We start from the raw sequence: 230686 nt of genomic DNA on the forward strand, positions 1-230686 counted from the left end.
CTTCTTGCGTTTTCATCGGACGGGATACAAGACCTTCTTCTGAAACAGTTGTCAGCATCGCCGTATCCACATCATTTATCAGCTCTCTTAACGTTTCAAGTTCTTCTTGTTTAAAAGTGTTTTCCATCTCTATCACCTCTTGAATAGTTTTAAAAGTATATTCCCCTTATTAGGAACTTTTAATCATAGGTAAAATTCAACTTAAAAAGAAGTTTCATATTTTAAATTGATTGAGGAGGATCAACCAGCTTCCAAAATAAACAATAAACTCAGACAAATATTTTATCTAAAATAGCGTTAAAATTACAAACCAAATGGCTGGTATTAATAGAGACGGTAGGAGATTTAATGTCTTAAATTTTCTAACTCCTAATATGCTCAACCCTGAGCTAAGTATAAGAATTCCACCAATAATCGATATTTCTGCTAGTAAATCAGTCGTTAAAAAGTTTGCAAGTAATCCTGCTGTTACATAAAAAAAGCCTTGCCATGCAAATAAAACTAGAGCAGAAACTGCAATTCCAAATCCAAAAGTAGATGCTAATACAATAGAAGTAACACCATCCAAAATAGCATTTGTAAAAAGATATGTATGATTTCCTCTTAGTGCACTCTCAATAGGTCCTAATATGGATAAAGTACCTGCACAAAAAAGTAAGATCGCCGTCGATAACCCTTCTGCTAGATTTCCTTTTGAAAATTTATCCACAATTCGTTTAAAAGCATTCTCAATGTCTAATTTTTCCCCTATTAAACCACCAATAGCAAGACTGACAATAAACAGAACAGGGTATTTACTGTCTGGCATATATTGAACAATGGAATGAATTCCAAGAGCAGTTGCGGCAAGCCCCATTGCTTGCATTAAAATATCTTGATACTCTGCTTTAATCCCCTTTTTCAAAAAGCTTCCAATCGTACAGCCTGCTAGAATCATAAAGCAGTTAAATAATGTTCCAATCAATTTCTATTCTCCTTGACTTTATATTTTTATAAACGCCGCATTACTTAAGTTAAAAATAATAATGCTCCCATATATAAAGCCATTTTATCCTATTCCATTACATTTTGGTAATTTTTCATCAAATATCAAGCTTTTCTTGGCTGTTATGTCTTTCATGGCGCCATCCGATCAATAAAAAGGTTAAAGCAAAGATAACAACTAAAGAAATGACAGAAGAACGTAATAGCAAAATTCCAAATAGGACACTTAACATCATTGCCATTCCTTTTATCCATGGATTATTCAATAATTTGATTGCTGCAAATAAGCCAATTAGTGCATTAGCAATAAAAAAGGCGTTCGCAAAGCCAACAAGCTGTTCTACTGTCATCACTTTTAATAGAACTAATACTGCAAAGAAAAGATGGATCGATACAAGGAAAGCAATTGCTTTAAATGGTGCACCATTTGCGAGCTTTTTTGTGAGAAAATGAAAAGATGAAACAGATTTTGATAATGATGCTACAAGTCTCGCTACTCCACCAACTACCATTAAATGTGTTGTTATACAAAGCCCAGTTGCTACGAGCGCTAATAATCCAACAGATAATTGTCCAAATAGCGGATACATGATACCAGTTAAACGAATAGAAAATGTGCTGTTATACATTGTCCATTGGACGGCCGCAGAAAGAACTAAATTGACGATCAATATAACAGCAGCGCTAAAAAAGATGGCTTTTCGGATTGTTGCTTTCGGATTTTTCACCTCACTCGAATAATTCCCCACAATCTCCCAACCGACAATCGTCCAAAAAAGCAGCAAAAGATTATAGCCAAAAGAAGAAAAATGAAAATCAGGAAAAGTCCAAGTACCAGAAGGCTCATTAAGCAAAGCATATATACTTCCACTAACTAATATCAACACGGCCAAGGTAGAGATAATAAAGGATAATTTACCGAGAAAGTTCAATCGAAATAATAAAATCAGCCCATTCATAACTAATAGCACAATCGCAATCCACTCAACTTTTATTTTATCTGGAAATAACCATGTCTGAATATATTCTGCTGCCGTCATCATAACTGCCACTGGGCCCATAAGTGCTGCAATTATAAGAAAAACAGAAGCGAGATTTTTTATTTTTGTTCCGAATGCCTTTTCCATTGCATTGCCAAGACCTGCTTCTCCGGGAAATTTAATAATTAATTCTCCACATACATAAGCAAAACAGATACCGATTATAGACATAATTAGCCATGCAAAAATCGCATAGTTTCCTAGATTCTCATAAATAATGGTTGGTAATAAAATAATTCCTGATCCTAAGAGTGGCCCAATGATTAAGCCACTTAACGTCAAGGAACCGATTTTCCTTTGATTCATTCTTTTTCCTCATTTCCATCAATTTTTAATTATTTCTTACTTCCTATTGTATTTGCCTCTTACCATTCAGTAAAATAGATATATACGATAAATGATATCGTTTTTTCCGATAATAGGAGAGTGATAAAAATGGAAATTCGACATTTACAAACATTTAAAGCCATTGTGGAAGCAGGTGGTTTTGCAAAAGCAGCTAATCAGCTTGGCTATGCACAATCAACGATTACCTCCCATATTCAAGCTTTAGAAATCGAGTTAGAAGGTCCGTTATTCGATCGACTAGGGAAAGCCATTGCCTTAACAGAGCTTGGCAAATCGTTTCTTCCCTATGCGAATGAAATGCTTCGTCTACATAAAGGAGCAAAAGAACTGCACCAATCTTCTATTACGAAAAAAGGAAAAATTACAATTGGGGCATCAGAATCGTTAACAGTTTACCGCCTTCCTACTATCATTCAGGCTTACAAAGAAAAGTTTCCAGATGTGCATTTATCAGTACGAATGGGGACATGTGAGGAAATTCAGCATTTAGTAGAAATTGGGGATTTAGATATTGCCTTGCTTCTTAATCTAGAATTTAAAAAGCATCCATCATTGGAAACTATTAAAATGTTAGATGAACATATGAGTATCATTTCCTCACCAGATCATATGCAACCAAATTCGATTCTTTATTCGGAAAGTAATTGCCCTTACCGAACAATTTTTGATAAATTCATCGAAGAAGAAAAAATCACGCCTACTTCTTTTCATGAATTTTGGAGCATTGAAGCAATTAAGCAATGTGTGCAATGTGGTTTAGGATTGGCACTTGTTCCAGAAATTACGATCCAAAACGAATTAAAAGATGGCCGTTTATCGGCACGACGTTTAGATACGAAACATGGTCAAGTTGCTTCCTTCCTTTTTTATCATAAAAGCAGATGGGTTTCTCCGATAGTTCACTATTTTATCGAAGAAGCAACAGCCTATTTTAAACAAGAGGAAGAAAAAGAAAACCATAAAAATAAAGGGAGCAAATTTGGATGAGTGATACAAGGAAAATTTATTATGAACGTGGGACAGAGGAACTAAGAAAGAAAAATATTCATGCCCACAAACTAGTTCAAATATTTAATAATAGCAACATAGAAAATGCAGAACAAAGAGAGGTCATTATAAAGGAGCTGTTTGGAAGTGTTGGCGTAAACCCCAGTATAGAACACAACTTCCATTGTGATCTTGGTTACAACATTCATCTGGGAGATAACTTTTATGCTGGATATAATTGTACTATTTTAGACATGGCTGAAGTTAGAATTGGACATAACTGTATGATTGGTCCTAATGTGGGAATATATACTGCTGGACATTCCATTGAACCTAAAAATAGAAATAGTAGTGGCTATGCAATTCCAATTACAATAGGAAATGATGTTTGGATTGGTGGTAGTTGTGTAATTTTAGCTGGGGTAAGTATTGGCGACAATTCCATTATTGCTGCTGGATCTATCGTTACCAAAAATATCCCTGCAAATACAATTGTGGCTGGAAATCCAGCAAAAATTATAAAAAACATAGAAATTAATGAATCTGAATAAACTAAAAAGGCTCGCCATAACTGCTAACAGTTGACAAGCCTTCTTTTCTATAATCTAATGAGGAACTTCTTAAGCAATCGCTGTTTCTTTTTTATGTTTATTTTTTCTATTGTTAAACTGATTTTTAATATATGGCATTGCATAACGGTCAAGACCAAATTTACCAGCGTTTGCTCCTGCTACGATTACGAATATTGCTAACAAAATCATTTGTCCATTTGTACTTACTGTTCCACTAAAGAGGAAGGCGAAGTTCATGACCATACCCATTAATGTTGCGAAGCTTGTGAATAACCCTAAGATTAATGCTATCCCAACAAGTAATTCTCCCCATTGAACTAAGAATGTAAATAAATCTGCATTAGGTAGTGCTACATGTTCTAAAAACGTTGCCCACCACCCTTGTACTGCTGGGTGATCTCCTGTGCTATTCGCAATCGCACCTTGTAAAAATCCACTTGCGTCAAATGCACCACTTGTTATCTTTCCGTAACCTGCATGTATAAATTGATAGCCAAGATAAATTCTTATAAAAGCTAATATTCCTGCAACCACTTTATTATTTCTTAATAAGTCTAACATTTTACTCCATCTCCTTAAGATTGATTAATTATTAGTTTGTTCATTGTTTCACATTATTTTTTACAAGATCTTGTTTGTTTCTTACTACACTTTTATAATAGCACTATTCCTAACGTAAGAAAGGTTATTGTGATGTTATTCACATTTAGTTCACAAAGTTATGGCTTAATTGTGAACGACACAATTTGTGTAATGAGAATGGACATTTCCAATCATACTTTAACTGGTTTTCCCTGCTTCTACATGCCTTAAAAGTAAACACTTACATAAAATCATTTTAGAATTTTTTCATTATTTATAAAATGCCGTTGCTATTTTCAAATAGCTATATTAATGTAAATGTATCAACTAGATGTTTTCTATCATAGCAATCAGTTAAATAATATAAAACAAATATGGAGAAGATACTATGCCAATCATTCAATCTGTTGAACGTGCTCTTCAAATATTAGACTTATTTAACGATCACACGACAGAATTAAAAATTACGGAAATTAGTGACCAAATGGGACTTCATAAGAGCACCGTTCATTCTTTATTAAAGACCCTTCAAGCATCACGCTATATGGATCAAAATCCAGAGAACGGGAAGTATCGATTAGGCTTAAAGCTAGTGGAAAGAGGAAACTTAGTTATTAATACATTAAACATCAGACAAATTGCTAATAAATATCTTGTTGAGTTAGCTCAAAGAACTGGTCAAACATGCCATCTTGGAATTTTAGATGGGAATGCAGGTGTATATATTGATAAGGAAGAAGGAGCTAATTCGGTAATCCGTTACTCTCGAATTGGACGAAGAATACCTCTTCACTGTACAGCAATCGGAAAAACGCTGTTAGCTTACCAAAAGCCAGAAATAGTAGATGAATTGCTAACAAAATATCTTTTTGAACAAGCTACAAACCGTACAATTACGACGAAAGAAGCTTTGCTGACTGAATTAGAAAAAGTACGTGAAAAAGAATATGCAGTTGATGACCAAGAAAATGAACTAGGTGTTCGCTGTATCGCTGTACCAATCATTAATCAGCATAAACAAATACTTGCCGCATTAAGCATTTCTACACTAGTATCCAGAGTGGATGATGATACCCTTGAGGATTATATCCAACTTCTTAAAAAGACTGGAAATGAGTTATCAGAGGAAATGCGATATGGGGTTCCGATTAAATAAAAACAATCTAACGTACTAAAAAAGAGATGTGCAAGAAATAGCAACCATTTTTGCACGTCTCTTTATCATTACCCAAACAACAGCTTCTCTTTCTCCACTACTTTTTTCATCCACTTCTTTGTTAAAGTCGCTGCCTTCACCTTAAGATTCAAATCCTCAGAAATATGAATTTTATATTGTTTTGTAAGGATAGAAGCTTTTAAATCCCTTACTGTATCACAATCGTTCTTCAGTTCATTATAGATACAGCCATATTGTAAAAAATGGTGTGTATCGCTTCCTCCTACAATCGGAAGACCTAGTTTTTCTGCAAAAGGTTCTAGTTTCTGTCGATAGACGTTTTTTCCTTGAGAAAATAAATCTTTTCCGTTTAAATCAAGGGCATCTAATCGCTTCAGTTGATCTGCCTTCAAATGATAAAGAGGTGTACTTTCCCGAAAAGCATGTGCTCCAATTTTCAGAACATCATACTGTTCTGCGATATCCAAAAGCTTATCAAAGGAAAGAAAATTATCCTCGCTTGTGTTACTCTCTAACAAACTTCGTATCGATAAAATATCAGTTCGATTTCCAATAAGCAAAATATGACCGATTTCTTTCACATCCACTTCTATTCCAGGGAACAACTTCAAACCGTCTATTTGGTAATAGTCGTTCTCATACGAAAAATGCTTATCAAGATAGTGATAGATATCCGTATATCTTCTTGTATTAAAGTGCTCTGTCATTGCTAACGCCGTTAATTCAGCCTCTTTTGCTTCTTTCATCATTTCATGAAAATACTCTGGCATAAATTCTGTTTTTTTAGATATTTTAACATGACTGTGAAAATCAATTTTCATTTATATTCCCCCTAGAAAAAAAACTTAAATGTATATAAAAACAAAACATACAGTGTAGATAAGATTAAAAAAATATAATCTTTAAATTGAAAGCGAAGATGCGCAAGTTTAATTTTCTTTATTTCAGGACGACTAAATGCATAAAAACTTCCTTTTGTCTCTAATGCCTCTACTGTTGTACGTGCTCTTTTTGCAGTACTTAGTAGTAATGGATAAAAGGAAAGAACTGCTATCTTTGAAAAATAAATAAGCGAGCGCCAATAGAAAATACCATGCTTCTCCGGAGCCTTCCCACGTAATCGAAAGGAAAGGAATATATGGTGATATTCTTCTAAAAGACTTGGTAGCATGCGGTATCCATATGCAATACTAAAGGATACTTGACCAGGTACGCCAATTTTCAAAAGACCATTACTTAATTTTTCTGGATCCATAGAGCAAAAAACGGTAATACTTGCTAAAGAGATAATCGATAGTTTTAATGTTAGTGTTAATAGCGGAACAATTACTTGTGAATCACCACCAAAAAACCAAGAGGCAATAAGTAAATATCCTCCTTGTCCTAGTAAACCGAGACATAAAATCATAATTACTAACGGTGTTACTTTTGACATGAAAGTTGTAATGATCATAAATAGAAATAACCCTATTAGTATACTTTGATTATGAATAAACCAAGGAGCAATTCCAAAATATAAATACCAAATAAATAGAGTGCGTGGATCAAGCTTCGCCAAAAACGTTTCATTATTTCCATATGCAGTATTAAGCAGCTCAATTTTCACTTGTTCTACAGAAAGTTTCTCTGTTAATTTTCTAGTGTACTCCATTTAGTAAGCGCTCCTTTCTTTCGATCGATTGAACAAAATCCTGCACCGTATAGGCTAAATTTTTCTGTTTTAACCTTCTGCTTAATTCTAAAATTTGAGGTACTTTTAGACCCGCTTTTTCTAGTAAGGCATAGTTTTGGAATACGGATTCACGATTTCCATCATGAATGACTTCTCCTTCATGAAGAACAATAATTCTGTTCGCCCATTCTGCAACAAGCTGCATATCATGTGTAGCAATAAGAACAGCTCCCACTTGCTCTTTTAAAGAATTAATTAGTTTCGTAATATATTTACGAGTCGCCATATCAAGATTTGCCGTCGGTTCATCCAACAAAATAATAGAAGGATTCATTGCTACCCCAATTGCCAAGGATGCTCTTCTTTGCTGACCACCACTCATTAATCGACTGTCCTTTTCCTGCAACTCTGTCAATTCAAATTGCTTCAAGACTTTATCTACTTGTTCCTCATATCCTGGAACCTTCCGCGCTTTTAAAAAGAACTCCACATCCCTTCTCACGCAGTCTTCAATAAACATCTCTTCTGGATTTTGATAAATATATGTAACGACATCTGCCAGCTTTTCCGGCGAACAATAACGGGTATTTTGACCTTGAACTACTATTTCTCCATCTTCTGGTTTCACTAGTCCCGTTAATAGACGCATAAGCGTAGATTTTCCAGCTCCATTGTTTCCAATTAATGCAATTAAATCATTTTTATAAATATCAATGTTTATATTTTTTACTATTTGTTTTTTAGAGCGATCAACAAGTTTATGTGAAAAGCTTGCATCCTTTATCTCTATCAATCGTTCACGCATTGAAAATTCATTTTCTATCTCTATATTTTGTTCTTTCTCCGTTAGAGAGACAGTCCCATAGACGCTCTCCGCTTCTTCCACGGTTATTGGCAATTGCTCCTTTGGATAGCCTAACTGAAAAGCAGCTAATGTTACTTGTGGTGGATAAATTTGCCGTTGCAACAACTCACTTACTTCCGTTAATGCTTCTTTTGTATCCTTTTTCCAAACAACTTTCCCCGCATCCATTAGAACTACTTTGTTACAATAGTCCGCAATAAATTCGGTATGATGCTCAATAACAATAATTGTTTTCCTATATTCTCGATTTAATTTTTTCAAAATATCATAGATTTGTGTAGCATGCTCTGGATCTAATTGGGCAATAGGTTCATCAATAATGAGAATATCTGGATCTAGGGCCAATGCTCCTGCAAGAGCCAACTGGTGTTTCTGACCTCCACTTAATTGCCAAATGAATTCATTATCATGATTAGTTAATCCAACTAAATGTAGTGCCCTTTTTCCTCTTTCCAGGTAATCTATATGACCAAAATTAAGAGGTGCAAAGCTCGCATCCTCTAACACACGTGGACTAACAAGTTGATTCTCAAAATCTTGATAAACATAGCCAACATGAGAAGAAAAGTCTGTTACTTTATGCTCGGAAGTAACAAGCCCATTGACGGTAACCTTTCCTGAATAATCCCCTACATAATAATGAGGAATAAGACCATTTATTAATTTACAGAGAGTGGATTTCCCACTCCCGTTACTTCCAATAATCGCAAGAAAATCACCTTTATCAACCGTTAAAGAGACGTTATCTAATACTGGTTCCTCTATGCCTGGGTAATGAAAGGAAACTTGATCTATTTCAATTTGAACTGTCATAGTTGAATCCTTTCTTCGTTACCAGCATTATTTTTCTTTTTCATTTTCTGCATGATACCTAAAGTAATACCAGCTATGAATGCTGCAGTAGCAATACTTACCCAAATAACCCAATCACCATATCTCTCCAGAAAATCTGCTTCCCATTCGACATTAAACCCAACCTCTGATAAGTATTCAAAGAAAAATGCGAAACAAGCAAGCATAATACCAACAATGACCAATTTAGGCGTCACAATACTTCCCATCGAATACTTCATTTTATTATTTCTCGGCTTCATTCCTAATAACGGCTCTATTTTCCCATATAAGCGTGGTACTAAATACAAGGTTGGCAATAGCGCAAATAAGATGCCAGAAAATAACACGTCATTTAAGAAAGCAAATCCTTCCACAATTACTACACTTTCCGCTAAACCTGGAACAGTCTCCAGTTCTTCTACACCAATCCATACTTTTCCAATATCAACCATTGCACTTAATGCCTGGTGAATAATGACACCAATAATCGCCGCAAAGCCGACCTGCCGTTTATTCTTTGGATCATTTACAAGGGAACCAGCAATAAACATCGCAAGCGAAAAAGTAATAAATTTTTCTAGTTCACCAAAACCACCAAATTGTCCTAACATAATCTCTCCAAAAATGACTTCTCCTAAAGCAGCACCAATTGCTGCATATAAAGGATGAAATAGCATACATAAGGTTAATGGAATAAAGGCAAAATACTCAACAGAAAATTCGACAGGACCAAGATGAAAAGCAGGAATAAGTTCTGTAATCATGTTGGAAAGTCCATATAAGGACATAGATAAAATGAATACCATCATCTTCTGAGACTGTGTTAAAACATACCTATCTTTTATTTGATTCATATTACTTGCCTCCTTTATTTGAATACCTTTATCATAATTCACAGAATTTAATAAAATATGGTAGACAAGTAAAAGCAACGTAAATTTATTATCGTTTTATAACATTATGTAAAAAAATTATCATAGAAGATATTCGGAGAAGAAACTATGTTATGCTAAGTGCAAAATAATGGAGAGGAAAAACAACATGCTGACGTTTAATTGGAATACAAAATCTATGTCACCAAGCCAATACAAAATCGCAGACTATATCCAAAAAAATACCCACCAAGTCCTTTTATCAACGGAACAAGAAATAGCAGAAGCAGTAAATGTTAGCATTGCCTCTGTTTCTCGATTTTGGCGAATAATCGGCTATAATAATTTAAAAGAATTTAAAGGAGAAATCGCCTCCCAACTCAAACCTTCCCCTGCCAAGAAAATAAAAAAGGTCATCAATATGGTGGATAAACAAGCGTTCCCCTATCATACCCTTAATTCCTCAATCCACCATTTGTATAAAACGATTGAACAATTTCAAGAAAAGACATTTAAAAAAGCTGTACATACCATTATTAACGCAAAAAAAATCTATTTATATTGCCCTGGTCCTTCTTTAGGACTTGGAGAATTAATGAAGTACCGTATGTCTAGATATGGTTTGGACTTTTCTATTCTTTATAAAGGCGGAAGTGAACTAATAGAAGATTTTATCCATTTTTCCAAAGAGGATGTAGTCGTCATTTTTGGCTTTATCCGATTGCTACCAGAAGCACAGGCACTTATGGATTATCGCAAGCAAATCGGCTATAAAGTCATTATTATTACAGATCAACTAATTTCGGAATTTATGACACAGACTGATATTGTTTTGTTTGCAAGTAGAGGAGATATTCGGGAATTTCATTCGATGATTGGCCCCACCTATTTAATTGAAAATCTTGTCCTTGCTATAGGAGCGGAGAATGAAGCAGACAATATGAAGCGATTAGAAAAAATTAGTGAATTAAGACAACATTATGATCATTTACTACCAAGATAGTATTTTTTGTGATGGATATCATTTAAATAAAAAAGCAATGTAATTATAAAACATTGCTTTTTTACTTCTTATCAAACGAACCCCATAAATCATTTACGCGAATTAACATTCTTTCAATTTTATAATCACGATTTAAATTTGCTTGCCCAGTCACTCTTTTAACTTCCGGTGATTCCGTGCCCTTTTTGTGATACTCTAATGCGATAGAAAAGTTATAGATGTTTTCTTTGGAATCTGTTCTTTCATAATCAATATTTTTCACCTTTAAAGTATAATTATTTTTATACGGTTCAATCATTAACACTGTTCCATATCTTGAGATAAAATCATTGTAAGATGTTTGATTGGCAAAATAATCTTTGTATATTTCTTCTTCATATTGGACTAATGCCTCTCGTTTTTCCGCTACATCTATTTTATTTTCCATTTGTTTATTCCATATTTCTGTTAGGTCATCATTGGGGCCATTTAAGGTAGTTTGTAAAACGGCTTCTACTGTCTGTATGTATTCATCTGTATCCTTGTCTGTTTTCTCAGTACATCCAACTAATAATAAAATAAGAAAAGGAATTAACGTGATTTTGAATGAACGATAGCAGCTTTTCTTCATCTCATCCCCTCCTCGATAAGTAAGTATACGAATAATCACATGAAAAGTTTCAAATATTTTCCTGCTTGATTTTTTCAATTAAAAATAAAAAAGAGGAGATCTATAAAATCCCCTCTCCTTACAATTATATTGATAATATATTATATGAATGCATTTTTAGCCGCTTAATCGTATAAAATTAAATAGAAAATGCGTGATTACCTATTTTCTTCATTACTTTTCTTGTAAAGATCCAATCACTTGTTGCTGTATCCGGGTTATAAAAATAAAGAAGCTCTTTATTCTCTTTTCCATTTTTTAATGCTTCTTCTACAGCTTCGCGTGACTCTTTATCTGCTTTTTTATGAATAGAACCATTTTGTACAGGCTGAAAAGCATTTTTCTCATAAATTACATTTTCTACCGTATCGGGAAACTGCTCATTTTCCACACGATTTAAAACTACATCAGCTACTGCCACTTTACCGGCAAACGGCTCCCCCTTCGCTTCTGCATGAACAAGACGGGCCAGTAAATTTTTTTCATTGTTCGTTATTGCTGTTGATTCATCAGAAGCACTAACATTTTCCTTTTTATCAACTGCAAATTTTCTTGTTGATACAGTTGTTGTTTTCTCCGTACTAATAGTTTCTGCTTTTGCAATGGACGGAACATATATATAAGAACTACTAATTAAAGTGAAGATAATTGCAATAAATAATAACTGTTTCATTTTTTTATACCTCCTGTTTTAACAGGCCCATATACAAGGCTAACAGGTTTGCAAGCAAAACTCATTGCATAATTGTTGGAAGAACTGTAAGATTCGTTGGGATATTTGGAAGAAATAACTATATATTTACAATTCACCTTTTACCGATAGGTCATTTTTCTCCTATTTAGCGGATGAAATTTTTTTTAGAGGAGAAGATATTAAACTAATACAACTCTATTTAACGTCTATAACAACCAAAAAAGCTGATACCAGAAAAAATCTGAAATCAGCTTCACTCTTTTAATTGTTTCTTACAAGTAAGGCACAGCACTCTACATGAACGGTATGTGGGAATAAGTCCACTGGTTGAACAACTTTTAATGTATATCCAAATGGCTCAAGCTGCTTAATGTCTGTTGCAAATGTATCTGGATTACATGATACATATACAATTCGTTCTGGTTGAGAACGTCCGATACGTCTCATTACCTTCCCACCTGCTCCAGAGCGAGGAGGATCTAGTAATAATAACTCTGGTCTGCCAAATGTTTCTAAGACTTGTGCTAATCCTGTTCTTGCATCTTGCGCTAAGAATGTAGCATTTTCAATCCCATTATCGCCAGCATTGCGTTTAGCTGATTCAATTGAACTTTCCACAATTTCAATTCCAACAAGCTTGCCGACTCTGCTTGCAAATGGTAGCGAGAATGTTCCTACACCACAGAAAAGGTCAATCATATTCTCTGATTTTTTTGGTTCTGCCATTTCTACAGCTAAATCGACCAATTTTTGTGCTTGTGTTGGATTTGTTTGGAAGAAGGTATCAAACCAAACTCGGAAACGATAGCCATCCATTTCATCATAAATAAAGTCTCGACCAGCTAATGTATGGCTTTTCTCTGATTGCGTACGATCTGCCCAATCTGTATTTTCTAACCACATGAAGCTTTTTACTTGTGGAAATTTTTCCGTTATGCGAGCAACTATAGTATCCACGGCATTTTTCAAAGAACCATCTGGAGCTTCTGTTGCAAATAGCGCCAGCATCATTTCACCTGTTGCAAAAGATTGTCTCACCATTAAATGACGAAGAAGTCCTTCATGTGTATCTTTGTTATATCCTTTTAAAGCATGCTCTTTTACCCAATTTGCTACTTCAAGTGCCGCTTCCACCATTTCTTTACCAGCAATAAGACAAGTTTCTAAAGAAATGATTTTTCTAAAATTTCCTTGTTCATGTAGTCCTAGGGAACCGTCTGTAGCAAACGTAAATTCCATTTTATTGCGGTATCTCCAAGGCTCGTCCATTCCAATTGTATCTTTCACTAAGTTAGGATCAAATCCTTGTTCTTCAATCACACGTTTCACATGATTTGTTTTTTGTTGTAACTGCCCATTATAATCCCAATGTTGCCAGACACAACCGCCACATTTTTCAAAATGTGGACACGCTGCTCCGATTCTTTCCACATGTGCATTAAGAATTTCTTCTGGCATTGCCTTTCTATGTCTTCTTTGCGGCTGATCAACCGTTACTCTTACCTTTTCACCTGGTAATGTTTGCGGAATAGTTAATTTTAATTTCTTTTTGTTTCCTAATTCATTTTCACGCCAAACAACTGCTTGTCCAGCCCCTTTTTCATCAACATTCTTAATTTCAACAATCATCGTTTCTTTTTCAATAGTGGTCAAACGTTTTTTCCTCCTTAAACAATTTCACTAATCAAATTTATTTAAAATGATTTATTTCTCATTGTTAGTCTAACTATTATATTTTTAACATACTTCCCTAGTATAAAGGACAATCATACATATGAAAATAATTTTTATTTTGTAGATATTAGTAATTTTTCTAACTAGACAGAAAGTAATTTAAAAGGGACGTTGCTATCATCTCAACGTCCCACTCATAAACCTATATATTGATTTGCTATTTCACTCTAATACTAACACATAAGCCTTCATTCTAACCTTCTGATAAATCCTCTCTCCTGTTAAAATATCTATTAGTCACACGTGTAAGCTGCATTACCGCATCACCCTTGAATAATTCAAGAGCCTCTGTCCGCTCTTTTTCGGTATCATAAATCTTTATATCTCCACTAGGAATCGTTCCATACAAATAACTACTAATGTAAATGATTTTATAGATTTTTTAATCGGAGAATATATCTTCTTATAAATAGAAATAGAAGAACAATAGCAAAGAGCATAACAAAAGACGATGTATATACTGTGAACGCATACCAAACTCCTATCTTAAAATCTTTTATTATACTATTCGGATTAAAAATAAGGCTAATAACAAAGTTAATAATAAAGATACACAAACTAAAAATTGCAGAGTCTTTAATAATCTTCAATATTCCCCACCTTTCTGCTATCTAAATCATGTTTTATCAAACGATATCTGTCAAGATCATATTCCCCCTATAATTTACTAATCGAGATAAATATTTGTAATTCCTCTTTTTGAGTAGAATTACAACATAATATATTTTTTCATTAATAATAGCAATCCAACCAACATTATAAAGATTACTTCAAAATACAATTATTGTCTCTTTTTCTATTTTTTAAAGTAAGCCTCAGCGACTTGCACACCCATTATTTTAACAAAAAATCTGCCTGCACCATCCCATAACAATCCCATTTTGGACTCTTTTTTCTGAAAATAGTGATATAATAGTTAATAACAGTAATTTATATTTTTAAAAAAGGAGGTTAGTTAGTTAGCAAGATCGGGTAATAAGTTGTATAGAAAAGTCTGGAGGTGTTCGTAGAAATTGATTCAATTTAATGAAGTTACTAAAACGTTTCAAGATGGATTTAAAGCACTTAAAAACATTTCATTTCAGGTGAATGAAGGGGAATTACTTGTTCTAATTGGACCAAGTGGTTCAGGTAAAACAACTACTATGAGGATGATCAATCGACTTATAGAACCTTCCAGTGGTTCCATTACCATTGAAGGAAAGGATATTTCCACTGAGGATCCAGTAAAACTCCGCAGAACTATTGGCTACGTCATTCAGCAAATAGGTTTGTTACCCCACATGACCATTAAAGAAAACGTATCGCTCGTTCCTCGACTTCAAAAATGGAAAAAAGAACAATACATGGACAAAATTAATGATTTAATGAAAATGGTTGGGCTAGATCCAGATACTTTCGGTGATCGTTACCCTTCCGAATTAAGTGGTGGACAGCAACAAAGAATTGGAGTTATTAGAGCACTTGCTGCTGAGCCAAAAATAATTCTGATGGATGAACCTTTCAGTGCCTTGGATCCTATTAGTCGTGAACAACTGCAGGATGAATTAGTCCGATTGCAGCAGGATATTAAAAAGACAATTGTATTTGTTACACATGATATGGATGAAGCGCTTAAAATAGCTGACCGTATTTGTATTATGCAGGATGGAGAAATTGTGCAATTAGATCGTCCAGAAAATATATTACGGCATCCAGCCAATGAATTTGTTCGCAGTTTTATTGGAGAAGACCGTTTACAAGAAAACATTTCTTTACCTAAATTAACAAAATTAATGGTAACACCTGTCACAGCTGGTCAGTCTCGAGGTCTTGCTGAATCGTTAAAGTTAATGAGAAGAAAACGTGTGGATAGCCTTGTTGTCGTAGACAAATCCAATACTTTTCTCGGTATAGCGAATGTTTGGGAGGTACAAAAACGATATAAAGAAGAAGAATTAACCTTACAAGATATAATGGACACCAATATAAAGACGCTGAATGTAGAAGAACCGACAGAAAAAGCTTTTCAACTTGTCAATGAATCCCAATACGGCTTTATTCCAGTAGTTAATCAGGAATCTAAAATTGTCGGTATTGTCAACCGTGCAAGCCTTGTTGAATATATAGCCGATCAAATTGGAGAATAAAAAGGAGGTTTGAACCATTCCTAACATAATTACAGAGACAGTAGATGTCTTTATCAACCGTTGGCCAACAATATGGAATTTAATTTTAGAGCATATGTATCTTTCTCTTCTTTCGATTGTTATTGCAATCGTGATTTCCGTTCCTCTAGGAATCTATTTAACTCGCCACAGAAAAATCGCTGACTCCATCATTGGAATAGCGGGTGTATTTCAAACTATACCAAGTTTGGCATTACTAGTATTTTTAGTACCATTCATCGGAACCGGTAAACTTCCAGCCATTATTGCTTTAACTGTTTATGGTCTGTTGCCGATTTTACGCAATACATATCTAGGAATTGTTGGAGTAGAAAGATCAGCAATCGAAGCAGGCGTCGGCATGGGTATGACCAATCGTCAAGTGCTTTGGATGGTTGAATTACCATTATCTCTAAGCGTCATTATGGGAGGAATCCGAACCGCAACTGTCCTAATTATTGGTGTGGCAACGATAGCTGGACTAATTGGTGCAGGCGGACTAGGAGATTTAATCTTCCGTGGCTTACAAACATATAATACAGGTCTTATCCTTGCTGGAGCTATTCCTTCTGCACTCTTGGCGATTATATTTGATTATTTGTTAAAACTTTTAGAAGCAGACGTTACGCCTCAGGGCCTGCATCAAAATAAAAAAGCAAAAAAAAGCCGGATTCGCATCTGGATTGTTGCAGGATTAATCGTACTCCTTCCATTATCAACTGTCATTGCAAATTTCAGTAATGCAAAAAGCGCGAAAGATACAATTACAATAACAGGTAAAAATTTCACGGAACAAGAAATCATGGTTTACATCATGGGGCATTTAATCGAGGAACATACAGATTTACAGGTAAACTATGAATCCTTTCTTGGTGGAACCGCTCCAGCCTTCGAGGGTGTAAACACTGGCAATTATGATATGTACATGGAATATACCGGTACTGGACTATTAAGCATTTTAAAAGAAGATATGGTTAGTGATCCTGATGAAGCATATGAAATTGTCAAAAAGAAATTTAAAGAAGACTACAATTTAGTTTGGTTAGAGCCGTTTGGCTTTAACAACACTTATACATTAACACTTCGCAAAGAGGACGCTGAATTAAACAATATAAAAACAATTTCAGACTTAAAAAAGATGGCACCAGAACTTACTTTAGGATCTGAACCAGAGTTCCTTGAAAGAGAAGATGGTTATCCGGGGCTTATTGATACTTATGGAATAGAATTTAAAAATACTCAGGCAATGGACTCTGGCATCATGTATAGTGCGATTAAAAATGGAGATGTGGATGTCATTGACGCCTTTTCAACCGACGGTCGCATCCCGGCTTTTGATTTACAGGTACTGGAGGATGATCAAAACTTCTTCCCTCCTTACTACGCTACACCGGTAATTAGAGCAGATACATTAGAAAAGCATCCAGAATTAGAAGAAGTATTAGGCATGCTTGTCGGAAAAATTGATAATGAAAAAATGCAAGAACTAAATGCACGAGTAGATATTGATAAAGAGCAATATGAAGATGTTGCTGTGGAGTTTTTGAAAGAGGAAGGGTTAATTGAATAGTTAACGAAAAAAACTAATAAAAGGGATAGATACAATCAACATCTATCCCTTTTTCTTATTTATTTCGAAACTCCATACCTACTCTTCAACTCATCCCCTAAATAAGTGGCTAATTGAAGCATTCCATATATGCCAGCTTCTTTTTCTGCATCTGCATTGTAGTTTGTATTTGTATTAATATCATACGTATAAATAGTACCGCTTTGATCTTTCATGAATTCAATTCCAGCTACTAAAATTCCTTGTGAAGCTAAGAATTGTTCATATTTTTCGATGATTGGCTCATTGAAACCTTGCTGGATAGTAAAATTCGGTTTTTCTTCCACTTGTTCACCGACAGGGCAGAATAGATCATCGATTTGGCATGCATCTGCTGGGCAAAGCTCAAATCCTCCTGCTGTATCTACCTTCACTGCGTAAACAAATTTCCCACCAACAAATTCACATCTTGTAATGGATTGATCTGGTGTTTCGATATACTGTTGAATTAAGGTAATACCATCGACTGGTTCTTCAAATTCCGGTCCTTCCACATATGACTCAAGTTCATTTATGGAATGGAATAAGCGAACACCCAAGCCTTTTCCTGCCCGATTATGCTTTGTAATAAAAGAAGGGTTGCCAAGCTGTTTTGCTGCGGCAATAATATGATCTTTACCAGTTGCCACCAACGTTCTCGGAGTTGTAATTCCATGCTTTTGTAAGGCAGCATATTGAGCTGCTTTACTCACCTCTAACTTTAAAGCGCTACTGCCATTTACTACCGTTCTTCCATGAGATTCTAGCCATTCCAATACAGCCGATGTATATTCAGCAGCATAACGGTGACCCCGAGTATGCGAAGAAGCACTCATCCTACTATAGAAAATCCCTTCCGGCGGCTCTTGGAGTAAATCGAAGCTACCTTCTGATAAGTCCCATTCCTCATACGGCAAATTTAATTCATCTAGTCTTTTTGTTAAATGGACCGTCCACTCACTATTTTCATGAATAACGTATATTTTACTCATCACCCAGTCACTTCTCTTTCTTTTCTTAATGTCTCAACTAATGGCATAACTTTTTCGGAAAAGTTTTTCATTTCCTCAAGCTGTGGAGAAAATTGCAGAAGCAATAAATCAACTCCGGCTTCCTCATAATCTAGGATTCTTTTCGCTATTTGTTCAGGTGTTCCGATTAAATTAGGACGGAGTCCACGATTGGAAACAGAGTAATCATATAACTTTATTTGTTGTTCTAGTTGAGATTTATTAACGAAATCATCGAAGCCTGCATAAGCTGATGACTCTTTTACATCGGTAATTCTCTCTATCTCTTTTTGCGCTTCCTCTTCTGTATCACGGCAAACAACATAAGCAGCCATTCCAAAAGAAGAAAATGGCGTGTTTCCATATTGCTGTCTTTCTTCCTGCATTCCTTTTATTTTTACCGCAATTTCTCCCACTGTTCCACCATGCATCACATAGGCATCACAATTTTTGGCAATAATCTCTTTCCCTTTTGGACTTTCTCCACCTGCATACAGGATTGGATTAGGTTTTTGAATCGGCTTTGGTGATAATTTTGTATTTGAAATCTCATAGTATTTTCCTTTATAGCTAAAGGTTTCTTCTGACCATAAACCCTTTAAAATATCAATAAATTCTTGTGTTCTTTCATAGCGATCATCATGCTCTGTGAAGATGCCACCATATTGTTTCGCTTCCTGCTCCCACCATGCTGAAACAACATTTAACGTAAATCTTCCATTGCTAATATGATCGATATTGGCTGCCATTTTTGCTGCCACTGCAGGATTATGAAAACCTGGTCTGATAGCTGTCATAATTTCGATTTTTTCCGTCACAGCAGCTAAAGCCGCGGCTGTTGACCATGCTTCTAGAGAATCCTTTTCAGGTCCTTTAATATCGTTTAAATATAGTTCAGCTATTAAAGTAGTATCGTAGCCCCATTTCTCTGCGCTTTGAATAACTTCTTTTGCATATTCAAACGTTGGAGGCATCTTTTCATCTTCTACATTTCTTAACCATCCTCCAAAAATAGGAAGCCAAAATCCATATTTCATGTTCATTACCCCTTTTCCCCTATTCTCAAGAAGCTGTCTTTTAATAAAACGAATTGTTTAGAATATTAATAATGTTATTATATTTCTTACTAGATTGCAATTTTTAAACCCGATATAATTAGTGCGAATTAACACATCAAAATTGTAAGCAATCGTTTTTCAATAATCAATATTTTTTATTACAACTTTGTATTTTTTTTGTAAATTTCCGTTATACTTTTGCATTGTTTGTTAAAATTAATACTTAGATGAATCTCAAAAGAGGTGATAAAATGTTTAGAAAAATCATGAAGAAAATACAGCAATTTTCTGGTAGCTATAGCAATAGCCGCCGTCATAGAAGCTATAAAAAATATAGTAGCAGTGATAGAAGAGGTTATCGAAAACATAAAAGCTACAGTAGTTCCGACTACCGAAAACGTAATCCCTATGGGGGCAGCCATTATTATAAACGCCGAAAGCATAGTAGCTAAAGGTACTAAAGAAGCTGGGACATAAGTATTTTCAACCCAATAACCCCAAACGATTATACGTACATTATTTCCAGACTCTGCTTCAGAAGGTTTCGTTACAACCAATAACCCCAAACGATTATACGTACATGCTAAGAAAAGTTTGTATAATTGTTTGGGGTTTATTCATTTTAAGAAAGAAGGTTTGTGGTGATCACCCGCTGACGGAATACACTTCGCTTTCCATGGGGCGAGCGCCAAGCCTCCTCGTTCCTGCGGGGTCTTGGACTTTCTCGCAGCTCCCATAGGAGTCTACGTGTATTGCGTCTGCTTTGTATTTCCTACTAAATTATATTTTCTTTTAAAAATAATGATGGAACGAGTTGGTTTCGCTACTAAATTAGAGATTGTTCTTCTTTATCTATTATATATTTTGTTCTGTCCCTGCCTTTAGTTTATACCTTTTAATTTTCTTGTAATATTCCAATCGCAGCCTATAAGTCTTTTTCAATTTCAACCATATTGGCAAATGGATCAGAAATTCCCAATAGTTTTTTGAGGAATTTTATGGTTGCAGGATGCAAGCTTAATTCCTCTATCCATGTACGCCGCTTGCTTTTCTTCCCTTTAAACGTAGAATACAACAAAAACAAAATCATCTGGCCAAAATCGTAGTAATCATCTTGTCGATAATTGCTTATATTCTTATCCCTTTCAGATATTTGTTTAGCAAGTCCAAAGTCAATTAAATGCACTTTTCCTTGATGGACGATAACATTTGGTGGTCTAATATCTGTATGAAAAATATTATGTTGATGTAAATACTTTATAATAGAAAGAAGTTGTTTCATCATATTTAACGCATCTAATTCTGTAAACTTTCTATTATGAAAAAATAATAAATCTTCTATATTATCTCCCTCTACATATTCCATCACATAATAATGCTGGTTCTCTATACTAAATTCACCAGTTAAGGAAGGAACCAAGTGATGACTTATTTTGCTCAATAATTGTATTTCATCTTTAAAACGATCGTGTTCTTGCTGTTTTCTCCCCTTACTTGGACGTAATTGTTTGATGACGTATTTTTTGCCTAAACGAGTATCCTTGCACAAATAAATCATTCCATACGCACCTAATCCCAAGCATTTTTCGACTTCATATGTATTCAATCTTGTTCCAGCCTTCAGTGGCCGATCAAAGTACCACCGAGTTAAGTAACTCCATTTCAAAACGATTTACTCCTTATCCGCAGAAAAACTGCTGATTATTTCTATGTTTTTATTGTAACAAAAATATCGTTTTAATTTGAAAGAAAACTTTCATTTTTCTACAGTTACCATTTTTCCACAATAGATTACTTCCGATCCGTTATAACATTTGCCAATCTTTCATCATTGGTTGGTAGCCTTTATGTTTTAGTAATACTTTTATTTCTTCGACTGAGCGATCATCTGAAATTTCAAACTGGCTTTGTGTTGCGTGTGGATCTGAATAACCGCCAACAACTGCGGAAGAATCAGCAGACATTTTTGTCACTCCCAAAGGAATCAATTTTCCCCTAAATTCAGCCGTTTCACGAGTAGATAGATTAATACCAGCTCTCGGAAGAAAAAGGAGAAATGCTAGAATGGCTTGCACTAAATTTTTATCTGTCACAAGATCTTTCGGCTGAAAACTACCAACATGTGGGCGTATGCGTGGAAAAGATACTCCAACTTCAGTTTCTAAATATGTAAATAGCTAGCATGGGCACCTGTTAAAAAACATTCTTTTCTCCAATCATCTAAGCCTAATAATGCCCCAACATTTAATGAACGCATTCCAGCCTTGGCCCCTCTTTCTGGAGTTTCTAGACGATATCTAAAGTTTCGCTTTGGTCCTTTTTTATGAATTTCTCGATAAATACCTTCATTGTATACTTCTTGATAAACTGTTAATCCATCAATACCATCATCTACTAACTCTTTATAATCGTTTTCATCTAAAGGCTGAATCTCGATAGCAATAGAGGAAAAATATTGTTTTAATACGGTTAAGCTTTCTTTTAAATATTCAACCGATGCATGAAGGCGGGATTCCCCGGTCAATAAAATAATGTGTTTAATCCCCATATCTGCAATAACTTGAGCTTCCTTTTGAATTTCCTCAATCGTTAAACGCCTTCGAGGGAATGGATTTGTAAAACTAAAGCTACAATATATCTGGTAATAAATATTTGTGATCGGAAATAACCTCAATCTTAACCCAGTTACCCATACCGATTGCTTTTGCTAGCCTTGCAATTCGTACAGCTTCGTCCGCAGTTCTTGCACCTGATGTATTTGGCATTAATCTCATATTAGCTGGAATATTATTTAAAATGTTTTCCTCCTTTGCCTCTATATCTACTCTGCGAAGAGCTACTGTCACAACCTCCGTATTCGATTTCTCAAGTACTTCCTCCATTTGCTGATGATTTGCAAATTTACCTGTTCCAACAAATAGTCTACTAGTAAATTCTTCTCCACCAATTACAAGTGTATCTTTCATTTTCCATCCTCCAATTCTACATTGTTTTCGTCCTTTGATTACTGGCTAATTACACAATAAAAAGCCCACCCCAATGGAGTGAGCTTATAGACAGTATCACATTAAATTACATAACAACTGTATATTACAAGCTTCCCTCCGTTGGTCCTAACCAATTCAGGTTCAAAGGGTCGGATTTCTCCTCTCAGCCAAAAATGGCACCCCTAGCTTTTCAATCTATGCAATTACTTACATATATAGGATAACAGAAAAACAAAAAGAAAATGTTACAAAAAAACGAATTATGAAAAAATTCATTATTCGAATTAATCCTTCATGGTATCAATAAAGGCTAGCCAAAGTCAGCTAACTGACCGTTGGATAGCCTCTTTCAAAAAGAAATATTCTATTAGGGATATTAATATAAGAGCTGCTCCACTATTTATCTAGCAAAACGGTGATTTCCAATGGTAACAGTTACTTCACGTGTTAAAATCCAGTTACTTGTAGCTGTTTTAGGATTAAAGAAATAAAGAGAACCATTCCCTTGTCCACCTAAAGCAATTGCTTCATTAACCGCTCTTTTTGATTCTGCATCCGCTGCCTTATTAATTTCTCCATTTTTAACTGGTGTAAAGGCATAATACCCATTTGATTTTTCATAGATTACACTACGAATGTTGTTCGGAAATTGATCGCTTTTTACACGATTCAAGACAACAACTGCCACTGCAACCTTCCCAGCGTAAGGTTCACCAACTGCCTCAGCACGTACTAGTCGCGCCATTAAATCTTTATCGGCTGGTGAAACTGTTGCATTTGGTAGAATCATATTTTGACCCGTAATTAAAGGTTTATTCTTATTAGCTTTCATTAAATCACTTACAGGAATCCCAAAACCTGTTGCCACTTTCCAATAAGTGTCCCCAGATTGTATCGTTCGATTGGTTGCGGCCTCTGCTTGATCTATTAATGTAAATGCTGAAATAGATAACACTAATCCAGCGGCTACTATCAGCTTCTTTAATTTCTTCAAATCTATTACCTCCTAGTAGTCGTTTCTGTGTCTATTATTAGGCTAGCAGATGTAATATTTCTATACATCGTCCAAAAAGTGGTAAGTAATAGATTGCTAGGTTGATGTCTTGCTAGGTAAGGGTTCAAAATATTGGTGGAAGTGTTAACCAATCAAGTTAGTTTGCTAATAATATCCTTAGTTAGGGAATTTAGGTAGGTTTGTTACGGTGTGATTTTTGTTTGTAATATTAAAAGAAGAAAATCCCGTGCAAAAAGGCACTAAATTCATTTAGCGCCTATACTCTATTAATCTTCCTATATCCACATCATTATTCGAAAGAAAACTGCTTTTTTAAATAATCAAGTGCTTGCCCAATTTCTTCTTCAAAGTTTCGCCAATTACATTCGATGGAGATTCTGCTATCATAGTTCGCTTTATGTATAATGCTAGCAAACTCTGAGTATGGATACGTACCAGTACCTGGAGCTAATCTATTAGAATCGGCAACATGTATATGATGAATAAAATCCCTCTGTTCATAAAGATGGGCAAGTGGTTCGTTTTCTTCTACCATATGATAGAAATCAGCTAATGATTTTAATGATTTTCGCTTTAATTTCTTTGTCCATTCAACAGCCTCAGGAATACTGTTAATTACATTCGATTCTTTTCTGTTAAGTGGTTCAATCACAATTGTTAAGTTTAGCTGTTCCGCAATATCTGCTACTGTCGATAAAAATATCGCTATTTGCTCTTCCCCTTTTTCTTTTGGATAGCCTTTTGGGAAGGTTCTAGCACCCCCGCTTCCAAATACAATAGTTTTGGCTCCAATTCGATGCACCCGTTCTAAAGCTGATGTTAGATAATCTTTCACTCGCTGATGATTCACACTTTCACCGACGATTTTCAAATCGCTTGGCAGAAGAATATTAAACGCTTCAATCGGAATAGGTGATTCTTGATATTTTTTTACTATATTTTTGAAAACATCTTCGCTTTCTTCTGGCAAAAGGGAAACAACCGTACATTCAATAAAATCATAACCTGCTTCATATAGCGCCTCTGCCTGATCAATAGCAGCGCAACAACCGAACTTCATGGAATCAACACCCTTATATAAGAATATTTTTCATATACTTACTAAACTGCTTAAATGCAATTTCCGGCTCTTCCAACTCTGGACACCACTTTTTTTCCCATTCTAATGTAAAGTAGCCATCATACTCATTGTCCTTTAATAGAGCCATTATATCCGGCAGAGGTATATCTCCTTCCCCTAAAAGACAAAGTTGATAGCCTCTTTTCGTCTCTTTCTTTACATAGGAGTCCTTCCAATGTGTATAGCAAACCCATTCCCCAAGATTATCCCATGTAGTCTCTGGTTTTTCTCCAATTGTTCGATACGGATGATGAATATCCCATAATACAAGAAAATGGTTAGAGGAAACTCTTTGAACAAGTTCTCTTACATTTCTACTATCTGTCCAATCATCATGTGTTTCTAACAGAAGTTTGACATTATATTTCTCTACAAGGGCAAGGTAATCATGCACGTTCTTCTCTGCAATTCCGATTGCTTCCTCTCTCTTCCATTTTCCAATCGCTCCACCAAATACACGGATATATGGGGTGTTGAATTCTTTACATAACAGGGCGTACTGTCTTAATTCCTCTATATATCTATCATATTCTTCCTGTGACTGGGTAACCAGTTTTACCGAACTTGAAAAACAAGGAATTTCTAAAGAAGCTTCCTTAAACTGGCGAACCGTTTCTTTTACATTTGATGAAAATTCTTTCAGTTTGTATATATCAAGTTCCCCCAGAAGCCCACGAAAATCAATACCATTATAACCATTTTCCACCGCATTTTTGATAATTCTCTCTAAGTCCCAATCAGGACACCCTAATGTCGTAAATGCTAATTTCATCTTTACACCTCGCTAATAAAACTAGTATTCTTGCTATGGAGATATGACCCAAAGGACAGGGCAGAATGAATCCGCCCTATCCTTTAATGAGATCCTTTCACATCTAACGTTATATTGGCCTCTTTTTTCTTTTTAAACGTAGATGAATTAATTCTTTCTTGTAGTTTGGAATAAAATAGGTCTTCATTGATTGGCAGTTCGACCCAATCATCCAGCCATGCAGACAAATGCATCGCATTAGAGATTTCTAACCCTTTAATCCCTTCTTCTCCAGGTCCAAGTAATGCTGTCCCATTGCGAATAGCATTCACCCAATTTGCGGTGATGCCTTTATGCTGTGTCGCTTCCCCATGAATGGGAATATCGATTCTCCAGCATTCTGGTTCGCCAAATCCACCTTTATACTCTTTATTGAATTCCCTTTCCGATTGTCTTAATCTCCAAAATGTTAATTTCCCATCCTCTACCACTACTTTTCCCCGATCACCTGAAATTTCATAACGATTAGTTCCAGGAGAGTCACCTGTTGATGTAACAAAAACCCCTGTTGCACCATTTTCATATTCGACATAAGCGGTTACATCATCTTCCACTTCAATATTATGAAATTTCCCAAATCCACAAAACGCCCGAACTCGCTTTGGCATCAATCCACTCGTCCATTGCCATAAATCCAGCTGATGGGGATCTTGATTTAAAAGAACGCCGCCTCCTTCTCCAGCCCATGTAGCTCTCCAGCCACCTGAATCATAATAGCTCTGTGAACGGTACCAATCCGTGATAATCCAGTTTGTTCGTTTGATTTCACCGACTTCTCCACTTTCCACAAGATCTCTTAGCTTTTGATATAAAGGATTTGTTCGTTGATTAAACATAATTCCAAATACCTTATCACTTTTTCTAGCAATCTCATTTAATTCACGCACATTTTTTGTATATACACCAACAGGCTTTTCTACTAAGACATGAAAACCTTTTTGCAGGGATTTGATTGCTAATGGTGGATGATCATAATGAGGTGTTGCAATGATAACCCCATCCATGTCAGCAAACTCAAAAAAGCGATCAACATGATCAAACGTCTGAACATTTTCCCCTAATGTTTCTTTTGCCCATTGTAATCGATCTGGATTACTGTCACACACAGCAGTTAATTCTGCCCCTTCAATTTCTCGATTATTTAGATACACAGCATGCGAACTTCCCATATTACCAATACCGATAATTCCTATTTTGACATTAGCCAATCTTCTCCATCTCCTTCAGTTGTCCTCACTTTTCAATTTTCTAATTACTATATTTACTACTGTAAATGTTTTGTTAATTGGTTAAGGTTCTTTAAACTTATTTGGAGACTATCCATCGGATCCCCCGGACAAATATCTTGTTCTACTGCATACCATTCGACTCCAGAGCTTCTGCACCAATTTAGAATAGGAACAAAATCAATTACCCCTGTACCAACCTCTGCAAAAGTTTGTCTTTCATCATTCGTCATGTCTTTTAAATGAATGATTGGCATTCTCTCTGCATAGCTTTTAAGAAATTGCAATGGATCTTTTCCGGCTTTTTTCACCCAAAACACATCTATCTCAGCAAAAATTTTATTTTCAGACGTTGGCTCTAGCAAATACTCCAACGCTGATTTCCCATCTATTTCCGTGTCAAATTCAAATGCGTGATTATGATAACTTATGCGAAATTCTGGTGCCTTCTTCGCCACTTCATTTAAAAGCGCCTTTATCTTCTCATATCCATCTTGATTTCTTACATCTTCTGGTAAAAAGGGGCAAACTATATCTTTTGTGTTATATAACGTTACCTCCTCCATTACCTGATTAAGATCATTTTCTAAACGATCGATAGAGACATGTATCCCCGCCGTTCCTAAATTGTTTTCCTGTAAAGCTTTTGCCACCTCGACTGGGTCATAACCAGCAGGCAATGCAGACAATTGAACTCCGTCCCAGCCCATCTCTTTCAACTCTTTAAATACAGGGGCAATCCCTCTTTTTAAATCCTCTCTTAATGTAAACAATTGTGCAGCAAACTTATATTCCATCGGACTCGCTCCTTTTTTTGAAAAATAAAAGTCTATAACTCTATATTAATCGGTATACGGGGAAAGACATTATCTTATCTTGTTCATTATTGGCAATTATTTTACTCTTATTGCTTTTCCCTAACCTTCCAATGAATCGAAAAACATATTACATGTTCACTGATGCACAAATATATAAAATAACCAATCTTGTGTTATTTTATTTCTTACATACTACATATCTCCTAGACTTCTATTTGAAATAAGAATATCATCTATTCTAATTTCCCTTTTTTCATTGGATGATTGGATAATAGCATCAATCATTTGCAAGGAAGGAAACGCATCTTTAGCGTGAATATAATCTTGGCTATTCTCTATAATGCAAGTATAGAATGTATCAATCAGTTTTTTATGACTCGCTCCATAATAGAATTTCGAGCCATCCAGCTTTGTATCTTCTTCTATCATGACCTTTTTGCCATTTTCATCTAGCCTCGTTAACCTATTGTCCTTAATTGTTAATTTTTGATTTTCAAAAATGATTTGAAGTTCAACACTGGAGTTATTTCCATTTGCATTTGTTGCAAAAAAGAAGCCGTTTGCTCCGTTTTCAAATACAATTTTAGCTGTTGCTGTATCTTCTGTTTCAATCCCATAATCAAGAAGCTGATCAACAGAACCTCTTATCGTTGCTACTTCTCCTCCAAAAAGCTGCATTAAATCCAGTGTATGAATCGATTGATTAATCATTACTCCTCCACCAGCCAAGTCTAATTTTCCTCGCCACGGTTTCTTGTCATAATAGGATTTAGGTCTTGCCCAAGTAACAATTCCTTTTATTCCAACGATTTGCCCATATTCATTTGAATGGATAATTTGCTGCAGTTTTTCCACCGTTTCATTCAAACGATTTTGGAAGCATACACCTATTTTTACCTTTTGGTTAGCTTCTTCTAGTCTCACTAATTTAAGCCCTTCTTCTGTATTTAAGGCCAATGGTTTTTCTTGAAACACATGGATACCTTTTTCTACACAAGCCTTTGTTACAGGATAATGAAGATAATGCGGCAAACATATATGTACACAATCCAAAGACTCCTGTTCAAGCATTTCTTGATAGTCTGTATAAAAATTAACCCCCTGAACAATCTCCCTACGCGTTTCATCGATATCACTAACTGCCACTAACTCAGCTTTTGGATTTGCTAGTATAGCAGCGAGATGAATACCGGAAATATCGCCGAGACCAATCACAGCTATTTTTAACATAAGACACTCTCCTCTTTTTTTATAAAAAAGAGGTAGAATGGATACCCTTTAATTTCTTTATTTACATTCATCTCAAAAGTTTGAAGTATCCAAACTACCTAATTTCATTCAAAATAAAACCTATTCTTCTAGCGGTTTTCGACCCACTCTGTACTTTCTTTTTGCGCTTTCTCAAGGGCTGCTTCTGCACTTCTTTTTCCCGTTAATGCCGCTTCAATTTCAGATGTTAAAATATAGCGCGGTTGTGATGAGCCCCATGGATATCTTGGTGTTGTCGGCGTAGACATTGCTTCAAACACGGGAAGCATTAATGGCTGCTCTTTCACACTTGCCCATTCCGTTGCCGATTTCACAGATGGCACTAGACCAAGTTCCTCATAGACATATTTTTGGACAAAATCACTTGTTGCAAATTTAAGCCATTCCCAAGCCAACTCTTTGTTTTTGCTATCTTTTGCAATCGTGATTGGGCTTCCAGCAAATAAGCCTCCTTGACCATCGTCATTCTTAAATTCTTGCGAAATGCCAATTCGATCTCCAAGGCCTTGTGCATAAGCCGGTTTCACCGTATCTCCAGGACCTTGGTTTAACATAATCGCAATATTATTGTCTTTTGTTAACCATTTTTCATTCCCTTGGTTACTCACAATTCCTTTTGGAGCATAACTTTGCATATCTAGTAGCCAATTCAATCCATTCAACATTTCTTTCGAATTAAAATTAAATTTGACCTCATCCCAAGCAAATCCTGTTCCCCACTGTCCGTTTTGCCCTTCCGCAAGATCTACTAAAGTGAAGGCAGAAGACCAATCCCCGCGGAACCAAATACCATAGTTTTGTTCCCCTGTTTTTGGATTTTTCCCAGTCATTTGTTTAGCTTTTTCTGCAACTTCCTCCATCGTTGGATATTCAGATAAATATTCTACTCCCCATTCATCAAATAGCTGTTTATCATAACTGATAAAACGCGCATCTCCCAAAAATGGAAGTCCAAAAATATCCAACTCCTTGCTATCTGGACCTAAAGCTTGCCAACCTTCTATTTGATTATCGATAAAAATATCCAAATTAAAATCTGGATCTTTGTCAATCCATGGCTGTAATGGTTCTAATACACCTTGAGGAGCGAAATCAGCTACACCTGGCATCTGATACACATCCGCTTCTCCTGATGTGATCATTGCTTGCGTTTTCTCTGTGTATCCTTCCCATGGCATCAGAACAAATTTCACAGTGGCGCCAGGATGCTGCTTTTCAAATTCTTCTTTTAATACTTTTACTCCTTTTGCAGACTCACCAGTAATCGGGTCTGTCTTGTCTTCCATGGCAAAATCCCCAATCATCATGACTGTTATTTGTTGCCCTGCCCATTCTCCATCTTTATCAGAACCTTGGGAACCCCCTGATTTCGAGCTACACCCTGCAAGCACAGTACCTATTAACAGCATTAATACAAAGGCAAAAGTAGCCGTCTTAGAAAATATACTCTTTTTCATTTTCTAACCCCCTATTTATTTAGATCTCCTACTCTCCTTTAACTCCACTTAATGCAATACTTTGGATAATGTATTTTTGCAAGAACAAATACACGATGACAATTGGTAATACACTTACTGTTGCTAGAGCCATTGTTAAACCACCTAGACTAGAGCCATTTTCCAGCGAGAAACTTGCTAAATAAAGAGGAATCGTTTGTAAATTTAAATCATTAATAACAACTAATGGCCACATAAAATCATTCCAGCTCCATATGAAGGACAAAATGACCATCGTCGCTGCTATTGGACCTGCCAGTGGCAAATACACACGGAAGAAAATTTTGAATTCTCCAGCTCCGTCGATTTGTGCCGCCTCTCTTAATGTATCTGGCAGCTGGTCAAAAAACTGTTTACATAGAAAAATAAGCATTCCACTAATAATAGATGGAAGAATTAATGGCCAAAAAGTATTTAATAGACCAAGTTTATTGAAAAAAGTATATAAAGGAATTAACCGTGGCTCCATTGGAATCATTAATGTACAAAGGACAATCACAAACAAAATTCTTTTTCCCTTGAATTTTCCTTTTGAAAATGCATACCCCGCCAACAAAGAAGCAGATACACTCAAAAAGACAGAACTTACAGTAACAATGGCGGAATTTATATAAGACTGGATAAGTCTCCCATTTTCAAAAACGATGCCATAGTTAAAAGATGAAATAGCCTCTGGTATTAACCTTGGTGGAAAAGGCATGACTATATTAGCAGTTCGATCAAACCCTACGCTAATCATCCATACAAATGGAGCCATTAAAACAATCCCAAAAAAGAATAAAACAAAATATTTAATAACGGATGTCATTCTCTCCAACTTTTTCATTGAGATCGTATTTTTCATCGTCTCCCTCCCCACTAAGTTAGATTTTCATTTTTGACATTTTTAAGTTGATAAACGTAAATATTAAAATAATAATAAACATAATATAGGTGGCAGCTGACGCGATTCCAAATTCAAACCCCGTAAAGCCACGCTCATATATAAATGCTCCCATCGTTTGGATAGAACGAGCAGGACTTCCATTTGGCCCCCCAATTACATAGACCTCATTAAAACGTTGCAGGGCTCCAATCCAACCAGTAATCAGTAGAAAAGCAAAGGTTCCTGTCATATTAGGAATCGTAATAAACAGCCATTGTTGAAATCCACTAGCTCCGTCAATTTTAGCTGCTTCATACATTTCAGATGGGATTGCTTGAAGGTTAGCAAGACATATAATGATAACAAAACCAATCCAATGCCAAACAGCCAGCAAGATAACTCCCCATTTAGAAGTGCTAGGTTCAGAAAACCAACCTGGCGTTGGCAATCCGATGGAATCTAGCGCAAAATTAACAATTCCCATTTCCGGATGTAAGACAAATTGAAAGATCATTGCTGCAGCAACAATGGAAGTAACATTTGGCAAGAAGTAGATGACTTTAAAGAAGTTCTTCCCTTTGCCAACAGAGTTAATTAAGGTAGCAAAAATGAAGCCTAATGGAATCGTAATTATAACTTGAAATATTCCGATAAAGAAAGTGTTCCACACAGCATTCCAAAAAGGTCCTGATGTTAAAACAGTACGAAAATTATTTAGGCCAGTAAAAGTTTCAATGGTACCATTCGATTTGAAAAAGCTTAATCTAAATGATTCTAAAACTGGATAAACCATAAATAACAAAATCCCTAAAAAACTAGGAATTAAGAAAATATACCATGTCCATTGTGAGGGCACTGAAAAACTTACGCTTTTTATTGCGTATCGGTTTTTCAGAATAAAAAGAAGGCACTTTCTGTTCGATTTTGAACAGAAAGTGCCTTCTTTCTTTGTCTATTTCTTACTCTTTTTCGTTTAATAGCGTCAATATTCGCTTGAGGTTCACTGCGAATATTGTTGTGGCTCCTTGAATTTCCATGCCAAATAGACCCGTAGACGATGCCGTATCGTACCCGTGTCCATTTTTTAACTCACTATTTTTTGCTTCCACTTTATAGCGCTCCTTCGCTAACTGGATAAATTTATCCGTTTGTTGAAAGGCCAATTGTTCTGCGTGTGTTTCGGATTTTAAGCTTACCGAATAGGTTTTACTTTTCGCACCTTCCTTGTAACATCCATCCCGTAATGGACATACCTTGCATTTTTCAATATCAAAATAATGTGTTTCTACTTGGTTTTTAGTTTGTCCCTTTTTACCAGTTCGTGCTTTTCGTACTGCTAAATGTCCTGCTTTACAAACAAATCGTCCGGCATCTTTGTTGTATTCAAATGTATCTTCTTCTTTTCGGTTACCTTCTGATATAGCTGGATTTAACTTTGAAACAAGTGCAATTTTTTCTTTTTTCGTATAGTCAATATTCGCTTTCTCTGAATAAGCTGTATCTCCAATTACCGTGTTTACTTCCATACCTGTTTGTTTACTTTTTTCGATCAATTCTTGTAAGTACTTCCCATCACTTTTTTCACCTGTCGTGATGACTGCGGCTGTAATAATTCGTTCATCACTTAACGCAATATGTGTTTTATAGCCAAAGAAAGAAGAGTCAGCTGATTTATGACCTTTTCGTGCATCGGCATCTGACGAATAGGAAAGGTGCACTTGGTAATCCTCGACAACTTCCTTTAACATATTTAAGCGTTCTTTGACAGCGGGTACTTGTGCGATTTTTGGTTCCTTTTCAATCACTTCCATTAATTTTTCACAGTAAGTTACTTCATCTTTTACATCATTAGTAGTATTTTTTGCAGGAAACTTTTCTTTCATCGATTCATCAATTTTATAGATTGCTTTTCGAACATTTTTGGATTTCTCTTGTAAAAACTCTTTTGGTGACTTTTGATTGTAACGTGCTTTTGAATGCGTGGCATCCACAATAATTGTGCTACTTTTAATGATGTTCTTTTCCAGTGCGATTTCAACGGTTTTCCCAATTAACATATCTAATAAACCGACATCTTTTAGACGCAGTCGACGGAATTTTGTCAGTGAACTTGGATCGATGACGTCATCTTCTGGCGCCATATCTAAGAAATATTTAAAGGACATATCGTATCTAGAACGCTCTACTAAATCAATGTCCGATACATCATGAATCGCCTTTAATAATAAATACTTGAACATACGGATAGGCGGAATCGCATTTCGACCATTATCTAAACAGTATTTTGTTTTTAACTCATCTAGAATAAAGGAAAAATCGACCAGTTCATTAATCTGACGAAGCATGTTATCTTTTGGCACGACGATGTCATAAATCTCCATGTATGGACTTAAATTGAGTGTTTCTTGGTTTGAAATCATGAGGAGCACCACCTGTATTTATTTATTTTAGTATACAGGAAAAATGGCGTTTTTTAGAGAAAAGATAGGTTTTCCGTGGTAATAACACTAGTTGATTGGAGTGGAAGGTGGCGACTCCTGCGGGAAAAGCGAGACAGCCGATACCCCGCAGGAGCGCAGCGACGAGGAGGATTGGCCTCGCCCGCGGAAAGCGTCCGCCTGGAACGGAAATCAACGGATTCCAAAAAAACGGGTAGATGAACGACAAATCGTTCATCTACCCGCTATGAAATCCCTATGAGGACTTTTTCAGTGCCCTCGTCCATTGTGTGGTTCTTTTTTTCTTTTTCTTCCTAGTTGACTCCATGTAAACACTGGTTTTCACACTTGCTTCCGTCGTCGAAACATGATTGTTTTCCATAAATTCTCCTTTCCCTAATGGATTCATTTTTACTTTTCCTAATTATGACAACGCTTTCAATTTTATAGAAATATTCACGAGATAATTACCTATTTATCTCGTTCACCCATTCTATAAACAAACTAATTATATTCCCTAACGAAGTATAATGGTTATGTTCCCTTCTGATTCCATTGTATGAAAGTTATCTATTTTTAACGTGGATATAATTGTGTAATCTGAAGAAGAAATTGTTTTTTATTGCTCTTTTAAATAATCATATTATGTAGAGACATTGTGGGAGAATTAGCTTAATTCGTGTTTTTCATACGAATTGCTGTGCTATTACGATATTCTGTAGGAGTTAGTTTCATTTGTTTTCGAAAAAAACGACTGAAATGTGAGGAATCTTCAAATCCTGATTCGAGAGATACTTCAAGAATCGATTTGTCTAGATGGATCTCCAGTAAATATTTGGCACGGTTTATTCGACAGCTCATGATATATTGCATAATTGTATATCCTGTTACATCTTTAAAAATTCTCGACATATAATACTTGCTAATATTTAAATGATGAGCAATATCATCCAATGTGATTGGCTCACAGAAATGTGTATCAATCCATTCAATCATTTTTTTGACATGAATATTTTTATCAGATTCAGCAAGGGAATTATTTTCAAGCTGTTGTTTACTCAACTCAAAAACCTTAAATAAAAGCTGCATTAGCATACTTGTTAATTCGCCAATTTGAAATCGATTTTCGACTATATTTTCTTGCTTAGAGCTTTTCAATTTCTCCGCCATTTTCTTTATTAACGCTTTTACTTCAGCCGATTTTTCTTTATCCTTTATATGAAATAAAGTATTGCTTAATTGGTTAAAAGGAGATAACAATTCTGGAACATTTAAATTATTCAAAATCGGTCGCAACCATTCAGAAGAGAACTCAATAACACTTCGCTCATAAGGAATTCCTGGTTCAGGATAAGCGCGATGCAACGTTAATCCATTCATAATAATTAAATCATCTTCTTGTAAACGATAAATACGGTCTCCAATTAAATATTTACATTCCCCGCCATGAAAGTAGTATATTTCATACCTATCATGAGAGTGGTAACTAAAATCTTCATAGCTCTCCACCTTATCCATTAAACGATAAGCAGCGATTATTTTTTCCGTCATCTCTAACTCCCCCTTTTTAAAGCGGTTTCATAAATGGTCAAAATAAAACTTGCTAATAACTAAAGACATACCCTTGTCTATAAATTATTTCACCTTTTGATTTTTTCTCTTATTTATTCTCTATTCTTATGATAGTAACCTTTTAAAATTACAAAAATAATGATGAAAAATTTATTATTCCTCCTGTCCTAGTAATTTTAATGCTGTTTTATTTTTTTCCTTTAAGAGCTAATGAGTGAGGGTAAATAAAAAATTATTAAGTAACATCAGTAAGTTTAAAACATACTTTCTATGCCTATTGGTATAAAACAAAACCAACATGTATCCATTACTTTACCAGAAACCGATTTCCACAAGAGGTTAACTAAATGAGAAAGAACAGTTTTCTATTTTTTTATATAAGTATTAGTAAAAAAATATACTTACAATCTATCTTTTTCAAATAAAACATTATTGATGACACAAAGGATAACTTATGATAAAGTATATTACAAGAACCAAGACATTACATTGAAATAATCAAAACATAATCAAAAGTTACTCTGATTTTTAAAACACAGGAGAGTGAAACCATGCCATTAATAAAACTAGATATGATGGAAGGCCGAACAGAAAACGAAATAAAACAAATTCTTGATGTAACCCATGACGTAATGGTCCGTAACTTTCATGTACCGGAAAGAGACCGTTATCAGATTGTTTCCCAACATAAACCATTTGAAATGATCATTCAAGATACCGGTTTAGGATTTGAACGTTCAGAAAATGTCATTATTTTTACTATTACAAGCAGAGAAAGAAAACAAGAACACAAACAAAAATTTTATCAAGAACTAACAGAAGAATTAGAAGCTAGATGCGGAATTGCACCAAATGATGTGATGGTTTCTATCGTTATTAATGGAGACGATGACTGGAGCTTTGGATTTGGTGAGGCGCAATTTTTAACTGGAAAACTATAATTTCAAGAGAAGCTGGGACATAAGTATTTTCAACCAAATACCCCCGAACGATTATACGTACATGCTAAGAAAAGTTCGTATAATTATTTGGGGTTTTATTCATTTTAAGAAAGAAGGTTTGTGGTGATCACCCGCAGCCAGCACACACTTCGCTTTTTCCATGGGCGAGCCCTCGTTCCTGCAGGGTCTTGGACTTTCTCACAGCTCCATAGTAGTCTACGTGTATTCAGTCTGCTTCGTATTTCCTACTCATTATATTTTCTTTTAAAAAAAGGATGAAACGAGTTGGTTTCGCTACTAAAGGAGAGATTGTTCGTCTTTATCTATTATATATTTTGTTTTGTCCCAGTCTGTTCTTTTTAACTTTTTTCGACAAAAAGGCACCTTATCCCAAAGGTACCTGTAATTTCTTACTCGCTATAAACTAATGCCTGCTGACTAGTTCCAAACTCTCTTATTTTATTTCTTACCGTTTCTTTTACAGCTTCCATTCCTGGTGTAAGAATAAACCGAGCATCATACACATCAGGATTTTCTACTAAAACTTGGCGTACGGCTTTCGCCCATGCCTGCAAACATTCCGTATTTACATTTATCTTTGCATGCCCTAATTCAATTGCTTTTTTTATTTGATGGTCAGGTATCCCAGAACCTCCATGAAGGACTAATGGTACTCCTGTAAGATCTGCAATTTGTTTCATTTCAGCAAATCCTAAAACCGGTTCTCCTTGATATGGACCGTGAACAGATCCTAATGCAGCAGCCAGTGCATCTATGCCCGCCTCATTCACTAGACGCACACATTCTAGTGGATCTGCGTATTGGATCCCTCCAATCAATCCATCTTCCATTCCTCCAACGGTTCCGACTTCGGCTTCTACTGATACGCCTTTTGGTTTTGCATACTCTACCACTTCTTTTGTCATCATGATATTTTCTTCAATTGAATAATGAGAACCATCTATCATTACCGAACTAAACCCGGCATCAATTGCCATTTTACATCTAACTACGCTCATTCCATGATCAAGATGTAGAGCCACCGGTACAGTAATATTTAGTTCTTTCACAAGCTGCTTAACTCCGACTACAATCGTTTTAAATCCTCCTAAATAATCCACTAATCGATCAGAAGCAGCTACAATGACAGGTGCCTTTTCTTCTTCAGCAGCTTGGAGAATCGCTTGCACCCATTGAAAGTTATTCATATTATATTGACCAACTGCATATTTACCTCGCTTTGCTCTTTGCAACATATCCTGCATGGAAACAATTGTCACGAAAATGCACCTCCTATTTTACCTAAAAGTCAAAATTTATCTGCATATTCTGAATATTAAGCAGACTATCTACTTATCACTAAAAGAGTCAATAGAGAGAGGTAAGTTTTTTTCAAACTCCGCCTCTCATTTACTTTCTCACTTTACTTCTTCCGTTAAAAAATGTGGTGCTAACACTTTAAGTGTTTTTTCTTTAGCTGCTTTGACCACTTCTTCTGCATCAAGTTGATAATACTCAGGTCTAAACACTTCAATAGATGCATGATCTGAAAATCCTTTTTCTTTTATAATTGTAAGAATACTATCTAAATCGATTACACCATCGCCAGGATAAACCCGGTCTTCATCTAGCATGATACCCGGCATATAATCTTCCACGTCATTGATATGAAACAAGAAGACTTTTGAAAAATCAGTATTTTTCAGATCTTCTAATGTGGAGTTCATTGCATAATACTGATATGTATCGAAGACAATTCCGACGTTTTCACGATCTACTTCTGCTACAATCTCATTCGCAAAGCTAAGCGTATTAACTGTTGCATGGGGATGACCAATAAATTCAAGTGCGAGTTTTACTCCATAAGGTTTTGCTAGATCCGATAATTCTGTTAATACCTCTACACAGCTTTGTTTAATGATCGACCGCAAAATTTTCTTTTCAGAGACCAAAGGAACGACTACTATTCTATCGATATTTAATATTTTCGCGTATTCAAGCATTTCTTTATACTCTTCCAATAAGGTCTTATACTCTTCCTCTGTGCGGTTGTTAAAGTAAACAAGAGCATTTAAAGATAGTGGCTTTAGGTGATGAGTTTGAAAAAACTCTACTAGCTCATTAATAAAATGCGTCTCTAAATACTCCTTCAACTTATCAATCGAGCGGATTTCAATAAAGTCATAACCATATTTTTCAAGTAAGTGAAGATCTAATTCTAACGTTGAATTTTCTAGTGTTGTCCCTTGATTCATTGCAATTTTCATCTGTATGCTTCCCCTTTCTATTAAATGTTTAACCCTTCCTTAATAGACTTTAAGGTTACTTCGTTTGACCAGTCTGGTTTGTCTGGATAAGCAAATACAGAGTTTGTTACAATACCATCGAATTTAAATTCTCTTAACTTACGATAAAGTGTTTCAAAGTCAATTTCTCCTTCACCAGGATTTAAATGTTGGTGAATCGTTACATTGGCATTTGGAGGATTCACGATATAGCGTAAACCAAAAGCTGCTTTATGGTTCATTGTATCCGCAATTAATACGTGAGCAAGTAAGTCTTTTGCTTCATCTAATTGTTGAGCAATATCTCCCTTTCCATCATCATAGAAGAAAGCATGAGCAACAGAATATACGAGTTTAATCCAATCCTTATCTAAAGCCCGGATCATGCGAACAGCTTCTATATTAAGCTCGATAAAATCATTTGGGTGAGATTGTAGATTCAGCTTTATTCCTTCTTTTTCGAAAATAGGCATTAATTCATCCATTGAGCGAATAAAGGAAGCTTCACTCTCTGTTGGACGACTCTTGTCACCTGCAAACTCAGAGTTCATCAGGTCCACCCCTAATTCAGAGGTAATCTCTATACATCGTTTCCAGTTACGAACAGCTGATTGTCTTTCTAATTCATCTGGAGAAGACCATTGTTGGACAGGTAACACAGAAGAAATTTTTACTCCTGCATCAGAACAGTATCTCTTTAAGTCTTTGATTAATTGTTTATCTACCTTTGGATACTCATAAAACCAAATAAAATCTTTACGAGGTGAAAGTTCAACATATTCATATCCCAGTCTTGCAACATTATCAATGGTTTCCTTTAAACCTGTATTATCTCTATAGTGGGATGGATCATAAGCTAAGCGCATTATTCATTCCTCTTTCCTATTAAAAATATAAAGTTTTGGCAGTCCACAATTTTAATGAAAGTGGATAAACTGCAGACTACCAGGAAAAATCAACAATACCTTTCTATGAATCTATTAAACATTCGCAGCCTTTAAATTATTTTTATAGAAGTCTGGTTGTTCTTTTAATATTACGTCTTCCTTCAGTCCAGAATTTTGTGCTTTAATACAAGCATCTGCTGTAACTTGGGCGATATAACCATCCCATGCTGTTGGACCATTAGGCTCACCCGTTTCTTTAATAGAGTCCATAAAATGCTGTAATTCTACATCATAGGCATCAACAAAACGTTTCTTCCAATCCATCAAGATTTGAGATCCTAATGTAGCATTTTTTCGGAATGGAGCCGTTGCAACCTCAGGTAATTTTACGATACCTTCCTCTCCTACAACCTCACACTGAATATCATAGCCATATTTACAGTTAACTGATATTTCAGCATTAATAACAACCCCTGATTTTGTTTCTAAAATAACTATTTGAGGATCCCTTAAATTCTCATGGGCATAACGCGTTTTTTTAGGGAACAGTACTTGTACGGATTTATAATCATCATTTACTAACCAATGAAGAACATCAATTTCGTGAATTAATGTATCACTGATTGCCATATCAGTAGAATAAGTTGTATCAACTTCTGGATTTCGATGAGCACAATGAACCATTAATGGATTTCCAATAAAATTATTCTCAATTAACTCTTTTAATTGAACATACCCACTATCATATCTGCGCATAAATCCAACTTGTACTAAACGCTTTCCATGTTTCATTTCTGCTTCCACAATCCGCATACATCCATCAGCAGTTGTCGCAAGTTGTTTCTCACAGAAGACATATTTTCCTGCTTCGATAGCTGCCAGTACACTCGCTTCATGAGCTGGTCCCCAACTTGTCACAAAAACTGCATCTACATTTCCTTCCGCAATTAACGTTTTATCATCTGGAAATACAACAGCATTTAAATTAAATTGTTCCACTGCCGTTCTAGCAGATTCCTGATTAACGTCAGTAACTGCTACAATTTCTCCTCCTGATAGCTTATTTGTGATTCTCTTAATATGTTCTCTTCCAATGGCACCAGTTCCAATTACACCAATTTTCATTGTCATTTTATTTTAACTCCTTTTCATTTAAATTTAGGTATACGCTTTCAATTATATATTATTAAATTATCACTTGGCAAATTTAACCATTTCCTTGTCTTGATTTCGGAAATATTCTTCTAATTCTTCTAAGGAGCGACCTTTCGTTTCTGGTAAATATTTCTTAACAAATGCTATTGCAAAAACTCCTAATACAACAAAAACGAAGAATGTTGTAGATAATCCGATATTAGCCATCAAAATCGGGAAGGAGAATCCTATTAGGAAATTAGTAATCCATAAACAAAATACAGTTACCCCCATCCCAAGGCCTCTTACCCTTTGCGGGAAAATTTCAGATAACATTAACCATGTTACAGGAGAAATAGCACCTTGCTGAAATGCTAGAAATGTTACTGTTAAAGATAGCACTACATATGGTAGGGATGGCTGCCCCTCTAGTACTAAAGAAAAGATTCCGATTAACAGTAAGGAAATTGTGGTACCAATTTGCCCTGTTAATAACATTGGTCGTCTACCCACTTTACCCAAAAGCCATATTCCCACAAACGTAGCAAGAACAGAAATGACTCCATTTGCTATATTACCGATTAGTGCTGCTTCCGTTCCAAAACCAGAATCTCTCAAAATTTCCGTTCCGTAATACATAATGGAGTTAACACCTGTAATCTGTTGAACAATTGCTATTCCTAAACCGATAAAGACGATTCTTCTAATCCAAGGAGTAGTAAGATCTTTATAAGTTGCTTTTTCCGTCTTCTCTTCTTTAGATATAGCGTTTTCAATTTCTTGCAGCTCTACTTTTGCTTGCTTTTTATCTCTTACCTTTTCTAATATTTGTAACGCTTCTTCTTTACGCCCCTTTGAAGCTAACCAACGTGGACTTTCAGGTACTCGAAGCATTCCAAAGAATAAGAATACTGCTGGAACCGCAGCAACTACTAACATATATCTCCACACATGTGTTGCATCACCAAATACATTTCCTATGATTGCGTTAATCGTAAATGCAAGTAATTGACCAGTTACAATCATCAATTCATTCTGCGTTACCATCCTTCCCCTTCGTTCAGCAGGAGACATTTCAGCTAGGAAAGTTGGTACCGTTACAGAAGCTCCACCTACTGCCAAACCTAGTAAGAACCGAAAAATTACCATTAGTAACACATTCGGTGCTAACGTACAGCCGAGAGTAGCAACAAAAAATATTAAAGCTAAGTATAAAATACTTTTTCTACGTCCATATAAGTCTGCCAATCTACCAACAAATACTGCTCCGAATGCAGCTCCAAATAATAAGGAACTCGTAACTAACCCTTCCGTTACAGGTGTTAAATTAAGCTGATTTTCACCAGACATAAATGGTAATGCACCATTTATTACACCTGTATCATATCCAAATAATAACCCACCAAATGTTGAGATTAAAGTAATCAACATTAAGGATTTCCTGTGAGATTCGCCACCTTTAACCCCTTGTTTTATCCCCATACTCTTAATCCCCTTTATATATGATTTTTTTTAAATAAGTTTTCATCAATATACTTTCTAGCAATAAGAGCGTATTCTAAAGGATGTGCAATGGCCGGATCTTGTTCAGCCTCAATTATTATCCAACCATTATAATTTGTTTCTATCAAATATTTATATACTTCCTTAAAATCAATACACCCATCTCCAGGTACAGTAAACATTCCTTTTAGAAAAGATTGCAAAAATGATAAATGATTATTTTTACAATTTTTCAGTGTTGTTAACCGTACATCTTTAAAATGTACATGTTTGATGCGATTGCGGTGTTTTTTCAATAGAGTCATATAGTCATTATCTGATACAAAAATATGTCCCGTGTCATACAATAGATGAACATAAGATGAATCTGTCAAAGCCATTAATCGGTCAATTTCCTCTAAAGTTTGTACTCCTGTTCCCATATGATGATGATAAACAAGATGAAGATCATAATCAGTAGCGATTTTCCCAAGCTCGTTTAATCCTTGTGTGAATACCTTCCACTCTTCATTTGTGAAAAAAGGTTTCTCCCCAAAAACATTTTTTGCTGTTCCTTGAATACTATAGGTTTGTTCGGAAACTACAGCGACAGAGGCATTCACCTCCTTTAAAAAAGCACAATGCTCATGAAATTGTTTTGATACGGATTGTACCCCGTCTCGTATAAGAAAACTACTAAACCACTTACCAGCTATTCTTAACTTTCGGAGCTCCAATTCTTTTTTTAATATTTTCGTATCTGGAAAAAATCCACCAGCCTCTGTTCCTTGAAAGCCTGCAACAACAATATCGCTTAACAAATGTGATAGAGTATTCTCTGCTCCAATTTCTGGTATATCATCATTTCGCCAGCCTATTGGAGCAATTCCCCATGTGATCCCCTCTGTCATGTTCTTTTCCCCTTTTAATATTGTTTAGCTTGCTGTAGTTTTTTTTGTCTCTGTTCGTTTGCTTTTCTTACACTCTCACTTTCGGAAACTTCAGCCACCCCAACATTCCACCAGCTTTCATAGCCATCTGTCATTGTTTTTGGTAGCACTTTCATTTCAATTAAAGTAGAAATATTTTGCTTTTTAGAATCTTCTAAAGCTGCGGTTAATTCCTCTATTGTATTGGCTTTATACACCTTAGCTCCATAGCCTTCTGCAACCTTTGCATAGTCGATATTCATGATATTTTGATTGTAATCTCTTAATTCACAGAAGAAACTCCCATTACCATGATCCATCTGTAGATTGTTAATACATCCATAACCAGAGTTATCAAATAATAATATATTTATTTTTTTACCATATTGTAAACTTGTGACTAATTCTGTATGAAGCATTAAGAAGCTGCCATCACCAACAATCGAATATACTTCTTTCTCTGGTTCTGCCAATTTAATTCCTAAGGCACCAGCTATCTCATATCCCATACAGGAATACCCATACTCAAGGTGATAGGTATTTGGAACAGAAGAATGCCATAATCTTTGCAAATCTCCTGGTAAAGAACCAGCTGAACAAATAATCGTACTATCTGGTGAAATTGTTTCATTGATAGCAAGTAAGGCCGTTGTTTGTGCTAATTCTGTTTGCAAAGTATCTGCGTATTCATTTAATATTTCTTGTGAAAAATGTCCCTTTACTTCCGGATCAAAGTTTTCACGAGTAAATGTTACCTGAGCTAAACGATCTCTTTCCCGTAGCCATTCTTCTTTTAAAATACGTATATCGTTACCATAAGAGGATCGATAACCTTCTAATAGTGGGAATAACTGCTCTAATGCCTTTTTGGCATCCGCAACCACCTGAAAAGCATCAAACTTATATGCTTGCATACGACTAACATTTATATTCAAAAATTTTGTTTTATCAAAATGAAAAGCAGTTTTTGATGATGTGGCAAAATCAGTATATCTTGTACCAATTCCTATAATAAGATCTGCGTCATACGCCGCTTTATTAGCTGCAAGTGTTCCGGTTATGCCCATCCCACCTAAATTATTTACAAAGTCGCTTTCCACAGCTGATTTTCCTGCCTGTGTTTCCACTAAAGGAATTTGGTAGGTTTCTGATAACTTTATTAAAATATCCCTTGCTTCAGAATATTTCGCTCCCCCACCAACAAGGATTAACGGTCTTTTACTTTCTTTAATAAGCTCGGCAGCACCCTTTAGTGCTCTATCACTTGCTGGCTTTCTATCAATATAGTGAACTCTTTTTTCAAAAAATTTCACATCATAGTCGAAAGCTTCTCCCTCCACATCCTGAGAGATACATACTGTTGCTGGACCAGCAGTTGCTGGATTGGTCATCACTTCGAAGGCACGTATAAGGCTAGACATTAATTGTTCCGGTCTTGTAACGCGGTCCCAGAAACGAGATACAGACATAAAAGCATCATTCGTTGTTATCGCAAGACTATGATCATGCTCCAATTGCTGTAACACTGGATCTGGTTGTCTAGTTGCAAAAGTATCAGCTGGAAGAAGTAAAATAGGAATATTATTAGCAAATGCTGTTGCAGCAGCTGTAACTACATTGGCAGATCCTGGACCCGATGAAGTGGTTACCGCATAAATTTTCTGGCGAAGCATTTGTTTACTATAAGCAATAGCTGCATGTGCCATACCTTGTTCATTTTTCCCCTGGTATATCTTCAGATGACCAGGATCCTGTTCTAGTGCTTCTCCAATTCCCAAAACATTTCCATGACCAAAGATATTAAATATCCCTTCAACAAAGGGGAATTCCTTTCCATCCACATGAAGATATTGTTGATTTAAAAACTTTATGAGCGCTTGCGCAGTTGTTAATCGAATTGTCTCCATTTAACTCTCTCCTTGCTTAAACTTCAATTTTTTCGTTTTTCTTAATTAACGCCTCAATTTCTTCTACTTTTGGCATCGCTTCAGAAGAGCTGTGTTTACTTACTACAATAGATGCAGAGGCACTTCCATATTTAAGCGCTGTTTCGATATCTTTTCCAGAAATCAATGCATACAGGAAAGCAGATGCATACGAATCTCCAGCACCAAATGTTTTAAGCACATTTGTTTTATATGCTCGAGCCCGGTACAATTCACCTGATTTTGTATAAGCATAAGAGCCTTGAACACCATGTTTAATAACTACTAAATCCGCTTGATGACTGAATAGATATTGAACAGTTTCATCATTCTTGCCATCCACCTTATTTTCCATTACGTCATATTCGTCTCTTGTTCCGATTACGATATCTGATTGTTCCGCAATGAAAGAATAATAGACTGCTGTTTCTTCTGGAGATTGCCATGTGTATGGACGGTAATCCAATTCAAATACTACTTTTACGTTATTCTTTCTTGCTAGATTCACCGCTTTAATAACCGCTTCTCTTGAAGGACTTTTTGCTAAAGCAGTTCCAGAGACAAGTAGTACCTTTGCTTTTTGGATATATTCCTCGTCTACTTCAGACGGAGTTAAGTATAAATCAGCAACATCATCTCTATACATTAAAATACTACATTCCTCAGGACTCAAAATTTCCGTAAAAGCTAGACCTGTTTTATGCCCCTCTTTATCAAATACCATATTAGATACATCAATACCGACACCTTGCATGTATCCTTTAATAAATCTACCATGCTGATCATCTGACAATTTTCCGATAAAACCGGCCTTCAACCCTAACTTACTACCGCCAATTGCTATATTTGCTGGAGAACCTCCTACATATTTGGAAAAAGTCATTGTTTCTTCCATTGGGCGATTATACTCTACTGCATTTAAATCGATGCATGCTCTGCCGATTGCGATAATATCAAATTCTTTCTTGTCATTAAATGAGTAACTCATTTCAGGCACCCCTTCTCTTATTAGCGATGAATAATCCATTCATGATCTTTATCATTATTAAACTTCCAAATTCTCTTCGGTCCTGCCATAACATTTAGATAATAAGATGCATAGCCGTCTGGAACCCCTACTGGATGATAACCTTTTGGGACAATAACAACATCCCCATTTTCCACTGCCATTGTTTCATCCAAAGTACGATCATCTGTATATACTCTTTGAAAAACAAAGCCTTGTCTTGGATCGATTTCGTGATAATAGGTTTCTTCTAAAAAAGACTCCTCTGGCAAATTATCCACGTCATGTTTATGTGGAGGGTAACTAGACCAATTGGCAGTTTCCGTAAATACTTCCACTACTAATAAACTATTAGCTGTCGGATCAGAATCTGGCAATATATTATGTACAAGACGTTTATTATTAAATTTACCACGCTCTTCTACACCAATTTTTTCTGCTTTAAGCAATCTTGTTGGCAGTGATTTAAATGATGGAGAGTAACAAAGCGCAATTACCGCTTTATTCTTTGCTACAATTTCATAAGTTTTGTCATTTGATACGTATACACTATCTGTTGGAATTCTTTCAAAAACATTTTCTCTTGTTCCAATGTTTTCAAAGACAGACTTCCCATCTGTAACTGTCACTTTCCCAGTAACTACTACTATGCAACATTCTTTATCTTGAAGAGTTTCAGCATATATAGCACCAGAGGTAAACTCTAATAATTTAAATTCTACATATGTTAAAGGGGCATTTTCTTTTAAAATCTCATGAATTGTTTTTACACCATTTATTTCTTCGTTATGCTGATATTTTCGAAGTAACCTACTCAATTTCTATTAACCTCCTATTTTTTATTTTTTGTAAAGGGCTTGATCAGCCCTTTACACTCTACTTGCTATTATTCAAAAGAAGGTTTCGCATATCTAGCTGTTACTACTTTTTTACGTGTATAAAAATCTACTGAGTCTTTACCGTTAGCATGCAGCGTTCCATAGAAAGAAGATTTCCAGCCAGAGAATGGGAAGAATGCCATTGGAGCTGGAACTCCAAGGTTAATTCCAAGCATACCTGCATCAATATTTTCTCTAAAATAACGAATGGCAGATGCATTAGAAGTAAACAAACATGCTCCGTTTGCAAATTCAGACTGATTAGCAATCACAATGGCTTCTTTTAAGTTTTTCACACGAATAATGGATAGAACCGGTGCGAAAATTTCGTCCTTCCAGATTGTCATTTCTGTTGTCACATTATCAAAAATAGTTGGTCCAACAAAGAATCCATCATCTGGCGCAGTCTCCCTACCATCGCAGACAAGATTAGCACCTTCTTCAATTCCTTTTTCGATATAGCTAAGTGTTCGTTGCTTATTCTCTTCTCTGATAACTGGTCCTAAGAACACACCATCTTCTAAGCCGTTTCCGATTTTAATATTTTTTGTTCTCTCTTTTAATGCTTCCATAAATTGATCTGCAATTCCTTCTTCAACCGTTACTACTGCACAAGCCATACAGCGTTCTCCAGCTGAGCCAAACGCAGCAGACACAACATTTGTAATCGTTTCTTCTAAATTCGCATCATTTAATACAATCGTATGGTTTTTCGCCCCAGTTAGCGCTTGAACACGTTTTAAGTTTTCGCTTCCTTTTTTGTACACATACTCACCAACTGGTTTTGAACCAACAAACGAAATCGCTTTAATTTCTGGGTGTTCTAAAATTCCGTTTACTACATCATGTGCACCATACACTATGTTAAATACGCCGTTAGGAAGCCCTGCTTCTGTAAATAATTCTACTAATCTCTTCGTTAATAATGGTGTTCGTTCAGATGGTTTTAAAACAAATGTATTTCCTAGAGCAATCGCCATTGGGAACATCCAACATGGAACCATCATCGGGAAGTTAAATGGTGCAATACCACCAACTACTCCAATTGGATAGCGATAATTCGTCGCTTCTACATCTGTCGCAATAGAGGAAAGCGAATCACCCATCATTAACGAAGGGGCTCCCGCTGCAAACTCAACATTCTCAATGCCACGTTGCACTTCACCAAGTGCTTCTGTTAAGTTCTTTCCATTCTCAATTGTAATCAACTGAGCTAATTCTTCTTTATGTTGAGTTAATAGTTGCTGATAGTTAAATAGAATTCTAGCTCGGCGTGGAACCGCAATATTTTTCCATTTTTCAAATGCGGCTTTTGCCACTTCTGCTGCAAAATCAATATCTTCCTTTGTAGAAATTGGGACTTGTGCGATTATTTCTTTTGTCGCTGGGTTATAAACATCTTCATATGTAGTCGTTTTGCTCTCTACCCATTCTCCGTTTATATAATTTTTTAGTTTTTCAACAGTCATTTACTTTTCCCTCCTACTATCCACTTCGTTTTTCCTATTCCAAAACATAACCAAAATAATTTTCCATTTATTAAAATAAATCACTCAACCACTGATTTCCGCTACTTTATTTGATTGATCAAGTGTATTTTTAACTATTTCGTTATTATCTTTTGGTTAAGTTTTGATAACTTATGATTACATCATAATATGTACAACGCTTTCAGTCAATAATTTTAACCGATATTTTTTATTTTTTTTGGAAAACTTAAACAATATATAGAGGAAGATACTAACTGATAAACAAAAAATTAATCAATATAATTTAATTCTTGATGAACTTTTGATTATTTTTTGGTATAATCAATATATAAATCCAGTAATCTTTCTAGAAGTTGTAAAAGACCATTGTTTATGATTATCAAAAATAGATAACATAAGAAATAGAATCTACGTTAACCAAAATTTAACCTAAACAAAGGATGAATAATATGTTAAAAACAAAAAGAATTAAGCAAATACAAGATTATGTATTTGAACATCAAACCGTTTCCTTAGACGAGTTAGTCACAGTGTTTAAAGTATCCAAAAATACGATTAGAAGAGATGTACAAGAATTAGTGGATCGAGGCGAATTAAAAAAAGTATACGGTGGAGTCGCAGTTAATAATAGTACATTAGTCTCTTTTACCGAAAGACAAGTTCAAAATAAAAGTGAAAAAGAATTAATCGGAAGAACAGCTGCTAGTTTTGTAGATAACGGAGACATCATTTTTATCGATAGTGGTACAACAACTCTGGAAATGATGGACTATGTTAAACATAAACAGTTAACCATCATTACCAATAATTTAGATTTTATTATTCGTGCCTTACCGTACGAAAATTTGAATATCATTACATTAGGTGGACTTTTACAGCGAAATACTAAATCGTTTGCAAGTGTTAAAAGCACAGATATTATTAAAGAATATAATATTAATAAAGCATTTATGGCATCTACCGGCATATCTATTTCCAATGGAGTCACAAACTCTTCTCCGCTGGAAAGTGAAATTAAGAAAAATGTAGTAGACAGAAGTTCACAAATTTTCTTACTCACCGATCATAAAAAATTCGAAAAATATGCCCTAATGACCTATTGCCGATTAGAAGCGGTAGATTATATCGTAACTGATCTACCACCAAACAACGAATACAAAGAATTCGCCCAAGAAAACAACATCGAAATCGTTGTGGCGAACCCAGAAAACATCGCAAAGTAAAATAAGGTGGAATCATAAGGACGGTTCTTGTGATTCCCCTTTTTTCAGGAAATCACAGGAACCGTTCTACTGAGTACTTTTAGATTAATGAAAGAAGAATTATCATATCTTCAAGGGGATTGCTGATAAAAAAACGAAAGTCACTCCCTATTACTGAGTACTCTTTCGTCATTCATCTACTTCTATATTTATGGTACTCGGTTGTTATAATAATTAAGATATGAAATGCATAATGAAGTTTATTTTATAGAATGATGAGGCAATTAATGGGGGAATTTCTAGATCATAATATTTTCTTTATTGCTTTTCATTTAAATACTCAAGTACACTTTGGTGTTGTTTTTGTATCGTTGATATTTGCTTTATTTCGCTACTTAGCTCTGTTTTATTTTCATCTAATTTCTTCATTAAACTACCATAATAAAAACCTACTTCTTTTCTAATCTCACTCTGTTCTGCAGCAAACATTAGTTGATTATCTTCTACTGAAGATAGTCTTAAATCGATAGAATCCACTTTTGGTACCATTGCACCTACTGTTGTTTCCACTGAATTCATTCTCTTGTCAAGTATTCCCACCTTTACGTCTAAATTTGCTACCTTTTCATCTAGACTTGCTACCTTTGTATCTAGGCTCGTTACCTTTTCATCTAAATTTGCTACCTTTGTATCTAGGCTCGTTACCTTTTCATCTAAATTTGCTACCTTTGTATCCAGGTTCGTTACCTTTTCATCCAAGTTTGCTACCTTTATATCCAAGTTCATTACCTTTTCGTCTAGATTTGTTACCTTAGTATCCAGATTCGTTACCTTTTCGTCTAACGTTTCGATTTTATCAAGAATTCGATGTAAGAGTTTTTCCATAGTTACTCACCCCCTTTTTTTAATAGTATACTCTCTCCTTACCACACTGTCATCCTCTATCAAATACAGTCACCAATAACGCAAAGCACCAACTTATCTTATTTGGTGCCTTGCATTCCTGTAAAGCTAAAAGCCTTCTTTCTGTTCATGGAGCAACTTTTACATTTCTTTTCTCCTGGCAACATATATAATCGAAAACCTCTTGGGAAGTTTTACTTGTTTTTAAAATATGATAAAATTCCTCCTTTTCCAACAGTTGAACTAACTGCGAAAGAGCATTTAAGTGAAATTCCTGATTAATGGCTGCCAAACAGAATACAAATCGAACTGGCTTATTAGTATATTTATCAAAATATACTGGTTCATTTAAAACAGCTATACTAATCGATAATTGATTTACGCCATCCGAAGGTCTTGCATGGGGAAGCGCAACGTTTGGCATTATTACCATATAAGGACCATCTTTTCTGGCATTTTCTATCATTTTCTGAATATAATTTTCTGTAATTCTTTTTTCATGTAACAATGGTAATGCAGATAAACGAATGGCATCCTCCCAATTATTTGCCAATACGTGCAACTGAATAAGCTCTGGAGAGATAATCTCACTCAATTTTGGTCCTTGATCTTTTTTTAGTTCTACTTTTTCATTTACTACGAAGTATTCATATAACTCTCTTTTCATTTGCTCTTTTTCTTTCACCACTGCATACTTTTCCACAATTTGAGTAATTAGTTCTACACTAGGTAATTTGAAAAAGGAATTCCCTAGCTCTGTGTAAACATCTCTTATTAACCGGTATTTTTCTGCTGTGTCCATTACAGGACTTACAATAAAAACGGGTTTTTTGGTATAGAATAAGCGAATATCCGGTACAGTAGAAAATAACAAATCATAATCGACATCTATTTTATCCAATTGCTCTGTTTCAATAGGTGCTAAAAAAGCGAATTCTGGAAAAATAGACTTCAAAACAGTATGTGTAATAGATGAACTACCAACTCCATTTGGGCAAACAATTAATCCTACTTTTTTGTTTGCCTTACCTTCTCTTTCATTTCTTGATAAAGATGCAAAATGAATTGTCAAATACGCAACTTCTTCTGCAGGGATAGGATGTTTGAATAGTGCGCTAAGTGGTTTCAACGTTTCATTAACTATAGTGTATAGATTATTGTATTCCTCTATGATTTTCTCATAGAGTGGATTAACAATCGGTAAATGAAAAAGCAACCTGTAATAAACGGATCGGAAGTGCCTAAAAATTTGCTTAGACACTTCTCTTGGATGTTCAAAGCGAATTCCCGAAAAAGATTCAAATCGCATTCGGATATGTTCCACTAAGTCCATAACGAGGGGATAGTCTTCGCGATATTCATCAGCCTCACCTAATGTTAGACCTAATACCCAAGATGTTAAATAACAAATATTTTCTTCCTTTTTTATATGATAAAATGATAATAATTCTTCTGCAAAATTATATTCTTTTGTAGATTTAATCGATCTCCATTTATGGGTCAAATGAAGAGATTCTACTTTTTGTAATCTTGTCTTTAATAATAGAAAGGAATAAATAAATTCTGTTAACCTATTCTCGATAAAAATGATATTGTGTTTGTTCGAATAAAACAATACAATCTGTTTCATATGTGCATAGCTTTCCAGTTGATTTTCCCGCAAAAAATAGCCAAATAATTTTGTGTTATTATTTGTATTTAATTCTTTTACGATTAATTTTAATCCTAAATAGCGAATCTCACTCTCATTCCCTACCAGATGATATCCTTGCTTCCGATTGTATTCCAAGGAAATTCCCATACGTTGTAATTTAGATGTTAAAGCTTTTAAATCACTCATTATCGTTGTTTTGCCAACTTTTAAAGCATCAATGAAATGGTTTATGGATAGGTAATCTATGTTTATGAAAAGATAGAGAAACATATATTGCATACGTTCCTCACTACTTAATACATATTCATCAACTGGAATAGTATTGGATACCTCATTTATTAATAGTTCCCGTGTTTCATAATCAACAGAAATTTGATTATAGCTATTTATTTCGATTGGTTTTTTCTTATGTGATTCTAACCAACTATTTATTTTTTCCAAGCTATAATCAATTTGTCTTTGCGTTAATTTCGTTTGCTCTTGTAAATTTTGCTTTTCTATAAATGGGCGTTCCATAATTTTTTGGATAATGATGTATGCTCTTTCATCTAGCAAATGACTTCACTCCATTTAATAATAATAGAAGAGAATCCGGCTTATTCGAGAATATCTTAATGCTTTTTTTAATTAGTTGATTGGTGTAACTTGCTTCTCATTAATTATTTCTCTCTTGTATGACAAATTCTTTTTTCTCTATATAATTAATCATTTCGATATTCCCTTAATTTTTCTACAAGTTCTCTTGCATTTTGTTCAATTTGTGTTGATGTTCCATTCGTTAACAAGCCACCGATTCCTACACAGTCTATCCCATTTTCAAACCACTCTATTATATTATCAGCAGACACTCCTCCAGAAGCCATTATAGGCATATAAGGAATCGGTGTTTTCAAAACTGTACCAAGCTGTGAGCCATAAAAGTTAGAAATCGGAAATGCTTTAATCATTGAAGCTCCTGACTCCATAGCATCAACCATCTCTGAAATGGTTGTACAGCCTGGGGCATACGGTACTTGATACCTATTGCATATTCTACAAACCTCTTCTTTATAATTTGGTGCGATGATAAACTTCGCACCAGCTAATATGGCTAGTCTTGCCGTTTCTGTATCTAATACTGTACCTGCACCTACTAGTAAGCGTGTCCCATATTTCTTATTTAAGCCTTTTATTATTTCTCCTGCATTTGGCAATGTGTAGCTAATTTCTAATACATCTATTCCCCCAGCTAAGCAGCCATCTGCAATTTCATAAGCACGTTCTAATGTCTCTACTCTTACAATAGCCATAATTGCTGTTTTTTCCATTCGATTGAGAATATTATTTTTATACATTAGTAAAAGCCCCTTAATACGATAATTTATGATATTTTTGTAGATAAGCTGTTACCACTGAGCTAATTTCTTCTACCACTTCACCTTTAGGCTCTAGAACAGGATACCTAGCCGCACCAACAGAAATTTCTGCAATCTCCATTGCTTTTTTCAAGACTGCCGGAATGGAACCGAGCTTTAAGACTCGGCGCAGTTCTTCTAAACTTTGCTGAGCTTCTTCTGCTTTCTGTCTTTCTCCTTTTTGCCAATGCTTATAAATGGCAACATCAATATTAGTTAAAAGGTTCGATGTTGCTGCAATTGCTCCTGTTGCTCCTTCATCCAAAGCTTTTAATATTAAAGAATCTGACCCAGATAAAACAGAGAAAACCTCTTTTTTTGTCACGCTAATATAATTTTTAATATTTTCAATGTCACCGCTGCTATCTTTTATTCCTACTATATTATCAACCTTAGCCAGTCGTGCTACTAATTGTGAACTTAAATGAATACCAGTATTTTTTGGAATATTATACAGTACAATTGGAATACTTACAGATTCAGCTATTTTCATATAATGTTGATACAATTCTTCTTCTGTTAGTGAAAGGAAATATGGCGTTATAACAGAAAGTGCATCTGCCCCAAGTTTTTCCATTTCTTTAGATAAAAAGACAACTTCTGCTGTGCTATTTCCTCCAGTTCCTATATAGACCGGAACCCGTTTATTTGTTTCCTTTATGACAATAGATGCAAATTCTACTTTTTCGTCTCTAGATAATACATGAAACTCTCCATTCGTACCTAGAATAAATAATCCAGCCACCTTTGAACAGATTAAACGATTAACTAAATCACATGTCGCTTGTCTATCAATTTTTTGCTCCTTATCAAAAGGAGTAACCATCGCAGTAATGATTCCACTAGGCTTCATTTTTCCACCTCTTCTACTATTAAACTATTTGTTTGATAGGCTATAGAAACAATTTCTCTATCTATAGCCTGCGCATTTTTCTACTTTTATTTAATGGACTGTCCAAGGGTTCCTCCGGGATGCCACTTTACATAAGTTTGTGCATCCAGCCCAATTTCATTTTGAAGTAGTATTGATAGGGTTTGCAATATAAGTAGTTCAGCAACAATGGATGCTCTAGGAGGCTTATTAAGACTGTCACCTTCCTTGGATACACCTGCAAAAATAGCAAAGTCGCTTTGTCGAGCAATCGAGGACTGAAGGTTCCCTGTAATGGCAATGATAATTGCTCCATTTTCCTTTAAAGTTTGAAGCGTCTTTTTTAATTCATCTGTCTCTCCACTATTGGATATTGCAATTACAATATCCCCTTCAACAACTTGACCTGACGAACCATGAATAGCTTCTGTACCGTCTAAAAAGTAGGCTGGCGTTCCAGTGGAGGATAATAAGGATGCACTATAGCGTGCAACATAACTAGGTTTTCCAATGCCGGTAAGATGTAATCGTTTTCCTTTTTTTCTAGCATTAATAATACATGACTTCGCTTCTTCTAAATTAGCAATCGAAATATGGTTAATTAATTGACTCATTTCTTCTTGTATAGCTTCCAAGTAGTTCTTTGCCTCACTCATTCCTCTTTTCCTTTCCTTTTGATTTTCGTTATCAACAACATGTTAACTCACTTACATCTTTGCTAACTAAACTTAATGGAAAAAGCTTAAAAATTTATTCAGGAGCATACCAGTAATATTGTAGTCAATATTCGGGAAGGTAGATCCTTCGATATTCATACCAGCAAACACAGGATAAAGCACTGTTGGTAAGAGTGCTAATAATAATCCAACAACGAACGATCCTGCAACTGCCCCTCTCCAACCCCCTGTTGAATTTCCAAAAACCGCAGCTGTTCCCCCTGAGAAAAAAGCAATATGAGCAGCAGGAATAATAACAACTGGGAAGTCAAAAAACACCATAATAAATACTGCCAAAAGTCCAGCTATATAAGCAGACAAGAAACCAACAATTACCGCTGTAGGTGCAAATGGGAATACTGTTGGTACATCAAGGGCCGGGCGAGAATTTGGTATAAATTTCTCTGATATAGACACAAACGCCGCTGTAATTTCAGCTAAAAACATACGTACGCCTGTCATTAAAATCGACATACCTGCTGTAAACATAAATGCTTGGATTAAGGGGAACACTAACCAATGGGTTGTACCAGCTAATTCTTGCGCAACATCTTTTCCTGCCTTTAGAGTAGATACATAGAAAAGAATCAGCATAATAACAGCCATCCCCATTAGAAAATCTCTAAAAAAGGATAACCAAGCAGGAAATTTAATAGATTCTGTGCTTTTTTCTTGATGTTTGCTAAATAACATTCCAATACTACCTGATAATGCATAACCTAACATATTAAAATGCCCTATAGCGGTAGCATCACTGCCTGTAATTTTTCGCATAAAAGGCTGACATAATTGCGGTAAAGCAGCAGAGCAAAAACCTAAAATAATCCCGCCAAGAACAATAGCAACTGTATTTGAGTATCCATAAGATTTAATTATTAGGGATAATACACAAGCGAAGAATAAACTGTGTCCCCCTGTGAAGAAAATATTCTTCATCGGAGTAATTCTTGCAAAAACTAAGTTCATAACAAATCCTAAAATTAAAGTACATGATACTACAAAACCATACTCAGATTGAGCAAGAGCTGTCGCAGCTTCAGGTGAGGCAACAACCCCTGTCAAATCGAAGCCAGCTTGGAATAATACGTTAAAGTTTTTTAGTGCTGCTGTCATTGTGCTCGCACCAATTCCAAAGATCAGAAATCCAATCAATGTTTTAAATGTACCTGTCATTACTTCTGTCATAGCTTTTCGTTGTGCTAGTAATCCAACCAAGGCAACTAATGCTAAAATAATTGCCGGATTACTAAATAAGCTAATAATGAATTGCATCATCTATCCAACAGCTCCTTATTTTCAAATTTCTATTCCCTGTAAAAATTTATTTAATTTCTCAAAAATTTCTTTTTTATCGACAATATTGGCAATACCAATAATATGTTGCTTTATCCCTTTATTACTTAATTCCTGTGCGACATCCACAAGAGTAATTAATAATTCACCATCAAATCCAGGTACACCATCTAATGAAGAATGTTCTACTTGTATAGGCAGTTTATTTTCTCTTACCACTTCATTAACTTTTATTTTTAGCATCAAACTTGAACCAACGCCTGCTCTACATGCTACTAATGCTTTATACATAAAAATCGCCCCTTTAGTTAAATAGTACTAATATATGAAAGTATCTCTTTCGGACTGTTGCTAGTATCTAATAGCTTAAAAAAATCCTCATTTTCCAATAACTTTACTAATTCTGCCAATGCTTCCAAATGACTATTATTGTCTGTTGCGCTTAAACAAAATAAATACTTCACTGGATCATTGGCTTCATTTCCAAAGTTAACAGGACGATCCAATGTAGTGATCCCTATTGCTGTTTCATTAGCTCCAAATTCCGCAGGAGCATGGGGTAATGCAACATGCTTAGTAATAACAATATAAGGTCCAATCGACTTGGCAATTTCAATAATTTTATTGACATACTCTTTTGTAACCTTGTTCTTCACTACGAGAGGTAGTGTACCTTTTCTAATTGCGTCCTCCCAATTATCCGCCTTTACATTTAATTGGATTAATTCTTCTTCTAAGATATTGTTTAACAATATCACTACCTCCTTACAAACACTTTACTTATCCATTTCTTTTGATAATCTTTCTCCGTTTATACTTTCTTTAAAATATTTTCCCTCCATCTCTCACATCTTTTAAAGTGATCACCTTTAATTAAATTGTAGTTTGAAGCGCTTTCTCCTTCAATGCTCATTGAGTTCTTATTTTGTTGACTGCTGAAACAAATCATGAACCTAAATAAAACAACTTCCTGTAAGCACGTTTTCAAACATCAATTTTTATAAAAATGTGATTTCCATCACATTTTTTATCCGATTATTTTGTTATACTTCCATTGAGAATAATTATCACTAAAAGAGGTGTTATCGATTGACTAAAGTATTAGATTTAAATCGAACCATCTTAGAATTAACAACCACTTATCCAGAATTAATTAACGTTTTAAAAGAGGTAGGCTTTGAAAAAATTACGGACCCTCGTATGATGCAAACCGCAGGACGAATCATGACCATTCCTAAAGGATGTCGCATGAGAAAAATATCAATAGAAACAGTAAAACAAGCTTGTATAGATCATGGGTTTACGATTATGGAAGAGGGAAGGGACACGTATGAGTGAATTAATAAACAATCGAAAAGAATTAAAAAAAGAAGCTTCCGAACGCCAACGGCTTTTAAAAGAAATCATCAAAGATTTACATGCTGGCAAGTCAGTTGAAGAAGTAAAAGCTCAATTTGAAAATGCCGTTGGTAATATTTCTGTATCGGAAATTTCCCAGCTTGAACAAGCTCTTATGGAAGAAGAAGGGATTCCAGTTGAAGAAGTACAACGATTATGTTCTGTGCACACAGCAGTATTTAAAGGATCCATTGATGATATTCATGCCTCTTCTTCCCAAAAATTAGAAGAAGAAGTTGGACATCCAATTCATACCTTTAAACATGAAAATAAAGAAATTGATTTATTGGTAAATTTCAAGCTTCAGCTTCATTATGAACGATTTGAAAAAGATGATTCTCCAGAAAATGTCCAAAAACTTCTGGAGGACATACAACTATTATTAGATATCGATAAACACTATAGCCGCAAAGAAAATTTACTATTTCCCTTTCTTGAAAAATACGGTATTTATGGACCTACCCAGGTTATGTGGGGAGTAGATGATACAATTCGTGATGCTATCAAATTAGCAAAACAACAATTAGAAGATTATCACGGAGACAAACAAGACATTCTGAATAATATTTACTTTATAATTCAGGAAACTACTGAAATGATTTTCAAAGAAGAGAATATTCTATTTCCGATGGCCCAAAGTACATTAACTGAAGATGAATGGATAAAAATTGCAACCGAAAGCGAAGAAATTGGCTATTGTTTTATTAAACCAGTAGAAAAATGGATTCCAAAGCGAGTATCTATACAAGAGAAAACCTCTATAGATATGATAGAAGATGGACTGATTCATTTAGAAACTGGCATTCTTTCTGTCAAACAGCTAGAGCTAATGCTAAATCATTTGCCAGTGGATATAACCTTTATTGATAAAGACGATGTTGTGCGGTACTTTTCTCATGGCAAAGAAAGAATATTTGCCCGAACAAAAGCCGTTATCGGACGTACTGTTCAAAACTGTCATCCTCCTAAAAGTGTACATGTAGTGGAAAAATTATTAGAAGAATTTAAGTCTGGAGAAAAAGATTGTGAAGATTTCTGGATTAAATTCAAGGATAAATATGTATATATACGTTATTTTGCCGTAAGAAATGAACAAAATGAATATATTGGAACTTTAGAATTCACCCAAAATATCCAACCTATCCAAGCAATAGACGGGGAAAAAAGAATTCTTGGTTAATGAAATAAGGAAAGGGGCTGGGACATAAGTATTCCAGCCAAGGATAAATCGAACAATTATACGAAGCTACTAATGAAAGTTCCGTATAATTGTTTGGTTTTTTTATTTGTTTTTTAAAGGATGTTCCCATGAAGTTTAGTGCGATTCCCCACAGCCAGAATACACTTCGCTTTCCGTAGGGCTAAGCTTAAGCCTCCTCAGCTTTGCCTCCGGGGGGCTGCTTTCGCACACTTTTTTACAAGAGGAAATATGATTAGTTGGTTAAACAGAGCAGCCGGAATACACGAAGACGCCACGGGGATTAGCGAGACAGTCTGAGACCATAAGAAAACTTCTATCAGTGGTGGTCTTATTGCCTATTAAGAGTGGGATAAATAAAGATAAAAGCTGTCCTATATAAATCTAACTTCATAACTGGATTTCTCCTCATACACCTAGAAATCCAAGTGGTTTATGTAGTAGACTTTGCAGGACAGCCCGTCTCTTATTTTACATTTTAAAGAAGCTGATTTTTTCCTTCATCTCATCTGTCATTTTTCCTAGACTAACAGCTGAATGACTAACTTCGATTGTCGCTGAAGACATTTCTTCTGCTGATGCAGATATTTCCTCTGCTGAAGCTGCTACATCTTCAGAAATGGCTGATGTATTTTCCAATTCTTCTAAAATAATCTCTTTCTCATTTTGAATTTTCACTGACGCATCTTTCGTTTTTATTATCTCTGGTATCATACTTTCTACTGCTTTTAAGATCTCTTCAAAGGAATGGATAGTGCTGCCTAATTGTTCTTTCTGTTGAAGAAGGTCCTTGTTAACTTCTTCCGCTGTGCCAACCATATTTTTAGTATCTAGTGATACCCCTTTTATAATCGAATCAATTCTTTCGGAAGAATCTTTGCTTTTTTCTGCTAATGTTCTTATCTCATTGGCAACTACAGAGAAGCCTTTCCCTGCCTCTCCTGCCCTTGCTGCTTCTATTGCCGCATTTAATGCAAGCAGATTAGTTTGATCAGCAATGGAATGAATGAGTTCTGTCATTGCTTGAACAGAACTAATATTACCCCCTAATGCATTTACACGATTAATTAACTCCAGAAACGTTTGATTTAGCTTTTCAAATGACTGAATCATCTGCTCCATCTCTATACTGTTATCTTTAGCCATTCTCATAATCAAGTCTGCTGATCCATTTACACCTGTAACTGATTGATCCATATTATTTAAGTCGTCTGCAAATTGATGAATAACTGTCTTTATGGTCGTTAATTTTTCAAATTGGGCTGAAGCACCATCTGCCACATCCGCTATAGCGGAGGCAACATTTTCAGAAGTGGCGCTAATGTCTTGTGAGAAAGATGATAAATTTTTCGCATGATTATCAATATTCTCAGCATTGTTTTGAAAATTTCCAATTACATCTTTTAGTTTTTCTTGCATAATCGAAAGAGCTCTTCCAATATCGCCGAGTTCGTCTTTTCTGCTCAACTCTTTATTGGTAAACTGATTTTCTAATCTTCCAAGTGAAATAGACTCTGCAAATCCGCTGTATTTTTTAGCAACTCTACCCATTTTAGTAGAATATATAACAATCAAAATCGTTAATATAGTTGTTGCAATCACTACTGCAACTGCAAAAGTAATCCCTAACTGATTTAAGCTAGCAAATAAATTTTTTTCACTAACGCTTATTCCTATTTTCCAATTAGTATCAGGGAGAGTGGAGTAATAAAAGCTGAATTTTTGTCCCTCTTCTGTATATTGTGTTTTTCCTCTTTCGCTTGTTATCAAATCGTCGGTTACAGCAGCATATGGTGACTTATCTTGATCTGCTATATTGGTATTTGATAAGAGCGTATGATCAACGCCGCCTAAAAAATATCCCTCTGAATCTATTAGAATTGCTTTTCCATTATAATTAATCTCTAAACCGTCGATAAGTTTCTGAATGCTGCTAATATCAACATCTACAGTAACTACACCAAGCAATTGATTATTGCTCTTATTAATTGGATAAGCTGCTGTTACCATCGATACATTTGTGGCAGGATCAAAGTAAGCTTTTGTCCATCCTCCCTCAATCTGTTTACCAACTGTATACCACTCTGTCGACCATATATCGATATCTCCTGTTGTGTATGAATCGTCGGTTACTATCTTATCACCATTACGATAAGCATATGGTGCAAATTTCTCCTTTTCTGGAAAGGCATCTTTTTCAAACCATATTCCCATTCCAAATGTTTCATCATACATCGAAATATAATTAGTTAATAACTCATTATAATTTTGTTCTGTTAAATTATCACTATTCACTTCAATTGCTTTTGCCATACTTCTCGCAGCGCTTTTTTCCAATGCTAAAATCTCATTAACCTGTGCTGCTGTTTCATTCAGCTTTATTGTCATTTGCTCATCTAATTGATTAACAATTACTTGCTTTGAAAATATATAGCCAATTGCTGAAAAAATATTAAGGCAAACCAATACAACGGGAATAATGAAGATAATCATAGATTTCGCGATGCCTGTTCTTCTCTGCTGTGTTTTTTTCATCTGTTTCCTCCAATAGGTTTTTCTCACTTATATATCGGGGGTAACTGCCTATTATTAAGGACTATTCTCTCTGGAAAATTATTTTCCAAAAAAAATAGAGAAAAAAGGTGAATTTTTTCTCTAAGAATGAAAGTATTATTTCTAATATCACTTATTTACATCTATCACCGTGTCTTTAGAACAATTTATCAGAAAATAATAATCCCGTTTTATTTAGATGCTATTATAACTGTGAAGGATTTAGAAGACACCACTAAGCTGTCACTAAATCCTAATAGGAATCACTAAAACCGTCCCCCTGATTCTCTATCTCCCTGTCTTTGCAGTAGATGCTTCATAAATAGAGGTAACTGCTTCTTTTAGGGTGTTGTTGAATTCTTCTTCTGATTGATTGACGTTTAGTTCTTCGCTTAGGGCCCTGGAGAAGCTTGCAATTATATTGTCGTTTTCTTTTAATTTTTGATTCGCTTCTTCTCTACTATATCCGCCAGACAGAGCTACTACGCGAATAACCCTTGAATGAGTGGTTAATTCTTTATACGTATTGGCAACTGTTGGAATCGACAACTTTAACATGACATTCTCATCTTCTTTCAAGTTATGGAGGTGTTTTAATAGTTCCCGTTTCAAAATAGCTTCCGATTGTTCTTTATCCGGGCTATTAATATCTACTTCTGGTTCAATTATTGGTACTAATCCTGCTGCAATTATTTGCTTTCCTACTTCAAATTGCTGGTCCACAACTGCTTTAATGCTTTCTGGATTTGCTTCTTTTATGACAGATCTCATTTTGGTTCCGAAAATATGACGTTCTTTCGCACGACGGAGTATGTCATCTAAATCTGTGATTGGCTTCATCAACTGAACCCCATTTGTGAGCTCTGCTAGCCCTTTATCAATTTTTAAAAAGGGGACAATCCCTTTTTTCTCTGCTAAATAATCGGCCGTATACATCCCTTCTATTTTGCTATCCATCGTTTGTTCGAACAAGATAGCACCAAGAATATACTCAGAATCAAATGCTGGAGAAGTAATAATTCTTGTCCGCATTTGGTGCACCAAATCAAACATTTCTTCCTCATTTGTATAAGTATTTTCCGCTACTCCATAATGGAGCAAAGCCTTTGGTGTACTGCCACCACTTTGATCTAATGCAGCAATAAACCCCTTTTTTGTTTTCATTTTCTCCAATTGGTTGTTCATCTTATTTTATCCTCCTCTTAATATGAATGATTTACTTAAATTATTCACATTCGTGGAGAAGTTAAAACATTATTATTATTATTCTTTAAATAATTCTAGTTAGCTTTTTATGGTTTAGTCCTAGTTTCAACTAAGCACTTTTAAAAAAGTAAATTTCGAAAAGAATAGTTCTTTAGACCTATTTAAAAAGGTGCCATTTAGCGTTATCTTAATTATCAATGGGAATAGTCGGAATTTATTATTCTGAATTTTACCATCCTTCTGTTTTTTGAAAAATAATATTTAGAAAGGACTTGCCTATGATTGAATTAAAGAACATTCATAAATCTTATACGCGCAAGAATACGACAGTAGAAGCTTTAAAAGGAATTAATTTAAAAGTAAATAAAGGCGATATTTTTGGTGTCATAGGATACAGCGGTGCAGGAAAAAGCACCCTAATTCGCCTTGTGAATTATTTAGAAATACCAACAAAAGGAGAAGTCATCGTTAATGGTCAATCTTTAGCCAATTTTAATAAAAAGGAACTGAGGGAAACAAAAAAACAAATTGGAATGATCTTTCAGCACTTTAATTTATTGGAATCAAAAAAGATCTTCGACAATGTAGCTATCCCTTTAGTACTTCAAAAGAAAGGGAAACAAGAGATTAAAAAAAGGGTAACGGAATTGCTAGATTTTGTCGGATTAAGTGATAAATCAAACAGTTATCCAAGCGAATTATCAGGTGGTCAAAAACAACGCGTTGGAATTGCTAGAGCTTTAGCTTCCAACCCATCCATTTTACTTTGTGATGAAGCAACATCTGCACTTGATCCTGAAACAACACAATCTATTTTACAGTTATTAAAAAAAATCAATGCAGAATATAACATAACGATTATGATTATTACACATGAAATGGCTGTTATTCAGGAAATATGTAACAAAGTAGCAGTTATGGAAAAAGGAAAAATAATTGAGGTTGGAACCGTCCTTGAAGTGTTTGGAAAACCACAACATCCAACAACTAAAAATTTTGTGCAAACTGTCATTCATGCAAAAGTTCCAACTAGCCTGCAAAATAACGTTGATTTTAGACATCAAACTTTTAAACTTGAATTTATTGGAGAAACAGCTTCAGAACCAATCATCTATGAACTAATCCATCATCATCACCTCAAATTAAATATTCTTTATGCAAATATGACGGAAATTCAAGGTACTGCAATTGGTAATATGATTATTCAATTAAATGGCGAATCATCGAATATTCAACATGCCCTATCCTATCTTCAAAATAAAAATGTTCTTTTTGAGGAGGTACATACGTAATGACTACTAATATTACTTTGGATCAATTTTTTCAAGCTATAATTGATACTCTTTATATGGTTGGATTCTCCCTATTTATTGGATCCTTAATTGGAATCCCGCTAGGAATATTATTAGTTGTAACAAGAAATGGAGGAGTATTGGAAAATAAAATAATCTATTCCCTATTAAATCCAATCATAAATATTTTACGATCCCTTCCTTTTATTATTTTATTAGTGGCCATTATTCCATTTACTAGATTAATTGTACAAACATCTATTGGAACTGCTGCTGCAATAGTTCCGCTAATCATTTATATCGCCCCTTACATTGGCAGATTAGTAGAAAACTCTCTTTTAGAGGTTAATCCAGGAATTATCGAGGCCGCTCAATCAATGGGAGCTACTCCCTTACAAATAATCTGGTATTTTCTATTACCTGAAGCAGTTGGTTCTTTAGTTCTTTCTATTACTACCGCAACAATTGGTTTAATTGGTGCAACTGCTATGGCTGGAACAGTTGGTGGAGGTGGTGTAGGTGATTTAGCGATTGTTTATGGTTATCAAAGATTCGATACGGTTGTAATGGTGCTAACAGTCATAGTCCTTATTATTATGGTTCAAGGAATACAGTCACTTGGTAACTTCTTGGCACGAAAAGCAAGACGTAACTAAACAAGAATAGACCTTTCATTTTAAATATATAGATAAGGAGATAAAGTATGGGAACTTGGACAAAACAGGATCGATTTAATGCCCTTCTATCCGGTGAAAAAGCAGATCGTCCGATTATAAGTGGATGGAGACACTTTATTGATAAAGAACAAAATGCCAATGATTTAACAAGTTCAACAGTGAACTTTACAAAAAAATACAATTGGGATTGGGTTAAAATTAATCCTAGAGCTACTTATCTTGCAGAAATTTGGGGAAATGAATACGACTTTACAGACTATCATTCTGTCTTTCCGAGACAATTAACTACCATACTACCCAAACCTTCGGATGTATGGAAATTAGAAGCAAGAAAAGTGTTCAAATCTTCTTCTTTACTTGAACAACTAGCAGCTTGCAAAAATATTAGAACTGAATTACCTGAAATACCCTTAACACAGACTATTTTTTCTCCGCTATCTGTATTACTTTTTATTGCAGGTAGGTCTGCATATGTATATGAAACAGTATTTGGTATAGATACTCCTGTTACATTTGAAAGCTTATTTGTAGAGAACCGTTCTGGTGTACATCATGCTTTGCATGTTATCGTGCTAACTATCGCTGAGTATGTTCAAGAATTAGATAGAGTAGGAATAAACGGTCTTTTTTATGCAGTAACAGGCACAGCTAATCCTAATTTATTTGATGAAGCTGCCTTTAATGAATTCTCTAGACCATATGATTTAATCGTTTTAGAAGCTGCCCAAAATGGAAAAAGAATTTTACATACTTGCGGACCTAATGCGCAGCCTGAAAAATTCAATGATTACCCTATAGAAGGGATAAGTTGGGATACAAAAGCCACAGGGAATCCAAGTTTATTAGCAAATGTAAAAGCAACCGTGGTTGGTGGTGTGGATCATCATTTATTTGCAGAGAATCATGTTAAAACAATCACAAACGAGACGAAGAATGCTCTTAAGTTGATGGAAAATAAACCATTTATTGTTGCTCCTAATTGTGCCATTCCACTTAACGTTACGGAAGAATCATTGTATGCATTTAGAAAATCCATTACAGAAAAGGAGATCACAAAATGAAAAAAATATTAATTACTATTTTAGTCGGATTACTTCTTATTTTAGGAGGTTGTGGAAAAGACAAATCAACTACTGGAGAAGACAAGAAAGAAATAACAGTCGGTTTCGGTGTCGGGACATATGAAGAACAATTTCGTAACGGGATTCTACCGATTTTAGAGGACAAAGGATATGATGTCACGATTAAAACATTTAGCCAAAACATGCAAGTAAACCCTGCCATGAAGGAAGGCTCTATTGATGCAAGTGTATTTCAAAGTACTGCTTATATGAATGGTATCAATGAAGAACTTAATACAAACATGACTGGAATCACTTTTGTCCCGAGCGCTCCTCAAGGGTTATATTCTACTAACCATACATCATTGGATGAAGTTAAAGATGGAACGACAGTTGCTGTTCCAAATGACCCCGTAAACCAAGAGCGTGCTGTACGCATTCTTGAAGAATTAGGATGGATACAGGTTGATGAGAATGCGGGTACGACTGATTTTAATTTAAATAGTGTTAAAGCGGATAAGTATGATATTGATATTAAAGTTTTAGATCCCGCTCAAATCTTAGTTTCTTTACAGGATGTTGACTATGGAGTAGTAAATGGTAATTACATCGCAAGCGCTGGTAAAAAAATTACGGATGCCTTAAAAATTGAAAACACACCCGAAGAACATCGTATTATTGTATCCATTAATGAAGCGGATAAAGATACTGAGTGGGCTAAAGATTTAAAAGATGCCTACGAGTCTGATAAATTTAAGTCTTATATGGAATCACAAGAGAAATATGATGGATTCATTCTGTTAGATGCTTGGAAATAAAAAATAGGTGCTGTTAATATCTTTCCTGTGTAGGTTAAATTTACTGGCACAGGATAGATTCTATCCATTGTTTTATGCAAACATTTTTAAAATGACTACTAATTTTCCCAATAAAAAAGGAGCTTAAATCATGAAAAAGATATATTTTATCGGTGGAGGACAAATGGTTGAAGCAATTATTCGGGCTATTATTCATAACAAAATTGTAGAGGAGAAACAAATTACTGTTTTTGATATCGATCCTTCTCGCCTACAATATCTTGCTGAAACGTATGGAATTGAAGTGGTTTTTAATGAAAAAAGCGGCTTTAGGGATGCGGATCTCATTATTATTGGGGTAAGACCACAAGATGATATCAAAACGATTGGTAGTCTAATTGATCAATATGCCGATCAGACTGCTACCATCCTTTCCATTGTTGCTGGGGTTACATTAAAAAAACTTGAATCCTATTTACAGAACCGATTTGCCCTTGCTCGTGTTATCCCTAATACGTTAACAGATACTGGATTTGGATACAGTGCTGCTACACTAAATGAGCTTGCTGATAAAACCAAAATCGATTCATTTTTAAATGGCTTTGGTAAAGTGGAATACATGGATGAATCCTTATTAGATATATTTACTGGTTACGGGGTTGCAGGTCCAAACTATATTTATTATTTTATTGAATCATTAGCAGATGCCGGTGTTCTAGCAGGTTTGCCAAGAGACTTGTCTTGGAAAGTTGCTTTAGAAAACATGAATGGTGCAGTTGAAATGTTAAAGTTATCAGGAAAACATCCAAGACAATTATTAGATATTAATAATTCACCTGGCGGGGTTGGAATTAATGCGTTATTTGAACTAAATAAAAGTGATTTTGCTGCTGGATTACAAAGTAGTGTTTTAACTGCTGTTAAACGAACATCTCAATTAGGAGGAGAAACAAAGTGACAAAAGTAAAGTGGGATCATATTGTTCACTATGTTAACGACATAGAAGAACCAATTGATTTATTTAAAGAAAAAAACTTAATTGCTTTTAGAGGCGGATCTCATAAACAATGGGGAACCTACAACTCTCTTAGTTACTTTGATTTAACCTATATTGAATTCTTAGGAATTGAAAATAGAGATTTAGTTAAACACGTTAAAGAACCGAACAGAGTAGTAAAAGATGCTATTCAATATCTGCCTGAGCATGAAGCCCTAAGTAGAGTTGCCCTTCGTACAGATAATATAGAGGAAATAGCTGCTAGATTAAGAGATACAGGGCTCACCCTTTCCCCAATTATGGCTGGAAAACGATTAGATAGTAAGGGAGAATTAATCGAATGGAAAATGATGACGATTGACGGTTCTTTTCAAGGTTTACCTTACCCATTTGTAATCCAATGGAAAGGCACAGATTCAGAGCGTTTAAAATCACTGCAATCTTCAGGGGTTATTCAAGATCATCCTGCTGGTAAAACGATTATCCACCAAGCAATATTTACAGTATCTGATCCATTAGCTGTTGCTGAACATTGGAAAGAGATATTTCACTTAAACAGTATCAATTTTTCTGACACTGTAGCTACTCTATCGATCGGAGAACAAAGCTTTCTATTTAAGAAAGGTTCTTTCAATCAGCTAACTGAAATCATTCTTTTAACTGAATCTCCACAGCTTCAAAATAAATCACTCACGATAGGAGAAGGAACTTATACCTTTAAATCGATAGAATAACTCTACCTCTCCATTTAATTTAAGTGTGGAATTGTCCCAAAAAGGTAACAAACTATATGTATTGAGTTAAAATATAGCTTGTATGGTCTAAAAACTTTTCGGGACAATTCTGTTTCTATTTTTGTATAGTACTAACATCCTTTAGAAATTAGAGCTTATTTTTATACTTCTCATAAAACCGCTCTACTCGACCGCCTCGATCAGAGAATTTTTGACGTCCTGTATAAAAAGGATGGGTATCGGAACTTATTTCAACTTTTATTAGAGGGTAGCTTTTCCCATCTTTCCAGACAATTTCTTCCTTCGATTGTTTAGTCGATCCTGTTAAAAATTGAAACCCACTATTAACATCCATGAATACAACTTCTTGATAAGTCGGATGAATTCCTTTTTTCATTATATAGTCCTCCTATAAGTTGATTTAAATCTTTTAATCACCAGCTAGATTTTTTCACACCAGGTAGTTGTCCTTTATGTGCATATTCTCGAAAAGCAATTCTAGACATCTTAAATTTTCTGAGATAGCCTCTTGGTCTTCCAGTAACTTCACATCTATTTTTCAATCTCGTCGGCGAAGAATCTCTAGGTAGTTTTCTTAATGCTTCATAATCGCCCTTTTCTTTCAACTCTTTGCGAATTTCAGCATATTTCTCCACCATTTCTCTTCTTTTTCTCGCTTTTACTACTTTTGATTTTTTTGCCAAAGTTCCTTTTCCTCCTTTATCCTAAATCGCCATCATTACGATTTACTAAATACAAGTATTCTTTTCAAAAGGCTGTTTTGGTAAAGTTTGTTGCTATTACCCGCAGCCGGAATACACTTCGCTTTCCGTGGGGCTCGCGCTGAGCCTCCTCAGCTTCGCCTCCGGGGTCTCAGGCTGTCTCGCTAATCCCACAGGAGTCTACGTGTATTCCGGCTGCTCCATTTTTCCAACTAATTCTTTTTTTCTATTGAAAAAACAATAATCCTTTAGAAAACAGCCTTTCAAAAACACTTATCTATCATAAAACGAAATCATTACGATTTGCAAGTTTTCTGCTTCTATTCATCATCTATCTTGCTTGGAGCTGCCAATAAAATGGATCTCTTAATTGATGCCAATCTCCATGAAACTCTTCTTCCGTTAATAAACATTCATCCAATTCCTTTTTGATAAGCTCCACATTTAAATCCATTCCAATAAACACAAGCTTTGTATGTCTGTCACCAAATTGAGGGTCCCAATTTTCTCTCAAAGACGGATTAACGCTGAGAATGTCCTGTTGTCTAGCCTCTGGAAGTGATGCAACCCAGTAGGAAATAGGCTCGATAGTCACTGAAGGCCCTGCTTGAGATAACAGCAAAGCAAGATTATTTCTAGTCGCACACCAAGATATTCCTTTCGCTCTTACAATGGAAAGTGGCATTGAATGACACCAATCATTAAAACGTTCCGAGTGAAACGGTCTTTTAATTGAATAAACAAACGAGCTAATACCGTATTCCTCTGTTTCTGGTGTATGCATGCTTGGACCAATATTTAATTCTCGTAACCAACCTGCAGACTCACTTGCTCGATCAAAATCAAAAAGGTTCGTATCTAGGATTTCTTGTGGATCTATTTCGCTATTCACTGTACGAATGATTCTGGCAACTGGCTGTAACGTTCTAATAACCTGTTCTAATTTATCCAAATCATCTGCTGCTACTAAATCACATTTGTTAAGAATTAGCACATCACAGAACTCTATTTGATCGATTAGTAAATCGGCAACATTTCTATCATCATCAGCCCCAACTGCTTCTTTTCGGTCAAGTAAAGAGTCTCCAGATTCGTAATCATGCCAAAAACGATTTGCATCAACTACCGTTACCATCGTATCCAATTTACAAAATTTAGTTAAATCTATTCCCATCTCTTCATCTATGTAAGAAAAAGTTTGTGCAACCGGAATAGGTTCACTGATTCCAGATGATTCAATTAAAATATAATCAATATCGCCTTCAGTCGCTAGCCTCTCCACTTCTACAAGCAAATCTTCACGCAATGTGCAGCAAATACATCCATTTGACATTTCCACAAGTTTCTCTTCTGTCCGGGAAAAACCACCCTTTGTTTGCACTAATTCACTATCAATATTCACCTCGCTCATATCATTCACAATTACTGCAACCTTCAGTCCATTTCGATTATGTAAAATATGATTCAGCAATGTCGTCTTTCCAGCTCCTAAATAACCACTTAACACAGTTACCGGTATTTTTCTCATTTCCTCACTCCTTTTTTGATTTCACACAAATCGTAATCATTACGATTTATATAATAAACCCATTAATAAAAAAAAGCAAGGGAATCAAGGGGACGGTTCGAGGGCACTGAAAAACTGGCTAGTTAATGATGATGGGCAATAGCCACTTTTTAAACATAAGATGATGGATTTGTTTTTCGAGGCGTCCGCTCGCTTTCCATGGGGCGAGCGCCAAGCCTCCTCGTCACACTACGTCCGGGGTCTCGGGCTTTCTCGCAGCTCCCACAGGAGTCGAGCGGACGCCTCTCCAAACCAACCTTATTTTCACTTTCCAATGTGCTTGCTCTTCATTTCGCACGAAAAAAAGGCTTTTTCAGTGGTCTCGGACGGTTCTTCTGATTCCCAATTAAAAATGTCTTCAGTAGAACCGTCCCTCTGAATCCTGTCATCTATAAATATATTATAATTCTTTCGATGATAATGGTAAGAACAGTTTAACTCCGCGTTTATTAAATGGTAGTATTTTTAAATCTGCTAGTAGATGACTGATGTATCCTCCAATACAAGTGTAGAACAATCCGTTAATCCCAAGCGAAGTCTCTAAATCTGCGGCAATTATTCCAAAGTAAACAACGCCTAAAATAGAATGCGTATAACTTCGATGAGAGGTAAATGAGGCAATCATAATATAGATTCCTAGAAGAATAATCCATCGCTCTTCTACAGATATTCCGCCCATCAGAACAGCGATACCAGTAATTGTTAACATATGTTTTCGTTTAATCAAAGAGGCAATAAATAAAATCAATATACCAATTCCGACACCTATCCACCTCTCTCCTGCCGTCTTTTCAAAGATACTATATAGGATCATCATTATTCCAATGACTTGTGCAGACAGTTGAATCATTTGGTGGGGTAAAGTAATTTTCCCACGAAGCTTCCCGTCAATGTCAAGATCGGGAATTAATCCAGAAACCGCCCCTAAAGAGACGAATAAGAGTGTCTCTGATGGTGTGGATTGCACCGCATTAGCAACAATAAATCCTGTCGCTGATCCAATTACAGCGTGTGATGTTCCATTCAAGTTGATTACACCTCTAATATTTAATATTTTATTGCAACATTACTATTCTACACCAAAACACTTGTTCTGTTTAGAAGGAATTTTTCATTAGAAAAATAGATAGTGAAGATTAAAGTAAATCAATTCTATCTTCATGATAGAATAATAGGAATGAAATAAGTTTATAAGGAGTGTCACATTGAAATTTTTCAGAAATATGTCAAAAGTAGAAGTGATTAATTGGAGAAAAGGAGCAATACTTGGGTTTTACGTCTTTTTATTACTATTATTTGTAAACTATACCAGCTCATTACTATTCAATAAGGAGCCTTTTACCTCTACAGTGATTTTTTGGTCTGGATTATTAGTAGCTTTCGGATGTGAATTTCTCTTAAATTTACTGTCTAAGAAGAATAAATGACTAGTGTAATAAAAGGATCATTAATAGATTCTTTTATCGGCTTATGATACACTCACTTCAAAAGGTGGTTTTGTGGATGCAGCAATTACAATTTGAATCTTCCTGGGATAAACAACTGGCACCTCAGGATCGACGAAATATAGAAAAAATCTTTCAAGAGACTAAAAGTTTAAACAGCACGAGTGTCATCTTCTCCCCTATTCGAGAAGCGATTAATCATAAAGATGCCTTGCTTGTGTCTGTATTAGTTCATAATTTTACGAAAAACCAACTATTATTTAATCAAACTAGATTGCAATATAGATTAAAAGGAAAGGTCGTTGCAGAACATACCTTCACATTCCCTGATCTCGTCATCCCCCCTCATGTAAGTATGCCTTGGACGTTTATTTTTCCAAAAGAGAATTATCAAACTCATACTTCTTATAAGGATGGACTGTTAGAACTGAGCTAGTTTTATTTTTTAAAAAATAAACATTTATTGCTAAACAGCGGTTAACTACATAAATAGTTTGCCTTTGTTAACGTATATTCCGATAGTGAATTAAAACTATATCAGTAGAGTTTTAACAAAAATCGCGAATATGGACAAAAATAAATCGGCAGAAATTCACTATCCAAACATCATTAGAGGCATACCCAATATACAGGAAGAATTCACAAAATATAGGTAATAAGAATAAAGTGAAACTTCCATCAGTGGGGGTTTTCCTTCCTCCCCCACTGATGGTTAGTTGAACCAATCGGACCATTACGGACAGTTGATCTCCCACCTAGCTTCCTCGTATTCTCATATGCTTGAGGGGGGAGTCTTACTGTCCGTTAAGAGTGGGATAAAAAAGAACTTGATAAGGTCAAGCTCTTAGTTATACTGATTTAATACTTTGTTTAATATTTCTTTTGTACTTTCGATTAATTCCAAAGGCTCTTTTATAAACGCATTTTCTCCATATGCGATAAAGTAGTTTGATAAAAAGTTAATATCATTTTTTGCAATTATACCTTTTATAAATCCAGTTCCATCTTCTCTTTTTCTTAAATGGATATTTGGCCAATTAACAGATTCAAATTTCTCTACTCCATTTTTAGTGAACTCCACATATAATTCCATCATGTCCTTATCGGGATTAAGAATGGAAAAACGATTATTTAAGTTAATATTTGATAAATCAATAGGACCATTTTTTTCATCAAATTCTACAGATTTTATACGATCACAACGGAAAACTCGATAATCTTCTCTAAAAAAGCAATAGGAAGGACAATACCAATTTCCTTCCTTTGCATAAATACCAATTGGTTGAATGCTTCTTAAGCTGGTTTTTCCACTCGTTTCATAACTAATTATTAAAACTTTTTGGTGCACTGCCGCATCTAGTAACTCTTTTAAAAATGGAATTTTTTCTTGTTGAGGCACCGATACAAAATCAACTCTATTTTGCATTTTATCAATTGTATCTCTAATATCACCGGAAAGATTTAAGTAAAATTTCTTTTTTATTGATTCATACTCCATATCAAAAGGAAGAGATATGTAATGCCGTAATGCATGAATAGCAAAAAATATAGAGACAGCTTCATCCTCACTAAATACTATTGGTGGAAGAATTCTTTCATTTAAGACTTGATACCCTCCATGTGGACCTACTTCTGAATATAATGGAACTCCCATCTCACTTAATTCTTGTAAATCTCTCAGGATAGTTCTTTTTGATACTCCAAATTCTTGTGCTAATTCTCTTACCGTAAATCGTTTTCTTCGATTAACCATCATAATCATTTCATTTAATCTTTTTGCTCGAGACATATTTTCCTCCAAAAAACAAAAGTGACATAAACTGTCACTATTATAATATATAATCACACATAGATAAAGAATAAGGAGGATGGAAATTGAATTAAAAAAACAATTATTTCATGATGTATCTTTAAATTTAAATGATGGAGGACTTTACATGTATATAACCATTTCAGACTTTATTAAAGAATGGAACAAAGAAGCTGTATTAACGCAGAACGTATTAAATGGTTTGACTGATGATTCATTGAAACAACAAGTTTATCAAGAAGGTCGTAATATAGGAAGAATTGCATGGCATTTAACAATAACTGTTCCAGAATACTTGGCTGAATTTGGGTTGAAGATAGAGGAAGTAAAAAATGCGGAAAATATTCCAACTTCAGCAAAAGAAATTGCGGAAACCTTTAATGATGTAAGTGTTAACGCTGCTAAAGTTATGGAAGATCAATGGACTGATGACTCTCTGAAACAAATACAAGATGCCTTTGGAAGACAAGAAACAAATGCCTCCATTCTAATGGGATTAATCAAGCATATTGTTCATCACCGTGGCCAAATTACCGTTCTTATGCGTCAGGCTGGATTGAAACCATTTGGAGTTTATGGACCTCCCAAAGAAGATTGGATTCAATTAGGAGTCAAAAACCCACCATTATAAAGAAAACTTCTATCAGTGGGAGTTTTTCCTCATCTACCACTGATGGTTGGTTGCACTTATCGGACCTTTACCTGCAAGAGTTTGAAAAATATCGAGGATTTTGAAAGATGATTAGCAACATATATTGACTATTACAATCACAAAAGGATAAAAGCAAACTAAAAGATCTGGAACCTGTAGAATACGAGTGCACTGAAAAACTGGCTAGCTAATGATGATGGGCAATAGTCACTTTTTAAACATAAGATGATGGATTTGTCCGCTCCCTTTCCATGGGTCGAGCGGACGCCTCTCCAAACCAACCTTATTTTCACTTTCAAATATGCTTGCTCTTCATTTCGCACGAAAAAAAGACTTTTTCAGTGGTCTCGTAGAATACCGGACTCAGATCCTTAAATTTTCCTAAAAATATATGTCTAACTTTATTGGATTAGATCACTTTCCACATAGCTCTTTTTGTGACATCTTTCACATAAGCAGATAAAGTAAAATTAAGCTTCTTTTTTAAAAGATTTAACAACTGCTTGTGTCTTCTCCGAAATATGATACCAATAGGCAGCTCCTACAAAAATAGCTCCACCGATAATATTCCCAATGGTCACTGGCAATAAATTTGCAAACATGCCACCAATAGATACTGTTTCAGGGTGAGGAATGATAAGTGCAATAGACAATAACGTCATATTTGCGACACTATGTTCAAATCCTGACGTAATAAAAGCGAAGAGACACCAAAAAATCATAATTAATTTTGCTGTTTCATCCTTTAATTTTACAGAACACCAAACTGCTAAACAAACGAGAATATTACAAAGAATTCCACGGATCAGTAATTCCATAAAAGGAGCATTCATTTTCGCTGCCGCTCCGTTAGTTATAAATTCAGCTACTCCTCCAACAGCCAAACCTGAATAACTAAATAATAACGCTACTATAATAGAACCAATAAAGTTGCCAATATAACTATATCCCCATACTTTGCCGGTATCTTTCCAGGTAACTTTATTCTCTAGCATGCCAATTGTCATCACCATATTATTACCAGTAAATAAGTCAGCGCCAGCCATAATAACTAAACTTAATGCAATCCCAAATGAAACTCCCATTATAATTTTCGTGCCTGCAAATCCAGTTGCGCCGAGTAACCCACCAATTGTAAAAATAAGAATAATTCCTAACCCAACAAAAAAACCAGCAAGCATAGAACCAACTAAATACTTCTTTTTACTTGTATTTAAAGCATTCCTTTTCATTAATGCCGTATTACTAAATGCAGTAATAACTTCTTTCATAACGACACTCCTCTACATATAATTTAACCCAAGCATTCCTTTACAAGACTCATTAATTGCTCTTCCATTCTTTCTACCAATACTTCCTTCATGAAACAATCGTACTTTAATGGATGACAAAGTATAACTTCTTTTTCACTGTTTTCAATTTTGCTCTCCATTCTTTTTAATAATCTTCCCGTAAAAAGTAAATACGGAACAACATAAATCTTGTTATATTCCAATTGAAGCTTTTTCAATTCATCAATGAACTCAGGCTGGCCTGCTGTTAAAAAGGCTGGATATACAGGGTAATCTAATTTTTGTTGGACATGCTTGCTTATTTCCTTAAGCTTCCCAATTGGTTCTGGATCACTACTGCCTCTTCCCACTAATAGAATTGCCCCATCATTTTTCAATCGTTTTTCTTCTATTCTTTTCAGAACTAAGTCGATCATTTTCGGATGGAGATCAAATGGCTTTGAAACATAAAAGCTGACTTCTGGAAATCTTTCTTTCACTGCCAATAATTCTTCTGGTATATCTCTTTTAAAATGGGCTGCTGCAAACAAAAGAACAGGTACAACGAGAATATCCCTTGCTCCAGCTCTGATTACTTTTTCCATTGTTTCATCAATCGATGGTGATGCCAGTTCTAAAAAAGCAATTTCTTGTACGGATATATTTATTTCTTTTTTTACTTCTTCGATAAATGCTATGAATTGATTATTTCCTTCCATTATGCGGCTACCATGACCTATATATACAACTGCATCCATTAGCATTCACGCTTCCAATCCTGGTTATCTAGTTCTTGTTGGACCTGCTCATCTATATGCTTAAACCCCTGCTTAGCAGCATACTCCTTCACAGATTGGCCGATTGCTGCAAAGGAAAGTTCCATTGGATTCCGTTCACTAAATTTACGCCATTCTTGTAAAAATAAATCCACAGATTGTTTATTTGGAAAAATAACCGTTTCCCAACAATCTTCTGTCAATAAGCGTTTATTTACTTCATGAAAGCGTTCATCTATTTGAATAGTATGACTAGGTAATGCTAGTAGATTATCTGAAAATATTTGTTTTTCAATTGTTCGCTCATTTCCTATAAAAATAGCACTTCTTTTGTCATAAGATGCCTTTATGCTGCGAATTCCCCTTTTCTCCAATCCCTTACGCGTTTTATCAGATAAGTGTTCTATCTGTCTAGGGAGATCACGCAAGTCATAATCTGCCTTAAACAACTGGGAAAACACGAATTCCACTCCTTCTGCAGAAGCAAAAATCAGTCTTTCTGCATTTACTATCAATTGTAATTCCTCGGTTGTGTAAGAGTGCGCGATAGCTTTTAAAGTAGGGAAGGCATAAGCTTCCGCGCCATTTTTGGAAAAATATCTTTCTAGCAAACTTTCTTCTGATGAGCTTTTGGCAATTAATAATTTCCTTTGATAAAAGGCTTTTTTCTCGAACCAAGCAATAGACGATCTTAGCTGTACAACGTCACCGATTATCGTTAAGGCTGGATTCCCAAGCTCCGCTTCCTTTACCATTTCTACAATTGTTTTTAAGGTCCCCTCGACTACTCGTTGTTTTCCTAGAGTTGCCCACTCAATAACAGCTACTTTGGTATCGCTAGACTTACCTTGTGCTAATAAATTCTCACAAATTCCCGGTAAACCTTTCACCCCCATATAATAGGCAATAGTATCTCCTATTGCTTCTTGCTTAGGTTCATGATGAATGGCAGCCTCATTTTTCTTACAAGCATGCCCTGTTCGAATCGTAAAACTAGTACTATAATCTCGGTGCGTTACTGGAATGCCTGCATAAGCACTAGCTGCAATGCTTGATGTCACACCCGGTACTATTTCAAAAGAAATATCATATTTTGTAATAGCTTCTGCTTCTTCTCCTACTCTTCCAAAAACAGAAGGATCTCCCCCTTTTAACCGGACAACATATTTTCCTTTTAACGCTTCTTCCACTAATGTTTCATTAATCTTTTCTTGTCGCATAATGTGATTGTTTGGTAGCTTCCCACAATAGATAAACGTACAATCCTTGCTTGTAAAACGTAATAATCGTGGATTCGCAAGGCGATCATACAATACAACATCTGCTTTTTTTAAACACTCTATCCCCTTATTTGTAATTAATCCAATATCCCCAGGTCCTGCTCCGACAAATGCTACATACCCCTTGTTCGTATTCATCTCTTACACCATTATATAAATATAGTCATCTTTTATTTGTGTTTCATAAACCTCGACACAGCCATTATCTGGTTTTTGAACTTCGCCTGTGACTAAAGAAATTTTCCAATCATGCAATGGACAGAAGACAAATTCGCCTGATACAATTCCTTCTGCCAACGGCCCATTTTGATGGGGACAGCTGTTTGCAATGGCTCTAACATCTCCATTTGAAAGATGAAACAAAGCAATTGATTTTCCTTTTAAATGAACCTCTTTACCAATTTGTTTAGGTAAATCAGCTAGTTTCATAATCTTATTCCACTCTAAAGTTGCCGTCATCATGTATACCCTCCGTTTTATTCTCCATTATTATCCTTTTATCACTTCATACATTTCTCTCTTCGTCTGATCGTTTAGGACAGAAGACCAAGCTTCTTCGTATGTTGTTTTTGCTTTTTCGAATCTACTTACAAACTGTTCAACATTTTCTACGTTTAATAATGTTTCTTTAACTGTATCAACTCCCATACGTTCCACCCAAGGAGCTGTTCTTTCTCCATAATTAGCATTTTCTCTGTAATATTGAACATAAGCCTTCGCCATCGTAATGACTTCTTCTTCCGTTTTCACTGTAGTTAAGCTATCACATTCGCGAACTTCAGTTCCACCATTTCCACCAATATATAATTGATAGCCATTTTCTACACATATCACGCCAAAGTCTTTTGTAAGTACTTCTGCACAGTTTCGTGGACAGCCCGTTACCCCCATCTTCATTTTATGTGGAGTATCGACCATTTCAATTGCTTGTTCCAATTTAATACCAAGTCCGAGTGAATCCTGTGTTCCAAAGCGGCAAAATCTTGAACCAACACATGATTTTACGTTACGAAGGGATTTAGAATAGGCATAACCAGAACGCATCCCTAACTCTTCCCATACATGTGGTACGTCCTCTTTCTTTACACCATATAATCCGATACGACTCGCACCTGTAATTTTTACTAATGGCACATTATATTTTTTCGCTACTTCTCCTATTTTCACTAAATCTTCTGCAGTGGTTGTTCCCCCATACATACGAGGAATAATAGAGAATGTACCGTCTTTTTGAATGTTCCCTTCCATTTTTTCATTTACAAATCTTGATGCTTTATCATCCTCATACTCTTCTGGGAACAGCATGCGCATATAATAGTTTAGTGCTGGACGACATTTAGAACAGCCTTCCTCACTTGAAAATTCAAGCACCATTCTTACTTCTTTTGGAGACTTAAGTTGCTTTTCTTTTATTTGTGCTACTACTTCATCACGAGTTAGTGTTGTACAACTGCACATGCCTGTTTTTTGAATAGAAGCATCGAAACTGTCACCAAGCGTATGTGCTAAAATACTTTCGACCATTGGTTTACATTTCCCACAAGATCCACCAGCTTTTGTACATCCCTTCACTTCTTCAAAAGTAGTCAATCCTTGCTCTAAGATAGAATGGACAATCGTACCTTTTGTTACCCCATTACAGCCGCACACTGTATCATCTGCACTCATACTTGCTACTAAATCTTCTTCTGAGTCCTGACCACTCTTACTTAAAACAGATGAGCTTATATATTCACTAATATCCGCTTGTTTTTTCAGCATATTAAAGAGACGATTGCCATCTGAAGCATCTCCATATAAGACAATCCCAACAATTTTGTTTTCTGTTACTAAAATCTTTTTATATACTTTTGCAAATTGGTCATGGACAATAATGGCTTCTGTATTCTCATCTTCATGAATTTTCCCCCCTGAGAATAAGTCACAGCCCGCAACTTTCAATTGAGTAGAAAGAATCGATCCTTGGTATCCTTTTCCATTTCCTCCTGTAATGCATTCCGCAAGTGCCATTCCTTGTTCATATAAAGGAGCAACTAATCCATAAGCAATTCCATTATGTTCCGCACACTCTCCTACTGCAAAGATAGATGGATCAGATGTTACCATATGATCATTTACAAGAATAGCACGATTCACTTCTAATCCTGCCTCACGGGCAATCGCCACATTTGGTCGAATTCCTACGGCCATCACAACAAGATCACACTCAATGTTAGTACCATCTGTAAATTTTAATCCCTTCACACGATTGTCTCCATATATTTCGGCTGTCTGCTTTTCCATTAAGAACTTCATACCTTGTGCTTCTAAATCTTTTCTAAGAAGATTTGCTGCAGCAGCATCTAACTGTTGCTCCATTAAAGTTGGCAATAAATGAACAACATGAACTTCCATTCCACGGTCAATTAACCCTCTTGCTGCTTCTAGTCCTAATAAACCTCCACCGATAACAACCGCTTTTTTATAATGTTTTGCTGTTTCCATCATTTTTTCCGTATCATCAATCGTTCTGAAACCAATTACACCTTCTAACTCACTTCCAGGTATCGGTAAAATAAAGGCACTAGATCCTGTTGCTAGGATAAGTTCATCATATTCAATCGTTTTCCCTTTATCAGTAATTACCTTTTTCTCTTCTCTATCAATCTTGATCGCTTTTTCACCTGTTAATAAATTAATATGATTGTCTTGATACCAATTCCAGTCGTTTATATTAATATCATTTACAGTTGTTTTCCCTTGTAAAACATTTGAAAGCATAATGCGATTATAGTTTGGATAAGGTTCATCTCCAATAATCGTGATTTCAAAAAGATCAGCATTCCGCTTCAATATCTCTTCAATTGTCCGTACTCCCGCCATTCCGTTTCCAATCATAACTAATTGCTTTTTCATCTTTATATCCATTCCTTTCGCTTCGCTCAAGGCACAAAACGTAATGAAACAAGTTTGCACTGAGCGTTATTTTGGCAAATCTATAGCCATAGGGATACCAATCAACTACAAATCACGCGGAGGTGAGTGGGCTGCTCCAGTTGTGGAGTGACCGCATTTTTATATGTGTAGATTGCCTTTCCAAGCACAAATAAGTGTGACTTCGAGCACGCAGACTTATCTTTGTATAAACATTACTCGTTTATTGCTGGGCAATCAGTCAATGTTGTCTATCCCTATAAATCTTATAAAGGAGTTTTCCCTATGGCTTTAAAAATTGTTTATCCCATTTGTTGTGGAATTGATGTCCACAAATCCTTTGTTGTGGCTTGTATTGCCTCCACTTCCAAAGGAGTAACCACTTACAAACGCCATCGCTTTTCAACCTATACAAAAGGATTGCTTGAGCTGTCACAATGGCTTTGTGAAAATGATTGTCAGGATGTTTGTATGGAATCTACCGGGAAATACTGGATTCCTGTGTTCAATGTACTAGAAGATTCCTGTAACATCACCTTGGCGCATCCTAAGTATGTCAAGGCAATCCGCGGTAAAAAAACCGATAAAAAAGATGCTAAATGGATTGCTGATTTATTTAAACATGATCTTGTAGCCGGAAGCTTTATGCCTCCACTTGAGATTAGGCAGCTTCGTGACCTTATGCGTTATCGCTTCAAGCTGACTAACTTTATGTCGAGTGAGAAAAACCGTCTTCAAAACAGTTTAACTGTGTCTAATATTCAGCTTGGAAATATTGTTTCGGATACCTTCGGCAAAAGCTCCATGAACATTATTGAGAAGCTACTAAAGGATCCATTAGACACCTCATTTGATTTAGAACCTTTAATTCATGGCTCCATGAAGCATAAACTTCCTGAACTCGAGCTCGCTATTGATGGATACATTACATCTGAACAGGCTGAAAAATTAAAGGTTATTAAACAACATTATGAAGACCTTGGAGCCCGTAAAGCAGATCTTGAAAAAATTATTCTTTCACTTGCCGCGTCCTACCATGATGAAATCAACTTAATCTTAACTGTTCCGTCTTTTAAAAACATTTTTTCCGCCATTGCCGTGGTTTCCGAAATAGGTGTTGATATGGACGTGTTTCCGACAGCTAAGCATTTATGCTCCTGGGCAGGACTTACACCCACAAATAACGAGAGTGCCGGCAAGAAAAAGTCAGTAAGAATTTCAAGAGCTGGATGTTACATAAAACCACTTTTGGTGCAATGTGCAACCGCAGTGGTTAAAAGTGAAAAACATCCCGAAATTCGAAACCGTTACCTACGGCTAAGAAAACGCCGTGGTCACAAACGAGCAATTATTGCGATTGCACGAATGCTTTTAACAGCTATCTACAATATTCTCAAAAAGAAAGAAGCCTATAACGCTGAATTATATTTAAAATCGGATGTTCTTCCAGTAAACCGTGAAATCACGGTAGAACAAGCGATTTTATTAGCTAAAAACCATGGTTATCATGTGTTAGAAGCATCTTGATTTTGTCGTATAAATTTTAAAAAAATCATCCAATGATGGTTTATTTGTCATGCATTCTTTTTGAGATAGTGATTTCAATAATTATTTCAGACTTGTACCTCCAAGAATCATCTAGTAAGGTGAATTCATTTGTGAAATAAATCACATAATGTCACATAAAAAAATAAATTGTTAATATTCTAAGTACTTTGCTAATATTACTAGTCACATCCCTATTCATACAAAAGAAGTATATTAAATACACCTTTTATAATTCCATTATATCTGCTTTTTGAGAAAAAAAAAGACCTAAAATTTGACGATTTAATGAACTTCTTTTGTTCTTCGACATACTGGAAGATGATAATATGTAAATGGACTGCATATTTATTTCCAGGAATTAATTGATATACTTTTCGTAAGTGGTTTTATTGACACATTTGAATAAAAATTCAAAAAACATATGTATAAACACTAATATTTATGCACATTTATGAAACTGTATATACTTGGACTAACGTATTAAAAACTTATATCAGTAGTTTTTTTCCTCATCCTCCACTTATGGTTAATTGCCCTTAACGGACCTTTACAGGAGAGTTCAACACCTATCACTCTCGATTTTTCCAGCTCGAACTGGGGTCTCACTGCCTGTTAAGAGTGGGATGAAATTCAAGAACCCAAATATACAATAATTATGCATTTTTTTGTATATCTGGGTTTTTTTATTCATTAAACATACTGCTATAAACTACATTTTTAATTACTGAAAACAATATTTATGTATCTAGTTCACCTAACGCTTAAGCTATAGATAGATATTCCATCAATCCTCGTTTTTTCTGAATAAGAGATAAAGTGATTTTTCACACTCAGTGACTGGAATGAAAACGGACTTAAGGTTTCACAGCTTAAAAAAAGAAGGGAAGACCATCTGTACAGTATCTCACTTACCGGTTTATGGGCAAAATTGAAACCTTCCTTACAAAAGATACGTATATATCGGCATAGTATATTAATAGGAGGGACTATGTGTGTTTTCTTAGAAAAAATACATCACAATCATTAATAAAGAGGAAATTTACATTTCTTCTTGTATAATTAATGCTAGACATTTATTAAAATTTATTCGAATACAATATAAAAAAGTAAAGTGGAGGTTGTTCATTATGGAGTTTTCTTTATATTCGGTAATAAATATTTTAATAACCATTTATTTGGTAGTAGATTCTAAAAAGCACGGAAAAAATCCTGTCCTTTGGGGAATACTGGGCTTTATATTCGGAATAATAACACTTTCTATTTATTGGATTAGAACAGGTAAAAAATTATTAGGATGGATTATACTCATATTAGCAATTATTTTCCATTTACTACTTATCCTATTCATTTTCGCCGTTTTATTTATGTCCTTTACTTAATTCTCTAATAGATAGGTCGTTAGAACAATCAAACACACCCTGAACAAGCTACATTATTTCTATAATCACTATCCATAAGTAGAAGTTAAAACCCGTTTAACGGTCACCTTTTATTAAGTGCCCATTATACAGGTTTTCCTTTTAATAACAAAGTGTCAGGCACCTGTAAAAGACATTTGTCCATATACAGTGCCTGACACTATTATTGACACTATTATTCTATTATTCAAACAGAAAGTGAAACCAAGCTGACAGTATATCCGTAATGAAGATAAATAGTAATAGGAGGAATTAATTTGGAATATTACAGAAAAACCCCAAGAAGCTTCTTAATCATTATGTTAGCACTAGTTACGGTCTCTTTATCTTTGTCTTCTCCCGTCTGGTTACTTTTCTTTCAACTTACACTTATCCTATTTTTTATCCTATCTTTTTTTATCCAATATAAAATCACCATTACTGACGAAGTAATAAGCTATCAAATTCAATGCATTGGAACATCCCTTTATAAGAAAAAAATTCAATTCTCTCAAATAATGCAAATCAGCTTTAAACGTTTTGGTTGGTCTACGAAAGGAGCGATAATTAAGCAAAAAAAGGGATTTTCTATTCAAATCATTCATTATTCTCCTAACAACATTCTTGAAGATTTAATGTTTTTAGCTAATAGGAATGGAATTATGGTAATTAAAACAAAAGACTTTTTGATTTTGGAGAGAGCACATGATAACCAATAATGGTATATGTTTGCTTAATGCCTAGTAATGACTCTTTACTTCACCGAATCATACAACTCAATCACTTCCAAAACTCTACTCACAAGATAATAATCAACAATCGCCAGCATTGCTTTTCCAGCATAAAGCATAGCTCTTTCATCAAAGTCAAATTTAGGATGATGATGCGGATAGATAGCACCTAATGATTCATTTCCGGCTCCTGTAAAGAAAAGCATGCCTGGCTTTTCTTCCAAATAATTAGCAAAATCCTCACTGACTAACAGCGCTGGAACTTCTTCTACATGTATTTCTGGTAATGCAGATTTCATTGTACTGGCAAATATCTTTGTTTCATTCGGATGATTATACACCCCTGCTACTCCATGAAAATAGTTAAATTCATAATCAGCCTTTGAGCTTAAACAGATTCCTCTGATAGCATCCTTCATTTCTTCCTCTACTAATTGCTGTACCTCTTTTTCATATGTTCTCACTGTTCCTTTTAAAATAGCAGAATCAGCTATGACATTGGCAGCATCTCCGGCATGAATGGAACCAATGGAGACAACTGCTGTTTTCTGGGGATGAACTCTTCTGCTAACGATATATTGAAGCTGGTTAATCAGCTGTCCGGCAACAGCAATCGAGTCAACCGTATCATGCGGAGAGGAGCCATGACCGCCTTTTCCCTTAATTTTAATCTCGAATCCGTCTCCTGCTGCTGTGGTATATCCTTTTGTATAGGAAATCGTTCCAACAGGGATTAGGCTCCACAAGTGATTAGCAAATATAGCATCCACCCCTTCCAAACAATTGTCCGCAATCATTTTTCTTGCTCCTCCTCCTCCTTCTTCTGCATGTTGAAAGATTAGTACTACGTTTCCGGCTAGCTGATTTCTATTTTGTTGCAGAACCTTACCAACAGCCAGTAAAGTTGCTGTGTGTCCATCATGTCCACATGCATGCATGACTCCGTCAACTTTTGATTTATAGGAAACATCTTTTTCATCCTGAATGGGTAGTGCATCAAAATCGGCTCTTAGTGCAATGGTTTTCCCTGGCTGTGCTCCCTTTATAAACCCGATTACTCCCAAGCCACCAACATTGATTTTCCTCTCAATTCCATAATCCGATAAGATGGATGCAATGAGCTTGGAAGTCTCATATTCCTGATTTGTAAGTTCGGGATGCTGATGTATATATCTACGCCATTCCACCATTTTATCGTACATTTCCTCTAATTGAAGATTCCAATTGCTTAGCATTCATCCTTCCTCCTCTTTTATTATATAAACTTATAGCCTAATAATTATTCTGTATATTCTGAATATTAATCTTATAACTAAGTATAACGCGAAAAAATGCATAATACAATTCCATCTTTCGGAATCCGAAATAAGTGCTAATTTATTGTTTTTTACATGTTACTATTCTACTAGAAATATTGTAACTACTATTAAAAGTTTTGACCCAGTAATTATAGTTATTTAGCGGCTAAAAAAAGAGAATCAGCAAAATGCTAATTCTCCTAAACTTGTTATATAATCCCCTGCTCAATCATAGCATCTGCAACTTTAATGAAGCCTGCAATATTAGCACCTGCAACTAGATTTCCTTTAGTAGCATAATCCTCTGAAGCTTTTATACTTTTGCTATAAATATTTTTCATGATATCTTGTAATTTCTTATCTACTTCATCTTGAGTCCAAGCTATTCTAGCGCTATTTTGTGCCATTTCTAAAGCTGAGACTGCCACTCCACCTGCATTTGCTGCTTTGGCAGGTGCAAATAACACATTATGATGGATAAAGGTATCGACTGCTTCTAGAGTAGAAGGCATATTTGCCCCTTCCCCTATTGCCTTTACCCCATTGGCGATTAACTTTTCTGCTGATTCTTTATTCAACTCATTTTGTGTTGCACATGGCAAAGCAATCTCGCAAGGAATCCTCCAAATACCAGTATATCCTTGCTGGTAGATTGCCTCAGGATGCTTATTCACATATTCAGAGATTCTCTTGTTTTCTTCTTCTTTTAATTGTTTCACTGTATCTAGATCTATTCCATTTGGATCATACACGTAACCACTGGAATCGCTGCAAGCAACAATTTTTGCACCTAACTGCATCGCCTTCTCCATCGCATAAATAGATACATTTCCTGATCCTGACACAACAACCGTACTATCTTTAAAGCTTAGCCCCTGATTTTTAAGCATTTCTTCCACAAAGTATACTAATCCGTAGCCAGTTGCTTCTTTACGACCTAAGCTTCCGCCATATCCGATGCCTTTACCGGTTAACACACCTGCTTCATAAGCGCCTTTTAATCTTTTATATTGTCCAAACATATAACCGATTTCTCTTGCACCTACTCCAATATCTCCAGCGGGCACATCGATATCTGGTCCGATATGCTTGCTAAGTTCTGTCATAAAGCTCTGACAAAAACGCATAATTTCTAAATCTGACTTCCCTTTAGGATCGAAATCGGAACCACCTTTTCCGCCACCTATCGACTGACCAGTTAACGAGTTTTTAAAGATTTGCTCAAAACCAAGAAATTTAATAATACTTGCATTAACAGAAGAATGAAATCTTAATCCTCCTTTATAAGGTCCAATCGCATTATTAAATTGGACACGATAGCCACGGTTTACTTTTATATTTCCTTTGTCATCCATCCAAGGTACTTTAAAGCTAATCATTCGATCTGGTTCAAGCATTCTTTCTAGTACAGCATATTTTATATATTTAGGATTTTTTTCAAGTACAGGAACTAAAGACTCGAGGACCTCTTTAACTGCCTGCTGGAACTCCTTTTCGTGAGGATCACGTTCTTGAACTTGAATCAATAATTGGTTAATGTAATCTTTCACGGTGTGTGTTTGAAACTCATCTTTTTTCTCCAGCACTTTCATCCTTTTTCAGCCCCTATATTATTTTAATGTTAGAATATTCTCTTTTCTAAAAGTTGTTTTTATTTTATAATTTTATAATTAATAGGTACAATACTAATTTCGGATTGAATTCATGCGTTTCACGCATGAATAGGAGAGTGGATAATGGAAATAAGACAAATCCAGTATTTTTTGGAAGCGGCGAAAAGGGAACATATTACTGAAGCTGCTGACGCTTTGCATGTGGCACAATCCTCTGTAAGTCGACAAATTTTCAATTTAGAAGCAGAATTAGGAGTAGAGCTTTTTATACGCGAAGGAAGAAGCGTAAAATTAACACCTCTCGGAAAAGTTTTTTTTGAGCGGATGAAACAAGTATGGAGTATGATGGAGGATGCGAAAAGAGAAGTAGAGGAATCACTTGATCCTGAAAAAGGGACAGTCAGAATTGCATTCCCTATCAGTATGGCTGCTCATACGTTACCTTCTATCATTTATTCATTTCGCAACCGATATCCAGAAGCTAAATTTCATATGAGCAATGCTTTATACCATGATCTCATCGATGGCGTTATTAATGGAGAATTTAATTTGGCGATGATTGCTCCAATGCCGAATCGGGCAAAAGAAGATAAAATTAAAGGAGCGACATTATTTACAGAAAATATCGTTGCGCTGCTTCCTCTTCACCACCCATTAAGCAATCAAAAAGAGATCCAGCTAAGAAACCTCAAGGATGATCCCTTTTGTGTCTTACCGGAAGGATTTGTTTTTCGTGATCAAGTAGTTAAAGCTTGTTATAATGCGGGGTTTTCACCACAGATTGCATTTGAGGGAAAAGATATTGACGCACTTAAAGGATTAGTATCTGCAGGATTAGGGGTTGCCTTGATGCCAGAGATGACATTGGTGGATAACACCCCACGTTCAACTTGCGTCATTCCGTTGTCAGATGTTAATCTCACTCGAACCGTTGGTGTCATTTATCCTAGCCATCGAAAACTACTTCCAACCGAATCATTATTTTATCAATTTCTACTTGAAACGTACGAAAGGTTGAATGAGTTTAAAAAGTAAGTTTCCAAATTGTTCTATATAGTTTTTCAATAGAAAGCAACCAAAAACAGTGCCTAGTACCTATAAAAGGTAAAGGCACTGTTCTATTTACTCGTCAGACGAGTATTTTTATTCTTTTTCACTTGCTATTATAAAGAAATATTTTATTTACTCCTTGTTTGTAACTTCATGGTAAAATATCGCCTTTTGATTGTTCATAAAATATGTTTCTTACGTAGGACTGTTTTTCAACTATTCTAATACCCTTACTTTGACTTCCCTTGTAATCTCTGTTTGAGGATGCTTAACCCGAATGTTCGTTACTCCTGGTTTTAATGCTTTAATCGAAATGCTCTTCTCATCAGATTCAGTAAGCTCTATTATATTTAGTTCATCGATATCCCAACTAAATGGATTACTACTCTTAACCCAATCAGGCTTTAACAGAGCATGGATGGTTTGGTATTCTCCCACTTTAAGTGTTAGATATTCCGTACTTACCACAATACGTTCGACTTCATTTTCCTTTGGACGTTCTCTCCATGTTGAATATAAAGGATAAAAATCTAGTGAAACAACCTTAATTTTTCCACCTTTTGTATATAATTCAATTCCATTACTAGTAGGCTGGGAATAGATTAAATTCGTAAAGACATATTCCCCATCGTTTATAAACACCTCAACAGATGATTCATCAACAAATCCTCTAATTTTTATTCTTTTCTCATCCGATGGATAAGTAGTTGTATGGACATTCCCGAATAGAAATGGATCCCCATTACGATCTAGTAACATTTCTAGTCCAGCACGAGACCTATCTAAGAATAATTTATTCTCTTTCGTATTTACGCCTATAACCGTATCTTCGTCATCTGATTGCCGAACTCGTATCCCGAATTCTTCTACGTTTTCCCATTCTAGTACTGCTTCAAATTCATAATTAGTACCAGAAAGATCATTAATAGATTGTTCTCCTTCTACTTCCATTGAATGAATAGCGATGTGATCAGCGCGTAAACTTTCTAATTCACTAACTGGTTCTTGAAATAATTTAATACTTCCATCCTTAACCGTTTTCAATGATAGTTGACGAGGAATGGACATTGATCCCTTCCACGGTTCAGTTGGAGATTGATAAGGATATCTCCAATTCGCCATCCACCCTAACCATATTCTGCGACCATCTTGTTCCGGGATATCAGACAAAGACTGGGCAGCATAAAAATCTTGCCCAAAATCAGTTGTCAAAATAGTTTCTGGGGAATTATCATTAATAAACTGTGTTCCGTCAAACTCTCCAATAAAATATTGAGCAGTTGAGCCATTTGTTTCTTCATTATCTCCAATACTAACTTGCAACACCCATTTCTGGTTATTTAAATCACCATCCACTGGCAATTCAAATAAATCTGGGCATTCCCAAACAGCTACATGAGATCCTTCTTTATCACCAAATTGACTTTGAAACTCCCAGTCAATCAAATTATCAGAGTTATAAAAGGTCACGCTTTGGTTCGTAGAAACAACCATTACCCATTTCTTGGTACTCTCATGCCAAAATACTTTTGGATCACGAAAATCCTTTATTCCAGGGTTGGGAATAACCGGATTTCCTTTATATCTTTCCCATGTTCTTCCATTATCTTTGCTATAAGCAATACTTTGAGATTCCCCACCCTCTGTATTTGTATAGATGGCAACTAACCCAGCCTTGCCTTCAAAAAATCCTGTTGTATCATCCCAATCCACAACAGCGCTTCCTGATAATGCTTGCCCTAAATTATCATGTTCTAAAGCAATCGGTAAATGTTCCCAATGCATTAAATCCCTGCTTACCGCATGTGCCCAATTGCCATTTTTTTGATGAAATAGATGATACTCTCCCTCAAAATAGATTAGTCCATTAGGGTCGGCCAAATTTCCTGTAGGTGTTGAAAAATGATACTGAGGTCGATACAATTCTGTATAATAATCCGAAGTGGCTGCTTCCATTTTATCTGGTCTTAAGGCATCCAAATTTTTCGCTTCCTTCCCCATTTGGTTGATACTGCAACCAGTTAATAACAATGTAACTGATAAACCAACTGCCAAGATTCTTTTAGTCAATATGTTTCCTCCCCCTCTCCTGTTTTTCAACTCCATTTATCCCTCTTTTTTATTGGCTAAGATAAAGTGAAACTTCCATCAGTGGGGGGGTTCCTTCTTCCCCTACTGATGGTTAGTTGAACCAATCGGACCTTTACGGACAGTAAGATTCCCACCTATCTCATAAGCTTACGGTTGAGTCTTACCGTCCGTTAAAAGTGGGATAAAATAGCCAGAGGATAGATCCAATCCAATCCCCTGGCTTTATGTTAAATATTATCCTTTTTTGGAAGGAACAGATACCTTTCCATATACTAGATTTACTTTCCCTTCTTCTGCAAACAAACATATTCGTTTGCTTACTTTATCAGGGAAAATTAAACTTGTTAATGCTTGCTCTCCGCCATTGATAAATAATTCTAAGGAGGCAGAATCTACAATTATTCGTAACTCAAGTGAAGAAGAATCCTCAAGACAAACTCGCTGCAGTTTAGGAAAAATATCGGAAAAATCAACCACCCCAGATTTTTCACGAGACAGACTCAGTACATTTTCTTTCGCATCAATAGTAATAGTTGTATGCTGTGAATCTGTATGTTCTATCCTTAATCCATACTTATTTGCATTTATATTCTTGAAGGATAGGATTATCTCTGTGTATTCATGATCTACTTCAAAAACAGTGCTTTCTTTGGCTGTAATGATTGTGTCTGTTCTTTCTTCTTTTCTATCAAAATAGGTATCTAATTCTCTTACTAAATGTTGGACGAGATAATACTCTCCCATCTTCTCACGCAGTTCCAGCTCTCTAGGAAGAGTCATCTGACTTCTCCATCCTTCTGTCGGAACTTGATTAGCATAACGCCAATTACTCATCCAGCCTAAATAAATTCGTCTTCCATCTGCTTCAGGAATATCAGAAAAGCTTACTCCAGCATAGTTGTCTTTGCCATAGTCTAGCCATTTTATATCCTCATGTTCTGATGTGAATTTCTTTCCATCAAATGAGCCAACAAAATATTGAGTGCGGGATCCTTCATCATAATTAGGATTATCCCCAATACTGACAATAAGCACCCACTTTTTATCATTTGAATATTCGATTGATAGTTCAAATAAGTCAGGACATTCCCATACCCCTTCATGTGAACCACAACTCTCTCCAAATTCACTTTCAAACTTCCACTCTTTTAAATTAGCTGATGAGTATAAAGAGATTGTTTGTCCTGTAGCCAGAACCATGATCCATTTCTTTGTCTCTTTATGCCAAAAAACTTTTGGATCTCTAAAATCAGGCTTTGATGGATGAGCAAGTACAGGATTACCATCATATTTAATCCATGACCTTCCATTATCTAAGCTATATGCCAAACTCTGTGTCTGAATGGCTTGCTTGCCATGATCTCCCTCCGAGTGATGAGTAAAAATAGCCACCAAACCTGGTTCTTCCTTAAAAAAACCAGTTGTATTATTCCAATCCACAACTGCGCTACCTGAAAAAATGGTTCCATTGTCATCAGGATGTAAAGCTATTTCTAATTCATCCCATGAAATCAAATCTTTACTGACTGCATGCCCCCAATGCATCGGTCCCCATGTACTGCCATGCGGATTATGTTGATAAAATAAATGATACTCATCTTTGAAAAACACTAAACCATTTGGATCATTCATCCAATTTTTTTCAGGAGAAAAATGCAAGGCTGGTCTGTATTTTTCGAGTTTAGTAATCTTCAATTTAATGCCTCCAATTAATTTACTGTTCTATCATAGCCATCTTGCTTAATTTGCAACCAAGTGCTTAGACCAAGTCTCTCTAGTTCTTTCAAGTAATCTTCCCATTCTTTATCTATATTTCCATTGCTCATCCATTCCGCTCTTTTTCTATTAACATAGGCAAATAAGTCTGTTTCAATCTTTGCTTTTTCGTCTGCTTCCTCTAATGAGAAAAATACAGGTGGATAAAAGTTCTCTGCTTTAATATGTGGAACCATAGTCTCTTCTAAAATATTTAATCTCCAAGCAGCATCATCTGGTTTTGTTGTATATACATCGTAATACTCATCTAGTATAGCTAACGGACCTGCAACACTCGTTTTTTCTCTTAATTCAACTGGTGCTGTACCTTCTAATGAAAGATGTTTTAACATACCAGCTTCCTCATCAAGTTCAAAAATATTTTGCTGTTTTGTGTCACCATATGTTCCCCAGTTATTTTGAACAGATTGCAGCGGCTCATACAGTTGATCAATCCATTTGGCTGTTAATTCTAAATTCTTATTCGAACTTGTGATAACCATTCTTCCTCTATCAAGACCAAAGCCATTTGTTTGCGCCACATTTCTTTCCCCAGAAGGTCCTTCTAATGGCGGCATCACATCATAAGTATCGTTCATGCCAGTAATATTTCCTTTATCCCAAGTAAAGTAAAGACCATATTTAGAATCTTTTCCTTTTGCTACATACTTATTCCAATCTTGTTCATATGCTTCTACATCAATTAAACCTAATTCATTTAGCTCATTAAAGAATTTTAATGCTTCTTTATACCCTTCTTCTGCTGCAGTAAAGATAACTTCCCCATCGTTTGAAACAACTGTATGGTCCCAGTTATCCCCTAAACCAAATGAAGCAAATAAAAAGGCTGGGTCTTCTCCTCCTTGATTTACAATAAAGGATAGTGGTATTTCATCTGCTTCGCCATTACCATTTGGATCTTGTGTTTTAAAAGCAAGAAGTACCTCTTTTAGTTCTTCTGTTGTTGTTGGCATTTCCAGCCCTAAATTATTGAGCCATTCTACATTTATCCAAGGAAGGCAGTCAACTACTTGAATGCGGCTCTTTCCACTGCCAAGCTCTTCAATCCAAGGAAAACTGTATATATGTCCATCTGGAGCTGTAATCATCGATTTATATTCTGGAGCTTCTTCCAGCACCTTTTTAAAATTGGGCATATACTGATCAATTAAATCTTCAACTGGTATGATGGTTCCATCCTTCGCATATTTCAATAAATCATAATCACTGAAAGCAGCATCTAAAATGGCATCTGGCAGCTCCCCACTTGCCAACGCTAAATTCCGCTTCTCCACAAATTGGTCTTTCGTATAGTTTTTCCAATCTATATGGACACCTGTCTGTTCCTCTAATCTTTGATAAATTAGCTTTTCATTCGGGTCGGTTGGTGCCAAAGCAGAGCTTTGTGTCATAAAACGAAGTGTGACTTTCTCTTCCAAAGGAAAGGTAACATCTGTTAGTTTTAAATCTTCCGTGGAAGCACTTTTACTTGTCTTTTCGCCACTACAACCTGTTAAAACAAGACCTGTAACAATAAAAGTGGAAAGAAGCTTATTAATTTTCCCCATAAATTAACCCTCCATATGCTTTTGTTTTAAATTATTTTAAAGATCCTACCATAACACCTTTTTCAAAGTATTTTTGGAAGAATGGATACATAATTAGAAGTGGTAAACTTGAAATGACAATAGACGCATATTTTATTTTTTCTGCTAATTTACTTAACTCAGCCATTGCTAACTGATCACTAATCATTCCAGGCTGAACTTGGTTTTGAATCAGAATAGATCGTAAAACTAGCTGCAATGGATGTAATTCTTGATCCTCTAAGTAAATCATTGCATCAAAGTAGGAATTCCATTGTCCAACAAAGGCATATAGAGCAATGACAAAAATAATAGGTTTAGACAATGGCAATACTATTTTTAAAAATATTTTTAACTCAGAAGCACCGTCAATTTTAGCTGCCTCAAATAGTTCTTTTGGTAGACCTTTAAAAAAGGTTCGTGCTAATATAATATTCCAAACACTAATTGCTCCTGGCAAAATAATGGACCAAATCGTATTTAGCATTCCTAAATCTTTTACTACTAAATAGGTAGGAATCAGTCCACCATTAAAAAACATGGTGATGAGAAAGAAAATCATGATTACATTCTTCCCTTTGAATCCATCAAGAGAGAGTGGATATGCCGCAAATATTGTGATAATAATCGTGACGATCGTAAATCCTACCGAATATAAAACTGAATTGATAAATCCTTTTATCATCAATTCATCTTGAAGAATCCGTTTATATCCTTCGAGACTCCAATCAGACGGATTTAAGGAAAAACCTTTACTAAGTAAAACATTTGGATCTAAAAAGGAAGCCAATAAAATATAAAGTAATGGTAATAATACGATTAACACAAGTAATACTAAAATTATTTTGTTACTAAAAAGTAGCGTTTTATCTGTTTTTGAATGATTTTCCACTGGTTATCCCCCCCTTTTTCCTAATACAACCCTTCGCCTTCATTTAACTTCTTCACTACAAAGTTAACGAATACTAGTAAAACTACATTAATAACAGAATTAAACAAGCCTACCGCAGTTGAATATGCATAATCTCCAGCCTGCAAGCCTACTTTGTACACATAAGTTGGTAATATCTCTGAAGTAGGTAGATTCATTGAGGTTTGCATCAAGTAAGCCTTTTCAAATCCTATCGCCATGATTCCTCCTGCCCCTAAAATAAACAACACAGCCATTATAGGTTTAAGTGTAGGAAGATCAATATGTCTTATCCTCTGTAAAAGTGTTGCTCCATCGATTGTTGCAGCATCATGTAATTGAGGATCAACATTTGCAAGTGCTGCTACATAAATAATGGACGACCATCCTGCAGCTTGCCATATTCCTGATAAAATATAAATAGATCTAAAATATTCAGGATCTGTCATGAAAGACACGGGTTTATCGTTAAATATAGATAATAGTGAATTTATTGGACCTGTAGGTGACATAAAGATAAATAACATTCCTGTAATGACAACAACAGATATAAAATTTGGTGCATACAGTATTAATTGGATGTTTTTTTTGATAGCTGCTCTCCGTACTTGGTTTAGACTAAGTGCTAGAATAATAGGTACAGGGAAGCCAAGTATCAAACCATAAAAACTTAATTTAAGCGTATTCATAAAAATGTCTTTAAAATTGGGAGAAGTTAAAAAATCCTTAAAGTGTGTTAAACCTACCCAATCACTTCCCATAATTCCCTTCATTGGGCTAAAATCTTTAAAAGCGATTATCGCCCCATACATTGGGATATATTTAAATACAATTGTTAAAATAATGGCAGGGACTAAAAATAAGTACAACGCATAGTTTTTTTTAAAATATTGAATAAAGTTCTCTTTTTTTTCTACAGGAAAAAATTTACCTCTTACTTCATTAGAAGTTTTTTTATTAGTTGTTTTCTTTTCAGGTACTGAAATGGACATTTTATTTCGCCCCCTTTTAGAGAAAAATTTTAAAATTCATTAATATCAACCGCTTGACACATGCCTAATTCTCCCTTCTAAAATATGTATATCAACCGCTTTCATATCATTTTATGTTAACCGCTTGATATATTTGATTTTAAACGCTTTCATTCGGTGTGTCAACCGCTTGACTTATTATTTTTAAAAAAGGCTGGGACATAAGTATTCCAGCCATAGATAAACCCGAACAACTATCAAAGAATCCTAAATGGTTGTTCGGGTTTAATAGTTTTATAAAAGGTTGTTTCAGTACAGTTAGTGTTAATATCCGCAGCCTGAATACACTTCGCTTTCCATGGGGCGAGCGCCGAGCCGCTTCGGCCTCTGGCCTGCAGGGTCTCGGACTTTCTCGCAGCTCCCATAGGAGTCTACGTGTATTCAGGCTGCTCCATATTTCCTACTAATTCATTTTTTCTAAAAAAACAATATTTTTTAGGGTATTGCCTTTAAAAACGGAGTGGAATGGAGCGGAAGACACTCGACTCCTGCGGGAAGTAGAGCAAAACCTAAGACCCCACAGGCTTTAGCCGAGGAGGCTTAGGTTGCTCCCCGCGGAAAGCGAGTTTCTGTAGCGCAATGGAACGAATTAGTTTTTACACTTGACTATATTTAAAAACATAAATAACCATTGTATAAAAGAAACCTTTATTTAAGAGATAAATTAGAGATTGTTCGTCTTTACAGATTGGCTATTTAGTTTTGTCCCAGCCTCTTCTAAACTGGAATTCCTACGTTGATTGGTCTCTTTCGGATAATTATGTTGAATAAACAATTGAAATCCTCGCTTTATCTATTAGATTAGGTCGTCTCATTTTTCAGCAATTGAACAGGTAAAATAACTTCCATTCTTTCATCATTATTTACTTCATTAATAATGTCCATTAATCTTAATACAGCTGATTGTGCTATTTCCTCAATTGGTTGTTTAATTGTTGTTAATTGGGGTAACAGCCTTCTTACACTTTGTGTACCATCATATCCTACAACTTTTAATTGATTCGGGACCTGAATTCCCAGTTCTTTCGCTACTTTTAAACAGGTAGATGCTATTAAATCATCACTAGCAAAAATCCCATCCGTTTCTGGGTGCTCTGTAAAAATTTGTTTAATTGTTTCTGCCGTTTCTCCCTCATCAAATAAATTATTAAGTTCATAGGTAATTGGATTATCGACTTGGTCTTCATAGGCTTTTCTTCTATTTTGAGTTGGTGTCTCTAACTCACTTGGTCCATTTATATGAATGATTTCTTTACAACCTTGATTAAGTAAATGTTGAACAGCCAGTCTTCCACCTTCATAGTTATCAGAACCTATTACTGGAATTGTTGGTGATAAGTAATGGTCAATTGCGACTATAGGAAGCTTGGAGTTCTTATATATCTCAATTCCACGATTATAAGAACAAACAATAATACCATCTACTTGATGCCTGATAAGCATCTCTGCATAAGATGTTTCTTTTGCCACTTGTCCTAAACTATTACATAAAATAACTTTAAACTCATGATTGGAGCATATATTCTCTATATATAAAGCTAGTTCACTAAAAAAAGGATTATTAATTGTCGGCAAAATAAGACCAATAAAATTAGTCCGTTTTTTAAAAAGGGAACGTGCAATATCATTAGGATAATAATTTAAGTCTTTAATTGCTTGTTCCACTTTTTCTCTCGTTTTTTCACTTATGTATCCCCGATTATTCAGCACACGTGAAACCGTTGTCGGTGAAACACCTGCTAACTGTGCTACATCTTCTAATTTAACTTTCATGATAACCACCCGAAAAATCATAAATTATTGTATACTTAAATTTTTTATATGTTAACCGCTTTCATACATATTATCATAAACTTGTAAATTTTGCATCTTTCCATCTATCAATGTTTTTGTTCTCCATTGTTCCTCCTGAATTAATCACCTTTTCTATAATTGTATTTATTTTTAGTAGCTTTTTTTTCATTAATATTTTGAATTACCGCATATGCCTCTATAACAGAACCAGTAAACTCAATCCATCCCCCTGTTGCAAGTAATATTCTTCTTTGTTTTTCTTTCTCTTCAGGGGTTATAATAGCAATGGCATCAATTAGTGTACCGATAGAAATTAGGAGATTTCCAAAAGCTTTGTTTTCATATAAACTTCCATTTTCCTCAAACACAACACCAGCGACTTCAATTGCAGCACCTATTGATTGAACAACACTTCCTAATGCATCTAACTTTACAACCTCAGGATTAAGCGGAGTAGGATTAGGTATGCTGGCATTTGCTGCAGCGTAATTTAGAGAGTTTCCTCAAACCTGCACATAAGCTCCGATTATCTCTAGGCGGCTGACTAGCTCTTCTTCCTTTTCATATCGTAATGTTCTTCCAACCCCATGAAAGGAATTAGCTATTGCTTGAATAAAATTCCCATCACGTATTCTTCGTATATTCACTCTATCATCTGCATCTATTGATGATTCTCCGACCGCTGACAAGAATGTCCCGGTAACGAGTAAGTAGGATCCTATTATAAGTAAATCCTCTTTATCTATCATTAGCGAGTCTTCCATATGTACCATTCCCCCAATCTTCCTTACTATGGAACGATATGTTCACTTACATTCTTAGTATCTACTCATATATATTCAACCTTCCCCCTTTATGCTAAAAAAATATTTTTATTCCATCTATAAATACTACTAGTTAATCGAAATTTTCTTGCAATCTCTGGAAAAATAAAAAAGGGAATCCTCCTCATCATTTAAAAAATACTCCAACCTTTTTCACTTTCTTTCGAAGAATTATCACTTTCCACTCCCATATAAGTATGATTTCTCCCTTCTGTGTCTATTATGAAAGTAATCTATAAAAAGGAAAACTGTTCCACTTTTGGTTGAGCATGAGGTGAAAATATGGACACTACAAGTAGTAAAAGAAAAGTATCTAGTCGATTAGAAAAAAATGTTGACTATTTAAAGGAAGAATTAGGTGTTGGCAAAAACTTTGACATCATTCATTTAGATGTTGAATATGCTGGCATTCGAATGGCGATGTTTCTTGTTGATGGATTGGTAAAAGACGATATATTACATTTGCTCATGAAGTTTCTAGCAAAAGTAAAAAAAGAGGAATTAAGAAAAGATGTTTTACAACAATTACTACGTACCTACATACCATATATCGAAATTAGTACGGTTGATGATTTAAATAATGTTGTTGATAATGTCCTGTCTGGTCCAACCGCTCTTGTAGTTGATGGAATTGATGAAATACTGCTAATTGATGCACGTACCTATCCAGTTAGAGGACCAGAAGAACCAGATACGGAAAGAGTTGTTCGTGGTTCACGAGATGGGTTTGTAGAAACAATTGTGTTTAATACAGCCCTTACACGAAGAAGAATTAGAGACCGAACCCTGCGGATGGAGTTTATGCAAATTGGACGTCGTTCGAAGACCGATATCGTTATTTGTTACATTGGTGATATAGCTGATCCTGATATGGTCAAGCAATTAAAAGAATCCATGTCAAAAATTGATACAGATGGATTACCGATGGCGGAAAAAACGATTGAGGAATTTATTTCAGGAAACAATTGGAATCCTTATCCTAGAGTAAGATACACAGAGCGACCTGATACAACAGCTGTCCATCTTTTTGAGGGACACGTTTGTATTTTCGTTGATGGCTCCCCATCGGCCATGATTACACCGGTAACCTTTTGGCATCATTTGCAGCACGCCGAAGAATATCGTAACAACCCTCTGGTAGGTGCCTATTTACGTTTTGTTCGCTACTTAGGTGTATTTGCATCCATTTTTTTATTGCCGTTTTGGTATTTAGTAAGTATTGAACCAAGCCTATTGCCTAGCTCCTTATCTTTTTTTGGACCTAGTGAATTAGGACAAATTCCATTAATCATTCAGTTTCTATTAATAGAAGTAGGTTTGGATATGCTGCGAATGGCTGCTATTCACACTCCTACTTCGTTGGCAACCGCACTAGGACTTGTTGCGGCCTTAATGATTGGACAAGTAGCAGTAGAAGTTGGTCTTTTTTCTAATGAAGTTATTTTGTATTTTTCTATTGCTGCGATTGGATCCTTTGCTACACCAAGTTATGAACTCAGTTTAGCAAACAGACTTGTTCGGATATTTTTACTAATTGCTACTGCTCTCTTTAAAGTTCCTGGATATATAATTGGTGTTGCCCTATTTATTATCTTTCTTGCAAGAATGAAATCTTTTGGGGTTCCATACCTATGGCCGTTCATTCCATTCAATTTCCGTGCCATCCGAGATATTGTTGTAAGAACACCTATTCCATTAAAAAACCGACGACCTCGTATTTTAAATCCAAATGATCCTGATCGATAATCAACTATCTTTTTAAATAGGGATATATGAAAAGCAAATCTTTCATATATCCCTATTTAGTTATTATCAAAATGTAACTACTATAATAACAAACTTACTACTTAAAGGATGTAATGGTATTATTATTAATTAATAAAGAATGTTTCTTTTCCTATTGAGAATGTATGAATAGACTAAGAAACCTTTTGACTTAGAAATTAGACAAGATAGCGACATAGTATATTTTATTCTTATATCATAATAAGTTAAATTTAATATCAAATGAACATAATCTAAATTTTCTGTATACTCAGAAAAATGAGTATGTTATCCTTAAAATGGAATAAAAATACCAAAAAATCATGCGGGAGGTAATATAGTGAAAATAATAAAATCCGGAATATTAACAGTTTTGTTACTTCTATTCACTAATACTGGTATAGGAAATGCAGAAGAGTACCAGGGTGGTGGTTTTTCTGAGAATGAGATAATTAAAGAAGAATCAAATGAAATTATTAGTGATTTAGAAGTTGAAGATGGACCTAACAATCTGAGTAGCCCTGATGCTGCAATTTCTTTAGGACCACCTAGTTGTAATAGAACTCATTCACATAATGTTGCCACTGTAACAATGCAAGTTAAAAATCTCACAGGTAGTTATAGATCTTTAATGTGGGGGTTTCATTTAACTTCTTCAGCTAAATCATTTTTGGGTCCAATTGTAGTAGTTAAAATGCCCTCTGCAGCAGTAAACGGTAAAGCTATAAACACACCATATGAACCTCATTCCGAAGGAGCATCATATAATTTTCATGGAAGCATGAAAAATTATCAAATTAAGGGTCAAAGTTATCCACTCAAAAAAGGTGATATAGTTAATCTTACTTGGCATATAACGGGTACAAATCCGGAAAGATATGGTTATCGATATGTAACTTGCAAAATGCCCTAAAGAATAAACCGAAACATAAGAAATAAAGAAATGAGGTTGTAAATGATGGAGATAGAATGGAAAAAAGAAACTATTATTTTTGAAACTTTAAGAGAATCAGAGGTATGGGCTGATTCTATAGCAAACGAAATACATGGTAGAACAATAAATGGGTATATAACACCAGATTATAAAATAGCATATGCTCTTTCATTTTTCCTAGCTTCCAATCCTGATTATGTTGTTCATACAGAAAAAAGTTTCAATATTTGTCCAGGATTAAAGGTAGAGGATTCATTTATTTATAAAGTTTGGGTAACTTTTAATAGTAAATAAATCATATATGAGTGTGATTATTACATACTGAAAACTTCTATATTTCAGCAAAAATATTTAGATTTTCTTTCACTCATTTATTTTTGACGCTATATTTTCAATGTTGTTTACTTCATTGGAAAATACATTTTCAAAAACTTCTTGGATAATTATATAGTACATTACTACTTAAATCCTACATAATGACATGGAGTTGTATTATCTTATGTTGAAAAGAAACTCAAAAACGGAATTATTTTATCTGTTTTCGAGTTTCTTCTCTTTAAAGCATCTAAATTTCCTCGTTCGTAATAACATTGGGTTTCTATTTTAGTTTTTCTTCTAATAGTTAGTGTTACTTCTTTGCAAACGATATTTAGTTATACAAAACTTAGAAAAAACAGTGAAAAGTTAAGTAATAAAATTTTTGCAAATTTTGTTGCTCCCCAAGTACTTCTCACTGTGATTATAAATTTATGGGTGGAGGGTAGAAATATAATGAGATTTATCAACCTCATTGTATTAAAAAAATTATAGAATTCATGCTATCTCATACCCATAGTATGTCATGACCTTTTCAATTTTCATTGCATCTTCCCCTTTCTTCTCTTCATCCTTTGCTAAAGTATGCAGATTTCTACCAGTAGGTGATAACAAAAAGGATTTTTCACTTAGATAAGAAAGAGGAATTTTCCTATTTAAACAAAATCTGCACCCTCACAATCTATAGGATGCAGTTCTTATCATGTCTTTTTAATGTTGTTTATTCGGTAATTTTGCTTCTGGATGCCCTTTACCATGTTTTTTGTTTTTTTCTTGCTTTTTTTGATCATCCTTTAGTTTTTCAACAAACTGACTTGTATCTTCCATCTAGATTCCCTCCTTTAAATGTTCATGTTATTTTAACCAGTTATGAGATTTTACATTCTTCCTCTATTTTTAGTTTAAGAAAAAGAGGCTGGGACATAAGTATTCCAGTCATAGATAAACCCGAACAACTATCAAATAATCCTAAATGATTGTTCGGGTTTTATTAGTTTTATAAAAGGCTGTTTCAGTACAGTTAGTGTTAATATCCGCAGCCTGAATACACTTCGCTTTCCATGGGGCGAGCGCCGAGCCGCTTCGGCCTATGGCCTGCAGGGTCTCGGACTTTCTCGCAGCTCCCATAGGAGTCTACGTGTATTCAGGCTGCTCCATATTTCCTACTAATTCATTTTTTCTAAAAAAACAATATTTTTTAGGGAATTGCCTTTAAAAACAGAGTGGAATGGAGCGGAAGACACTCGACTCCTGCGGGAAGTAGAGCAAAACCTAAGACCCCACAGGCTTTAGCCGAGGAGGCTTAGGTTGCTCCCCGCGGAAAGCGAGTTTCTGTAGCGCAATGGAACGAATTAGTTTTTACACTTGACTATATTTAAAAACATAAATAACCATTGTATAAAAGAAACCTTTATTTAAGAGATAAATTAGAGATTGTTCGTCTTTACAGATTGGCTATCTAGTTTTGTCCCAGCCTCTAAACTGTAGAAAAACTCCTGAATTTTAAAATAAAAGTTTGTATATAGTATATTTATTAGTCCCTTTGAATGGGGATGTTGCTTTCCGTGGGGCTCGCGCTGAGCCGCTTCGGCTTTTAAGCCTGCAGGGTCTCAGACTGTATCGCTAATCCCACAGGAGTCTCACCTCTTCCACTACAAACAACGCATAAAAATTCCATTTAACTGTTTAAAAATCATTTTGTCGACAAACTGAGCACTTATCTATTTTGATAGGTGCTTTTTAATTCATTTCAACAGCTCTTGCTACTGGTTTACTGCATTGTTTACACGTTCCTTGTAAAACAATGCCAAAATCTGTTTCTTTAATTTGATAATTCTGTATTTGAACAACATCGCTACAGGAACTACACCAGACATTTCTTTCTAATTCATTGCGCGTTTCTTTAGGAATAGCTAACCATTTTTTATTTGCATTAAAAGAGACCACTTCGTTATTCTTGTCCATTTTCCGCACCACTTTTCTTATTTTTTCGAATCTACAAAGATAACTATAAAAGGAATTTAGGAAAAAGGTTTCTATTATCAGTTTTTTCGATTAGACCTATCTAAATAATCATCTTTATTCTCAGTTACTCCCATTATAATATAAATAAAAAAGAAACGAAAAGAAAGGATGAAATTTATGAAAACAATTGCAGTCATTGACGGAGGAACTCGCCCCAATGGAAATACAGCTATCCTAACTGATCAAGTAATCGAAGGATTATCGGTTGCGAAAATTCTACTTAGAGATTATACTGTTTTCCCTATCATAGACATGCGTCACGATTCAGGCGGATTCAAAAAAAGAGAGGATGATTATCATACAATAATTGATCAAATTCTCCCACATAAGATTTTAATCTTCTCCACCCCTATCTACTGGTACAGCATGTCTGGATTAATGAAGAATTTTGTTGATCGATGGTCTCATTCATTAAGAGATTCTGACTATCCTGATTTTAAAACTCAAATGGCTAAAAAGACAGCTTACGTTATTGCTGTAGGGGGAGATAATCCCCATGTAAAAGGTTTACCTATGATTCAGCAATTTCAGCATATTTTTGATTTCATGGGGATTGAGTTTGGTGGTTACATTATAGGTGTTGGGAATAAGCCTAAAGATATATTGGAAGATAAGAAAGCACTTTTTACTGCTGCTCAGCTGAAAAACAAATTAATATATTGATAGATCGGAGTGCAAGAGAAGGATTTCTATAAAGAATTTTCTATTAGTGAGGGTCTTACTGCTCGTTAAGAGTGGGATAAATATCAAAACCCTTGCTTTACCCTTCCTGATAAAAAACTAATCCACATAAAGTAGAGCATTATCGATTTGATAGTACTCTACTTTTGTACCTTAATCTTCGCTACCCCTAAAGCGTAATGACTAAATAATATATTTTCAATCATTTCCGCTTCAGACTCTTCGCAATCCACTATGACAATAATTTCTGAATGAAATCCCTTTAATAATCTCCGCCGCTTTTTTAGAATGATTTCTGTAAAAATGCGAATACCAAATCCAATTAAAAATCCAATTGCTGCTCCTATTAATCCCCAATAAATAGGACCCCATGCAAGCTCAAAACCTATACTTGCTCCAATGACGGAAAAGGCTGTTGCTAATGCAACACCAATATCAACGAAAGAGGTCCCATCAGAACGATGCAAATTATCAAAAACCTTGCGTTCTTCCGTTTGATTATCTAGTGGAATAACAAATATATTTTCCCTTTTTACTCCTTTTTTCTCAAGCGTACTAATAGCCATTTCAATAAAAACAGAATGTTCAAATGTCGAAAATATTTGCATCATCATTTCATCTTCAGCCCTTTTAACACTTGGAAAGAAGAGGATTGGTAATTTTCTTTAAAATAAAAGCGCTGTTCTTTATCATACAGTTTATTATTTTCTACGGTGTTTATATAAGAATCAAAAATAGCAAATCCATAAATGGATGGAAAAAATAAAAGCCACTCAGCATTAATAACTTCTGTTGCTTGTTTTATCTCTCCTAAAAACAAAAGAGAGATAGCTTCAAGGCCATGAGACAAATAAAAAAATACAACTGTCCAAATAATAACAAAAAATGCCGTTGTAATTCGATGGATGTATAGTTGACCTAATCCTGGAACAAAAAGGGACCAAATAATTGCCATAAGAGGACTTCTTTTATCTAAATAATTTATTTCCATTGCACCAATACTAAAAGAATTAAATCGATGCTCCTCCCTTTCTGCTAATACATATATTTTATTCAAATCTACCGTTGTGCGATAACTATCCCATATAGCAAATATATAGACAGGGATATAAATCAATAACCATCTTGTATCTAAAATCTCTTTTGCTTTGTCAATCTCTCCTTGAAAAGAATAAATCATCGCTAAATTTATATTACTGTTTACATTTACTACAACTTCCCAAATGAATAAGACAAAACCACGCAAATATTTTGATAAGAGAAGATGTCCAAATCCAGGAAATGCTGCACTCCACCACCCAATAATATAAGGATTTCTCAGGTGAACTTGTGTCGTACCGAGAATACTTACATGGGCTCTATACCTTCTTGCTGTGTTATCATTCGAATAATTATTCATAGTTTTTCACCTTTTTCTTCATTTAATTACAATGGAGATATAGGTGTTATTTTTTACAAAATTATGAAATTCATCCACATCTGTACTTTTTTAGTACAATAGAACTAAAAAAGAAAGAAGAAAATAATTGATAGGAATGGTGTGCCTTTGATAAATTAAATAAAAATAAAACTTTTATTGAAATACTTATTTTTCCAAAATTCACACATATAACATGAGCTAGTTGAAGACTTCAAAACCACTTTTTAATATTTCATGCTAAAATATACATATAACCTATAAGTACTTTTAAAAAGGGGAGAAGACGATTGTCTCAAGCACTAATATTCGATATGGATGGCACACTTTTTCAAACAGATAAAATTTTAGAAATATCTCTCGATGATACTTTTAATCACTTGCGTTCACTCGATCAATGGAATGGAGAAACCCCTATTGATAAATACCGTGAAATTATGGGTGTTCCATTACCTGTCGTCTGGGAGACATTATTGCCTAATCATACCATCGCTATAAGAAAGCAAATAGATGCTTATTTTCTTGAAAGATTAGTAGCGAATATTAAAAGTGGGAAAGGTGACTTATATCCAAATGTAAAAGAAGTCTTCTCCATCTTGAAAGAAAATAATATGGCCATCTACATAGCTAGTAATGGTTTACCTACATATTTACAAGCTATTGTAGAATTTTATAAATTAGATAACTGGGTGACTGAGACATGCAGTATTCAACAAATTGAATCACTGAATAAATCAGACCTTGTTCGTACCATCATACAGAAGTACAAGATTACTAATGCTGCTGTAGTGGGGGACCGCCTTTCTGACATAAATGCCGCGAAAGAAAATGGACTAGTTTCCATCGGTTGTAATTTTGATTTTGCTCAAGAAATCGAACTTAAGCAAGCGGATATTGTGATTAATGATCTTATCGAATTAACATCAGTCTTAGCAACATTACCGATCTTTCAGGTGGAACAAACTTCTATTCTATAATGTTTCAAGGAATTTTCTATAATCCTTCAGTAAGCATAACAAACTACGAATCTAAATCTTAGAGGACACAAAAATTATAGCTGCCATCATCGGCAGCTATTCTAAAAAAATCGTATTATCTATATTCATCTAAACTACCAGTTTTAATAAGAATCCCTTCCTTATTAATTCTTTCATGCTCAATAGAAATATCGTTTAAGTCCTTATATTTTTCATTCCAAATAATAGCGATAAACGGGTATGGTTCTTTGACAAAATAGTCACATGTTACCTTTATTAATAATCTCAGCAATACTCATAAATTTGTTCGTACGTATTCCCCACAAATCAACGTTCCCAATAAATTCATAATTTTGTTGTATTAACAATGTCTCTAAGCTTTCTTTTTGTTGACTAGAAGGAAGTCTGTATTCATCTATTAAACGTGCTTCCTCTCCTACTATCTCATAATAACTAAATAAAATGGTGTAACCCACTAAACTATCTCCCCTCTTTTTTCTATCATGCTTTATTTTATTTAAAATTTATTAGTATTCTTCACTAGTGTTGCATAAATATTGTCGCAATTTTCAGTCTGATTATCCTCCTTGTTTAGAGCCAAAAAGGTAAATACCTATTCAAAGGTGGCTCCATCCATTTGGGTTTTTTTTACAATTAGACTTGTGCGACAACAACAATTTGCTTATTAAGGGATGGCTTTCCCTTCAATCTTTCGAAGCCAGATATGGGCTGGTTTCCACAATGCAGCCCTTAAATAACGGCTAATTTGTAAGGTTTTTCGCTTACTTCTTGTTTCAAGTTGTACGAGAACATGTAGGCAAAAAACAATCAGTGCGATAAACACTTGGTTTTGAATCGCCCATTCACTTTGACCGTAGAACTTTTTGATGCTGAGATGCTGTTTGATCCATTTAAAGAACAACTCAATTGCCCACCGTGATTTGTACATCTCTGAAATTTCTTCGGCACTCAAATCAAAACGATTGGTAATTAAATGCAGTTCATTTCCTTTTGAATCCATCACTTTTAGAAGACGAAAGTAATTTTCAGCACGGTTTTGAGTCGTACCAATCAACACCATTTGATCTGACAAAACAGCTGAATTCTCGGGTAGTTTAAAATTATAAACTTCCCGTATGACTGCGTTTTTCCGTAGCCTTGAAAGAAAAAAGTAACCATCATCTGTCATTCGGTCAAAGCGCTCGTAATCTAGGTAGCCACGGTCAAACACATACATGCATTCTTTATCATCAACCATGATTTCAAGCTGACCACGATCATGTTCTTTTGCCGTTGTTAAAACAGCCTTTTCAGGATAGGAACTCCCTTTTTCCATAAACACAAGTCTCAAATGCAACTTGACACCCGCTTTTGTTTTGCGGAACTTTGCCCATTTATGATTGGTCAAATTAAGTGGCAATGTGCTTGAATCAATGATTTTTAACGGCATAATAAGCTTTGTATAATGTGTTTTTGCATGAATTTGTGCGACTAAATCAAGGAAAAGCCTTTGAAATAAATCTGGATTTATACCGTTTAATCGGCGTGAGAGCTGAGAAATACTGATTGAATCAAGATCAATGCCTTTTTGTAGTTGGTCGTCGAAAAGACAATCGCTTAGCTCATGCAAACTTTCGACTTCTTGTAGCTGTGCAAAAAGGAGTAATTTTAGAAATGAGTCTGTTTTTAGTTTTTTCGTATAGCAATCTAATTTCAATGTTTTCACCTGTTCTTCAAATAATTGAAGATTAATTGGCGAAAACCATTGTCCAAATGAAGTTTTTCGTGTAATCTTGTCCATGAGATTGGTCCTTTTTTAGTGGATTTGGACGGGTTACCACCTGACTTATCCATTATAAAGGACTTTTTCTATGCATAAAATAATAAAAGTGAACATTTTGAGTATTTTTAATAGTGAAAATAAATTAATGCAACACTAGTGAGTATTCTTTAATATAATATTTTTTGTAATGTGTTCATTATTATGTTCCTAAGTATAACGATGTAAAGTAAACTGAATATAAACTTCCGTAAATTAATTTTCAGTTTACATTCTTCTAATAGAATAGGTACAAATTATACATATGGAGGCATTGGATGTTTAAAATATTAGTGGTAGAAGATGATAAAAATACACGAAAATTAATGTGTGCCGTATTAAAGCAGCATGGATTTCAAATATATGATGCAGCTGATGGCATGGAGGCTCTTCAAGTAATGGAAAAGGAACACGTTGATTTAGTTGTGCTTGATTTAATGATGCCGAAAATGGATGGATATGAATTAACACGGCAGCTTAGACAAACATGGGAGAACCTTCCGATCTTGATGGTTACCGCTAAGCAAGAATCGGTAGATAAACGAAAAGGATTCCTTGTCGGTACGGATGACTATATGACTAAACCTGTAGATGAAGAAGAAATGGTGCTTCGTATTAAAGCCCTTTTACGAAGAGCTAAAATCGCTAATGAGCATAAACTTACTGTCGGAAAAACGATTCTTGATTATGATGCACTAACTGTATCCCGCGAGGACATCATTATTACATTGCCTCCAAAAGAGTTTTACTTATTGTTCAAATTATTATCCTATCCTAATATGATCTTTACTCGTATTCAACTTATGGATGAAATTTGGGGAATGGAATCAGAAACAGATGACCGAACACTTAATGTTCATATCAATCGGTTAAGAGATCGATTCAAAGATTTTCCAGAGTTTGAAATCGTGACAGTAAGAGGACTAGGCTATAAGGCAGTGAAAAAGGGATGAGAGATTTTTTTACAAAACGATTAAGTCTTGCAATTACGTTAGTAATGTTTGTGTTTGGCGTTATGATGGCTACAGTATTAGTGGCGGCTGTCATTACTTTCGCTTTGCAGCATTTAGGTATTATTTCGAATCATAGCCAGCTTCCAGTGTTTCCGCTCATTACCTTTTTAGGCTTTTGTATCTTACTTGGTACATCTCTTACTGCCTTTCTCAGTAAAAAAGCGTTAAACCCAATCCGCACGGTGATTGATGCTACTCATAAAGTTGCTGGTGGCGATTTTTCTGTGCAAGTTAACATAAAAGGTATAGGAGAATTAGAAGAATTATCTCATAGCTTTAATAAAATGACCCAAGAGCTGTCAGGAATTGAAACACTTCGAAGTGACTTCGTAAATAATTTTTCCCATGAGTTTAAAACACCTATTGTTTCATTACGAGGGTTTGCGAAATTACTTAAAGAAAATAACTTAACCGAAGAGGAAAGACAAGTATGAGTAAAATGTTTGTGGGAGAATAAATATCCTTTTTGTCTAGTTGGGGGACGAGTCCCCCAACTAGACAAAAAGGCCACCAAGCGAAAGCGCGGTAGCTGGAAAAAATTAAGTATTAAAAAAGAGAGCTTCCTTTTGTAAAGTAGAGTTTGACTAGAATACTACGAAAAGGAGAGGCTCTCATGAATCAATGTAACACAAAAATGCCATCATTAAAAGAATTGGAAAAAACTTTATTTCGAACACTACAAATGACCTTTCAAGAAATCCTTGTTCAAACATTAGAAAATTGGGATCTAGAGATTGCTCAGCAACGAGACAAAAGAAGATTTGCTTTACGAGATAAACGAGAAATACGAGTAGATACAGCGTTTGGAGCAGTGGAGCTGAAGCGTAATTATTATTTCGATCGTGTAACCAAAAAATATATTTGTCTGTTAGATCATTATTTACAGTTTCAAGGGAATAAAGGGTTTAGTCCACTATTAGAAGAATGGGGGCTAGAATTAGCGACAAATGGTTCCTCCTATCGAAAGGCGGTGGAAACGTTCGAACAATTTTTAGGCTATTCGGCGATGAGCCACGAAGCATTACGGCAACATCTTCTTCATACAAGCGTACTTCCCGCTAAGGAAAAACGTCCTTTTCAAAAGGTGTTGTTTGTCGAAGTAGATGGATTATATGTGAAGAGTCAAGAAAAGAAAAAGCGTGGATGGGAGTTGAAATTCGCCGCTGTACATGAGGGATGGAAAGAAAACGGAAAGCGAGTCAGGCTCCGAAATAAAAGGCATTTTCTCTATGAAGAAAAAGAACCCTTTTGGGAAGCTTTTGAAACATTCTTACAGAATCATTATGCGTATGATCCAACCCAAACCTTGCTTATTATTAATGGCGATGGAGCAGGCTGGATAACGGCATGTCGGGAGTATTTTCGGGAACGCGCCTTTTTCACCATGGACCGTTTTCATGTCGCTCGTTCGATGAAGCAACTAATGAAGAGCCATCCTCGATACCGCTACATGAAAAGAGCGTTAAAAAACTACCAGGTAGAAACATTACTTCTAGAGTTGAATAGCGCAGTAGGAACAATGGATACACCAGAAGAAGAAGAAAAACTAGCGCATTTCCTCGGCTTTTTAACGCATCATCAGGAAACCATAAAAGATTACCGTAGTTGGTTACAGGAGAAAGGCGTGGACACGACAGCGTATCGTCCAATGGGAAGTGCAGAAGCAATGATGAATCAATTAGCCAAACGATTAAAAAATGGAAGAGCATGGAGCAAAAAAGGCGTCATGAGCATGGCACGTTTGTGGATTGGGTTGAAGGATGATCTATCTATCCAAACGATATATGGAAAATGGGAAAAAGCCACGGAAAAATCAAAGAAAGAGCATCGACCGAAAAGAAAAATACCCACAAAATTAGTAACAGAAACCGTGCGTCAGAACATGCCATACTTAAATCAAGCGATTGGAAAACCCGTTCACTTTGCCTTACAGGGATTAAAAGGTTTTTAAAAAATGAGAGAATCAACAGTTGGAAGAACAAAACCAATTGGAAAGCGGATACAAACTTAGAGGTTTTACTTTATAAAAAAGGGAGCTAAAAAAACTCCCACAAAAACTTGACTCAATCGAAAGACAAGAATACCTTGACATTATCATTACCGAGTCTGAGCGATTAGCCGCTCTTTCTACAAATGTACTTATCCTTTCAAAGTATGAAAATCTTGAGATTATTACTGAAAAAGCACCCTTTCGACTAGATGAGCAAATCCGAAAATCAATCGTGTTAATGGAACCAAAATGGTCTGCAAAGGAAATACTCCTAAATGTTGAGCTTGATGAAGTTATCTTTAACGGAAATGAAGACTTGACCCAGCAAATCTGGCTAAATCTTTTAGACAATGCCATCAAGTTTTCAGATTCAGGAGGAAAAATAGATATAACGCTTACTAACACAAAGGAAGAAATTTGTTTCTCGATCCAAGATAATGGGCCTGGAATGGATGATCATACCAAAAAACATCTTTTTGATAAATTTTATCAAGGTGACACCTCTCATTCCCAATCAGGGAATGGATTAGGGTTGGCACTTGTAAAAAGAATTGTGGAACTGTGTGATGGGAGAATTTATGCGGAGAGTGAGAAAGGAAAAGGAAGTACATTTATTGTAAGATTATTAGCTTGATTAAAAAATGCAAAAAAGCTAGCGAATTAGACAAAAGTTTTCCCACTAGTTAGCTTTTTTGCATTTTTTCAACGGTACACCTTATTCCATAAAACTTATTGATTAACGGATGATCACCAGTGGTAATTTTTAAATCTCTTCATCTCCTTTTTCCGATTCTCCTATCAAACATAGCGAAAGCTCTTATAAAATTATTTTCAGAAATTAATGCTTGTTCAATAGAAAGAGAACAATAATCAATGAAGGATTGATAGACATATCCACTATCCACTATATTTTCTGTAAGCAGCCTTTGTTCTACCGCTGCTGAAGCCTTTACTAATTCTTTTCTCTCCTTTGATTCATACATTCCCCTCCAGTCCTCTTGAAATGGAATAGGCTTTAATTGTCGTTCTAATTTTATTGCTTCATATATCTTTTCGTGTGCAATCCAATAGGTAATGTCAGAAGCACTGAAAATTTCCTCTTTATCAAAAGTGATCCATATTCTACGTGGACCATCATGAAACTTCCGATAAACAGTTGTATGAATTTGAATTCTTCCTTTTATTTTTTCACAGAAAAAGCTGTCAATTCTACCTTTTAATTTACTCCATTGCATAAATGGTTTCCTCTTTGTAAAAGTATTTACTAATTCATCTTAAAAAATTACCCTACTCTGTTCTTCTATATATAGTAACATTTCCCCTTTACTTTAAGCTATTTCTGTAAAATTCCGCTATAAAAAATTTGATTTCTTTTCTAAAAGTTTTTTTCAATGGCTGTTTTCTAAAGAATTGTTGTTTTTTAATCGAAAAAATGAATGAGTTGGAAAAATAGAGCAGCCGAAATACACGTAGAAGCCACGGAGATTAGCGAGATAGTCTGAAACCCCAAAGGCGAAGCTGAGGAGGCTTTTATTTGTATTCTTTTTCATGCAACGAAAACCTTTACCTTTTTTGAAAACATTTTCATCTTTTTCTATGACATAATCAAATTACAAAAAGTTGCAACTTTTGAGAAAGGAGTGATTCCAATTATTTATACATGTACTTTAAATCCTGCCATTGATTTATTTGTTGAGACCAACGAACTAGAGCCATTTATTGTAAATCGTACAAATACGGAAGATTATCAAGCAAATGGTAAAACCATCAATATCTCTCTTATTCTAAAAAAAATGGGGATTGAAAATACAGCACTTGGATTTATCGGTGGTTTTACAGGTAGATACATTGATGAAGAGCTACAAAAACAAGGAATTCGAACAGATTTCATTAAAATCGATGGGATTACTCGAATAAATACTTTTGTTAGAGCTGGAGAAAAAGAATATAAGATTGTTAACAAAGGGCCGACAATAAAACAAGACAAACAGCAACAATTAATAAACAAATTAGATTCTATTCCTAGTGGCAGCATTCTATTTATCTCTGGCAGTTTACCAAATGGAATTTCGGATGACATCTACTTAGAAATTGCAAAAATTGCAAAAGAAAATGAGCTGAAATTAATCTTCGATATAAGTTCACGTAAGCTCTTAGATTGTCTTCCATATTCCCCTTATTTAATCAAACCTAATAAGGAAGAGTTAGGACACTTATTTAGTAAAGAAGTTTTACTGGAAGAAGATGTTCTCCATTATGCAAAAACGCTATTAAAAATGGGAGCACAAAATGTCTTAGTATCGTTAGGTGAAGATGGCGCTATCTTTCTCTCATCTGAAAGATGCATACGTGTAACATCACCAAAAGGAGTTGTAGTAAATACTGCATGTGCAGGAGATGCTTTTTTAGGCTCTTTTGTAGGCAAAAAGTTATTAGGTGCGTCCTTAGAAGAGGCATTAACGTACGCCTCTGCAACAGGAGCATCAACAGCATTTTCAATGGGATTAAGTAATCTAGAAGATGTAGAGGAATTGTGTAAAGAAGTTAAACTAGATGATCTTGATTTAATTATTAAATGAGGAGGCTAATGAAATGAGTAAAATTAAAATTATTGCTGCAACCGGCTGTCCAACTGGAATTGCTCATACATTTATGGCTGCAGAGGCATTAAAAATTGCTGCAAAGAAACTAAATGTTGATATTAAAGTAGAGACACATGGTCAAGTAGGAATCCAAAACGAGTTGAGTAAACAAGATATTCAAGCTGCTGATGGAGTAATTATCGCAGCTGATAAAGATGTATTTGCAGATCGCTTCAAAGGAAAACCAGTTATTGACGTTCCAGTTGCAAAAGGTATTAGAGAAGCAGAGTCTCTTATACAAGCAATAATCGATGGGAAAGCACCAGTATTTAAGGATTCCAAAAATGATGCTTCCTCAGAAGAGTCTGAAGAATACACTTCTGGCAATTCTTTTGGAAGAGCGATTTATAAACATTTAATGAATGGTGTTTCACACATGCTTCCATTTGTCGTAGGTGGCGGTGTATTAATTGCCATCTCCTTCTTATTCGGAATTCATTCAGCTGACCCTAATCATGAAACTTATCATCCAATAGCAAAGTTTCTTATGGATGTTGGAGGGATAGGATTTCAGTTAATGGTTCCTATTTTAGCAGCATTTATAGGGGATTCCATAGCAAAGCGACCAGGTATGGTGGCTGGGTTTATCGGTGGGATGATGGCTTCTACAGGTGGAGCAGGCTTCCTAGGAGGAATCGTTGCAGGGTTCTTAGCTGGTTATGTCATTATTCTTTTATCTAAATTACTAAGTGGATTATCTCAATCATTGGAAGGTCTAAAGGCAATCTTTTTATATCCAGTTTTCGGAATTCTGATTACAGCATTATGTATGTATTTCTTTGTAGAGCCAATGACCGTTATTAATGAAGGCATGAAAACATTTTTAAGTGACTTTCAGGGAGCCAACCCAATCATTCTTGGTCTAATAGTCGGGTGTATGAGTGCATTTGATATGGGTGGTCCTATTAATAAAGCAGCCTATGTTACAGGTACAGCTTTACTAGCTGAAGGAAACATGTATTTTATGGCAGGCGTTTCTGCAGCATGCATTACTCCTCCATTAGTAACTGCTTTTGCAACCGTATTCTTTAAAAAATATTTTAATCAATCTGAACGCAATGCTGGTTTGATTAATTTTATTTTAGGATCAACCCATATAACAGAAGGTGCTATACCTTTTGCTGCAAAAAATCCAATTGTTGTCATCCCTATTTTAATGCTTGCATCCTCTATTTCTGCCATATTAACATACCTATTCAATGTGCAAGTTCCTGCACCACATGGCGGATTTTTAGTACTGCCAGTTGTAACAGGAGCATTTCAATGGGTAATTTCTATCTTAATTGGATCACTTGTTGGGGCATTAGCATTTGGATTTGCTAGAAAAATCAGTGCACAAAAAAAAGATAGAGAAAATAATCTAAAACAATCTGCTTAACAGGACTGGAGATGAACACTTTGAATACTTTATTTTCTGAACAAAATATCCTTTTAAACGAGAGCATTTCGTCACAAAGAGAAGTATTTATAAAAATCGCGGAGCATTGTGTATCCAATAATATAGCTATTTCTACTGAAGAACTTATACAGGCATTGGAAGAAAGAGAAGTACAAAGTACAACAGGGTTCATCGATGGATTTGCTATCCCACATGCCAAAAGTTCTTCTATTCAAATTCCGTCTGCTTTAATTATCACGTTGAGCGAAGGAATCAATTGGAACTCAATGGATCAAAAGGCTGTTAAATTCATTATTGCATTACTAATACCAGAAAACGCAGAAGCAACAACTCATTTAACAGCACTTTCTAATATTTCCAGAATGTTAATCCATCAAGAGATAAGAGAAAACTTGTTAGCAGCTCAGAACAAACAGCAAATTCTTCAATTAATCAATGAGTCTATCGTAAGTATTTAAATAAAAAAGTGGCAAAAGAAATCAGAAACTATGTCTACAGTTATCTTATTGTTCTTTTAGCCGCTTTTTCCAAAATCAGTCTAAAAATAACTTGTCAAAAAAATGGAGGTAAGAAAAATGAATGTAGATATAGAAGCTAAAGTACTAAATACTAAAGAAATGCTTTTAAATGCCCAAAAAGATGGCTATGCAGTACCAGCCTTTAATATACACAATTTAGAGACCATTCAAGTAGTTGTGGAGGCAGCTTCCAGTCTTCGCTCCCCTGTTATCTTAGCTGGTACACCTGGAACATTCAGCTACGCTGGTCGCGATTATATTCAGGCAATCGTGGAAACAGCAGCAAAGAAATATGATATCCCAATTGCATTGCATTTGGACCATCATGAAAATATTCAAGATATAAAAGAATCGGTCTTACTAGGAACTAAATCAGTCATGATTGATGCATCCCATCATCCCTTTGAAGAAAATATTAAAATTGTTAAAGAAGTAGTTGATTTTGCTCATTCTTATGGTGCTACTGTGGAAGCAGAATTAGGTAGATTAGGAGGCCAAGAAGATGATTTGATAGTGGATGAAGCAGACTCTTATTATACAGACCCAATAGCAGCAAAAGAATTTGTGGAACGTACAGGTATTGATTCTTTAGCTGTTGCAATTGGTACTGCACATGGTTTGTATAAATCAGAACCTAAATTAGACTTTGAACGTTTAGCACAAATTAAGCAGGTAATTGATATACCACTTGTGTTACATGGAGCTTCTGGCATTAGTGTTACTGATGTAAGAAAATGCATCGACTTAGGCTGTTGTAAAGTAAATATTGCAACAGAACTAAAAATACCATTTTCAGAGAATATAAGAAAATATTTGACGGAACATCTAGACGCAAATGATCCTCGAAAATATGTTCAACCTGCTAAAGAGGCTATGAGACAAGTAGTAATAGATAAAATTAAAATGTGTAAAAGTGAAAATCGAATTTAATCTGTTTGAAACAAGTGAAATAATGAGCTTAAAAAAGAAACCTTTTAACATTAAGTAGTTCAGTTATTGTGGAGAAACAATATAATTAGCATTACAATTAACAGTCCAATTCGCATATGAATTGGTCTGTTTGATTTTATTGATATATCAACACTTCAAGTGAAAATTGGTATAAAAAATTAACTAAATTGGCATACTAAATAACAGAGTGACAATAACTGTTGTCAAGGCGATAATTGGGGTGTTAAAATAGATGCTAATAAGGATGTTAATTGAACTAACAATCGAGGTGAAAATGGATGAAATTCATAACGCCTAAGAACAATAAGGCTGAAAGTGTGGAGTGGCTTATATCTGAGCGAGTAAGAGCATTAGTCAATGTTTACTCCGAATACACTGGATATTCCGAAAGCGAAGTTGTTGATACTTTACTCCTTAATATTTTGGATGATAAAGATTTTCTGCAATGGATAGAAAACAAGCGAAATAACCGAAGAATTGTTAAACAATTAGAAATTGAAGATTTAGTGGAGGGGAAAAAACTTGGCTAAATTGCAACGATTGGCGACAAAGGAAGACAGCATCGTTGTTATTCATAATCCTGTGAATGAAGAAGAATTGAAAGACAGAAAGGAACAATACCAAGTCCTTTCCGATAAACAATTTGCGTTTCGCTATAACCATATGTTATTCCACCCCATTGAATTTACTTGGAATGGAAAAAACCACAAAATCCAATATAATTTCTGCACAAACCCTTTTTGTAAATGGTGTGGTCAAGAACAGACTACTTTAAAAGGTAAAAGTAAGCGATATAAACTTAGTGGAACAAAAAGTAAAAAATCACTTGTATGTAATCCAGATACTATTCACCCCGATAGAGGTATGACGCTAAACTGTAATTCTATTACTGTTTCAAATTGGTCAATTACAGAAGAAATTTCGAGGCTTATTCGTATCAATCAAACCCAAGATGTTGAACCTGATTACACTTTCCATAAAGAAGGTTGTACCGCTAATCATTTAACGCCTTTTGACAAGCCTGATGGTTTTTATAAGCAAGGCAAAACATTGAATAATTCTCAAAGATGGCAATGCAAAGTTTGTAAGAAAAAGACAAGCATTCTACCAAACAAGCGACAATCCACAACTTATCGCCAAAAGAGAAATGATATTCTTCCAATGTTTGCGAAACTGCTTTTAAACAAAATGCCAATCAGTCGTACTTGTGATATTTTAGAAATCGGAGTCGGCACTTACTACCAAAAATTAGAATGGCTATACCGTTGTTGTTTGGAATTTTTAGAGAAGTATGAAACAACTCCTTTGGATAATATGTCATTTAAAGAAATGTGGCTAAATACCGATAAAATGCACTATAACCTCAATAATGTTCGTAAAAAGGGGCAAGGCGGTCAAAAGTATTTTGGCTTAGAAGACAGCCAAGTACAGACATATGTAGTTGTATCAGCAGATGCACTCTCACGATATGTATTTCGGTCTGATGTTGCTTATGATTGGGAAATGACAGTAGAGGATTTAAAATACGATACTGTCATATATAAAGAAGACCATTTGAATGATTTTAGCAAGAAGAATAATCGTTTGGACTTTTCCTATTACCCACAAGAACCTTCACCGAAAGATACACAACAGCCACACGAATATCGAGCTGAACTAAATAATTTCAATAAAAGAATGCAGTATGTAGATGGTCTTCACGTTAATCCTACCTATACGACAATCGCCCATTATTGGCTCATTAAACAGCTTGTAAAGGCATCTGAATGGAGAATGATAAGCGATAATGATTCTTCAATCATAACGGCGTTTTTTAGAGTGTTCTCAAAGGAAGTAAGAACATACGATGCTCACCACTTTCTGTGTTCAATTGATAAGAACAAGAGTAGAAAACAATGCTTGGAAGAGTTTGACGATGCAAAATCCGATTTATTAGATTGGGGATTTCATCGAGGATATGAAACGAAGAACTTGCGAAAATTGGCTTACCTTTCATTAAAAGAACTATTTGAAACGCATCAATTTCATAGTGAAATTAAAACACCAAAACAATCGTATAATGTTTGGGCTAAAAATCCGATTACACACCCATTAGCATCAAGAGATAAAGGATTTCATAGAGTGGATTGCACAACTGATTTATCTTCTCTTGAACCGAAAGACATAGCGAAAATGGTAATCAATGTGAATGATAACGCCACGAATAGTTTTATCCAACAAATTCGTAGAAGATTATCTATCCTTGAAAGACCGTTAATGACTGCAAGGGGCGATGGAAAGAGTTATATTTACGCCAACTTCAATCCAAAGTATGCTCAATACGCCTTGACCATTCTTAGAACATTTTACAACTTTTGTGAAACTTATAAATCTGCCGATGGTAAAGAACTTACTCCTGCACAAAGATTGGGTGTAACCAATAAAGTCTTTGATTTGAAAGATATTATTTATCTTAGATAGTTCTCTATTTCAATATAAAATAGGAGAATCTTATTTTTATGTTAAAATAAAATCATAGAATATTGAAAATTGTATAGAATCAATTAGGCAAAAATATATGGAGGTGAAATTATTTGAAAAGATTTTGTATCTTTCTTTTTGGATTGTTTTTTGTTGTTTCATTAACAGGATGTATTGGAGAAGAATATGATTTTTCTCCCCCTACTGCTTCACTTACAAATCCAGAGGATATTACTCAAGAAGAAAAATTAGCAGAAGCAAACATAAATTGGACTTTTGATGAAAAATACAACAAGGAAACGAAGGATATTCTTTCATTAGCAAAAAAGCAAAATAAAATGCACTTTAATTCTGGGCAGAAAGTTCAGTTTTCCCTTCAAGATGGATATTTTGACGAGAAAAATGTGAAAATTTCGCTTTGGCAAAATGAAAACAAAATAGATTTAGAAATGGATAATGCAGGTCCTTATTTCAACTTACCGAAAGATAAAGGCGAGTATATGATTGTTTTAGACCTACCTACTGATAAAGGAACTGCCCAATATGTAGGGAATATCGTCATTCAATAATAGGAAGTTTAGATAAGGAAATAACAATGAAAAAACGCTTGGTAAATCCAAGCGTTTTTTGTGTTAAAACTTGTGCTAATTACAGAACGAATTATGCTGTTTTTTAATACCAAAAATTCATTGTTATTTTAGATTTTCTCCACATTATCTGAACTACTTATTTTAACATAGGTTTCTTTTTTTACATCATTCTAATCACATAGGCATCAAGAATGATTCTTGAAATTACTTGTAAAGGTAACCGGGAACGTACTTCATAATCTGGAAAAAAAGAGGATGACCCTTTATATCCTAAAAGAGTTATTTCAGAAAGCTTGGCTAAACTTGAATCGATTCCAGCCGTCAATGTAATTGTGCTAATTTGATTTATTTTAAAATTTTTACACGCCTCTACTAATTCTTTTGTTTCCCCATTTAAAGAAATAAAAATAGCCAATTCATCTTTTTTTATTTTTTTGGAAATTACTCGAATAATATTCGGGTCATTGTGCATCTCACAATTTTTTCCTAATAGCTGTAGTTTGATAGTCACTTCGTTTCCAATCATTTCCGAAAACCCTCGGGCAAATACATACACTTTTTTGGCATTATTAATTTTCTGAATCGTATCTTCTATATTTCCACTGTTTAACATTTGAATGGTATTTAGAACTTCGACTTCATTCTTTTTTATTGCTTGCTGTATTTTTTTATCAATATCATCAATTGTTTTTACTTGTTTAGTTGATTTTAACTTATCTTTAATAGAGTATTTAAATGCAGTAAATCCATCATGCCCTATCTTCTTCATTAAACGAACAATTGTGGCAGTAGATACATTTGCGCTCTCACTTAATTTAACAATCGACATGTCTGGCATTAGTTCAATATGTTTGAATATAAAATCTAATAAATATCTTTCTGTCTCACTTAATGATTGATATTTCTCTGTTGAAAGATCGAATATAATATTGTCCAAACTATCACCACCTTATAAACCATTGTATACGCATACAACTATTTTACCATTCTATTGTTCTCTAAATATAGTATTTAATTAGATTATTCTTCATAAAAGAGGCACATACTCATACAAGAATGTGCCTCTTTCTCTACTAATTTGAAACTATCTTATTCCCAAATCTCTTTTGCCACATCAACAATGTATTTCAATTTATTCCATTGCTCTTCTTCTGTTAATTTATTTCCATGGTGAGTAGAAGCAAATCCACATTGTGGACTAATGCAAAGCTGTTCAAGAGAAACATATTTAGATGCTTCCTCTACACGTGTTTTGATCGCCTCTTTATCCTCTAATTCTCCTGTTTTCGAAGTAAATACACCTAAAACTACTTGTGCTCCACCATTTGGAACAAACTCAAGCGGTTTGAAACCACCAGAGCGCTCATCATCATACTCTAAAAAGAAACCATCTACTTTTTCCTTTGCAAAAAAGCTAGGGGCAATTTTATCGTATGGACCTTCAAATGCCCAAGCAGATTGATAGTTTCCACGGCAAAGGTGGGTTGTCACTATTAGGTCTTCTGGTTTTCCTTCTAGAACACCATTAACTACACTTAAGGCTAAATCGATTAATTCTTGTCTTTCTAGCTCACTTTTTGCAAATGGTAGTTCTGGTGCACAAAGCCCTGCGATGTATACATCATCAAATTGTAAATAACGACAACCAGCCTCATAAAATGCTTGCACCGCATCACGATAGGCTTGGATAATATCTTTCGCAAAATCATCAATTTCCGGATAAATTTCTTCATTGCGGATACCTGCATTGAAAAATTGATTTGGACTTGGAATGGTCATTTTTGCGACTGCACGGTCTCCAACAATCTCATAGAATTCCTTAAAGTCTTTTAAATGTGGGTGATCAGGATCAAAAGATACTTTTCCTATAACACGTACATCATACGCTTCTGTTTCAACCCCTTTAAATTTGTAACCATGGTCAGGTACATAGCCTTCTACTCCATTTAAATGCTCCATGAAATCAGTGTGCCAGAAGCGGCGGCGGAACTCGCCATCTGTAACTGCTTGAAGACCAACTTCAATTTGCTTGTCGACAATTCGTTTAATTTCTTCCGTTTCAACTGTACGTAGTTCCTCAGCTGTAATAGCTCCTTCAGCAAACTTCTTTCTAGCATCATGAATTGATTGAGGACGAAGTAAACTTCCTACATGGTCTGCTCTGAATGGTGCTTTAATAATTGTTTTTGTCATTTGAATCCCTACCTCCGTAAATTTCTTTTCTCTTTTTAATTTTAGATTTTTCAGAAAAACGCATTTGTAATTATGTATAGAAAAATCTTTTTTGTGGCTTTCATAACTCTAGAATCCACAATTTTTTACTAGTTATAAGTAAATGTAACATGAAAACAAATATTCTGAAATACATAAAATTTCAACTCTTAAGATTATTTAAAACTTTTCTAGTAATTCTACACCATTTCTTATAAGAATACTAGATAATAGAAATAGAAAATAGAAGCAAATTTAAATGGCTATTTACAGCAATTCCTACTTTACTTTTTTTCCAAAAATAAGTAATTTCACTCAAATAAAACGCTTACATTTAAGAATAAAGAACCATTGCTAATCTCCTTTGAAGTTTTTACACTATTGTTATATTGGAAAATAATATGTATTCAAGGGGGAAAGTGAATGAGTAATTTGGCCAAAGATGCAAAAAAGCAATCTGACCCATACGATTTCGTACAAATTGCCAATAGCTCTAAATTTAAGCAATTAATGTCCCAAAAGAAAAGATTTCTAATACCTCTAACAGTCTTCTTCTTACTCTTTTATTTTATGTTGCCTATTTTAACTTCTTACACGACTATCTTAAATAAACCTGCAATTGGATCCATCACATGGACATGGGTATATGCGTTTGCACAGTTTATTATGACTTGGGTGCTATGTATGATTTATGTTCGAAAAGCAATAAAATTTGATCATTTAGCTGCTGAAATTGTGGAAGAAACTAAGCTGGAAGGGGCTAAAAATGAATGAATCCAATCGCGTTAATGTTATTCGTCATTATTGTCGTTATTACCCTTATCATTACATATTGGGCAGCAAAAAGAACCAATACGACAAGTGAATTTTACACAGCTGGTGGTGGCTTAACTGGCTGGCAAAATGGGTTGGCCATAGCTGGTGACTATTTATCTGCTGCCTCGTTTCTCGGAATTGCAGGAGCCATCGCATTAACTGGTTTTGATGGATTCTTCTATTCCATCGGATACTTGGTAGCGTATTTAGTTGTTCTTTATATTGTTGCTGAACCACTAAGAAATTTAGGCAAATATACCATTGCCGATATGATAAATGCCCGCTTTGACCAGAAAAAAGTAAGAGGGGTGGCCGCACTAAGTACGATTACCATTGTAATCTTTTACATGATCGCCCAATTAGTTGGAGCCGGTGCGCTTATTCAGCTATTATTAGGTATCGATTATTGGCTAGCTGTTTTAATTGTAGGGATAATGATGACCATTTATGTATTATTCGGTGGTATGACTGCTACAAGCTGGGTACAAATCATTAAAGCCGTCCTCTTAATGCTTGGAACAGTTGTCATCTCCTTCCTTGTCCTTGCAAAATTCAACTTTAATATCCTTACAATGTTTGACGAAATCAAAACACTTACACCATTAGGAGAAAAATATATTAATCCTGGCGTGAAGTATACAAATTCTCTTGATACTATCTCCATGATGGCGGCACTTGTTTTGGGAACTGCAGGTCTTCCTCATATTTTAATGCGTTTCTTTACCGTAAAGGATGCAAAAACAGCTAGAAGCTCTGTTGTAACAGCAACTTGGGTGATTGGTATTTTCTATATCTTAACCATCTTTCTAGGCTTTGGAGCTGCTGCTTTTGTTGGCGCTGCTGATATTATGGAAGCTAATTCAGCTGGGAATATGGCGGCTCCATTATTGGCACATGCGCTTGGTGGTGACTTTCTCATGAGTTTTGTTTCTGCTGTGGCATTTGCGACCATTTTAGCTGTTGTTGCAGGACTTGTTTTATCAGGTGCTTCTGCTTTTGCCCATGATATTTACGGACAAATTATAAAAAAAGGTAAGGTAACAGAAAAACAACAAATGAAAGCTGCACGCTATGCTTCTGTTGCTGTAGCCATTCTTTCTATTATTCTTGCACTATTTGCCCAAAAAATGAATGTAGCCTTTCTTGTATCCCTTGCATTTTGTGTAGCAGCCAGTGCCAATTTACCAGTTATTATTTTTACAATCTACTGGAAAAGATTCAATACAGCTGGTGCTATTACTGGTGTAATAACAGGATTAGTTACTGCGTTAGTATTAGTAGCAATTAGTCCAAGTGTACTAAATCCAGATCCTGGTGTCGCTATTTTAACAGGAACCGCTATATTCCCATTAACAAATCCAGCTATCGTTTCTATTCCTGCCGGTTTCCTTGGAGCATTTATTGGGACTATTCTTTCCACTAAACGAGACGAGAAGAAATATGCAGAAGTGATTGTAAAAGCGAATACAGGAATGAAGTAAGAGATGGAAACTGACTCTATGTAACAATAGTAGAGTCAGTCTCCATGTTTCCCGGGAAATAAAATGACAAAAAGCGCCAAAAACCGATTTATTTTCAGCACCTTTCTTACTCATTTAGTTCCATAATAACCGTCAGTCATTTCCCCTCCACTATGTCTGCAAACTCCTCTAACGTAGTAGAATACTTAATATAAACTCTAGGCAATAAATAGCGTTCATTCTTTATTCCCTTTTCTAAATATAATTCCGGAGTTGTCGTTAATCCAAAAGAATAGTACTTCTTTACTTCATCAATTGTCTTAGAATCAATATTTCCATATGGATAAGAAAGAGCAATAACTTCCTTTCTTGTTATTTTTTCAATTGTTTCTTGCGAATCTTTCAGTTCCTGTTTATACTCTGTCGTTTTCGTTAAATCAGGATGTGTAGCAGTATGAGATTGAACCGAAATTAAACCGGAATCGGCTAACCTTTTTAACTCTGTATTTGATAACCTATTTGCATTTCCGATGAAATCTGAGATAACAAACATCGTTGCAGATGGGATAAAATGATTGTTTTTTATCTTTTTGAAAATGTCATACACCTTTAAATTATTTTTATAGCCGTCATCCAAAGTAATGAAAATAGGTTTTTCCTTTGTATAAATATCCTGCCATTTTTCAAATGTTAACAAACTAAATCCATGATCACGCAAATAGATCATTTGTTTCTCAAAGTTAGTAGGAGTGACATACAATTCTTTTGAACCTTGGCCATGGAATTCATCAATGGAATGATAAACCAAGATAGGAATCTTTCGTTGAGCCGATCCGATCGGTGGGAAAATAATAAATAGTAGGAAAAACACTATGGCGATTTTTTTCATCATATTCCTCTTTTGCTTATATTTTGCTAAATGGAAGCTATCTTGGCTTTCTGTTAATGGTTTAAACAACAAGATTAGTATGGTGAAAGCTCTTTAAACTATACGTTTAAAATTGATTTAATAATTGGCAAAGAACACTTACAATGATTTGTTATTTTTTACCACTCGCTAAATATTTTATAAACAACGAACCTAGGATTTTTTTCTTCATTTTATCCATCCTAATAGTAGGAGGTGTCATGATGTCAAGAGATCAAGTTCATGTTAACGTAGATCCAAATATGGATGGACCACGAGAAGGAGTTATTGCTGACGCTGATGGAGATCAATTAGGGATAAGCAGAGATACAGATTCAGAAACAACTGCATTTCATGTAAAGCAATTAAAAAAAGATCCTGAATTAGCAAAGTTCGATCAAACTTTTAAAGATAAATAATACTGGACAAAGTATCAAGCCGTATACCTTATTAATTTTATGGAGGAAGAAATGAATAGTTATTTGGATACGATGGTCACTAAAGTAAAAGATTCAATTGCCCAAGCTGCTGATTCGGTACGAAGAGGTTTTGTTGCCTTAAGCGGGGACACTTTTATATCTGTATGGGAACTAGCAGAATATATAAAAACACATAAAGAAACGAAAACAGAGAGCAAATATTTATTAGGAAATTATTATTATTTCAGCCATTTGCAAGAAAATGGCGTTCGGTACTATTTAGAAACGAACGGAGATTTTATATTGCAGGTAGATGCAACCACAAAAGATCAAATACTTGTTGCTTATCGCTCATACAAAGACAAACTATCTTTAAATACTCCCGTTAAATTCCCAAAAGTACACTGAAAAAACAAATAAACATTTTAAAAAAATAGCCCTGTAAGACTAAGAATAGCCAAACAGGACTATTTTATTATATTTCCTTTATAAAGGCTTCAACTTCTGCTTCTTTCGTTGCCCATGAAGTGACAAGTCGAATTGCAGAATGATCTTTATCAATTTTTTCCCAAATGTTGAATTGATAATTCTTCTGTAGCATTGTAATCTTTTCGTTAGAAAAAATCGGAAATACCTGATTAGTAGAAGATGGTGTTAAAAAGCGATAGCCTTTCTCTGCCAATGCTCTATTTAGTCTTTCTGCCATCTTATTAGCGTATTCAGCTAATTCGAAGAAGAGATCATCCTTAAATAGCTCATAAAATTGGATTCCCAACAATCTTCCTTTTGCTAGCATTGCTCCTTTTTGCTTAATATGATAACGAAAATCCGCCTTCAAGGAATCATTCTTTATCACTAAAGCTTCTCCCATTAATGCTCCATTTTTCGTACCACCAATGTAAAAAGCATCTAGTAATTTAGGAAAATCACTTAACACCAGATCATTGTCTTTTGCACAAAGAGCAGACCCTAGTCGCGCTCCATCCATATAGAAAATCAAATTGTTTATTTGACAAAATTGACTTAATTGTTCAAGCTCACTCTTTGAATAAATCGTTCCAATTTCAGTCGAATTAGATATGTATACTAACTTTGGCTTTACCATATGTTCATCCGTATGCTCATCAAGTACACTTTGCACTAAACTTGGTGTCAGCTTACCATGTTTTGCATCAACAGTAATAACTTTATGACCTGTTGCTTCAATGGCTCCTGTTTCATGAACAAAAATATGCCCAGTACTTGCGGCAATTGCCGCTTCATGTGGTCTTAAAAAGGCAGATATGGCAATCAGATTTGTTTGCGTTCCTCCAACTAAGAGATGAACATCTACCTCATCACTATTCATTTTAGCTTTCAAAACTTCTGCTGCTTTGTTTGTAAAGGAATCTTGCCCATATCCTATTTCTTGTTGTAAATTGGATTCTACTAATGCTTGTAAAATTCTAGGATGCGCTCCTTCACTGTAATCATTATTAAAACTATACATGGACATTGCCTCCTTATTTTAAAAATATTTTCTCATACAAAGATTCGTGTTGTCAGTAAATATTTTTTACTTCTAATTAAAAAGTACCAAACACCTCTAAATAAATCCTAAGGTGTTTGGCACTTTTTATTCATTATTGTATTTCATCTAACAAAATAATCGCTTCTGATTTGGAATTAACTTTAAGTAATTTTTCTCTAAAGTTCTCATCCATTAATTTACGTGATAACATTTGCAATATTTTCAAATGAGCGTCGCCTGCACTTTGTTCTGGTACAGCAATCATAAAGATTAATTTAGCGTCTGTCCCATCTAAACTATTCCAGTCCACACCACTTCGCTTTATTCCAAAAGCAACCGCAGGACGTTTAACTGCATTCGACTTTCCATGTGGAAGCGCGATGTTCATTCCTAAACCGGTAGAACTTTGTGCCTCTCGCTCTAAAATAGCTTTTTTATATTCTTCCTTGGAGTATAATATACCAGCTTTTTCAAACTTTTGAATGAGCTCATCTATTACCTCATCTTGTGTTTCTCCTAGTAAATCTGTAGAAATTAATTCTTCGCTTACAATGTCTGTTAATTTCGTTATTTCAACCGCTTCGTCTGTCTCTTCTTTTGTTGCTGCAACTTCTCTTTTATCCGTTCCCTTTTTCACCGGAACATCAACAGCCACTTCTTTTTTCAATGCATTGACCATGAAGGCAGTAACTAATACCCCAACGATTGCCGCAATAAAAAACATAACTACATTATCTACTGCACCTAATATGGCTACAATTGGACCACCATGTGCTACTTTATTACCTACATTTCCAATCATGGCAATAACAGAACCAACCATTGAACCAGCCATAATACTAGGAATTACACGTAATGGATCTTGAGCAGCAAATGGAATTGCTCCTTCTGTAATACCAAACAGTCCCATGGTAAATGACGCTTTCCCTGCCTCCCTTTCATTTGGAAGGTACTTCTTCTTGTTTATAAATGTCGCAAGTCCCATTCCAATTGGTGGTATACCGATTGCAACTGCAATTGGTCCCATAATCTCATAGTTACCTTCTGCAATCATTGCTGACCCAAACAAGAATGCAACTTTATTAAATGGACCACCCATATCTACGGCAATCATCGCTCCAAGAATAAGTGCTAATAAAATGGAACTTGCTCCTTGCATGCCTGCTAGCATACTAGTTAATCCTTCAAAAACTTGTGCTACAGGAGCTCCTATAACAAAAATGAATAATAGTCCAACAATAACAGATGATACAATTGGGATAAAAATAATTGGCATGACTGGTTGTATTGCTTTTGGGACTTTAATCTTTTTAATACCTAATGCAATATAACCCGCTAAGAAACCGGCAATAATTCCTCCAATAAACCCTGCACCAGCTTCACTGCCGTAAAAACTACCGTTCGCAGCAATATAACCACCGATCATCCCAGGTACAAGTCCTGGACGGTCTGCTATACTTACGGCAATAAATCCAGCTAAAATTGGTACCATAAACATAAAGGCTGTGCCACCAAGACTTTCAATCTGTTTCCAAATCGAATCTTCTGGTATGACTATTCCCCCTGGTGTTTGTTCCCCGCCAAGTGTAAGGGCAAGTGCGATCAGCAAACCGCCGACAACAATAAATGGAACCATATAAGATACACCATTCATTAAATGCTTATAAATGGGATTTTCTTTTGATTTTCGTTCTCCTTTTATTTCATCAGCTGATTTTAATTCTGCTCGATATACTGGTACATCTCCATTTTGAAGTCTTTTAATTAATTCATGTGGATTGCGAATCCCTTCTTTAACACCAGCAATAATGACTTTTTTACCAATAAAGCGCTCTTTTGGAACTTCTTTATCTGCTGCAATAATAATGCCATCCGCTTCTTTTATATCTTGTTCTGTTAAAGCATTTTCCACACCAATAGAGCCTTGGGTTTCTACTTTAATATCTACACCCAATTCTTCCCCAGCCTTTTGGAGATTTTCTGCTGCCATATATGTGTGAGCAATACCAACTGGACAAGCCGTAATCGCTAAAATCTTCATGATATTCCCTCCTAAAACTTTTCATACGCCTTATGTAATTGCTTACATTTTGATCATAAACCTATGTTCCTATTCTAATAATCTTAATTTTTACCAGACTTGTGGTAAAAAATAATTATTTATAAGAATCTTTTATTGAATATAGTCAAGGACACTTTTGACGTCTGTTAGTTTCGCTATTCTGTTTGAAAACTCAAGATTTTCACTGTAGGATGCGAGTTGCCCAATCACTGCTCGATTTAGGTTTTGATCTTGTTTTGAGATAGCTAACAGAAATATGACAGCAACATATTCATTTCCCCATTGAATTGGTTCTTTTAAAATTGCGACTGCGATCGAAGACTGAATGACCATTTCTGGATCACCATGAGGAATAGCGATATTCCCCCCTATTGCTGTAGCTGACTTTCTTTCTCTATTAAGCGCACTATGAATAAATTCCTTCTCAATCAGCCCTTTTTGGAACAATAGATTCCCTAACATTTCAATTACTTCATATGGATGACCTTTATCAATTTCCAACTGTACTAAGTCACCACGAACTAGTTTTGACAGTTGTTTACTATCTTTACGGTTGCTTTCTTGATTCGCTTCGACTTGTTGGAGAAATTGGTTCAGTTTATCCTTATCTTTTTCTTCTAGTAAGGGAGAAATAACTACATAGGGAACAGGAAGCTCTTTAAGAGAGACAGTAGAAATAATAAAGTCAATATTATTATTTTTTAAAAATTCATCGATAGATTTCTTGCCAATACAAGCCAATATATAAATATCTGCATAATGCTGTTTAATTTTCGCTTCCAACAAGTGGGAAATCCCCACTCCAAGATGGCAGACGATAAGCGAATTTTTCTTTTTTCCGCGATTACCTTCTAATCGCTCAATCGAGGCTTGAAAATGAAGTACTAGGAATGCTGCTTCGTCTTCAGGTACATCTAAATCATACGTGTTTTTAATTTCTTCTAAAGCAAAAATCACCATATTAAACATATAGGGATACATTTTCTTTATGTCTGCTAAAAGAGGGTTACTAACCGGAAAACCATATTTCATGCGGCTGATAACAGAATACATGTGAACAGCCAGCCCTTCCGTAAGAATGGAATCCTTTTCAAAAGAATAAGCAGTTAATTCACTTAACCTTTCCGTTAGGTTATGAATAATACCAAGCAATTGAGCATCTTGAAAAAAAGCATGCTCTTCTAAGTCCCCTACCCTTTTGCCACTAATTAAATGCCAAGTAAAATAGATGCATTCATTCTCTGGAAATTTCATAGAAAAAGAATTTTCCAATTGCTTAAAGAACATGCCTGCCCATTCGTATTCTTTATAATCTTTAACATAGGCTTTATCTTTCTCTATTACCGTAATAGGTGATTTTTGTCGTGTTCGCTTCACAATAATAAGTGCATGTACAACTAAACTATCGAATGTTTCATCCATAAATTGAATTTCAAAGTAATTTTGCATTTTTTGTAAAGCTTGTTTAACGGAAGTAATTTCATATGGTAAAAACAAATCAAGAACATAATTTTTTTCAACAAAAACAGAAGACAATAGCTGCGATAGATGGGCTAAAGCACTTCTTCTCTGAAATTCTGTGCCAAGAAGGATATTTCCCAATCGAGGCTTGGAAATCAGTTCTAATCCATAATCGGCCAACCATTTTTCAATAATTTCCATTTCTTTTTTTATCGTGGTCTTTGGTGCATAATAGCGTTCTGCTAAACTTTGTAAAGTAATTGGATTCTGTGAAACAAGTAATAAATAAGCAATCTCAACTATCCGCTCTTCCATTGCTTTCTGGTTATTGAAAAATAATTGTTGTAGAAGACCAGACCTGTCTTCTCTGTTAATTTCAAGAGTTATGCCTATTCCCGGCTGACGTTTTAGTTTTGCACTGGGGAATTTATTTAATAGTTGTTCTATCTTACCTAAATCATTACGCACGGTTTTTTCTGAACAGGCTAATCGTTCGGAAAGCTCCATTATATTCCAAGTTTCCCCTTCATTTGAAAGTAAAGTTTGAAGTAGAACTTTTTGTCTATCGTTCATTTAAAACACCTACTTTTATTTATCAATAAAAAGTGTAGCTTATTGGATAGACGAATTCAATTTTATTTTTTCTAGAGTATTAGAAATTAAATGGTAGACTTAAAATATTTGTTATCTTTACAAGTTCAACGCTATTCCCTTTTGTTAAAAGGTGGGTTGGAACGAAAATAATCACTAAAAAAAGGACTACTACTAATAACACTTAAGTGGCAGTCCTTTTGCAGTTTATTTTGATATAAACATTTGTGTCCAATAGTTTCCGCTTTGGTAATAACCTACGCCAATTTGTGTAAAGCTTTTGCTTAGTATATTGGCGCGGTGACCACTGGAGTTCATCCAAGCCTGAACAACCGCTTGGGCACTTGTTTGTCCTTGGGCAATATTTTCTCCAGCAGATTTATAACTAATTCCATATGCTTTCATCATATCAAATGGTGATCCGTATGTTGGACTTGTATGACTAAAATATTTTTTTTGCGCCATATCCATTGATTTATCTCTTGCTACGCGCGATAATTCCCAGTTTTCTGTCAATGCAGGAAGGCCATTTTTTTGCCGCTCCACATTGCAAAGTCTAATGACTTCACGTTCTACTGTTTTAATAGAATCGATATTAGGAATCGTTAATTTTTGATTAGGATAAATTAAACTAGGGTTTGAAATGTGCGGGTTTGCAGCAATAATTTCTCGTAAGCCGATTTGATATTTCACCGCTATTTTCCACATGGAATCTCCGCTTTTAACGGTATATGTATCAGCGAATACCATCGTTGGAAGTGTTACTAAACATAAAAATAAACTAACCATTGCCATTATTTTTTTCATATTCTTTCACCTCCTTCAGAATAATAAGTTGTACACAAAATTTCTTTCTTATCCTGCTTTTAGTAATTTTTTTCATTTTTTCTTTGCATATAATGAACTTCATTCAAATAAAGACCTAACTGACGATCAATACCAAAAAAGCAGAAATCAGCTTTTTACAAAAGCTAATTTCTGCTTAATTTTAACCTTATTGTCCAGCATGTTTTTTCCTGCGAATAATAACTAAAAGACTAACTCCAACCATTAAAATAATGATACCAGCTAAAAGATATGTTCCATTATTTGTAGCTGTGTTTGGCAATGAATTTTCGGATTTTTCGCCACCATTTTCCACCTTATCGTCTGTACTACCATCAACTTCTTTATCAGAACCATCAGGCTTTTCATCTGTATCAGCCGGAGTCTCTTGTTCTGGAGTATCTGGATCGATGGAATCATCTGGATTTTCAGGTGTAGTTGGATTAGGTGTGTCCACATCTGGATCTCCTGCTGTATCCTCTTTCTCTGTTTTAATAACAACAGTAGTTAGTGGATCAAGTGTGATTTTGTCTGCTGTTAGTGTAAAACCACTTTTCTCTGTAACAGCGTCCTTTCCAGCTTCATCGTTATCAACTACTATTTTAAAGTCTGTTAAATCTTCACTTAAGGATAACTCTCTTGATTTTGTATCGCCATTCATAAATACATAGTAACTGCCTGTATTATCTGTTGACTCATTTTTATAGGCGATCACAAGGTCCTCTTCCTCTATTTCTTTTGCTTCAACCATGGTTACATTGGAATCCACTAGGCTTTTTTCACCTAATCGAAATGCATTGGATGATTTTCTTAATTCAATCAATCCCTTTGTAAACTCCATCGTTTCATTATTAACAGCGTATTCTTCTTTATTGGTTGCTTTTGACCAATCAAACATATTAATTGCATCAGATGAATCGTATGAATCATGAACAAAATAACCAAACACCTTGCCATTCTCATCTGTAAAGGCATCGTATTTTTGCTCTGGAACACCTTCCCCTAACCATTGCTTTGTTCTGCCATATTCTTGTCCAGCATGTAAAAACGCTGTTCCTTGTGAAGTCAGAATTAACGAATTACCAAGACGAATACGTTTATGAATTTCCAAATCATTTTCCGGAACTGCTGGATCTTTTTTCAATGCTTTTGCAATAATATCGTATAACGGCAAATTATCATGTGCTTCAATATATTGCACCATGTCTCCTGGATCATCCGCCGGTGTATTAGATGGTTGTGCTTTTATATTATTAAATATCGTTTGAATATCACGAGCTCCACCAGTAATAAAGCGTGGCTCTCCTTCTGATCCAAATCCAGATTTCAGTTCATTTCTTATTTCATCAGAGAATACGCCAACATCATCAGTCTTATTCATCCAGTCTTGATCCGCACCTTTTCCTGCTAAAGACGGATCTGCTAAATGTCCAGAGAATGTTCTCCAGCCTTCTCCAATAAAGAGTGCATCTGGATTGATGGCTGCAGCTTCATCATAAGCCTTTTGGACAGCTTCATATGTTGCATCCCCCATCATATCCCATCTCATTCCATCAATTTTAAATTCGCGGAACCAATATTTAACTGAATCAACCATTAATTTTTCAGCCATTTTATGATTTGTTGCTAAGTTATTTCCAAACCAGCCGACAAATTTACCATTGCTATCTTGGAAAAAATAATAGTCTGGAACAATATCATTTAAAAGACTTGCATTGGACATATGTGTATATACAACATCTAATACTACTCCCATTCCAGCATCGTGAATAGCATTAATAAGTTCCTTTAATTCTTTAATACGAAGCTCAGGATCTTTTGGATTCTCCGAATAAGCACCATCTGGAGAGAAATAGTTATGAGGATCATAGCCCCAATTATATTCATTTCCTGCTGCTGAATACTCTAATTCTCTTTCTCCCATTTTTGTTTCATCGCCCCAATACCAAGCATTAACTGGTAAAAGCTGAATATGTGTAACACCTAATGACTTAATATAGTCCAGCTTATCCATAAATGCTTTATAAGTTCCCCAGCGACCATTTAATTCCGTTTGAATTGTCGGGTCGGAAGTAAAGTCACGAATATGAGCTTCCCATATAATGGCATCTTCACGTTTTTCATATCCAGCAATGTTCGCACCATTAAAGTTCGCTGGATTTGTTTGACTTAGATCCACAATTGCTGCCTTACCAACTGTATCACCATCGCTGCCAACTTTTCCCTCTGTGTTCACAGTAAAAGCAGCCATTGATTTAGCATAAGGATCTAAAACTTTTGATATTTTCCCGTCATTTGTTACTTCATATTGGTAGTAATATCCTCTTACATTGTTGACCCCCAGCTCTTTTGCCTCTGCTTCCACACTCCAAACACCTTTGTCACCTTGTACTAAATCTAAACTACCAATTTTCTTAGCAGCATCATTTTTATCATAAAAAATTGCAGTAACTTTTGTTGCCTTTGGCGCCCATAATTTTAACGTTGCGTCCCCATTATGATAAGTAGCCCCTAAATCGTCGCCCTCATAGAAATAATTTTCATCTAACATTTTCCATCCAGATTTAACTGTTACTGATCTTCCTTGATAAGAGATCGTAAAAGGTCCTTGTTCCGCATCAAAAACACCTTTTATTTCCACTGTTGTTTCATTGGCAATTTTCACTTCATTAAAATCAATTGCTTCTTGATTTTTGTCAACAATAGTTAATCCTTTTACTAACTCTTCTTCTGCAAGACCTTTTGTACTGGAAAAAGTTAATTGGATTGTTGTGTCAGACAATAATTCGCCAGATACTAAATCAGTTGGCGATTCCCAGTATGGTGAAATATAAACTTGATCATCTTCATTCTTAATCCATAAATGATCGTATTCCTCCAATAATGCGAACCCTTTATCCCCGCCAATTTTTTCTCCATTTTCACGGTTTACAATAAGAAAGCCAATCTTCTTTGCATCTTCTTTCACTTTTACATCGACATAAGCACCATAGCGATCACTTTTTTCTAATGCTACGGCATCAAGCGGCCAATTTGCAGAAGGAGACTCTACATCTTCCCACAGCCACAGCCCTAACTTTTCATAGTTTTGATCTTCTCTTTGATAATGAATTCTGATTGTGTTCTCAGGTAAAGCTACTGGCTCAAATAGATGGACCGTATCCGCTCCTTCCTTTATCCATATTTCATTCAACGACGGATTGCTTATGGTAACTGCCTTATCTCCGCCCTCTTTCTCTCCATTTGTTCTGTTTACTACTAGAAATCTAACCTTCCTAGCATCTTCTTTCAATGGAATATCAATATATGTACCATACTCATCTTGTTGTTCTTTTTCAAAAGCCACAGCTCCTTGTGGCCAATTAGCAGTTGGAGATTCTACATCTTCCCACAGCCATAATCCTAGATCTTGATAGTTATTATCCTTGTTTTGATAGTGTATTCTTAATGTGTGTTCAGGTATGTCTTTGCCATCTGCATTCTCTGCTTTTACACTCGGTTGATCGAACGCAAATCCTCTTGTGGTCAACACAAGAACAAATACAGTTAGAATAATGAGCAATTTCCTTAACCATTGGTTCATTCCCTTTCCTCCTATTCAAAAATATAAGCAACCTGTTCATTTTAAAATTTATATTCCTACAATGGTTGCTTGCGTAATAAAATATTTACCTATAAAATAAGCCACTAACAAAAGTAAACGCTTTCTTTCTATGTGCGATTATAAATATAGTAGATTAAGAGTGTCAATGATCCTTTTAATTGTTCACGGTAACAGAATTTCCAGCTAGAAACATACAGGCATTCAGACTTATAAAATATACCACTAGTGTTGCATTAATTTATTTTTACTATTAAAAATACTCAAAATGTTCAATTTTATTATTTTATGCAAAGAAAAAGTCCTTTATAATGGATAAGTCAGGTGGTAACCCGTCCAAATCCACTAAAAAAGGACCAACTCATGGACAAGATTACACGAAAAACTTCATTTGGACAATGGTTTTCACCAATAAATCTTCAACTTTTTGAAGAAACCGTGAAAACGTTGAAATTAGATTACTATACGAAAAAACTAAAAACAGACTCATTTCTAAAATTACTCCTTTTTGCACAGCTACAAGAAGTCGAAAGTTTGCATGAGCTAAGCGATTGTCTTTTCGACGACCAACTACAAAAAGGCATTGATCTTGATTCAATCAGTATTTCTCAGCTCTCACGCCGATTAAACGGTATAAATCCAGATTTATTTCAAAGGCTTTTCCTTGATTTAGTCGCACAAATTCATGCAAAAACACATTATACAAAGCTTATTATGCCGTTAAAAATCATTGATTCAAGCACATTGCCACTTAATTTGACCAATCATAAATGGGCAAAGTTCCGCAAAACAAAAGCGGGTGTCAAGTTGCATTTGAGACTTGTGTTTATGGAAAAAGGGAGTTCCTATCCTGAAAAGGCTGTTTTAACAACGGCAAAAGAACATGATCGTGGTCAGCTTGAAATCATGGTTGATGATAAAGAATGCATGTATGTGTTTGACCGTGGCTACCTAGATTACGAGCGCTTTGACCGAATGACAGATGATGGTTACTTTTTTCTTTCAAGGCTACGGAAAAACGCAGTCATACGGGAAGTTTATAATTTTAAACTACCCGAGAATTCAGCTGTTTTGTCAGATCAAATGGTGTTGATTGGTACGACTCAAAACCGTGCTGAAAATTACTTTCGTCTTCTAAAAGTGATGGATTCAAAAGGAAATGAACTGCATTTAATTACCAATCGTTTTGATTTGAGTGCCGAAGAAATTTCAGAGATGTACAAATCACGGTGGGCAATTGAGTTGTTCTTTAAATGGATCAAACAGCATCTCAGCATCAAAAAGTTCTACGGTCAAAGTGAATGGGCGATTCAAAACCAAGTGTTTATCGCACTGATTGTTTTTTGCCTACATGTTCTCGTACAACTTGAAACAAGAAGTAAGCGAAAAACCTTACAAATTAGCCGTTATTTAAGGGCTGCATTGTGGAAACCAGCCCATATCTGGCTTCGAAAGATTGAAGGGAAAGCCATCCCTTAATAAGCAAATTGTTGTTGTCGCACAAGTCTAATTGTAAAAAAAACCCAAATGGATGGAGCCACCTTTGAATAGGTATTTACCTTTTTGGCTCTAAACAAGGAGGATAATCAGACTGAAAATTGCGACAATATTTATGCAACACTAGTGAAAATATACATAAAAAGGAAGACTTAGATAGGGATTAAATCTAATAGATAGAAGGGGATACAATAACTAATTAATCGTTTTTTGTTTACGACTTTAGAAAGACAGCATGGGGATTGGATACGTTTTGTTTTGGCTGATATCTATGCCACGTTGGCTGATTTATCTTTGTTTTGGCTGATATCTATGCCACGTTGGCTGATTTATCTTTATTTTGGCTGATATCTTTGCCACGTTGGCTGATTTATCTTTATTTTGGCTGATATCTATGCTCCGTTGGCTGATTTATCTTTATTTTGGCTGATATCTTTGCCACGTTGGCTGATTTATCTTTATTTTGGCTGATATCTATGCTCCGTTGGCTGATTTATCTTTATTTTGGCTGATATCTTTGCCACGTTGGCTGATTTATCTTTATTTTGGCTGATATCTATGCTCCGTTGGCTGATTTATCACTGTTTTTGGCTGATATCCATTCCCATTTGGCTGATTTATCTCTTTAAGAGCAAGGAATATCCTTCTCCTATTGCTATTTCACTGTCTGAATAGATAACTCGGTCAGTGAAAAATTCAGACAGTGACCTATCATTCAAAAAACGAAAATCTTAAGCTTATTATCTATTCAACTGCCACATATCCAGTTTCCGAGACTATCCTTTGCCCCTGCTCTGACAACATCCATTTTAAAAATCTATCAACTTGGGGAGAATCATTATCCTCCAGCGTAATTGCATAAAATTCATTAATGAAGGGATAGCTTCCATCTTTAATTGTTTCTATTGTAGGTGGAATTCCTTCAACCGAAATATTTTTTATTTTGCCATTACGAACCATCTCTTCTGAAAAATGACGGAAAGAAAAACCAATGGCATCACTCTTATTCTGATAATCTGCAGTTTCATTAATAATCCCTTCCATTGCACTTACAACATCTTTTGTGGGCGGATCCATTAATGGCTTTCCACCCATTACCCTTATCAATGCTGTTTGACTTCCACTTTCTGCTGGCCTTTGAAAGGCTCTTATTTTTTTCCGGTTTCCACCGACTTCCTTCCAGTTTGTTATTTTCCCAGAATAGATATCCTGTATTTGTTCCACGCTAAGTGTCTCTATTGGATTCTTCGCATGAACAAAAAAGATAAACGCTTCTCTTCCAATTGGCGTTAATTTTAATTGAACACCATGACTTTCTGCCAATTTATATTGTTGCTCTGAAGGCTTCGGTATAAATATGATGTCTGCCTCTTTATTTAACAATCTCTCAAATGCCTCACCTGTTTGGCTAGATACTACTTCGCTTTCTTCTATAGAATAATCTTTTTCTGGATATACGGCTTGAGCAAACCCAGCATATACTGGATAGAGAGCCGTTGAGCCATCTAACTTCGGAAGATTCCCTTCTATTTTTAAGGTGGATTCTTCATTTAATTGAACTACTTTTGTACCTTCAGAATATGGTATGTATTCCGTTAAATCTGCATCTTGACTACTGACAACCTCTAGACTTCTATCATATTTCACAAAAAGGATATGACCAATCACAATACTTATACTAATGATAAGGATAAATAGATTCGCTTTTTTTGCTGTTCTTTTCTGCCATACTTCAAAGATTGGTAGATTTACTGTCATAATAAAAAATAAAGTTACTATCGGTATAAGCCATAAATAAAACGTACTTGCTGTAAATAAGGATGTGAGGACCGTTAAGATAAACCCAATAAACCCGATACATCCCGTAATAACTATTGCTTGTAATATTTTCATTTTTTCTCCTTTATGCGTTTTTTTTCACTTTCAACAGAAAAATACCACTTTCTTCCTTAAAAACATCATCATAATGTTATATTATCATTTTAGTGTATTTTTACACCTTATTCAAGTGATTATTATTCTTTTTTTAAAATTGTGATTTAAACTGCATAAAAAAAGACGAGTCTCTGTGAAGAACTCATCCTTAAATATACCTTTTATATCAGCTTTCTTGAGCAGTATCGATCTTAAAATAATGGAATAATAAATATGATAGCCAAACACAATCGCGATGATGCCGAATATTTTCAATTAAGCCTTTTAATAGAACTGGATTTAGTGTTTCCTCTTCCAACTGCTCTGTAAGCAAAAGAAGAGATTCTTTCACATAGCGATCATCAACTTCTTCTATTTTCCCTTTTACTAGCTTTATTATTTCCTCTCCTGCAATATTTTCTTGCGTAACAGACTGATGTAACAACTGATATATATTTTCAGTGAAATATGGTGACTTTGTATGTGTAGCAAGAATATCTGTTTTCTCCACCAGCGATTTTGCAAGCATATGTAAATCAAAATCAATCCATTCATTATGACTTAATACAATATGCGTATAAGCATTAAGAAATCCTTTAATACTAAATACTAAATCATATTTAATTGATTGTTTTGATGAATCGTACACTTTTTCAATCATGTGCTCAATTGTTTTTTCCAGCAAATGATCATAGTAAGTAAATTTCTTAATAAATTCTTCATTAAACGAAAGCGCTTGCTCTTTAATGAATAGAGTTGCAAAACTGGAATTTTCTTTAAAGGTATAAAAGATCTCATAATAAAAATGATAAAGGATATCATCCACATGATTGACTGCATAGTCAAGTTTTGCAATGAACTGTTCCATAAAATAATCAACCAATGCCATAATCAGCTCATCCTTGGACTTAAAGGATAAGTAGAAGGCACCTTTTGAAATGCCACAATGATCCGTGATTTGTTGAACGGAAGTAGCCGCAAATCCCTGTTTTGCAAATAATTCTATTGATTTTTCCATAATCAGTTGTTTTTTTGCCATGTTCATACACTCCTATGCACTATTGATTGACATATGACTACTTAGTCATTTATTATAGGTAAATGAGTAAGATTAGTCAATAAAGGGAAGGTGTAATATGAAAGGTTTAGTAAATTTTGTGTTAGGTAACAAGCTAGCGGTTTGGTTACTAACCATTATTATTACTGTATCAGGTATCTATTCTGGTACAAGAATGAATATGGAGACCATACCGAACATTTCGATTCCATACTTAACGGTAATGGATGTTTATCCGGGAGCAACACCGGAAAAGGTGATGGAAGAAGTATCCATGCCGATAGAAAAACTTGTGGAAAATCTAGAAGATGTGAAAGCTGTTTATTCGAATTCTTATTCGAACATGGCAAATGTTCAATTAGAATATGAATATGGTACAGATATGGATGAAGCAAAACGTGCTTTACAATCCGCTCTAGATAATATCACCTTGCCTGACGGCGCACAGGAACCTACAATCACAGCAATCAGTATGAATATGATGCCAGTTGTAGCGTTAAGTGTCAGCAGTACAGAAGAAGATATTACTGAATTAACATCAACTGTTGAAGAAATCATCCTTCCGAAGATTGAAAAGATTGATGGTGTTGCATCTGCAACGATTACCGGACAACATATCGAAGAAGTAGATTTAACATATGATAAGGAAAAAATGGAACAATTAGATTTAACAGAAGACACTGTTAAAGATATGATCCAAGCAAGTAATTTAGCTGTTTCTTTAGGACTTTATGAGTTTGAAGAAGGCGAACAGGCAGTTGCAATTGATGGTAAGTTTATGACAGAAAAAGAACTTAAAGATATGCTTATCCCTGTCACTCCTTCTGAACAAAATCCATCCCCATTTGTTAAACTTAGTGATATTGCCACAATCGAAGTGGTTGGGAAAGTTGAATCTGTTTCTCGTACAAATGGTGAAGATGCTATTGCCATCCAAATTGTCAAAGGTCAACAAGCAAACACTGTTGATGTTGTTAACAGTGTAAAAGATTTAATTAAAGATGAGCAAAAGAATATCGATGGATTAGTAATTGATGTTTCCCTAGACCAAGGGGCTCCAATTGAAGAATCTGTATTTACGATGATTGAAAAAGCGGTGTTTGGTTGTTTAATTGCCGTATTAATTATTTTACTATTCTTACGTGATTTTAAATCAACGATAATTTCCATTATTTCTATCCCAGTTTCTATTTTCATGGCATTAATGCTATTAAACTGGATGGATATTACGTTAAATATTATGACACTTGGTGCTATCACTGTTGCGATTGGCCGGGTTATCGATGACTCTATTGTTGTTGTTGAGAATATTTACCGACGCTTGCACCTAAAAGAAGAAAAATTAACCGGCCGTGCGCTAATTAGAGAAGCGACGATTGAAATGTTTAAACCAATCCTTTCTTCAACTTTAGTAACAGTTGCTGTATTCGCTCCATTAATGTTCGTTGGGGGAATGGTGGGAGAGTTATTCCGTCCTTTCGCATTAACAATGGCATTTTCACTTGGAGCATCACTACTTGTTGCGATTACAATTGTACCTGCTCTTTCTCATTTCTTATTTAAGAAAAAATTATATGGTGAGAAAACAGAAAGTAATCATAAAGAAGCAGGTAAATTGGCAAATTGGTATAAAGGCATTCTTGAAAAAGCTCTTAACCATAAAATCATCACTTCCCTTATCGCTGTTGTTTTATTAGCCGGAAGTGTTGCTCTTACTCCGCTAATTGGCTTTAGCTTCTTAGGAAGTGAAGAAGAAAAAACAATGTATATCACTTATACACCAGAAACTGGTGAATTAAAGGATGAGACATTAAAGAACGTTACAGAAGTAGAAGAAAAAATGCTTGAACGCAAAGATATTGATATTGTTCAATTATCTATCAATGAGACAGCAGATGCGCAAAGTGCGATGATGGGTATGGGATCTGGCGGTGCACTTATGTACCTAATCTTTGATGAAGATATGAAAAACTTCCCTGAAGTCCGCGATGAAATTGAGGACTATATTACAAATATCGATCAATCTGGCGAATGGAAAACACAAGACTTCACATCCATGGGGATGTCAACAAATGAAGTTAGCTATACATTCTACAGTGAAGATTTAGATAAACTTAATGAGTCTGTGAAAAAAGTAGAAGACATTTTAAAAGAAAATGATGGATTAGAAGATGTTACTACAACTGCTGAAGATGCTTATGTAGAATATACATTTAAAGTTAATCAAGATGAATTATTGCAGTATGGGTTAACTGCAGGACAGCTTCTCATGATGCTAAGCCCAGACAATACTAAAGATGTACTAACAACAATCGAAAAAGATGGCGAAGCACTTGATGTTATTGTCCAACAAGAAAAATCAGCACAACCCAAATCAATTGACGAAATGCTAGATATGGAAATTCCAACTGCTCTAGGAAATACGATGCCACTTTCTGAACTAGTAGAAGTTGAAGAAGGAACAACTTTAAATACTCTTTCTCGTAGTAAGGGTGAGTATTATGCAACAGTATCAGGAAAAATTCTCGGTGATGATGTTTCCAAAGTAACGAACGAAGTCGATAAGGAAATTGATAAAATTGACTTACCAAAAGGAGTTACAATGGGAGTTGCTGGTGTAGCAGCAGATATGAATGAAACATTTACGCAATTAGGTGTTGCCATGATTGCTGCTGTTGCGATAGTATACTTTATTCTTGTTGTCACATTCCGTGAAGGGGTTGCTCCATTCTCGATCCTGTTCAGTTTACCGTTTGCTGTGATTGGTTCCTTTGTCGGATTATATCTTTCAGGTCAAACGATATCCGTTTCGGTTATGATGGGATTACTCATGTTAATTGGTATCGTTGTTACGAACGCAATTGTATTAGTAGACCGAATCATCCATATGGAACGCGATGGAATGAATATGCGCGACGCCATTCTTGAAGCTGGATCAACACGTCTTCGCCCAATTCTAATGACAGCTATTGCAACAATCGGTGCATTAGTTCCATTAGCAGTTGGCTCTGGCGGTAGTGGCTTAATCTCTAAAGACCTAGGTATTACAGTTATTGGCGGTTTAATCAGTTCTACTCTATTAACACTTGTTATTGTCCCAATTGTTTACGAAGTTCTTTCTAAAGTATTTAAGAAAAATCGTAAAGATATTGACGAAAGCTAATATTAACTTTTACTAAAAGCCAGTGAAGAATATTTCACTGGCTCAGACCGTAGACAAATCCCTGAATTTTAGATATAGAGGTTTGTCTATAGTATATTTATTAGTCTCTTTGAATAGGGATGTTGCTTTCCGCTTCAGGGGTTCGCTTTCCGTGGGGCTCGCGCTGAGCCGCTTCGGCCTTTGGCCTGCAGGGTCTCAGCTGTCTCGCTAATCCCACAGGAGTCTCACCCCTTCCACTCCAAGCAACGCATGAAAATTCCATTTAAGTTTCTAAAAATCTTTTTGTCGACAAACTGAGCCAGTGAAGAATATTTCACTGGCTTTTTGTTATCATAATTCTCCTGCCAACCTCTTATTTTTAATGGCTGTTTTCTAAAGGATTGTTGTTTTTTCAATAGAAAAAAGAATTAGTAGGAAAATTGGAGCAGCCGGAATACACGAAGACGCCACGGGGATTAGCGAGACAGTCTGAGACCCCGGATGCTTAAGCTTAGCCCCACGGAAAGCGAAGTGTATTCCGGCTGCGAGTAATCGCAACAAACTTTTGCGAAAACAGCCTTTTTAATACTAGGTTTCGTTTACTCGATTGCTCCTTTTTTACTGCTTTCTAATAATTTCAGCTTTCATTCACAATAAAGAAAACTTCCATTAGTGGGTGTTTTTTCTCATTCCCCTTTGACTTTTAAACTTAAAAGACTTTTTTAATTTTCCACAACTCGAGCTCGGGCGTTAAATGGAATAAAATTAATTTCCCATGTTCCCTTCATAAAAAAATACAAACAGGAAAAACTATTCACAATACTCCAATGGAAAGGATTTTGTCATGAAAGTACATTGCTCGAATGAATATGATCCATTAAAAGCAGTCGTCTTAGTTTCTCCCGAATATATGGCTATTAAAGTTCCTATAAACGATATTCAAAAAAAACATGCAAAGAAAAATATCGATCGAAAAGTGGCCGAAAAACAACATGAAATGTTTATTGAAAAGCTGCAAGAAAACGGGGTTGAAACAATCCTTCTTCCTCCTGTGGAAAAATATCATGAACAAGTATTTACAAGGGATATTGGTTTTACTTTAGGAAATCAAATCTTTGTAGCAGAAATGGCCCGAGATGTAAGACGTGGAGAAGAGAAAATTTTAATCGACTATTTGAAGGAACAGGAGATTACTTATACGGATATTAAAGGAAATATGATTGAAGGCGGAGATGTTATCATTGACGGTAAAACGATTTATATTGGCCTCAGCCAACGCACAAATAAATTTGCTATCCGGCATTTACAAACATTACTTCCTTCTTATGATGTCATCGCTGTTCCATTTACAGACTCGTATCTTCATTTGGATTGTGTTTTCAACGTACTTTCCCCTACAGAAGGATTAATATTCCCAGGCGAGTTTCATAAAGAGAAAGAAAGAATGCTGCGAGATCGCTATGATTTAATCCATGTAAATGCAAAAGAGCAAGAGACATTAGGTACAAACGTATTATCCATCGGTAATAAAAAGGTTATTAGCTTACCTGTGAACGAAGGAGTCAATAAAGAGCTTCAAAAAAGAGGCTATGACGTGATTGAGGTGGATTTTTCAGAAATCATCAAGTCAGGTGGATCCTTTCGTTGCTGTTCTATGCCATTGCTGAGAGAATAATTAAGTAACCAATGATAATCAGTGGGGATTCCCATCCCCACTGATTAAAGTTTTCTTTATCCTATTGAAAAAAATGTCTCATCAAATATAGCTTTTCACTACTTTTGTTCCCCTAATATTTTTCTTAAATTATTTAAGCTAATTTCAATGCTTTCAAATGGTGTTCTTCTTGTGGCATCCTGTTCAATAATCCACCACTGTATATCCGCTTCCTCTCCCTTTTCAAGAATTGCTTGAAAATCGATACTCCCAGTACCAACTTCTGCAAAGAATCGTTCTTCATCTGTTGTCATGTCTTTTAAATGGACAAGCTTTGTTCTGTTTTTATATGTATCAATCCATTGTGCAGGATCATACTCTCGCTTTGAAAGCCAGTATACATCTAGCTCTGCAAAAACCAGCTTAGAATCTGTTTCTTCCATTATCGTATCTAATGCTGTTCTTCCATCATACAATCTATCTAATTCAAAATCATGATTATGATAACACAGCGATATCCCTTCTTTTTGACACTCCGCTCCCGCCATATTTAAGAAAGCAATTAGTGACTCATAATCCGCCTCCGTTCTTTTGTCTGGTAAAAGATAGGGACATACTAAAAACTTACTCCCTAAAACTAACTGGTCTTGAATGACTTGGGTTAGATTGCTCTCTAAGTCTGCTAAAGGTACATGACTAGCCGCTACTTGAAGATTTAGTTCATCCAGTAATTCCTTTAATGCGGCTACAGAAATCCCGCCATACCCTGCAAGCTCTACTCCTTGAAAACCAAGGCTTGCAACCTTCTGGAGAGTTCCACGGAAATCCTGTTCACATTCCTCTCTTAACGTATACATTTGAATGGCAATTGGTATATTTTTCACTATATTTCCTCCTTTTAATTAATTCCTTTGAAATCAACCACTTCTACATTATGAAGTAAGTCAAAATAAGTTCCTCTTATCATTGTACAAGAAAACGCTATCATTTTTATAGATTAAGATGGTAAATCGTTAACTTTTTTTGTAAAATGGACTAAAATAACTAGGATGTGTAAGCCATTGGAAAACCATATCAGAAAAGTCATCGAACAAGCAGAAAAAGAATTTGCCATAAAGGTGCTTTATGCCTGTGAATCTGGAAGTCGTGCATGGGGATTTCCGTCAAAGGATAGTGATTATGATGTTCGGTTTATTTATATCCATCATCCAAGCTGGTACTTATCCATTGATCAAAAGCGAGATGTAATAGAAATTCCAAACCATGATCCTATATCAATTCCTGTTGATCCATTATTAGATATGAGCGGCTGGGAATTGACTAAAACACTGAAGCTTTTTCGTAAGTCTAATCCTCCTTTATTAGAATGGTTGCGATCCAACATGATATATTATCAGCGCTTTTCAACCATTGAAAAAATGAAGCAGCTGGAAAAACAAATATTTTCTCCTACTTCTACCATTTATCATTATTTAAATATGGCTAAAGGAAATTTCAGAGAATATTTGCAAGGAGATACCGTTAAGATTAAAAAGTATTTTTATGTATTGCGACCAATTCTAGCAGCCAAGTGGGTACAAACATTCCAAACAATTCCTCCAATGGAATTTGATATTTTGGTACATAAACTTATTCCAGACGGTGAACTTCGCACAAAGATTGACATTCTATTAGAAAGAAAAAAATCTGGAGAAGAATTGACTCTTGAACCACGAATCAACCTTATTAATGAGTATTTGGAAAGAGAGATGCAACAATTAGAAACGTATGCAAAAGGTTTAGAGAGAAATTTAATTGATCCAACTGAACAATTAGATCAGCTGTTTCGTTATACTTTAAAGGAGGTTTGGAACGACTAAGAAGAAGTCATTGAAAAAAGGTATGTTCTCACAAATACTTTTTTCGATGACTTCTTCTGAATTACGATTAAAAACACTTTGTTTTATTAGGCATTTTTCGTATAGTTTGTTGCGATTACCCACAGACGGAATACACCTCGCTTTCCGTAGGGGTCTCAGACTGTCTCGCTAATCCCCGTGGCGTCTACGTGTATTCCGGCTGCTCCATTTTTCCAACTAATTCTTTTCTCCTATTGAAAAAACAACAATCTTTTAAAAAACAGCCTTCTATCAAAAAGTAATTGCGGCATCTTTTGCACGAGCAATTGCATTCGCTTTAATCTCTTCTGCTCTTTCTGGTGCTAAATCATGACCTTCCACAAATAAACCTTGGAAATCATTAATGCCGAAAAATGCCATTAGCGTCTTTAAATAACGGTGTGCCATTTCTTTATCCGCTGCTGGTCCATGAGAATAAATGCCACCACTTGCTTGAATATGAAGAACTTTCTTATCAGTAAGGAGTCCCTTTGGTCCTTGGGCTGTATATTCAAATGTCTTACCTGCAACAGCAACAGAATCTAAATAAGCTTTCATCACTGGAGGAAACAATAAATTCCATAGTGGCGTAACAAATATATATTTATCTGCTTTAACGAATTGTTCACTTAGCTCTGCCAAACGACTAACTTTTGTTTTTTCCTCATCAGAAAGCTGATCAAATCCACTTCCAGATTGTAGCTTTCCCCATCCTTGAAATACGTCTGCATCAATGGAAGGAATATACTCATTGTATAGATTAATATGAATAACCTCATCATTCGGATTAGACACTTCATATTGATCAATAAACGCTTTACCAACTGCCATTCCATATGATCTTGATTCATCAAATGGGTTTGCCGTAATATATAATACTTTTGCCATTTTATTCAGCTCCTTAGAAAAGTCTCTAGTCATCTTTTCTTTACTATAGTGCTGATCGAAACGATATTCAATGGAAGCAGCTATATATTACTAATATTGTCACATTTAAAATAACCGTTAAGGTAGAGAGATCTTTTCTCCCTAAAAACTATTCCTTAAAATATGGATTTAAATGGATAAGTACTTCGTTGATATTATCGTGTTTTTTCATAAGTTTCTTTTTTATTTGTCTAGATAAGTCATGACCTTCCTTAATCGTCTTGTCATAATCGATAGAAATGCGTAAATCGACTAATATATAATGTCCATGTTCTCTTGCACGAAGACGATCAATCCTTTTTACTTCAGAGAAGGAAGCAATCATTTCACGATATTCTGTTAAGATCTCTAAATCGATATTTCGCTCCAGTAATATATCGAAAGCTTCACTTACCATTTCCTTCGCAATTTTAAAAATTAAATAAGCAACGATAATAGTAGCTACTTTATCGCCATAGAGCAGTTCATTTATCGTTAAATTTTCTCCAAGTATAGACAGTAATACTCCTATTGCAGCGGCAATCGAGGCAACTATATCTGCCTTATGATCATAAGCAATTGCTTCAATGGCTTTACTACTTTGTTCATTAGCGATTTTCTTACTATAACGATACAATAGTACTTTTGAAACGTATGAAATAACAGCAACCCACATTGTAATCATACTTGGTGTTGTAATGGGATGGAAGAAACCAATTATAGCTTCATACACCAAATAGATGGCAACACCGAGTAGAATCATCCCGACTATTCCGGATACAATTATTTCAGCTTTTCCATGTCCATATGGATGTTCCTGATCAGCAGGTTTATTGGCAATCCGTATCACTACTAAAACAATGATAGAAGCAAAGACATCTGCAGCAGAGTGAATACCATCAGCAAAAACAGCATCACTATTCCCCATCCAGCCAACTATTAATTTTCCCAATGTTAATACAATATTACTAATTACACTAATCCATGCAACTCGTTTAGCTAGAGATTCTCTTGATCCCATTTTCATCAACCTCATTTATTATTTCCAATAATTTCTATATGTACAAAAAGTCAACCTAACTATCTTAGCAGAAAAGAAATCAGTGGGTCTAGAGAAAAAAAGTTGGCTCTCTACAAATTAAAAATTTACCAATCATTGCGTATTTATTCGATTATGCGTGCTAATAATAAATACGATATAAATCACTTAGTATTTTTCTTACAAACAGAGCATTTTTGCGAAAAGGCATTTGCAAGCCTTCGAGAGGATGACTGCCGAACAATGCATTATTTTCTTAAATAAGTAATGTTGACTAATGAAAAATTCCACTAATTAGGATGGTTATGATGACAACTATTTTTGAAGCATTAAAAGATTATCTACAATTGAATTTAGATACGGAGCCAAAAAATCCGCTTCATGTAGGAGAAGTGATGAGTTGCTGGATCTATCTTACTATCATGGATGAAGCCAGTATCTATATACAAGTTGGCTTAAATACATCAACAGATGATGATGTTATTAAATCGTTAGACGAAAGTTATAAACAATGTGATATACAAGGACAAAGATTCCGAAACTTTCTTAAGGTAGAAGGAATTCCATTACCACCAACTAGTGAACAACGACCACTTTCTAATGCAAATGCTGTTCCACTTGGAGTTAAGATGACAGATGATGAAATTATGAATGGATTAAGCATAAAAACGGTTGCGGCAATCACTCATTGCGCAGCATCTGTCTCTCAATGTGTACGAAATGATGTAGCTACCATGTTTACCCAATGTATGTTAGAAAAAATGAAATTCGGTGCAAGTTTAAAGGATTTGATGAGAAAAAGAGGCTGGATTAAAGTTCCTCCCTATTACTATCCACCGGGTGCGCCAACTTCAAACTCATAAGAACAATTGAATAACCCAGCTATAAGTCAAATGCATGGCCCTAGCACTTTGTTTTGAGGGCACTGAAAAACTACTACTTAATGATAAGTGATAGTTACCAGTTATTTAAATTGGGATATTGTATTTGTTATCCTTTCAAATATGCATTCCCTAATTTTCATTCGAAAAAAAGACTTTTTCAGTGCCCTATTTTTTTAGCAGGAGCATAAAAACATTTACTTAGGGGCATTCTTTTTTATAATTTTTTGTATGAAAACTATATTTGTTGATTATCCTTTTCCAATAGTAAAGCAGCCACAGCTTTGCTTTTTCCCATTTATATACTTTTGCTTCTGTATGATGCAATTCTTCCCAAGCAGAATCTAATTTGTTTGCCTCTAGTAATCTTTTACTGTAATCTAATTTTAATTTTGATAAGTATAAATCGATATAAGGCATTTGTTCTTTACGAAGCAGATTCTCTAATGAATAAATAATTGGATACCGATTTAAAATCGTCAAATCCATACATACGCTGTTTTCTAAGCCACGATAATAAATTGCATAGCTGTCATTTTTGTACGCAATCGGATAGTTCATCCCAATTCGTAACCACATATCTTGATCTTCTCCAAGAGGCTCCCCTTCTTTAAACAGCCCTATTTCTTGAAATACTTGTTTTCGAACTGCAATAGCAGAAGATATAATTGGTAAATCCTTTAATGTTTTTTCCACATAGTTTGTAAATACGCCTTCCCACTTGTCAGGGGTTTGGTAGATAGACGGAATGATCTTTTTTTGGGTTGGCAACCGAATTTCATAACTTGTTGCAAAGGCCCCACATTCGGGATATTTTTCTTTTAAATCCATTATTTTTTCTAGAAATTGCGGCTTCCATTCATCGTCTGCGTCAATAAAAGTAATTAATTCTGCCTTTGCAGCCAATATCCCTTTGTTTCTGGCTGCTGAAGCTCCTTTATGTTCCATTTTGAGCACCGTAATTCGATTGTCTATCCAAGTTTCCGCTTTTACGACACTACCATCTGTAGAGCCGTCATCGACAATAATAATCTCAAAATCCTGAAACGTTTGCGAAATAATTGACATGATTGTTCGTTCGATATACTGTTCCTTATTATAAAGTGGGATAACTACTGAGACAGCGACCATCTTGCACCCTCCCAATTTTTCATTGCTAATGATTGAGCTTCTATTAAAGATAGTTTTGGATAGCGATAATGCCCGGTTATAATTTGATCAAGAGCATGCCATATATTTTCTTCAGTAAATGAATTGGATGAAAGAAGAAAATCTTTGTCTGCCTTAATCTGTTTTGCCCAGCCATCACATTTTGGATGGTAAGAGAGAATGATAGTTGGCGTATTTGTGATATAGCCAAATACAGCACTATGCAACCTCATCCCAATCAATCCTTTTAATGATGCAATAGTGCGAAGAACATTTATTGGATCCTTATCATAAGACAGATGCTTAATTGGTATTTTGGTTTGTAGTTGTTCGATAACCACGCGATGAATATCTTGATCTCCAAAAATAGGATGACCGTTAAAATCAATAAAAACTAATTCCTCAATTTCCTCCTCTTTCAGTTCATTTAAAGCATTTATTATTTTTTCCACCCTTGCCTTTTCTTCACTTGTATCTCGCCCTATATATCTTTCATAATGGCATAAGGAAATTCCCAACCCCTTCCTTTGATGACTTCCAGTGAAATCTTCACCTGTTACAAGAGGTAAGAGCACGGCTAGATCAAATGTTAATTCTGCATGAACATTTGAAGAGAGCGAGGAGACTAATTCATAACTCTCCTCGTCTCTACAGCCAATATAGTTGAATTTTTCCACAAGCTTTCTACATGCTTCTTTCGCAGCTGAATCTCTAAATGGTCCAAAGGATACACCAATTGCAGCTGCTCCTTTCCCTCTATTTAAATCGATTAAATCGCCATCTCTCGTCATTTTATCGGTTGAATGAAAAACAGAGCCACCACCATATAAAATAAAATCACTTTCGTAACACTGCCTGTACAAACGTAGTAAGTTTTCATTGCGTTCTTGTTCTTCTTGAACAAAGAGCGCCTCCATTTCGGCATTTAATGGCAGAATAGGCTTTTGCGTACATGTTCCATATATTTTATCTCCAGAAAGAAATTTCCGGCTTCCCCAAGAGGATACTAGTAATAATGCATCATCTCCGCCATTCTGTTCTCCGTAATAACCTGAAAGAATAATCTTCTTCATCTAAGTACTCCTCCTACCTCTCGCATCTCTTAATAGTATATGGACAATCCATAAAAACGTGAGCAGCAGCGAATAATTGGACAAATTGCTATGGTCCGATTTCTTTTGGACAAGAATAGAATATAAAGTAAACATTAGGGAAAGGACATGATGCTGATGACATTAAAGAAGAAAAGAAAGATACTTTTTATTACAAAAAATTGGGAAAATGGAATAGAAAGAAATACGTATTATTTAACAGAAGAAATTAAAAAATACGTTGATATAAGAATTTGGGAAGAAGACGGTAATATAAGTGAGACACTACAAAAAATGGACTTTCAGCCTGACTTTATCCTAGTAAATGATTTACGTCCTACTCGATCACCGAAGGTAACTGGCCTAAAGGAGTGCAATATTCCATTCGGAATCATTATGCATGATTTAACCTACCAAATGGATCAAAGAAGAGCTTTCATTAGGGAAAATAATGTGAAGTATATCTTTACCCACTATAGAGATACATTTTTAGAATGGTATCCAGAATTTAAAGATAAAATGATATGGTTTCCCCATTATGTAAATATCGATGTATTTAAAGACTTCAATCAACAGAAAACAATTGATTATTTAATGATGGGCGCTGTACATCCTACTATTTATCCATTACGTCAAAAAATTCTCGATGAAATGAAGCATTTACCTAATTTCATCTATCATGCACATCCTGGCTATTTTCACAAACAGTACGACGAGAAATCGTTTAAGGTAGCTAGCAGCTTTGCGCAAGAGATTAATAAAGCAAAAATGTTTTTTACCTGTGATTCCATTTACCATTATCCAGTAATGAAGTATTATGAGACTTTGGCTTGTAACACATTATTACTAGCTTCCTGCACAAAAGAAATCAAGGATTTAGGATTCATCCCTGGTGTTCATTTCATTGAAATAAATGAAGATAATTTTATGCGCAAAGCAAATTATCATTTAAGAAATTATGATACATTAGGGAAAAAAATCGCTTTAAATGGATATAAAATGGTAAGACAAAAACACTCTGTACAGGTGCGTGCGAAACAGCTCCTTGATCATATTGAAGTGATTCTTTCTAAGGAAGGAGGAAACGAACAATGAGAATATTATATCTTGGTTATTTAGGAGTTAATAATATCGGAGATGAGGTTTGTTATGAAGCATTTGCTCAAGCTTGTGAAAGATGGCTTAACGAAGAGTATACTTTATTCTCCTACCCTATAAATGCAGCTAAAACATTGACTGAATTATATGTAGAAAAGCCTTTCGATATTGTTGTTTTAGGGGGAGGATCTTTATTTCAAGGTAATTTCTTTATTGATTTAGCTTTAGAAGCAATAGAAATGAAGCTTCCCCTTTATTGCTACGGAACAGGTATCGATTATATGACAGAAGAAACAATCGAATCCTTTAAAAGAGGCGAATTCCAATTATCTTTCACCAATTTTCATAACAAAGAGATTAATAAAGAGAAAATAAAAAAAGTGATAGAGTATTCTACATTCGCAGGTCTAAGAGGCCCTCTTACACATAAATATATTAAGAGTTTACCCCCTTCATCAACAAGTAATTATCAAATAATCGGTGATTCCGGCATGCTTTTTACTCCTAAATTAGACGATTATATAGAAAGAAAATACTTGCATGACTGCAATAAAAAAATCATAGCAGTCAATTGGGGAACCACTAATAACATCCTATTTGGTTATGATGAGAATAAGCTGAAAAATCAAGTGATTAAAGCATGTACAAATCTTTTAAATAAAGGCTATCAAATTGTTATTTTCCCAATGTGGGATCTGGATATTCCTCATTGCAAGGATTTATATGAAAGCATTAAAGAAAGAGGAAAAGTCACTTTCATACCAGAAGTATGTACTGCTTCGCAAATTTATTATTTCTTATCGCTTTGCCACTTTTCCCTTAACCTAAAGCTGCACGCAAATGTACTCTCTGCCTCAAGTGGGACACCTTTTATCCAGTTAGCTTATCGCTCAAAAGGAGTGGATTTCGCAGCCTCCATCCACCAATTACCCTATACGTTATTAACCAATACAAATAAACTGGCTGAAACGATTGAAAAGAAAGAATACTATTTAACAAGTAATAAAAACCGAAAGAAAATTAGACTAGCAAAAGAAAGAATCGTAGCGAAACATAAAAACTTTATATTATCGTTAAAAAAGTAGCTGGGACATAAGTATTTTCAATCAAATAACCCCAAACAATTATACGTACATGCTAAAAAAATTCGTATAATTGTTTGGGGTTTTATTCATTTTAAAAAGGAAGGTTTGTGGTGATCACCCGCAGACTGAATACACTTCGTATTTCCTACTAATTATACTTTCTTAAAAAAAATAATGGAACGAAACAACTTTTAAAAACGTAGTGAAATGGAGGGGAGGACACTCAACTTCTGCGGGAAGTAGAGCAGTCTTTAGACCCCACAGGCTTTAGCCGAGGAAGCTTAGGTTGCTCCCCGGCGCATAGAGTGTCTGTAGCGAAATGGAACGAGTTGGTTTCGCTACTAAATGAGAGATTGTTTGTCTTTATCTATTATGTATTTTGTTTTGTCCCAGTCTCTTATAACAAAGAAGTGCATGTAATTATAAATAAAGAAGAGATATGTCAGTTGTTTTCTCACACTTTCATTGTATTAGAATGACAAATAGAAGCTTTAAACCTTCCTTTTATGTTTGAGTGAATCCTCTAACCAAAGGAGCGAAAAGCTTCTATTAATCTTGTTATTTTATTTTTCATATTCACTTATCTGTTTTAAGCATAGTTCATAAACGTCTACTTCCCGATACCATTTATACCATTCCATTGTATAATATATTGTTTGGTCAATATTCCATTTTGGGTGCCAGTCTAAATAGTACTTTGCTTTATTTATATCCAAACTAAGAAGCTTTGCTTCATGTTCTGCAGTATGTGACGAATCTACTTCCCATCTACCATCCTTCCACTGCTCAACAATTTTCTCAACTAATTGTTGTACCGTTGTAACACTATCTGATTCTGGTCCAAAATTCCAGCTTTCCGCATATTCGATTTTACCTTCATATAGATAAGCACCTATTTTTAAATAGCCAGAAAGCGGCTCTAATACATACTGCCATGGACGTACAGATTGAGGAGAACGCAGTTTAATGGACTGACCAGCTAATAAGGAGCGAACACTATCAGGAATGATTCGATCTTCTGACCAATCTCCTCCTCCTATAACATTCCCCGCTCGGACAGAAGCAATTAACTTCCCGTGACTACTATAGGAATCGATTGGAAAGAAAGAATGCTGATAAGAGGAAATCAATAATTCGCAGCATCCTTTACTTGAACTATATGGGTCATACCCACCCATTGGATCGTTTTCACGATATCCCCATACCCATTCTTTATTATCGTAGCATTTATCACTTGTTACCATCACTCCTGCTTTTACGGACGGAGACTTTCTTATCGCTTCTAACACATTCATCGTTCCCATCACATTCACTTCATACGTATAGACAGGGTCTCGATAAGACTGTTTCACTAATGGCTGTGCAGCCAAATGAAAGACAATTTCTGGTTGATATTGTGCAAAAACTGCTTGTAACTTCGTAGCATCACGAATATCTCCCCTTATATCCTTCATTTTATTATTCATATTAGCCAATTCAAATAGACTTTCTTCTCCAATCGGATCTAAAGAATAACCAATTACGTTCGCACCTAGCTTTGTTAGCCAAATAGCTAGCCAAGAACCTTTAAAACCTGTATGACCAGTTATCAAAACCTTTTTATCTTTATATATTTGTTGCCAATCAGTTGTCATAAGTAACACCTCCACTCCCTTTAATGATGATGATAATAACTTTTATACCAGGCAATGGTTTTCTTTATTCCCTCTTCTACGGAAACGGCTGGAGTCCACCCAAGCACCTCTTGAATCTTTGTTATATCAGGAATAGGTGCATTTCTTTCATTTTCCCTTTTTGGTATAGCACCATACAAAGGTACTTGCTTTGTATCTAAATGCTGATAAATTAAATCAACAAAATATCGCAAAGGATGGGCAGTTCCAGAAGCTATATTTAAAATCAAATTACTGCCTTCAGATGTGGCTGCAAGAATTAAGCCATCGACAATATTTCCAACATAGCTATAATCACGATATTGATCACAAGTTGTTAATTTTACATGCTCATCACGCATTACTTTTTCAATAATATGCGAAAATAATTTATGGTTATCCTCTGCCTCCCCAAAAATATTAAAAGCACGCAAAGTGATAATGGGAAGTTTATAATCCAGTGCTAATTGATGCGAAATAATCGTCGAAGCTGCTTTTGTACTGCCATAAATATCAACTGGTTCTAATAGCATTTCTTCATGAATTAGCTCTTTTTTATCCCCATATTCAGAACTACTTCCAAGACAAATAATTTTTTTGCATTTTGTATCTTTTGCTGCAAATAAGATATTCATTGTTCCTACTATATTCGTTTCATATGCAAGTAAGTCATTTCTATTACTTGGGTTTGTTCCATAAGCTGCTAAATGAAAAATATAATCTGGTTTAAATTCATGGATAATTCGACATATGTCTGAGCGATTTTGAATATCTGCCTCATATTTTTTTAAATGAGGCAAATATTCCTGTACTCTCCAAGGATTGGAATGTTCCCGAACAATGACAGCGATGGACGCATTTTCTTTCACAAGCTGTTTAATAAGATGGGATCCAATAAAACCATAAGCACCTGTGACTAACACTTTTTTATTTTTCAATTTCATGACATTCACCTCTTATAGAGAAGCGATGGAATAAGGATTTTTAGCAGTATAATTGGCAGGCACATTTGCAAAGAATTGTGCATTGTTAGAAAGGCGGTTTGATATCTCTCTTAATTTCATTAAATACGGATTATAAATATTCGTTAAGATGGCAGACGATATATTAACTTCTTCTAGCTTCCATAAGTCAAATTCATTTACATTTAAGATTAACAAACTACCAAAATGGAAGAACATTAATGGATTATTGTCAATATATACATTATTCTCCCTCATGGTTACTTCTTGCTCGGCATTATTTAGAATAAGGTTCCATGGAGCAGCGTTAATTCCTGGGTTTTCACTCACTTTTATATTTTCAAATAATTCTGGGATACGATCCAAATACAATTGATCTCCCCATGATTTCCGTTCATCATTGTATACATCAGAGCATTCTTCTAAGCATTTTTTCTTCCACCAATTTAAAATTTTTCTACTATTCCCTTCATTTTTAAATCCGATAAATCCAGCTTGATATTGCCCATGGAAATGTTCCAGTAAGTCTGTTCCACGTTGACGGCATAAATAAACTGAATATCTACCGAAGTCATTAGTCACAGAAAGTGGGTTAGAGAAGAAATATAAATCACTATCGCAATAGAAAAGATGGTCAATATCAGAATGCGTTGATAATAAATGTTCTAGTAATGTCGCCTTTATTGTCCAACAATATTCTTGCAATGTCCGTTGTTGTTTTAGCTCTTTTAACTGTGGCGTTTCAATTGTTTCTACTGGGATTAAGGTGACATTTTTTAAATTCAAGTTAGATAAGACATCATAGGTTTCTTGATCCATCGTACAAATCCATAAATGAAAATTTTCTATCTGCTTACTAAGCGAGTCATACATTGCAAGTCCTTTAACCAAATACTCTTTACTAAATATTGAAGTTAATAGCAAATAATTATTATACTTAATCATTTTTCTTTTTAACTTAGTGGAATGATACTTTGTCTTTGCTTGAATAAAATCATTCGTTGATAATGTTGCTTTTATGATTCCAGGATAACTATTTTGATAAGATGTAATTACTCTTTCTAAATGATCAAGGTAGGGAACATAAATATAATTCATAATTTCCTTCTGAATATTTAATTGATGCATATTCCATAAATCATATTTATCACTGCTATAAATAGTTAAACAAGAGAAGTGATAAGCAACAAGCGGATCATTATTTATAAAGACTTTATCACCTTGTAAGGAAATTTTGAAATTATTATTGTAGATTATATTCCAAGGTGCAGCATTTACTCCTAAGTTAGAAGATATTTGAACGTTCTCATACATAATTGGAAGCTGATCTAAATACTTTTGATCCCCAAATCGACCATTGCTTTCAACGACACTACACCATTCAATACATCGATCCTTCCACCATTGAACAGCTGCTAATCCTGTTTCATCTTTTCTAAATCCAACAATACCCGCTTGATACTTTCCATACTTTTGTTCTACCCAATCTAAATCTCTTTGTGGAGTCAAGAAGATGGAAGCAAAACCCCATTCATTAAAAATACTATCCGGATTAGAGAAGAAATAAATATCTCCATCACAATACAATACTTGCTCAACATCATTATTTTTGAGGATATATTCAATTACGAAAGATTTTAATGTCCAACAATATTCATTTATCATTCTTTCTTGTTTAACAGCTCTTAATTGGTCATCCTCTATTTCTTCTACTCTAATAAGATGCATATTTTTTAGATTTTTTTCATTTAAAAACTTGTACGTAATAGCATCTGTGCAACAAACCCATAAATTGAAGTTATTGCTGTTTTTAACAAGCGACTCATAAAATGCCATAATCTTCATACAGTATTCTTTTCCAGCAATAACACAAAAATTTTGATTTGTAGAGGCAATTGGCTCTTTAGGAGATAATTTAGTTTCTACTTTGGTCATAGTTAATGCTTCTTTTTTCGCTTTTTCTTGGGCTGTCACTTCTTGTCTTGCCTTTTCCTGAGCCACTGCTTCTTGTCTTGCCTTTTCCTGAGCTGCTACTTTTTGTCTTGCTTTTTCTTGAGCTGCTGCTTTTTGTCTTGCTTTTTCTTGAGCTGCCGCTTCTTGTTTCGCTTTTTCCTGAGCTGCCGCTTCTTGTCTTGCTTTTTCCTGAGCTGCCGCTTCTTGTTTCGCTTTTTCCTGAGCTGCCGCTTCTTGTCTTGCTTTTTCCTGAGCTGCTGCTTTTTGTCTTGCTTTTTCTTGGGCTGCCGCTTCTTGTCTTGCTTTTTCCTGGGCTGCTGCTTCTTGTCTTGCTTTTTCTTGGGCTGCTGCTTCTTGTCTTGCTTTTTCTTGGGCTGCCGCTTCTTGTCTTGCTTTTTCCTCAGCGCTCTGTGAATTACTACCCAGTGTTTCTGGATCATTTTCACTAACTACTGAATTTGGAGTAGCTATCTCCTCCAATGAGGAATTATCTTCTTGCGGAGAAGGTAAAGCTAACACCTTATTGTTTTTTGCCCCATTTAAGATTCCAACTAAATTATCTACATGAAATTTCACCGAAATCTCTTTTGAAAATAGTGAAATATTTATAGTAGCAGACTTATCTTTTTTTTCATTATTAGACACTGCTTCCAGAAAGTCATTTATAATATTTCTTTTTAGCCATTTCATGGCAATCCTCTCTCTCCCTTATACCAATTATTTTTGTTTCCATATCTTTCTAGCATCTTCTAAATCCTTTGGTGTATCAATAGATAACCAGGCTCCTTCATGCAGATAGACAGCTAGTTCTCTCTTTTCAATTAACTTTCTTAACGGCTCTTCCTCTAACACACAATCTGGCTGTGCTGATAAATACTGAAAGAACTCCTTATTACAAACAAAGAATCCCCCGTTAATCCAGTCATCTAGAACCGGCTTTTCTGAAAAGCGACTAGCAATTCCATCTTCTATATCAAGTACTCCATATTGATTATTTTTTTTAATACCGGTAAGTGTAACGGTTTTTCCTTTTTCCTTATGAAAAGCAATGAGTTCATCTAAATTAATATCAGACAAACCATCCCCATATGTTAATAAAAAGATATCATCTTCTATATATTGTTCTAACTGTTTAATTCTTGCTCCAGTCATCGTATCTTGACCTGTATCAATACAAGTAATTTTCCAGGGCTCTGTTTTTCCGAGAATGTCATATTGATTGTTTAATAAATCTATTTTTATATTATTTTTTCTCCAAGCTAAATTCACGAAATAATCCTTAATTTGATCTCCTTTATATCCCAATGGCAGAATAAATTCTTGGTGTCCATATTCACTATAATGTTTCATGATATGCGATAATATCGGTTTTCCATTAACATCAGCTAAGGCTTTCGGTATATTTTCTGTTAAGCCTCTCATTCTCATCCCTTTACCCCCACATAAAATAACAACTTTCATGCTTTCACCTCTTCTCTTAGTATTTTCATGCCATTATATGTACAGGCTACTAAGTATGCGTAGGTTGTTTCATTAGGTTTGATAAGATATAGGCAAAATTTTCGTTGGAAAGGAGAAAAATTTTATATGACAGAAATTTTTTTCAATAAATAGTAATTAAATCACTAGTGTTGCATAAATGTTGTTAGAATATTCAGTTTAAATATGTCCCCTGTTAAGAGCCAAAAAAGTAAATACCCAACTAAAGGTGGATCCATCCATTTGGAAATTTTTTTACAATTAGACTTAAGAGACGACGACAATTTGTTTATTAAGGAATGGTTTTTCCTTCAATCTTTCGAAGCCAAATATGTGCTGGTTTCCACAAAGCTGCCCGTAAATATCGGCTAATTTGTAGGGTTTTTCGTTTACTTTTTGTCTCGATTTGTGCGAGAACATGCAGGCAAAAAACAATAAGTGCGATAAACACTTGATTCTGAATTGCCCATTCGCTTTGGCCGTAAAACTTTTTGATATGGAGATGTTGTTTAATCCATTTGAAAAATAACTCAATCGCCCAGCGTGATTTATACATCTTTGAGATTTCTTCAGCACTTAAATCAAAACGATTTGTGATTAAATGAAGCTCATTTCCTTTTGAATCAATCACTTTTAGAAGACGAAAGTAATTTTCGGCACGGTTTTGCGTCGTACCAATCAACACCATTTGATCCGACAAAACAGATGTATTCTCGGGTAGTTTAAAATCGTAAACCTCCCGTATGACTGCGTTTTTTCGCAGCCTAGAAAGGAAAAAGTAGCCGTCATCTGTCATCCGATCAAAGCGTTCGTAGTCTAAGTAACCACGGTCAAACACATACATACATTCCTTGTCATCAACCATTACTTCAAGCTGACCGCGGTCATGTTCTTTGGCCGTTGTCATAATGGCCTTTTCGGGATAGGATATACCTTTTTCCATAAACACAAGGCGTAAGTGCAATTTAACACCCGCTTTTGTTTTGCGGAATTTTGCCCATTTATGATTAGTCAAATTGAGAGGCAATGTGCTTGAATCAATGATTTTTAATGGCATCACAAGTTTCGTGTTGTGCGTTTTGGCATGAATTTGTGAAACTAAATCAAGGAAAAGCTTTTGGAATAAGTCTGGATTCATGCCATTTAAACGGCGTGAGAGTTGGGAAATACTGATAGAATCAAGATCAATGCCCTTTTGCAGTTGATCATCGAAAAGACAATCGCTCAGCGCATGCAGACTTTCGACTTCTTCTAGCTGCGCAAAAAGTAATAATTTTAGAAATGACTCTGTCGTTAGTTTTTTCGTATAGAAATCTAATTTCAACGTTTTCACGTTTTCTTCAAATAATTGAAGATTTATTGGTGAAAACCATTGTCCAAATGAAGTTTTTCGTGTAATCTTGTCCATGCGATAGTCCTTTTTAGTGGATTTGGACGGGTTACCACCTAACTTATCCATTATAAAGGACTTTTTCTTTGCATAAAATGATAAAATTGAACATTTCAAGTATTTTTAATAGTTAAATTAAATTAACGCAACACTAGTGTAATTAAATAAATAATTAGAAAGGGAGAATTTCATATTAGAAAGGGGATGGCGTCTTTAAACCAGCTATTAATGGATGATTGTTTAAGAGATAGGGCTCTCTAATATAAGTGAGTGTGTTTTACGAATTTCATACTTTATTTTACAATCCCGTATTCCTCATATGAACACCATTTTTCCTTCCTCTCCCACAAATTTCAGCTTTCATCCCTCTTATGAACACCACTTTCCCTTCCTCTCCCACAAATTTCGGCTTTCATCCCTCTTATGAACACCACTTTCCCTTCCTCTCGCACCGATTTCGGCTTTCATCTCTCTTATAAACACCACTTTCCCTTCCTCTCCCCACAAAAAAACTGCCCTTTAATAAGGGCAGCCAGATTGTAGAAAAACCCCCTATTTTTAAAAGTATGATTTTGAAAAAGGGGGTTTTTGATGTTTTAATTGATTTTTACCACAACATATGGAATATAAGGTATTATTAAAACACTATATGTTGTATATCGGAATTGTAATAAGGACCACCCGTGAGAACGGGTGGTTTTCTCTGCGGCTGAAAGCCTTTGTTACTGACCAAACCCTAAAGGGCTACTGAAAGGTTCGCCAATTGTACTACTTCTACTGGCCAGACCTCAAAGGCCTTCTCTCCTAATTTTTTCGTTTCTTTTTCTTCACTTCTTCCCCTGTAAATGGATCAATATATTCCATAATCGTTAATTGTTCTGCGACTAGATCATCTTGTATTTGATTACGGATATATTCTTCAATTACCTTCTTGTTTCTTCCTACCGTATCTACATAATATCCTGTACACCAAAATTTTCGATTTCCATACTTATATTTCAGTTGTGCATGTCTATCAAATATCATCAAGCTACTTTTTCCTTTTAGATATCCTACGAATGCTGATACACTTAATTTTGGCGGAATACTCACTAACATATGTACGTGGTCCTTACACGCAGTTGCTTCTATTATCTCTACGCCTTTCCTCTCACACAAGGTACGTAAGATTTGCCCAATATCTTTCTTTATTTTCCCGTAAATTATTTGTCTTCTATATTTTGGTGCAAATACTATGTGATACTTACAATTCCAAGTTGTGTGTGCTAAACTATTATTGTCTTTTGACATAAGGACTTCCTCCTGGCTATTTATTTTCGGTTGGCGAACCAAAAAATATTTTAGCACCACGAGGAACTTTTTTTAATACCACGCTGTAAGCTTTTTGGAACCCTAGGCATAGCCCAGGGTTTTCTTTTCTATAAAAAAAGCTGTCGAGACTTTCTCGACAGCCTGACTGCCCTTTAATAAGGGCAGCATTCGGTTAACTCTGTACTATTAACTAATATCTCTTTGTGGCAATTAATTTTTATAAAGGATTGCAAAAATCTATTCTTTTCTAATAATTTATTATGTGAACCGTTTTCCTACATTTTCTCTTCCCTAATAACAAAAATGACATCGCTTCTCTAGTTGTGCTCAAGCAATGTTCTTCGTTGCTTCTTTAATATGGAACTCGGTTCTTTTCATAAAAATAAAAAAGCTATGAGGTAGCCTCATAGCTTTTGAATTATCCAATTTTAATTTCATTACCTTCCACTACTACTTTTTCATTTTCTCCTAGGTTAGTAAATACCATTGGAGTAATGATGGAAGGAACTTTTGATTTGATTTCATCAAAATCAATTTCCATTAATTTTTGTCCTTGTTTTACTTTATCTCCATCTTTGACAAAAGTAGTAAACCCTTCACCTTTTAATGCAACAGTATCTAATCCAACATGGATTAAGATCTCTCTACCATTATTGTCTGTCATGCTTAATGCATGCTTTGTAGGAAATACATTCATAATTTGTCCATCTGCCGGAGCAACTAATACACCATTGGATGGATCTACAGCTATGCCATCACCCATCATTTTTTGGGAAAATACAGGATCAGGAACGTCTGCAATACTTAATAGTTTTCCTTCTAAAGGTTGAATATAATGATTACTTGAACTCGTTTTCTCTTCTTTATTTCTTTTAAATAGATTTTTAAACAAGCTAGTACCCTCCAATAAAAGTTTCTATTCCTAGTTTAACTTTTTTCTATGAAAATAACAAAAATTTTCCCATAAATCTGATTAATAATTTTCCTGCGGCCTTAAACCGCAGGAAAACGAAACTTATTTTAGATAATATATAATGGACTCATATGGTCTTAACTTCATACTTTCTCCGAAGAAAGCTGAGTTTGAATAGTTAGAAAGAAGGATTTCACTTGTTAACCCTGTCATATCAATATGCTCTGGTAATTTAAATTCCGCTTCTTCCTCGTAAAAATTATTTACCACTAATAATTTTTCTTTATCTGTACTACGTAAATAAGCAAATATTTTATCATCGTCTGGAGCAAGTAATTCATAATCTCCATCTGTAATAATATCGTATTCTTTACGAAGTTTAATTAAATTTTGATAGTGATAGAAGACAGAGTCTTTATCCTTTAATGCATTTTCTGCATTCAATTCTTTATAATTTTGAGCCGTTTCAATCCATGGTGTCCCCTCGGTAAATCCAGCGTTTTTCTCTCCGTTCCATTGAACAGGTGTACGTGAATTGTCACGAGATTTTCTGCGCAAGATTTCAAGAATTTCTTCTTCCGGCTTACCATTTGCTTGCAAAATATTGTACATATTCAAAGATTCGACATCTCTGTACTGATCAATGGAAGTAAATTTAGGATCTGTCATGCCTAATTCTTCTCCCTGATAAATATAGGGAGTTCCTTGCATCATATGAATCGTTGTTGCGAGCATTTTAGCTGATTCCTTATGGTATTTCCCATCATTTCCATAACGTGAGACAATACGTGGTTGGTCGTGGTTACACCAGAATAACGCATTCCAGCCTTCACCTTTATTCATACCGACTTGCCAGTTAGATAAAATTTGTTTTAAAGCATGAAAATCCATTTCTCCTATTTCCCACTTTTCTCCGTTAGGGTAATCAACTTTTAAATGGTGGAAATTAAAGGTCATGCTTAACTCATTTCGTTCAGGCTTCGTATATTTAATGCAATGCTCTAAAGTTGTAGAAGACATTTCCCCAACTGTCATGCTGTCATATTTTGAAAAAACTTCTTGATTCATTTCATGGATAAATTCATGTACACGAGGACCATCTGTATAAAACTTTCTTCCGTCCCCTGGTGCTACCGATCCATCATCATCTGGAAAGGCTTGATTTTTGGAAATCAAGTTAATAACGTCTAAACGAAAACCGTCTACTCCCTTTTCAAACCAAAATTGCATCATTTTGTATATTTCATCACGAAGCTTCTCATTTTCCCAGTTTAAATCAGCTTGGGTTACATCAAATAGATGCAAATAATATTGTCCTGTTTTTTCATCATATTGCCACGCATTACCACCGAATTTAGACTGCCAGTTAGTTGGCTCCCTACCGTCTTCTTTTCCATCCTTCCAAATATAAAAATCACGATATGGATTATCTTTAGAAGAGGCTGCCTGTTTAAACCACTCGTGCTCAGTAGACGTATGATTAACGACTATATCCATGATAATTTTTAATCCTTTTTGATGTGCTGCTTTTAATAGCTGATCAAAATCTTCCATTTTTCCATACTCATGATGAATGGAATAATAATCACTAATATCATAGCCATTATCTTTTTGTGGGGAAGCATAAATCGGTGTTAACCACAGTACGTCCACCCCTAATTCTTTTAAATAATCTAATCTTTTTATGATTCCTTGAATATCTCCTACTCCGTTCCCTGTAGTATCTTGAAAACTCTTCGGATAAATTTGATACACTACTGCCTTTTGCCACCATGCTTGTTCCATCTATATACACCACCGATGTGAAAATTATGTCCTTTTTCCTGTATGCTAAAAAACTCAATGGAATTAGTATTTACGTTTTTTCCTATTTCATTATCGCTTTAGTAGGAAAAGAACTACTACTTGCTCATAAACACACAAATTGGTTGACATCATAGCGCACGTCAACTTATACAATTCTCTACTTGAACAATACCATTATTAACGATTAATATACTATATTCCTTCCCTTTCATCATAACATGTATATACAAGTTGTCAACTAATAAAGTAATGCGTTTCCAAAACTCCTTATATATTTAAAACTTAGATAAGCAAACTTGTACGTATAATAGAAAGAAAATTTTGCCCCTTCATTTGGTCCCCTTCGAAATATCATCACTGCTTGCTATCTTTCTACTAAGAAATCATTGGTCTTTTATGCCTTTTTCTGGTACGATATCCCTATAATTTTTATTGTACGTATAAGTTAACAGCGTTATCTACAATGGAAAGTGGTGAAACAGTGGCACAAACAACAAAATACAATATGGTGAAAGAAAAAATTACGGACTGGATCACTACTGGAAAAGTGCAGCCAGGAGAAAAAATATACTCGGAAAATGAGTTAGGAAAAACATTTGGAGTAAGTCGTCATACAATTCGACAAGCAATTGGAGATTTAGTGCATGAAGGTTGGCTATATAGAGAACAGGGTGCTGGCACATTTGTTTCTAATCAACAAGTTCGCTCTTCTGAATCAGCCCTTTCCTATCCACCATTACAAAGAACAAAAAATATCGGCGTTATAACAACCCATATATCAGACTATATTTTCCCGTCTATTATAAAAGGAATTGAATCTCATTTAACAAATCAAGGATATTCCCTTACCTTCGCTTGTACGGACAATGATATTAAAAAGGAAAAACAATGTCTTCAGACAATGTTGGACAGAAACATTGATGGATTAATTGTTGAGCCGACTAAATCCAATACCTTTAATCCAAATATACAGCTTTATTTAGAACTGGAGCAGAATAAAATTCCCTATATAATGATAAACCAATTTTATTCCCAACTCTCGCCTCCCTATTTAGTGGTGAATGACGAACATGGTGGATTTATTTCGACCGAACATTTAATAAAACTTGGCCACAAAAAAATTATTGGATTATTTAAAACAGATGATTTACAAGGAATAAATAGAATGAAAGGATTCATTCAAGCATATAAAACATACTCGATTCCTTTCTTCCCAGAAATGATTATTAATTATTCAACCGAAAATGAGGTAACCTACCCGATAGAGCGACTTGCGGAGATATTTGAAACGACTACTAGGCCTACTGCAATTGTTTGCTACAATGATGAACTCGCCATTCAAGTAATCAATTACCTCCGTACATTAAACTTAAGTATTCCAGAACATATCTCCATTATTGGCTATGACGATTCATTTTTAACGGAAGCTTCAGAAGTCAAATTAAGTTCTATAACCCATCCAAAAATGGAAATGGGCTTAGAAGCAGCAAAATGGATTATAGATGCGGTGGAAAAGAAAGGAATCTTGCCTCCATCTGTTGTTTATAATCCAAAGCTTGTCTTAAGAAATTCCACAGCACCTTGTCTGAATAATCTTTAGGGATAAGCGCCAATCTTTTAAAAACAGTCTTAAATAATCATTACTACAATACAAATACTTAATTTTATCATTAAATATAGGTGGAAAAGCTCATTTGCTCCACATATAATCAAAGAACATGTATACTATTAATAGATTTAAACTTAGGAGTGAGCCATTTTGAAGGATGAATTAGCTTATATAGGCAACAAAATCATAGAAAACAAGAACATCCTTGCTGAAAATACAAATACACTACTTTCGCAATTCTTACAACAGCAGGAATCTAATTTATCCCTTCCGTATCGCGAAGAAGACATGCATGAATGGAATGCTAAGCTTTTCTTCATCTTGGCTGAAGCCTTAAAGGATAATAAAGATTCGGAAGGAATACAATATTGGTCTGAAAAAACGGGGGAAACGTTTGTAAAGAATCATATTCCCTTACAATCTGCACTTCGCTCCCTATCGGTTTATCGAAATGTTATTTGGGACGTATTCACAGAAGAATTAGAACAAAAATCTTTCGCACCAATTACAATGCTCGATGTTGGAAAAATTATTGATCCTATTCTCGATGAAATCAGTGCTTATATAGGACATATTTATGAAGAGCATAATACGAAGATAATGAAGCTCGCTTATACTGCTTTAGAAGAGCTGTCTGTCCCAGTTGTTCCAATTGCAAAGGAAACAGCCATTATCCCACTTATAGGTGAAATTGATACACAACGTTCTCAGTTAATTTTAGAAGTTGCCTTACAGGAATCAGCCAATTTAAAAATTGAATATCTTATATTAGATATTTCAGGCGTACCAATTGTAGATACTATGGTTGCGGATAATTTATTTAAAGTTGTCCATGCCTTGGATTTGATTGGTGTAAAATCCATTGTCTCTGGTATTAGACCTGAAATTGCGCAAACGATTATTTCTTTAGGAATTGATTTTAGCAAAATTACCACCTGTGCAAATTTACACACTGCTTTAGCCAGCATCGGCTTAAAGAGAGTAGTAGAATAAGAAAAGGATGTCTTAAAGTGTTATTTAAACAATAACTCCATTAAGACATCCTTTTCCTTTTATGCAGAATAGCGCTCTTTTTCAATTTCTTTTAATGATTTCCCTCTCGTTTCAGGAGCCATTATAAATCCGATGATAGCTGCAATTAACAAGAATCCTATCATTATCAGACCTGACGTTTTAAAGCCTAATGTAGTAATCATTAATGGCACTACTAATGAGATTAACCCTACAGAGACACGTGCTGTTGCAAATAAAAAGCCTTGTGCTTTAGCTCTATACTTTGTATGGAATAGCTCACTTGACCATAACCCATAAAATGCCTGTGCTCCAAATCCAGCTGCAACACCCCATAATATAACGAATGTAAATAGTTCAAACATCCCCATTGAACCTAATGATAAAACTAACCAAGCAATAATTCCAAGAACTGCACCAATGGTATACAGTAATTTACGATTTACCTTATCTCCTAATTTAATAAAGACAAAATAAGTAGAAGCAACCGTTAATATCCATAAAAATGCTTGTAACAAGTTAGCATGTGCCGCTGTTAAACCACCAACCGTTTCATAGATATATGGCATAAAGTAACCCATTACCCCTGCCACTAAATTCCAGAACACATAGATTCCGATTAAGAGAACGATTGCTTTTCGATTAGCTTTAATGGAGAAAAGTTCTTTAATCGGATTGGCAATTTTTTCACCTTTTTGAATTTGGGCTTTCTCTTTCTGTTTTTCTTCTTCCCAAATTGCTGATTCATTAATCTGTTGCTGCATAATCCATGTTACTAAAGCGATTATAAATAATTGCGCGAATATTATTCTGCTCCCCAATAAACCTAGTGGTGCAAGTAAAACAGACAATAATAACGATATTGCTGGTCCAACAGACCAAGCTAATTGACCATATCCTATTCTAGCTGCACGCTCCTTATCAGGTGCTTCTTCTGCTATGTATGTCCAGGCAGCTGGAATGGCAGCCCCTACTGCAATACCTGTAATCACATAGCCAATTAACAGCATTGGAAAATTGAAAGAGAAAGTAATCAATAAAACACCAAGCATATATACGAGCAAATCATATTTATATATAAACTTTCTTCCATATTTATCTACTAAAATACCACCAATTAAAGCACCAATTGCTGAACCAAACCCATTTGCACTTAGGGCTCCCAGTAAACCAAGCTTAAAATCATCTAAATGTAAGTATTCCATCCATAGAGTCAATCCACCGGCCCCAGCAACAATAGAGCCTGCTTCAAGATAATTGGACATAGCTACTGTAATTGTAGCCTTTTTATCATTTTTTTTCACCGCAGTCGCCATCACTAATCTTCCTTTCTATTATTCTATTCAAGATAAAAAACACTTTTTAGCTGCTTAGACACAGGACTGTTATCTGGATTTGTCTCCATTAATGGCTCCATATAGTCCCACCATTTCTTACAAATTTCCGTTTTCGAAACCTTATCCCATGTTTCTACATCGTCTACTTCTAAATAGGCAAATAATTGTCCAGATTCTTCTTCTAAGAAAATGGAATAGTGATGTACACCATGAGCTTTTAACGTCTCCTCCATCTCTGGCCAAAGTTCATTATGTCTCTTCTCATATTCTTCAAATTGATCCTTATATACTTGCATAATACTTGCTAATCTAGTACGATTTTTCATTCTTTGATTACTCCCTTCTTATTATTGAAAGCAATTACATTGTTGATATCTACATATTACTGCATGATAAAAGCGCTTAACAGGAGACAAAACTAAGAATGGGGGGATAAAAAAATGTTTTTTGGTAGGGTTTTCATTATTACACAACGAGAAACTATGAAGGCCTAAATAAATGGAAGGAATTGAAACAGTTCTTTTAAAAATTTACTGTCCTAAACACTACCAGTCTATCTAACAAAAAAAAGCTATCGGAAACTCATTTCCCATAGATTCCGATAGCTCAAATATGATTATATTCCTCATCCTAGTATTACTTAGCCGCTCCTCCCTTATCTTTTTAGATGGGCTTCTCTATATTGAGAAGGTGTGTAACCATACCATTGTCTAAACAATCTACTAAAATACTTTGTATCCTGATAGCCTAGTTGGACAGCAATATCATATATCTTAAGATCCGTTGTTTCCAATAACTCTGTTGCTTTTTTCAATCGTGTTTTCGTAATATAGTCTAGAATGGTTTCCCCTATCTGCTCCTTAAAATAAACACTGAAATAAGTAGGACTCATGTATACCTGTTGTGCAATTAATTTAATGGTTATCGATTCGCCTAAATGATCCTGAATGTAATCCTTTGCTTTTTGAATAGGGTTTTTATTGGTTCTTTTGGCTTTTTGAATCCTTTCCATTACAGAAAGAACCCAAAATTTTATCTTATCCTTCAATTGATAAAAATTGGATGTATTTTTTGTTAAGGAGATTACTTCGCGGAACAATATTCTTTCTTCTCCAAATCCTTCTAACTCAACCCATCTGTTTACAATTCTTAATCCAAGTAATTGTACAGCTTCTTCTAAAATACTTGCTGAACTAATTAGTTGCAGCTTTTTAAAATATTCTTCGAGTGAGATAATTACTTCCTTCTTTCCCTCATTCTCCAGACTAAATAAAAGCTGCTGGATGCTTTTAATAATTTCTGAACTATGTTTTTTACTCTCCTCACTTGTCTCTGGCAATTGCTCAAGCCAAAACACTTTATTACATCCGTATATCATTCTATTTTGCATAACACTCTCTAATTTTTTTCGATTAGTCAAGTAATCTTCCATATTTGTAAACACCGATCCCACAGCAATTGTAACCGTATTCTCGGATATGTTTTTAATATTTTCTTTCCATAATCGTAAAAGTGCTTCTGTTTCCTTACGTAAATGTTGAGACTCTTGATGTTCTATTAAAATCCATATAGAAAAAAGATCATCTCTCCATAACCATTTTCTTCTATTCGATGAGGAAGACCATTCTTCTAATGAGATCTTTAATGAAGACAAAATATCTTCATTTGCTACTTTTAGCCAAGCTAGATACTCATCCGACCATGTTTGATTTCTATTTTGATCAATGCTGATATACAATAACTGAAATGAACCTTTCCCTATAAGCTGTAACCATTTCTGTTTATCTTCTCTCAAATAATCTTCCAATTGCAATTGACTTAAATAATATATTTGCTTCGTATAGTCTAATTCTTCAGCCTTTCGTTGTAATTGCTGCTTTTCTTTTTCTTCTTTCCTTTTTGTTTCAATTTTTTTCTGTATCTGTAGTAATACTTCTTTCAATTGCTCTCGATGAACTGGCTTTAATAAATAATTGGAAACTCCTTCTTTTATAGCAGATTGCAAATAGACAAAATCATCAAATCCACTAATGATGATTGACTCAAATGACATTTTATCTTTTAAACGCTTAATAAGTTGCAGCCCTGTAATTTCAGGCATTTGCACATCTGTTAAAAGTAAATCAAACCTAAGTGACTTTTCTTCTATTTTTTCAATCGCTTCTTTTCCATCAGAAAAGGCTCCAATGATTTCCCACACTTCTCCATCGTCTTCTACCATCCGTACCATGCGTTTTAAAATTCTAGGTTCATCATCTACAACAATCACCTTAATTTTCTCCATTTTCTCTCCCACCTTCTAACCTGTTCTCATACACTATACAAGGATCCTGAATCAGAGGTAAAAGAATCGTTACTGTTGTTCCGATGGACTGTTTGCTTTCAATCGTTATCCCATATTTATCAGAAAACAACATTTTAATTCGCGCATGAACATTTGTTAATCCCACTCCCGATTCTCTTGTAAAATAATCTTGTTTATTTAAGTTTTTTTGGATACTCTGCAATTTTTCTTCCTCTATTCCAGGTCCATTATCCTTAATGACAATCTTTAATTTTCCATCCTCCACCAAAATGGCTATCGATATTATTAATACTTTCCTTAGTTTCATTCCATATTTAAAAGTATTTTCAATAATTGGTTGGATAATAAATTTAGGAGAATAGTAGAGGGGAATCTGATCTTCTCCCACCATTTCATAGTTGACCCTGTCCTCAAAACGGATTTTTTGAAGCCTTAAATAGTTTTTTATATGTGTTAATTCCGTTTGCAGAGGCACTAAATTTTCACTACTGCTTAATGAATACCTTAACATTTGTCCAAGAATACCTACCATATCGACTGCCGTTTCTGGATCCTCTTCCTCAATAACTGCTCCAATTGTTTCTAACGTATTGTACATAAAGTGTGGATTTATTTGTGATTGAAGTGCATAGATTTGCGCATTTCGTTGTTGTAACTCGATTTCATAGTTTTTCTGTATCAGTATTCTCAATTGTTCTAACATTGACCGAAAGCTCTCGGCTAATTGTCCTACTTCATCCTTATTGGTTGGAGTGATTGTGACATGTAGATTACCATCTTCCACTTCCTTCATTACTTTTCCAAGATGCTTAATCGGCTTGGTTACAGACCAAGCGATAAAAATCGAAATGATCGTAGAAACGATTGTTAAAATAAAAAAAATGGATAGTGTATAATTCTTTACGATATCTGTTCTTTCGGTTAGATATTTCATAGGAATACTGTGAGCGAGAATCCAGTGTTTATTTGTTGATTGATTCATACTATATAATACATTTTCCTTTGCATACTCCGTTGTACGAAAACTACCGTTTACAAGTGGATAATCTACTAATCCGCCATCTATTTGTCCAATGAGTGTTTTGTCAGGATGATAAATGATATATCCATCTTCATCCATTAACCATATATTTGCTCTTTCTTCCTTATCAATATCATTAAGTATTTTTTCAATAAATGTCACATCTACTGCAAATAGTAAAGAACCTAAACTTTCCCGATTTTCAAAGTCCGTAAGTTCATTTACAACGAGAATAAATGGAATATTTTTTTCGAAGGTTAAAGTTGTTTTATTTGGCAAAATTATTGGCATTTCCCCGGCTAAATCATGAATTTCTCCAAAAGGAAGGATCGAATCCTCAAAATCCATTCCTTTAAAAGGAGTTTTCGTGCTTATATAATTGCCATTATTGGTGATTAAAAATGCCGCTAGAATATCTGATTGATTACTGTTTAAATAGTTATTGGATAAAAAGCTTTCCACTGTATATTGCTCCTGTAGAAAAGCTGATTTTTCTTTGTAAGGAGTACTTCTAAGAATTGACATTATTTCTTTTGAATTATAAATTGCATTAGGCAGATCATTTAGCAAGATTAATTCATTTTCTATATTTTTATTTGCTTGATTTAATAGTCTAGGAATATATTCACCTACTTGTTCCTCTATAGCCTTTGTATTTTGCGTATACGTAATATAGCCTAATATCCCCATTGGAATTACGGTCATTATCATATAAGTAATAATTAACTTACGCTTTAAGGGGGCTTGCCCTAGCTTAAATAACTGTATTCGTTTAAAAATCATATTGATCGATATTCTCCTTTGTAAAATCAATAGGCTGCCCCATAATAATCGTATCGTCTTTCACTCTAATAATGCCGACATTTTCAAAAGACTTATTATCTGTCACTTCATTTCCTAATAAAATTTCTTTTGCTACACTAACTGTTAAATAGCCTAATTTTTTAGGACTCCATAAAGTGCTAATTTGTATCGCTTCATTTTTTAAATAGGAACGTACTAAATTAGGACTTGATAAACCAACGACAGCAATCTCTCCAACTTTATTCGCATCCATTACGGCTTGAGCAGCTGCTGGCGGTCCTACAGAGGAACTTCCAATAATCCCCTTTAAATCTGGATATTTCACCAGCAATTCTTTTGCAATCATATATGCTCTTTGTGGGTTATCATTTGATTCCTCTACTTCCAAAAGCTTCATTTTAGGATAGTTTTCTTCTTGTTGAATAACCATCCACTCCGTCCACTCCTTTAAAGTGGCAGCATTATCGGAACCGGTAATAATGGCATAAGCACCTTTTTCCTTCATATTTAAAGACAGAGTATCCATCACATGTCTACCTAAAGTCTCTGGATCTACTGAGCTAACAAAATATTCTCGAAATTTTTCATTTGTATCTGAGTCCCATGTCATAACTACAATCCCTTTTTGTTTTGCTTCCATTAAGATGGGACCTAATTTTTCTGGATCATTTGCAGAAATAGCAATAGCATCAACCTCTTTTTCTATATATTCCTTAACAAGTTGTTCTTGTTGCTGCCAATCTGCTATTAATGGTCCTGCATATAACACATGTACATTCAAATCTTTCCCAGCTTCTAATACTCCTTCTTCCACTGCATTAAAGTAAGGAATTCCACTTACTTTTGGTATAACAGCAATCATATATTCCTTTTCTATTGCGGACCTTTCCCCTTCTTTTGGTTGAAGCCTATCATTCTGATAAATAATTTCATATTTTTGATTAGACGAATCGAAACTGCATCCGCTTACAATAATCAAAAGCATGAAAAGTACCATTATTGATTTTAGCTGCATTTCTTTTCCCCTAACCTTTCATTACTCTCTACATAAAGTGAAACTTCTATCAGTAGGATCTTACTATCCGTTAAGAGTGAGATAAAGTGCTTTCTTTTTATTATATAAAAAATAAACAAAAAAATATATGTTTGTTTATTTTTATTTGATCAAGTTTCATTTGGAACATCCACAAATTTTATGCATAAATAAAAACAGAAGGAATTAGTAACGTAATATACAACCTAATTCCTTCTATATAATATCGTGCTGGTACACCGATTCTATTATTATAAAATCTCTTTAAACATAGAAATTACTTCTTCCTTTGTAGGTTGAAATGGATTTCCAGGAGCACATGCATCTAATAAAGCAAAGCTTGCTAGTTTTTCCAAATCAACCTCTTCTACTCCTAAATCTGATAATCTTGCTGGAATTTCTACCGTTTGACAAAGCTCTATAATTGCTGCAATGACTTCTTCTGCACACTGGCTATCTGTCTTTCCTTCAATGGAAATACCGATTGCTTTTGCTATTGCTGGAAATTTATGCGGGTCTCGCTTCGCATTTTCTCTTTCCACAATAGGCAAGAGCATTGCATTGCACACACCATGAGGTAAATCATATACACCCCCAAGTTGATGAGCCATAGCATGAACAAATCCTAATCCTGCATTATTAAATGACATACCAGCTAAAAACATTACATATACCATTTGTTCACGTGCTTCTATATCATATCCATCCTTCACTGCACGAGGTAAATAGGTGAATATTTTTTCTACCGCAGCTAATGCAGTAGCATCTGTTACTGCGTATGCTCCTGGAGTAACAATTGCTTCTATCGCATGTGTTAAAGCATCTATTCCTGTTGCAGCTGTTAATGCAGCAGGCTTATCCACCATTAGCTCGGGATCATTCACTGATATTGTTACAAGACAATTTTTATCAACCATTACCATTTTGACATGGCGTTCTTCATCGGTAATGACATAGTTAATAGTAAATTCACTTGAGGTTCCGGCAGTTGTATTTATCGCTACAATTGGTACTGATTTTTTTGATGTTTTTCCTACACCTTCATAGTCTTTAATATCCCCACCATTCGTTACATAAAGACCAATTGCCTTTGCTGTATCTTGAGGAGATCCACCACCAACAGATACAATAAAGTCGCATCCATTTTCTTTATATACTTCTACTCCTCTATATACATTTGCTATAGTCGGATTAGGCTTTACTCCTGCATAAACAGCATAGTCTATTTGCCTATCATCCAATACTTTTTTCACTTTCCCCACAATCCCGCTTTCATTTAGGAAAGTATCTGTTACCACCAACGCTTTTTTTAATCCTAATTCTTCTATTTGTGGTCCTACTTCCTGTAAACAACCTCTTCCCATTAAATTTGTACTTGGAACATAAAAGACATGTGCACTCATTTTTATTTACCTCCTCTTATTTGTTCAATATTTCACATAATAATTTATAAAGAAAGGGCAATATGCCCACCTCTTTTATACACTTAATATACCTTCTCTAGGTACTACCTGAAATGCATCTGCTAAATCTTTAAGCTGCTGGTCCGTAATCGTTTGTTTTATCTTGGAGGCATCTCCGATAATCGTATAAATTTGTGCTGCTTTTTCTGCTGTTTCAATTAAACCAAATGTTTCGTCCATTGTGGAACCAGCACCGAAGATACCGTGATGCGGCCAAACTACTAAACGATGCTCCAACATTTTCTCCGCTGTTTTTTCGCCAATTGCATCTGTTCCAGGAACCATCCAAGGCAATATGCCGATCGCATCAGGAAAAACAACAATACATTCCGTACACATTTGCCAAAGGGTTTTCGTAAAGCTTGCTTCATCTAAGTCATGAATAAATGTCATGGCAAGTATATTAGTCGCATGATTGTGCATGATAATCCGATGATTAGGATCTACTCGTAAACGCGCAATATGACTCATAAAATGGGAAGGTAACTCACTAGTAGGATTGGAACCATCCTCAAAGCCCCATAGTAAGTGTACTTTTTCTCCACTTTCATCTATTTTTAAAATCCCAAGTGTATTAGAAGGATCTTCTTTCACATTTTTAAAATACTTGCCAGAACCTGTAACAATAAAATATTTTCCTGCTAATTCTGATACTGGAAACTTCAATGAAATGGAACGGATAATTTGCTTAACATCTAAATATTGTTCCACTACTTCCTCATCTAAAAGATAACTGATATTTCCCCCATTTCTTTCATCCCATCCCATATTCCACATGTTAAAAGTTGCTTCACACATTTCTTTTAAAAACGGTGCTTCGATAATATCTTTCTTTTGCATAGTCGCTACCATTCTTTCTCACTCCTTCATTCTCTAATTTTCTAGTATTTTATATTTTTGTTTTCTTATCTTTATATTACGCTCGAAACAAAAGTAAGTCAACAAAAACAAAAATAAAAACAGGGGATAAATGTGGAATTTTTGTGAATTTCATTTGATTTGTTTTTGATTTTCTATAATAACCCCATCATTCAAAACAAAAAAAAGATAGCGCCAACATTTTTTATCAATGTCAGTACTATCTTTTATTATTATAAATCTATACACTGCATTTCCTTTATGATTGAACAATTTGAAAGGATATATTCTTTTCTTGAAACCAATTTTCATATTCTGATGGAATCTGCTCATCTGTAATAACATGCTGTATTTGATCAAGGTTTGCAATATGAGCAAAAGTTTTTACTCCAAATTTACTTGAATCTACAAGGAGAGTAACCTCAGATGAAATATTCATCATCTGTTTCTTTAATAGTGCCTGCCATTCATTCGCATCACTTAAACCGCTTACCACATCTACCCCTTTACAGGATAAAAACAACTTGTTCACATAATATCTCTCAAGGGAGCGCTCAGCTAGCGGTCCTACATAAGATAAAGATTTTGACAGAAGCATTCCACCTGTCGATATTACTTTAATCTGTTCTTTCTTACTTAATTCCAATGCTACCTTAATAGAATTAGTGATAACAGTAAGGGGCATATCAGGTAATTGGGCTGCCATATACCAAGCAGTTGTACTGCCATCCAATATAATTTGTTCTCCTGGTTGAATATGTTTTACTGCTTCTCGAGCTATTGCTCTCTTTTGATCCGCATTCGTAACCTCTCTTACGATAAAAGGAGTATCTGCAGGTTCTTTTTCGACACTCACCGCACCACCATGACTCCTCATCAAGAGTTTTTCCTGTTCTAGCTTTTCTAAATCTCTTCTAATGGTTTCCTCTGTTACAGAGAAAATCTCACTAAGCTCTGTTACGCGAATGCTTAGTCTTTCATTTACAAGCTCCACAATTTTTCTTCGTCTTTCCGCTACAAGCACGTTTAAAGTTCTCCCTCCATTTTTGTTTTCTTGGGATTATGTTGTTATATGCTTATTACTATAGCATATTTGTCGTTTTATTTTCTATAAAGATTTTTTCCTCATAAAAAAAGACAAACTAGGTTTGACCTACTTCATCTTTTTATCCCCAAAATTTATTGAGCTTTGTTTTTGTTGTAAATATCAAAGGCTACAGCAGCTAAAAGTACCAATCCTTTAATTCCTTGCTGCCAGTCTACTCCAAGTCCCATTAATGACATTCCATTATTCATGATTCCCATTACTAAACCACCAATAATTGCTCCAGGTATGGTCCCAATACCACCGTATGCGGACGCGCCACCAATGAAACATGCTGCAATAGCATCAAGTTCAAATAGATTACCCGCTTTTGGTGTGGCTGCATTTAATCGTGCCGCGAATAATAGACCCGATAATGCGGACAGCACACCCATATTAACAAACACCATAAAGGTCATCTTTTTCGTTTTTATTCCAGAAAGCAATGCTGCCTTCTCATTTCCACCGATAGCATAGATATGTCTTCCGGCTTTTGTTTTATTTGTCACAAATGTATAAATTACAATAAGAACACCTAATACAATTAATATATTGGGGATTCCTTCATAGGTTGCTAGTACAAATGTAAAGATATTTAGAATGACTATCATACCTACTAACTTTAATACAAATAGCCCAAATGGTTGAACCTCAAATTGATGCTTTAATTGATTTCGTCTATTTTTCCATTGGAAGAAAATAATAACGATTGATAGAGCTATCCCAATTAATATTGTTAAGAGGTGTAAAGAACCACCACTAGTGAGATCGGGAATAAACCCGGAACTGATTTTTTGAAAGGATTCGGGAAAAGGAGCAATTGATTTCCCTTCTAAAACAATCATTGTTAATCCCCTAAACAACAGCATACCTGCTAATGTCACAATAAATGCTGGGATTCGAACATATGCAATCCAAAACCCTTGCCATGCTCCAATAACTGCTCCAAGTACTAAAGAAATAACAATTGCCAAAAATGGTGACATTTCATAATTCACCATCATAATCGCCGAGATAGCACCAACAAACGCAGCAACCGAACCTACTGATAAATCAATATGCCCTGTAACGATAACAAGTAACATCCCAACTGCTAAGACTAATATATAACTATTTTGTAAGATTAAGTTTGTAATATTTAATGGTTTTAATAAAAGTCCATCTGTAATGATTTGAAAAAATACCATAATAAATACTAAGGCAATAATCATACTGTATTGACGGAAATTAATTTGAAAAAGTGATTTACTGGAATTATTTTTTTGTGAACCTATCGAATTCGTTTTTAATGGTGATTGCATGTACCCTTACCCCCTTACTTTACTTTTGGTCATGTATTTCATTAATTTCTCTTGATCTGCTTCTTCTTTCAGAACTTCCCCTGTTATGCGACCTTCATTCATCACGTATATGCGGTCACACATCCCTAATAACTCTGGTAATTCAGAAGAAATCATGAGAATGCTTTTTCCTTCTTTTACTAGTTCATTAATGATGGTATAAATTTCATACTTTGAACCAACATCAATTCCTCTTGTAGGTTCATCTAATATTAAAATATCTGGTTCTGAAAACACCCATTTACTTAAAACTATTTTTTGTTGATTTCCGCCACTTAAATTCCCTGCTTTTTGGAAGACACTCGGCGTCTTTATTCTAAATTTTTGACGATATTCTTCTGCTACCTTTATTTCTTGGTTCTTATTTAAAACAGATCGTTTGGAAATTCGGTCAAGGGTTGCAAGCGTAATATTTTGCTTGATATCTTCCATTAAAATTAAGCCATCGCCCTTTCGATCTTCCGAAACATACGCTAATCCATTATTAATCGCTGATGCTACATCCTTAAATTTCAATTCTTTTCCATTTTTTACGATGTTACCAGTTATATTTTTTCCGTATGCTCTCCCGAATAAGCTCATTGCTAATTCCGTACGACCAGCACCCATAAGCCCAGCAATTCCAACTATTTCCCCTTTACGTATCGTAATGCTCACATTATCAATGACTTTTCTATCGATATGTTTTGGGTGGTATACAATCCAGTCTTTTACTTCAAATACAATTTCACCAATTTTAGGAATACGTTCGGGATAACGATTTGTAAGATCTCTTCCAACCATGCCTTTAATAATGCGATTTTCATCCACTTGATCGTTCTTGACATCCAATGTCTCAATTGTTTTTCCGTCCCTTAAAATGGTGATCGAATCTGCAACCTTTTCGATCTCATTTAATTTATGGGAAATGATAATGGCAGACATTCCTTGGTTTTTAAATTCTAATAATAAATTCAATAAGTTTTCACTATCGTCCTCATTTAATGAAGCTGTTGGTTCATCCAAAATAAGTAGTTTAACATCCTTTGACAATGCTTTTGCTATTTCAACTAATTGCTGCTTTCCTACTCCAATTTCACTTACCTTCACATTGGGTGATTCCTTTAAACCAACCTTTTGCAGTAAGGCTTTGGCACGAAGAAACGTTTCATTCCAATTAATCACACCATTGTTAACGATTTCATTTCCTAAAAAAAGATTTTCTGCTATTGTCAATTCTGGAACTAATGCTAATTCTTGATGAATAATTACAATTCCAAGCTCTTCACTTTGCTTAATATTTTTAAATTCACAAATCTCATTTTGAAAAAGAATATCACCAGAATAGGTGCCATAAGGGTAAACACCACTAAGCACTTTCATCAATGTAGACTTTCCAGCCCCATTTTCGCCACATAGTGCATGTATTTCTCCTGCTTTTACCTTTAATTTAACCTCTTCTAATGCCTTAACCCCAGGAAATTCTTTTGTAATATTGCGCATTTCGAGAATTATATTTGCCATATTCTTCACCACCAATAGATTATTTCAATTGTTCATTGGCCTAACTGTTCTTTCGTATAATAATTTGTATCTACTAACACCGATTGATAATTATCAATATCTACAGAAACTGGTTTTAAAAGATAGGCAGGAACAATTTTTTTCCCGTTATTATATGTTTCTACATCATTTACTTCTGCTTCTTCTTCATTCAGTAAAGCTCTTGCCATTTCTACCGCTTTTTTTGCTAATTCCCTTGTATCTTTAAAAATCGTTTGCGTTTGTCTTCCATTTATAATTGCTTTTATAGAAGCAAGCTCTGCATCTTGTCCTGTTATTATCGGCATCGGCTTATCTTTACTTCCATATCCAACACCTCTTAAGGAAGAGATTACGCCAATACTAATTCCATCATATGGAGACAATACTGCATCAATTTGTTCTGTTGAATAATAAGCACTCAATAAATTATCCATTCTTGATTGAGCTAATGCACCATCCCAACGAAGTGTTGCTCCCTGGCTAAATTTTGTTTGTTTACTTCTTACTACTAGTTTTCCAGAATCTATATATGGCTGAAGGACGGACATTGCTCCATCAAAGAAAAAGTAAGCATTATTATCATCAGGAGACCCTGCAAAAATCTCGATATTAAATGGGCCCTCAGAATTTTTTAACTCCAGCTTTTCCTCAATGTACTGTCCTTGTAATTCTCCTACTTTAAAGTTATCAAATGTTGCATAGTAATCTACATATTCACTATGTTGAATTAAACGGTCATACGAAATGATTTTTATCCCATTATTATGTGCTCTTTCCAAAACACCAGTTAAACCAGAACGGTCATCAATAGGTGCAATGACTAAAATATCAACACCTTTGGTTATCATATTTTCAATCTGTGCTGTTTGGTTCTCAATTATATCCTCTGCATATTGTAAATCCGTACTATATCCAAGATCTTCAAACAGTTTTTTCATATTTTCTCCATCATTTACCCATCTTTCAGATGATTTGGTAGGCATAGAGATCCCAATAAACCCCTTTGTCTCTGCACCTGTTTTTTGCACTCCACAAGCAGTTGTAATAAGTATTAAAACTACTACACTAATTATTGTAAGCGTTTTTTTAAACAAACAAACTTCCCCCTTCCCATATTTATTAGGTGGTTTTCTTTTTCTAAAACTAATATAGCATTCGCTATAAATCTGGTCTTTTTAAATAATTTACTATTTTTATACTTTTTTAACTTAATATAAAACGCTTTCATTTTTCTATAAAATTAAGTATTTGTTGCTAATTAACCCACAGCCAAATAAAAAAAGAAGCCCGAATATAACAGAGCTCCTGCTTTAACTATTTACGTTATTTGAATCATCTATGATATTTCTACGGTATTTATTTGGAGATAAGCCCATTACTTTTTTAAAGGCTGTACTGAAATAATGCTGAGTTTCATACCCCACTAATTCTGATATCGAAATAATTGGATAATCTGTTGATTGAAGTAAGTATACGGCCTGCTTCATTCTTCTGTGTGTGAGAAGTTGTACAAAGCTAACTCCTAACTCTTGTTTTATTAGCCGACTTAAATAAACCGGAGAAACCTGTAAAGCTACTGCAACCTTTTCAAGGGAAAGCGTTGAATCTGCATATTGATGTTCAATCATACTTTTCGCCCTTCTTACTATAGGTGAAATATTAATTTCTTTTTGTATGATTTCTTTGCACTTTTTATATAACAAGGAAAGATGCTTGTAGTCTTTTTCATTACTTTCCATGTAAACTGCTATAGACATTTTTAATTCATTCTTGATAATTTCCTCCAGTTGCACAAGACGATCATTTGTTATCTCATGCCAACTTATAAGAAAGATGAGTCCAGAGTCATCATTAAAGTAACCAATTTCTTCCGTTTCAAAGAACAAAAGAATGTGATATTTTAGTGACTCTTGGATTTCTTCTCTTTCCTTTTCCTTTAGCATTGATTTATTTTCAAGGAATTCTAAACAAGATATAACTATTAAGTTTTTGGGAATATTTTCATTTAAATAATATAACGCTAATTGACTCCTGATTTCTTCGTTATTTAACTTCCCTTCTACCCACTCTTGAAAAAAAGTATTTTTAAAAGTTGGCAAATTTTTAGTAAATTGTTCAGACGTTCTATCCAATAAATCCTTTTGATTATTATCATTCACTAATTCATTTTCCAACTTGTTTAGTAATTCTAATAAGTGATTAGGGTCAATAGGCTTTAACAAATAATCGGAAACATTGAGTCTGATTGCTTCTTGAGCATACTTAAATTCATCGTAACCAGTAATAATAATGATTCGACAGTCTGGTAGTTTTTCCTTAACATGCTTAATAACGTTTAAGCCATTTACAATCGGCATATTTATATCGACAAGAAGAATATCAACAGAATACATAAGTGAAAGTTCTATTGCCTCCTCCCCGTCTTCTGCTTCTGCAACGACATTCATCTGTAGAGACGGCCAATCAATTGAATTTCGAATGCCGTCACGAATAATGGGTTCATCATCAGCAATTAATACATTCCAGTTTTGTTTATTCATCCATTCTCACTCCTTACTTCCCCCTAAGTTCAATGGAAGTTTTATTACCACTACGGTTCCTTTATGTAGTTGACTATCGATCGATAATCCAAATGCCTCGCCATATGTTAGTTTAATTCTTGCTTGTACATTCATCATTCCATAGCCAAAATTTATTTGTTCTTTTTTATCCTTATTCAAAATGACAAGGCTGTTTAGTTCTTCTCTTAAACAACTTAAATCTTCTTCCCTTATGCCTATACCATCATCGATAATTTTTAACACAAGACAATTACTGTCTTGTTCTGCACTTATAAGAATTTCACCTGGTCCTCTTCTCTCTTTAATCCCGTGATAAATCGCATTTTCTACTATTGGTTGAAGGACTAATTTAAGTATTTTCACCTCTTCCAACCCGTGCTCAAAAATAATCTCATAATTTAATTTATCCTGATATCTTGCTTTTTGAATCGCCAAATAGCTTTGTATATGCTTCATTTCGTCTTTCAATGGAATAAAATCATTTCCCTTGCTTAAGCCAATTCTAAAAAAAGAAGACAGGGACGACACTACCTCAGCGACATCTTTTGCTCCATGCTTTCTTGCCATCCAATTAATAGTATCTAGTGTATTGTATAAGAAATGTGGTTTAATATGAGCCTGTAAGCTTCTTAGTTCCGCTTCTCGTTTTTGCCTCTCTTGTATTTCTGTTAATTTTATCAAGCTATTAAGCTTTGTAATCATATGATTAAACGTTTTCCCCAGTCTACCTATCTCATCCTTCCGATTCCCTACATATTGTATATCCATATTGCCATCTTCCAGTTTTCTCATCATCATCATTAATTTGATAATTGGATTGGAAATGGAGTTTGAAAAATAATAGGAAGCGCTTATACCAACGAAGCACAGAAAAAAAACAAAAAGGAATAGATATAACTGAATTTCCCTTACTTCTGCTACTGATTCTTCCACGTGAAAGATTCCCACTGTTGTCCAATTGGTAAAAGGTGTTCTCTGATAAATAAACTCCATTTTTTCCCCATTAATCACCTTTTTATAAGAGCCCCAATCATTCTCCAATAAGATTGCTTCTGGAATGGCTAACGATTCCTTATGAGAAGTCGAATATATCTCCTTTCCGCTTTCATCGATAACGGTTAAAAATCCAGATAGTCCAATTTGAACATTATTTATTGCTTCTCCTATTACTCTTAGTTTCAAATCTATTAAGATTACGCCTGAGATTTCTTGTGTATCTCTATTAACAATTGCCCTTACAACCGTAACCACATCATTGTCTTTGTAATTAATTTGACTAATAATATTGCGTTTTTGAGGTTTGCCGATTATTTTGAAGATCCCTTTGTTTTTTACTGCTTCTTCATACCATGCTTCCTTCGTTAAGTCCACATCCTCTTTGGCATAAAGCTCATTGCTAATATATTGTCCATCTCTATTGATGAGTAAAATTCCTGCAATTTCTGGGTACAAAGATGTAAACCCTTGCATTTTTTGACGAATCGAATAAATCTGTTCTTTCTCTTTATCTTCACTCAGTCCATGAGAAAAAAACGAATTAATTTGTGAATCCATTGAAATTAGATAACTAACATTTTGTACATTTGTAATAGATGATTCCAATGTTGTGTTCACTTGATCAATCAACTGCAGGGTATTTTTCGTAGCTTGCTCCCCTAAAATTTTCTCAACCGTAACACCTACTAGCAATCCTAATCCAATAGCTGGGAGAATACTAATTAGCAAAAACAAAGCAATCAGCTTATCTCTAATGGAGAAATCATTGATTTTATCTAATTTCGGAAACATTTGTCATAGCCTTTCTTCTTTATTTAGTATATTCTGCATAATATTCTTTTACATTCTCCTTTGTAACGATTGTTATTCCTGTGTCTACATACGGGGGAAGAGAATGATCATCATTTTTCGTTTTCTCATTATGTAATTTAAATAAGAACTGCATCGACCAATATCCCATATTCCAAGTCCCTTGAGCCATTGTCGCAGAAATAGATCCGTTCTCTATATGATCTAATGTTTTCCTATCAACATCAAAACTAATAATCTTTAAATCTACCTTTTTGTTTTTGGTAGCAGCATCAGCCACTCCGACTCCGCCGTTTGCTTCTGTTACAAATATCCCTTTTACATCTGGATACTTTTGTATAATCTCGTTCGCTACTTTTTCCGATTTAAGTTGATCACCTTCACCATCAAGAACTTGTACAACGTTTATTTTCGGATATTTTGTTTTCATTGTTTCCATAAAGCCTTTAGTTCTTTCTTGATGGTTTAACTGCTCTGGTAAAGTAATAGCAGCTACTTTTCCTTGGTTATTAATTAAGGAAGCCATTTTATCTGCTGCTTCTGCCCCTGCAAGATAATTATTCGTTCCTAAAAATGATGACGCATTACTTAACGGGGCATCTGAATCAAATAAAACAATAGGTATTCCCATATCAACCGCTTTATTAATAGTAGCATTTAAATCATTCGGATTTATGGCAGAAATCGCAATCCCAGCAGGCTTCTTCGCTATAACTTGCTCTAGAATTGTAATTTGTTCATGTAAGTCATATAAAGCTCCACCTCTATATACAACGGAAACATTTAATTCATTAGCGGCATCCTCAAATCCTTTTAAAACAGACTTCCAATAATCGATACCAGCCATAAAGGTTACCATTACATATTCATCATTCACCACACCTTGTAACCGCTCTCTTTTTATTCCATTCGTATTCTCCAATGCAGCATTTAAATGGGAATGATAAAAATAAATACCAAATAATAAAAACACACTTATATACACATACAGTAACTTCTTCATACAGACACCTCCTAAAGGAAAAAACTGTATGTTCCATTATACATGGAAATACTTATAGTGAAAAGAAAAATTCAAGTTTCTCTTTTCCATGTGCTATTAAAAAAGCAATCACTCAAAATAGATAGAGTGATTGCTTCAGTTTGTCGACAAAAATGGAATTTTCATGCGTTGCTTGGAGTGGAAGAGGTGAGACTCCTGTGGGATTAGCGAGACAGCTGAGACCCTGCAGGCCAAAGGCCGAAGCGGCTCAGCGCGAGCCCCACGGAAAGCGAACCCCTGAAGCGGAAAGCAACATCCCTATTCAAAGAGACTAATAAATATACTATAGACAAACCTCTATATCTAAAATTCAGGGATTTGTCTACGGTCTGAAGCAATCACTCAAAATAGATAGAGTGATTGCTTTTTATATTTCCCTTATCTCTTTAAAAGGACTTCTTCTTCATAAATTTTCACTTCATTTAGCCAAGATTCACGCACTGGTACATTCATTTGTTCACAATAATAATCCCAAATAGCTCCAAATGGATATGTTTTAAATTCTTCCATTAATGCTAATCTCTCTGTGAAATTCCCTTCCTCTTGTAATTGTTTTAATTTTTCATTTGGAAGTAATAATGCATTCAAAAGTGCTTTAATCATATTTCTTGTACCAATTGTCCATGCAGCTACTCGATTAATACTAGCGTCAAAGAAATCTAGACCGATGATTACTTTATCTAATGCATCATTCCGGACGATTTCTACGGCAATTTCTTTTAGTTCATCATCTAAAATAACGACATGATCGCTATCCCATCTCACTGGTCTAGATACATGCAATGCTAATTTATCACTAAATAAAAGCATGGAAGAAATTTTATTAGAAACAGTTTCTGTTGGATGATAGTGACCAGTATCCATTAAGCACAATTTATTATTTTTCAATGCATAACCTAAGTAAAATTCATGGGAGCCGACTACATAAGATTCTGACCCAATTCCGAAAACTTTGCTTTCTACAGCGTCTAAGTTATATCTTTCATCTGTTTCTACAGCATAAATTTCATCTAATGAATCCTTTAATCTTTTTCTTGGTGTTAAGCGGTCGCTTGGAATATCTTTATAGCCGTCTGGAATCCAAATATTTGTTAGGGCTGGTGAACCAAGCTCCTTACCAAAATATTCAGCAATTTTTCTACTTGCGATGCAATGTTGAATCCAAAAATCACGAATTTCCTTATTTGGATGTGCTAATGTTAAACCATCTGCTGCTTTTTCATGGGAGAATAAAGTAGGATTAAAATCTAACCCTAATCCATTTTCTTTTGCCCATTGTACCCAATTTTCAAAATGCTTCGGTTCTAGCTCATCTCTCTCTACTGCTACCCCATTTGTTTCTGCATATATAGCATGTAGATTGACACGATGTTTACCAGGGATAAGCGAGAGTGCTTTCTCTAAATCGCTTCTTAATTCTTCTGGATTCGTTGCTTTCCCAGGATAATTTCCTGTTACATCAATTCCCCCGGATAACTCTCTTTGATTCACTTCAAATCCAGCGATATCATCTCCTTGCCAGCAATGAATCGAAATGGGAATATTTTTTAGCTTTTCTAATGCTTCTTGTACATTTACTCCCCATTGTTCATATTGCTTTTTTGCTAACTCAAAATTTTCTCTAACAGACATAATTATTTCCTCCTTTTATTTGGTTACATCTTCGGTTGCTTTAAACGTTTTAATTTCAAAAGATTTCTTTATCATTTGTCTTGCTTCCGATAAATTTTCCACTTCTCCTAATGCAATAAATTGAGAAACGATATTCCCAATAGCTGTCGCTTCTATTGGTCCAGCATATACATCTTTCTTAGTAGCTTCTGCAAGTAATTGGTTTAACATTTCATTTTGGCAGCCACCGCCAATAATATTAATACTTGGAAAAGATTTTTCAAAAATTTCTTCTATTTCATCTATAGCTGTAATATAGCTTTCTACTAAACTATCATAAACACATTTTGCTATCTCACCTGGTGTTGCTGGAACTTGTTGGCCTGTTTCTACACAATAGTGCTGAATTTCTTCCACCATATTGTCAGGCTTTAAAAAACGATTATCATTTACATTTACAGTGCTTGAAAAATCATGTGCTGCTTTTGCTAATTCAACAAACTCACTAAAAGAGTATTGATTCTGATAATTACGTCTCACTTCCTGTATCATCCAAAGCCCCATAATATTTTTCAAGAAACGAAAACGATAATCAATTCCTCCTTCATTCGTAAAGTTATAATCTAACGCCTTCGTTACACAAATAGGAAACCTATTTTCAACACCAATCAATGACCATGTCCCAGAACTGATATAAATCGTCTCATTTAACTCTGGAACAGAAATGACTGCAGAACCTGTATCATGTGTTGCCGGAAGGATTATTTTCATATCAAAACCAAATTCCTCTACCAATTCTGGCTTCAAATTTCCAAGAATCGTATTTGGCTTTTTAATTTCTTGGAACATTTCCCTGTTTATTCCTAATGTATCGAGAATCGTTTTGTCCCATTTTTTTGTAAAAGCATTTAATAATTGTGTGGAAGAAGCATTGGTATATTCATTTGCCGATATACCTGAAAGTAAATAATGTAAATAATCAGGAATCATCAAAAAGGTTTTCGCCTTTTCTAATACTTCTGACTGCGTCTTTTTTAAAGAATATAATTGATAGATCGTATTAAATTTTTGGAATTGAATACCCGTTTCTAAGTATAATCTTTCCTTTATGATATTTTGGAAAACTTCTTCCATCATCCCATCCGTACGATCATCCCGATAAGCAACGGCATCTGTTAAAAGTTCTCCATTTTCATCTAGTAAAACAAAATCTACCGCCCATGTATCAATGCCAATACTTTCTGGCTTAATACCTAGATCGTTGCACTTTTTTATTCCTTTTTTTATTTCAGAAAAAAGCCGATTAATATCCCAACAATAATGCTGTCCTTTTTTGATCATCTTATTTTCAAAACGATGAATTTCATTGAGCTCTAATTTTTCTTGCTGAACAGACCCAAGAATAAGCCTTCCACTTGAGGCTCCGATATCTACTGCTAATGCATATCTTGTCATTTCCACCTCTCCTTAAAAAGGAATTAGAAAACGTTTCCTTGAATTCATTGTAATGGGTTTCATTCTTCAATAAAATAACGTAATTTTTCTTTTTTATTGTCCTTATTTTCCAAGCATATAACAGCTATTTTCTAATTTTTCTACTGTATTAACAAAAGAAAAGTGTTATGACAAAGAAAAAGAGACAAAACAAAATATCTAATGGGTAAAGACGAACAATCTCTCATTTAGTAGCGAAACCAATAAGTTGCCTGATTCTTTTCAAAAAAAAATATAATTAGTAGAAAAAATGGAGCAGACTGAATACACGTAGACTCCTATGGGAGCTGCGAGAAAGTCCGAGACCCCGAAGGAACGTAGTGACGAGGAGGCTTGGCGCTCGCCCCATGGAAAGCGAAGTGTATTCAGTCTGCGGGTAATAAGCACAAATTTTCTTTTTTAAAATTAATAAAAAACCCAAACAATTATACGGAAGTTTTATCAACATCTACGTATAATTGTTCGGATTTATATTTAGTTGGAATACTTTTGTCCCAGCCTCTTCGACCGAAATGCTTTCGGTGTCATTCCATATTTTTCTTTAAATATCCGATAAAAATAGCTAATATTATCATATCCTACTTCTTCAATAATCCACTTAATCGAAAGATCTGTGGTTTCCAATAAGTTTTTTGACTTACTTAGCCGCTTCTCTTGAAGCAATTCCTTAAAAGTATAGCCTGTTGCTTTCTTAATATTTTTGCTCAAAGAGGATACGGATTGATGGAGCTGCTCGGCTAATTCATTTAGCGTTCCATTTTTATAATTCTCTTCAATATAGGTCAAAGCCTCGATAACGAGATACTGATTTTGCAATACACCTTCATTTTGTTGAATTTTATCTGTATTTTTTATTAGTTCGATAATCAATAACCCCATATACAACTTCATCGTCGATTCTGATAAAAGAGAGTTATTTGCTTCTTCCTTTAATAATTTCCCGATTATGTCCTGAATTTCTGTCACATCAGAGACCTTATAATATAAATATTGGCCACTTTCCGTATGGTTAAACAAACTATTAATTAGAAAATCTGTTAGTTTATTTTCTTCATGTAAATATTGAAAAATAAATTGAAAAAAAGGTGGCTGAATGATGAAATTAACTACGATATCTTCCCTATCACATGCCTGAATTTCATGCTCCATATGCTGATTTAAAAATAAAAGTTCCCCTTTTTTTAACGAAATCTGGTCATTGCCAACCTTTTGCTTCAATCCCCCATTCACTACATAATTAATCTCAATATAATTATGTTTATGTTTCGGAAAGTCAATAAAGCGAGTGTGCTTTCTCACCGTTATCATTTTATCTTTACGCAAAAATTTTTCACTTTCTATAATAAAATTACTTTGACTAGTATAGATATCTTTTATTACACCTTGCTTTTGCTGGACAATGCTTTTTTCTTCTTCTGTTAACTCCATTAATTGTTTTAATAAATTTTTATCCAAGAAGGTCAGCCCCCCTGCTTCAACTATCTATTATTATGAGAGGGAAAGGGTTGTTTAGCAAACATAGTATATAATACGGAGAAATAGTTTTTTCTCTTAACTATTCTTTCACTCTTCAAAAGTTAATTTTAATTTAGAATCGGTCTCTACTCTTTTCCGCTTTTATTCTATTAACACAAAAAGCGGGGATAAAATAATCCCCGCAACTCGAAAGTTAGCTTTATCTAGTGAAGGCAGCAGGAACTCCTCCATCAACTGTCAGCATGCATCCTGTTGTTTTCTCTGCTTTCGAAGAAGAGAAATAGCAAATCGCTTCGGCAATATCCTTAGGAAAAATATTTACTAATAAAGTAGTACGTTTTCGATAGTGTTCTTCTAATTGGTCTGGTTCTATTCCATAATTAGCTGCTCGCTCTTCACGCCACTTTGATCCCCAGATTGCCGAGCCTTGTAACACAGCATCTGGTAATACAGTATTAACACGAATACCAAATTCTCCACCTTCTGCAGCAATACATCTTGCAAGATGTGCTTCCATTGCTTTCACAGAGCTATAAGCCGTAACATTTTTCCCTGCGTATACAGAGTTTTTAGATCCAATGAATACCATGCTTCCGCCTAATCCTTGTTCTTTCATTTGTTTGAATGCTTCTCTTGCAACTAGAAAATATCCTGTCCCAAGAACGTTTAAGTTTAGATTCCATTCTTGTAAAGACGTTTCATCAAATGGACTAGAGGTGGCGAGCCCTGCATTATTTACAATGATATCTACACCTCCAAAAGTAAGAGCAGTTTTCTTATAAGCTTCTTTTACAGCTTCTTCTTTCGTTACGTCCATTTTCACCGCTAGCGCTCTATTGGAACCATACTTTTCATTTATTTCCAGTGCTACTTTTTCTGCACCTTCTATATTTAAATCTGCAATAACAACATGTGCACCTTGCTCTGCAAATAGTCGGCATGTTTCACTACCTATACCTCCAGCGCCTCCCGTAACAAAGGCAATTTTACGAGAAAATTCTGCTTCTGTTGGAGCAAGAGATAATTTATATAATTCTAGTGGCCAATACTCTATTTTAAATGATTCATTTTCATTTAAAGAGACGAAATTACCTAGTGTTGTAGCGCCCTTCATTACAGAGATAGCGCGATGATATAAAGCACCGCTCACCTTAGCCATAGCAAGGGTTTTCCCTGTGTTAACCATACCAATTCCAGGTATTAAAATAATCCTCGGAGCCGTTTCAGAAATCTGATCTCCAGCCTCTTTATTTCTTTCAAAATAAGCTGTATATTCCTTTTTAAAGTTCTCTATACCTAATTTTATCTTTTCTTTCAAACTAGCAATATCTTTTGTTACCGGATCCCATTCAATATATAAAGGTTGCCTTTTCGTATGTACAAGATGATCTGGGCACGCTGCACCTATTTGTGATAAGCTCTGAGCATCTTTACTATTTACAAATTGAAGTACATCTTCTTCTCGATCGTAAGTTAGCAGCATTTGTTTTTCTCCACTAACCGCTCCCCGGATTACTGGCATCACTTGACTTAAAATCTCTTCAGCCTCTTCTTCTTTTAAAGCAGGATATTTTTCCCCGCCAAAAACCTTCTCTTCTTCTATTTTATTATGAATATAGCTTTCCGCTTCATTAATGATTGCGATTGTTTTGTCATAGCTTTCTTGTGCTGTATCTCCCCAAACGACAAGGCCATGCTTTTCCATCAATACTAATTCTGCATTAGGATTATTCTGTACACCTTCTGCGATCATTTTCGATAAAGTAAAGCCTGGTCTAATATAAGGAACCCAAACAAAACGATTACCATAGATTTCTTCGGCAAGTTGTTTCCCATTATCTGCACAACAAATGCTAATAATGGCATCCGGATGAGTATGATCGACATGTTTATATGGTAAAAATGCGTGTAATAAGGTTTCAATAGACGCTCTAGGGTGGTTACTATCAATCATACAATGAGAGAGATAGGCAACCATTTCCTCATCAGACATTTCTTCTCTTTCAATCAATGGTTTAATATCTTCTAGCTTAAGACCAGTGAAATTATGCGCTTTCATTGTTGCTAAGTCTGAACCGCTTCCTTTCACCCACATTACTTCTATATCTCGTCCGCGGAAGTCTTTTTCGATTGTTTTCATGGACGTATTTCCGCCACCCCAATTACATACAGCTCGATCTGTACCGATTAAATTGGATCGATAAACCAATTCATCTAAACCTTTCTTTAATTGTGAAGCCTTTTCATTATTCCATAAATTCTGTACCATCATAATTCTCCCTTCACAAACTGTTTTTTTATACCCCAAATACATTATATAATATGTTTGTTTATTTTTGAAATAGTTTATTTGTTTTTATTTATAGTTATTTTGCAAAGATTAATCCAAATCACGACAGTTTATATCGGCTACCATTGCAAAGAATGTGAGGTGCTCCTTTGTTACGCTTACCTTTAATCTTTTGTGGTTCGCTTTATGAAAATTTTTTTTACCTATGCAGTAGCTTTTTCAGTTTTCATTTGCTTAATGAACGCCTCTTTTCGCTTAGGAGCTCTCCTTTTTGGTTTTCATTTCCTCGATGAACGCCTCTTTTCGCTTAGGAGCTCTCCTTTTCGGTTTTCATGTCCCCCATGAACGCCTCTTTTTGCTTAGGAGCTCTCCTTTTCGGTTTTCATCCACTTAATGAATGCCTCTTCAGCTTTGTCCGTTTTCATCAAAAAAAAAGCCTAGACAGGTCTCCCTATCTTCAGCTTCTATCCCTTTTATTTCCCTAGCATGTCTAATGTTTCTTCTACACCAACGGCATAATCATCAAACTGGCCATTTTTAATTTTTATCATCGTTGGTGTTCCAGTAATTTCGATTTCTTCTGCGTTTTCTGGTGCTTCATTTCCATATGCTGTATTATGTGTTGCGATAATTTGGTTTTCTTCGTTCGCAACAATTCCCCAAGCAATATCTTTATCATTTTGGAAATTTTCTATGTTTATTCCCTCATTCCATACTTCTTTACCGTCTTCTATTTTACCAATTACTTGATCATACTTTTTATGGTGTGCTTCCCAGTCATACCAGCTAGATTCATTCTTTTCCTCCTGCATATCTACAACATAAAAAGGAATGTCTCCACTATTGCTAAATGAAATAACATCTTTCTCAATTTGTTTACAGTATGTACAAGTAGATTGCCAAAAATAAACAATATATTCTTCCTCTTGCTGATCAAACGTATCGGATGCATTTATTTTTTTTATGTCTTCAATCGCGTTAATACTCTTACTATTTAACCACCATATTGCTGCAATGCAAATAATAATAATTACCGCAATAGTACTAAACAAAATCATTGCTCTATTCTTTTTTTTCATTCCAAATCTCCTTTTTTTAACATTATTACCTCTATTCTATCTAAAATCCTCTCCAAATAAAGCAACAATCCTGCACCAAATCCAACATAATTGTGAACATACCTTTTCGCTTTATAACTAAAAACGCTGAAATTGTAGACTTTATCGTTTTAAATTCACTATATTCGTATTATTCATTCTTCCTATGATAAAATCAAAATATCTGATAAAGGAGTTGAATAGTGTGAAAGAAAATATGATAAATCGTTTTGTGTCGTATGCTGTTGTCGATACACAATCAAATGAAAATAACTTAGAATGCCCGTCTACTCCAGGACAGTTAATACTAGCCAATTTATTAGTGGAAGAACTAAAAGAAATTGGGATGGAAGAAGTTTCTATTGATGAAAATGGTTACGTAATGGCCACTTTGCCGGCAAATACAGATAAAAAGGTGCCAACAGTCGGCTTTCTTGCGCATTTAGATACTGCTACTGATTTTACAGGCAAAAATGTTCGTCCGCAAAAGGTAGAAAACTATGATGGACAAGATATTGTTTTAAACGAATCGTTACATATCGTATTATCTCCTAAGGATTTTCCCGAATTAAAGAATTATGTAGGGCATACTTTGCTAACTACCGATGGTACAACCTTACTTGGGGCAGACAACAAAGCAGGTATTGCTGAAATTGTCACTGCTCTTATTTACCTAAAAGAAAATCCAGACATTAAACATGGAAAAATTAGAGTGGCCTTTACTCCTGATGAGGAAATCGGCAGAGGACCTCATAAATTTAATGTAGAAGCCTTTAATGCTGATTTTGCTTACACTGTTGATGGTGGGCCATTAGGTGAACTACAATATGAAAGCTTCAACGCTGCTGGAGCAAAAATTACGATAAGTGGAACAAATGTACATCCAGGTACGGCAAAAGGAAAAATGGTCAATAGTATCAAAATTGCGATGGAACTACAAAGCCGCTTACCTGCAAGTGAGTCACCTGAATTTACAGAAGGCTACGAGGGATTTTATCATCTACTTTCCTTTGAAGGGGATGTAGAAGAAACAAAACTATCTTATATTATCCGTGATTTTGATCGTGCTTCTTTTGAAGAAAGAAAAAGTATTCTTCAAACAATTGTAGTAGAGTTAAATGAGAAGTATGGTACCGACACAGTGAAGCTCGACTTAAACGACCAATACTACAATATGCGTGAAAAAATTGAACCAGTAAAAGAAATCGTGGACGTTGCATATCACGCAATGGAAAATCTCGGTATTACACCAATTGTCCAACCAATTCGTGGTGGTACAGACGGATCTCAGCTTTCCTATATGGGACTGCCAACTCCAAATATCTTTACTGGTGGAGAAAATTTCCACGGTAAGTATGAGTACATTTCTGTGGATAACATGGTAAAAGCAACAAATGTAATCGTAGAAATTGTTCGCTTGTTTGAAGAGCGCGGGGAATAAGAAAAGAAGGCTGTGACATAACTAAATAGATACTTTGTGAAGACGAACAATCTCTCATTTAGCTAGTAAATAGCGTCTGCTTTCGCATACTTTTTACAATAGAAAATATAATTAGTTGGGAAAACAGAGCAGCCGGAATACACGTAGACTCCTGTGGGATTAGTGAGACAGTCTGAGACCCTGCAGGCCAAAGGCCGAAGCGGCTCAGCGCGAGCCCCACGGAAAGCGAAGTGTATTCCGGCTGCGGATAACAGCAACAAACTTCGTAGAGCATCCTTTTTTAAAATGAAAAAAAAACTAAATAATTATACGAACTTTCCATTAACGTTTTCGTATAATTGTTCGGATTTAACTTTAGCTGGAATACTTATGGCCCAGTCTCTTTAAAAGTTTACTAGTTATTAAACATCGCTTTTTTCTCTAAAATTAATTTTGATACACGAAACAAATTTTGTACTTTTAACAGTTTAGTATATAATGATTCAGTGCCAAAATCCCTATATTCCATGGATTTAGTGGTGAATGAAAAGATTAGAGGAGTTTTGCAATGGATACAATCAGTAAAATGCAAGAAGAAGTTACACAAAATACAGAATTACATCACTATATATTAGAAACATTTGGACTTCAATCGAAGAAAAAAAGAGTTCGTAAAAAACTTTTTAAACAAGTAATCTCGCAAGAAAAAGTCCTAAAAAAAGTAGTGAAAGAATTTAAGCAAACAGATCAAGAACAGACTATTCCTTCTGGGCAACAAGTAGAAAGCACATTTTCCTTTGATAAACTACCAATTACTACCCTATTAAAAATTGGGAAAGAATTCTTTAAAGAAGAAGAAAGTGTTCGTTTTTACTATAATAAAAATAAAGAACCTTTTTATAAGAATAAAGAGATGCTGATTGCATGTATTTCAACAAATTATGCAGGTGCACCAGCTGATATCCAAAAAGAAATCATAACGAAACTATAATTCTTCTACATGACGAAACTCATTTGTGGATAGCCACTTCTATTAATCCTCTTGTTTTTACGAAGTGGCTACTTTTTTTATCTTGCCATCTACTACAAAATAAGCAAGCGCATTCAACTCGCTTGTTCGCTATCTCACATTCTGCTATAATTTTGATGTAATACATATCAAATACTATTAATTTAATCGATTAAGAAAGGGAGGCATACAAATGATTAAAGTTGCACCCTCCATTCTCTCCGCTGATTTTGCTAAGCTTGGGGATGAAGTGAAAGATGTAGAATTAGGTGGCGCAGATTACATCCACGTTGATGTAATGGATGGTCATTTTGTACCAAATATAACTATCGGCCCGCTTATTGTTGAAGCAATCCGTCCAGTTACAACATTACCTTTAGATGTTCATTTGATGATTGAAAATCCAGATGCTTACATTCCACAATTTGCTAAGGCTGGTGCGGATATCATTACCGTACATGTGGAAGCATGTCGCCACTTACACCGTACGATTCAATTAATTAAAGAACATGGGGTAAAACCTGGGGTGGTATTAAATCCAAGTACTCCGGTTGAAATGATTAAGCATATTATCGAAGATATTGAGATGGTTCTATTGATGACCGTTAATCCTGGATTTGGTGGACAAGCTTTCATCCCTAATGTACTTCCAAAAATAAGAGAAGTTCGTCAATTAGCAGATCAATTAAATCCAACACTTGAGATTGAAGTAGATGGTGGCATTAATGCCGAAACTGCAGTATTAGTAAAAGAGGCAGGAGCAAATGTGCTAGTTGCCGGGTCATTTATTTATAATAATTCCAATCGCGAAGAGGCCATTAAAGCGGTACGAGGATAATATGGGTAGTTAGGAGTCTAAAATACATTTAGATTCCTTTTTTATTTCCCATAATTTAAACAAAGTCCATAAAACAATGCTGATGGCTTTATCAACTCCCATAAAACGACTTATTCACCTATAATCTACCAAAAAATAATTATATTAAAAACATTTAAATTTTTCTTAAAATATTCAAAATTATGAACTCGGACTCAAAATTTCAACATTTTTGCTGTTTTTTATAGGAAACAAAAATTTTTTTGACAAGTCTAGCATCTTTTCAGTATTATATTAAAATACTAGAGGAGGTTTCATGATGTCAGAATTAAATAAACAGAAAATTGTGGACAGTGTTCCCCAAAAGGGATTCTTTGGGCACCCTAAAGGATTATTCACACTTTTCTTTACAGAATTTTGGGAGAGGTTTTCCTATTATGGAATGAGAGCCATCCTGGTTTACTATATGTACTACGAAGTATCTAAAGGCGGATTAGGTATCTCAGAAGGAACGGCAATTGCCATTGTATCTATCTACGGTTCGCTTGTTTATATGTCCGGTATCATCGGTGGATGGTTTGCGGATAGAATTTTGGGAACTTCGAAGGCCGTTTTCTATGGTGGTATATTCATTATGCTCGGGCATATTGTATTAGCCATCCCAGGTAGCATTTCCATGTTCTTTGTTTCCATGTTTTTAATTGTTATCGGAACAGGATTATTAAAACCGAATGTATCAAGTATTGTTGGTGAAATGTATAGTGAAGAGGATGCTCGTCGTGACGCAGGTTTTAGTATCTTCTACATGGGTATCAACCTTGGTGGATTCTTAGCACCAATTATCGTCGGAGAAATTGGAATGAATTATAGCTTCCATCTTGGTTTCGGTCTTGCAGCAGTTGGTATGTTATTAGGACTAATTGTATTTATGATGACAAAGAAGAAAAATTTAGGACTTGCTGGTACGGTTGTGCCAAATCCATTATCTAAAGAAGAAAAGAAAAAAGTATATTCTTCCATAGGTATTGCTATCGTTGTCCTTGCCATTATTCTAGCAATTACTATACCTTTAGGATTTTTAACATTTGAATCATTTATTACAATTGTCGGAATTCTCGGTTTCTTAATTCCAGCTATTTATTTCACTGTTATGTACCGCAGTCCAAAAACAACTCGTGATGAGCGTTCTAGATTGATTGCGTATATTCCATTATTCTTAGCTGCAGTTATGTTTTGGGCTATTCAAGAACAAGGTTCAACTATTCTAGCTACCTATGCTGATAAACGAACTCAATTAGAGTTTGCTGGATTCCATCTTTCACCAACAATTTTCCAATCCATCAATCCGTTGTTCATCATTATTTTTGCACCAGTATTTGCATGGATTTGGGTGAAACTAGGTAATCGTCAGCCTTCTGTTTCTAAGAAATTTTCGATTGCTTTATTATTTGCCGGTTTATCCTTTATTATTATGATGTTACCTGCTTATTTAGGCGGAGAAAATACATTAGTAAGTCCGTTATGGTTAGTATTGAGCTATTTCCTTGTCGTAGTTGGGGAGCTATGTTTATCTCCAGTCGGCCTATCTGCAACAACAAAACTTGCACCTAAAGCCTTTTCGGCACAGACGATGAGTCTTTGGTTTTTATCAAGTGCCGCTGCTCAAGCACTAAATGCACAAATTGCTCCATTATTTACAAAAATATCTGAGGTTGCCTACTTCGGTATTTTAGGTGGAGTAGCTATTCTCTTAAGTATTATCCTTTTCTTGTTATCACCAATGATTCAAAACAAGATGAAGGGGATTAAATAATCATTAAGACAAGTGGGGGTTCATCCTCCACTTTTTTATGCTGAAAATTCTATTCACAACTCAACTAGGGAAACTAATATCAATTAGTTCCACCTCTATCCAAAAATCCTCACCTCTCCTTTTATTTCTCATAAAAGTTGTTTTACGAACTTACTAGACTTCTTTTTAATAACTTTAACGCCCGATGCTGTGTCGTCTTCACTTTGCTTTCAGACCATCCTAAATTCATCGCTGTCTCATCAATAGACATTTCTTTCAAGTATCTGCAGTAAATGACTTTTTTCTGATCTGCTGTACAGCATCGTAATATTTGATGAATCCAATCCAGCTGTTCTTTCTGCATTGCAACTTCGTCAGGAAGTGCCTGTTCATCCTTTATATGAATCGGAATTTCACTATTGAATGAATACGAATTCTTTTGCTTTCGAAAATGATCAATAGCAATATTTTTAGCAATTGTATATAACCAAGTTCTTTCACTGCTCTCTCCCTTAAAAAGGCACTTAGTTTTTAGAACTCTAATAAAGACTTCTTGAACTAAATCTTCTGCTTCCCCCTTCTTCACTCCTAAATATATTAGAAAATGATTTAACTCTTGATGATATTTTTGATAGAGCTCTTCAATCGAACCCATTTCCCCCACTCCTAACAAAAACCAGTGAATCAATGAAAGGATAGTACTCTCAAAGACTTCTATACTCAAATAATGAAAAGCCTTTTTTACTAAGAAATAGTAATGGAACAAATCTTAAAGTATTTAAGTTATTACTACGTTTATAGTGTTTTTTCGTTAGATTTGTTACAAATCAGTTACGAGCATACGATTTGTAACATTAATGAAATATATTATACATCTTAACGTAATAAAAGTCCCATTTTTTTCTTTAAATTTATGTTGTTTTTCTATTTTCTTAGAAAATCTTATTTGAGTGTTTGTTATGATAAATCTCTTCCAGTCTTTAGGGAATCCTTTTTATATCAAAACCTAGTATAAACATTTGGTTTATTTGACCTGTATAAGGAGAACTTCCAGCAGTGAAGTTTTTTCCTTATCCCCCACTTAGCTTCCTCGATTTTCCAAGCTTGAGGTGGGGGTTTTACTGCTCGTTAAGAGTGGGATAAAATTTTGGATATTTATATTGGCTTGTAATAACGTGGATGAAATTTCCTTAACGATGGCTAAACTATTATTTGAATCTCCATGGATACATACTGTATCTGCTTTAATCGGTACTTCTTGTCCTTGGACAGAGATAACCTTTTTCTCTTTAACCATTTGGAGTATCTGCTCGGCTGCTTGTTTTGGACAATGGATAATCGCTTGCTCCTGTGTGCGTGATGTTAAGCTACCGTCTGATTGATAGGTGCGATCTGCAAATACCTCATTAGCGGTTTTTAAACCATAATGTTTACCAGCTTTAATCAATTCACTGTTTGCTAAACCAAAAAGAATATACTCTGGATTTACTTTATAAACAGCTTTAGCAATCATATCTGCTAATTGGCTATCTTTTGCCGCCATATTATATAATGCACCATGGGGCTTAACATGCTGTAAGATTCCCCCCTCCGCCTTTACAAATGCTTCTAAGGCTCCAATTTGATAAATAACCATATCGTATACTTCATTAGCAGCTATTTTTATTTCTCTTCTTCCGAAACCAAGTACATCATTAAATCCTGGATGTGCTCCAATAGCCACTTTATTTTCGAGCGCTAGATTAACCGTGTTTCTCATTGTTGTTGGATCGCCTGCATGAAAGCCACAGGCAATATTAACACTTGTTACAAAGGGAATAATGGCCTCATCATTCCCTATATGATAGGGACCATAACTTTCTCCTAAATCACAATTTATATCAATAGACATATAACTCCTCCCAGTAAATCAACACTTTTTAAATGGCGCTTCTCATACCTTCAATTAAACTTTAAAGCTCTTATTATCTTACCAGCAGTTCCAAGTCCTTTTTCTTATGTATAATGATTCTAGATAACGAATAGATAAACCTGCTCCCTTATTCTATTTTCTTTCTATATAAAAATGCGGCATCCCCTGAAGAGTGGACTACCGCATTTCTCAATAAAATTATTGTTTTCCTTTAGATTATGGTTACAAGTTATCTGAAACATAATAATTTCTTATAAAAAAACTTTCATCAGCGGGAGTTTTCCTCCTCCCCCATTGACGGTTAGTTCCACTTATCAGACCTTTACGAGAGAGTTTGAACACCTAGAGCTTTCTCGATTTTCTTCAGCTTGTGGTTGGGTCTTGCTATCCGTTAAGTGTGGGATAAATTTGTTACACCTTTCTAATCTTTTCAATTTCATCTGCAACAAATTGAACTTGAGTTCCTACAATTACTTGGATGCTTGTTTTGCCAATAACATTAATTCCAGGTACGCCTGTTGCTTTAATTTTTTGTTGGTCTACCACATCCATATCCTTTACTTCAATTCGTAAACGTGTAACACAGTTATCGACAGATGTAACATTATCGTCTCCGCCAAGACCTGCATAAATTTCAGAGGCCATTACTGCAAATTTATTATCCGTTGTAACCGCAACTTGATCTAATGATTCATCAACGATTTCATCATCTTCTCTTCCAGGTGTTTTAAAATTAAATTTAGTAATAAGGAAACGGAATAAAGTATAGTATATGACAGCAAATACTAACCCTTGAACTATTAGCATATATGGATTATTTGCTAATGGTAAACGAGAACTTAATACAAAATCAATTAATCCACCACTAAATCCGAAGCCTGCCGTCCAATGAAAACTTGCTGCAAGGAAAAGGGAAATACCGGTTAATAATGCATGCACAACATAAAGGGCTGGCGCTGCAAACATAAAGGCAAATTCAATTGGTTCCGTAACCCCTGTTATAAATGCTGCAATCCCTGCTGCAAGCATTAAGGAAGCCACTTGTTTTTTACGTTTTGTTTTTGCTGTATGATACATCGCTAGTGCTGCTGCTGGAAGACCAAACATCATCACAGGGAAGAAGCCTGCCTGATACATTCCAGTTACTCCTTTTACCCCATTATTAGACCAGAAATTATTGATATCGTTTATCCCTGCAATATCAAACCAGAATACAGCATTTAGAGCATGGTGCAAACCGGTTGGAATCAACAAACGGTTAAAGAAACCATATATTCCCGCACCAACTGCTCCTAGTTTACTGATTCCTTCGCCAAAGCTAACAAGTCCTGAGAAAATAGCCGGCCAAACAAACAATAAGATAACAGAAATTAAGAGCATGGAAACAGCACTAAGAATTGGTACGAGCCTTTTCCCACTAAAGAAAGCAAATGCCGTTGGAAGCTGAGTCTTACTAAAACGATTGTATAGTGCTGCTGCGACAGCACCTGCTAAAATACCAATAAATGCATTCTCAATCTTAGAGAACGCCAAACTTACATCTTCTACGTTAATTCCTTGCAACATGGCAACAGAAGCAGGAGATAATAATGTTTTAACAACTAAATATGATACCAATCCACTAATCGCTGAAGCGCCGTCTTTATCTTTTGACAAGCCTAATGCGACCCCTACTGCAAATAAGATTGCTATATTGTCTAATATTGAAGACCCTGCTTTAATAAAAAACGAAGCAATTGGACTTCCTTCTCCCCATCCACTTGGATCAATTGCATAGCCAATCCCCATCAGTAATGCTGCAGCTGGTAAAACAGCTACCGGTAGCATCAATGCACGCCCTAGCTTTTGTAAGTACGATTTCATTTAACTTCCCCCTATAAGATAAAATAAGTTAAAAAAAATGCCATCCTCAACCTGCTAACATATATAAGAAACCATATATTCATCTCTTCTTTTTGGGCATCCCTCCTTTTAAGATTCTTAAGAATGTTACTCATTTTTTTGAAAATACAGTTGAACCGCACGCTTTATATGACCATCTGCCTTACGAAGTGATTGAATCGCATCCTCTATTGTCCCACCCGTTAGAACGCGAAAAATAGATACTTTCAAATCATGATTATTCTCTTTAAGTACTTTTATAGCTTCTGCCTCACTAATACTTGTAGCATTTATCAATGTTTGTACAGCTCGTTGTACAAGTTTTTTATTAATTAACTTCATATCTACCATTTCATTACTATAAACCTTCCCAAGTTTCACCATAGAGGCAGTAGATAGCATATTTAACACCATTTTTTGGGCTGTTCCTGCTTTCAAACGCGTAGATCCCCTGATAACTTCTGCTCCTGTTATTGCTTCAATTCCATAATCACAGATAGAGGAAAGCTGCGTACTTTCATTATTACTTATCCCTATTGTCAATCCATTTCTTTCTTTTCCATAATGAATAGCTGAAAGAACGAACGGGGTGGAACCACTTGCTGTAACACCAATGATCACATCAGTCGCTGAAAAGTCAGCTTTCTCCAATGTGGCTTGTATTAGCTGTTCATCATCTTCCGTCTCCTCTAAAGAAGTCCACATGGCATCATATCCCCCTGCAAGGATTCCATTCCATCTATCCTGTTCAATGGAAAAAGTAGGACCAAGCTCAACAGCATCCACGATTCCTAGTCTCCCACTAGTACCCGCTCCAACCACAAACACTCTACCGCCCTGTTTCCATCGGTTGACAATGCCATCAACGGCTAAGGAAATGGTTGGTAATGCCTCTTTTACCGCATTTGCGATTCCTGCATCTTCTTGGTTCATAAATCGGACTATTTCTAATGAATTCCATTCATCTAACTTCCTGCTTTTTTCATTACCATTTTCTGTTGTTCTCTGTTTTTTCATGATTCGGACCTCTTCATATCAATAACAAATTTATAGCGATCTCCACGATAAATAGATTTAACGTATTCAAAAGGAGTTCCATTTTCTAAATAACTAAATCGCTCCATCAGTAACACTGGCGCACCATCTTTAATCCCAAGAGATGTGCTTTCATTTTTCTGTGATAAGGTCGATTCAATAGTTTGTGTAGCATGACTAATCTTTAGATGTAAGTTTTGCTCTACATACTCGTAGATAGAACCATGTAAGGTCTCCTCCTGAAGCTCTTTTACCAATGCAGTTGGGAGATATGAGGTTTCAAGCGCCATTGGGATTTCATCCGCAATGCGCAAACGACTAACCTCATAAACCAGCTCTCCCTCTTCTATCTTTAATTTAGTGGCAATTCCTCTTGGACAAGGAATTGTCTTAAAATCCAAAATTTTTGTTTTTGGTGTTAACCCTCTTGATCGCATATCTTCTGAGAAACCAGTAAGTCCAGAAAGTTCTTGCTCTACTTTTGGTGCAGCCACAAAGGTTCCTTTGCCCCGCTGGCGAACCAGTACTCCTTCTGCTACTAAGTTGTTAATTGCTTGGCGTACCGTCATCCTACTAATACCATATTTTTCGGAGAATTCCCGTTCTGAACTAATTGGATCGCCAGGTTTTAGTTCTTTAATGATTTCTTTTATCTCCATCTCCAATTGATAATAAATAGGAATATGTGAATCTTTAATGATCAACTATACACACTCCCTTTATTTTCTTTTAAAATGGATAAAGCTTCTTGATCAGCTATAATCGTAACATTAGGATGCTTTTTCAAAATGGATGCAGGTAGATCCTCGTTTATATCTGAATGAAATAGCTGATTTAATACAGGCGCTTTTTTCACCCCAGAAACTAGCAATACAATTTTTCGACTTTTCATTATTGTAGCTATCCCCATAGAAATAGCGTGTGTTGGTACCTCATCCATCGTAGCAAAATATCGTGCATTTGCTTCTCTCGTAGAATCAGTTAATTTCACAATTCCTGTTGTAGAATGGAAAGAAGTACCTGGTTCATTAAAACCGATATGACCATTTTCACCTATTCCTAATATTTGCAAATCCATTCCACCTAATGAATCAATGAGTTTTTCATAATTTCTTCCTGCCTCTTCATCATCTATGTTTTTAGCTGATGGCAAATAAGTGTGGTTTTCTGGAATATCAATATGGTTAAATAACTGTTCTTTCATATAGTAACTATAACTTTGTGGATTATCTTTTTCTAAACCAACGTATTCATCTAAGTTGACCGTAATAACTTTTTCATAGGAAGTTTGATTTTTAGTAAAATCTGCAATTAAATACTGATAGGTTCCTATCGGTGTCCCTCCAGTTGCAAGTCCTAGAACACTGTTTGGCTTCGTCTGAATTTGCTCCATTATTGCTTTTGCTGCTACTTTACTCATTTCGTCATAGTTTTTTACTTCAATTAGTTTCATGCTTTTACTCCTCCATTCGAATATACGATTTGTCCTTTACAAATTGTTAGTACAACTTGATTATTTTCATCTAATACAACTAAATCTGCATCTTTACCTTTTGCAATACTTCCCTTTTTATCCAAAACGCCAATTTGCTTGGCTGGATTATAGGAAGCCATCTTCACAACATCCTGTAAAGAACAGCCTGTAAAGTTCATCATATTGTTTATTGCATCATTCATTTTTAATGTACTCCCCGCAAGAGCACCATTTTCTAATAACGCCTTTCCATCGCGAACGATTACCTTTTGCCCGCCTAAGGAAGAAATGCCATCTTCCAGCCATTTCGCACGCATGCTGTCTGTGATAAGGATGATATGATCAACACCCTTTTGTAAAAAAGCAAGTTTAACAATTTCAGGATGGATATGAACGCCGTCTACAATCATTTCTGCCATTAACTCAGAATGAAGCAACGCAGCACCAGCAACGCCTGGATCTCGGTGATGCAAGCCTCTCATTCCATTAAAGAGATGTGTAACATGACTAACGCCTGCTTGAATGCTTGATAGTACTTGCTCGTAAACAGCATCCGAGTGCCCTATTGATGGGACAATTTTTTCTGCCTTTAAATAACGGACAAGTTCGAAGTTCTCATCTTCTTCAGGTGCCATCGTAACAAGCTTGATTTGATTATTTGATAAGTCTTGCCATTTTTTAAATAATGCTACATCTGGCTTTTTAACGGAGTGGATTGGTTGAGCCCCAACTCTTTTTTCTGAGATAAATGGACCTTCTAGGTGGATTCCGATAACTTCCGCTTTTCCAGATTGATCACTAGCTTCGATATACTGTGCAATAGAAGAAAGGGCTATTTCAATACTTTCTTCGTCTTGTGTCATGGTCGTTGCTAAAAAGCTCGTTGTTCCTTCCTTTGGTAAGGTAGCAGCCATAACTTTTAAGGAATTTAGTGTCCCATCCATTGCATCTGCATCATTGGCTCCATGTATATGAATATCAATTAATCCTGGTATCAGATTCATCCTCTTAGGGAAATCTATTATATGTGCATTTTCCCAATCTTCTTCATGAAAGGATTCCATTAAACCAATCGAGTCGATTTTTTCTCCCCTCACTACTACATATCCTTTTGGATTAATCTCTGTTTCCGTGTAAATACACAAATTTGTTAATACTAAATCTTGTGGTTCATCTGTTATCATGATTATTTCACTCCTTCATACTATATATATCATCTATATATCTAGATGTCTATACCAGTTGTTCCGTACTTAATTATTATTTCATATAATACTAAAAATATGCTTATAATTCTCTAGTCTTGTCAGGAAATTTAACAAACTATTTTTATGTTTTTACAAAAAGCTGTTTTCGTAAAGTTTGTTGGATTACCCGCAACCGGAATACACTTCGCTTTCCGTGGGGCTAAGCTTAAGCCTCCTCCGCTTCGCCTCCGGGGTCTCAGGCTGTCTCGCTATTCCCCGTGGCATCTTCGTGTATTCCGGCTGCTCCATTTTTCCAACTAATTCTTTTTTTCGATTGAAAAAACAACAATCCTTTAGAAAACAGCCCAGACAACAGTAATCGCTTTCATTTCTGATTATAAATTATTTCATGAGCCTGCGTCAACCTCCATGTGTCCTCTCTATTTTCTTTTTCTGAATCAAAAGGTTATATCAGCCAAAGAATAATTTTGCCAGCTTCAGCTGATATTAGCAAGGTAAAAAGCTCTTAATAATCAAACCTAATTCAATTAATTTTAAACCTTTCTAACACTTTCTCTATAAATAATTTCGAAGCCAGATACTGTTTTCATCGGGGTATCCTCTCCTCTGATGAGACTGAGTATCTTTCTAGCCGCAAGATTTCCTGCATTTTTATAATAAAACTTGGCAGTTGTTAAACCTGGATGAATCATTTCCGCCATTTCGTATCCGCCAAAGCCAGTTATCGAAAGATCATTCGGAATCGAAATTCCTCTAGAATAAATTGCTTTCATTACACCAATTGCAATATTATCGGTTGCACATACCATTATACTAGGATTGAATGTATCGATTATTTCAGAAACAATAGAAAATAACTTTTCATTTTTTCTATTTGTTTCATAAAATTGTACATCTATATCTCCTGCACTTTCTATGCTTTTTTTAAAGCCCTCTTTTCGGTCGATTCCTACTGCAACATTTTTTTCATTTACCCCAATGTAGGCAATTCTTTGATGTCCTTTGGATATTACATATTTCCCCACTTCATAGGCTGCTTCATAATCATTATGAATTAAACTAGGTATCTCCTCATGCTGCTGACCTACTAATAGCACCGGTATACCTATTTGCTTTATTATCTCTAAGTGACGCTCTGTTATTTCCGTCGCTAATAAGATAATTCCTGCTACCTTCTGCCTTACTAAGGAATGAATATTTTCCATTTCCTGCTCTAAATCTAGGTTTGAATGAGAAATTAACATTTGATAATTCCTTGTCTTCAATTCTTCATCTATTCCAATTAATGTTCGAGAGAATGCATAAGAATCTAAGCGAGGCACAATCGTTCCAATTATATTTGTTTTTTTTGCCTTTAAACTTTGGGCAAATGCGTTAGGCGTATAGCCTGTTTCTCTAATAATATGTTGGATTTTCCGCTTTGTTGCTTCACTTACAGAACCATCATTTAAATAGCGCGAAACCGTACTTTTCGCTACGCCTGCAAGTTTAGCTATATCACCAATTGTTGTCACCAATAAACCTCCTCATTAGTTGCTTTTTGCAAAAAGATAGTAGGAACCCCCCTCTTTTTAGAAAGCCCTTTCATTTTATTTTATTATGTATCTATTTACTAGTAGCTACTTCCCTATTTGCACACATATTCTACCTAATATTATACATAAAAAAATAATAACGACTGAACTATTTTTTCTATTGGAGAAGTATAGCTTCTTCCTTGTTGATTCATAATGATTGCTATAAGGATTTCTTTTAGCGTTAATTATGAAGGCAGGGAATAGAATGAAAAAAATATCGGCTCTTCGAAAAAAAAATAAAAATAGGTATGAGTTAATTCAAAGTAAAAACTATTTAAGTCAGCCTCTTATTTCTGTGATTACACCCGTTTTTAATAATGAAAAAACAATTAAGCATACAATCGAATCTGTTTTACAGCAATCCATTATGCCACAGATTGAATATATAATTGTCGATGATGGTTCACAAGATCAAACTCGTGCTATTTTAAAGAAATTTGTTAGCGAGCATCCTAATATAAAACTAGCTCTTCTAGCGAAAAACACAGGAACTCCTGGCTATCCTAGAAATTTAGGAATGGAGCTTTCATCTGCCCCCTACTTAACCTTTTTAGATTCAGATGATTGGTTTGAAAAGACTGGCTTAGAAAAACTTTATAGTGTATTAAATGAAACCGACGACGATTATATAGTTGGCAAAACGATTAAAGTTACTTCCAAGAAAAACGCAATTGTTGGAGAACATGAATCATGGAAAGAAAGAAGAAGTATTCATCCGACAAGTATCCCACATATTTTTAATCATTTAGGACCTAGAGCAAGATTAATCAAAGCAAGCATTATCAAAAAAAATCAGATTAAGTTCCCCGAAATGAAATATGGAGAGGATAAGCAGTTTTTTATGGAAGTACTGACTAATTGCCAAAAAATCTCTACAACGGAATCTATTATCTACTATTTAAATCGCTTAGATGAAAATAACGAATCTTTGACTAAACAGACGAATGCTTTAAACAAAATGCACTGTAATAGAAAAGTCATTCACTATTTCAAGAAGAAGGAACTGGATGATGAGTTAAAGCGAATGATCTTTAATCGCCTTTATGAATTTGATTGCTTCAATGGATTTATGAATCGCTATCATACGTTAAGAAGCGAGAACAATCAAACTTCTAAAGAAAAAATAGCTGATTTTTTAAAAAGAAAAGCATATATATCAGCCATGAAAAAAATGATACGAACGACTTCTTCCTTAAATTATGAAATTAGCGATCATTTTTTTCATCCTTATAATAAGGTTTGTTACCAACTATTCTTACAAAAACGCTATAAAGATATCGAAACATTGTTTAGATGGATAAATCAAGAAAAAATAAAAAAACATATGATAAAAGATGGGACTGCTTACTGGGTTACTCCTATAAGTCCACCGTATAACTTTATAAAAGTTCCTATGTATGCAGAATTAATAAATTGTGAATATACAAATGGTTTCTTCCGATTCGATATCAATATAGCAGGGGATTATCCGAAAGACATTGAGCATATACTGTTCCGTGATCGAAACGATATGCATAAACAATTTTTCTTTCCGATTGAACGATATGATGGAGCCTTAAGGAGAATCATGATTCCTGAAGCGTTCTTTGCTCCTTTTGGAAAATCTGTATACACTATTTATTTATCTTACAGAGACTATCATAAAATGCAGTTCCATATCCCAAATCCGAAGCTTCGGTTAAAAAAACAGCAAACAGATACGCATCACTTTTACAAAACAATTCATAATCATTTAGCATTAAAAGTTCTCTGATAGAAAAAGTGAAACTTTCATCAGTGGAGGGTTCTTTCATCCCCCACTGATGGTTAGTTGAACCATTCGGACCTTAGACCTGTCTCCTTGGAAAACCAATATATTGTTTGCTTTCCAATCCCTATATTCCTATTAATCTTCTTCCTCTTACATAGAAGGAACTAAACAATATTTTCACTTTAGTGTTTCTATAAATCGATGAAACGCTTTTGTTCCTTGCTCATCCCTTTTAAATACACCTGCATGATGTAAGATGGTTTCAAAAACGATTCCTATTTCTGTTTGTAGGACAGAATGTACATTTTCATTCGTTATATGCGGATTTTTCTCTTTTACTGCCTTTGCCCATACTAAATGTTTTTCAATATTAGGTTCTTTCTTGATGCTCGTTACAAAATTATCTTCTACTATTTTATCTGCAAGCAAGCTTAGTTCTTCTTTTAAACGACCTGGCAAGACAGCTAAGCCCATCACTTCAATGAGTCCGATGTTCTCCTGTTTAATCGAATGAACTTCTTCATGTGGATGGAAGATGCCAAATGGATATTCCTCACTTGTTCGATTATTACGTAGTACTAAATCCATTTCATAAAGACCATTACGCATTCTCGCAATTGGGGTAATCGTATTATGACGAGTACCGTCCGTATACGCAATAATATCTACACTCTGATCACTGTAGTCGAGCCATTCTTTAAAAATATAATCAGATGCCTCCACTAGCTTTTGTTTGTCTGTTCCTTGCAGACGAAGCACAGACATTGGCCATTTAACAATACCTACATGGATAGATGGAAAACGGTCAATAGCAAAAGTTGTTTCTATATCCGCTTTTGCCATTGGAAATTCATGAAATCCCCCTTGAAAATGCTCATGTGCAAGAATTGATCCTCCTACAATTGGCAGGTCTGCATTAGATCCCATAAAATAATGAGGATACTGATCAACAAAATCTAGTAATCTTGCAAAAGTCTTTTTAGAAATAGTCATTGGTTCATGCTTCTCAGAAAAACAGATAGCATGCTCATTGTAATAAACATATGGTGAAAACTGTATAAACCACTGCTCTCCTTCTAATGTTACTGGTATAATGCGATGATTTTGTCTAGCAGGGTGGTTGACTCTTCCCGCATAGCCAGCGTTTTCTTTACAGAGTAAACATTTGGGATAAGATCCTTGCTTTAATTTTTTCGCAGCCGCGATTTCTTTCGGATTCTTTTCTGGCTTTGATAAATTAATCGTAATTTCTAAATCTCCGTAACTTGTATGTGTCAGCCATTCTTCATTTTTAGCAATACGATCGGTACGAATATAATCTACCTTTTTTGAGAAATCATAAAACCAACTGGTCGCTTGTTCTGCTCCCTTTTCTTTATATAATGTTAAATAATTATTATTTATCTCGGATGGCAATGAGACAAAGCAACCCATTAATTTTGTATCTAATAAATCTCGGTAGGTAATCGTATTTTCTACTAAGCGATTATGTTCCACTGCCCAATCTAATATATTTTCTAAAATGGTGCGCAAGTCTGTTTCAGCTACTTCTCCGTTATCCGATAGAATAAAATCATCTAATTGTAAAATTTCAAGTAATTTATTTCGAACAACATCCATATCCCATCGTGTTATTAAATTTGATTTAAGTCCATAATGAAGCAATTGTTCTACATGTCGATAAATAGTTTGTGTCATCTAACATTGCTCCTTTCTTCTTAGTCATTTCTCTTTATAGCCTTCTGGATTTTCCTGGAACCATCGCCAAGCACTGCCGATCATTTCTTCTAAAGAAGGATACTGCGGCTTCCAGCCTAGTTCAACTTTTGCCTTTTCGGACGAGGCAACTAATCGTGCTGGATCGCCAGCTCTTCTTGGTGCAATTACAGTTGGAATAGGATGTCCCGTTACCTTTCGAGCTGCCTCAATTACTTCTTTGACCGTAAATCCTGTTCCACTGCCTAAATTGTAAATCCCACTTGTTTCTTCTTTTTGTAATTTTTCCAATGCAAGAATATGGGCATTCGCCAAATCGGTAACATGAATATAATCTCTTATACAAGTTCCGTCATGTGTATCATAATCATCGCCAAAGACGCTAATGGCTTCTCTAGTCCCTAATGCTACTTGCAGAATAATCGGAATAAGATGAGTTTCTGGAAAATGATCTTCTCCTAATTTTCCGTCCATATGTGCTCCTGCGACATTGAAGTAGCGAAGGGCAACGTAATGAATGCCATATGCTTCTTCAGACCACTTTAGCATTTTTTCTATTGCCAACTTTGTTTCTCCGTATGGATTGGTTGGAACGGTAGGATCATTTTCTTGTATGGGAAAATTCTTCGCTTCTCCGTAAGTTGCTGCTGTTGACGAGAAAACAATTTTCTTCACATCATTTGCATGCATCACTTTTAATAGTGTCATCGCACCATAGACATTATTGTCATAGTATTTCAATGGATTTGTTACACTTTCTCCTACTAAAGAGTCAGCAGCAAAATGGACGACCGCTTCAATCGAGTTTCTCTTAAACACATCGTCTAAAAAACTTTCATCGCGTAAATCGCCAATGTAAAGTGTTACTCCTTCTAAAACAGCCCCTTTATGTCCTGTTTGTAGATTATCAACAACAATTACCTCTTCCCCCTGATCTAATAGTTCAGATACCATATGGCTCCCAATATAACCAGCACCACCACATACTAAAATGGCCATTTATAACTCCTCCTTTTACATTTCCTACTGGACTGTAACAATTTCTTTCGCACCGTCTCCAACTTGAACAACATAGAAGTCCGCATTTAAGCCTGTCTGCTCACTATATCTTGCTCCAACCTTCTCGATAAAAGAATCAATGTGCTCATTAGTAACAATACTAATCGTACAGCCACCAAAACCTGCTCCTGTCATTCGGGAACCAATTACACCCTCTTGTTCCCAAGCTGCCTCCACTAGCGCATCCAATTCTTTTCCAGTAACTTCATAATCGTCACGTAAGGAGATATGGGAGGCATTCATCAATTGTCCAAATCCCGCAATATCACCAGCTTGAAGTTTTTTTACAGCCTCAATAGTTCTAGCATTTTCATACACAGCATGTTTCGCTCTTATCCGATCAACCTCTCGTTCAATCAAATGAGCTTTCTCATCAAATTGCTCTCGGGTTAATTCTCCGAGTGAACGAATATCTAATTCTCCCTGCAAGTCTTTTAATGCTCTTTCACACTCTTCTCGTCTTTCATTATATTTAGAATCAGCTAAGCCCCTGCGTTTATTTGTATTAGCAATAATTAAAGAAGCAGCTGCTAAATCTAGTGGACTATAGGTATAATCAAGTGTATCGCAATCTAGTAAAATAGCATTTTTTTCTTTTCCCATCCCAATCGCGAATTGATCCATGATGCCACAGCTTACACCAATAAATTCGTTCTCTGCCTGTTGACACATTTTCACTAAAGAAACTCGATCGATTGCTAAAGAATATAACTCATTTAGCATAATAGCTGTCACTACTTCAATCGAAGCGGACGATGATAAGCCAGCACCATTTGGAATTTCTCCCGCATATAAAACGTCAAATCCTGAATCTACTGTATATCCATGTTGTTCAAGCGCTACAATAACTCCTTTTGGGTAATTAGCCCAATCATCTGCTGAATCATAGACTAACTCGTCTAAGGATACCTTTATGACACCTAAATCTGAAAAATTTGTGGAATAGAATTGAATTATTCTATCAGATCTTTTTCGAACAATCGCGGTTGTGCCAATGGATAAAGCACAAGGAAAAACATGCCCTCCATTATAGTCTGTATGTTCTCCTATTAAATTCACACGTCCTGGTGCAAAAAAAGTACGTATTTTGTTAGCTCCCTCATTAAAAACATCGGTAAATATTGTAAGTAGACTATTTGTCATTTTTATCTCTCCTTTATAAATGAACGATTATTTTTACTCTCTTGTTTAGCATCGTTTTATTGAACCGTTTACATTTTCATTTTATGCTTCAAACCTTTCTCTCTCAATGGTAAAATAAGAAAGAGAAAAGGGTAATAATTTGCTACTTTATTTCATTAATTTGCATAATCATCTAACCTTAACTCTTTTTCTAATCAATTTAATACAGGCAAGTATCTACCTATGATACCTCTACTAAGAAAGGGGCCTTCTCATTGCCCAAAAAAGATAATAATGTATTTGCATATAGGTTTACGGAAAAGATTACAAAAGAGGTTGCCCAAATTTGGTCGATTGGATGGGAAAATCAAACCTCCCATCTTTATAATTGGAAGGGAAAAAAGCGTAAAGAGGAAAGCATGTATGTTTTTCAATATACGATTTCTGGAATGGGTGCCATTGAAATTGGAGAAAAAGATCATAAATTGACAGCTGGAAAAGCATTTTTAATTGATATTTCAGAGGAATATAGATACTATCTTCCGCAAAATAGTGAGCATTGGGAATTTATTTTTATTACGCTATATGGTGAAACAGTAAAAAAGTGTTGGCATTCTTTTACCGAAAATAATCAGTCTATTATCCAATTAGCTTCTGATTCAAAACCAATTCAGCACCTTCTTCATATTTACCAACTGGCAAATGAAACAAATATAAAAAATGCCTACCAAGCTTCTAGTCTTGCTTATGCTTTTATTATGGAGCTTTATCAATATAAGAAAAACATGGGAGCCATACAGTTGCCAGAAAGTATACTAAATGCGACATTATTTGCACAAAATTATTATAATAGACCTATTGGACCAGATGATATGGCAGAGGCAGCTGCACTATCTCGCTTCCATTTCACTCGATTATTCAAAAGGGTGCTTGGCATTACACCCATTCAATATTTAACAAATATCCGGATAGTGAAAGGAGCGGAGTTATTATACCAAACCAAATATTCTATTGAGGACATTTCTGTGCAAGTAGGTTTTGCAAATGCCAACTATTTCACAAAGGTATTTCGTAAAGCTACCGGCATGACGCCTGGCGAATTTCGAAAGAAGAATATTCGTCCAAGCGAGGATATTCTTCTTTAATGTTATTTTTCATCAAACATTTCCAAGCTGACCATTCCTTTTTCATAAATAAAGTTCAGCTTCTTCCCTGGTGTCAGCATATTTTCAAGAATATCCTTAGAAGCTTGAAGAGCAATGGACATTCGATTTAGCTGTTCTTCCCCTTCTTCTTGCAGGGAATCTGCTTGTTGACTTATGGATTCCAGTTTGTTTTGATAATGGAGTATTTGATTATAAAGTTCCTCATATATTGTTTCAATATCGTTGTTCATTACAAAAACTCCTTATATATATAAGATAAGTTAATTTTAGCATATTTTTGCTTAACTTTTATTAAAATAAGGGCAAAAATTTACATCTATAAAATATAAATGGTCAATAATTTCGACTAAATAAGCAATCCTGACAAATTTACGAAAAAATATTTATGAAAACAGTTTCAAAATTAATATATATCCTTTAAAATATAAGTAAAGAAATTTTTTTCTATTAAAATTTAATTTAATGAAATATTTTTTATAATTTCCGTATAAAGGAGTTTTTAAAATGCATTTATCCTCCCTATATTTAGGTGTAGACATTGGTACAACAAGTACAAAATCTGTCCTCTTTGCTGAAGCTGGTAAAGTATTAAGCATGCATCATGTAGAATATCCATTACATAGCCCTGCACCATCAATTGCGGAACAGGATCCTGAGCAAATTTTTCAGGCTGTCTTAGAAACAATGAAGACTGCTATAAAAAAAGCCAAGGTTGATGTGAGAAATCTAAAACTAGTATCCTTTAGCTCAGCGATGCACAGCGTTATCGCTTTAGATGAAAAAGGAAAGCCTATAACTCGTTGCATCACTTGGGCAGATAGCCGTGCTTCTTCTTGGGCTAAAAAGATTAAAAATGATCATAATGGCTTAGAAATATATCGTAGAACCGGAACACCAATTCACCCAATGTCCCCTCTAGCTAAATTAACTTGGCTAAAGAATGATCAGCCAGAAATTTTTACGAAGGCGACAAAATTTATTGGTATCAAAGAATATGTTTTCTATCGTTTGTTTGACGAATTTGTTATCGATTATTCGATTGCTTCTGCAACTGGAATGTTTAATCTGAAACAGTTAAATTGGGATACGGAAGCATTAGCGGTGGCTGGTGTTAAACCTGAGCAATTAGCAAAGCCTGTTCCTACTACTCATTATTTAACAGGACTAAAGGAGAATTACGCAACCGAAATTGGAATCCCTGCCGAAACTCCATTTGTTGTAGGTGCAAGTGATGGCGTGCTTTCTAACCTAGGGGTAAATGCTATTGACCCAGGCGTTGTGGCTGTAACGATTGGAACAAGTGGTGCAATTCGAACAGTAACAGATAAACCAGTAACTGATCCTAAGGGAAGAATATTCTGCTATTGCTTAACAGAAGACCACTGGGTAGTGGGCGGTCCTGTAAATAATGGTGGAATGACGTTCCGTTGGGTGCGTGATGAATTAGCATCTTCCGAAGTAGAAACAGCCAAGCGACTCGGAATTGACCCTTATGAAGTTTTAACAAAAATCGCTTCCCGTGTTACACCTGGTGCTGATGGTTTATTATTCCATCCATATTTGGCTGGGGAAAGAGCACCTTTATGGAATGCAAATGCAAGAGGATCCTTTTTCGGGCTTGGTTTACACCATAAAAAAGAACATATGGTAAGAGCAGTATTAGAGGGCGTTATTTTAAACCTTTACACTGTGATGCTTGCCCTTCAAGAAGTGATTGGCGCACCAAAGCAAATTCAAGCAACAGGCGGATTTGCGCGTTCTGAGCTTTGGAGACAAATGATGGCAGATATCTTTGACCAAGAAGTAGTCGTTCCGGAAAGCTTTGAAAGCTCTTGTCTTGGAGCAATTGTTTTAGGCATGTATGCACTAGGGGAAATTAATGACTTCTCGATTATGAAACAATTGGTTGGCAGCACGCACTCCCATCAACCAATCCAAGAGAATGTCGATATCTATCAAGATTTAACGTCTATCTATATACGTATTTCACGAGCTTTAGAGCAGGAATATGATGCAATTGCATCGTTTCAGAACAAATGGGTGAAATAACCTGACTATTTAAAAGGGGCGTCTCCACAATAAGACAGCCCCTTTCTTTTAAAAAAATCCTTTAGCAAAATTGTCTGCTAAAGGATTTTACCATTTTATTTTGATTCTACACTGTGACCACCAAACTCATTTCTTAATGAGGCAACCACTTTACCAGAGAATGTATCTTCCTCCAATGAACGATAGCGCATCATTAAAGAAAGGGCCGTAACTGGCATAGCTGTTTGTAAATCTAAAGCTGTTTCCAGTGTCCATTTCCCTTCTCCAGAAGAATGCATAATTCCTTTAATTCCTTCAAGCTTCGGATCTTTCGAAAAAGCATTTTGTGTTAATTCCATTAACCATGAACGAATGACAGAGCCATTATTCCAAACTTTTGCTACCCCTTCGTTATCGAAATCATATTCACTTTTCTCCAACAACTCAAAACCTTCTGCGATAGATTGCATCATGCCATACTCAATACCGTTATGAACCATTTTCAGAAAGTGACCGCTACCAGATACTCCAGCGTAAGTATAGCCATTTTCAACGCATAGATCTTTAAATAAGCCTTCTACCTTATCAAAAATTTCTTTTTTGCCGCCGACCATCATGCACGCGCCATTTCTTGCACCATCAACACCGCCACTTGTGCCAACATCTAAATAGAACACTCCAAGTTCCTCTAAATCCAAGCCTCTTCTTTTTGATTCCTTATAATGAGAATTCCCCCCATCAATAATAATATCTCCCTCTTCAACATACTTCTTCACTTCTCTTAATACATTTTCCGTTACTTCTCCTGCTGGAACCATGAGCCAAATTACTCTTGGAGCTGGCAAATTTCTTACTAAGTCCTCAATTGTATTTACTCCTGTTACATTTTTATAAGAAATTTCTTTTACAGCGCTTTCATTTATATCAAAAGCTGTTACACTATACTTATGGCCCACCATATTTAAAGCCAAGTTGTATCCCATTTTTCCTAATCCGATAAGACCGATATTCATGCGTTATTCTCTCCTTTTGAAAAAATATTTCTCTCTATATATTATTATATAGAAATTTTTTTCGAAAATATACCCCTTTACGAAATTTTTTCGAAAAAAAATATTAAAATAAGAAATTTTTTTTCAAGAGACTAATTGTGTTATACTACAACTATATTAATTTGGAAAGGATAGAAGTCAATGGCGCAAAATTGTCTTGGGAAAATTCGTTCCTATTACGCTAGATTGAGTGAAAAAGAAAAAAAAATCGCTGATTATATTCTTGAGAATCCAGAAAAAATCATTCATTCAACAATCAACGAACTAGCAGAGGATTTAGGTGTTGCAGATGCAACTGTATTTCGTTTTTGTAAACGAATTGGTTTTAAAGGCTATCAAGCAATGAAAATAGCATTAGCTTCAGAAGTAATTGAACCTATTCAACAAATACATGAGGAAATTAGTGAAAATGATAGTGTTAAAACAGTAACTGAAAAAGTATTTAAGTCCAATGTCCGAACACTAGAGAATACATTAGAAATATTAAATGGACATTCAATTGAAAAAGCAGTTGAATTCCTATTACAAGCAAATCGTGTCGAGTTTTATGGGACAGGTGGTTCAGCAGTAATTGCAATGGATGCTTTCCATAAATTTGTTCGAACTGGAATTAAAGCGTTTTCATTCGTTGACTCTCATTTTCAGCTAATGTCTTCATCGCAACTTTCAGAAAATGACGTTGCGGTTATCATTTCACACTCTGGCACTAACAAAGATACTATTAACATAATGAAAACAGCGAAAAATAACGGTGCTAAAACGATTGGAATTACTGGATATCCAAAATCACCGATCGCGCAGAATGCTGATGTCGCTCTTTTTACAAGCTCTGAAGAAACAGAATACCGTTCAGAAGCTCTATCATCAAGAATCGGTCAGCTTAGCTTAATTGATGCATTATATGTCAATGTGATGATTTCCAATAAAAATGTTGCCAACCAGTCATTAGAAAGAATAAGGAATGCTATTTCTGATACGAGAATCTAATGCAAGACGACCAATATTTTACTTCAGAGTATCCGCAAACGCCAAAAAAGGAAGTTAGTTATGGATGTTACTGCCATAATTAGCTCCCTTTATTTAAAACCAGCTATAATATCTCCATATTGATAAAAGGAGTATCATAATCAAGTTGTCCTTTAACTTTCTTTATATTCAGTTTTTCACCCTGTAAAAAGGAATCGAAATCAATGATTACAGGCATTCGATCACTACCAATCGCAAACCAAGCTTTTCTTTCGTTAGGTAGATATGCTGCTGTGTGCAATGTTCCAGACCAAGTACTATATTTTTTTGAGAACACTTCTTTATCCTTGTCATTCAGTATTCGAAAAGCCTCATATACATTCGACTGACCTTCTCGCTGTTTTTCGATGTTCTGCTTTCTTCGTACAGATTCGTCCATCTGATAGCGATTTTCTTCCTTTAAAACTTCAAAATGATTCGTACTAATATTTGCTTTTCTAGCAATGACTGACCTAGGTGATGCTTCCACAACAAATGATTCTCCGCTTGGATCTAATAACACATAGCTAAAGGATGTTCGATGAGGTATTTCTTGTAGTAAATCAATAGCCTCTTCAACATTTGCACATGTTTCTAAAATTATCCGCCCTATCATATTACATATAAAGCCATCACCTGAACCAACTCGATTAATAAAGTTATAGCCCATTGCTAGGCCTTTTTCATTCATCCCATCAATTCTTCCGGAGATTTGCATAGAAGGACCGATAACAGCATAGCCAGTATCCGTTGGCTGATAAATCATATATCTTCCTTCATATGAACCTGGATGACTATCGTAGTTTCTAATTAAATATTGAGATCCTGTTAGAATGGAGCAGCCGCTTCTCCCATACTCGACATAATGGCCGCCAAATTCTCTTAAAGCGTCCTCCATTCTCCACTGAAGAGCATCGGCCAATCCATAGATTTCCGCTATCATCCCGGGAATAAACTTATTAAGAAGGTGCACGGACTCTTTTTCATTAATGGTAAAGTAACGCTTTCGCTTAGATGTCCAGTGCTTCACCCGATTAGGAAGTATAGGTGAATCTTTTAAACGTTCTCCTTGCATATATCCAAAATCATAATGATTTCCACGAAACTGTATGAAATCACTATATACTTGTTTCATTCTCATTTCCCCTTTAAATCTTTGTATGGAGAGTTTTAACTATACTATATTTTTTACTAATAACAAGTAAATTGATTACAAATTGAAAATGCGCCTTTGAATTTCCAAGGATACAGTCTTTGTTCTCCCATTCCTTCCGTACTTTCAACAGTCAAAAATATACGCTTCAATCAATTTACGTTTTTTAACTTTAAAATACAAAAAAGAGGCAAGAAAAGAAATTATCCTTTCTTACCTCCTCTATATACTTTTCTATCAAACAATTAAATCTAAAATTAATACTCCTGCAAATGCGACGAAAGAAAGGATTGTCTCCAATACTGTCCATGTCTTAAATGTTTCTTCGACGGTTAGTCCTAAGTATTCTTTTACCATCCAGAACCCGGCATCATTTACATGGGAGAACATTAAGGAACCTGCGCCTGTTGCAATAACTAATAATTCCACATTTACGCCAGACATACCAGCGATGATTGGGGAAACAATTCCTGCTGCTGTCGTTAATGCTACGGTTGCAGAACCTGTTGCTATTCGTATCAAACCTGCAATCATAAATGCTAATACAAGTGGTGATAAAGACAAGCTTTCGGACATAGTTCCAATTGTAGTTCCTACTCCACTATCAATTAACACTTGTTTGAACGCTCCACCTGCTCCAATAATTAATAAGATCGAACCAACTGGTAAAAAACAATCTTCCGTGAATTTTTTAATGCTATCTTTATTCATTCCTTGACGAATGCCTAGGAAATAGAAAGCAAAAAACACAGCAATCAAAAGAGCTAATAATGGGCTACCAAGGAATGCAAGCACATTTCTTACTCCTTCTGGAAAAATCGTCATGTAAGGTGCAGCAGTTCCAATAATCATTAAAATTACAGGTAATAAAATGGCAAAAAATGATACCCCCGTACTTGGCAATTTATCATCTGCTAACGGCTCTGCTGTAATAAGCGTTGATTCTCCTTTTGGAAAAACGCGCTTATCAATCCACTTTGCAAATAATGGCCCACCAATGATTCCAGCAGGTAATGCAATAATTAATGAGTATAATAAAACGGTTCCTAAATTAGCATCAAAAATTCCGATTGCAGCAATTGCCCCAGGGTGTGGAGGAACAAGTCCATGTACAATCGATAATCCAGCAATACCTGGTAATGCAATCAATAAAATATTTTTCTTTGTAGCCTTTTGAATAGAAATAACAAGTGGCAATAATATTAAAATACCAACCTCAAAAAATACGGGTATTCCGATAATAAAGCCGGAGAAAAACATCGCCCATGGCAATTTCTTTTCACCAAAAACGTTTACAAAAAAATTGGCAATTCGTAATCCAGCACCAGATTCCGATAACATTTTTCCTAAAATTGTTCCTAATGCCAATATCCCAACTAAGTGACCTAATACGCCACCTACACCTGTCTCATAAGCGCTTACAATCTTTTCAAAAGATAATCCAGAAAAAATTGCTAAAAATAAACTTGCAACTGTTAAACTAATAAAAGCGTGCCATTTTAATAATGAAACTCCTAAAATAACAATCACAATGGAAAGTAATGCAATAATCAATAAATAGGCATCCATCTTTATACCACCTTTTCTATTACATTTGAAAGTGTTTTCATTTGATAGCCTTATTATACGAAAAAATTTTTCTTTTATCAAGCTATAATTAAAGAAAATTTTTTATTCATAAAAACACACTAGTGTTGCGTTAATTTAATTTAACTATTAAAAATACTTGAAATGTTCAATTTTATCATTTTATGCAAAGAAAAAGTCCTTTATAATGGATAAGTTAGGTGGTAACCCGTCCAAATCCACTAAAAAGGACTATCGCATGGACAAGATTACACGAAAAACTTCATTTGGACAATGGTTTTCACCAATAAATCTTCAATTATTTGAAGAAAACGTGAAAACGTTGAAATTAGATTTCTATACGAAAAAACTAACGACAGAGTCATTTCTAAAATTATTACTTTTTGCGCAGCTAGAAGAAGTCGAAAGTCTGCATGCGCTGAGCGATTGTCTTTTCGATGATCAACTGCAAAAGGGCATTGATCTTGATTCTATCAGTATTTCCCAACTCTCACGCCGTTTAAATGGCATGAATCCAGACTTATTCCAAAAGCTTTTCCTTGATTTAGTTTCACAAATTCATGCCAAAACGCACAACACGAAACTTGTGATGCCATTAAAAATCATTGATTCAAGCACATTGCCTCTCAATTTGACTAATCATAAATGGGCAAAATTCCGCAAAACAAAAGCGGGTGTTAAATTGCACTTACGCCTTGTGTTTATGGAAAAAGGTATATCCTATCCCGAAAAGGCCATTATGACAACGGCCAAAGAACATGACCGCGGTCAGCTTGAAGTAATGGTTGATGACAAGGAATGTATGTATGTGTTTGACCGTGGTTACTTAGACTACGAACGCTTTGATCGGATGACAGATGACGGCTACTTTTTCCTTTCTAGGCTGCGAAAAAACGCAGTCATACGGGAGGTTTACGATTTTAAACTACCCGAGAATACATCTGTTTTGTCGGATCAAATGGTGTTGATTGGTACGACGCAAAACCGTGCCGAAAATTACTTTCGTCTTCTAAAAGTGATTGATTCAAAAGGAAATGAGCTTCATTTAATCACAAATCGTTTTGATTTAAGTGCTGAAGAAATCTCAAAGATGTATAAATCACGCTGGGCGATTGAGTTATTTTTCAAATGGATTAAACAACATCTCCATATCAAAAAGTTTTACGGCCAAAGCGAATGGGCAATTCAGAATCAAGTGTTTATCGCACTTATTGTTTTTTGCCTGCATGTTCTCGCACAAATCGAGACAAAAAGTAAACGAAAAACCCTACAAATTAGCCGATATTTACGGGCAGCTTTGTGGAAACCAGCACATATTTGGCTTCGAAAGATTGAAGGAAAAACCATTCCTTAATAAACAAATTGTCGTCGTCTCTTAAGTCTAATTGTAAAAAAATTTCCAAATGGATGGATCCACCTTTAGTTGGGTATTTACTTTTTTGGCTCTTAACAGGGGGACATATTTAAACTGAATATTCTAACAACATTTATGCAACACTAGTGATAAAAACAAAATAAATTGAAACCTCCATCAAGGGATTCTTCTTCATTTTTCACTGATGGTTAGTTGAACCAGTCGTACCTTTATGGACAGTTGATCTCCCCCCTATCTTCCTCGAATTTTCATAATCGTCTTACTGCCTTTTAAAAGTGGGACAAACAGAGTTCACTACTAGGTATGCAGGGCATCTTTCCATCTTTTGAAAAGTTTTTTTCCAAAAATACGTGATAATGTAAAACAAATTCATCCTCCATTACGTCTAAATAATGGAGCATCTACTTTTTATTATAGAAACAAGGAGTTAAACAGCATGAACAGCCTAAAATGGAGAAACTTTTTAATCCCCCTTTTTTGTTTTAGTCTTTTATTAATCGGATTCAAATTTTGGGGAAATGAAAAAAAGCAAGCAGCTGAGCCACCAGAAAAAAAGCCTGAGGTGGCAATACAATACGATAAAAATTATAAAACGATTGAAATAAATTCCTATATAAAAGATGAAAAACATGGGGGCTACTGGACGAGTTACCCACTTCTTCCAGATCAATCAATTACAACCGCCTTAAAAGAGTATATTACAAACAAAATTAGTAAATATGATCAACATATCCAAAAAGAAAATATTCCAAAAACACAGGAGACTTCCTTACATATTTCCTATACCATAACCCATTACAGCAAACAAACAATCTCTATTCTTTTTGAAACCTTTGAATATATTACAGGTCCAAATGGAAATACTATAACCGAAAGCTTAACTTTCGACTTACAGACACATAAGCGGCTTTCATTAAAGGATCTTTTCCAAGAAAATAGTAATTATTTATTTCTCCTTTCTAAAACAAGTTATTGTGAATTAATGAAGGATAAAAAAATGGCAGTGGACGAAGTCTTAGTCAAACAAGGAACACTACCTCAGGAAAAAAACTTTCAAAACTTTGCAGTTCTTAATGATTCGATTCTTTTTTACTTTCCTAAAAACCAAGTTGGAGCAGACGATTTAGGCGTTCAAGAACTAGCTATCAAAAAAGAGATTGTAAAAGATAAACTCTTACCAACCTATCTAGATAAAGAAAAAAATAAAAATTTGCTTGCAGAAGCAGCACCAAAAAAAATGGTGACAGAATTACCAGATGTAGCAAAAATTGATCCGTCTAAAAAAGTTATTGCTTTGACATTTGATGACGGTCCAAGTAATAAACCAACCAAAAAAATACTAAAAGCTTTAAAGAAGAATAACGGTCATGCTACGTTTTTTGTTCTTGGTGAGCGTATTCAATATTATCCTAGCATCATTCAGCAGACGATAGAGGAAGGTCATGAAATTGGAAACCATTCTTGGAATCATCCTCTCCTTACTAAAATGAAGAAGAAAAAGGCTTTAAAAGAATTTCAAGATACAGATGATTTAATTAAAGAAATAACAGGAAGGGAATCTACACTTATTCGCCCACCTTATGGAGCCATACAGAATGAACTAAAAAAAGAACTAGATAAAGAGATTGTTCTTTGGACAATTGATCCAGAAGATTGGAAACAACCAACGAAAAAGAAAATTGTGGAGAAAGTCATGAAAGAGGCAAAAGATGAAAGCATTATTCTTTTGCATGATATTTACGATAAAAGTGCTGATGCAGCAGTGGAAATCATCGAGAAGTTAACGAAAGAAGGATATCAGCTTGTGACTATTTCTCAATTACGAGAAGTACAGGAGGAACGGAAACTACTAGAAAACTAGAATATATTTATTGGAGATTTAGTAAAAACAATTGATACATCTACTCATGATTACGAGTGTGACGGATGTACAAATTTTCTATTAAGGTTCATTATAGATAAAAAAGGGTTTCTCGAAAATAGAGAAACCCTTTTTACATTTCGTATTCATAATGACCTGTACTGGGTTCGAACCAGTGACCCCTTGCCTGTCAAGCAAGTGCTCTCCCACTGAGCTAACAAGTCATGTTGTATAAAGTGAATAATATTTGGCTATTGCCTGTTCTTTCTCAAATACTATTTCTATTCTTATCTTACCATGTCCTTTCTTTATATTCTAGAAAAAAATAAAAAGTGACGGTTCATTCCATCACTTTATTGAATCTTATATAATCCCTTAAGCAATTGCTCTAACTGGTTGGTAATCCTTGTCTCTGAATCGGTATCCAATAAGTAGGTTTGATTATCTTGTTCTGTTATTTGATTATCTGTTACATAAGCACCTCTTAATATATTTGTTGCACCTAAATTTGCTAATACTGGTTTTAACGCATAATCCATAACCAATAAATGTGCATAGGTTCCTCCAAGCATTAGTGGAAGAATATTTTTATTTCGAAGACTCTTTTGTGGCAAAAGATCTAAAAATGTCTTAATGATTCCTGAATAGGATGCCTGAAATACAGGTGATAAGACAATAACTCCATCACTTTGTTCCACTTTTTGTCTTGCCTCTACTATATCTTGGTTCATAAAGTCTGCCGTTATTAAGGCATCACTTGGTAATTGATGAACTTGTATAACTTGAACATTCACTTGCTTCTGTCTTAAAAAATCTGCAGCAAATTGTAATATACCTGTTAATCGTGAGTTTATTTTATGCCCACCAGCTATGATGGTTACTGTCTTCATTGAAGTCTCCCCTTTATGAAAATCTTCCCTTGTAAAATTATTGCTTTTTCTTCTTTTCTTATTCTAACATGAATAGCAGAATATATGCTTGAACTGTGTTTTAGATAGGCTGTTTTCGTAAAGTTTGTTGCGATTACCCGCAGCCGGAATACACTTCGCTTTCCGTGGGACTCGCGCTGAGTCTCCTTAGCTTTGCCTCCGGGGTCTCAGACTGTCTCGCTAATCCCACAGGAGTCTACGTGTATTTCGACTGCTCCCATTTTCCTATTCATTCTTTTTTCCTATTGAAACAACAATCCTTTAGAAAACAGCCTGCAGATAACACAAGTTACAAAAATCGCTTTCGTTATAAACATTTTCACATTTTAGACACATTCTTTTGAACAAATTGTGAATTGATTCACATTATTATTTTTTTCTAAGTAGTATTTGATATATTTAACTTGTAAATAATAAAAACAGAAAAATAAGAAAGGATGATTCTTATGTTTATAAAATTTTTAAGAGAAAATAAAATTGCAGCTGGCATTTTAACCATTATTCGTTTATTTCTAGGATATTCTTGGTTTACTTCTGGATTTGGCAAATTAACTGGTGGAGGATTTGATGCTTCTGGATTTTTAACAAATGCCGTTACTAACCCTGTGAAAGGTCCAGATGGCGCAGTAGTCTACGGATGGTATACAAGTTTTGTCGAAGGATTTGCGTTACCAAATGTTGGTTTATTTAATGTTCTTGTACCAATAGGCGAAGTATTAGTCGGTTTAGGATTAATGTTAGGCTGTTTAACAACAGCAGCAGCATTTTTTGGAGTGGTAATGAATTTCAGCTTCTTACTTGCAGGCACAATCTCTCATAACCCTACTGACATCTTGATGGGTATGATTATCATGTTCGCTGGAGCAAATGCTGGCTACTACGGTCTAGATCGATGGGTATTACCTTATATTAGAAAAGCAATCTTTAAAAATGAGGAAAATAACGAAGAATTGACAAAAAAAACCTCGTTTAAATTAAACAGAAACATACTGGGACATAAGTATTCCAGCCGAAGATCAACCCGGACAATGATACAAATGTAAAAAATATTTCGTATCATTGTTTGGGTTTTTTATTCATGTAAAAAAGAAGATTTGTCGTAATCACCCGCAGCCTGAATACACTTCGCTTTCCGTGGGGCTCGCGCTGAGCCGCTTCGGCTTCGCCTGCAGGGTCTCAGACTGTCTCGCTAATCCCACAGGAGTCTACGTGTATTCAGGCTGCTCCATTTTCCAACTTATTCAGTGTCTATAGCGCAATGGAACGAACTAGTTCTTTCACTGGACTATTTTTAAAAACACTACTAACCAAGTATGCGAAAGCACCCATTATTTAATGGCTAAATTAAGGATTATTCGTCTTTACAGAGTATCTATTTAGCTATGTCCTAGCCTCTTTCTTCTTTACTGCCATTCATTAAATAAACTAATCTTATGCTCCTTTAGACTTTTTTGACAGTCTATAATCCTTTGATTTAGGCTTCCTTTAAATAATAAGCTTAAATCTTTTTGTTCTATCTTAAATCGTCCATCTACTAAAGCGTCTAAATATATACTTAATTGTGTAAATTCATCGGGATAGGTGGTCATTAATTCTTCCCACAGAAATCCAGTATAGCACCAAATATTTTTATTTATCTGTTTACATTCTTTGGCTAATTGGATAAGTTCCCTTATTTGCAGCATTGGTTCACCACCACTAAAGGTAATATCATTTAAAGGGTTTTGATTTACTTTGCTCATGATTTCGTCAATCGACATTTCCCTTCCTCCATTGATTCTCCAACTCTCTGGATTATGACACCCTCTACAATAATGAGTGCACCCTGCGAAAAAGATAGTAGTTCTTAGCCCTGGACCGTCTACAATGCTATCCTCCACAATGGACAATACTCTCATCGATGTTTAACTCTTTCCCGCTCTTCTGCACGTTTCGCACTATTCCAACGATCAAGAGAGCCGACAAGATAGCCAGTTATTCTTCTAATTCTTTCAATCTTTGACTCTTCCTTTTCCCCACAATTAGGACATTCGTTATTAATTATCCCTTTATGTCCACAGCTTATACAACGATCAACAGGGTGATTAATACTTCCATAGCCAATTCCTGTTTCTTTCATCGTCCGGACAATTTTTTCAATCGCATCTAAATTCTTGTTTGCATCTCCATCTAATTCTACATACGTTATATGACCTGCGTTTGTTAGTGAATGAAATGGCGCTTCTCGTTGAATTTTTTCATATATAGAAATCGGGAAATGGACGGGAATATGAAAACTATTCGTAAAGTATTCTCTATCTGTCACTCCTTTAATAATTCCAAATTTCTTTCTAGCAGCTCGTAATGCCTTTCCAGCAAAAGACTCTGCTGGTGTTGCAAGGAGAGAATAGTTTAGCTGATATTTTTCCAATGCTTCATCCGCTTTTTGGCGCATAAACTGTACAATACGCAAACCAATTTCATAGGCCTTTTCACTTTCTCCATGGTGGACACCGAGTAAAGATACAAGACATTCTGCTAAACCAACAAAACCAATAGATAATGTTCCTTGCTTTAAAATGTCCTCAACCTGATCATCCAACTGCAATTCTTCTCCACCTTGCCAAACACCTTGGCCATATAAAAACTTGAAATTTGCTACTTTTTTCTTTCCTTGATATTGAAATCTTTCATGTAACTGCTGTATAACCAATTCTGTCGTTTCATCCAATTTTTGAAAAAACGATTCTATTGTGGTTGACTCTAAAGCCAATAGAGGGAGATTGATACTGGTGAAAGATAAATTCCCTCTTCCAATCGTTTGTTCACTCCCATGAATATTTCCCATTACTCTAGTTCGACACCCCATTGTTGCTACTTCTGATTGAGGAGTGCCATTATAATAGGCCAAATTAAATGGCGCATCGATGAATACAAAGTTAGGAAACAATCGTTTGCTTGTTGTTTCAATCGCTAAGCGGAATAAATCATAATTCGGATCTTCTTTTTGAAAATTAATTCCGTCCTTTACTTTAAAAACGATAATCGGAAAAATGGGGGTTTCTCCGGAACCAAGCCCCGCTTGTGTAGCCAGTAATAAATTCTTTGTTAGCATTCTGCCCTCTTTCGATTGATCGGTTCCTAAATTCACCGAAACAAAGGGAGTCTGACCGCCCCCGCGCGAATGCATACTGTTACAATTATGTATAAATGCCTCACAAGCCTGATACGTTTCTCTTTCGGTCCATTGCCATGTTTTTCTTTCTAACTCTTCTTCATTTTGAATTATCTCACTTAGTCTTGCTCTATTTTGTCTGTATGTTTTTTGTACATATGGTGCAAGGTCATAGTCTAACATTGGGATAGCTTGTCCCCCATGCTGCTGATTCTGGTTGGCTTGTAAAATGATTGATGTCAGTGCCATCGCACTCATAATAGATTTAGGTTCTCTCATAAACCCGTGGCCAGTATTAAACCCACTCTTTAAAATGGTTGCTAGAGGGATTTGACAGCATGTTGTCGTACCAGAAGAATAAAAATCAAGATCATGGATATGGATATATCCTTCTTGATGCGTTTTTTTGACGTTTTCCGATAGTAAATGTTCTACTGTATAGTATTTAGAAGCAGTAGCAGCAAATTGCATCATATGGCTCATCGGTGACATTCCATCCACATTTGCATTTTCTTGAATTAAATCTTGATTATCGCTTCTAATTATTTCTTCAAATTCATTTAATAATTGGACATTATTGCCCATTTAACTCACTCCATTCATCAAGGAATCTTTATCCATTATAATAGCAACCTATTCATTTTTTCTATATATTGTGTTCAATTCACAAAAAATACACAATATATAGAAATGATCAAACGGTGTAACGTAAGGAATATAAAGCTTTACACTATTCACAAAGTATTTTTATTGATAAACTTATTGTAAAATCAGTAGTAAAGGAAGGATAATTATGAATTCAAAAGGGACTATACAAGAGGATACTCTATATAGTAATGAGTTAGGAGAAGAAGTAACTTTACTTATCTATCTGCCTCCAGCCTTTTCTCCTCTTTATAAATATAATTTGCTTATCGCACAAGATGGGAAAGATTATTTTCAATTCGGGCGCATCGGCAGAGTGGCGGATGAATTACATATAAATCATCAAATAGCAGATAGTATTATCGTTGGTATTCCTTATTCCACTGTCCAAAATCGCCGGGAAAAATATCATCCAAACGGAACCCAAAATAAAGCCTATATTCGCTTTTTGGCACATGAACTTGTTCCCTATTTAGATGAACAGTTTCCGACCTTCCAAATGGGATTAGGACGTGGCCTTATTGGCGATTCGTTAGGAGCAACCGTCTCATTAATGACTGCTTTAAAATATCCGCATAC

199 protein-coding genes, 1 tRNA gene and 1 riboswitch (2 of these 201 cut by a window edge) are annotated in these 230686 nt (G+C 35.0%); of the genes, 64 read left to right on the plus strand and 136 right to left on the minus strand.

From position 1 onward, the window contains the following. The 3 genes from NST60_RS03360 to NST60_RS03370 form a co-directional block, all read right to left on the minus strand. Positions 1-127, minus strand: partial view of a pyridoxamine 5'-phosphate oxidase family protein gene (locus NST60_RS03360; RefSeq protein WP_016200779.1) — the 5' portion only. The gene continues 356 nt to the left of window position 1, outside the view; the window shows 127 of its 483 coding nt (coding positions 1-127); it begins with the start codon at positions 125-127; the stop codon falls past the left edge of the window. Positions 128-286: 159 nt separating this feature from the next. Further along, the gene (locus NST60_RS03365; protein ID WP_016200778.1) at positions 287-964 is read right to left on the minus strand and encodes a DUF554 domain-containing protein; all 678 of its coding nucleotides are present in this window, start codon (positions 962-964) and stop codon (positions 287-289) included. Positions 965-1082: 118 nt separating this feature from the next. Further along, a complete protein-coding gene (locus tag NST60_RS03370) occupies positions 1083-2330 on the minus strand; it encodes an APC family permease (protein ID WP_016200777.1) in 1248 nt (415 codons plus the stop codon). 129 nt (positions 2331-2459) lie between these two features. On the opposite strand from NST60_RS03370, the gene NST60_RS03375 reads away from it, so the two are divergent. After that, the gene (locus NST60_RS03375) at positions 2460-3359 is read left to right on the plus strand and encodes a LysR family transcriptional regulator (protein WP_101730173.1); all 900 of its coding nucleotides are present in this window, start codon (positions 2460-2462) and stop codon (positions 3357-3359) included. Further along, positions 3356-3910, plus strand: coding sequence for a sugar O-acetyltransferase (locus tag NST60_RS03380; RefSeq protein ID WP_224427528.1), 555 nt, complete (start codon positions 3356-3358; stop codon positions 3908-3910). Before NST60_RS03375 ends, NST60_RS03380 begins: the two co-directional genes overlap by 4 nt. A gap of 69 nt (positions 3911-3979) precedes the next feature. On the opposite strand, the gene NST60_RS03385 is transcribed toward NST60_RS03380, so the two are convergent. After that, on the minus strand, positions 3980-4492 hold the full coding sequence (locus NST60_RS03385) for a DoxX family protein (RefSeq protein ID WP_016200775.1): 513 nt from the start codon (positions 4490-4492) through the stop codon (positions 3980-3982). A 409-nt stretch (positions 4493-4901) separates the two neighbouring features. On the opposite strand from NST60_RS03385, the gene NST60_RS03390 reads away from it, so the two are divergent. Continuing rightward, positions 4902-5669, plus strand: a complete 768-nt coding sequence (locus NST60_RS03390) for an IclR family transcriptional regulator (RefSeq protein WP_016200773.1) — start codon at positions 4902-4904, stop codon at positions 5667-5669. A 68-nt stretch (positions 5670-5737) separates the two neighbouring features. On the opposite strand, the gene NST60_RS03395 is transcribed toward NST60_RS03390, so the two are convergent. The 4 genes from NST60_RS03395 to NST60_RS03410 are packed head-to-tail and all read right to left on the minus strand — an operon-like array spanning position 5738 to position 9915. Beyond that, positions 5738-6511 (minus strand): PHP-associated domain-containing protein, encoded by a 774-nt coding sequence (locus NST60_RS03395; RefSeq protein ID WP_016200772.1) that lies wholly within the window; start codon positions 6509-6511, stop codon positions 5738-5740. A gap of 11 nt (positions 6512-6522) precedes the next feature. Further along, entirely contained in the window at positions 6523-7341 is an 819-nt protein-coding gene (locus NST60_RS03400; protein WP_341098158.1) for an energy-coupling factor transporter transmembrane component T family protein, read from the minus strand. After that, positions 7328-9040: an ABC transporter ATP-binding protein gene (locus NST60_RS03405; RefSeq protein WP_016200770.1), complete on the minus strand. Its 1713-nt coding sequence runs from the start codon at positions 9038-9040 to the stop codon at positions 7328-7330. The genes NST60_RS03400 and NST60_RS03405 overlap by 14 nt, the downstream gene beginning before the upstream one ends. Then, the gene (locus NST60_RS03410; protein ID WP_016200769.1) at positions 9037-9915 is read right to left on the minus strand and encodes a hypothetical protein; all 879 of its coding nucleotides are present in this window, start codon (positions 9913-9915) and stop codon (positions 9037-9039) included. The genes NST60_RS03405 and NST60_RS03410 overlap by 4 nt, the downstream gene beginning before the upstream one ends. 187 nt (positions 9916-10102) lie before the next feature. Here NST60_RS03410 and NST60_RS03415 point away from each other — a divergent pair, with 187 nt between their 5' ends. Further along, on the plus strand, positions 10103-10936 hold the full coding sequence (locus tag NST60_RS03415) for a MurR/RpiR family transcriptional regulator (RefSeq protein ID WP_016200768.1): 834 nt from the start codon (positions 10103-10105) through the stop codon (positions 10934-10936). A 61-nt stretch (positions 10937-10997) separates the two neighbouring features. Here the strand turns inward: NST60_RS03415 and NST60_RS03420 are convergent, their stop codons facing one another. From NST60_RS03420 to rlmD, 3 genes are all read right to left on the minus strand, one after another. Continuing rightward, complete coding sequence (locus tag NST60_RS03420) at positions 10998-11546, minus strand: hypothetical protein (RefSeq protein WP_169188255.1); 549 nt, start codon at positions 11544-11546, stop codon at positions 10998-11000. A gap of 178 nt (positions 11547-11724) precedes the next feature. Continuing rightward, entirely contained in the window at positions 11725-12258 is a 534-nt protein-coding gene (locus NST60_RS03425; RefSeq protein ID WP_016200766.1) for a cell wall hydrolase, read from the minus strand. A 282-nt stretch (positions 12259-12540) separates the two neighbouring features. Then, on the minus strand, positions 12541-13908 hold the full coding sequence (gene rlmD, locus NST60_RS03430) for a 23S rRNA (uracil(1939)-C(5))-methyltransferase RlmD (protein WP_407939862.1): 1368 nt from the start codon (positions 13906-13908) through the stop codon (positions 12541-12543). A 1118-nt stretch (positions 13909-15026) separates the two neighbouring features. On the opposite strand from rlmD, the gene NST60_RS03435 reads away from it, so the two are divergent. After that, positions 15027-16142, plus strand: a complete 1116-nt coding sequence (locus NST60_RS03435) for an ABC transporter ATP-binding protein (RefSeq protein WP_328020739.1) — start codon at positions 15027-15029, stop codon at positions 16140-16142. A gap of 94 nt (positions 16143-16236) precedes the next feature. Further along, positions 16237-17730, plus strand: a complete 1494-nt coding sequence (locus tag NST60_RS03440) for a glycine betaine ABC transporter substrate-binding protein (RefSeq protein ID WP_341098163.1) — start codon at positions 16237-16239, stop codon at positions 17728-17730. Between the two features lie 59 nt (positions 17731-17789). Here the strand turns inward: NST60_RS03440 and NST60_RS03445 are convergent, their stop codons facing one another. Both NST60_RS03445 and NST60_RS03450 read right to left on the minus strand, forming a co-directional pair. Continuing rightward, entirely contained in the window at positions 17790-18740 is a 951-nt protein-coding gene (locus NST60_RS03445) for an ATP-grasp domain-containing protein (RefSeq protein ID WP_016204049.1), read from the minus strand. After that, positions 18740-19795 (minus strand): LLM class flavin-dependent oxidoreductase, encoded by a 1056-nt coding sequence (locus tag NST60_RS03450; protein WP_341099784.1) that lies wholly within the window; start codon positions 19793-19795, stop codon positions 18740-18742. Before NST60_RS03450 ends, NST60_RS03445 begins: the two co-directional genes overlap by 1 nt. A 287-nt stretch (positions 19796-20082) precedes the next feature. Here NST60_RS03450 and NST60_RS03455 point away from each other — a divergent pair, with 287 nt between their 5' ends. After that, a complete protein-coding gene (locus tag NST60_RS03455) occupies positions 20083-20268 on the plus strand; it encodes a hypothetical protein (RefSeq protein ID WP_101730586.1) in 186 nt (61 codons plus the stop codon). A 473-nt stretch (positions 20269-20741) separates the two neighbouring features. Here the strand turns inward: NST60_RS03455 and NST60_RS03460 are convergent, their stop codons facing one another. The 15 genes from NST60_RS03460 to NST60_RS03530 form a co-directional block, all read right to left on the minus strand. Continuing rightward, positions 20742-21482, minus strand: a complete 741-nt coding sequence (locus NST60_RS03460; protein WP_224428227.1) for a serine/threonine-protein kinase — start codon at positions 21480-21482, stop codon at positions 20742-20744. Positions 21483-21621: 139 nt separating this feature from the next. Beyond that, positions 21622-21909 (minus strand): hypothetical protein, encoded by a 288-nt coding sequence (locus NST60_RS03465; protein ID WP_254414861.1) that lies wholly within the window; start codon positions 21907-21909, stop codon positions 21622-21624. A gap of 68 nt (positions 21910-21977) precedes the next feature. Further along, positions 21978-22490: a radical SAM protein gene (locus NST60_RS03470; RefSeq protein WP_341098164.1), complete on the minus strand. Its 513-nt coding sequence runs from the start codon at positions 22488-22490 to the stop codon at positions 21978-21980. Continuing rightward, positions 22444-22782 carry a hypothetical protein gene (locus NST60_RS03475; RefSeq protein ID WP_169188251.1) on the minus strand — a complete coding sequence of 113 codons (339 nt, stop codon included), beginning with the start codon at positions 22780-22782 and terminating at the stop codon, positions 22444-22446. Before NST60_RS03475 ends, NST60_RS03470 begins: the two co-directional genes overlap by 47 nt. Before the next feature lie 116 nt (positions 22783-22898). Next, positions 22899-22997, minus strand: a riboswitch (TPP riboswitch). 206 nt (positions 22998-23203) lie between these two features. Next, positions 23204-23797 carry a cell wall hydrolase gene (locus NST60_RS03480; RefSeq protein ID WP_254414859.1) on the minus strand — a complete coding sequence of 198 codons (594 nt, stop codon included), beginning with the start codon at positions 23795-23797 and terminating at the stop codon, positions 23204-23206. Positions 23798-24107: 310 nt separating this feature from the next. Then, positions 24108-24878 carry a sugar phosphate isomerase/epimerase family protein gene (locus NST60_RS03485; RefSeq protein WP_016204058.1) on the minus strand — a complete coding sequence of 257 codons (771 nt, stop codon included), beginning with the start codon at positions 24876-24878 and terminating at the stop codon, positions 24108-24110. Between the two features lie 13 nt (positions 24879-24891). Next, positions 24892-25710 (minus strand): sugar phosphate isomerase/epimerase family protein, encoded by an 819-nt coding sequence (locus tag NST60_RS03490; RefSeq protein WP_016204059.1) that lies wholly within the window; start codon positions 25708-25710, stop codon positions 24892-24894. 83 nt (positions 25711-25793) lie between these two features. Next, positions 25794-26957: a Gfo/Idh/MocA family protein gene (locus NST60_RS03495; protein WP_341098167.1), complete on the minus strand. Its 1164-nt coding sequence runs from the start codon at positions 26955-26957 to the stop codon at positions 25794-25796. Positions 26958-27013: 56 nt separating this feature from the next. Beyond that, positions 27014-27772 carry a sugar phosphate isomerase/epimerase family protein gene (locus NST60_RS03500; RefSeq protein ID WP_341098168.1) on the minus strand — a complete coding sequence of 253 codons (759 nt, stop codon included), beginning with the start codon at positions 27770-27772 and terminating at the stop codon, positions 27014-27016. Between the two features lie 213 nt (positions 27773-27985). Then, the gene (locus NST60_RS03505; RefSeq protein ID WP_341098170.1) at positions 27986-29023 is read right to left on the minus strand and encodes a Gfo/Idh/MocA family protein; all 1038 of its coding nucleotides are present in this window, start codon (positions 29021-29023) and stop codon (positions 27986-27988) included. Between the two features lie 128 nt (positions 29024-29151). Further along, entirely contained in the window at positions 29152-30519 is a 1368-nt protein-coding gene (locus tag NST60_RS03510) for an extracellular solute-binding protein (protein ID WP_016204063.1), read from the minus strand. A gap of 28 nt (positions 30520-30547) precedes the next feature. Then, positions 30548-31402 carry a carbohydrate ABC transporter permease gene (locus NST60_RS03515; protein ID WP_169188249.1) on the minus strand — a complete coding sequence of 285 codons (855 nt, stop codon included), beginning with the start codon at positions 31400-31402 and terminating at the stop codon, positions 30548-30550. Between the two features lie 19 nt (positions 31403-31421). Further along, positions 31422-32216 carry a carbohydrate ABC transporter permease gene (locus NST60_RS03520; RefSeq protein ID WP_341098171.1) on the minus strand — a complete coding sequence of 265 codons (795 nt, stop codon included), beginning with the start codon at positions 32214-32216 and terminating at the stop codon, positions 31422-31424. Positions 32217-32382: 166 nt separating this feature from the next. Beyond that, positions 32383-33843 (minus strand): IS1182 family transposase, encoded by a 1461-nt coding sequence (locus NST60_RS03525; RefSeq protein WP_341098173.1) that lies wholly within the window; start codon positions 33841-33843, stop codon positions 32383-32385. Positions 33844-34533: 690 nt separating this feature from the next. Beyond that, positions 34534-35412, minus strand: coding sequence for an AraC family transcriptional regulator (locus tag NST60_RS03530; RefSeq protein ID WP_224428314.1), 879 nt, complete (start codon positions 35410-35412; stop codon positions 34534-34536). Between the two features lie 572 nt (positions 35413-35984). Here NST60_RS03530 and NST60_RS03535 point away from each other — a divergent pair. Next, positions 35985-36374: a tautomerase family protein gene (locus NST60_RS03535; protein WP_341098174.1), complete on the plus strand. Its 390-nt coding sequence runs from the start codon at positions 35985-35987 to the stop codon at positions 36372-36374. 410 nt (positions 36375-36784) lie between these two features. Here the strand turns inward: NST60_RS03535 and fba are convergent, their stop codons facing one another. The 10 genes from fba to iolA form a co-directional block, all read right to left on the minus strand. Then, the gene (gene fba, locus NST60_RS03540; protein WP_341098176.1) at positions 36785-37654 is read right to left on the minus strand and encodes a class II fructose-1,6-bisphosphate aldolase; all 870 of its coding nucleotides are present in this window, start codon (positions 37652-37654) and stop codon (positions 36785-36787) included. A gap of 138 nt (positions 37655-37792) precedes the next feature. Further along, the gene (locus NST60_RS03545; protein ID WP_341098177.1) at positions 37793-38641 is read right to left on the minus strand and encodes a sugar phosphate isomerase/epimerase family protein; all 849 of its coding nucleotides are present in this window, start codon (positions 38639-38641) and stop codon (positions 37793-37795) included. 20 nt (positions 38642-38661) lie between these two features. Next, positions 38662-39525 (minus strand): sugar phosphate isomerase/epimerase family protein, encoded by an 864-nt coding sequence (locus NST60_RS03550; RefSeq protein WP_212119386.1) that lies wholly within the window; start codon positions 39523-39525, stop codon positions 38662-38664. A gap of 114 nt (positions 39526-39639) precedes the next feature. Next, entirely contained in the window at positions 39640-40677 is a 1038-nt protein-coding gene (locus NST60_RS03555; protein WP_341098179.1) for a Gfo/Idh/MocA family protein, read from the minus strand. Positions 40678-40740: 63 nt separating this feature from the next. Further along, positions 40741-42162: a sugar porter family MFS transporter gene (locus NST60_RS03560; protein WP_445304387.1), complete on the minus strand. Its 1422-nt coding sequence runs from the start codon at positions 42160-42162 to the stop codon at positions 40741-40743. 14 nt (positions 42163-42176) lie between these two features. Then, positions 42177-43073, minus strand: a complete 897-nt coding sequence (gene iolE, locus NST60_RS03565) for a myo-inosose-2 dehydratase (RefSeq protein WP_341098181.1) — start codon at positions 43071-43073, stop codon at positions 42177-42179. Positions 43074-43087: 14 nt separating this feature from the next. Next, positions 43088-44998 (minus strand): 3D-(3,5/4)-trihydroxycyclohexane-1,2-dione acylhydrolase (decyclizing), encoded by a 1911-nt coding sequence (gene iolD, locus NST60_RS03570; RefSeq protein WP_341098183.1) that lies wholly within the window; start codon positions 44996-44998, stop codon positions 43088-43090. Between the two features lie 16 nt (positions 44999-45014). Further along, positions 45015-46004, minus strand: coding sequence for a 5-dehydro-2-deoxygluconokinase (gene iolC / locus NST60_RS03575; protein WP_341098184.1), 990 nt, complete (start codon positions 46002-46004; stop codon positions 45015-45017). A 20-nt stretch (positions 46005-46024) separates the two neighbouring features. Next, entirely contained in the window at positions 46025-46840 is an 816-nt protein-coding gene (gene iolB, locus NST60_RS03580; protein WP_341098185.1) for a 5-deoxy-glucuronate isomerase, read from the minus strand. A gap of 68 nt (positions 46841-46908) precedes the next feature. Beyond that, positions 46909-48369 carry a methylmalonate-semialdehyde dehydrogenase gene (gene iolA / locus NST60_RS03585; protein ID WP_341098186.1) on the minus strand — a complete coding sequence of 487 codons (1461 nt, stop codon included), beginning with the start codon at positions 48367-48369 and terminating at the stop codon, positions 46909-46911. 470 nt (positions 48370-48839) lie between these two features. Here iolA and NST60_RS03590 point away from each other — a divergent pair, with 470 nt between their 5' ends. Then, positions 48840-49613 (plus strand): DeoR/GlpR family DNA-binding transcription regulator, encoded by a 774-nt coding sequence (locus NST60_RS03590; protein WP_341098187.1) that lies wholly within the window; start codon positions 48840-48842, stop codon positions 49611-49613. 297 nt (positions 49614-49910) lie between these two features. On the opposite strand, the gene NST60_RS03595 is transcribed toward NST60_RS03590, so the two are convergent. The 8 genes from NST60_RS03595 to NST60_RS03630 all read right to left on the minus strand — a co-directional run bounded on the left by NST60_RS03595 (position 49911) and on the right by NST60_RS03630 (position 57175). Then, positions 49911-50477: a hypothetical protein gene (locus tag NST60_RS03595; RefSeq protein WP_341098188.1), complete on the minus strand. Its 567-nt coding sequence runs from the start codon at positions 50475-50477 to the stop codon at positions 49911-49913. 145 nt (positions 50478-50622) lie between these two features. Next, positions 50623-52704, minus strand: coding sequence for a BglG family transcription antiterminator (locus NST60_RS03600; protein ID WP_341098189.1), 2082 nt, complete (start codon positions 52702-52704; stop codon positions 50623-50625). A 146-nt stretch (positions 52705-52850) separates the two neighbouring features. Beyond that, positions 52851-53483, minus strand: coding sequence for a ketohydroxyglutarate aldolase (locus NST60_RS03605; protein WP_169188235.1), 633 nt, complete (start codon positions 53481-53483; stop codon positions 52851-52853). Positions 53484-53496: 13 nt separating this feature from the next. After that, entirely contained in the window at positions 53497-54396 is a 900-nt protein-coding gene (dapA, locus tag NST60_RS03610) for a 4-hydroxy-tetrahydrodipicolinate synthase (protein ID WP_169188234.1), read from the minus strand. Between the two features lie 86 nt (positions 54397-54482). After that, positions 54483-55070 carry an SIS domain-containing protein gene (locus tag NST60_RS03615; RefSeq protein WP_169188233.1) on the minus strand — a complete coding sequence of 196 codons (588 nt, stop codon included), beginning with the start codon at positions 55068-55070 and terminating at the stop codon, positions 54483-54485. Positions 55071-55142: 72 nt separating this feature from the next. Then, a complete protein-coding gene (locus NST60_RS03620) occupies positions 55143-56405 on the minus strand; it encodes a PTS ascorbate transporter subunit IIC (protein WP_224428379.1) in 1263 nt (420 codons plus the stop codon). A gap of 21 nt (positions 56406-56426) precedes the next feature. Further along, entirely contained in the window at positions 56427-56714 is a 288-nt protein-coding gene (locus tag NST60_RS03625; RefSeq protein ID WP_016204080.1) for a PTS sugar transporter subunit IIB, read from the minus strand. 17 nt (positions 56715-56731) lie between these two features. Continuing rightward, positions 56732-57175 (minus strand): PTS sugar transporter subunit IIA, encoded by a 444-nt coding sequence (locus tag NST60_RS03630; protein ID WP_016204081.1) that lies wholly within the window; start codon positions 57173-57175, stop codon positions 56732-56734. 337 nt (positions 57176-57512) lie between these two features. On the opposite strand from NST60_RS03630, the gene NST60_RS03635 reads away from it, so the two are divergent. After that, positions 57513-57761 (plus strand): DUF1858 domain-containing protein, encoded by a 249-nt coding sequence (locus tag NST60_RS03635; RefSeq protein ID WP_016204082.1) that lies wholly within the window; start codon positions 57513-57515, stop codon positions 57759-57761. Then, positions 57754-59001, plus strand: a complete 1248-nt coding sequence (locus NST60_RS03640) for a DUF438 domain-containing protein (RefSeq protein ID WP_169188232.1) — start codon at positions 57754-57756, stop codon at positions 58999-59001. Before NST60_RS03635 ends, NST60_RS03640 begins: the two co-directional genes overlap by 8 nt. A 489-nt stretch (positions 59002-59490) precedes the next feature. Here NST60_RS03640 and NST60_RS03645 read toward each other — a convergent pair whose 3' ends face one another. Together NST60_RS03645 and NST60_RS03650 are read right to left on the minus strand one after the other, a co-directional pair. After that, positions 59491-61554: a methyl-accepting chemotaxis protein gene (locus tag NST60_RS03645; RefSeq protein WP_341098191.1), complete on the minus strand. Its 2064-nt coding sequence runs from the start codon at positions 61552-61554 to the stop codon at positions 59491-59493. 306 nt (positions 61555-61860) lie between these two features. Further along, a complete protein-coding gene (locus NST60_RS03650; RefSeq protein ID WP_341098192.1) occupies positions 61861-62757 on the minus strand; it encodes a fructose bisphosphate aldolase in 897 nt (298 codons plus the stop codon). A gap of 299 nt (positions 62758-63056) precedes the next feature. Here NST60_RS03650 and NST60_RS03655 point away from each other — a divergent pair, with 299 nt between their 5' ends. The 6 genes from NST60_RS03655 to NST60_RS03680 all read left to right on the plus strand — a co-directional run bounded on the left by NST60_RS03655 (position 63057) and on the right by NST60_RS03680 (position 68336). Then, positions 63057-64070, plus strand: coding sequence for a methionine ABC transporter ATP-binding protein (locus tag NST60_RS03655; RefSeq protein WP_016204086.1), 1014 nt, complete (start codon positions 63057-63059; stop codon positions 64068-64070). After that, positions 64070-64726: a methionine ABC transporter permease gene (locus tag NST60_RS03660; RefSeq protein WP_016204087.1), complete on the plus strand. Its 657-nt coding sequence runs from the start codon at positions 64070-64072 to the stop codon at positions 64724-64726. Before NST60_RS03655 ends, NST60_RS03660 begins: the two co-directional genes overlap by 1 nt. A 47-nt stretch (positions 64727-64773) precedes the next feature. Continuing rightward, on the plus strand, positions 64774-65808 hold the full coding sequence (locus tag NST60_RS03665) for a uroporphyrinogen decarboxylase family protein (protein WP_224427952.1): 1035 nt from the start codon (positions 64774-64776) through the stop codon (positions 65806-65808). Further along, positions 65805-66626, plus strand: coding sequence for a MetQ/NlpA family ABC transporter substrate-binding protein (locus NST60_RS03670; RefSeq protein WP_101730211.1), 822 nt, complete (start codon positions 65805-65807; stop codon positions 66624-66626). Before NST60_RS03665 ends, NST60_RS03670 begins: the two co-directional genes overlap by 4 nt. Positions 66627-66756: 130 nt before the next feature. Further along, complete coding sequence (locus NST60_RS03675) at positions 66757-67563, plus strand: pyrroline-5-carboxylate reductase family protein (RefSeq protein ID WP_016204090.1); 807 nt, start codon at positions 66757-66759, stop codon at positions 67561-67563. Next, positions 67560-68336, plus strand: a complete 777-nt coding sequence (locus tag NST60_RS03680; RefSeq protein WP_016204091.1) for a VOC family protein — start codon at positions 67560-67562, stop codon at positions 68334-68336. The genes NST60_RS03675 and NST60_RS03680 overlap by 4 nt, the downstream gene beginning before the upstream one ends. 148 nt (positions 68337-68484) lie before the next feature. On the opposite strand, the gene NST60_RS03685 is transcribed toward NST60_RS03680, so the two are convergent. The 4 genes from NST60_RS03685 to NST60_RS03700 all read right to left on the minus strand — a co-directional run bounded on the left by NST60_RS03685 (position 68485) and on the right by NST60_RS03700 (position 71652). Beyond that, on the minus strand, positions 68485-68733 hold the full coding sequence (locus NST60_RS03685) for a type B 50S ribosomal protein L31 (RefSeq protein WP_101730213.1): 249 nt from the start codon (positions 68731-68733) through the stop codon (positions 68485-68487). 37 nt (positions 68734-68770) lie between these two features. Further along, positions 68771-69040: a 30S ribosomal protein S14 gene (rpsN, locus tag NST60_RS03690; RefSeq protein WP_016204093.1), complete on the minus strand. Its 270-nt coding sequence runs from the start codon at positions 69038-69040 to the stop codon at positions 68771-68773. A gap of 349 nt (positions 69041-69389) precedes the next feature. Further along, positions 69390-70586 carry a GTP-binding protein gene (locus tag NST60_RS03695; RefSeq protein ID WP_169188228.1) on the minus strand — a complete coding sequence of 399 codons (1197 nt, stop codon included), beginning with the start codon at positions 70584-70586 and terminating at the stop codon, positions 69390-69392. A 439-nt stretch (positions 70587-71025) separates the two neighbouring features. Next, the gene (locus tag NST60_RS03700) at positions 71026-71652 is read right to left on the minus strand and encodes a metal-dependent hydrolase (RefSeq protein ID WP_169188227.1); all 627 of its coding nucleotides are present in this window, start codon (positions 71650-71652) and stop codon (positions 71026-71028) included. A 476-nt stretch (positions 71653-72128) separates the two neighbouring features. Between NST60_RS03700 and NST60_RS03705 the strand changes: the two genes are divergently transcribed. Continuing rightward, the gene (locus NST60_RS03705) at positions 72129-72506 is read left to right on the plus strand and encodes an SLAP domain-containing protein (RefSeq protein ID WP_341098193.1); all 378 of its coding nucleotides are present in this window, start codon (positions 72129-72131) and stop codon (positions 72504-72506) included. A gap of 408 nt (positions 72507-72914) precedes the next feature. Here NST60_RS03705 and NST60_RS03710 read toward each other — a convergent pair whose 3' ends face one another. Next, a complete protein-coding gene (locus NST60_RS03710) occupies positions 72915-73859 on the minus strand; it encodes a helix-turn-helix transcriptional regulator (protein WP_328020770.1) in 945 nt (314 codons plus the stop codon). 148 nt (positions 73860-74007) lie between these two features. Here NST60_RS03710 and NST60_RS03715 point away from each other — a divergent pair, with 148 nt between their 5' ends. Next, on the plus strand, positions 74008-74511 hold the full coding sequence (locus NST60_RS03715; protein ID WP_040343851.1) for a DinB family protein: 504 nt from the start codon (positions 74008-74010) through the stop codon (positions 74509-74511). 491 nt (positions 74512-75002) lie between these two features. Here NST60_RS03715 and NST60_RS03720 read toward each other — a convergent pair whose 3' ends face one another. From NST60_RS03720 to nirB, 5 genes are read right to left on the minus strand one after another with little or no spacing between them, the layout of a single operon-like run. Further along, positions 75003-75803, minus strand: coding sequence for a formate/nitrite transporter family protein (locus tag NST60_RS03720; RefSeq protein ID WP_016204100.1), 801 nt, complete (start codon positions 75801-75803; stop codon positions 75003-75005). 23 nt (positions 75804-75826) lie between these two features. Next, a complete protein-coding gene (locus tag NST60_RS03725) occupies positions 75827-76561 on the minus strand; it encodes a sirohydrochlorin chelatase (RefSeq protein WP_341098195.1) in 735 nt (244 codons plus the stop codon). Beyond that, positions 76561-77997: a uroporphyrinogen-III C-methyltransferase gene (cobA, locus tag NST60_RS03730; RefSeq protein WP_169188224.1), complete on the minus strand. Its 1437-nt coding sequence runs from the start codon at positions 77995-77997 to the stop codon at positions 76561-76563. The genes NST60_RS03725 and cobA overlap by 1 nt, the downstream gene beginning before the upstream one ends. A gap of 3 nt (positions 77998-78000) precedes the next feature. Then, entirely contained in the window at positions 78001-78318 is a 318-nt protein-coding gene (nirD, locus tag NST60_RS03735; RefSeq protein ID WP_016204103.1) for a nitrite reductase small subunit NirD, read from the minus strand. A 30-nt stretch (positions 78319-78348) separates the two neighbouring features. Next, on the minus strand, positions 78349-80754 hold the full coding sequence (gene nirB / locus NST60_RS03740; protein WP_169188223.1) for a nitrite reductase large subunit NirB: 2406 nt from the start codon (positions 80752-80754) through the stop codon (positions 78349-78351). Positions 80755-81057: 303 nt separating this feature from the next. On the opposite strand from nirB, the gene NST60_RS03745 reads away from it, so the two are divergent. The 3 genes from NST60_RS03745 (at position 81058) to NST60_RS03755 (ending at position 84436) form a co-directional block, all read left to right on the plus strand. Then, the gene (locus NST60_RS03745) at positions 81058-82299 is read left to right on the plus strand and encodes an IS110 family transposase (protein ID WP_016205480.1); all 1242 of its coding nucleotides are present in this window, start codon (positions 81058-81060) and stop codon (positions 82297-82299) included. Between the two features lie 1148 nt (positions 82300-83447). Then, positions 83448-83699, plus strand: coding sequence for a hypothetical protein (locus NST60_RS03750; protein ID WP_169188222.1), 252 nt, complete (start codon positions 83448-83450; stop codon positions 83697-83699). 296 nt (positions 83700-83995) lie between these two features. Then, positions 83996-84436 (plus strand): hypothetical protein, encoded by a 441-nt coding sequence (locus NST60_RS03755; RefSeq protein ID WP_224427955.1) that lies wholly within the window; start codon positions 83996-83998, stop codon positions 84434-84436. Positions 84437-84471: 35 nt separating this feature from the next. On the opposite strand, the gene NST60_RS03760 is transcribed toward NST60_RS03755, so the two are convergent. Together NST60_RS03760 and gdhA are read right to left on the minus strand one after the other, a co-directional pair. Further along, entirely contained in the window at positions 84472-85683 is a 1212-nt protein-coding gene (locus tag NST60_RS03760) for a M20 metallopeptidase family protein (RefSeq protein WP_224427956.1), read from the minus strand. 272 nt (positions 85684-85955) lie between these two features. Continuing rightward, positions 85956-87338: an NADP-specific glutamate dehydrogenase gene (gdhA, locus tag NST60_RS03765; protein ID WP_224427957.1), complete on the minus strand. Its 1383-nt coding sequence runs from the start codon at positions 87336-87338 to the stop codon at positions 85956-85958. Positions 87339-87482: 144 nt separating this feature from the next. Between gdhA and NST60_RS03770 the strand changes: the two genes are divergently transcribed. Next, positions 87483-88394, plus strand: a complete 912-nt coding sequence (locus NST60_RS03770) for a LysR family transcriptional regulator (protein WP_212119326.1) — start codon at positions 87483-87485, stop codon at positions 88392-88394. Between the two features lie 231 nt (positions 88395-88625). Here NST60_RS03770 and NST60_RS03775 read toward each other — a convergent pair whose 3' ends face one another. The 8 genes from NST60_RS03775 to NST60_RS03810 form a co-directional block, all read right to left on the minus strand. Further along, a complete protein-coding gene (locus NST60_RS03775) occupies positions 88626-90479 on the minus strand; it encodes a glycoside hydrolase family 32 protein (RefSeq protein ID WP_224427958.1) in 1854 nt (617 codons plus the stop codon). Positions 90480-90734: 255 nt separating this feature from the next. Next, positions 90735-92195, minus strand: coding sequence for a glycoside hydrolase family 32 protein (locus tag NST60_RS03780; RefSeq protein ID WP_224427959.1), 1461 nt, complete (start codon positions 92193-92195; stop codon positions 90735-90737). Between the two features lie 14 nt (positions 92196-92209). Further along, positions 92210-93823, minus strand: coding sequence for an ABC transporter substrate-binding protein (locus NST60_RS03785; RefSeq protein ID WP_341098198.1), 1614 nt, complete (start codon positions 93821-93823; stop codon positions 92210-92212). 31 nt (positions 93824-93854) lie between these two features. After that, positions 93855-94733 carry a carbohydrate ABC transporter permease gene (locus tag NST60_RS03790; RefSeq protein ID WP_169188206.1) on the minus strand — a complete coding sequence of 293 codons (879 nt, stop codon included), beginning with the start codon at positions 94731-94733 and terminating at the stop codon, positions 93855-93857. 20 nt (positions 94734-94753) lie between these two features. After that, positions 94754-95743 (minus strand): ABC transporter permease, encoded by a 990-nt coding sequence (locus tag NST60_RS03795; RefSeq protein WP_016205337.1) that lies wholly within the window; start codon positions 95741-95743, stop codon positions 94754-94756. A gap of 840 nt (positions 95744-96583) precedes the next feature. Then, positions 96584-97555 (minus strand): LacI family DNA-binding transcriptional regulator, encoded by a 972-nt coding sequence (locus NST60_RS03800; RefSeq protein ID WP_016205338.1) that lies wholly within the window; start codon positions 97553-97555, stop codon positions 96584-96586. Positions 97556-97695: 140 nt separating this feature from the next. Continuing rightward, a complete protein-coding gene (locus NST60_RS03805; RefSeq protein WP_407939861.1) occupies positions 97696-98043 on the minus strand; it encodes a DUF6944 family repetitive protein in 348 nt (115 codons plus the stop codon). A 36-nt stretch (positions 98044-98079) separates the two neighbouring features. Further along, positions 98080-98349, minus strand: a complete 270-nt coding sequence (locus tag NST60_RS03810) for a hypothetical protein (RefSeq protein WP_169188203.1) — start codon at positions 98347-98349, stop codon at positions 98080-98082. A gap of 333 nt (positions 98350-98682) precedes the next feature. Between NST60_RS03810 and NST60_RS03815 the strand changes: the two genes are divergently transcribed. The 3 genes from NST60_RS03815 (at position 98683) to NST60_RS03825 (ending at position 101392) form a co-directional block, all read left to right on the plus strand. Next, positions 98683-100146, plus strand: a complete 1464-nt coding sequence (locus tag NST60_RS03815) for a spore germination protein (protein ID WP_169188202.1) — start codon at positions 98683-98685, stop codon at positions 100144-100146. Between the two features lie 358 nt (positions 100147-100504). Beyond that, on the plus strand, positions 100505-101077 hold the full coding sequence (locus NST60_RS03820) for a hypothetical protein (protein WP_169188201.1): 573 nt from the start codon (positions 100505-100507) through the stop codon (positions 101075-101077). 51 nt (positions 101078-101128) lie between these two features. Then, positions 101129-101392, plus strand: coding sequence for a hypothetical protein (locus tag NST60_RS03825; RefSeq protein ID WP_040344351.1), 264 nt, complete (start codon positions 101129-101131; stop codon positions 101390-101392). Positions 101393-102124: 732 nt separating this feature from the next. Here the strand turns inward: NST60_RS03825 and NST60_RS03830 are convergent. Next, positions 102125-102241, minus strand: coding sequence for a DUF4023 family protein (locus NST60_RS03830; protein ID WP_169188200.1), 117 nt, complete (start codon positions 102239-102241; stop codon positions 102125-102127). Positions 102242-103153: 912 nt separating this feature from the next. After that, entirely contained in the window at positions 103154-103378 is a 225-nt protein-coding gene (locus NST60_RS03835) for a hypothetical protein (RefSeq protein ID WP_169188199.1), read from the minus strand. A 177-nt stretch (positions 103379-103555) separates the two neighbouring features. Here NST60_RS03835 and NST60_RS03840 point away from each other — a divergent pair, with 177 nt between their 5' ends. Further along, complete coding sequence (locus NST60_RS03840) at positions 103556-104101, plus strand: flavodoxin family protein (protein ID WP_341098200.1); 546 nt, start codon at positions 103556-103558, stop codon at positions 104099-104101. 158 nt (positions 104102-104259) lie between these two features. Here NST60_RS03840 and NST60_RS03845 read toward each other — a convergent pair whose 3' ends face one another. Both NST60_RS03845 and NST60_RS03850 read right to left on the minus strand, forming a co-directional pair. Next, complete coding sequence (locus tag NST60_RS03845; protein WP_254416400.1) at positions 104260-104727, minus strand: hypothetical protein; 468 nt, start codon at positions 104725-104727, stop codon at positions 104260-104262. A 2-nt stretch (positions 104728-104729) separates the two neighbouring features. After that, complete coding sequence (locus NST60_RS03850) at positions 104730-105518, minus strand: hypothetical protein (RefSeq protein ID WP_254414830.1); 789 nt, start codon at positions 105516-105518, stop codon at positions 104730-104732. Between the two features lie 308 nt (positions 105519-105826). Between NST60_RS03850 and NST60_RS03855 the strand changes: the two genes are divergently transcribed. Then, positions 105827-106513, plus strand: coding sequence for an HAD hydrolase-like protein (locus NST60_RS03855; RefSeq protein ID WP_169188196.1), 687 nt, complete (start codon positions 105827-105829; stop codon positions 106511-106513). 260 nt (positions 106514-106773) lie between these two features. Here NST60_RS03855 and NST60_RS03860 read toward each other — a convergent pair whose 3' ends face one another. Then, on the minus strand, positions 106774-106989 hold the full coding sequence (locus NST60_RS03860; RefSeq protein WP_212119300.1) for a hypothetical protein: 216 nt from the start codon (positions 106987-106989) through the stop codon (positions 106774-106776). A 209-nt stretch (positions 106990-107198) separates the two neighbouring features. Next, entirely contained in the window at positions 107199-108314 is a 1116-nt protein-coding gene (locus NST60_RS03865; protein WP_341098202.1) for an IS4 family transposase, read from the minus strand. A gap of 296 nt (positions 108315-108610) precedes the next feature. On the opposite strand from NST60_RS03865, the gene NST60_RS03870 reads away from it, so the two are divergent. From NST60_RS03870 to NST60_RS03885, 4 genes are all read left to right on the plus strand, one after another. Continuing rightward, positions 108611-109285, plus strand: a complete 675-nt coding sequence (locus tag NST60_RS03870) for a response regulator transcription factor (RefSeq protein ID WP_101730249.1) — start codon at positions 108611-108613, stop codon at positions 109283-109285. Further along, positions 109282-109779, plus strand: a complete 498-nt coding sequence (locus tag NST60_RS03875) for a HAMP domain-containing protein (RefSeq protein WP_341098205.1) — start codon at positions 109282-109284, stop codon at positions 109777-109779. Before NST60_RS03870 ends, NST60_RS03875 begins: the two co-directional genes overlap by 4 nt. A gap of 179 nt (positions 109780-109958) precedes the next feature. After that, positions 109959-111296 carry an ISLre2 family transposase gene (locus NST60_RS03880; RefSeq protein ID WP_100525934.1) on the plus strand — a complete coding sequence of 446 codons (1338 nt, stop codon included), beginning with the start codon at positions 109959-109961 and terminating at the stop codon, positions 111294-111296. A gap of 277 nt (positions 111297-111573) precedes the next feature. Further along, the gene (locus tag NST60_RS03885; RefSeq protein WP_341099790.1) at positions 111574-111969 is read left to right on the plus strand and encodes a sensor histidine kinase; all 396 of its coding nucleotides are present in this window, start codon (positions 111574-111576) and stop codon (positions 111967-111969) included. A gap of 139 nt (positions 111970-112108) precedes the next feature. Here the strand turns inward: NST60_RS03885 and NST60_RS03890 are convergent, their stop codons facing one another. After that, positions 112109-112570, minus strand: coding sequence for an SF0329 family protein (locus NST60_RS03890; RefSeq protein ID WP_341098206.1), 462 nt, complete (start codon positions 112568-112570; stop codon positions 112109-112111). Positions 112571-112975: 405 nt separating this feature from the next. Between NST60_RS03890 and pfkB the strand changes: the two genes are divergently transcribed. The 7 genes from pfkB to NST60_RS03925 all read left to right on the plus strand — a co-directional run bounded on the left by pfkB (position 112976) and on the right by NST60_RS03925 (position 119874). Then, positions 112976-113914: a 1-phosphofructokinase gene (pfkB, locus tag NST60_RS03895; RefSeq protein WP_328021984.1), complete on the plus strand. Its 939-nt coding sequence runs from the start codon at positions 112976-112978 to the stop codon at positions 113912-113914. A gap of 13 nt (positions 113915-113927) precedes the next feature. Next, complete coding sequence (locus NST60_RS03900) at positions 113928-115355, plus strand: PTS fructose transporter subunit IIC (RefSeq protein WP_341098207.1); 1428 nt, start codon at positions 113928-113930, stop codon at positions 115353-115355. A gap of 20 nt (positions 115356-115375) precedes the next feature. Next, positions 115376-115834: a PTS sugar transporter subunit IIA gene (locus NST60_RS03905; RefSeq protein ID WP_328021987.1), complete on the plus strand. Its 459-nt coding sequence runs from the start codon at positions 115376-115378 to the stop codon at positions 115832-115834. Between the two features lie 117 nt (positions 115835-115951). Then, entirely contained in the window at positions 115952-116824 is an 873-nt protein-coding gene (locus NST60_RS03910; protein ID WP_341098208.1) for a tagatose bisphosphate family class II aldolase, read from the plus strand. A gap of 299 nt (positions 116825-117123) precedes the next feature. After that, positions 117124-117375, plus strand: a complete 252-nt coding sequence (locus tag NST60_RS03915) for a hypothetical protein (protein WP_341098209.1) — start codon at positions 117124-117126, stop codon at positions 117373-117375. Further along, a complete protein-coding gene (locus NST60_RS03920; protein WP_341098211.1) occupies positions 117368-119305 on the plus strand; it encodes an insertion element protein in 1938 nt (645 codons plus the stop codon). The genes NST60_RS03915 and NST60_RS03920 overlap by 8 nt, the downstream gene beginning before the upstream one ends. Positions 119306-119418: 113 nt before the next feature. Further along, positions 119419-119874: a hypothetical protein gene (locus NST60_RS03925; RefSeq protein ID WP_341098212.1), complete on the plus strand. Its 456-nt coding sequence runs from the start codon at positions 119419-119421 to the stop codon at positions 119872-119874. A 181-nt stretch (positions 119875-120055) separates the two neighbouring features. Here NST60_RS03925 and NST60_RS03930 read toward each other — a convergent pair whose 3' ends face one another. Next, positions 120056-120832 (minus strand): MurR/RpiR family transcriptional regulator, encoded by a 777-nt coding sequence (locus tag NST60_RS03930; RefSeq protein WP_341098213.1) that lies wholly within the window; start codon positions 120830-120832, stop codon positions 120056-120058. 152 nt (positions 120833-120984) lie between these two features. After that, positions 120985-122088 carry a 5-methyltetrahydropteroyltriglutamate--homocysteine S-methyltransferase gene (locus NST60_RS03935; protein ID WP_169188192.1) on the minus strand — a complete coding sequence of 368 codons (1104 nt, stop codon included), beginning with the start codon at positions 122086-122088 and terminating at the stop codon, positions 120985-120987. Positions 122089-122529: 441 nt separating this feature from the next. Here NST60_RS03935 and NST60_RS03940 point away from each other — a divergent pair, with 441 nt between their 5' ends. After that, positions 122530-122880, plus strand: a complete 351-nt coding sequence (locus NST60_RS03940) for a DUF485 domain-containing protein (RefSeq protein ID WP_016204478.1) — start codon at positions 122530-122532, stop codon at positions 122878-122880. Next, positions 122877-124403 carry a solute symporter family protein gene (locus tag NST60_RS03945; RefSeq protein ID WP_341098216.1) on the plus strand — a complete coding sequence of 509 codons (1527 nt, stop codon included), beginning with the start codon at positions 122877-122879 and terminating at the stop codon, positions 124401-124403. The genes NST60_RS03940 and NST60_RS03945 overlap by 4 nt, the downstream gene beginning before the upstream one ends. 136 nt (positions 124404-124539) lie before the next feature. Here the strand turns inward: NST60_RS03945 and NST60_RS03950 are convergent, their stop codons facing one another. Continuing rightward, positions 124540-125271 (minus strand): polysaccharide deacetylase family protein, encoded by a 732-nt coding sequence (locus NST60_RS03950; RefSeq protein WP_101730252.1) that lies wholly within the window; start codon positions 125269-125271, stop codon positions 124540-124542. Positions 125272-125510: 239 nt separating this feature from the next. Between NST60_RS03950 and NST60_RS03955 the strand changes: the two genes are divergently transcribed. Together NST60_RS03955 and NST60_RS03960 are read left to right on the plus strand one after the other, a co-directional pair. After that, a complete protein-coding gene (locus NST60_RS03955; RefSeq protein WP_169188189.1) occupies positions 125511-125708 on the plus strand; it encodes a hypothetical protein in 198 nt (65 codons plus the stop codon). 51 nt (positions 125709-125759) lie between these two features. Continuing rightward, complete coding sequence (locus NST60_RS03960) at positions 125760-126116, plus strand: hypothetical protein (protein ID WP_169188188.1); 357 nt, start codon at positions 125760-125762, stop codon at positions 126114-126116. Between the two features lie 67 nt (positions 126117-126183). Here the strand turns inward: NST60_RS03960 and NST60_RS03965 are convergent, their stop codons facing one another. The 5 genes from NST60_RS03965 to NST60_RS03985 all read right to left on the minus strand — a co-directional run bounded on the left by NST60_RS03965 (position 126184) and on the right by NST60_RS03985 (position 135740). Further along, positions 126184-127197 carry a threonine aldolase family protein gene (locus tag NST60_RS03965; RefSeq protein ID WP_169188187.1) on the minus strand — a complete coding sequence of 338 codons (1014 nt, stop codon included), beginning with the start codon at positions 127195-127197 and terminating at the stop codon, positions 126184-126186. Between the two features lie 133 nt (positions 127198-127330). Beyond that, positions 127331-129259: a PTS fructose transporter subunit IIABC gene (locus tag NST60_RS03970; RefSeq protein WP_169188186.1), complete on the minus strand. Its 1929-nt coding sequence runs from the start codon at positions 129257-129259 to the stop codon at positions 127331-127333. A 132-nt stretch (positions 129260-129391) separates the two neighbouring features. After that, the gene (locus tag NST60_RS03975) at positions 129392-131314 is read right to left on the minus strand and encodes a BglG family transcription antiterminator (RefSeq protein WP_254414824.1); all 1923 of its coding nucleotides are present in this window, start codon (positions 131312-131314) and stop codon (positions 129392-129394) included. Between the two features lie 225 nt (positions 131315-131539). Continuing rightward, a complete protein-coding gene (gene safA, locus NST60_RS03980; RefSeq protein ID WP_016204493.1) occupies positions 131540-132139 on the minus strand; it encodes a SafA/ExsA family spore coat assembly protein in 600 nt (199 codons plus the stop codon). Positions 132140-132326: 187 nt separating this feature from the next. Beyond that, on the minus strand, positions 132327-135740 hold the full coding sequence (locus NST60_RS03985) for a pullulanase (RefSeq protein ID WP_341098218.1): 3414 nt from the start codon (positions 135738-135740) through the stop codon (positions 132327-132329). Between the two features lie 381 nt (positions 135741-136121). On the opposite strand from NST60_RS03985, the gene NST60_RS03990 reads away from it, so the two are divergent. Beyond that, the gene (locus NST60_RS03990) at positions 136122-137237 is read left to right on the plus strand and encodes an IS4 family transposase (protein WP_016201461.1); all 1116 of its coding nucleotides are present in this window, start codon (positions 136122-136124) and stop codon (positions 137235-137237) included. Positions 137238-137999: 762 nt separating this feature from the next. Here the strand turns inward: NST60_RS03990 and NST60_RS03995 are convergent. Together NST60_RS03995 and NST60_RS04000 are read right to left on the minus strand one after the other, a co-directional pair. Beyond that, positions 138000-139148, minus strand: a complete 1149-nt coding sequence (locus NST60_RS03995) for a PstS family phosphate ABC transporter substrate-binding protein (protein ID WP_048718730.1) — start codon at positions 139146-139148, stop codon at positions 138000-138002. A 208-nt stretch (positions 139149-139356) separates the two neighbouring features. Further along, complete coding sequence (locus NST60_RS04000; protein ID WP_048718732.1) at positions 139357-140208, minus strand: TetR/AcrR family transcriptional regulator; 852 nt, start codon at positions 140206-140208, stop codon at positions 139357-139359. A gap of 97 nt (positions 140209-140305) precedes the next feature. Here NST60_RS04000 and NST60_RS04005 point away from each other — a divergent pair, with 97 nt between their 5' ends. Both NST60_RS04005 and NST60_RS04010 read left to right on the plus strand, forming a co-directional pair. After that, positions 140306-143389 (plus strand): efflux RND transporter permease subunit, encoded by a 3084-nt coding sequence (locus NST60_RS04005; RefSeq protein WP_212121695.1) that lies wholly within the window; start codon positions 140306-140308, stop codon positions 143387-143389. Between the two features lie 823 nt (positions 143390-144212). Continuing rightward, positions 144213-145043, plus strand: coding sequence for a dimethylarginine dimethylaminohydrolase family protein (locus NST60_RS04010; protein WP_048718737.1), 831 nt, complete (start codon positions 144213-144215; stop codon positions 145041-145043). 98 nt (positions 145044-145141) lie between these two features. On the opposite strand, the gene NST60_RS04015 is transcribed toward NST60_RS04010, so the two are convergent. Continuing rightward, the gene (locus NST60_RS04015; protein ID WP_048718739.1) at positions 145142-145906 is read right to left on the minus strand and encodes a sugar phosphate isomerase/epimerase family protein; all 765 of its coding nucleotides are present in this window, start codon (positions 145904-145906) and stop codon (positions 145142-145144) included. A gap of 177 nt (positions 145907-146083) precedes the next feature. On the opposite strand from NST60_RS04015, the gene NST60_RS04020 reads away from it, so the two are divergent. Then, on the plus strand, positions 146084-146881 hold the full coding sequence (locus NST60_RS04020) for a nucleotidyltransferase domain-containing protein (protein WP_169188180.1): 798 nt from the start codon (positions 146084-146086) through the stop codon (positions 146879-146881). A gap of 270 nt (positions 146882-147151) precedes the next feature. Here the strand turns inward: NST60_RS04020 and NST60_RS04025 are convergent, their stop codons facing one another. Together NST60_RS04025 and NST60_RS04030 are read right to left on the minus strand one after the other, a co-directional pair. After that, positions 147152-147787, minus strand: a complete 636-nt coding sequence (locus NST60_RS04025; RefSeq protein WP_048718744.1) for an FMN-dependent NADH-azoreductase — start codon at positions 147785-147787, stop codon at positions 147152-147154. A 148-nt stretch (positions 147788-147935) separates the two neighbouring features. Further along, entirely contained in the window at positions 147936-148826 is an 891-nt protein-coding gene (locus NST60_RS04030; protein ID WP_169188179.1) for a cation diffusion facilitator family transporter, read from the minus strand. Positions 148827-149149: 323 nt separating this feature from the next. Here NST60_RS04030 and NST60_RS04035 point away from each other — a divergent pair, with 323 nt between their 5' ends. Further along, complete coding sequence (locus NST60_RS04035) at positions 149150-149707, plus strand: DUF3231 family protein (RefSeq protein WP_235678807.1); 558 nt, start codon at positions 149150-149152, stop codon at positions 149705-149707. Positions 149708-149926: 219 nt separating this feature from the next. Here the strand turns inward: NST60_RS04035 and NST60_RS04040 are convergent, their stop codons facing one another. Together NST60_RS04040 and NST60_RS04045 are read right to left on the minus strand one after the other, a co-directional pair. Further along, complete coding sequence (locus NST60_RS04040; RefSeq protein WP_101730266.1) at positions 149927-150856, minus strand: glycosyltransferase family 2 protein; 930 nt, start codon at positions 150854-150856, stop codon at positions 149927-149929. Beyond that, the gene (locus NST60_RS04045) at positions 150838-151947 is read right to left on the minus strand and encodes a polysaccharide pyruvyl transferase family protein (protein WP_235251776.1); all 1110 of its coding nucleotides are present in this window, start codon (positions 151945-151947) and stop codon (positions 150838-150840) included. Before NST60_RS04045 ends, NST60_RS04040 begins: the two co-directional genes overlap by 19 nt. Positions 151948-152103: 156 nt before the next feature. On the opposite strand from NST60_RS04045, the gene NST60_RS04050 reads away from it, so the two are divergent. Next, positions 152104-153060, plus strand: coding sequence for a glycosyltransferase family protein (locus NST60_RS04050; protein WP_224428024.1), 957 nt, complete (start codon positions 152104-152106; stop codon positions 153058-153060). Beyond that, positions 153057-154148, plus strand: coding sequence for a polysaccharide pyruvyl transferase family protein (locus NST60_RS04055; protein WP_341098224.1), 1092 nt, complete (start codon positions 153057-153059; stop codon positions 154146-154148). Before NST60_RS04050 ends, NST60_RS04055 begins: the two co-directional genes overlap by 4 nt. Positions 154149-154711: 563 nt before the next feature. Here NST60_RS04055 and rfbG read toward each other — a convergent pair. The 8 genes from rfbG to treC form a co-directional block, all read right to left on the minus strand. Then, a complete protein-coding gene (rfbG, locus tag NST60_RS04060; RefSeq protein ID WP_341098226.1) occupies positions 154712-155782 on the minus strand; it encodes a CDP-glucose 4,6-dehydratase in 1071 nt (356 codons plus the stop codon). A gap of 20 nt (positions 155783-155802) precedes the next feature. Then, positions 155803-156744 carry an NAD-dependent epimerase/dehydratase family protein gene (locus NST60_RS04065; protein WP_169188176.1) on the minus strand — a complete coding sequence of 314 codons (942 nt, stop codon included), beginning with the start codon at positions 156742-156744 and terminating at the stop codon, positions 155803-155805. Between the two features lie 12 nt (positions 156745-156756). Next, on the minus strand, positions 156757-159405 hold the full coding sequence (locus NST60_RS04070) for a glycosyl transferase (protein WP_341098227.1): 2649 nt from the start codon (positions 159403-159405) through the stop codon (positions 156757-156759). A 27-nt stretch (positions 159406-159432) separates the two neighbouring features. Beyond that, the gene (locus NST60_RS04075) at positions 159433-160176 is read right to left on the minus strand and encodes a sugar phosphate nucleotidyltransferase (RefSeq protein ID WP_101730272.1); all 744 of its coding nucleotides are present in this window, start codon (positions 160174-160176) and stop codon (positions 159433-159435) included. A gap of 310 nt (positions 160177-160486) precedes the next feature. Further along, entirely contained in the window at positions 160487-161602 is a 1116-nt protein-coding gene (locus tag NST60_RS04080; protein WP_100525938.1) for an IS4 family transposase, read from the minus strand. Positions 161603-162388: 786 nt separating this feature from the next. Continuing rightward, positions 162389-162874 (minus strand): IS200/IS605 family transposase, encoded by a 486-nt coding sequence (gene tnpA, locus NST60_RS04085; protein WP_061800923.1) that lies wholly within the window; start codon positions 162872-162874, stop codon positions 162389-162391. 439 nt (positions 162875-163313) lie between these two features. Further along, on the minus strand, positions 163314-163787 hold the full coding sequence (locus NST60_RS04090) for a PTS sugar transporter subunit IIA (protein ID WP_016204515.1): 474 nt from the start codon (positions 163785-163787) through the stop codon (positions 163314-163316). Between the two features lie 123 nt (positions 163788-163910). Beyond that, a complete protein-coding gene (treC, locus tag NST60_RS04095; RefSeq protein WP_341098229.1) occupies positions 163911-165593 on the minus strand; it encodes an alpha,alpha-phosphotrehalase in 1683 nt (560 codons plus the stop codon). A 502-nt stretch (positions 165594-166095) separates the two neighbouring features. On the opposite strand from treC, the gene NST60_RS04100 reads away from it, so the two are divergent. Together NST60_RS04100 and NST60_RS04105 are read left to right on the plus strand one after the other, a co-directional pair. After that, complete coding sequence (locus tag NST60_RS04100) at positions 166096-167214, plus strand: GntR family transcriptional regulator (protein WP_341098231.1); 1119 nt, start codon at positions 166096-166098, stop codon at positions 167212-167214. A gap of 159 nt (positions 167215-167373) precedes the next feature. Next, positions 167374-168216: an STAS domain-containing protein gene (locus NST60_RS04105; protein WP_101730274.1), complete on the plus strand. Its 843-nt coding sequence runs from the start codon at positions 167374-167376 to the stop codon at positions 168214-168216. A gap of 59 nt (positions 168217-168275) precedes the next feature. Here the strand turns inward: NST60_RS04105 and NST60_RS04110 are convergent, their stop codons facing one another. The 19 genes from NST60_RS04110 to NST60_RS04200 form a co-directional block, all read right to left on the minus strand. After that, entirely contained in the window at positions 168276-169550 is a 1275-nt protein-coding gene (locus tag NST60_RS04110; protein ID WP_016204519.1) for an MFS transporter, read from the minus strand. Between the two features lie 23 nt (positions 169551-169573). Next, the gene (gene rhaM, locus NST60_RS04115) at positions 169574-169897 is read right to left on the minus strand and encodes an L-rhamnose mutarotase (RefSeq protein ID WP_016204520.1); all 324 of its coding nucleotides are present in this window, start codon (positions 169895-169897) and stop codon (positions 169574-169576) included. 329 nt (positions 169898-170226) lie between these two features. Then, positions 170227-171855: a response regulator transcription factor gene (locus NST60_RS04120; RefSeq protein ID WP_341098233.1), complete on the minus strand. Its 1629-nt coding sequence runs from the start codon at positions 171853-171855 to the stop codon at positions 170227-170229. After that, positions 171842-173680 (minus strand): cache domain-containing sensor histidine kinase, encoded by a 1839-nt coding sequence (locus NST60_RS04125; protein ID WP_341098234.1) that lies wholly within the window; start codon positions 173678-173680, stop codon positions 171842-171844. The genes NST60_RS04120 and NST60_RS04125 overlap by 14 nt, the downstream gene beginning before the upstream one ends. Further along, positions 173670-174716, minus strand: a complete 1047-nt coding sequence (locus NST60_RS04130) for an autoinducer 2 ABC transporter substrate-binding protein (RefSeq protein WP_341098235.1) — start codon at positions 174714-174716, stop codon at positions 173670-173672. The genes NST60_RS04125 and NST60_RS04130 overlap by 11 nt, the downstream gene beginning before the upstream one ends. Before the next feature lie 269 nt (positions 174717-174985). Continuing rightward, positions 174986-176137: an iron-containing alcohol dehydrogenase gene (locus NST60_RS04135; RefSeq protein WP_224427389.1), complete on the minus strand. Its 1152-nt coding sequence runs from the start codon at positions 176135-176137 to the stop codon at positions 174986-174988. A 75-nt stretch (positions 176138-176212) separates the two neighbouring features. Beyond that, on the minus strand, positions 176213-177049 hold the full coding sequence (rhaD, locus tag NST60_RS04140; RefSeq protein ID WP_101730279.1) for a rhamnulose-1-phosphate aldolase: 837 nt from the start codon (positions 177047-177049) through the stop codon (positions 176213-176215). A 265-nt stretch (positions 177050-177314) separates the two neighbouring features. After that, positions 177315-178079, minus strand: a complete 765-nt coding sequence (locus NST60_RS04145) for a DeoR/GlpR family DNA-binding transcription regulator (protein WP_101730280.1) — start codon at positions 178077-178079, stop codon at positions 177315-177317. 155 nt (positions 178080-178234) lie between these two features. Then, on the minus strand, positions 178235-179440 hold the full coding sequence (mmsB, locus tag NST60_RS04150; protein WP_224427388.1) for a multiple monosaccharide ABC transporter permease: 1206 nt from the start codon (positions 179438-179440) through the stop codon (positions 178235-178237). 6 nt (positions 179441-179446) lie between these two features. Then, complete coding sequence (gene mmsA, locus NST60_RS04155) at positions 179447-180982, minus strand: multiple monosaccharide ABC transporter ATP-binding protein (RefSeq protein ID WP_328022047.1); 1536 nt, start codon at positions 180980-180982, stop codon at positions 179447-179449. Between the two features lie 32 nt (positions 180983-181014). After that, a complete protein-coding gene (gene chvE / locus NST60_RS04160; RefSeq protein ID WP_226752647.1) occupies positions 181015-182055 on the minus strand; it encodes a multiple monosaccharide ABC transporter substrate-binding protein in 1041 nt (346 codons plus the stop codon). Positions 182056-182313: 258 nt separating this feature from the next. After that, on the minus strand, positions 182314-183543 hold the full coding sequence (locus NST60_RS04165; RefSeq protein WP_328022051.1) for a response regulator transcription factor: 1230 nt from the start codon (positions 183541-183543) through the stop codon (positions 182314-182316). Between the two features lie 6 nt (positions 183544-183549). Then, a complete protein-coding gene (locus NST60_RS04170; protein WP_101730285.1) occupies positions 183550-185352 on the minus strand; it encodes a sensor histidine kinase in 1803 nt (600 codons plus the stop codon). A 19-nt stretch (positions 185353-185371) separates the two neighbouring features. Then, entirely contained in the window at positions 185372-186373 is a 1002-nt protein-coding gene (locus NST60_RS04175) for a substrate-binding domain-containing protein (RefSeq protein ID WP_341098241.1), read from the minus strand. 417 nt (positions 186374-186790) lie between these two features. Continuing rightward, positions 186791-188044, minus strand: a complete 1254-nt coding sequence (gene rhaA / locus NST60_RS04180; protein WP_169188163.1) for an L-rhamnose isomerase — start codon at positions 188042-188044, stop codon at positions 186791-186793. Positions 188045-188059: 15 nt separating this feature from the next. Continuing rightward, entirely contained in the window at positions 188060-189478 is a 1419-nt protein-coding gene (gene rhaB / locus NST60_RS04185) for a rhamnulokinase (RefSeq protein WP_341098242.1), read from the minus strand. A gap of 513 nt (positions 189479-189991) precedes the next feature. Beyond that, a complete protein-coding gene (locus NST60_RS04190) occupies positions 189992-190972 on the minus strand; it encodes an AraC family transcriptional regulator (protein ID WP_169188161.1) in 981 nt (326 codons plus the stop codon). Positions 190973-191192: 220 nt separating this feature from the next. Then, positions 191193-193262, minus strand: a complete 2070-nt coding sequence (locus NST60_RS04195) for a bifunctional aldolase/short-chain dehydrogenase (protein WP_341099792.1) — start codon at positions 193260-193262, stop codon at positions 191193-191195. A 494-nt stretch (positions 193263-193756) separates the two neighbouring features. Beyond that, positions 193757-194362 (minus strand): hypothetical protein, encoded by a 606-nt coding sequence (locus tag NST60_RS04200; protein ID WP_341098243.1) that lies wholly within the window; start codon positions 194360-194362, stop codon positions 193757-193759. Positions 194363-194546: 184 nt separating this feature from the next. On the opposite strand from NST60_RS04200, the gene pepT reads away from it, so the two are divergent. The 4 genes from pepT to NST60_RS04220 all read left to right on the plus strand — a co-directional run bounded on the left by pepT (position 194547) and on the right by NST60_RS04220 (position 199439). Next, a complete protein-coding gene (gene pepT / locus NST60_RS04205; RefSeq protein WP_445304388.1) occupies positions 194547-195821 on the plus strand; it encodes a peptidase T in 1275 nt (424 codons plus the stop codon). A 547-nt stretch (positions 195822-196368) separates the two neighbouring features. After that, a complete protein-coding gene (locus tag NST60_RS04210; RefSeq protein WP_169188158.1) occupies positions 196369-196791 on the plus strand; it encodes a hypothetical protein in 423 nt (140 codons plus the stop codon). Between the two features lie 211 nt (positions 196792-197002). Then, positions 197003-197647, plus strand: a complete 645-nt coding sequence (gene rpe, locus NST60_RS04215) for a ribulose-phosphate 3-epimerase (protein ID WP_101730293.1) — start codon at positions 197003-197005, stop codon at positions 197645-197647. A 298-nt stretch (positions 197648-197945) separates the two neighbouring features. Further along, positions 197946-199439: a peptide MFS transporter gene (locus tag NST60_RS04220; protein ID WP_169189629.1), complete on the plus strand. Its 1494-nt coding sequence runs from the start codon at positions 197946-197948 to the stop codon at positions 199437-199439. Positions 199440-199581: 142 nt separating this feature from the next. Here the strand turns inward: NST60_RS04220 and NST60_RS04225 are convergent, their stop codons facing one another. From NST60_RS04225 to NST60_RS04260, 8 genes are all read right to left on the minus strand, one after another. Further along, a complete protein-coding gene (locus tag NST60_RS04225) occupies positions 199582-200073 on the minus strand; it encodes an RNA polymerase sigma factor (RefSeq protein ID WP_016204377.1) in 492 nt (163 codons plus the stop codon). 426 nt (positions 200074-200499) lie between these two features. Further along, positions 200500-201309, minus strand: coding sequence for a LamB/YcsF family protein (locus NST60_RS04230; protein WP_169188157.1), 810 nt, complete (start codon positions 201307-201309; stop codon positions 200500-200502). 432 nt (positions 201310-201741) lie between these two features. Continuing rightward, a complete protein-coding gene (gene nagE, locus NST60_RS04235; protein WP_016204375.1) occupies positions 201742-203193 on the minus strand; it encodes an N-acetylglucosamine-specific PTS transporter subunit IIBC in 1452 nt (483 codons plus the stop codon). Between the two features lie 126 nt (positions 203194-203319). Continuing rightward, positions 203320-204228: an N-acetylmuramic acid 6-phosphate etherase gene (gene murQ / locus NST60_RS04240; protein ID WP_016204374.1), complete on the minus strand. Its 909-nt coding sequence runs from the start codon at positions 204226-204228 to the stop codon at positions 203320-203322. Next, complete coding sequence (locus NST60_RS04245) at positions 204225-204950, minus strand: GntR family transcriptional regulator (protein ID WP_016204373.1); 726 nt, start codon at positions 204948-204950, stop codon at positions 204225-204227. Before NST60_RS04245 ends, murQ begins: the two co-directional genes overlap by 4 nt. Continuing rightward, positions 204947-205699 carry a glucosamine-6-phosphate deaminase gene (gene nagB / locus NST60_RS04250; protein ID WP_016204372.1) on the minus strand — a complete coding sequence of 251 codons (753 nt, stop codon included), beginning with the start codon at positions 205697-205699 and terminating at the stop codon, positions 204947-204949. Before nagB ends, NST60_RS04245 begins: the two co-directional genes overlap by 4 nt. Next, a complete protein-coding gene (gene nagA / locus NST60_RS04255) occupies positions 205696-206904 on the minus strand; it encodes an N-acetylglucosamine-6-phosphate deacetylase (protein WP_212120939.1) in 1209 nt (402 codons plus the stop codon). The genes nagB and nagA overlap by 4 nt, the downstream gene beginning before the upstream one ends. A 557-nt stretch (positions 206905-207461) precedes the next feature. Next, complete coding sequence (locus NST60_RS04260) at positions 207462-208442, minus strand: LacI family DNA-binding transcriptional regulator (RefSeq protein WP_016204370.1); 981 nt, start codon at positions 208440-208442, stop codon at positions 207462-207464. Positions 208443-208710: 268 nt separating this feature from the next. Here NST60_RS04260 and NST60_RS04265 point away from each other — a divergent pair, with 268 nt between their 5' ends. Continuing rightward, positions 208711-210258: a glycosyltransferase family 2 protein gene (locus tag NST60_RS04265; protein WP_169188153.1), complete on the plus strand. Its 1548-nt coding sequence runs from the start codon at positions 208711-208713 to the stop codon at positions 210256-210258. Positions 210259-210432: 174 nt separating this feature from the next. On the opposite strand, the gene galT is transcribed toward NST60_RS04265, so the two are convergent. Genes galT through NST60_RS04280 form a run of 3 tightly spaced genes read right to left on the minus strand, consistent with a single transcriptional unit; the run spans position 210433 to position 214173 of the window. After that, entirely contained in the window at positions 210433-211953 is a 1521-nt protein-coding gene (gene galT, locus NST60_RS04270) for a UDP-glucose--hexose-1-phosphate uridylyltransferase (RefSeq protein ID WP_169188152.1), read from the minus strand. Between the two features lie 24 nt (positions 211954-211977). Next, on the minus strand, positions 211978-212970 hold the full coding sequence (gene galE / locus NST60_RS04275; protein ID WP_169188151.1) for a UDP-glucose 4-epimerase GalE: 993 nt from the start codon (positions 212968-212970) through the stop codon (positions 211978-211980). Positions 212971-212994: 24 nt separating this feature from the next. After that, entirely contained in the window at positions 212995-214173 is a 1179-nt protein-coding gene (locus tag NST60_RS04280) for a galactokinase (protein WP_169188150.1), read from the minus strand. Positions 214174-214427: 254 nt separating this feature from the next. Here NST60_RS04280 and NST60_RS04285 point away from each other — a divergent pair, with 254 nt between their 5' ends. Then, positions 214428-215297, plus strand: a complete 870-nt coding sequence (locus NST60_RS04285) for a helix-turn-helix domain-containing protein (RefSeq protein ID WP_205835584.1) — start codon at positions 214428-214430, stop codon at positions 215295-215297. Positions 215298-215299: 2 nt separating this feature from the next. On the opposite strand, the gene NST60_RS04290 is transcribed toward NST60_RS04285, so the two are convergent. Then, complete coding sequence (locus NST60_RS04290; RefSeq protein ID WP_169188149.1) at positions 215300-215548, minus strand: hypothetical protein; 249 nt, start codon at positions 215546-215548, stop codon at positions 215300-215302. A gap of 274 nt (positions 215549-215822) precedes the next feature. Here NST60_RS04290 and gntK point away from each other — a divergent pair, with 274 nt between their 5' ends. Continuing rightward, the gene (gene gntK, locus NST60_RS04295) at positions 215823-217367 is read left to right on the plus strand and encodes a gluconokinase (RefSeq protein WP_341098245.1); all 1545 of its coding nucleotides are present in this window, start codon (positions 215823-215825) and stop codon (positions 217365-217367) included. 95 nt (positions 217368-217462) lie between these two features. Here gntK and gnd read toward each other — a convergent pair whose 3' ends face one another. Beyond that, complete coding sequence (gene gnd / locus NST60_RS04300; protein WP_212120931.1) at positions 217463-218359, minus strand: phosphogluconate dehydrogenase (NAD(+)-dependent, decarboxylating); 897 nt, start codon at positions 218357-218359, stop codon at positions 217463-217465. Positions 218360-218539: 180 nt separating this feature from the next. Here gnd and NST60_RS04305 point away from each other — a divergent pair, with 180 nt between their 5' ends. Continuing rightward, positions 218540-219385, plus strand: coding sequence for a MurR/RpiR family transcriptional regulator (locus tag NST60_RS04305; RefSeq protein WP_016204359.1), 846 nt, complete (start codon positions 218540-218542; stop codon positions 219383-219385). 103 nt (positions 219386-219488) lie between these two features. Here the strand turns inward: NST60_RS04305 and NST60_RS04310 are convergent, their stop codons facing one another. Together NST60_RS04310 and NST60_RS04315 are read right to left on the minus strand one after the other, a co-directional pair. Next, complete coding sequence (locus NST60_RS04310) at positions 219489-220538, minus strand: C45 family autoproteolytic acyltransferase/hydolase (RefSeq protein WP_016204358.1); 1050 nt, start codon at positions 220536-220538, stop codon at positions 219489-219491. Between the two features lie 255 nt (positions 220539-220793). Further along, positions 220794-222125, minus strand: a complete 1332-nt coding sequence (locus NST60_RS04315; RefSeq protein WP_016204357.1) for a GntT/GntP/DsdX family permease — start codon at positions 222123-222125, stop codon at positions 220794-220796. Positions 222126-222381: 256 nt separating this feature from the next. Here NST60_RS04315 and NST60_RS04320 point away from each other — a divergent pair, with 256 nt between their 5' ends. Together NST60_RS04320 and NST60_RS04325 are read left to right on the plus strand one after the other, a co-directional pair. Next, positions 222382-223497: an IS4 family transposase gene (locus NST60_RS04320; protein ID WP_100525938.1), complete on the plus strand. Its 1116-nt coding sequence runs from the start codon at positions 222382-222384 to the stop codon at positions 223495-223497. A 457-nt stretch (positions 223498-223954) separates the two neighbouring features. After that, a complete protein-coding gene (locus NST60_RS04325) occupies positions 223955-225379 on the plus strand; it encodes a polysaccharide deacetylase family protein (RefSeq protein ID WP_169188146.1) in 1425 nt (474 codons plus the stop codon). A 152-nt stretch (positions 225380-225531) separates the two neighbouring features. Here the strand turns inward: NST60_RS04325 and NST60_RS04330 are convergent. Both NST60_RS04330 and ssuE read right to left on the minus strand, forming a co-directional pair. Next, a tRNA-Val gene (locus NST60_RS04330) sits at positions 225532-225603 on the minus strand. Between the two features lie 129 nt (positions 225604-225732). Further along, positions 225733-226269: an NADPH-dependent FMN reductase gene (gene ssuE / locus NST60_RS04335; RefSeq protein ID WP_224427372.1), complete on the minus strand. Its 537-nt coding sequence runs from the start codon at positions 226267-226269 to the stop codon at positions 225733-225735. A gap of 485 nt (positions 226270-226754) precedes the next feature. On the opposite strand from ssuE, the gene NST60_RS04340 reads away from it, so the two are divergent. Next, positions 226755-227351 carry a DoxX family protein gene (locus tag NST60_RS04340; protein ID WP_254414803.1) on the plus strand — a complete coding sequence of 199 codons (597 nt, stop codon included), beginning with the start codon at positions 226755-226757 and terminating at the stop codon, positions 227349-227351. Between the two features lie 360 nt (positions 227352-227711). On the opposite strand, the gene nrdG is transcribed toward NST60_RS04340, so the two are convergent. Both nrdG and NST60_RS04350 read right to left on the minus strand, forming a co-directional pair. Further along, positions 227712-228206: an anaerobic ribonucleoside-triphosphate reductase activating protein gene (gene nrdG / locus NST60_RS04345; RefSeq protein ID WP_016204353.1), complete on the minus strand. Its 495-nt coding sequence runs from the start codon at positions 228204-228206 to the stop codon at positions 227712-227714. After that, positions 228203-230047 (minus strand): anaerobic ribonucleoside triphosphate reductase, encoded by a 1845-nt coding sequence (locus NST60_RS04350; protein ID WP_169188143.1) that lies wholly within the window; start codon positions 230045-230047, stop codon positions 228203-228205. The genes nrdG and NST60_RS04350 overlap by 4 nt, the downstream gene beginning before the upstream one ends. A gap of 208 nt (positions 230048-230255) precedes the next feature. Here NST60_RS04350 and NST60_RS04355 point away from each other — a divergent pair, with 208 nt between their 5' ends. Beyond that, on the plus strand, positions 230256-230686 hold the 5' portion of the coding sequence (locus NST60_RS04355; protein WP_328020781.1) for an alpha/beta hydrolase. Its footprint extends 295 nt past the window's final position; only the first 431 of its 726 coding nucleotides appear in the window; its start codon is at positions 230256-230258; its stop codon lies off the right edge, out of view.

The sequence above is a fragment of the Niallia sp. FSL W8-1348 genome, assembly GCF_038006745.1.
GTDB classification, from domain to species: Bacteria; Bacillota; Bacilli; order Bacillales; family Cytobacillaceae; genus Niallia; species Niallia alba.

Excerpts from the sequence above, each read along its gene's own strand:
- NST60_RS03900 (WP_341098207.1), top strand. The coding sequence starts at position 113,928 with ATGAGTAAAATTAAAATTATTGCTGCAACCGGCTGTCCAACTGGAATT.
- NST60_RS03410 (WP_016200769.1), bottom strand. The coding sequence starts at position 9,915 with ATGAATCAAATAAAAGATAGGTATGTTTTAACACAGTCTCAGAAGATG.
- NST60_RS04040 (WP_101730266.1), bottom strand. The coding sequence starts at position 150,856 with ATGGTCGCTGTCTCAGTAGTTATCCCACTTTATAATAAGGAACAGTAT.
- NST60_RS03590 (WP_341098187.1), top strand. The coding sequence starts at position 48,840 with ATGTTAAAAACAAAAAGAATTAAGCAAATACAAGATTATGTATTTGAA.
- NST60_RS04050 (WP_224428024.1), top strand. The coding sequence starts at position 152,104 with ATGACATTAAAGAAGAAAAGAAAGATACTTTTTATTACAAAAAATTGG.
- NST60_RS04005 (WP_212121695.1), top strand. The coding sequence starts at position 140,306 with ATGAAAGGTTTAGTAAATTTTGTGTTAGGTAACAAGCTAGCGGTTTGG.
- mmsA (WP_328022047.1), bottom strand. The coding sequence starts at position 180,982 with ATGGCAAATATAATTCTCGAAATGCGCAATATTACAAAAGAATTTCCT.
- NST60_RS03615 (WP_169188233.1), bottom strand. The coding sequence starts at position 55,070 with ATGAGTGAGGCAAAGAACTACTTGGAAGCTATACAAGAAGAAATGAGT.
- NST60_RS03865 (WP_341098202.1), bottom strand. The coding sequence starts at position 108,314 with ATGGACAAGATTACACGAAAAACTTCATTTGGACAATGGTTTTCGCCA.
- NST60_RS04045 (WP_235251776.1), bottom strand. The coding sequence starts at position 151,947 with ATGAAGAAGATTATTCTTTCAGGTTATTACGGAGAACAGAATGGCGGA.
- NST60_RS04305 (WP_016204359.1), top strand. The coding sequence starts at position 218,540 with ATGGCGCAAAATTGTCTTGGGAAAATTCGTTCCTATTACGCTAGATTG.
- NST60_RS03885 (WP_341099790.1), top strand. The coding sequence starts at position 111,574 with ATGGAACCAAAATGGTCTGCAAAGGAAATACTCCTAAATGTTGAGCTT.
- NST60_RS03800 (WP_016205338.1), bottom strand. The coding sequence starts at position 97,555 with ATGAAAGTTAAATTAGAAGATGTAGCACAGTTAGCAGGTGTTTCACCG.
- NST60_RS03390 (WP_016200773.1), top strand. The coding sequence starts at position 4,902 with ATGCCAATCATTCAATCTGTTGAACGTGCTCTTCAAATATTAGACTTA.
- NST60_RS03525 (WP_341098173.1), bottom strand. The coding sequence starts at position 33,843 with ATGATTTCAAACCAAGAAACACTCAATTTAAGTCCATACATGGAGATT.
- safA (WP_016204493.1), bottom strand. The coding sequence starts at position 132,139 with ATGAAAAAAATAATGGCAATGGTTAGTTTATTTTTATGTTTAGTAACA.
- NST60_RS03560 (WP_445304387.1), bottom strand. The coding sequence starts at position 42,162 with ATGGGGATAAAACAAGGGGTTAAAGGTGGCGAATCTCACAGGAAATCC.
- NST60_RS04135 (WP_224427389.1), bottom strand. The coding sequence starts at position 176,137 with ATGAGTGCACATGTCTTTTATGTTCCAAGTACAAATTTAATGGGAAGA.
- NST60_RS03375 (WP_101730173.1), top strand. The coding sequence starts at position 2,460 with ATGGAAATTCGACATTTACAAACATTTAAAGCCATTGTGGAAGCAGGT.
- NST60_RS04010 (WP_048718737.1), top strand. The coding sequence starts at position 144,213 with ATGAAAGTACATTGCTCGAATGAATATGATCCATTAAAAGCAGTCGTC.
- NST60_RS03510 (WP_016204063.1), bottom strand. The coding sequence starts at position 30,519 with ATGAAAAAGAGTATATTTTCTAAGACGGCTACTTTTGCCTTTGTATTA.
- NST60_RS03815 (WP_169188202.1), top strand. The coding sequence starts at position 98,683 with ATGGACACTACAAGTAGTAAAAGAAAAGTATCTAGTCGATTAGAAAAA.
- NST60_RS04265 (WP_169188153.1), top strand. The coding sequence starts at position 208,711 with ATGAAAAAAATATCGGCTCTTCGAAAAAAAAATAAAAATAGGTATGAG.
- NST60_RS03745 (WP_016205480.1), top strand. The coding sequence starts at position 81,058 with ATGGCTTTAAAAATTGTTTATCCCATTTGTTGTGGAATTGATGTCCAC.
- NST60_RS03725 (WP_341098195.1), bottom strand. The coding sequence starts at position 76,561 with ATGGATGCAGTTGTATATATAGGTCATGGTAGCCGCATAATGGAAGGA.
- NST60_RS03705 (WP_341098193.1), top strand. The coding sequence starts at position 72,129 with ATGCAGCAATTACAATTTGAATCTTCCTGGGATAAACAACTGGCACCT.
- NST60_RS03890 (WP_341098206.1), bottom strand. The coding sequence starts at position 112,570 with ATGCAATGGAGTAAATTAAAAGGTAGAATTGACAGCTTTTTCTGTGAA.
- NST60_RS04065 (WP_169188176.1), bottom strand. The coding sequence starts at position 156,744 with ATGAAATTGAAAAATAAAAAAGTGTTAGTCACAGGTGCTTATGGTTTT.
- treC (WP_341098229.1), bottom strand. The coding sequence starts at position 165,593 with ATGGAACAAGCATGGTGGCAAAAGGCAGTAGTGTATCAAATTTATCCG.
- NST60_RS03910 (WP_341098208.1), top strand. The coding sequence starts at position 115,952 with ATGAATGTAGATATAGAAGCTAAAGTACTAAATACTAAAGAAATGCTT.
- NST60_RS03675 (WP_016204090.1), top strand. The coding sequence starts at position 66,757 with ATGAAAAAGATATATTTTATCGGTGGAGGACAAATGGTTGAAGCAATT.
- NST60_RS04030 (WP_169188179.1), bottom strand. The coding sequence starts at position 148,826 with ATGGGATCAAGAGAATCTCTAGCTAAACGAGTTGCATGGATTAGTGTA.
- galE (WP_169188151.1), bottom strand. The coding sequence starts at position 212,970 with ATGGCCATTTTAGTATGTGGTGGTGCTGGTTATATTGGGAGCCATATG.
- NST60_RS03445 (WP_016204049.1), bottom strand. The coding sequence starts at position 18,740 with ATGAGTAAAATATACGTTATTCATGAAAATAGTGAGTGGACGGTCCAT.
- NST60_RS03870 (WP_101730249.1), top strand. The coding sequence starts at position 108,611 with ATGTTTAAAATATTAGTGGTAGAAGATGATAAAAATACACGAAAATTA.
- nagB (WP_016204372.1), bottom strand. The coding sequence starts at position 205,699 with ATGAAACTAATTGAAGTAAAAAACTATGACGAAATGAGTAAAGTAGCA.
- NST60_RS03950 (WP_101730252.1), bottom strand. The coding sequence starts at position 125,271 with ATGAAAAAAATCGCCATAGTGTTTTTCCTACTATTTATTATTTTCCCA.
- iolE (WP_341098181.1), bottom strand. The coding sequence starts at position 43,073 with ATGACAGAGGGGATCACATGGGGAATTGCTCCAATAGGCTGGCGAAAT.
- murQ (WP_016204374.1), bottom strand. The coding sequence starts at position 204,228 with ATGAAAAAACAGAGAACAACAGAAAATGGTAATGAAAAAAGCAGGAAG.
- NST60_RS03370 (WP_016200777.1), bottom strand. The coding sequence starts at position 2,330 with ATGAATCAAAGGAAAATCGGTTCCTTGACGTTAAGTGGCTTAATCATT.
- NST60_RS03695 (WP_169188228.1), bottom strand. The coding sequence starts at position 70,586 with ATGAGAAAAATACCGGTAACTGTGTTAAGTGGTTATTTAGGAGCTGGA.
- NST60_RS03505 (WP_341098170.1), bottom strand. The coding sequence starts at position 29,023 with ATGTTAAAAATAGCTGTGATTGGTCTCGGCGATATTTCCGGTATTCAT.
- gdhA (WP_224427957.1), bottom strand. The coding sequence starts at position 87,338 with ATGAAAGTGCTGGAGAAAAAAGATGAGTTTCAAACACACACCGTGAAA.
- NST60_RS03625 (WP_016204080.1), bottom strand. The coding sequence starts at position 56,714 with ATGTATAAAGCATTAGTAGCATGTAGAGCAGGCGTTGGTTCAAGTTTG.
- NST60_RS04165 (WP_328022051.1), bottom strand. The coding sequence starts at position 183,543 with ATGAATAAACAAAACTGGAATGTATTAATTGCTGATGATGAACCCATT.
- NST60_RS04220 (WP_169189629.1), top strand. The coding sequence starts at position 197,946 with ATGTCAGAATTAAATAAACAGAAAATTGTGGACAGTGTTCCCCAAAAG.
- NST60_RS04075 (WP_101730272.1), bottom strand. The coding sequence starts at position 160,176 with ATGAAAGTTGTTATTTTATGTGGGGGTAAAGGGATGAGAATGAGAGGC.
- NST60_RS03770 (WP_212119326.1), top strand. The coding sequence starts at position 87,483 with ATGGAAATAAGACAAATCCAGTATTTTTTGGAAGCGGCGAAAAGGGAA.
- NST60_RS04350 (WP_169188143.1), bottom strand. The coding sequence starts at position 230,047 with ATGGGCAATAATGTCCAATTATTAAATGAATTTGAAGAAATAATTAGA.
- NST60_RS04200 (WP_341098243.1), bottom strand. The coding sequence starts at position 194,362 with ATGAAAAAAAAGAATAGAGCAATGATTTTGTTTAGTACTATTGCGGTA.
- iolC (WP_341098184.1), bottom strand. The coding sequence starts at position 46,004 with ATGAGTTACTCATTTAATGACAAGAAAGAATTTGATATTATCGCAATC.
- NST60_RS03785 (WP_341098198.1), bottom strand. The coding sequence starts at position 93,823 with ATGGGGAAAATTAATAAGCTTCTTTCCACTTTTATTGTTACAGGTCTT.
- NST60_RS03935 (WP_169188192.1), bottom strand. The coding sequence starts at position 122,088 with ATGACAAAAACAATTATTAAAGCACCATTCAGAGCAGACCATGTAGGA.
- NST60_RS03490 (WP_016204059.1), bottom strand. The coding sequence starts at position 25,710 with ATGAAATTAGCATTTACGACATTAGGGTGTCCTGATTGGGACTTAGAG.
- NST60_RS03795 (WP_016205337.1), bottom strand. The coding sequence starts at position 95,743 with ATGTCCATTTCAGTACCTGAAAAGAAAACAACTAATAAAAAAACTTCT.
- NST60_RS03880 (WP_100525934.1), top strand. The coding sequence starts at position 109,959 with ATGAATCAATGTAACACAAAAATGCCATCATTAAAAGAATTGGAAAAA.
- NST60_RS03415 (WP_016200768.1), top strand. The coding sequence starts at position 10,103 with ATGCTGACGTTTAATTGGAATACAAAATCTATGTCACCAAGCCAATAC.
- gnd (WP_212120931.1), bottom strand. The coding sequence starts at position 218,359 with ATGAATATCGGTCTTATCGGATTAGGAAAAATGGGATACAACTTGGCT.
- nrdG (WP_016204353.1), bottom strand. The coding sequence starts at position 228,206 with ATGAGAGTATTGTCCATTGTGGAGGATAGCATTGTAGACGGTCCAGGG.
- tnpA (WP_061800923.1), bottom strand. The coding sequence starts at position 162,874 with ATGTCAAAAGACAATAATAGTTTAGCACACACAACTTGGAATTGTAAG.
- NST60_RS04230 (WP_169188157.1), bottom strand. The coding sequence starts at position 201,309 with ATGTCTATTGATATAAATTGTGATTTAGGAGAAAGTTATGGTCCCTAT.
- NST60_RS04195 (WP_341099792.1), bottom strand. The coding sequence starts at position 193,262 with ATGGTACAGAATTTATGGAATAATGAAAAGGCTTCACAATTAAAGAAA.
- NST60_RS03940 (WP_016204478.1), top strand. The coding sequence starts at position 122,530 with ATGAGTAATTTGGCCAAAGATGCAAAAAAGCAATCTGACCCATACGAT.
- iolA (WP_341098186.1), bottom strand. The coding sequence starts at position 48,369 with ATGACTGTTGAAAAACTAAAAAATTATATAAACGGAGAATGGGTAGAG.
- nagA (WP_212120939.1), bottom strand. The coding sequence starts at position 206,904 with ATGATAACAGATGAACCACAAGATTTAGTATTAACAAATTTGTGTATT.
- mmsB (WP_224427388.1), bottom strand. The coding sequence starts at position 179,440 with ATGCAATCACCATTAAAAACGAATTCGATAGGTTCACAAAAAAATAAT.
- NST60_RS03405 (WP_016200770.1), bottom strand. The coding sequence starts at position 9,040 with ATGACAGTTCAAATTGAAATAGATCAAGTTTCCTTTCATTACCCAGGC.
- NST60_RS04210 (WP_169188158.1), top strand. The coding sequence starts at position 196,369 with ATGGATACAATCAGTAAAATGCAAGAAGAAGTTACACAAAATACAGAA.
- NST60_RS03710 (WP_328020770.1), bottom strand. The coding sequence starts at position 73,859 with ATGTCTCGAGCAAAAAGATTAAATGAAATGATTATGATGGTTAATCGA.
- NST60_RS03810 (WP_169188203.1), bottom strand. The coding sequence starts at position 98,349 with ATGGTACATATGGAAGACTCGCTAATGATAGATAAAGAGGATTTACTT.
- NST60_RS04310 (WP_016204358.1), bottom strand. The coding sequence starts at position 220,538 with ATGAAACAAGTATATAGTGATTTCATACAGTTTCGTGGAAATCATTAT.
- NST60_RS03760 (WP_224427956.1), bottom strand. The coding sequence starts at position 85,683 with ATGCTAAGCAATTGGAATCTTCAATTAGAGGAAATGTACGATAAAATG.
- NST60_RS03650 (WP_341098192.1), bottom strand. The coding sequence starts at position 62,757 with ATGAACAACCAATTGGAGAAAATGAAAACAAAAAAGGGGTTTATTGCT.
- NST60_RS03975 (WP_254414824.1), bottom strand. The coding sequence starts at position 131,314 with ATGAACGATAGACAAAAAGTTCTACTTCAAACTTTACTTTCAAATGAA.
- NST60_RS03515 (WP_169188249.1), bottom strand. The coding sequence starts at position 31,402 with ATGAAAAATACGATCTCAATGAAAAAGTTGGAGAGAATGACATCCGTT.
- NST60_RS03965 (WP_169188187.1), bottom strand. The coding sequence starts at position 127,197 with ATGTATAGTTTTAATAATGATTACAGTGAAGGAGCGCATCCTAGAATT.
- rlmD (WP_407939862.1), bottom strand. The coding sequence starts at position 13,908 with ATGATTGTTGAAATTAAGAATGTTGATGAAAAAGGGGCTGGACAAGCA.
- gntK (WP_341098245.1), top strand. The coding sequence starts at position 215,823 with ATGCATTTATCCTCCCTATATTTAGGTGTAGACATTGGTACAACAAGT.
- NST60_RS03475 (WP_169188251.1), bottom strand. The coding sequence starts at position 22,782 with ATGAAAGATACACTTGTAATTGGTGGAGAAGAATTTACTAGTAGACTA.
- cobA (WP_169188224.1), bottom strand. The coding sequence starts at position 77,997 with ATGAATACGAACAAGGGGTATGTAGCATTTGTCGGAGCAGGACCTGGG.
- NST60_RS03485 (WP_016204058.1), bottom strand. The coding sequence starts at position 24,878 with ATGAAGTTCGGTTGTTGCGCTGCTATTGATCAGGCAGAGGCGCTATAT.
- NST60_RS03850 (WP_254414830.1), bottom strand. The coding sequence starts at position 105,518 with ATGAATAATTATTCGAATGATAACACAGCAAGAAGGTATAGAGCCCAT.
- galT (WP_169188152.1), bottom strand. The coding sequence starts at position 211,953 with ATGACACAAACTATTTATCGACATGTAGAACAATTGCTTCATTATGGA.
- NST60_RS03380 (WP_224427528.1), top strand. The coding sequence starts at position 3,356 with ATGAGTGATACAAGGAAAATTTATTATGAACGTGGGACAGAGGAACTA.
- NST60_RS03595 (WP_341098188.1), bottom strand. The coding sequence starts at position 50,477 with ATGGAAAAACTCTTACATCGAATTCTTGATAAAATCGAAACGTTAGAC.
- NST60_RS03945 (WP_341098216.1), top strand. The coding sequence starts at position 122,877 with ATGAATCCAATCGCGTTAATGTTATTCGTCATTATTGTCGTTATTACC.
- rhaA (WP_169188163.1), bottom strand. The coding sequence starts at position 188,044 with ATGTCTGTTAGAGAAAATTTTGAGTTAGCAAAAAAGCAATATGAACAA.
- rfbG (WP_341098226.1), bottom strand. The coding sequence starts at position 155,782 with ATGACAACTGATTGGCAACAAATATATAAAGATAAAAAGGTTTTGATA.
- NST60_RS03640 (WP_169188232.1), top strand. The coding sequence starts at position 57,754 with ATGAGTGAATTAATAAACAATCGAAAAGAATTAAAAAAAGAAGCTTCC.
- NST60_RS04035 (WP_235678807.1), top strand. The coding sequence starts at position 149,150 with ATGATGACAACTATTTTTGAAGCATTAAAAGATTATCTACAATTGAAT.
- NST60_RS03450 (WP_341099784.1), bottom strand. The coding sequence starts at position 19,795 with ATGAAATATGGATTTTGGCTTCCTATTTTTGGAGGATGGTTAAGAAAT.
- NST60_RS03830 (WP_169188200.1), bottom strand. The coding sequence starts at position 102,241 with ATGGAAGATACAAGTCAGTTTGTTGAAAAACTAAAGGATGATCAAAAA.
- NST60_RS03400 (WP_341098158.1), bottom strand. The coding sequence starts at position 7,341 with ATGGAGTACACTAGAAAATTAACAGAGAAACTTTCTGTAGAACAAGTG.
- NST60_RS03715 (WP_040343851.1), top strand. The coding sequence starts at position 74,008 with ATGTATATAACCATTTCAGACTTTATTAAAGAATGGAACAAAGAAGCT.
- NST60_RS04130 (WP_341098235.1), bottom strand. The coding sequence starts at position 174,716 with ATGCAGCTAAAATCAATAATGGTACTTTTCATGCTTTTGATTATTGTA.
- NST60_RS03555 (WP_341098179.1), bottom strand. The coding sequence starts at position 40,677 with ATGACAATGAAAATTGGTGTAATTGGAACTGGTGCCATTGGAAGAGAA.
- NST60_RS03995 (WP_048718730.1), bottom strand. The coding sequence starts at position 139,148 with ATGAAAATATTACAAGCAATAGTTATTACGGGATGTATCGGGTTTATT.
- NST60_RS04290 (WP_169188149.1), bottom strand. The coding sequence starts at position 215,548 with ATGAACAACGATATTGAAACAATATATGAGGAACTTTATAATCAAATA.
- NST60_RS03655 (WP_016204086.1), top strand. The coding sequence starts at position 63,057 with ATGATTGAATTAAAGAACATTCATAAATCTTATACGCGCAAGAATACG.
- NST60_RS03620 (WP_224428379.1), bottom strand. The coding sequence starts at position 56,405 with ATGATGCAATTCATTATTAGCTTATTTAGTAATCCGGCAATTATTTTA.
- NST60_RS04055 (WP_341098224.1), top strand. The coding sequence starts at position 153,057 with ATGAGAATATTATATCTTGGTTATTTAGGAGTTAATAATATCGGAGAT.
- NST60_RS04175 (WP_341098241.1), bottom strand. The coding sequence starts at position 186,373 with ATGAAGAAGTTACTGTATGTGTATATAAGTGTGTTTTTATTATTTGGT.
- NST60_RS04070 (WP_341098227.1), bottom strand. The coding sequence starts at position 159,405 with ATGAAATGGCTAAAAAGAAATATTATAAATGACTTTCTGGAAGCAGTG.
- NST60_RS04280 (WP_169188150.1), bottom strand. The coding sequence starts at position 214,173 with ATGACAAATAGTCTACTTACAATATTTACCGATGTTTTTAATGAGGGA.
- NST60_RS04000 (WP_048718732.1), bottom strand. The coding sequence starts at position 140,208 with ATGGCAAAAAAACAACTGATTATGGAAAAATCAATAGAATTATTTGCA.
- NST60_RS03545 (WP_341098177.1), bottom strand. The coding sequence starts at position 38,641 with ATGAAAATTGCAATGAATCAAGGGACAACACTAGAAAATTCAACGTTA.
- NST60_RS03520 (WP_341098171.1), bottom strand. The coding sequence starts at position 32,216 with ATGGTTTATCCAGTTTTAGAATCATTTAGATTAAGCTTTTTCAAATCG.
- NST60_RS03960 (WP_169188188.1), top strand. The coding sequence starts at position 125,760 with ATGAATAGTTATTTGGATACGATGGTCACTAAAGTAAAAGATTCAATT.
- NST60_RS03440 (WP_341098163.1), top strand. The coding sequence starts at position 16,237 with ATGTATCTTTCTCTTCTTTCGATTGTTATTGCAATCGTGATTTCCGTT.
- dapA (WP_169188234.1), bottom strand. The coding sequence starts at position 54,396 with ATGAAGCCTAGTGGAATCATTACTGCGATGGTTACTCCTTTTGATAAG.
- NST60_RS03605 (WP_169188235.1), bottom strand. The coding sequence starts at position 53,483 with ATGTATAAAAATAATATTCTCAATCGAATGGAAAAAACAGCAATTATG.
- NST60_RS03845 (WP_254416400.1), bottom strand. The coding sequence starts at position 104,727 with ATGCAAATATTTTCGACATTTGAACATTCTGTTTTTATTGAAATGGCT.
- NST60_RS03750 (WP_169188222.1), top strand. The coding sequence starts at position 83,448 with ATGGAGTTTTCTTTATATTCGGTAATAAATATTTTAATAACCATTTAT.
- NST60_RS03875 (WP_341098205.1), top strand. The coding sequence starts at position 109,282 with ATGAGAGATTTTTTTACAAAACGATTAAGTCTTGCAATTACGTTAGTA.
- NST60_RS04025 (WP_048718744.1), bottom strand. The coding sequence starts at position 147,787 with ATGGCAAAAGTATTATATATTACGGCAAACCCATTTGATGAATCAAGA.
- NST60_RS03955 (WP_169188189.1), top strand. The coding sequence starts at position 125,511 with ATGATGTCAAGAGATCAAGTTCATGTTAACGTAGATCCAAATATGGAT.
- NST60_RS03840 (WP_341098200.1), top strand. The coding sequence starts at position 103,556 with ATGAAAACAATTGCAGTCATTGACGGAGGAACTCGCCCCAATGGAAAT.
- NST60_RS03535 (WP_341098174.1), top strand. The coding sequence starts at position 35,985 with ATGCCATTAATAAAACTAGATATGATGGAAGGCCGAACAGAAAACGAA.
- NST60_RS04225 (WP_016204377.1), bottom strand. The coding sequence starts at position 200,073 with ATGGGTTCGATTGAAGAGCTCTATCAAAAATATCATCAAGAGTTAAAT.
- NST60_RS03985 (WP_341098218.1), bottom strand. The coding sequence starts at position 135,740 with ATGAACCAATGGTTAAGGAAATTGCTCATTATTCTAACTGTATTTGTT.
- rhaB (WP_341098242.1), bottom strand. The coding sequence starts at position 189,478 with ATGACAAGATATGCATTAGCAGTAGATATCGGAGCCTCAAGTGGAAGG.
- NST60_RS03665 (WP_224427952.1), top strand. The coding sequence starts at position 64,774 with ATGGGAACTTGGACAAAACAGGATCGATTTAATGCCCTTCTATCCGGT.
- pepT (WP_445304388.1), top strand. The coding sequence starts at position 194,547 with ATGATAAAATCAAAATATCTGATAAAGGAGTTGAATAGTGTGAAAGAA.
- NST60_RS04320 (WP_100525938.1), top strand. The coding sequence starts at position 222,382 with ATGGACAAGATTACACGAAAAACTTCATTTGGACAATGGTTTTCACCA.
- NST60_RS03720 (WP_016204100.1), bottom strand. The coding sequence starts at position 75,803 with ATGAAAGAAGTTATTACTGCATTTAGTAATACGGCATTAATGAAAAGG.
- NST60_RS04120 (WP_341098233.1), bottom strand. The coding sequence starts at position 171,855 with ATGGAGAAAATTAAGGTGATTGTTGTAGATGATGAACCTAGAATTTTA.
- NST60_RS04325 (WP_169188146.1), top strand. The coding sequence starts at position 223,955 with ATGAACAGCCTAAAATGGAGAAACTTTTTAATCCCCCTTTTTTGTTTT.
- NST60_RS03455 (WP_101730586.1), top strand. The coding sequence starts at position 20,083 with ATGAAGAAAATACAGCAATTTTCTGGTAGCTATAGCAATAGCCGCCGT.
- NST60_RS03385 (WP_016200775.1), bottom strand. The coding sequence starts at position 4,492 with ATGTTAGACTTATTAAGAAATAATAAAGTGGTTGCAGGAATATTAGCT.
- NST60_RS03970 (WP_169188186.1), bottom strand. The coding sequence starts at position 129,259 with ATGAAGATTTTAGCGATTACGGCTTGTCCAGTTGGTATTGCTCACACA.
- NST60_RS03425 (WP_016200766.1), bottom strand. The coding sequence starts at position 12,258 with ATGAAACAGTTATTATTTATTGCAATTATCTTCACTTTAATTAGTAGT.
- rpe (WP_101730293.1), top strand. The coding sequence starts at position 197,003 with ATGATTAAAGTTGCACCCTCCATTCTCTCCGCTGATTTTGCTAAGCTT.
- NST60_RS03990 (WP_016201461.1), top strand. The coding sequence starts at position 136,122 with ATGGACAAGATTACACGAAAAACTTCATTTGGACAATGGTTTTCACCA.
- NST60_RS03685 (WP_101730213.1), bottom strand. The coding sequence starts at position 68,733 with ATGAAAAAAGGAATTCATCCGACTTATCAAGAAGTTGTATTCATGGAT.
- NST60_RS03835 (WP_169188199.1), bottom strand. The coding sequence starts at position 103,378 with ATGGACAAGAATAACGAAGTGGTCTCTTTTAATGCAAATAAAAAATGG.
- NST60_RS03420 (WP_169188255.1), bottom strand. The coding sequence starts at position 11,546 with ATGAAGAAAAGCTGCTATCGTTCATTCAAAATCACGTTAATTCCTTTT.
- rhaM (WP_016204520.1), bottom strand. The coding sequence starts at position 169,897 with ATGAAAAATCGTACTAGATTAGCAAGTATTATGCAAGTATATAAGGAT.
- NST60_RS04125 (WP_341098234.1), bottom strand. The coding sequence starts at position 173,680 with ATGATTTTTAAACGAATACAGTTATTTAAGCTAGGGCAAGCCCCCTTA.
- NST60_RS04340 (WP_254414803.1), top strand. The coding sequence starts at position 226,755 with ATGTTTATAAAATTTTTAAGAGAAAATAAAATTGCAGCTGGCATTTTA.
- NST60_RS03500 (WP_341098168.1), bottom strand. The coding sequence starts at position 27,772 with ATGGAATATAAGTTTGCTGCACAATTGTTTACATTAAGAGAGGATTTA.
- rhaD (WP_101730279.1), bottom strand. The coding sequence starts at position 177,049 with ATGGTAGCGACTATGCAAAAGAAAGATATTATCGAAGCACCGTTTTTA.
- NST60_RS03530 (WP_224428314.1), bottom strand. The coding sequence starts at position 35,412 with ATGACGGAAAAAATAATCGCTGCTTATCGTTTAATGGATAAGGTGGAG.
- NST60_RS03645 (WP_341098191.1), bottom strand. The coding sequence starts at position 61,554 with ATGAAAAAAACACAGCAGAGAAGAACAGGCATCGCGAAATCTATGATT.
- ssuE (WP_224427372.1), bottom strand. The coding sequence starts at position 226,269 with ATGAAGACAGTAACCATCATAGCTGGTGGGCATAAAATAAACTCACGA.
- nirB (WP_169188223.1), bottom strand. The coding sequence starts at position 80,754 with ATGAAAAAGCAATTAGTTATGATTGGAAACGGAATGGCGGGAGTACGG.
- iolD (WP_341098183.1), bottom strand. The coding sequence starts at position 44,998 with ATGGAGACAATTCGATTAACAACTGCGCAAGCGCTCATAAAGTTTTTA.
- NST60_RS03915 (WP_341098209.1), top strand. The coding sequence starts at position 117,124 with ATGAAATTCATAACGCCTAAGAACAATAAGGCTGAAAGTGTGGAGTGG.
- NST60_RS03660 (WP_016204087.1), top strand. The coding sequence starts at position 64,070 with ATGACTACTAATATTACTTTGGATCAATTTTTTCAAGCTATAATTGAT.
- nagE (WP_016204375.1), bottom strand. The coding sequence starts at position 203,193 with ATGAAATCGTACTTACAAAAGCTAGGGCGTGCATTGATGCTACCGGTA.
- NST60_RS03670 (WP_101730211.1), top strand. The coding sequence starts at position 65,805 with ATGAAAAAAATATTAATTACTATTTTAGTCGGATTACTTCTTATTTTA.
- NST60_RS03395 (WP_016200772.1), bottom strand. The coding sequence starts at position 6,511 with ATGAAAATTGATTTTCACAGTCATGTTAAAATATCTAAAAAAACAGAA.
- NST60_RS04110 (WP_016204519.1), bottom strand. The coding sequence starts at position 169,550 with ATGGCGACTGCGGTGAAAAAAAATGATAAAAAGGCTACAATTACAGTA.
- NST60_RS04080 (WP_100525938.1), bottom strand. The coding sequence starts at position 161,602 with ATGGACAAGATTACACGAAAAACTTCATTTGGACAATGGTTTTCACCA.
- NST60_RS03550 (WP_212119386.1), bottom strand. The coding sequence starts at position 39,525 with ATGCGCTTAGCTTATGATCCATCCCACTATAGAGATAATACAGGTTTA.
- NST60_RS04170 (WP_101730285.1), bottom strand. The coding sequence starts at position 185,352 with ATGTTTCCGAAATTAGATAAAATCAATGATTTCTCCATTAGAGATAAG.
- NST60_RS04315 (WP_016204357.1), bottom strand. The coding sequence starts at position 222,125 with ATGGATGCCTATTTATTGATTATTGCATTACTTTCCATTGTGATTGTT.
- nirD (WP_016204103.1), bottom strand. The coding sequence starts at position 78,318 with ATGACGGCAACTTTAGAGTGGAATAAGATTATGAAACTAGCTGATTTA.